General features: G+C 43.8%; 186 protein-coding genes, 2 pseudogenes, 1 riboswitch and 1 other annotated feature (1 of these 190 only partly in view). Of the genes and pseudogenes, 74 read left to right on the forward strand and 114 right to left on the reverse strand.

All coding sequences use genetic code 11. The features are described from left to right. Positions 1–81, reverse strand: partial view of a Bcr/CflA family multidrug efflux MFS transporter gene (locus BCU75_RS13470; protein ID WP_102474160.1) — the 5' portion only. Its footprint begins 1,137 nt before the window's first position; 81 of the gene's 1,218 nt are visible here — the first part of the coding sequence; the start codon lies at positions 79–81; the stop codon falls past the left edge of the window. A gap of 236 nt (positions 82–317) precedes the next feature. Continuing rightward, complete coding sequence (gene rsuA / locus BCU75_RS13475) at positions 318–1,013, reverse strand: 16S rRNA pseudouridine(516) synthase RsuA (protein WP_076677700.1); 696 nt, start codon at positions 1,011–1,013, stop codon at positions 318–320. Positions 1,014–1,110: 97 nt separating this feature from the next. Between rsuA and BCU75_RS13480 the strand changes: the two genes are divergently transcribed. The 4 genes from BCU75_RS13480 (at position 1,111) to BCU75_RS13495 (ending at position 5,568) form a co-directional block, all read left to right on the forward strand. Next, entirely contained in the window at positions 1,111–2,853 is a 1,743-nt protein-coding gene (locus BCU75_RS13480; protein WP_102474161.1) for a DEAD/DEAH box helicase, read from the forward strand. Positions 2,854–2,957: 104 nt separating this feature from the next. Next, the gene (locus BCU75_RS13485; RefSeq protein ID WP_102474162.1) at positions 2,958–3,356 is read left to right on the forward strand and encodes a PepSY domain-containing protein; all 399 of its coding nucleotides are present in this window, start codon (positions 2,958–2,960) and stop codon (positions 3,354–3,356) included. Between the two features lie 88 nt (positions 3,357–3,444). Next, on the forward strand, positions 3,445–4,104 hold the full coding sequence (locus tag BCU75_RS13490; RefSeq protein WP_076677703.1) for a response regulator transcription factor: 660 nt from the start codon (positions 3,445–3,447) through the stop codon (positions 4,102–4,104). Between the two features lie 117 nt (positions 4,105–4,221). After that, positions 4,222–5,568 (forward strand): ATP-binding protein, encoded by a 1,347-nt coding sequence (locus BCU75_RS13495; RefSeq protein WP_102474163.1) that lies wholly within the window; start codon positions 4,222–4,224, stop codon positions 5,566–5,568. A 115-nt stretch (positions 5,569–5,683) separates the two neighbouring features. Here the strand turns inward: BCU75_RS13495 and BCU75_RS13500 are convergent, their stop codons facing one another. The 3 genes from BCU75_RS13500 to BCU75_RS13510 all read right to left on the reverse strand — a co-directional run bounded on the left by BCU75_RS13500 (position 5,684) and on the right by BCU75_RS13510 (position 8,301). Beyond that, positions 5,684–6,064, reverse strand: a complete 381-nt coding sequence (locus BCU75_RS13500) for a VOC family protein (RefSeq protein ID WP_102474274.1) — start codon at positions 6,062–6,064, stop codon at positions 5,684–5,686. Between the two features lie 174 nt (positions 6,065–6,238). Then, a complete protein-coding gene (locus BCU75_RS13505) occupies positions 6,239–7,558 on the reverse strand; it encodes an LssY C-terminal domain-containing protein (protein ID WP_102474164.1) in 1,320 nt (439 codons plus the stop codon). Between the two features lie 14 nt (positions 7,559–7,572). Beyond that, positions 7,573–8,301 (reverse strand): glycosyltransferase family 2 protein, encoded by a 729-nt coding sequence (locus tag BCU75_RS13510; RefSeq protein ID WP_102474165.1) that lies wholly within the window; start codon positions 8,299–8,301, stop codon positions 7,573–7,575. Between the two features lie 369 nt (positions 8,302–8,670). Between BCU75_RS13510 and rplY the strand changes: the two genes are divergently transcribed. Further along, positions 8,671–8,949, forward strand: coding sequence for a 50S ribosomal protein L25 (gene rplY / locus BCU75_RS13515; RefSeq protein WP_017083319.1), 279 nt, complete (start codon positions 8,671–8,673; stop codon positions 8,947–8,949). Between the two features lie 168 nt (positions 8,950–9,117). On the opposite strand, the gene BCU75_RS13520 is transcribed toward rplY, so the two are convergent. From BCU75_RS13520 to BCU75_RS13560, 9 genes and pseudogenes are all read right to left on the reverse strand, one after another. Further along, positions 9,118–9,510 (reverse strand): NUDIX hydrolase, encoded by a 393-nt coding sequence (locus tag BCU75_RS13520; RefSeq protein WP_102474166.1) that lies wholly within the window; start codon positions 9,508–9,510, stop codon positions 9,118–9,120. 30 nt (positions 9,511–9,540) lie between these two features. After that, positions 9,541–10,050: an RDD family protein gene (locus BCU75_RS13525; protein ID WP_102474167.1), complete on the reverse strand. Its 510-nt coding sequence runs from the start codon at positions 10,048–10,050 to the stop codon at positions 9,541–9,543. 146 nt (positions 10,051–10,196) lie between these two features. Beyond that, complete coding sequence (locus tag BCU75_RS13530; protein ID WP_102474275.1) at positions 10,197–10,958, reverse strand: nucleotidyltransferase domain-containing protein; 762 nt, start codon at positions 10,956–10,958, stop codon at positions 10,197–10,199. A 14-nt stretch (positions 10,959–10,972) separates the two neighbouring features. Further along, a pseudogene (locus tag BCU75_RS13535) lies at positions 10,973–11,509 on the reverse strand (GNAT family N-acetyltransferase). Positions 11,510–11,558: 49 nt separating this feature from the next. Beyond that, entirely contained in the window at positions 11,559–11,954 is a 396-nt protein-coding gene (locus tag BCU75_RS13540; RefSeq protein WP_102466175.1) for a DUF3465 domain-containing protein, read from the reverse strand. 58 nt (positions 11,955–12,012) lie between these two features. After that, a complete protein-coding gene (locus BCU75_RS13545; RefSeq protein WP_086970286.1) occupies positions 12,013–12,264 on the reverse strand; it encodes a TIGR03643 family protein in 252 nt (83 codons plus the stop codon). A gap of 130 nt (positions 12,265–12,394) precedes the next feature. Continuing rightward, the gene (locus BCU75_RS13550; RefSeq protein ID WP_102474168.1) at positions 12,395–12,916 is read right to left on the reverse strand and encodes a GNAT family N-acetyltransferase; all 522 of its coding nucleotides are present in this window, start codon (positions 12,914–12,916) and stop codon (positions 12,395–12,397) included. Positions 12,917–12,979: 63 nt separating this feature from the next. Further along, on the reverse strand, positions 12,980–13,810 hold the full coding sequence (locus BCU75_RS13555; protein WP_102474276.1) for a hypothetical protein: 831 nt from the start codon (positions 13,808–13,810) through the stop codon (positions 12,980–12,982). Between the two features lie 256 nt (positions 13,811–14,066). Next, positions 14,067–14,492, reverse strand: coding sequence for a hypothetical protein (locus BCU75_RS13560; protein WP_076677720.1), 426 nt, complete (start codon positions 14,490–14,492; stop codon positions 14,067–14,069). 530 nt (positions 14,493–15,022) lie between these two features. Here BCU75_RS13560 and BCU75_RS13565 point away from each other — a divergent pair. Together BCU75_RS13565 and BCU75_RS13570 are read left to right on the forward strand one after the other, a co-directional pair. Next, on the forward strand, positions 15,023–15,214 hold the full coding sequence (locus BCU75_RS13565) for a hypothetical protein (RefSeq protein WP_004734640.1): 192 nt from the start codon (positions 15,023–15,025) through the stop codon (positions 15,212–15,214). A 206-nt stretch (positions 15,215–15,420) separates the two neighbouring features. Next, positions 15,421–15,840, forward strand: a complete 420-nt coding sequence (locus BCU75_RS13570; RefSeq protein WP_102450838.1) for a BLUF domain-containing protein — start codon at positions 15,421–15,423, stop codon at positions 15,838–15,840. 241 nt (positions 15,841–16,081) lie between these two features. Here BCU75_RS13570 and BCU75_RS13575 read toward each other — a convergent pair whose 3' ends face one another. After that, a complete protein-coding gene (locus tag BCU75_RS13575) occupies positions 16,082–16,948 on the reverse strand; it encodes a LysR family transcriptional regulator (protein ID WP_102474169.1) in 867 nt (288 codons plus the stop codon). Positions 16,949–17,089: 141 nt separating this feature from the next. On the opposite strand from BCU75_RS13575, the gene BCU75_RS13580 reads away from it, so the two are divergent. Then, positions 17,090–17,464: a YybH family protein gene (locus BCU75_RS13580; protein WP_029222090.1), complete on the forward strand. Its 375-nt coding sequence runs from the start codon at positions 17,090–17,092 to the stop codon at positions 17,462–17,464. 212 nt (positions 17,465–17,676) lie between these two features. Here BCU75_RS13580 and proX read toward each other — a convergent pair whose 3' ends face one another. From proX to proV, 3 genes are read right to left on the reverse strand one after another with little or no spacing between them, the layout of a single operon-like run. Next, the gene (gene proX / locus BCU75_RS13585; RefSeq protein ID WP_102474170.1) at positions 17,677–18,684 is read right to left on the reverse strand and encodes a glycine betaine/L-proline ABC transporter substrate-binding protein ProX; all 1,008 of its coding nucleotides are present in this window, start codon (positions 18,682–18,684) and stop codon (positions 17,677–17,679) included. Continuing rightward, a complete protein-coding gene (proW, locus tag BCU75_RS13590; protein ID WP_102474171.1) occupies positions 18,677–19,771 on the reverse strand; it encodes a glycine betaine/L-proline ABC transporter permease ProW in 1,095 nt (364 codons plus the stop codon). Before proW ends, proX begins: the two co-directional genes overlap by 8 nt. A 3-nt stretch (positions 19,772–19,774) precedes the next feature. Next, positions 19,775–20,962, reverse strand: coding sequence for a glycine betaine/L-proline ABC transporter ATP-binding protein ProV (gene proV / locus BCU75_RS13595; protein WP_102474172.1), 1,188 nt, complete (start codon positions 20,960–20,962; stop codon positions 19,775–19,777). A gap of 641 nt (positions 20,963–21,603) precedes the next feature. Between proV and BCU75_RS13600 the strand changes: the two genes are divergently transcribed. Further along, positions 21,604–22,335 (forward strand): HAD-IIB family hydrolase, encoded by a 732-nt coding sequence (locus BCU75_RS13600; RefSeq protein WP_102474173.1) that lies wholly within the window; start codon positions 21,604–21,606, stop codon positions 22,333–22,335. A 39-nt stretch (positions 22,336–22,374) separates the two neighbouring features. On the opposite strand, the gene BCU75_RS13605 is transcribed toward BCU75_RS13600, so the two are convergent. The 3 genes from BCU75_RS13605 to BCU75_RS13615 form a co-directional block, all read right to left on the reverse strand. After that, positions 22,375–22,587, reverse strand: coding sequence for a TIGR02450 family Trp-rich protein (locus tag BCU75_RS13605; RefSeq protein WP_102474174.1), 213 nt, complete (start codon positions 22,585–22,587; stop codon positions 22,375–22,377). Between the two features lie 141 nt (positions 22,588–22,728). Continuing rightward, entirely contained in the window at positions 22,729–25,182 is a 2,454-nt protein-coding gene (locus BCU75_RS13610) for a molybdopterin guanine dinucleotide-containing S/N-oxide reductase (RefSeq protein ID WP_102474175.1), read from the reverse strand. Between the two features lie 16 nt (positions 25,183–25,198). Then, positions 25,199–26,293 carry a NapC/NirT family cytochrome c gene (locus BCU75_RS13615; RefSeq protein WP_102474176.1) on the reverse strand — a complete coding sequence of 365 codons (1,095 nt, stop codon included), beginning with the start codon at positions 26,291–26,293 and terminating at the stop codon, positions 25,199–25,201. A 306-nt stretch (positions 26,294–26,599) separates the two neighbouring features. Between BCU75_RS13615 and BCU75_RS13620 the strand changes: the two genes are divergently transcribed. Both BCU75_RS13620 and BCU75_RS13625 read left to right on the forward strand, forming a co-directional pair. Further along, the gene (locus tag BCU75_RS13620; protein WP_102467228.1) at positions 26,600–26,875 is read left to right on the forward strand and encodes a nitrogenase-stabilizing/protective protein NifW; all 276 of its coding nucleotides are present in this window, start codon (positions 26,600–26,602) and stop codon (positions 26,873–26,875) included. A gap of 136 nt (positions 26,876–27,011) precedes the next feature. Beyond that, entirely contained in the window at positions 27,012–28,136 is a 1,125-nt protein-coding gene (locus tag BCU75_RS13625) for a M14 family metallopeptidase (protein ID WP_102474177.1), read from the forward strand. Between the two features lie 172 nt (positions 28,137–28,308). Here BCU75_RS13625 and BCU75_RS13630 read toward each other — a convergent pair whose 3' ends face one another. Continuing rightward, complete coding sequence (locus BCU75_RS13630; RefSeq protein WP_017109877.1) at positions 28,309–28,665, reverse strand: hypothetical protein; 357 nt, start codon at positions 28,663–28,665, stop codon at positions 28,309–28,311. A 261-nt stretch (positions 28,666–28,926) separates the two neighbouring features. Then, the gene (locus BCU75_RS13635) at positions 28,927–29,553 is read right to left on the reverse strand and encodes a LysE family translocator (protein ID WP_102474178.1); all 627 of its coding nucleotides are present in this window, start codon (positions 29,551–29,553) and stop codon (positions 28,927–28,929) included. A gap of 209 nt (positions 29,554–29,762) precedes the next feature. On the opposite strand from BCU75_RS13635, the gene BCU75_RS13640 reads away from it, so the two are divergent. From BCU75_RS13640 to BCU75_RS13650, 3 genes are all read left to right on the forward strand, one after another. Beyond that, complete coding sequence (locus tag BCU75_RS13640; protein WP_102474179.1) at positions 29,763–31,001, forward strand: DEAD/DEAH box helicase; 1,239 nt, start codon at positions 29,763–29,765, stop codon at positions 30,999–31,001. Between the two features lie 250 nt (positions 31,002–31,251). Next, the gene (locus BCU75_RS13645; RefSeq protein WP_102474180.1) at positions 31,252–31,473 is read left to right on the forward strand and encodes a hypothetical protein; all 222 of its coding nucleotides are present in this window, start codon (positions 31,252–31,254) and stop codon (positions 31,471–31,473) included. A 142-nt stretch (positions 31,474–31,615) separates the two neighbouring features. After that, a complete protein-coding gene (locus BCU75_RS13650; RefSeq protein ID WP_102474181.1) occupies positions 31,616–31,918 on the forward strand; it encodes a thiamine-binding protein in 303 nt (100 codons plus the stop codon). A gap of 57 nt (positions 31,919–31,975) precedes the next feature. Here the strand turns inward: BCU75_RS13650 and BCU75_RS24435 are convergent, their stop codons facing one another. Beyond that, positions 31,976–32,143 (reverse strand): hypothetical protein, encoded by a 168-nt coding sequence (locus BCU75_RS24435; protein ID WP_165690359.1) that lies wholly within the window; start codon positions 32,141–32,143, stop codon positions 31,976–31,978. A gap of 109 nt (positions 32,144–32,252) precedes the next feature. Then, positions 32,253–32,516 (reverse strand): DUF1289 domain-containing protein, encoded by a 264-nt coding sequence (locus BCU75_RS13655; RefSeq protein WP_081396815.1) that lies wholly within the window; start codon positions 32,514–32,516, stop codon positions 32,253–32,255. A 188-nt stretch (positions 32,517–32,704) separates the two neighbouring features. On the opposite strand from BCU75_RS13655, the gene BCU75_RS13660 reads away from it, so the two are divergent. From BCU75_RS13660 to BCU75_RS13680, 5 genes are all read left to right on the forward strand, one after another. Further along, positions 32,705–33,151, forward strand: a complete 447-nt coding sequence (locus tag BCU75_RS13660; protein ID WP_076677744.1) for an META domain-containing protein — start codon at positions 32,705–32,707, stop codon at positions 33,149–33,151. 383 nt (positions 33,152–33,534) lie between these two features. Continuing rightward, positions 33,535–34,701, forward strand: a complete 1,167-nt coding sequence (locus BCU75_RS13665; protein WP_102474182.1) for an ABC transporter substrate-binding protein — start codon at positions 33,535–33,537, stop codon at positions 34,699–34,701. Positions 34,702–34,706: 5 nt separating this feature from the next. Next, complete coding sequence (locus BCU75_RS13670; protein WP_102474183.1) at positions 34,707–36,407, forward strand: ABC transporter permease; 1,701 nt, start codon at positions 34,707–34,709, stop codon at positions 36,405–36,407. Beyond that, a complete protein-coding gene (locus tag BCU75_RS13675; RefSeq protein ID WP_102474184.1) occupies positions 36,373–37,023 on the forward strand; it encodes an ATP-binding cassette domain-containing protein in 651 nt (216 codons plus the stop codon). The genes BCU75_RS13670 and BCU75_RS13675 overlap by 35 nt, the downstream gene beginning before the upstream one ends. After that, positions 37,013–37,630 carry a CDP-alcohol phosphatidyltransferase family protein gene (locus tag BCU75_RS13680; RefSeq protein WP_102474185.1) on the forward strand — a complete coding sequence of 206 codons (618 nt, stop codon included), beginning with the start codon at positions 37,013–37,015 and terminating at the stop codon, positions 37,628–37,630. Before BCU75_RS13675 ends, BCU75_RS13680 begins: the two co-directional genes overlap by 11 nt. A gap of 75 nt (positions 37,631–37,705) precedes the next feature. Here the strand turns inward: BCU75_RS13680 and BCU75_RS13685 are convergent, their stop codons facing one another. The 4 genes from BCU75_RS13685 to BCU75_RS13700 form a co-directional block, all read right to left on the reverse strand. Further along, positions 37,706–38,659 (reverse strand): class I SAM-dependent methyltransferase, encoded by a 954-nt coding sequence (locus BCU75_RS13685; RefSeq protein WP_102474186.1) that lies wholly within the window; start codon positions 38,657–38,659, stop codon positions 37,706–37,708. Positions 38,660–38,667: 8 nt separating this feature from the next. Beyond that, complete coding sequence (locus BCU75_RS13690; protein ID WP_076676557.1) at positions 38,668–39,366, reverse strand: TIGR01621 family pseudouridine synthase; 699 nt, start codon at positions 39,364–39,366, stop codon at positions 38,668–38,670. Between the two features lie 166 nt (positions 39,367–39,532). After that, on the reverse strand, positions 39,533–41,149 hold the full coding sequence (locus BCU75_RS13695) for a methyl-accepting chemotaxis protein (RefSeq protein WP_102474187.1): 1,617 nt from the start codon (positions 41,147–41,149) through the stop codon (positions 39,533–39,535). 213 nt (positions 41,150–41,362) lie between these two features. Continuing rightward, positions 41,363–42,796 (reverse strand): sodium-dependent transporter, encoded by a 1,434-nt coding sequence (locus BCU75_RS13700; RefSeq protein ID WP_012604350.1) that lies wholly within the window; start codon positions 42,794–42,796, stop codon positions 41,363–41,365. Between the two features lie 366 nt (positions 42,797–43,162). On the opposite strand from BCU75_RS13700, the gene cls reads away from it, so the two are divergent. Next, positions 43,163–44,617, forward strand: a complete 1,455-nt coding sequence (cls, locus tag BCU75_RS13705) for a cardiolipin synthase (protein ID WP_102474188.1) — start codon at positions 43,163–43,165, stop codon at positions 44,615–44,617. Between the two features lie 183 nt (positions 44,618–44,800). Further along, the gene (locus BCU75_RS13710) at positions 44,801–45,985 is read left to right on the forward strand and encodes a cystathionine beta-lyase (protein ID WP_102474189.1); all 1,185 of its coding nucleotides are present in this window, start codon (positions 44,801–44,803) and stop codon (positions 45,983–45,985) included. Between the two features lie 94 nt (positions 45,986–46,079). Here BCU75_RS13710 and BCU75_RS13715 read toward each other — a convergent pair whose 3' ends face one another. From BCU75_RS13715 to pspA, 9 genes are all read right to left on the reverse strand, one after another. After that, the gene (locus BCU75_RS13715; RefSeq protein WP_076676565.1) at positions 46,080–46,550 is read right to left on the reverse strand and encodes a hypothetical protein; all 471 of its coding nucleotides are present in this window, start codon (positions 46,548–46,550) and stop codon (positions 46,080–46,082) included. Beyond that, positions 46,541–47,533, reverse strand: coding sequence for a winged helix-turn-helix domain-containing protein (locus BCU75_RS13720; RefSeq protein ID WP_102474190.1), 993 nt, complete (start codon positions 47,531–47,533; stop codon positions 46,541–46,543). The genes BCU75_RS13715 and BCU75_RS13720 overlap by 10 nt, the downstream gene beginning before the upstream one ends. A gap of 109 nt (positions 47,534–47,642) precedes the next feature. Beyond that, on the reverse strand, positions 47,643–48,209 hold the full coding sequence (locus BCU75_RS13725) for a DNA-3-methyladenine glycosylase I (protein ID WP_102474191.1): 567 nt from the start codon (positions 48,207–48,209) through the stop codon (positions 47,643–47,645). Between the two features lie 76 nt (positions 48,210–48,285). Further along, the gene (locus tag BCU75_RS13730) at positions 48,286–51,396 is read right to left on the reverse strand and encodes an efflux RND transporter permease subunit (protein ID WP_102474192.1); all 3,111 of its coding nucleotides are present in this window, start codon (positions 51,394–51,396) and stop codon (positions 48,286–48,288) included. Continuing rightward, a complete protein-coding gene (locus BCU75_RS13735; protein ID WP_102474193.1) occupies positions 51,389–52,474 on the reverse strand; it encodes an efflux RND transporter periplasmic adaptor subunit in 1,086 nt (361 codons plus the stop codon). Before BCU75_RS13735 ends, BCU75_RS13730 begins: the two co-directional genes overlap by 8 nt. 1 nt (position 52,475) lies before the next feature. Then, a complete protein-coding gene (locus BCU75_RS13740) occupies positions 52,476–53,510 on the reverse strand; it encodes an efflux RND transporter periplasmic adaptor subunit (RefSeq protein ID WP_076676579.1) in 1,035 nt (344 codons plus the stop codon). 157 nt (positions 53,511–53,667) lie between these two features. Further along, on the reverse strand, positions 53,668–54,054 hold the full coding sequence (gene pspC / locus BCU75_RS13745; RefSeq protein WP_029405178.1) for an envelope stress response membrane protein PspC: 387 nt from the start codon (positions 54,052–54,054) through the stop codon (positions 53,668–53,670). Then, complete coding sequence (gene pspB / locus BCU75_RS13750) at positions 54,047–54,280, reverse strand: envelope stress response membrane protein PspB (protein WP_076676585.1); 234 nt, start codon at positions 54,278–54,280, stop codon at positions 54,047–54,049. The genes pspC and pspB overlap by 8 nt, the downstream gene beginning before the upstream one ends. A 14-nt stretch (positions 54,281–54,294) precedes the next feature. Further along, positions 54,295–54,966 (reverse strand): phage shock protein PspA, encoded by a 672-nt coding sequence (gene pspA / locus BCU75_RS13755; RefSeq protein WP_076676587.1) that lies wholly within the window; start codon positions 54,964–54,966, stop codon positions 54,295–54,297. Positions 54,967–55,282: 316 nt separating this feature from the next. Here pspA and pspF point away from each other — a divergent pair, with 316 nt between their 5' ends. The 7 genes from pspF to BCU75_RS13790 all read left to right on the forward strand — a co-directional run bounded on the left by pspF (position 55,283) and on the right by BCU75_RS13790 (position 62,523). Next, positions 55,283–56,305: a phage shock protein operon transcriptional activator gene (gene pspF / locus BCU75_RS13760; RefSeq protein WP_102474194.1), complete on the forward strand. Its 1,023-nt coding sequence runs from the start codon at positions 55,283–55,285 to the stop codon at positions 56,303–56,305. A 102-nt stretch (positions 56,306–56,407) separates the two neighbouring features. After that, positions 56,408–58,030 carry an ABC transporter substrate-binding protein SapA gene (gene sapA, locus BCU75_RS13765; protein ID WP_102474195.1) on the forward strand — a complete coding sequence of 541 codons (1,623 nt, stop codon included), beginning with the start codon at positions 56,408–56,410 and terminating at the stop codon, positions 58,028–58,030. After that, complete coding sequence (locus BCU75_RS13770; RefSeq protein ID WP_076676592.1) at positions 58,030–58,992, forward strand: ABC transporter permease; 963 nt, start codon at positions 58,030–58,032, stop codon at positions 58,990–58,992. Before sapA ends, BCU75_RS13770 begins: the two co-directional genes overlap by 1 nt. Then, the gene (sapC, locus tag BCU75_RS13775; protein WP_076676593.1) at positions 58,979–59,866 is read left to right on the forward strand and encodes a putrescine export ABC transporter permease SapC; all 888 of its coding nucleotides are present in this window, start codon (positions 58,979–58,981) and stop codon (positions 59,864–59,866) included. The genes BCU75_RS13770 and sapC overlap by 14 nt, the downstream gene beginning before the upstream one ends. Continuing rightward, on the forward strand, positions 59,866–60,867 hold the full coding sequence (locus BCU75_RS13780) for a peptide ABC transporter ATP-binding protein (RefSeq protein WP_076676594.1): 1,002 nt from the start codon (positions 59,866–59,868) through the stop codon (positions 60,865–60,867). Before sapC ends, BCU75_RS13780 begins: the two co-directional genes overlap by 1 nt. After that, the gene (locus tag BCU75_RS13785; RefSeq protein ID WP_102474196.1) at positions 60,864–61,652 is read left to right on the forward strand and encodes a peptide ABC transporter ATP-binding protein; all 789 of its coding nucleotides are present in this window, start codon (positions 60,864–60,866) and stop codon (positions 61,650–61,652) included. Before BCU75_RS13780 ends, BCU75_RS13785 begins: the two co-directional genes overlap by 4 nt. 70 nt (positions 61,653–61,722) lie before the next feature. After that, on the forward strand, positions 61,723–62,523 hold the full coding sequence (locus BCU75_RS13790; protein ID WP_241905379.1) for a DUF2927 domain-containing protein: 801 nt from the start codon (positions 61,723–61,725) through the stop codon (positions 62,521–62,523). Positions 62,524–62,616: 93 nt separating this feature from the next. Here BCU75_RS13790 and BCU75_RS13795 read toward each other — a convergent pair whose 3' ends face one another. Together BCU75_RS13795 and BCU75_RS13800 are read right to left on the reverse strand one after the other, a co-directional pair. Further along, entirely contained in the window at positions 62,617–63,006 is a 390-nt protein-coding gene (locus tag BCU75_RS13795) for a DUF2750 domain-containing protein (RefSeq protein ID WP_102464783.1), read from the reverse strand. A 149-nt stretch (positions 63,007–63,155) separates the two neighbouring features. Beyond that, positions 63,156–64,061 carry a manganese-dependent inorganic pyrophosphatase gene (locus tag BCU75_RS13800; RefSeq protein WP_102474197.1) on the reverse strand — a complete coding sequence of 302 codons (906 nt, stop codon included), beginning with the start codon at positions 64,059–64,061 and terminating at the stop codon, positions 63,156–63,158. Between the two features lie 201 nt (positions 64,062–64,262). Between BCU75_RS13800 and BCU75_RS13805 the strand changes: the two genes are divergently transcribed. Next, positions 64,263–65,477, forward strand: a complete 1,215-nt coding sequence (locus BCU75_RS13805) for a putative manganese transporter (RefSeq protein ID WP_102474198.1) — start codon at positions 64,263–64,265, stop codon at positions 65,475–65,477. 328 nt (positions 65,478–65,805) lie between these two features. Here BCU75_RS13805 and torA read toward each other — a convergent pair whose 3' ends face one another. The 3 genes from torA to torE are packed head-to-tail and all read right to left on the reverse strand — an operon-like array spanning position 65,806 to position 69,709. Beyond that, positions 65,806–68,268, reverse strand: coding sequence for a trimethylamine-N-oxide reductase TorA (gene torA, locus BCU75_RS13810; protein ID WP_076676603.1), 2,463 nt, complete (start codon positions 68,266–68,268; stop codon positions 65,806–65,808). Between the two features lie 24 nt (positions 68,269–68,292). Then, the gene (torC, locus tag BCU75_RS13815; protein ID WP_102474199.1) at positions 68,293–69,474 is read right to left on the reverse strand and encodes a pentaheme c-type cytochrome TorC; all 1,182 of its coding nucleotides are present in this window, start codon (positions 69,472–69,474) and stop codon (positions 68,293–68,295) included. A 52-nt stretch (positions 69,475–69,526) separates the two neighbouring features. After that, positions 69,527–69,709: a trimethylamine N-oxide reductase system protein TorE gene (gene torE / locus BCU75_RS13820; RefSeq protein ID WP_102474200.1), complete on the reverse strand. Its 183-nt coding sequence runs from the start codon at positions 69,707–69,709 to the stop codon at positions 69,527–69,529. A gap of 437 nt (positions 69,710–70,146) precedes the next feature. On the opposite strand from torE, the gene BCU75_RS13825 reads away from it, so the two are divergent. Beyond that, positions 70,147–70,941 carry an ABC transporter permease gene (locus BCU75_RS13825; protein ID WP_102474201.1) on the forward strand — a complete coding sequence of 265 codons (795 nt, stop codon included), beginning with the start codon at positions 70,147–70,149 and terminating at the stop codon, positions 70,939–70,941. A 352-nt stretch (positions 70,942–71,293) separates the two neighbouring features. On the opposite strand, the gene focA is transcribed toward BCU75_RS13825, so the two are convergent. Both focA and BCU75_RS13835 read right to left on the reverse strand, forming a co-directional pair. Beyond that, a complete protein-coding gene (gene focA, locus BCU75_RS13830; RefSeq protein WP_102474202.1) occupies positions 71,294–72,136 on the reverse strand; it encodes a formate transporter FocA in 843 nt (280 codons plus the stop codon). A 363-nt stretch (positions 72,137–72,499) separates the two neighbouring features. After that, the gene (locus BCU75_RS13835; protein ID WP_102474203.1) at positions 72,500–73,807 is read right to left on the reverse strand and encodes an ATPase; all 1,308 of its coding nucleotides are present in this window, start codon (positions 73,805–73,807) and stop codon (positions 72,500–72,502) included. Positions 73,808–74,067: 260 nt separating this feature from the next. Between BCU75_RS13835 and BCU75_RS13840 the strand changes: the two genes are divergently transcribed. The 3 genes from BCU75_RS13840 to BCU75_RS13850 all read left to right on the forward strand — a co-directional run bounded on the left by BCU75_RS13840 (position 74,068) and on the right by BCU75_RS13850 (position 75,937). Then, positions 74,068–74,298, forward strand: a complete 231-nt coding sequence (locus BCU75_RS13840) for a TIGR02647 family protein (protein ID WP_076676614.1) — start codon at positions 74,068–74,070, stop codon at positions 74,296–74,298. A 117-nt stretch (positions 74,299–74,415) separates the two neighbouring features. Then, positions 74,416–75,270 (forward strand): NAD(P)H-binding protein, encoded by an 855-nt coding sequence (locus BCU75_RS13845; protein WP_102474204.1) that lies wholly within the window; start codon positions 74,416–74,418, stop codon positions 75,268–75,270. Continuing rightward, on the forward strand, positions 75,263–75,937 hold the full coding sequence (locus BCU75_RS13850; protein WP_102474205.1) for a YdcF family protein: 675 nt from the start codon (positions 75,263–75,265) through the stop codon (positions 75,935–75,937). The genes BCU75_RS13845 and BCU75_RS13850 overlap by 8 nt, the downstream gene beginning before the upstream one ends. A 121-nt stretch (positions 75,938–76,058) precedes the next feature. Here the strand turns inward: BCU75_RS13850 and BCU75_RS13855 are convergent, their stop codons facing one another. Beyond that, positions 76,059–76,637 carry a thymidine kinase gene (locus tag BCU75_RS13855; RefSeq protein ID WP_102474206.1) on the reverse strand — a complete coding sequence of 193 codons (579 nt, stop codon included), beginning with the start codon at positions 76,635–76,637 and terminating at the stop codon, positions 76,059–76,061. Positions 76,638–76,733: 96 nt separating this feature from the next. Next, positions 76,734–78,119 carry a cysteine--tRNA ligase gene (cysS, locus tag BCU75_RS13860; protein WP_102466607.1) on the reverse strand — a complete coding sequence of 462 codons (1,386 nt, stop codon included), beginning with the start codon at positions 78,117–78,119 and terminating at the stop codon, positions 76,734–76,736. A gap of 191 nt (positions 78,120–78,310) precedes the next feature. Here cysS and BCU75_RS13865 point away from each other — a divergent pair, with 191 nt between their 5' ends. From BCU75_RS13865 to BCU75_RS13880, 4 genes are all read left to right on the forward strand, one after another. Beyond that, positions 78,311–78,805 (forward strand): peptidylprolyl isomerase, encoded by a 495-nt coding sequence (locus BCU75_RS13865; protein WP_004734582.1) that lies wholly within the window; start codon positions 78,311–78,313, stop codon positions 78,803–78,805. An 84-nt stretch (positions 78,806–78,889) separates the two neighbouring features. Beyond that, positions 78,890–79,624: a UDP-2,3-diacylglucosamine diphosphatase gene (lpxH, locus tag BCU75_RS13870; RefSeq protein WP_076676620.1), complete on the forward strand. Its 735-nt coding sequence runs from the start codon at positions 78,890–78,892 to the stop codon at positions 79,622–79,624. A gap of 123 nt (positions 79,625–79,747) precedes the next feature. Further along, the gene (locus BCU75_RS13875; protein ID WP_076676622.1) at positions 79,748–80,965 is read left to right on the forward strand and encodes an EAL and HDOD domain-containing protein; all 1,218 of its coding nucleotides are present in this window, start codon (positions 79,748–79,750) and stop codon (positions 80,963–80,965) included. A gap of 136 nt (positions 80,966–81,101) precedes the next feature. Then, a complete protein-coding gene (locus BCU75_RS13880) occupies positions 81,102–81,626 on the forward strand; it encodes a YchJ family protein (RefSeq protein WP_102474207.1) in 525 nt (174 codons plus the stop codon). Positions 81,627–81,843: 217 nt separating this feature from the next. On the opposite strand, the gene hisIE is transcribed toward BCU75_RS13880, so the two are convergent. The 9 genes from hisIE to BCU75_RS13925 all read right to left on the reverse strand — a co-directional run bounded on the left by hisIE (position 81,844) and on the right by BCU75_RS13925 (position 91,103). Further along, positions 81,844–82,494 (reverse strand): bifunctional phosphoribosyl-AMP cyclohydrolase/phosphoribosyl-ATP diphosphatase HisIE, encoded by a 651-nt coding sequence (hisIE, locus tag BCU75_RS13885; protein ID WP_102474208.1) that lies wholly within the window; start codon positions 82,492–82,494, stop codon positions 81,844–81,846. Further along, complete coding sequence (hisF, locus tag BCU75_RS13890) at positions 82,491–83,264, reverse strand: imidazole glycerol phosphate synthase subunit HisF (RefSeq protein ID WP_102474209.1); 774 nt, start codon at positions 83,262–83,264, stop codon at positions 82,491–82,493. Before hisF ends, hisIE begins: the two co-directional genes overlap by 4 nt. Further along, complete coding sequence (hisA, locus tag BCU75_RS13895; protein WP_012604374.1) at positions 83,246–83,983, reverse strand: 1-(5-phosphoribosyl)-5-[(5-phosphoribosylamino)methylideneamino]imidazole-4-carboxamide isomerase; 738 nt, start codon at positions 83,981–83,983, stop codon at positions 83,246–83,248. Before hisA ends, hisF begins: the two co-directional genes overlap by 19 nt. 43 nt (positions 83,984–84,026) lie before the next feature. Then, positions 84,027–84,641, reverse strand: coding sequence for an imidazole glycerol phosphate synthase subunit HisH (hisH, locus tag BCU75_RS13900; RefSeq protein ID WP_008223538.1), 615 nt, complete (start codon positions 84,639–84,641; stop codon positions 84,027–84,029). Positions 84,642–84,665: 24 nt separating this feature from the next. Next, on the reverse strand, positions 84,666–85,754 hold the full coding sequence (hisB, locus tag BCU75_RS13905; protein ID WP_102474210.1) for a bifunctional histidinol-phosphatase/imidazoleglycerol-phosphate dehydratase HisB: 1,089 nt from the start codon (positions 85,752–85,754) through the stop codon (positions 84,666–84,668). Between the two features lie 131 nt (positions 85,755–85,885). Next, positions 85,886–86,926, reverse strand: a complete 1,041-nt coding sequence (hisC, locus tag BCU75_RS13910; protein WP_102474211.1) for a histidinol-phosphate transaminase — start codon at positions 86,924–86,926, stop codon at positions 85,886–85,888. Positions 86,927–86,935: 9 nt separating this feature from the next. Further along, positions 86,936–88,237: a histidinol dehydrogenase gene (gene hisD, locus BCU75_RS13915; protein WP_102474212.1), complete on the reverse strand. Its 1,302-nt coding sequence runs from the start codon at positions 88,235–88,237 to the stop codon at positions 86,936–86,938. Next, positions 88,237–89,133, reverse strand: coding sequence for an ATP phosphoribosyltransferase (gene hisG, locus BCU75_RS13920; protein ID WP_076676647.1), 897 nt, complete (start codon positions 89,131–89,133; stop codon positions 88,237–88,239). The genes hisD and hisG overlap by 1 nt, the downstream gene beginning before the upstream one ends. Positions 89,134–89,186: 53 nt before the next feature. Beyond that, positions 89,187–89,322: a sequence feature (His leader region), on the reverse strand. Positions 89,323–89,510: 188 nt separating this feature from the next. Then, positions 89,511–91,103, reverse strand: a complete 1,593-nt coding sequence (locus BCU75_RS13925; protein ID WP_102474213.1) for a Na+/H+ antiporter NhaC family protein — start codon at positions 91,101–91,103, stop codon at positions 89,511–89,513. 112 nt (positions 91,104–91,215) lie between these two features. Then, a riboswitch (Lysine riboswitch) is annotated at positions 91,216–91,393 on the reverse strand. A 364-nt stretch (positions 91,394–91,757) separates the two neighbouring features. On the opposite strand from BCU75_RS13925, the gene BCU75_RS13930 reads away from it, so the two are divergent. Further along, positions 91,758–92,168, forward strand: a complete 411-nt coding sequence (locus BCU75_RS13930) for an H-NS family nucleoid-associated regulatory protein (protein ID WP_076676653.1) — start codon at positions 91,758–91,760, stop codon at positions 92,166–92,168. 172 nt (positions 92,169–92,340) lie between these two features. Here BCU75_RS13930 and BCU75_RS13935 read toward each other — a convergent pair whose 3' ends face one another. Together BCU75_RS13935 and BCU75_RS13940 are read right to left on the reverse strand one after the other, a co-directional pair. After that, positions 92,341–93,645 (reverse strand): inosine/guanosine kinase, encoded by a 1,305-nt coding sequence (locus tag BCU75_RS13935; RefSeq protein ID WP_004734568.1) that lies wholly within the window; start codon positions 93,643–93,645, stop codon positions 92,341–92,343. Positions 93,646–93,747: 102 nt separating this feature from the next. Continuing rightward, positions 93,748–94,017: a hypothetical protein gene (locus BCU75_RS13940; protein ID WP_010439986.1), complete on the reverse strand. Its 270-nt coding sequence runs from the start codon at positions 94,015–94,017 to the stop codon at positions 93,748–93,750. Positions 94,018–94,220: 203 nt separating this feature from the next. Between BCU75_RS13940 and mnmA the strand changes: the two genes are divergently transcribed. From mnmA to purB, 3 genes are all read left to right on the forward strand, one after another. Next, positions 94,221–95,357: a tRNA 2-thiouridine(34) synthase MnmA gene (gene mnmA / locus BCU75_RS13945; protein ID WP_076676655.1), complete on the forward strand. Its 1,137-nt coding sequence runs from the start codon at positions 94,221–94,223 to the stop codon at positions 95,355–95,357. Positions 95,358–95,404: 47 nt separating this feature from the next. Beyond that, the gene (gene hflD, locus BCU75_RS13950; protein ID WP_102474214.1) at positions 95,405–96,022 is read left to right on the forward strand and encodes a high frequency lysogenization protein HflD; all 618 of its coding nucleotides are present in this window, start codon (positions 95,405–95,407) and stop codon (positions 96,020–96,022) included. A gap of 143 nt (positions 96,023–96,165) precedes the next feature. Then, complete coding sequence (purB, locus tag BCU75_RS13955; protein WP_076676660.1) at positions 96,166–97,536, forward strand: adenylosuccinate lyase; 1,371 nt, start codon at positions 96,166–96,168, stop codon at positions 97,534–97,536. A gap of 293 nt (positions 97,537–97,829) precedes the next feature. On the opposite strand, the gene htpX is transcribed toward purB, so the two are convergent. After that, the gene (gene htpX, locus BCU75_RS13960; RefSeq protein ID WP_102474215.1) at positions 97,830–98,693 is read right to left on the reverse strand and encodes a protease HtpX; all 864 of its coding nucleotides are present in this window, start codon (positions 98,691–98,693) and stop codon (positions 97,830–97,832) included. A gap of 277 nt (positions 98,694–98,970) precedes the next feature. On the opposite strand from htpX, the gene BCU75_RS24440 reads away from it, so the two are divergent. Beyond that, positions 98,971–99,138, forward strand: a complete 168-nt coding sequence (locus tag BCU75_RS24440; protein ID WP_017073327.1) for a hypothetical protein — start codon at positions 98,971–98,973, stop codon at positions 99,136–99,138. A gap of 115 nt (positions 99,139–99,253) precedes the next feature. On the opposite strand, the gene bioD is transcribed toward BCU75_RS24440, so the two are convergent. From bioD to bioB, 4 genes are read right to left on the reverse strand one after another with little or no spacing between them, the layout of a single operon-like run. Continuing rightward, positions 99,254–99,937 (reverse strand): dethiobiotin synthase, encoded by a 684-nt coding sequence (bioD, locus tag BCU75_RS13965; RefSeq protein ID WP_102474216.1) that lies wholly within the window; start codon positions 99,935–99,937, stop codon positions 99,254–99,256. Continuing rightward, complete coding sequence (gene bioC, locus BCU75_RS13970) at positions 99,934–100,737, reverse strand: malonyl-ACP O-methyltransferase BioC (protein WP_102474217.1); 804 nt, start codon at positions 100,735–100,737, stop codon at positions 99,934–99,936. Before bioC ends, bioD begins: the two co-directional genes overlap by 4 nt. Continuing rightward, positions 100,738–101,949 carry an 8-amino-7-oxononanoate synthase gene (gene bioF, locus BCU75_RS13975; RefSeq protein WP_102474218.1) on the reverse strand — a complete coding sequence of 404 codons (1,212 nt, stop codon included), beginning with the start codon at positions 101,947–101,949 and terminating at the stop codon, positions 100,738–100,740. It abuts the gene before it with no gap. Continuing rightward, complete coding sequence (gene bioB, locus BCU75_RS13980) at positions 101,936–102,988, reverse strand: biotin synthase BioB (protein WP_004734551.1); 1,053 nt, start codon at positions 102,986–102,988, stop codon at positions 101,936–101,938. Before bioB ends, bioF begins: the two co-directional genes overlap by 14 nt. 159 nt (positions 102,989–103,147) lie before the next feature. On the opposite strand from bioB, the gene bioA reads away from it, so the two are divergent. The 4 genes from bioA to BCU75_RS14000 all read left to right on the forward strand — a co-directional run bounded on the left by bioA (position 103,148) and on the right by BCU75_RS14000 (position 110,972). Further along, positions 103,148–104,425 (forward strand): adenosylmethionine--8-amino-7-oxononanoate transaminase, encoded by a 1,278-nt coding sequence (bioA, locus tag BCU75_RS13985; RefSeq protein WP_102474219.1) that lies wholly within the window; start codon positions 103,148–103,150, stop codon positions 104,423–104,425. A gap of 144 nt (positions 104,426–104,569) precedes the next feature. Continuing rightward, entirely contained in the window at positions 104,570–108,175 is a 3,606-nt protein-coding gene (locus BCU75_RS13990; protein WP_102474220.1) for a hybrid sensor histidine kinase/response regulator, read from the forward strand. Further along, positions 108,172–109,323, forward strand: coding sequence for an EAL domain-containing response regulator (locus BCU75_RS13995; protein WP_102474221.1), 1,152 nt, complete (start codon positions 108,172–108,174; stop codon positions 109,321–109,323). The genes BCU75_RS13990 and BCU75_RS13995 overlap by 4 nt, the downstream gene beginning before the upstream one ends. Before the next feature lie 2 nt (positions 109,324–109,325). Then, complete coding sequence (locus tag BCU75_RS14000; protein WP_102474222.1) at positions 109,326–110,972, forward strand: response regulator; 1,647 nt, start codon at positions 109,326–109,328, stop codon at positions 110,970–110,972. 111 nt (positions 110,973–111,083) lie between these two features. On the opposite strand, the gene serS is transcribed toward BCU75_RS14000, so the two are convergent. The 5 genes from serS to lrp all read right to left on the reverse strand — a co-directional run bounded on the left by serS (position 111,084) and on the right by lrp (position 118,466). After that, complete coding sequence (serS, locus tag BCU75_RS14005; RefSeq protein WP_004734554.1) at positions 111,084–112,391, reverse strand: serine--tRNA ligase; 1,308 nt, start codon at positions 112,389–112,391, stop codon at positions 111,084–111,086. Between the two features lie 142 nt (positions 112,392–112,533). Continuing rightward, on the reverse strand, positions 112,534–113,889 hold the full coding sequence (locus BCU75_RS14010; RefSeq protein WP_241905381.1) for a replication-associated recombination protein A: 1,356 nt from the start codon (positions 113,887–113,889) through the stop codon (positions 112,534–112,536). A 64-nt stretch (positions 113,890–113,953) separates the two neighbouring features. Further along, positions 113,954–114,550, reverse strand: coding sequence for an outer membrane lipoprotein chaperone LolA (gene lolA / locus BCU75_RS14015; protein ID WP_102474224.1), 597 nt, complete (start codon positions 114,548–114,550; stop codon positions 113,954–113,956). A 75-nt stretch (positions 114,551–114,625) separates the two neighbouring features. Further along, entirely contained in the window at positions 114,626–117,808 is a 3,183-nt protein-coding gene (locus BCU75_RS14020) for a DNA translocase FtsK 4TM domain-containing protein (protein WP_102474225.1), read from the reverse strand. A 163-nt stretch (positions 117,809–117,971) separates the two neighbouring features. Next, the gene (gene lrp, locus BCU75_RS14025; RefSeq protein WP_004734558.1) at positions 117,972–118,466 is read right to left on the reverse strand and encodes a leucine-responsive transcriptional regulator Lrp; all 495 of its coding nucleotides are present in this window, start codon (positions 118,464–118,466) and stop codon (positions 117,972–117,974) included. A gap of 156 nt (positions 118,467–118,622) precedes the next feature. On the opposite strand from lrp, the gene ald reads away from it, so the two are divergent. Then, on the forward strand, positions 118,623–119,747 hold the full coding sequence (gene ald, locus BCU75_RS14030) for an alanine dehydrogenase (protein WP_102474226.1): 1,125 nt from the start codon (positions 118,623–118,625) through the stop codon (positions 119,745–119,747). 204 nt (positions 119,748–119,951) lie between these two features. On the opposite strand, the gene BCU75_RS14035 is transcribed toward ald, so the two are convergent. Together BCU75_RS14035 and cysB are read right to left on the reverse strand one after the other, a co-directional pair. Next, on the reverse strand, positions 119,952–121,160 hold the full coding sequence (locus tag BCU75_RS14035) for a methyltransferase (RefSeq protein ID WP_102474227.1): 1,209 nt from the start codon (positions 121,158–121,160) through the stop codon (positions 119,952–119,954). A gap of 167 nt (positions 121,161–121,327) precedes the next feature. Next, positions 121,328–122,302: an HTH-type transcriptional regulator CysB gene (cysB, locus tag BCU75_RS14040; protein WP_004734561.1), complete on the reverse strand. Its 975-nt coding sequence runs from the start codon at positions 122,300–122,302 to the stop codon at positions 121,328–121,330. Between the two features lie 322 nt (positions 122,303–122,624). Here cysB and BCU75_RS14045 point away from each other — a divergent pair, with 322 nt between their 5' ends. Together BCU75_RS14045 and miaE are read left to right on the forward strand one after the other, a co-directional pair. Further along, positions 122,625–123,389 carry a DNA repair protein gene (locus BCU75_RS14045; protein ID WP_076676694.1) on the forward strand — a complete coding sequence of 255 codons (765 nt, stop codon included), beginning with the start codon at positions 122,625–122,627 and terminating at the stop codon, positions 123,387–123,389. Between the two features lie 102 nt (positions 123,390–123,491). Further along, complete coding sequence (miaE, locus tag BCU75_RS14050) at positions 123,492–124,286, forward strand: tRNA isopentenyl-2-thiomethyl-A-37 hydroxylase MiaE (RefSeq protein ID WP_277868911.1); 795 nt, start codon at positions 123,492–123,494, stop codon at positions 124,284–124,286. Positions 124,287–124,395: 109 nt separating this feature from the next. On the opposite strand, the gene pyrF is transcribed toward miaE, so the two are convergent. The 11 genes from pyrF to BCU75_RS14105 all read right to left on the reverse strand — a co-directional run bounded on the left by pyrF (position 124,396) and on the right by BCU75_RS14105 (position 135,982). After that, positions 124,396–125,091, reverse strand: a complete 696-nt coding sequence (gene pyrF, locus BCU75_RS14055; RefSeq protein WP_102466549.1) for an orotidine-5'-phosphate decarboxylase — start codon at positions 125,089–125,091, stop codon at positions 124,396–124,398. Positions 125,092–125,213: 122 nt separating this feature from the next. Continuing rightward, positions 125,214–126,389, reverse strand: a complete 1,176-nt coding sequence (gene lapB, locus BCU75_RS14060) for a lipopolysaccharide assembly protein LapB (protein WP_102474228.1) — start codon at positions 126,387–126,389, stop codon at positions 125,214–125,216. A 12-nt stretch (positions 126,390–126,401) separates the two neighbouring features. After that, a complete protein-coding gene (locus tag BCU75_RS14065) occupies positions 126,402–126,674 on the reverse strand; it encodes a LapA family protein (protein WP_004734544.1) in 273 nt (90 codons plus the stop codon). Positions 126,675–126,803: 129 nt separating this feature from the next. Next, positions 126,804–127,088, reverse strand: a complete 285-nt coding sequence (gene ihfB / locus BCU75_RS14070) for an integration host factor subunit beta (RefSeq protein ID WP_017073307.1) — start codon at positions 127,086–127,088, stop codon at positions 126,804–126,806. A 121-nt stretch (positions 127,089–127,209) separates the two neighbouring features. Further along, positions 127,210–128,880 carry a 30S ribosomal protein S1 gene (rpsA, locus tag BCU75_RS14075; protein WP_017057038.1) on the reverse strand — a complete coding sequence of 557 codons (1,671 nt, stop codon included), beginning with the start codon at positions 128,878–128,880 and terminating at the stop codon, positions 127,210–127,212. Positions 128,881–128,986: 106 nt separating this feature from the next. After that, entirely contained in the window at positions 128,987–129,667 is a 681-nt protein-coding gene (gene cmk / locus BCU75_RS14080; protein WP_102474229.1) for a (d)CMP kinase, read from the reverse strand. A gap of 279 nt (positions 129,668–129,946) precedes the next feature. Continuing rightward, on the reverse strand, positions 129,947–130,693 hold the full coding sequence (gene kdsB / locus BCU75_RS14085) for a 3-deoxy-manno-octulosonate cytidylyltransferase (protein WP_102474230.1): 747 nt from the start codon (positions 130,691–130,693) through the stop codon (positions 129,947–129,949). Next, on the reverse strand, positions 130,693–130,872 hold the full coding sequence (locus BCU75_RS14090; RefSeq protein WP_004736429.1) for a Trm112 family protein: 180 nt from the start codon (positions 130,870–130,872) through the stop codon (positions 130,693–130,695). The genes kdsB and BCU75_RS14090 overlap by 1 nt, the downstream gene beginning before the upstream one ends. Next, on the reverse strand, positions 130,853–131,860 hold the full coding sequence (gene lpxK / locus BCU75_RS14095) for a tetraacyldisaccharide 4'-kinase (protein ID WP_076676702.1): 1,008 nt from the start codon (positions 131,858–131,860) through the stop codon (positions 130,853–130,855). The genes BCU75_RS14090 and lpxK overlap by 20 nt, the downstream gene beginning before the upstream one ends. 14 nt (positions 131,861–131,874) lie before the next feature. After that, complete coding sequence (msbA, locus tag BCU75_RS14100) at positions 131,875–133,623, reverse strand: lipid A ABC transporter ATP-binding protein/permease MsbA (protein ID WP_102474231.1); 1,749 nt, start codon at positions 133,621–133,623, stop codon at positions 131,875–131,877. Positions 133,624–133,654: 31 nt separating this feature from the next. Further along, a complete protein-coding gene (locus tag BCU75_RS14105) occupies positions 133,655–135,982 on the reverse strand; it encodes a DNA internalization-related competence protein ComEC/Rec2 (RefSeq protein WP_102474232.1) in 2,328 nt (775 codons plus the stop codon). Between the two features lie 17 nt (positions 135,983–135,999). On the opposite strand from BCU75_RS14105, the gene BCU75_RS14110 reads away from it, so the two are divergent. Further along, the gene (locus BCU75_RS14110) at positions 136,000–136,512 is read left to right on the forward strand and encodes a DUF2062 domain-containing protein (RefSeq protein ID WP_017078948.1); all 513 of its coding nucleotides are present in this window, start codon (positions 136,000–136,002) and stop codon (positions 136,510–136,512) included. Positions 136,513–136,731: 219 nt separating this feature from the next. Here the strand turns inward: BCU75_RS14110 and lolE are convergent, their stop codons facing one another. The 3 genes from lolE to lolC are packed head-to-tail and all read right to left on the reverse strand — an operon-like array spanning position 136,732 to position 139,870. Beyond that, entirely contained in the window at positions 136,732–137,976 is a 1,245-nt protein-coding gene (gene lolE / locus BCU75_RS14115) for a lipoprotein-releasing ABC transporter permease subunit LolE (protein WP_076676706.1), read from the reverse strand. Next, entirely contained in the window at positions 137,977–138,669 is a 693-nt protein-coding gene (gene lolD, locus BCU75_RS14120; RefSeq protein ID WP_102278349.1) for a lipoprotein-releasing ABC transporter ATP-binding protein LolD, read from the reverse strand. It lies immediately after the preceding gene. Next, positions 138,662–139,870: a lipoprotein-releasing ABC transporter permease subunit LolC gene (gene lolC / locus BCU75_RS14125; protein WP_102474233.1), complete on the reverse strand. Its 1,209-nt coding sequence runs from the start codon at positions 139,868–139,870 to the stop codon at positions 138,662–138,664. Before lolC ends, lolD begins: the two co-directional genes overlap by 8 nt. A 227-nt stretch (positions 139,871–140,097) precedes the next feature. On the opposite strand from lolC, the gene BCU75_RS14130 reads away from it, so the two are divergent. From BCU75_RS14130 to BCU75_RS14145, 4 genes are all read left to right on the forward strand, one after another. After that, positions 140,098–140,667, forward strand: a complete 570-nt coding sequence (locus BCU75_RS14130; protein WP_009847150.1) for a hypothetical protein — start codon at positions 140,098–140,100, stop codon at positions 140,665–140,667. A 6-nt stretch (positions 140,668–140,673) separates the two neighbouring features. Beyond that, positions 140,674–144,135 (forward strand): transcription-repair coupling factor, encoded by a 3,462-nt coding sequence (gene mfd, locus BCU75_RS14135; protein ID WP_102474234.1) that lies wholly within the window; start codon positions 140,674–140,676, stop codon positions 144,133–144,135. A gap of 63 nt (positions 144,136–144,198) precedes the next feature. Beyond that, positions 144,199–144,966, forward strand: coding sequence for a peptidoglycan binding protein CsiV (locus BCU75_RS14140; protein ID WP_102474235.1), 768 nt, complete (start codon positions 144,199–144,201; stop codon positions 144,964–144,966). Positions 144,967–145,106: 140 nt separating this feature from the next. Beyond that, positions 145,107–145,652 carry a GNAT family N-acetyltransferase gene (locus tag BCU75_RS14145; RefSeq protein WP_102466921.1) on the forward strand — a complete coding sequence of 182 codons (546 nt, stop codon included), beginning with the start codon at positions 145,107–145,109 and terminating at the stop codon, positions 145,650–145,652. Between the two features lie 134 nt (positions 145,653–145,786). Here the strand turns inward: BCU75_RS14145 and BCU75_RS14150 are convergent, their stop codons facing one another. The 7 genes from BCU75_RS14150 to hinT form a co-directional block, all read right to left on the reverse strand. Beyond that, entirely contained in the window at positions 145,787–147,076 is a 1,290-nt protein-coding gene (locus tag BCU75_RS14150) for an NAD(P)/FAD-dependent oxidoreductase (RefSeq protein ID WP_076676718.1), read from the reverse strand. 511 nt (positions 147,077–147,587) lie between these two features. Next, positions 147,588–148,127, reverse strand: a complete 540-nt coding sequence (gene ycfP / locus BCU75_RS14155; protein WP_076676720.1) for an alpha/beta hydrolase YcfP — start codon at positions 148,125–148,127, stop codon at positions 147,588–147,590. 108 nt (positions 148,128–148,235) lie between these two features. Next, entirely contained in the window at positions 148,236–149,090 is an 855-nt protein-coding gene (locus BCU75_RS14160) for a phosphotransferase (RefSeq protein ID WP_102474236.1), read from the reverse strand. Positions 149,091–149,295: 205 nt separating this feature from the next. Further along, positions 149,296–149,886 (reverse strand): penicillin-binding protein activator LpoB, encoded by a 591-nt coding sequence (gene lpoB, locus BCU75_RS14165; protein ID WP_004736264.1) that lies wholly within the window; start codon positions 149,884–149,886, stop codon positions 149,296–149,298. A gap of 168 nt (positions 149,887–150,054) precedes the next feature. After that, positions 150,055–150,438 carry a YcfL family protein gene (locus BCU75_RS14170; protein WP_076676724.1) on the reverse strand — a complete coding sequence of 128 codons (384 nt, stop codon included), beginning with the start codon at positions 150,436–150,438 and terminating at the stop codon, positions 150,055–150,057. Further along, on the reverse strand, positions 150,438–151,829 hold the full coding sequence (locus BCU75_RS14175; protein WP_102474237.1) for a COG3014 family protein: 1,392 nt from the start codon (positions 151,827–151,829) through the stop codon (positions 150,438–150,440). Before BCU75_RS14175 ends, BCU75_RS14170 begins: the two co-directional genes overlap by 1 nt. Positions 151,830–152,105: 276 nt before the next feature. Beyond that, complete coding sequence (gene hinT, locus BCU75_RS14180; RefSeq protein WP_004736268.1) at positions 152,106–152,456, reverse strand: purine nucleoside phosphoramidase; 351 nt, start codon at positions 152,454–152,456, stop codon at positions 152,106–152,108. 277 nt (positions 152,457–152,733) lie between these two features. Between hinT and BCU75_RS14185 the strand changes: the two genes are divergently transcribed. Then, a complete protein-coding gene (locus BCU75_RS14185; protein WP_076676727.1) occupies positions 152,734–154,725 on the forward strand; it encodes a methyl-accepting chemotaxis protein in 1,992 nt (663 codons plus the stop codon). A 197-nt stretch (positions 154,726–154,922) separates the two neighbouring features. After that, positions 154,923–156,089 (forward strand): DUF1887 family protein, encoded by a 1,167-nt coding sequence (locus BCU75_RS14190; RefSeq protein WP_076676729.1) that lies wholly within the window; start codon positions 154,923–154,925, stop codon positions 156,087–156,089. Positions 156,090–156,331: 242 nt separating this feature from the next. Here the strand turns inward: BCU75_RS14190 and udp are convergent, their stop codons facing one another. The 4 genes from udp to BCU75_RS14210 form a co-directional block, all read right to left on the reverse strand. Next, complete coding sequence (udp, locus tag BCU75_RS14195; protein ID WP_061018938.1) at positions 156,332–157,090, reverse strand: uridine phosphorylase; 759 nt, start codon at positions 157,088–157,090, stop codon at positions 156,332–156,334. A 284-nt stretch (positions 157,091–157,374) separates the two neighbouring features. After that, positions 157,375–159,726 carry a zinc/cadmium/mercury/lead-transporting ATPase gene (locus BCU75_RS14200; RefSeq protein WP_102474238.1) on the reverse strand — a complete coding sequence of 784 codons (2,352 nt, stop codon included), beginning with the start codon at positions 159,724–159,726 and terminating at the stop codon, positions 157,375–157,377. A 169-nt stretch (positions 159,727–159,895) separates the two neighbouring features. Next, complete coding sequence (locus BCU75_RS14205; protein ID WP_102466743.1) at positions 159,896–161,359, reverse strand: MATE family efflux transporter; 1,464 nt, start codon at positions 161,357–161,359, stop codon at positions 159,896–159,898. Positions 161,360–161,557: 198 nt separating this feature from the next. Further along, positions 161,558–161,974 carry a CBS domain-containing protein gene (locus BCU75_RS14210; RefSeq protein ID WP_076676735.1) on the reverse strand — a complete coding sequence of 139 codons (417 nt, stop codon included), beginning with the start codon at positions 161,972–161,974 and terminating at the stop codon, positions 161,558–161,560. A 280-nt stretch (positions 161,975–162,254) separates the two neighbouring features. Here BCU75_RS14210 and BCU75_RS14215 point away from each other — a divergent pair, with 280 nt between their 5' ends. Both BCU75_RS14215 and BCU75_RS14220 read left to right on the forward strand, forming a co-directional pair. Further along, on the forward strand, positions 162,255–162,488 hold the full coding sequence (locus BCU75_RS14215) for a hypothetical protein (protein WP_102474239.1): 234 nt from the start codon (positions 162,255–162,257) through the stop codon (positions 162,486–162,488). A 183-nt stretch (positions 162,489–162,671) separates the two neighbouring features. Beyond that, a complete protein-coding gene (locus BCU75_RS14220) occupies positions 162,672–162,968 on the forward strand; it encodes a hypothetical protein (protein ID WP_102474240.1) in 297 nt (98 codons plus the stop codon). A gap of 161 nt (positions 162,969–163,129) precedes the next feature. On the opposite strand, the gene BCU75_RS14225 is transcribed toward BCU75_RS14220, so the two are convergent. Then, entirely contained in the window at positions 163,130–164,116 is a 987-nt protein-coding gene (locus BCU75_RS14225; protein WP_102474241.1) for a glycosyl transferase family protein, read from the reverse strand. Between the two features lie 234 nt (positions 164,117–164,350). Here BCU75_RS14225 and BCU75_RS14230 point away from each other — a divergent pair, with 234 nt between their 5' ends. The 4 genes from BCU75_RS14230 (at position 164,351) to BCU75_RS14250 (ending at position 166,735) form a co-directional block, all read left to right on the forward strand. Beyond that, positions 164,351–164,725 carry a hypothetical protein gene (locus BCU75_RS14230; RefSeq protein ID WP_102474242.1) on the forward strand — a complete coding sequence of 125 codons (375 nt, stop codon included), beginning with the start codon at positions 164,351–164,353 and terminating at the stop codon, positions 164,723–164,725. Positions 164,726–164,815: 90 nt separating this feature from the next. Then, positions 164,816–165,415 (forward strand): thiol:disulfide interchange protein DsbA/DsbL, encoded by a 600-nt coding sequence (locus BCU75_RS14235; RefSeq protein WP_102474243.1) that lies wholly within the window; start codon positions 164,816–164,818, stop codon positions 165,413–165,415. Between the two features lie 274 nt (positions 165,416–165,689). After that, on the forward strand, positions 165,690–166,184 hold the full coding sequence (locus BCU75_RS14240; RefSeq protein ID WP_102474244.1) for a peptidylprolyl isomerase: 495 nt from the start codon (positions 165,690–165,692) through the stop codon (positions 166,182–166,184). 122 nt (positions 166,185–166,306) lie between these two features. Further along, entirely contained in the window at positions 166,307–166,735 is a 429-nt protein-coding gene (locus BCU75_RS14250) for a MarR family winged helix-turn-helix transcriptional regulator (protein WP_076676749.1), read from the forward strand. A gap of 97 nt (positions 166,736–166,832) precedes the next feature. On the opposite strand, the gene BCU75_RS14255 is transcribed toward BCU75_RS14250, so the two are convergent. The 4 genes from BCU75_RS14255 to BCU75_RS14270 all read right to left on the reverse strand — a co-directional run bounded on the left by BCU75_RS14255 (position 166,833) and on the right by BCU75_RS14270 (position 170,493). Further along, a complete protein-coding gene (locus BCU75_RS14255; protein WP_102474245.1) occupies positions 166,833–167,699 on the reverse strand; it encodes a DMT family transporter in 867 nt (288 codons plus the stop codon). Positions 167,700–167,810: 111 nt separating this feature from the next. Continuing rightward, a complete protein-coding gene (locus BCU75_RS14260) occupies positions 167,811–168,908 on the reverse strand; it encodes an alkene reductase (RefSeq protein WP_102474246.1) in 1,098 nt (365 codons plus the stop codon). 14 nt (positions 168,909–168,922) lie between these two features. Next, positions 168,923–169,300, reverse strand: coding sequence for a lactoylglutathione lyase (gene gloA, locus BCU75_RS14265; RefSeq protein ID WP_102474247.1), 378 nt, complete (start codon positions 169,298–169,300; stop codon positions 168,923–168,925). 257 nt (positions 169,301–169,557) lie between these two features. Continuing rightward, entirely contained in the window at positions 169,558–170,493 is a 936-nt protein-coding gene (locus BCU75_RS14270; protein WP_102474248.1) for a LysR family transcriptional regulator, read from the reverse strand. Between the two features lie 906 nt (positions 170,494–171,399). On the opposite strand from BCU75_RS14270, the gene BCU75_RS14275 reads away from it, so the two are divergent. The 4 genes from BCU75_RS14275 (at position 171,400) to BCU75_RS14290 (ending at position 176,066) form a co-directional block, all read left to right on the forward strand. Then, a complete protein-coding gene (locus BCU75_RS14275) occupies positions 171,400–172,026 on the forward strand; it encodes a magnesium transporter (RefSeq protein ID WP_076676759.1) in 627 nt (208 codons plus the stop codon). Then, positions 172,026–173,015, forward strand: a complete 990-nt coding sequence (locus BCU75_RS14280) for an efflux RND transporter periplasmic adaptor subunit (protein WP_102474249.1) — start codon at positions 172,026–172,028, stop codon at positions 173,013–173,015. Before BCU75_RS14275 ends, BCU75_RS14280 begins: the two co-directional genes overlap by 1 nt. 365 nt (positions 173,016–173,380) lie before the next feature. Beyond that, positions 173,381–175,357 (forward strand): alkyl sulfatase dimerization domain-containing protein, encoded by a 1,977-nt coding sequence (locus BCU75_RS14285; RefSeq protein ID WP_102474250.1) that lies wholly within the window; start codon positions 173,381–173,383, stop codon positions 175,355–175,357. Positions 175,358–175,577: 220 nt separating this feature from the next. Beyond that, positions 175,578–176,066 carry a hypothetical protein gene (locus BCU75_RS14290; RefSeq protein ID WP_102474251.1) on the forward strand — a complete coding sequence of 163 codons (489 nt, stop codon included), beginning with the start codon at positions 175,578–175,580 and terminating at the stop codon, positions 176,064–176,066. Positions 176,067–176,143: 77 nt separating this feature from the next. On the opposite strand, the gene cyoE is transcribed toward BCU75_RS14290, so the two are convergent. The 7 genes from cyoE to BCU75_RS14325 form a co-directional block, all read right to left on the reverse strand. Further along, positions 176,144–177,016 carry a heme o synthase gene (cyoE, locus tag BCU75_RS14295; RefSeq protein WP_102474252.1) on the reverse strand — a complete coding sequence of 291 codons (873 nt, stop codon included), beginning with the start codon at positions 177,014–177,016 and terminating at the stop codon, positions 176,144–176,146. Positions 177,017–177,024: 8 nt separating this feature from the next. After that, positions 177,025–177,336, reverse strand: a complete 312-nt coding sequence (gene cyoD / locus BCU75_RS14300) for a cytochrome o ubiquinol oxidase subunit IV (RefSeq protein ID WP_102474253.1) — start codon at positions 177,334–177,336, stop codon at positions 177,025–177,027. Then, positions 177,336–177,953 (reverse strand): cytochrome o ubiquinol oxidase subunit III, encoded by a 618-nt coding sequence (cyoC, locus tag BCU75_RS14305; RefSeq protein ID WP_010439790.1) that lies wholly within the window; start codon positions 177,951–177,953, stop codon positions 177,336–177,338. Before cyoC ends, cyoD begins: the two co-directional genes overlap by 1 nt. Further along, positions 177,943–180,036, reverse strand: a complete 2,094-nt coding sequence (gene cyoB / locus BCU75_RS14310) for a cytochrome o ubiquinol oxidase subunit I (RefSeq protein ID WP_102474255.1) — start codon at positions 180,034–180,036, stop codon at positions 177,943–177,945. The genes cyoC and cyoB overlap by 11 nt, the downstream gene beginning before the upstream one ends. 5 nt (positions 180,037–180,041) lie before the next feature. Then, positions 180,042–180,938: a ubiquinol oxidase subunit II gene (gene cyoA / locus BCU75_RS14315; RefSeq protein WP_080659634.1), complete on the reverse strand. Its 897-nt coding sequence runs from the start codon at positions 180,936–180,938 to the stop codon at positions 180,042–180,044. A gap of 743 nt (positions 180,939–181,681) precedes the next feature. Continuing rightward, the gene (locus BCU75_RS14320) at positions 181,682–184,780 is read right to left on the reverse strand and encodes an efflux RND transporter permease subunit (RefSeq protein ID WP_102474256.1); all 3,099 of its coding nucleotides are present in this window, start codon (positions 184,778–184,780) and stop codon (positions 181,682–181,684) included. 8 nt (positions 184,781–184,788) lie between these two features. Beyond that, positions 184,789–185,910, reverse strand: a complete 1,122-nt coding sequence (locus BCU75_RS14325; RefSeq protein WP_102474257.1) for an efflux RND transporter periplasmic adaptor subunit — start codon at positions 185,908–185,910, stop codon at positions 184,789–184,791. A gap of 254 nt (positions 185,911–186,164) precedes the next feature. Here BCU75_RS14325 and BCU75_RS14330 point away from each other — a divergent pair, with 254 nt between their 5' ends. Next, positions 186,165–186,779 (forward strand): TetR/AcrR family transcriptional regulator, encoded by a 615-nt coding sequence (locus tag BCU75_RS14330; RefSeq protein WP_102474258.1) that lies wholly within the window; start codon positions 186,165–186,167, stop codon positions 186,777–186,779. A 75-nt stretch (positions 186,780–186,854) separates the two neighbouring features. On the opposite strand, the gene BCU75_RS14335 is transcribed toward BCU75_RS14330, so the two are convergent. Beyond that, complete coding sequence (locus BCU75_RS14335) at positions 186,855–187,766, reverse strand: LysR family transcriptional regulator (RefSeq protein WP_102474259.1); 912 nt, start codon at positions 187,764–187,766, stop codon at positions 186,855–186,857. A 222-nt stretch (positions 187,767–187,988) separates the two neighbouring features. Between BCU75_RS14335 and BCU75_RS14340 the strand changes: the two genes are divergently transcribed. Beyond that, positions 187,989–188,294: a monooxygenase gene (locus BCU75_RS14340; RefSeq protein ID WP_076676785.1), complete on the forward strand. Its 306-nt coding sequence runs from the start codon at positions 187,989–187,991 to the stop codon at positions 188,292–188,294. Between the two features lie 54 nt (positions 188,295–188,348). Beyond that, complete coding sequence (locus tag BCU75_RS14345) at positions 188,349–188,723, forward strand: hypothetical protein (protein ID WP_076676787.1); 375 nt, start codon at positions 188,349–188,351, stop codon at positions 188,721–188,723. An 80-nt stretch (positions 188,724–188,803) separates the two neighbouring features. Here BCU75_RS14345 and BCU75_RS14350 read toward each other — a convergent pair whose 3' ends face one another. Next, the gene (locus BCU75_RS14350; RefSeq protein ID WP_102474260.1) at positions 188,804–189,322 is read right to left on the reverse strand and encodes a lipocalin family protein; all 519 of its coding nucleotides are present in this window, start codon (positions 189,320–189,322) and stop codon (positions 188,804–188,806) included. Between the two features lie 276 nt (positions 189,323–189,598). On the opposite strand from BCU75_RS14350, the gene BCU75_RS14355 reads away from it, so the two are divergent. Then, positions 189,599–191,233: an amidohydrolase gene (locus BCU75_RS14355; protein ID WP_241903904.1), complete on the forward strand. Its 1,635-nt coding sequence runs from the start codon at positions 189,599–189,601 to the stop codon at positions 191,231–191,233. A gap of 99 nt (positions 191,234–191,332) precedes the next feature. Here the strand turns inward: BCU75_RS14355 and BCU75_RS14360 are convergent, their stop codons facing one another. The 3 genes from BCU75_RS14360 to BCU75_RS14370 form a co-directional block, all read right to left on the reverse strand. Continuing rightward, on the reverse strand, positions 191,333–191,821 hold the full coding sequence (locus tag BCU75_RS14360; RefSeq protein WP_102474262.1) for a hypothetical protein: 489 nt from the start codon (positions 191,819–191,821) through the stop codon (positions 191,333–191,335). 193 nt (positions 191,822–192,014) lie between these two features. Then, positions 192,015–193,391, reverse strand: a complete 1,377-nt coding sequence (locus BCU75_RS14365) for a CAP domain-containing protein (protein ID WP_102474263.1) — start codon at positions 193,389–193,391, stop codon at positions 192,015–192,017. Positions 193,392–194,038: 647 nt separating this feature from the next. Then, positions 194,039–196,099 carry an amidohydrolase family protein gene (locus tag BCU75_RS14370; RefSeq protein ID WP_102474264.1) on the reverse strand — a complete coding sequence of 687 codons (2,061 nt, stop codon included), beginning with the start codon at positions 196,097–196,099 and terminating at the stop codon, positions 194,039–194,041. A 130-nt stretch (positions 196,100–196,229) separates the two neighbouring features. Here BCU75_RS14370 and BCU75_RS14375 point away from each other — a divergent pair, with 130 nt between their 5' ends. Beyond that, complete coding sequence (locus BCU75_RS14375; protein ID WP_076676799.1) at positions 196,230–196,676, forward strand: MarR family winged helix-turn-helix transcriptional regulator; 447 nt, start codon at positions 196,230–196,232, stop codon at positions 196,674–196,676. A gap of 115 nt (positions 196,677–196,791) precedes the next feature. Here BCU75_RS14375 and BCU75_RS14380 read toward each other — a convergent pair whose 3' ends face one another. Both BCU75_RS14380 and BCU75_RS14385 read right to left on the reverse strand, forming a co-directional pair. Continuing rightward, positions 196,792–197,235 (reverse strand): phosphate-starvation-inducible PsiE family protein, encoded by a 444-nt coding sequence (locus BCU75_RS14380; protein WP_076676801.1) that lies wholly within the window; start codon positions 197,233–197,235, stop codon positions 196,792–196,794. A 14-nt stretch (positions 197,236–197,249) separates the two neighbouring features. After that, the gene (locus tag BCU75_RS14385) at positions 197,250–198,200 is read right to left on the reverse strand and encodes a universal stress protein (protein ID WP_102464167.1); all 951 of its coding nucleotides are present in this window, start codon (positions 198,198–198,200) and stop codon (positions 197,250–197,252) included. A gap of 172 nt (positions 198,201–198,372) precedes the next feature. Here BCU75_RS14385 and BCU75_RS14390 point away from each other — a divergent pair, with 172 nt between their 5' ends. The 3 genes and pseudogenes from BCU75_RS14390 (at position 198,373) to BCU75_RS14400 (ending at position 200,599) form a co-directional block, all read left to right on the forward strand. Beyond that, the gene (locus tag BCU75_RS14390) at positions 198,373–199,341 is read left to right on the forward strand and encodes a LysR family transcriptional regulator (RefSeq protein WP_102474265.1); all 969 of its coding nucleotides are present in this window, start codon (positions 198,373–198,375) and stop codon (positions 199,339–199,341) included. 171 nt (positions 199,342–199,512) lie between these two features. Beyond that, positions 199,513–199,671: pseudogene (locus tag BCU75_RS24765) on the forward strand (LysR family transcriptional regulator); the annotation flags it as partial. A gap of 394 nt (positions 199,672–200,065) precedes the next feature. After that, positions 200,066–200,599 carry a hypothetical protein gene (locus BCU75_RS14400; RefSeq protein ID WP_198593425.1) on the forward strand — a complete coding sequence of 178 codons (534 nt, stop codon included), beginning with the start codon at positions 200,066–200,068 and terminating at the stop codon, positions 200,597–200,599. Positions 200,600–200,602: the final 3 nt, after the last annotated feature.

A 200,602-nucleotide genomic window follows, 5' to 3' on the forward strand; every position in this document is an offset into this window, starting at 1 on the left:
CCCCAGAACCAAAAATAGCATCCAACCTAACTGAGGAGTTTGGGGTTGTGAGCTTGGGGTCTGTTGGGTAGACGTTTGCATAACTCTCCGACTAAGTACTAGGTTCTATGTGAGCGTGAGCATGTACGCAACAATATACGAATATACACATAGTGATACACGAATACGCCCAGAGTGACGCAAAAATACGCACATAGTGATACTCAAATACGCACACATATACATGAACACATAGTAATAATGGCTGAAACTGTCCTAGTGCCAGTCAAAATAATCAGCCGACGCTATCCTTGGTCGGCCACATCGATAGGTTGGAATTACTTCCAGATAGAGTCGACTTCTTCTTGTGTTAGGTAACGGTATTCACCCAACTCCAAAGATTCATCCATCTCGATTTCACCGATACGCTCACGGTGTAATCCTTCAACCTTATTACCAAGTGCCGCAAACATACGTTTTACTTGGTGGTATTTGCCTTCGTGAATCGTTAACAGTACTTCACGCTCAGCACGAACTTCTAAGTGTGCTGGAAGTGTTAGGCCATCTTCGCTCTTAAGCTGGATGCCCTCTTTGAATTTTTCAACGTAATCGTCTTCAACAGGTTCAACCAACCACACACGGTACGTCTTCTCGCACTTGTGCTTTGGTGATGTGATGCGGTGAGACCACTTACCATCATCGGTAATCAATACAAGACCCGTCGTATCAACATCTAAACGACCAGCAAAGTGCAGCTTGTCCATTTTGATTTCATCGAGTAATTCAAAGGCGATACGATTTGCGCCATCTTCATGCGAACAAACAAAGCCTTCTGGCTTATAAAGCATGATGTAACGTGGACCGTGAACGTTCAGTTCATTGCCTTGCCATTCCACAACACACTCTTCAGTTACCTTGAGTGAGCCGCTTTTTTGAATGACATCGTTAACTGTCACTGCCTTGGATTTTAATAAGTGTGTTGCTTCTCTTCGAGTGACGCCTAATGCATCGCACAGAAATTTATCTAAACGCATGAATACCTCAACTAATCTAAGTCGGGTATTATAGTCACCTTTGCTCAATTAGTTGAGCTATTTCACACTATTTGTTTTCCATCTTACAAGACACGATATGTATACACTCCGTCCGTACCAAGCTGACTCAGTAAAATCAGTGATTCATTACTTCAGAAAACACCAAACACCAGCTGTTCTTGTGTTGCCGACAGGCGCAGGGAAAAGCCTCGTGATTGCTGAACTAGCAAGGCTTGCGAAAGGTCGAGTACTGGTACTCGCTCACGTTAAAGAGTTGGTCGAACAAAACCATGAAAAGTATGAAGGTTATGGGCTTAAAGGTTCGATTTTTTCAGCGGGGTTAGGCCGAAAAGAAACCGACCAACAAGTGGTGTTTGCATCAGTTCAGTCTGTGGTTCGCAACCTCGATTCATTCTCTAACCAGTTTTCACTGTTGGTTATCGACGAATGCCACCGTGTTCCCGATGAAAAGACCAGTAGCTATCAGAAAGTCATTACTCACTTGCGCGAAAATAATTCGGGTATCAAGGTGCTTGGGCTTACCGCGACCCCTTATCGTCTTGGTATGGGTTGGCTTTACCAGTATCACACCCGTGGACAAGTGCGATCTGAAGAGCCACGTTTTTTCAGAGATTGTATTTTCGAACTGCCGATTCGCTACTTGTTGGACGAAGGCTTTCTCACACCAGCACGCATGATCGATGCGCCAGTGTTGAGCTATGACTTCTCACAGCTAAAACCTGCAAGTACAGGTCGCTACAAAGAAGCCGAACTCGATATGGTGATCGAGCAATCTAAACGTGCCACCCCACAAATTGTCGACCAGATCATTGAACTGGCCAAAGACAAGTTAGGGATCATGGTATTTGCTGCCACTGTTAGACACGCACAAGAGATCCTTGGCTTACTGCCAGAAGGTGAATCGTCAATCGTAATCGGCGACACACCAACTCTCGAACGTGACCAAATCATCAGTGACTTCAAAGAACGTAAAATCAAATTCTTGGTTAACGTATCGGTATTAACCACAGGTTTTGATGCGCCGCATGTGGATTTAATCGCGATTTTGCGCCCGACAGAGTCCATCAGTTTGTATCAACAAATCGTTGGCCGTGGCTTACGCCTATCCCCGGGCAAAAAAGAGTGTTTGGTACTCGACTATGCAGGCAACAGTTACGACCTTTACCAACCTGAAGTGGGAGACCCTAAACCCGACTCAGACAGTGAGATCATCACCATTCCGTGCCCAGCTTGCGGCTTCAATAATAACTTCTGGGGCAAGCTAGACAGCAACGGCTTCTTACTCGAACACTTTGGCCGTAAATGCCAAGGTTATTTTACCGATGAGGATACAGGCGAACGCGAACACTGCAATTATCGTTTCCGAGCAAAATACTGCGGTGAATGTGGCGCTGACAACGACATTGCGGCGCGCATTTGTCATGAGTGCGATGCAACTTTGGTCGACCCAGATAAAAAACTTAAAGAAGCGCTGAACCTAAAAGATGCCTTAGTGTTTGAGTGTTTAGAGATGGACTTGAACGTTCTTAAAGACGACAAAGGCAAATCGCAGCTTAAAGTCACTTACCGTGGTGAAAACCAAGCACAAGTGCATGAGTTTTGGTCATTAACCACCAAGAAGCAAAAACAAAACTTCAGAGACCAATTTGTTCGCCCTCACCTTGCAGACAGACACCGCCCGTTTGAGGAAGCCTCACCAACGAAAGTGGTTGCTCACCAACATAGATTCCGTCCACCTCAATTCGTGATTGCACGTAAAGTCGGGCGCTTTTGGAAAATGAGAGACAAGATATTCGAAGACGAGCTTCAGCAACGTTAACATCTCATTTTTTGAGAACCTAAATCTCATTATTAATCAGGTTCACTTTCTGTTCAGAATTACTTTTTTATACTGAACGCTACCAACCTTCTCTAGGATTCGCTATGTTTAGTAAAGTTATGATTTCTATGTTTTCTTTAAGCTTAGGCTTATGTGTCACCGCTAGTGCGTGGGCTGACTCAGATCATAACGGTCATGATCTTGTACAAGATGTCCATAAAGCGGGAACCCGTATCGAGTTTGAAGAAGATCAAGACGAAGTCTACGAAGCCGTACGTGAGGGCTACATTCGCCCTTTCTCAGAAATGTATGCGGCCGTTGAGAACGATCTTCATGGTCGAATCATTAAAGTAGAACTAGAAGAAGACGATGATATTTGGGTGTATGAGCTAAAAATCAATTACCAAAACAACATCATCAAAGTCGAGTACAACGCTGAGACGTTAGAGATGCTCATGATTAAAGGCCGAAACTTTAAAGACGCAATTAAACACGGCGAATAATGAAGAGCCGCAACTTTAAAGACACCATTAATCACGACGAGCAATTAAGTACAACGTACAGTCATTACAAGAATTAAGAAGAACAATTATGAAAATTTTAGTCGTTGAAGACGAACCTCGTTTAGGGCAACAAATTCTAGAAACCCTTGAGGGGGCCGATTGGGTTCCAGAGCTTTCTCAAGACGGTATCGATGCACTCTACCGCGCAACATCGGAAGAGTGGGATGCAATCGTTCTCGATCTAGGCTTACCAAAGCTAGATGGCTTAACCGTATTGAAAGGCATTCGAGACGAAAACATCAATACGCCAGTCGTTATCTTAAGTGCGCGTGACACTCTTACCCAGCGTGTAGAAGGTTTGAATGCAGGCGCAGATGATTACCTAACAAAGCCGTTTGAAATGGTTGAGTTGATTGCTCGTATTCGTGCGCAGTTACGTCGCGCGTCTGGTAGTGCAGCGCCTATTCAACAAATTGGCGATCTAAGCCTAGACACGCGCAGTTCGAAAGTACTGTGGCAAGGTCAAGCGGTTAGCCTCACGGCGCTAGAATATAAAGTTGTTGCTTACTTCATGCATAACCAAAATAAGGTTATCTCGCGTACTGAGTTAGTTGAGCACATCTACAAGCAAGACTTCGACCGCGACTCAAACACGGTTGAAGTTTTCATCGGTCGTATCCGTAAAAAAATCGCACCAAAGATCATCAAAACCGTTCGTGGCCTCGGCTACCAACTGAATGCTGAATAGCGCAATCGTCAGTTAAGCACCGTCATTAAGCAAATACACACATCAATTCAGTGGACAGCCTGTTCTGATCATCGTAATACTGATAAATCACGATGAGCAAAGGCAGGCTAGCAATGCATGAATCTAAAAAAACGAACACTTAAAAACATCAGTCTTAAAAGCCGCTTGCTCCTCGCTGCGGCTTTTTGGCTAGGTGCGATGATATTAGCGGCAGGCGTTGGAATACCTAAGTTGGTTAACGATTACTTGGTCGATGACGTCAAGCAACAACTAAGCCTAACCATGGACGAGTTAACTGCCAACATCGAAACCAACGATAGTGGTAACCTGATCATGGCAGAGCGCCTGTCTGATCCTAGGTTTAACCAACCCTACAGTGGTATTTATTGGCGTGCCGCTACCCAAGACCAGATCATTCGATCTCGATCTCTCTGGGACAAAGACCTCACCATCAAGCGTTCTCCGATTCATACTTCAATCAAGGGACCAGAGAAGGAAAAGCTGATTTACATCGAGCAGGATATCTATCTGCCTGAACTGAACGATCCTGTCACGATCACCATAGGTATTGATGAAGACCCACTAGAATCGACACTGACCGAGCTTACAGGTCAAGTTTGGTTGATCCTGATGTTGCTGTTTGTTGGCGTGCTTATGTTGATTGGTATTCAGGTCAGCTGGTCACTATTGCCACTTAGTAAGATGCAACGTGAACTGGTGATGTTAAGAAACGGTGAACAGCAAGGGTTAAGCGACAACTACCCGAAAGAGGTTTCTCCATTGGTTTCTGACCTCAATGCCCTACTCTTCCACTATCAAGAGTTATTGGAGCGAGCTCGTAATCACGCTGGAAACCTATCTCACGCCTTGAAAACCCCACTGTCGGTTTTGAAAAATGAGATAGAGCGACTTCCAGATGATGACAAAACCTTGTTACAACAACCCATTCATCAGATTCAGAACCAAATAGATTATCATCTTGGCCGTGCGCGCATGGCAGGTGCAATGAACATTCTTTCGGTGAAGTCCTCACCTTGTGAGCGTGTCGAAGCGATCTCAATGGCGTTCGATAAAGTCTACGCTGCCAACGAAGTCACCATGATTAACGAGCTAGACTCTGAGATTGAAGTGGCGGTAGAAAAAACCGACCTTGATGAAATGGTCGGTAACCTGCTTGAAAACAGCTACAAATGGGCGAGTAGTATTATCCGAGTCCATTCGAATGAACTCGACGATGGCAACATAGAGTTGGTGATTGAAGATGATGGCCAAGGCATTCCTGAAGAGAAACTTGAGCAAGTGACCAAACGTGGTGTTCGACTTGATGAAACCACACCGGGAACAGGATTGGGGCTTAACATCGTGAATGAAATGGCGCACAGCTACCGAGGCAGCCTTACGCTCAACAAGAGCTCAATGGGCGGATTGAAAGCCTCTTTAGTACTTAAACTCAGCAAAGGCTGAGCAAACTAAACGCGCTAAGTAAACTAAATAAACCAAGTAATCACAATAAGCCCTAACGTAATGCTAGGGCTTAGTTTTATCTCAGTTCAACGGAACACTGCTCACTTCAACATAGTTAGCCCATCGAATGTAGCCCAATCATATTGCCTTCCGTGTCACTCACTACACTGATAAAACCATGCTCACCAATGTCCATTTTTGGCACTTGTAACACACCACCATTGGCCGCAGCCAAACTCGCTTCTGTGGCACAATCCTCACAAGAGAAGTAAACCATGGTGCTGTTGCCTCCCGCTTTTACACCTGACATTTTACATAGAGCTCCTGTCGCGCCATAGTTTCCCATATCGCAAGGAAATACCCACATCTCAACTTCGATTCCAGTTTCATTGCCTAACTTGTCCAACGTCACTTTAAATACTGATTCGTAAAAAGCTTTTGCTCTCGACATGTCATCGACATATATTTCAAACCAACCAATCGGATTCATTTGCATAACGTTATCCTCAGCTTTCGCCGCTTGTTCGCCCTTATTCAGCATAGTCAAAGTTGAAAAATTTATATCCGAGGAATTACGTGATAGCGGGTTATGTTTGTATAGATATAGTCCAGTAGAAACTGCAAAGCCTTGTTTGGTGGAGGGTTCAAACAAGGCTCGAGCTGGTCGCTTTTATATATCGCTCTGTATCTCGTTCATAGCGACATCTAGAGTTTGCGAATCATCGCGGTAGGTAGCTACTCCGATCATCAAGATCCGACCATCTGTATAATAGTCATGATCTTCATCGATCACTTCCACCGTTGCTAATGGGTACTTGTCTAGCTCAATATCTGGTAATGACGTTCGTATCTGATTCGCGAGCCTATCTCGCTCTTCATCAACATTAGGATCGATATTATGAAGTATGGTCACAATACCTGAGTAAGGGGTCACTTTAAGGCCATCATCATAGCTAATTGCACCTAACCACTGAGGCTGGTTAGTTTTAATATCAACACCGGCACGCCACCAGCGAATATGACTGCGCTTCACCAAATTACCCGGTAATTGAAACGCCATATCTTGTGGCTTGTCTCGCCAATACAAATCAGACACAGGTGGCGTTTTATCTCTAAGCAATGCGAGATAACCTGCCCATTCAATCTCATTTCGAGAGAACGTTTGATTCTCTATCCAGCCTAATTGCTTCATTAAATCTCTTGGGGTTGCTCCAACATAAATTACGTTGATCGCTTGTGCCGAGTAGAACGAAGATTTGCCTGGAAACGCTTTATAGGTAACCGAATTCCAGTTGACTTTGTCAATTTGAGCCGTCTCTGGTTGATTCTGAAAATCATCGGCCTTCCAGAAAAAGTGAGCGTAGTTCGCAAACAATACCCACGCCAACAACAGCGCACTGGATTTAAGCACCAAGCGTCGCCACTTCATTCGATAACCAATAATAGTGAAAACCAATACCGTGAACACACCGACGATCAAACTGTTATGCTCAGCGATAAATATTTTAAGGCTATTAAGCCACGGAAAACTTTCAACACCGTGCGCGAGTAACATCCCCCAAGCAATGAACTGCCCGCCACCAAGAACCAAGCCGATAAAGGCCAACAGACTGAAATTGCGCCACGGTACACGATGCGAGCCAGCTATAAATGGCACAACCCAAGCGATAGGCCCTAATAAACGAGCAAAAAGAATAATGTATGTGCCTTTGCGAGCAACCAGATAGCGGCAACGCGCAATTAATCTTTTGGTTTTAGGGCGAAATTTAATGAGTTTTCGTTGCGCCTTAGCACCGTATTTGTAGCCAATAAAATAACTGAGTTGATCACCAAGTAGGCCACCTAACATCACCATCACCAAAGCCATCCATGCACCCGAATACAGTTGAAAGCCTGCTGCGATAAAAAAAGGCTCCCCCGGTATAAATAGGTTTGGGCCAATAAGAGCATCACCCAATGCTCCCAGAAACAGCCCTAGTCCATCAAACATAACCACCTCAATGCTTACTGTTCTTTATAGTGACCAAACTTGTAGTTCATCTCGTTGTCTCGCATTTCACCTTTAAAGAAGCGTCTTATATTGGCTTTAAGGTAAGTTGAACCTGTCTTCACAACACCATCTTGGTCTAATCGGCGTGGGTCAAAACCAAAGGTCATATTTAGGAATCTAAATCGCCATGTTTTGCTCGCACGTTTTACGTAGTCACAGTCTTCACACAAGACGATCTCTTCATCGAAACCACCGATTTCATCATGTGCGCGTTTAGTCGAAAAAATACACGCGCCAATCGCCGTTGGGAAAAAGAACTGGGTGGTAAATAAGCCTGCGTTAAATAACCCATAACCAAACTTGTGCACCAGTGGCAGACCTTTCGAACTCATGTACACACCCGCAACTTCAAGCTTCTTCTCTTCTAGCTCATAAAGCGCTTTCGCAAGGAAGTTTCGAGGCAAGCTCACGTCAGCATCTAAGAAAAGGATTCTGCTGTACTGCGCTAATGACGCACCCGTGTTTCTGCCAAGGCTCACGCCACGATGTTCCATATGATGGACAGTTAATTTTGGCAACGCGTTTTCATAAGCTTGTGCCACTTCTCTTGTGTTGTCTTCACTGTTTGAGTCAACAACAATCACTTCAAACTCTTGGTGGGTTTGTACACTCAACTCTTCCATTAAGCGGCTGATGCGCTTCTCTTCGTTTAGCGTAATTACGACAATGCTTACCGGTTCCATATTTTCACCTATTCATTCTGCTGTTTAATTAACACTAAGATTAACCAACTAAGCCTTAACCAAGTCTTAGGCAAACATTCATTTTCCGTTCATTAACTTGATGATTTAGCTGCGATATAAATAGATAAGAATGGCGATGTAAAAGGGGTTAAAATGGGCTCAGCTACAGTTAGCGAACGTTTTATCTCCAAACGAATCATTTATCGAAGGAAATTTACTTTGAGATGGGCTTCTGACTTGCTCAGATTTGAATGTGATGTTAGTATCCGCGCTCGCTTAAGCATGAACTCGTTTATGCCTAAGCTTTACCACATACTCAAGGTCGCATTGAGGTGTGAAGTTAATTTTTACTAATTTGAGAGTAAAACTATGAAATTTGAAGCAGTAGTACGTACTGAACTAGGTAAAGGTGCGAGCCGCCGCCTACGTCACGCTGGTAAATTCCCAGCTGTAATCTACGGTGGCGAAGCAGCAGCTGTAGCTATCGAACTTGTTCACGCTGAAGTGATCAACCAAATGGATAAGCCTGAATTCTACGAAACAATCACTCTAGTGATTGACGGCGCAGAAGTTAAGGTTAAGCCGCAAGACGTTCAACGTCACGCGTTCAAGCCTAAAGTTGAGCACATGGACTTCATCCGTATCTAATTCCCTACCAAGGAATAAGATTGGATAATTCCAAGCCTTCTGCATAGAAAAGATAATCGATCTTACCAGTCGAGAAATCTAGAAATTCGAAACCCCGATGCTACCAACATCGGGGTTTCACCATTTTTGAGCCCTCAAAAACATTCAAAACATGTTACCGAAGCCAAACTAAAGATACAGACCAACCCGCTCAACTTCTTTCAAAGCAACACCATCAACAGCGATACCAACTTTAGCAGTATTTAACGAATACCACGCTACACTGTCAGCTTCTTGTGCGGTTATCTCCCCTTCCCATTGGTTCACAACAAAGTAATGAATCAACTGAAGTTCCTTCGTAGGATGGTAAAGCGAACACAAGTATTTGTAATCACTCGGAACAATATTAAGCTCTTCATCGAGCTCACGAAATAGCGCCTGAATCGGGTTTTCACCGTGTTCAATATGACCGCCAGGTATGGTAATTAAGCCAGGATCCGTTTCCTTAAACTCACTACGCTTTTCTAACAAAACTCGTGACTCGTTAAGCAAAATAAAAGAAACACACTCATGTAAATCCATCCGTTTTTCCTTAGACCGTCATTTGGGTAACTAAACTTTCTTTACGACAACAGAGCCCGCAATGAAGTCGTGAATCGCTCTGCGTTTGTGATTAAACAACATAGAGATGAACTCTAAAAGAACCCAACCAATCATTGCGTAGCCCACGAAAATGACGATTCGGCCTTGCTCTAAGCTGTCCCATGTATTGTCATAGAACGACAGTTGTGCATAAACATAGAAATTAAAAGGGATAAGCATGATAGGGACAATATCCCTCATGCAAGACTGTTTGAGGGTTAAGTTTCTGCTTTCTGATACATCGACCACTTTTACTCTCGTGACCATCTTACCGATCGTTTGCCCATATTTGGCGTGCATCCCCACATAGTAAGTGATCCCAATTAATGAATACGCAACTCCCCAAGCAAACACACCACCCGAATTTATCACGCCAGAAAGCACGTAATCATCTATCCATTCCAATGGTAAAAACACGATTGAATCGATCAAGGTAGCAAAGAAGCGTCTCCAAAAATTTGAATACTTATTGGCGTACATTTTTGTTCCTCAAGCAATTATCGGTAATAGAGAAGAGAATCTACAACACATCAGTATTTTCAACATTAAACTCGCAATTATTTATAAAACAAATGCGAAGTAGTCTTCATATAAAAACTATTATTCCCGCTAACTAACTGATCCAATTAACGTTGAACCAGTTTCTTACTTAGCCTTTCGTACAATTGAAAAGCTTCTGTTTTAGATATCAAGTTCCCAAGAGCATATTGGTGTGCCAGTTCAATATCATCGCTTTGATTTGGGTAATAACGCTTAGCGACTGCAGTGCACTGATTTAGATTGGTGTACCAACTGCCGTCTTTCTCAGCCACAAAGTAATACGCCGTTCGAACTAGCTTCTTGCCAATCACCTTGGCGACATCCGTATCAGCCATTGTTTTAAAACTCGGGGTCATTTGCTTAAGAAAAATCGATAAGTCACCGTTCAGAGCTTGGGCTATTTCAATGCTTGGTTTGTATAGTGGGAATTCAGTAGATAAATCATTACCCCAAATACAGCAGCAACAATGCTTGAGCCAAAATTGCCATCGATACTTTTCTTTAGGCTGTAGAACATTGTTGAGGTATCCGGGGTCAATATCGAGCTTACTCACTTGAGGGTATATTTTAGGAATAGTGTCGGAAAGTCGGCTAAATACTTCCTCCTCCCTTGGACCAATAGGCGTGGTGAGTATGATAGAAACATCTAAGTCGGAGCTTCCAGCAATGGCCGTTCCTCTAGGCACGCTTCCATACAGGTAGATACCATCAACTTGACTTGGGAGTTCTCTTAGCAACGAATCAACGGCTGCCGACACCGCTTCTTGAAATTCAGGCGCAATGTTCTTAGTTGAGTAAAGGTTTTGGATAAATCCTTCTCTATCGAGTCCTCTATCTAGCTTCTGCATACCACTTTCCATTGCTATGCCTTTTCCCATTCAGAATGTAGAACCGCCAACACAACTGTATCCCACCACTTATCTTTGAAGAATCGATGATCTTTAAAACATGCTTCTTGTTTCATTCCCAATGACTTACATAATTTAATCGCAGCCAAGTTCTTGCTGATGGTTTCGGCGAAGATACGGTGTATGCCTAACTCTGAGAAACCAAAATCAGCGAGAGCTTCAGAAGCTTCTATAGAAAGCCCTTTCCCCTGAATTTCTCTCGAGAAAGCACAGCCCATCGAAGCTTGTCGATTACCCTCAAGACGTAAGCAAACCGTTCCAATAAATTTACCAGAATGCTTGCTTTCAACCGCTAATTGATAGGATTTACGCGGAACTTCCGCGGCCTGAGTAACAAACAACTGGGTTAACTCTCGATATTTACTAGGTTCTCAATCACTCTCATCATAGAAACGCTGATACTTTGCATCTTGAGACATTGCAACAAAGGCACACTCGTCTTCGAGACTCATATTTCGAAGAATCAACCTGTCAGTTTCCAGCTTAAACATCAAAATTCCTTTTATCTTATAGCCTTGAAAGGAAAGGGCTCGGAGGTATTTATTCGTATACGTTCCCGTTATGCTTTAACCAACCATGGGTATGATGATTACGGGGGTCTTTGTGCGTCCAGTGCATTACGCCGCCTTTCTTGTTCCATTCATATTCACCATAAAATTCAACTCGATCGCCCTTTCCCAGTCCCTGAACACGAGGAGCTAAGTCAATATTATGTGCGACTAACAAGGTTTGGCCGCTATCGAGTCGCAAAATGAATTTCTGATGTCGAGAGCCTTTATTATCATCAGGAAGTACTCGATACACCGTACCCGAGCCGCGCACCTGAACGTCGCTTTGGTGATTTTCGTAAGCTTGCTTAAGTCGCGTATCATTCGCTTGAACATGACTGATGCCGAAGCTAAGCAGTACCAAAAGTAGAGCGCAAAATTGTTTCATTCCTTTCATTTCCCATATCTGTGTGTTGATTTGGGATACTGGCTGGGCATCCCCTCTTTTAACGATGCTTATACTGAGTCGGACAATAACCTCTCGAAACGTCCGAACTGCGAAGTTTTACGTGCTTGGTCGATCGCCCAGAAACACGTGAGCGCCACAGCTTAAAACTGCCAAGCTTGAGATGACTACGCATAAAACGAATCACTTGCGATTCATTCAAACCAAATTGCAGTTCTATTGCTTCAAACGGCGTTCTGTCTTCCCATGCCATTTCGATAATTCTTGATTCATTCTCTTTAGATAACATCATGCATACTCTCCTTTATAAACTGGGAGAAGTACGCTCGTCTTAGATTTAAAGATCACAGAGTGAGCACTTTGAAGTACGCGTGCTACAACGTCGAATAAAACAACAGGTTAGTTGTAGGCTTGAACAATCGCTATTTACTTTCCAGCCACTCAGAACGCAATAGGCCATACTTAATCGAGTCATAATACTCGCCTTGGTAATAACGCACTTTTCTTAGCCTAGCTTCTTGCTGGAAGCCTAATTTGAGGGCTAGTGACATCATGCGAGGATTACCCGACCAAGTGGTTAAGCCGACACGCTCTATCTGCTTGTTTTCAAATAGGTAAGATACCCAAAGAGGAAGAGCTAACGCAGCAATACCCTTACCCCAATAGTCAGAGTTATAAATGACCACTCCGGCTTCAAGCCAACGTGTCTCTTCACACTCCCAATAACAACTGACGGTTCCTACAGGCACATCGTCTACAACCACCAGCTGTAAATCGGATCCATTGAGTAACCGTTGAAACGAACGGCTTTCAAACTCGTCTAATGACGGGTGGGAATATGGGAAATAAGGGCCGTTAAACTTCGTCCACTCATCGTTTGAGATAACCAAGGCATAAATGGCGGCCAATTCGCTGGGCATTGCTGATCTTATCGTTATGTCCATTCACTTTCCTTATCCTGTTTCAAACGCTGTCGTACTGTTCGATTATTCTCAGTATTAGCACGACTAATTTTTGTTGGAGTTTATTAGCTTTAACTGAGTATTTGCGAACTCTCTAAGCATTCTCGCATTATTGTGATGTGCGTTATCTCCGCATTGTTGTCCGTTCACTCTAATTTCAGGGCTAGAGTAGACAGGAATAATATCACGCTCATAAGACATTACTGTGCCTCTCTCTGAACAAGTAGCACCGAATGAATATGCAGGAGCTTTCGGATAGCTGCCAGCGATAAAATGATCGATACTCTCGTGATCTTTTAACACCTTTTTATAGTCGTGGTTAGCGCCACTCAAGTGACCAATTTCATGTTCCATTGTCGAGTCTGGGCAATTTATCGCCAAAGAGAAAAAACGAGATACCTGAGATGCGACACCACAATATCGAGACTCGAACGCAGAATGATAATTAGAAAACACAACCCCTGAAAAAACAGGACGGCCGTCTTCTGTGATTTCTTTAATTGGCTCTTCCATCGATAATTTTAATAACCTCTCTGCTGCCCCCAAATCTTGAAACCAAAGGCTGTCGATTTCAGGCGTATAAGTCACCTTGGTGACTTTTCTCGTCATAGGGATGCAAGAGTTCTTCAATACCAAATTCGAATAGCTTTCCCATGTCGCTATTTTAGAGGCAACAAATGCTTTGGAGTATTCGGCTAACACCGATTCATCAACATAAAGATGGATCTCTGTATTCAAAACCTCACTCTGCGTACAAGTAGGAAACTCGACGCTTTGAGCATTGGAGAGTCGGCTATTGCTCAACACTATAATCAAAACATAGCCAACTAACTGGATCAGCCTTTTAAAGGAACCCTCACTGACTCGTGTATTCATTTCCATCCTCTCCCTATATTCAAAACCACCAGAACACCATAAATGCCGTGACTTAAGAATCATACCGATCACCATTACACGTATAAGTGTTGGTCTCTCAAAGTAACCTACTTGCTCTATCAATGTTTTTCAGAAAACAAAAAGCTCGCCATACAATGGCGAGCCTTATTGATTATCGGAGCTTAACTGTCATTAAACCCTAGCATTAACAGGCCCCAACTACGAAGAAACCTAAAGCATGAAGAAGCCTAAGGCATTAAGACACCTGATCACGTAAAGCCAATTCAACGTTTTTCAAGACTTTGAACTCTTCACGAGTACAACCACGAGCCACGGAAACCCAATGGTCGCCAGTTTCATCAGCTCCTTTAAACTCGGCACGCAATTCATATCTTCGCCATGTAACAAACGCCAAGATAAAGGTCAGTGCGAGCATCGGTAAACCGAACTGAGGAACAAATGCCCAAGTCGCAGCCGAAAGGACTAAAGCCAACGAAACAATATTGATTGCGTTTTCTTTAAGACCCAACTGACGAATTTCTAACTGTTTGATTTTACTTAAGCTATACACATCTTTCTTAACTCGAAGTTCGTTAGAGCTCACCAGAAAGTCTGACGTTTTGTATGACCTACGGAGTCGCACTAAATTCGCTAACCTGTTGCGTGTTTGATTCTTTTTCATCGCCTTTCTCCATGTTATTAAAGGTTAGTAAAAACTAATATAATCATGAAGTTAATAAACGAATGTTTATTTTATAAATCAAACCAATATCAAAATCAAGCTTATGCAATTAATAACACTTATAACAACACCACTTGAGTATGCAATATTTCAATATAAAGAAGATTCATTAGCGCGTTTTTTTCATCACAAATCAGTGTACTTTAGTCAAGCTGCTTACAAGCTAATAATTGCTCTAGTAACCAGCCCAATAAGTCAAACTGCAGGTATGATTCCCTCTGCTTTGTAACCACTTATTTCAACGAGATTTTTTGCAATGAATCTCACGCTCTAGGTATGCTGAATCACGGTCACATAGTGCTCCATCTTCCATAACGAATATAAACACACTCCCTCTTACTCATTGCATTTTTGAATGCCAAAATCATTCAATTGAACATATCAACATAGCTTATCGATTAAGCAATTGATCTCATAATAAAGAAGCGGTACGCTTACGCTATGCACACGGTTACCTAATGGAGATCACGATGAATGAACTACTGACATGCGCTATGGAACAGAAACAACGAACAACAGTGACGAGTTTATTCGCAAGAAATGGATTCAAGATCGCGGCTACTGACTTTGATGATGTGACTTTCGAACGAGAGAGTGTGTTGGTCAATGTTCGTTTTGATGCGTCTTCAAACGTTGAATCGATTTCAATTCTAAACAACTAACGAGCTCACAAGCAGGTCGCTAAAATAATTGAATGGCCAACATTCGAGTCATTTTAGCGTATCTTGCGACCTACCCTTTTCTACTTCATCCCCATCCTCTTCTCTTCCAAAAGCCACCGAGTGACAATTAGATCAATAACTCGCAATTCCATGAGCTTGGCTTATATTTATTAATACCCTTTGAACAAAAATTCGAAATGATGCCTATGTTCCTAACTCGGTTAATTTATGTCAGTACCCTTTCCGAATGTTGTGATTCCAAAGCATTGGAGGAGATACTCGCTATCTCTCAAGATCATAATCGGCAGAGCCATTTAACGGGGCTTCTCAGCCATAATCAAAAGTACTTTCTTCAATGTATTGAAGGTTCTAGAGAGGCAGTTAACCACACGTACAATCACATCCTTAACGACGAGAGACACAATCACGTCGCAATACTTTATTTTAAAGAAATTGATAGCAGAGAATTTGGAGATTGGTCGATGGGAGACATTCCGCAATCCAATTTAACCGAACTGTTGAACTTACAGTTTTCAACCTCTGATCAATTTAACCCGTACGAAATGTCTGGCGAAAGTGCTTACAGAATGCTTTTAGAGTTAAAGCAAAATTTGCCATCTGAATGACAAAGCCAACTAGTTATGCAGCGTTATATTCTCGAAGGCCATAACTCTTTGTCCCTTACTCGCACCGACACTGCAAAAATATGATGACAACGAGAGCACAACGCCTCACTCCCAGAAGGTAATTCCTAGAACTGCATGACTCCCCCACATTCGATGCATGACTTGGTACAAAGATCAGACAATCAAGAAAACTCTTAGCTGTTGATAAGCAACAGTTGGTTTTTTTCCAATACACACGCAATTAAACGAAGTTCTTTTTGAGCTTCTCTTCCAACGCTTTAACACAAAGCTTAATAGCAATAGGCGTATTTGAAGCGAATGGGTTTAACGCATAAACCGTGTTGGTAGGCAACTGGAAGCTTGGCATGATGTCGACTACTTCATTCGATAGCTGATGAAGATAGAAGTCTGGAATGACACCAATACCAACACCAGACTTGATCAAGGCGAGACAACTGTGAAAGGAGTTGGTAACGCAGCTGGCTGGCTGTTGGTAAATAAAGTCTTGTTCATTTTGCGAAGTAAAGTGATGAGTCACCTGTTTTCCCTGCCAAGAATTTGCGATGTAAGGAATAGATTCAAGCTCACGAGAGAGCATGCTTTCAACACCACATAACACGTCTTTAAATTCACCTAAACGCTTTTGCTTTAGGTTACTATCACGTGAACTGCCTACCCGTACTGCGAGATCAATATCGTGCTCCATGAAGTCCAAATGTTGATCATCACTAATCAGTTCTGGCCTTAACTTCGGATATTGCTTCATCAGTTCTGCAACAACAGGCGCAACCAACAAGTCCATCAACGCATTCGGTGCCGTGATACGAATCCGACCTTGTGGCTCTTCTAGCTCAGCTTTCGCCATATCCCAAGCCGATTCAGCGATCACGTTGATGTCTTTGCAACTCAAATAAAAACGCTCCCCCATACTGGTCAGAGATTGCCTGCGTGTTGTGCGCTTAAGAAGTGAAGCACCTAGCTCTTGTTCTAAGATTTTGAGGTGCTGACTGACGACAGATTTAGACAACTCTAGCTTTTCAGCCGCAGCCGAGACTGAACCCTGCTCTACGATATGAGCGAAAATCGACATCTGCTTTAGCTTACTCATCTTATTGTTCTCTTTTTACAAACAGTATTTTCTATTATCTCTGTTTTTCAAGTTAATTTCCAAGACTAAACTCAATTCAACTTATCGAGATACCAAATCAAAAAGACAGTGCTCGACACAATACTGTTATGGAGAAAGACAATGTTAGACAACCAAATTTTAGAAGCATGTAAGCAAGGCATTAACGCGTGGCAAAAAGCTTTCAACAGCCAAGATGCGAAAGGCTGTGCAGATCAATATACTGAAAGCTGTGTAATGGAAGCGCGTCCGTTTGGTACCTTTGAAGGTCGTGAAGCAATACAAGCGTTTTGGCAAAACATCATCGACCAAGGCTTCAAAGACGTTGATTACACCGATGTTAAGTGGGAAGAGCACCCAGAAGGCGGCTACATTCTTACCGCTAGCTGGACAATGAACAAAGCGTTTGGTGTTGTACATCGTGAGCACTGGGCACTGGAAGCGGATGGTTGCGCTCGTTTAGTCAGCGATGATTTTGAGGTTCAAGGCGAACGCTAGAGCTGTAATTAAAAGCTAGAAGCTCACAGCTCAAAAATAGAAACAGAAAACAAAAAGCCAGCAATCCAAATTGGACTGCTGGCCTTTTAATGTTTGACTCTGTCGGCTTTTCACTTGATTTGAAGGTGATTCAGTGACTCTACACAATCACTCAACACGCTCATCATTTCAAATCAAAATGTCTAGTCAGACAGAGCAAATACAAGTCAAAGTTACAGTGCTGCTTTCTTCGCTTCTGTAATCCAAGCATCAAACGTGCTTTGGTTCGCTTTGATCCAACCGTTTACGTGCGCTTCAATATCAGCAGAGCTGTTTTTGCCTTTGCTCATCATCATATTCTGAGCACTTACATCGTTGATGTTAAGTTTGATGATCTCGAAAAGCTTCGCCGCAGCTGGGTTGTTTTTAGCAAACTCTTTATTCGCAATAATGCGCATTGAGTTCATTTGGAAACCATAGTTTTTGCCATTAGACAACGTTGTATCAACATTCGCACGATCACCAGGAAGAGATGAGAATGGTACTTCTAACCAAACTACATCTTCGTTAGGCACCAATACGCCACTTACCCAGTAAGGTGTCCACGTGTAATAAAGGATTGATTCACCCTTTTGGTAACGAGAAATGGTATCTGCGATGATCGCCGCATAGTTACCTTGGTTGTGAGTCACCGTATCGTCCAGTTTGAACGCTGAAAGTTGATGTTCAATCACCATCTCACAACCCCAACCTGGGTTACAGCCTGTAAGGTCTGCTTTGCCATCACCGTCAGCATCAAACAGCTTCGCGATTTTTGGATCCGTCAGTTGACCAATGTTAGTGATGTTGTATTTCTCAGCCGTTTTCTTATCAATTAGGTAACCTTGAGCGGCACCGCTTACATATTGTCCTTCGCGGTAGAATTTGTCATCGCCGCCCGCCATTTTGTATTTATCAGCATGAAGCGGGAACCAACCTACCGTTAGGAACGTCGCGTCGCCTTTTGCGATAGAGGTGTAACCTACGTTGTAATCCACTTCTTGCGTAGATTTCACGTCATAGCCAAGCTCTTCAAGAGCGCGGTTAACAATCAACGTTTGGAATGTTTCTTCCGCTACAGACGATTGAACTGGCTGAACTGATACACCTTCACCCGGTAAGCTTGCTGCCCACACGTTCGTTGATACTGCTAATGTAGAAACGATGCTAACTGCAAGTTTGCTCTTCCATGAATTATTCATTGGTGTTTTTCCTTAATTGTAGTTCTGATTTGTTACCGCGATTTATCGCATTGAGCACAAGAGAAACAGGGCCCATGTGGTACCAGCGTAATTTTGTATTACCTGCATTTACCCCGAGAACTTGGGTAATGCGGTCAAGCAGGATTGCTAGAATAACGATGCCGAGACCACCAACAGCGGCCAGTCCCATATCTAGACGGCCAATACCTCTCAGTACCATTTGACCTAAACCACCTACCGCGATCATTGATGCGATAACCACCATTGACAGCGACAACATCAGTGTCTGGTTTACGCCCGCCATAATGGTTGGTAATGCAAGTGGCAGTTGAATTCTGTAAAGCATCTGCTTTTTGCTTGCACCGAATGAATGACCCGCTTCGATCAAATCTTCCGGTACTTGCTGAATACCCAGAATGGTTAAACGTACCACCGGTGGCAGTGCGAATATAATGGTCACCACTACACCCGGAACGTTACCGATACCAAACAACATTACGATGGGTACTAAGTAAACGAAGGCTGGCGTTGTTTGCATAGCGTCCAGAATTGGGCGAACGAATTTAGCCGCCGTGTTACTTCGGGCGAGCCATATCCCCATGGGTAAACCGATCAACAGGCAGAAGAATACAGATGTCATCACCAGTGAAAGCGTGGTCATCGCTTCAGGCCAAGCGCCAATCAAACCAATCATAGTAAGAGATACTGCCGTAGCAACACCCAGCTTCAGGTTTGAAAACTGCCATGCCACCAAAAACAAAATGATGAGCATAAATGGGGCTGGCGTAGACACCAATGCCGTTTCAAATGAACTTAGAATGAAATCGATAGGTACACGAATTGCTTGAAACAATGGTCGTCCGTGTTCAACTAGCCAATTCAATCCAGACTCAACCCAAGTATCAACAGGCAGAACGGCTTCTGCAAAAGGATTAAGTGGATCAAAAGGAATGGTTTCTACGGTTTCGCTGCTTAGCCAATCTGCCGATGGTGAAGTGTCAGCGGCTTGACCCCAAGGATCACTTGATGGCTGAGCGGCAGGAGCAGACTGTGACCATGGGTCATTATTTGTTTGTTCAGACGACATGATCTACCCCTTATCCAATGTTTGTAGCAAACGTGACTTAGTTACCACACCAAAGTAATTACCTTGCTCATCCACAACAGGAACGGAGTAAGGCACACCACCAACAAGGCCAAGCACATCATTGATTGGTAAATCAGGGTTCAGCGTTAATCCATCATCGAGCTGCGCGCTGATGAGTGATTTGTTCTCTTTGTGAGCTTTGCGAAGGGAGTCAACAGAAACAATGCCGGAGTAAAGGCTGCTCTTCTCAACAACGATGCCGTATTCACGGTCGTTATCCATTAGGATTTTCAGAGCGGAAGCTGGGCCGTCGTGTTCTGACTTTTTAAATACCGCTGCCGGTTTCTTACGCGCAATGTCTTTCACAGTAAGTACGCTTGCAACATTCACACCACGGAAAAAGGCTTCGACATAGTCGTTCGCTGGGTTGTTAAGAATTTCGTCTGGTGTGCCCACTTGAACCACTTCACCGTTTTGCATAATGGCAATACGGTCACCGATTCTCATCGCTTCATCCAAATCATGCGAGATGAATACAATCGTTCGTTTATCGTCATTTTGAAGACGAATCAGTTCATCTTGCATTTCAGTACGAATCAAAGGATCGAGTGCCGAGAATGCTTCGTCCATTAACAGGATATCTGGGTCACATGCCAAGGCTCGCGCTAGACCAACACGTTGTTTCATACCACCAGACAATTCATCTGGGTACGATTCTGAGTATGCGCCAAGGCCCACACGCTCTAATGCTTCAAATGCTGCCTGTTTACGTTTATCGACTTCAACACCTGCCAGTTCAAGACCAAATGCAGCATTTTCGATAACTGTCATATGTGGCATCAATGCGAAATTTTGGAAAACCATGGAGATGTTGTTACGGCGGACTTCGCGCAGTTCATCTTCTGAGATGTGGGCAATGTCTTTGCCTCGAAGAAGCACATTACCTTTGGTAGGTTCAATTAGTCGGTTAAGAAGGCGTACTAGGGTTGATTTGCCAGATCCTGACAATCCCATAATCACGAAAATCTCGCCTTCTTGAATACTAAGAGAAACATCGTTAACACCGATCGTTAACCCTGTTTCTTCGAAAATTTTGTCTTTATCCGCGCCTTCATTAATCATCGAAAAAGCACGGTCGGTATCTTCACCAAACACCTTGTACAGTCCCTTAACTTCCAGTATGGGATCCATATAATCTAATCCTTTCTTAGCTATTTTAACTTAAAGATGGTTATTTAAGCTCGAAAAACGATTAGCACTCTAAGTAATTAATGAGTAAAAATCAAGGAGCTTCGTTCGGTAAAATAAAGCAATAACCATCAATCAACCTTACAAGAGCAAGCTCAAAAAATAAGCATAGATACAACAAATAACTGATAAATAAAGATATAAATTACACTTAAACACTGTCAACATTTTGTATTACTTACCCATAGATTATTGAATATTAATTTCACATTAGAGCAGTTAATAGGCTAAATGAACCAAGATTAACAGCAATTAGTTCGTGTACAAATAATTCGAATACAAACTAATTCATCAAGATTTCATGATATTTCAAAGTTGCAATCTCACTCAGATACAAGGATAAGATCTACACTCAATTTTGGATTAAAAACCAGAGGTGAACCGGATAAAGTCACGAATCAAACTCGACCTTTTCAACCCAGAATTTTAAAACATCACACCAACTGTGATACTTGCTACAAACTACTCAATATCGATGACCCAAGCCGAAAGACAACTTGTAGAGTCCTCATTGCTGATCCATTCTTTATAGAAGAAATGGACATACTTTCCGCGATGATTAAAGAAAAGGACGAGGCACTCGAATGATAAAAATGTTGGTATGCGACTTTGATGGGACACTGGATGGAGGCTCTTCTCATGGGGTTAATCAGTTGTTTAATTACTTAACAGAGCAACCCGATATCCGCTTTATCATCGCGACGGGTAGAACACTGCCTTCAATTCGTTTGGGGTTGGCGTCAGATAACTACCCGAAACCCCACAGTATTATTAGCGATGTAGGCACGAGAATTCACCACTCCCAAGAACCCGATCATATTTGGCATAAACAGTTAGAAACATCGTGGAACAAATCAAAGGTAGAGTCAGCACTCGCACCACTCGATTTTATGGGCAAACGCTTTGAAAACCATCAAGGCGATTACAAGATTACTTTTGAAGGGAAACTGTCTGAACCTCAGCATGAATTGATCGAATCGAGCTTAGAGTTACACGGATTAGATGTTCACCTTACTTATTCTCACGACTGGTATTTGGATATCACACCGAAGGGCGTCAACAAGGCCACGGCGATTCATCACCTGCTAAAACAACATGATTTGAGTGTTGAGGAAGTGTGTGTGGCGGGCGACTCAGCTAACGATACCTCTATGCTAACGATAAAGGGCGTGAACTCAATATTAGTGGCTAACCATTACCCTGAGGTCGCTCACCTGTCCGACAGAGACAACGTATACACCAGCAATGCGACACACGCGGAAGGTGTGTTAGAAGGCTTGAAATACTGGCAAGAGCGTTCAACCGCGGGTAATTAGAACAAGTAGAGCTGAGCAGCAGACCTCTACTTGATACACTTATTTCCAACCAGGAAGCCAATGTTCCTTGTCCGTTAGATCCCGCCAGTTGATATCTTCTTCTCGTTTAGTCATCACGGCTTCTATCAAGCAACGAATGACCTCTCCTTCTTCAAACTCGATCTCTGTCACCATAAAGTGCTTTTCTTTCTTTACTGGGCTAACGGCCGTCCATTTGCTGCGAAGTAGTTTCTTGGGATTGATTCGATTCATGAGCTTATTTCTCGCTTAGATGTCATTGATTATTATGGGCTGTCTAGCCGACACAAGTAATAGTCTTCAGCTCGTGAAAAGGATCAAAAAAAAGCCAGCGATTAGGCTGGCTTCATTCAGTTAGCTATTTCTCGTTAAAGATTAACCATTTTTAGGTGGATCAAATGCCGTTAGTTCTAATACTGGGCCTGTGTATTTTTCAATTTTCACAAGCGCAGAGTTTGCAGCACAACCATTGGCCAATCGAGACGTCGGGATATCCAACGTAAGCACGTTACAGCCACCGTTTTTACATAGGCCTGTATCTTTATCTAAATCTGGCCAACCGCCTTCATGGATACATACAGAGCCTTGCTTGATGCCATCAGTCACTAATGCACCTACCAACACTTGTCCGCGACCATTGTGTGCACGAACCAAGTCACCGGTTTTAATGCCTCGAGCTTTCGCATCTTCAGGGTGAATTGAAATCGGCTCACGATCTGCAATCGCGTACTCTTCGCGGATCTTCGCGTAGTTAAACTGGCTGTGTAGACGGTGCGCGGCGTGCGCTGTCATCAATTGCAGTTCGCCATCTTTAGCATTACCTGTGTACTCTGTCGGCTCCATCCAAGTTGGATGTGGAGGGCAATCATCAAGCTTATAGCCTTCAATCGTTCTAGAGAAGATTTCAATCTTGCCACTTGGTGTTCCGAGCGGGTTCATGATTGGGTTTTCACGGAAGTCAGCGTAACGAACAAACTTCGCATTCTTGTCGTTCCACTTCATCTCAATCAGCTGGTTATCTTCCCAGAACTTGCTGAAATTCGGCATTGCAACACGTGCTGCGCGGCCACCTTGTTGAGCGGCTTTGTAGAATTGGTACAACCATTCCATTTCTGTTTTGCCTTCGGTGTACACCTCATGGCCACCAGGAGCTAAAAGCTCTGCCATATCTGCGAATACATCAAAATCGTTACGGGCTTCACCTTGTGGCTCAACCGCTTTTTTCATTGGAACTAAGTGTTGGTTACTGTAGTCACCCGTCATCGTCAGATCGTTGCGCTCAAACGATGTTGTAATAGGCAGAACAATATCCGCATGCTTAGCGGCTGCAGTCCAGTAAATCTCTGAAATCACAACTAGTTCCGGTTTCTGCCACGCTTTGATCAAACGGTTCGTATCTTGGTGGTGAGTGAAGTTACCACCACCCGCCCACCAGATCATTTTGATATCTGGGAACACACGGTCATGACCATTATGCTTATACGCTTTGCCCGGGTTTTCTAGGGCTTCAACAATACGAGCAACAGGGAACGAATTAATCACCTTGCCCGTCGCAGACCAGCCACGCTCATCACTACCCGCGACAGCACCTAAAGATGCAGACATTGCAGGCAATACACCAGCATCACGAGATGGATTACCACCATTTGAGTAGTGGTAAGAGAAGCCGAACCCACCACCAGGCAAACCAATCTGACCAAGCATTGCAGCAAGAGTTACCAACATCCAGTGGCGTTGCTCACCAAACTGTTGACGCTGAATACCCCAACCTGCCATCAACATAGTGCGGTTACTGCTGAAAATATCAGCCAGCAATTCAAGCTGCTTAACTGGCACGCCACACACGCTTGATGCCCACTTAGCATCTTTCACTACGCCGTCTTCTTTACCCATCAGGTAATCTTCAAAAACGTCATAGCCTGTCGTGTATTTATCAATAAACGTTCGGTCGTGCTTACCTTTGATGACTAACGTATGGGCAATACCCATCAACATAGCCACGTCAGTCATTGGGTGTGGAGCAATCCACTCTGCGTTGTCGCCAAAGAACTCAATGGTTTCAGAGCGCATTGGGTCGATAGCAATCACTGTCTTGCCCGATTTCTTCAATTGATGGAAGAATTCTAACCCTGAGCAGTCTGTTGAACTCCATGCGATCTTCAAAGTGTTCATTGGGTTTAGACCCCAAAGCACCACTACATCACTGTGCTCTAACACCATTGGATGCGTTGTTTGCTGCTCGTATACTTCAATCGAGCCCACAACGTGCGGCATGATAACTTGCGCAGCACCTGTTGAGTAATCGCCCATATGACCTGAGTAACCACCAGCCATACCCATGTAACGTTGAAGTAAGGTTTGTGCTTTATGAAGCACACCACTAGAACGCCAACCGTATGAACCTGCGAAAATCGCATCTGGGGTGTTATTTTCACGAATACGCATGTGCTGTTCGTGTATTAGTTTGTACGCTTCTTCCCAAGATACGCGAACAAACTCATCGCTACCACGCACTGCTTTAGGCGCTAACGGGTTATCTAAGTAGCTCTTGCGCACCATAGGGTATTTAATACGCGCTTTGGTATGTACTTGATCTGGGCCTGTTGTTTGAAGGCTGTTGAAAACGGTTTGAGGTACTGCGTTCGTTGTAGACACTAGCTTGCCGTCTTTCACTTCACACAACATAGGCCCCATACGACCGGCCGTTAGAACACCTTTACCACGCGTGTTTGACGAAGCGACTGACATTGGAGAGAACGACGTAAACGCCATTGCACCAGCAGTCATACCTGTGCCTTTTAAAAATCCGCGACGTGTAATATCTGTCATTTTTTATTCCTTACTATTAGTGGCCAACAACGTCTTTCGCGTGGTTTTGGAAGTACTTAGTCAGCAGTTCAAGGTTTTGTTCTGAGATATCTGTACGAGTTCCCATACCTTTCGCTACCGGTCCCCAAGCGTTAACGGTGAAGTGCTCACCAGGAATTTTTGCGTGACAAGTTGAACAATAAACGTTGTCTAACTCTTCTGCATAAGACCAGATTGGATCTAGGCTATCGACAACTGGAGACGCAATATCGCCAGTTAACGCAACTGAACGCCACTCGTTACCGTAAGCATCCGCCTTGTATTCACCCGTTTTAAGTGCGGATTGCCCTTGCTCAGTCAAAGTCGCAACAATTGAACGTTGGCCTTCGCCGTAGTAAAGCACTTGCTCAGCGCCTTTCATTTGGAACGCATTCAGCGTCACAGTGCGGTTGTCGCCTTCCGCTTTAATCACTTCTAGTTTCGCTGTCGGGTTTAGGTTACCAAATTCGCCCATTGCGATATCAGTTACTGGGTAAACCACTTTCGCATCTACTGGCGTGTTTTTCGTAAATGCAATCAGAGTATCGAACGCTTTGCTATCTAGCTGAGCTTCAGGAGCAAAATGCGCGACGCCTTTGTGACAATCGATACACGTTTGATTGTTCTCTTTGCCATATGCATGCATTTTCGCCGCATCACGAGATTGTTCGAATGTTTCCATTGCATCGAAATCGTGGCAAGAGCGACACGTCGCTGAATCGTTTTCACGGAATTGAGCCCAAACTGTCTCAGCCATATCTTTACGATGCGCTTCATATTTCTCAGGCGTGTCGATCTTCCCTGAAATAAACTCGTGGTAGATGTCTTTAGACGCTCTCACTTTAGTGATCACGTAGTCCACCGGATCTGTTGGAATATGGCAATCCGCACACTCTGCTCGAATGCCTTTTGCGTTACTGAAATGGACCGAACCTTGGTACTCTTTGTGCGGAGTTTCCATGGTGTGGCAAGACACACAAAACTCAGTGCTCGATGTGTAGTGCATAACAGCGGCTGTTCCACCTAAGGTCAACCAACCAATACCTATACCAACCGCTGCTATTAGTGCGATGTAACGTTTTTTTATTGTCATAATTTTTAATCATCTTCAACAATTGCTTACAATTACGAGTAGAGTAGTACTTTAGGGGTAGGTTTGTTTGACGTGGATCATGGTTCGTATTCCGAGGAGCAAAAAATGAACCTTTATTTAGGCCCGATGCAAGTTTATAAAAACGCCCCACCCGACACCCAATCACCAAGCTAACTAATGGGCAGACTTGCATTCTATATACTAATCAAACAAGCAATGACGACACTAAATCACTCCCTAGGTCAAAGAACTAAATGTAACTTCAATATAATGTCTGCTTTCTATTTTCCATAAATTCAATACGCGATGATTCAAACAGAATTCCAACAAAAAATGGCGAGTTTCACCTCGATTGAACAAGCGCTTGATTACTTTGAAATTGGGTTTGATAGCAAGTTCATCAACCAAAATAGAATCGAGCTTGTGAAGCGATTTAATGGTTATCTGATTCTGTCAAAACCTGATGATTGGTTTTCTGGACGAAGAGCATTGAAAAACGCTTATTGCAAGGTTCAACGTAGCAAGTTAGATCGCCACACGCGCTCTGCTTGTCGCGGATGTACAACATGCCAGCGCCGATAGACCGGAGATGGCTGTTAAGAAATAGAGAACTAAAAGTAGACAGTTGAAATAACATCTCATTGGGATCTAGTCAGTGGTTTGGTCAAAAAAAAGTGTGCTAGTCTTACGGCAACTCAACTACGAGATAGAAACTACAATGAAAATTTTCAGCAATTTCGAAAGCGGCAACATTCACGTCGTTTCAGCAGATTCACCACAAAACATTCAACTGACTATCCCAGCAGACAATCAGACTGAAATCTCTCAATGGTTTCACTTCCGTTTAGAAAGTGAAGCTCAACAAGCTCATCACTTTGAAATCGGCCAATTAGCTACATCTGCCTACCCTGAAGGCTGGAAAGATTACGATGTGGTTGCATCTTATGACCGTGAAGAGTGGTTCCGCATTCCATCTCAGTTCGATGGCGATATATTAAGCTTTGATATCATCCCTGAACACGATTCAATGTACTTTGCGTACTTCGCACCGTACTCATACGATCGTCACCAAGACCTTCTTCACAGTGCTCAAACGCACCCGGCATGTAAGCTTGAAACGTTGGGTCACACCCTAGACAACAACGACATCACTTTGCTAACTATCGGTGAGCCAAGTGAAGAGAAGAAGAACATCTGGGTTATTGGTCGCCAACACCCTGGCGAGACGATGGCTGAGTGGTTGATCGAAGGTTTGCTGCAACGCCTGCTTGATGAGACAGACACTGTCGGTCGATCTCTTCTAGACAACGTTGTTTTCCACGTTGTACCGAATATGAACCCAGATGGCAGCATCCGCGGCCACCTGCGTACTAACGCAATTGGCGTTAACCTGAACCGTGAATGGCAATCACCTTCGATGGACCGCAGCCCAGAGGTTTTCCTTGTGCGCGAGCGTATGCTAGAAACTGGCGTTGACCTGTGTCTAGACATTCACGGTGATGAAGCGATTCCATATAACTTTGTTGCGGGTAGCGAAGGCACACCTTCATACAACGAACGCATTGCAAAACTAGAGAACCACTTTAAGCAAGCACTGCTGACTATCACACCAGAATTCCAAGATGAATTTGGTTACGATAAAGATGAACTGGGCAAAGCGAATATGACCGTTGGCACAAACTGGATCGGCGAGCAGTTCAAGTGCTTGTCTTACACAGTAGAGATGCCATTCAAAGATCACATCAGCCACGCTGATGAACTTTACGGTTGGTCTCCTGAACGCAGCATCGCTTTTGGTCACGACATGCTAGCAGCCGTTTGGGCAACAGTAGACGAGCTATAAAACGAACCATAGACAGGCTAAGCTCCTTAGTTTGTCCTTATAGTTAGTTTGCTTACATACATAGCAAAGCCCAGCACTTGCGAAAGTGCTGGGCTTTTTAATTTCAGCTTAGAATCGAGTAATTTGGGGGGATGAGCGGCTTGGGTTTTAAGGCATCTAACTTAAAAGCTTTCTATGCCACTCTGAGGCTCGCAAAAAATACGGGGTATCTTTGCCTAATGTGCCTTTGTTCTGAAACCATATCCTTGAAGCTTGGTCCTTGTAATAACTGAACGATCACTTCATCGCCTTCTTGTCGCAGCACTGCACCACTAATATCAATGGTGTTGTTATCGTGCAGTCTTAAACTGCCCGCCATTGAGAAGCCTCGATAAACAGGAATGATGTTACGCATCATCAAACGCACACCCTTTTCAGAGACCTCACTGACATGAAAAAGCTCATCCTTAATTCGCATCACTGGACGTGCCTTTTTTGGGTACTTCAAGCGGTAATATTTGCGTTTCTGGGTGAATGACTCTTCACTCATCTGTGACTCCCTGTGTCTGTTTATTCGGTCAAGCAATAGCCTTTAGCTTCAATTGGATTTAGAACGAACACATTCACCAAATTGATAGCTGGTTATTATATCGACTTTAAGAGCCAATGCTTTAGAGATTTATACAGAGAAACAACAATTGCTTAGCATTCAGTAAAAAATGAGAACTGAATCGGAAATGAGAGCTGAGTCAGGAAGTCGGGAATGAGATCTGAACCGATAGGTAAATGCTCAATTCTTCATGTGGGTCCCCTAAAGCTGGAACAACGCCAACTGAATGCTGAAGCCCACAAATAGAATCCCACAAACAGTGTTCATCATTTGCGAGGTACGCTTTTGAACCAACAAGCGCTTAAACGTATCTGCCATTAAGATCACGACTAAGAACCACATCGACACCACTGTCGCTTGAATTGCACCGAGTATTAGGCTGTCTGTCACAATCGCATCTGTTGAAACAAATTGAGGGAATACCGAAAGATAAAACAGGACGATTTTAGGGTTCAGTAAATTAGTGAGAAGCCCTTTGAAAAATTGGTTATAAAGCTTACTCCCCGATGCACTGATTACAGAAAGCATACCCTTTTGAGCACGCCGTGCCGCACGAAAATGGTTATATCCAAGCCAGCTAAGATACAAAACTCCAGCCCACTTTAACCCCTCAAAGACCATTGGTGTGTTCGAAAGTAACAAACTAATTCCGTTGGCCGAAATAAAGGCATGAAAAAAGAAACCACAAGACACACCTAGCACGTTCACAAATGCGAACAACTTCCTCTGAGTCAATGCTGTGCTTAATACCAATAAAGCATTAGGGCCCGGGATAATGGCAATAAAAAACACGATAACAACAAACAGCCAGATACTGTCCAAACTCATTTCGAACTCATTTCATGAACACTTTTAGGGCCGATATTGTACGTCCATTCGATAGCATTACAATATGACAAACGCTTAATTAACTTGCATGGCGATCATCCAGAAATAACGCGTATAATGAATCCGTTTATCGTGTAACGTACAAAACTGATTCTCTAACATTTACAGCCCTGTTAGACTCCTCCTCCCTTTTGATACTTGGTTCATTTATGTCATTTGATAGCCTAACCCTTAACGCTCAAACTATTGCTGCGATCCCCACCCACCTTCATACTCCTACAGAGGTGCAGCAATCGGCTATTCCCCATATTGTTTCGGGCAAAGACGTTCTAGCCTTAGCCCAAACAGGCAGCGGGAAAACATTGGCGTTTGGCTTACCTATGTTAAATAACATCAATGCTGCAATGCGCGAACTGCAAGCGATCATCATTGTTCCAACCCGTGAACTTGCCTCTCAAGTAGCCAAAGCTCTAAAACCCATCGCAACCGCTCTCGATATCAAAACAGTGACACTGACTGGTGGAGTTGATATCGATAGTCAGCAACAACAATTGTTAGAAAAGCCACAACTCGTGATCGCAACTCCTGGCCGCCTACTTGCCGTTATTCAAGAGAGTAAACTAGTGCTAAGCCAATGCGAGTCCTTAGTTCTTGATGAAGCAGACCGTTTACTCGACATGGGATTTTGGCCAGATGTTCAAACCATTATTTCTGCTCTTCCTAAAAAACATCAAACACTGCTGTTTTCGGCTACGCTACCAAAAGAACTGGTCAGTCAGACTGAGGCGCTACTTACTAATCCCGTAAAGATCACAACCCATCAAGAGAACAGTGTCGTTTCAGCCATTGAAGAAACGCTCTATCTAGTGAACAAGGGAAGTAAACCTCAAGCGCTCATCGCATTACTGAACCAACACCAGTGGCCACAGGTACTGGTTTTCATCAGTGCCAAAGACAATGCTGACGCGCTGACCAAGCGACTGAATAAAGCAAAAATTAGCGTAAGTGCTTTACACGGCAACAAAAGCCAAGAAGAAAGAACGGAAGCATTAGAAAGTTTCAAAAATGGTAAAACACAAGTGTTGATCGCAACTGATGTGATGGCTAGAGGCATACATATAGACCAACTACCTGTAGTAATTAACTTTGACTTGCCATCTCACTCTGCGACTTACGTACACCGTGTCGGGCGCACAGCCAGAGCAGGAAGCACTGGATTCGCAATTTCCCTTGTGAGCCACAGTGAAACTGAGCATTTAAACGCCATCCGTACCCTCACCAACAAAGCACTTCCGTTGCAATCATTAAAAGGTTTTCCAGTAACGGATAAACCCGCATCTGAAACAACTGCGAGAAAACGTCCACCAAAGGACAAAATGGCCAATCGCAGAACGGCAAAAAAGAAGAGTGTTAAGCAATTTAAGAGCAAGCCAAATTCTTCGAAATAACCAGTTCTTCAAAATAACCACAGAAAGTCAATTAGCCCAGTTTTTACTGGGCTTTTCATATGCAATAAAATATAACATCACGCCCTCTAATTACCGCAAAGACACCAATTTAAATGACATTTTTATTAATTATGATGCCAACGTATTGATTCTTGGTTGCTCAAAAAAAATACTCTAAAATCACGTTGACGCCCCTATATCTGGCAACTAGATTTTTCTATTAGTGTCTAAAAACCGGGAGGTCATTGAAATGAAACGTGCAAGCTCTACATATCGATTACAACTGATTAAGGAAGTGGCTACTCGCCGAGATCGTCAGCGTTCCAGTGACCCGATGGCAAACTACATACAAAACCTGATAGACAACAAAGATGACTGTGATACCTCGGTGGAACGTAACCAGAGGTTCAGTGGCAGTCATTTTGATGAGCATATTGGTGGTTGGGTTAGCGACCACTGGGGTAACAAGTAAGTCGATATCGGAAGTCACTGACTTAGCAAATAAAGTAGCGTAGTCGCTGTAGAATTTGTCTCCGCATTAACCTATCATCTGCAACAATTCCCTATCCTAGAGTAAGCAGAACGTGTCTGAGTTAAAAAGAGAAAAAGAAGTGATGGTTGCCTTCCAAGTGATCCCTCGCGTTAAAGAAGGCAACAACTTCGAAGTGGTTGATCAAGCAATTGAAGTTGTGAAATCAGCCGATGTGCCTTTCCAAGTTGGTGCGATGGAAACCACGATGAAAGGTGAACTCAACCAATTACTCGATATCGTTAAAAAAGCAGAGCAAGCTTGCTACGATGCAGGGGCTGTAGAAGTGATCACAAACATTAAGATTCACAGTAAAACCACCGAGGCCGATGATACATTTTGCACGTATCATCGTGGTGTAACGAAAGCGAACCACATGTTTGTTTAGTAACTTTTTTGTTTCAGAAAATCGAGCTTTAAGAAAGACTCTGAAGAACCAGTGGCGTTATTGAAAAGGCATGTCTGAAAGGTGAGAAAGGATTTCCATTCGTTCTTCTTCTGACATCGAATGCCAATCACGCGGGCTCTCTTCAGGGTCATGTTTAGCCCCAATGGATTTTCGTTCCAGAGCTTTGACCGGTTCTTTTTTGAGTTTTGCGTTCTTTTTATTCATACCAACATCACTCCTTCTGGTACAAAGGTACCTACCTTAATATTACACCCCAACCATTATGTAAAGTAATAGTTACCTCGGAGTTAAATAAAATCTTGATGCTTCCTCATTAACCGAAAAGATCTCTTTGAGGGCTTGTATTTCCCTCTTCGTCGACCGACTTACCAACCAAGTTTTTTTGCTTCATTACTTTTCTTCTGTAACGCTGACGACAAAGCTTAATCACGTGCAATTGTTCTGACGGAGTCATCGACATCCAATTAAAACGCTCTTCTCTTTTGCGCATACACCCATTGCAATAGCCTTTATCATCACTTGAGCAAACCCCGACGCAAGGGCTTGGGACTTGGAAAAACTCTAACTGCTCCACCATGCCTCCTTACACATTCAATATTGAGCTTACTAATTAAAAAATAAGCGATTAATTTGTCGCCTAGCTCATAAAACTCATACTAAACTATGACCTTATACTGACACATATAGTGTTTTGTAAACTATACTTTGAACCCATCAAGTTACACTTATTCGGTAACTTCGTTCTTTCCTTTGGAGCCTTATAATATGAAGTTTAGTTCAAAAAAATTACTAGCAGTAGCCGCTTTACCTATGATGCTAGCAGCATGTACAACAACAGGTGACAACGCGATGCAAGTAACACCAACCGATCTACAGCACCATAATTGGGAACTTGCTCAAATTGATGGCAAGGACATTGAGAAAAGCGAAGATCAAGCAGCTCCTCGTCTAGAGATCGGCGAAAAGATGACTGCAAACGGCATGGCTGGTTGTAACAACTTCTTCGGTCAAGGCGAGCTGAAAGACGGTCAATTCCGTATCAAGCAAATGGGTATGACAATGAAAATGTGTCACGGTCCTGCGATGGAAATCGAACAATCGGTTTCTGCGACTTTAAGCGAGTGGAGCGACGTAACCCTAACAAACGATACGCTAGTACTGAAAAATGATGTACACACGCTAACGTACACAATTCGTGACTGGGTAAACTAATCCATCATCGAAACCAAATTTTGATTGAAGGAGCCTGATGGCTCCTTTTTTATTATCAGCAGACCCTCACTACTTCTTCAAAATTGACACTCATCACCGACTTTTCGCACCAACCTCCAATAAACCTCAAAAATCTCTCATTTAAGTGCAATAAATTCACTGGCTCAGCGGTCTGTTGCTAGGATGGCAAAAGCCTAGAGTCTGTTAAGTTTTTTAGATGATTGCTTATCGAACAAAACTCAACCTCAAACTCCCTGCGTCTTCTCAAGTAATTGATTGAATTTACTGTTGAATTAGAATTTATTTCAGAAACAGATAGAATAACTGTTAGGGAGTTCGAAAATACAGTGCTCTTGCCCGTTCACTACCAAATGGAAAAGTTTATGAACAAGATAGTAAGTACGTTAGGAATCATGGCAACCGTTGCATACAGCGCAACCATTTATGCTGATGAAACAACATCAACCGACAGCTGGAACCAAATAGAACAGCAGGCAGAGGGAGAAACTGTCTACTTTCACGCTTGGGGCGGAAGCCAAGAAATCAATCGTTACCTACAGTGGGCAGGCAAAAAATTACAAAGTGACTTTGGTGTTACGTTAAAGCATGTGAAAGTAACCGACATTGCGGAAACGACTACTCGACTACTTGCTGAAAAAGCGGCAGGAAAGAACAGCGAAGGCAGCGTCGATATTGTCTGGATCAATGGCGAGAACTTCCGTTCGATGAAAGACAACGCTCTATTGTTCGGTCCATTTACGGAATCACTTCCAAATTGGCAGTATGTCGATAAGTCTCTGCCTATTGATGTCGATTTCTCCGAGCCGACAGAAGGTTTAGAGGCTCCGTGGGGCGTTGGGCAACTTGTGTTCATCCACGACCAAGAAACGCTACACAATCCGCCACAATCATTTTCAGAGATGTTGAACTACGCTCAGGCTTTTCCAAATCGCTTAAGCTACCCTCGCCCACCAGAATTTCATGGTACGAGCTTCATTAAGTCTTTACTGATCGAACTAACAGACAATAACCCTGCACTGGCTCAGCCGGTTTCAGAAGATACCTTCCAAGCAGTAACCACGCCACTGTGGGCTTACTTAGATAAATTTCATAAAGTGGCATGGCGAGGCGGAAAGCAATTTCCTGCAGGTACATCTGAAAGCATTCAACTTCTGGATGACGGACAGCTCGATCTTGCGATTACGTTCAACCCAAACTCTGTTTATTCAGCACAAGCAAGTGGTCGCCTAGCCGAAACCACCAAGGCTTATGCGCTAGAAAGCGGTGCTTTATCTAATATTCACTTCCTGGCTATTCCTTGGAATGCTAATGCAACCGCAGGTGCTCAAGTGACCATCAACTTCTTACTGAGCCCAGAGGCACAGTCTCGCAAAGGTGACCTCAATGTTTGGGGTGATCCTTCAGTGTTAAGCAGCAAGTACCTAACTGGCAGTGCTAAAAACACCCAGCAATTTAAATCAGTTGATGAACCACATCCTAGCTGGCAAAACGCGCTCGAGAAAGAGTGGCTTAAGCGATACGGTAACTAACCTTCATGCTACGCGCTCTATATTTTGTTGTTATAGTTGTGTGCATTATCCCAACCATTCCTGGGGTAGCGGGAGTAGTGGCTTCGTCACTGAGTTTCATCCCGCCCCTAGGTTTAGAGGAGCCAACACTCAACGGTTTTAGCCAAGTATTTCAATGGGAAGGTGCTTGGCACTCTATTAGCTTGAGCCTAGGATCAGCGATAGCAAGCAGCTACATAGCCTGCTTCCTGACCTTTTGTATTCTCCAGGCTTCTTGGGGAAACAAGTTTTGGAGAAAGATTGAGCTAACGCTTTCGCCAATGCTTGCCATTCCACATGTTGCTTTCGCTATCGGCTTTGCTTTTCTGTTTAGTCCGACAGGGCTTGGCGCAAGAGCAGTACATCACTTGATCGGCGAATCGGCTACAAGCTCTGAGTTGGCTCTGTTGGTCAAAGACCCATACGCGTTTGGCCTCATCCTCATGTTGGCACTCAAAGAAGTTCCTTTCTTGTTGCTGATGAGCATTTCGATACTTCAACAAATCGATGTAGAACGTATTACCAAGGTGAGTGCATCGCTCGGTTACAGTCGCACTCAGATCTGGTGGAAGTGTATTTTCCCACAATGGTTTACTAAGCTTCGCTTCCCAATGCTGGCTGTACTCGCCTACAGCGTATCAGTTGTCGACATCGCGCTCATCATTGGCCCAACCAACCCGCCGACTTTTGCCGTTTTAGTGTGGCAATGGTTCAACGATCCTGACCTTAACCTATTACCACGAGCTGCTGCTGGTGCTATTGTTTTATTTGGCTTGGCTTCGTTGATCATCGCCTTAGCGCGTTTAATAGAGCGGGCTGTGCTTAAGTACTTTAGAGCTTGGCAATATTCAGGCAGAACAGGCGTAAACCTACCGGGGAAAACGATATTTACGCTTCTGGCTGCACTATCTTTGATGATCATTCCGTTAATGGGAATTTGGAGTTTTGCTCAGCGTTGGCGCTTTCCTGATTTGCTTCCTAGTCGCTACAGTATGCGCTTCTGGGAATTCGAATGGGATGGCATCATGAGCACCGTTGGACAAAGTTTATGGATTGGTCTGATTGCTGCCTCAATCGCTTTATTACTTGCGCTCGTTGCGCATGAGTACCGAATTAAATACAAGTGGCAAGTTCCAGGCTTTGTTATCGCCATTCCAATGTTGATACCTCAACTGTCGGTATTGTTCGGCATGCAAATCACTACTCTATACATTGGCAGCAGTGCCTATGAGCTGTGGGTTATTTGGGCGCATGTTTTCTTCGCCTTTCCTTTTGTGTATCTGTCTTTGGACGGCCCATGGAAAAGCTTCAATGATGGACTGATAAAAGCTTCACTGAGCTTAGGCAAATCGCCATTTCAAAGTTGGTATTCAATCAAACTCCCGATATTACTCCCTGCGGTCGCTTTTGCTTGGGCGGTTGGGATCAGTGTGAGTTTGGCTCAGTATTTACCAACATTAATGCTCGGTGCGGGTCGCATTAGTACTATCACCACAGAAGCCGTCGCGCTTACCAGTGGCTTCGACCGCAGGGTAACCGCAATTTATGCAATTTGGCAGGCTTTGTTGCCTCTGTTCTTTTTCTCTTTAGCGATATTGGTCAGCCGACTTCAACTCAGATATCGCCGTCTTACTTTTAAAGGTTTTCTAACTAATGAGTCTGCACCTCAACGACCTCGCCATTCATAAAAATGGTGGTGAATCGCTGTTTTCAGCGCTAAATGTAACATTAGAATCAGGCCAAGTATTGGCTTTGATGGGCCCAAGCGGCTGTGGAAAATCGACTTTGTTAGACGCCATAGCTGGTCACCTAAATGATGAGTTTTCATACTCTGGTACCGTTATGTTGAACGATATTCAGCTGGATGACCTCCCTTCACATCAACGTGAAGTCGGTATTCTTTTTCAAGACGACTTGTTGTTTCCACACCTAAAAGTGTGGGAGAACTTGGCCTTTTCGCTACCTAACTCTGTTAAGGGTTCAGATCGCCAACAACAAGCAATGAAAGCGTTAAAAGACATTGAACTGACCCGCTTGGCTGATTCGTTTCCCGATCAAATATCTGGCGGCCAGCGAGCGAGAATTAGTTTAACTCGTATGCTATTGGCGAAACCGAAATTGGCGTTGCTTGATGAACCGTTCAGTAAGCTCGACCAAGAACTCAGAGCCCAGTTTCGCGACTGGGTATTTGAACAACTCACTAAAGCGAATATTCCGACACTAATGGTGACGCACGATCAAGCCGATGTGCCTCAAGGTGCAAAAGTTCTGTCTTGGCCATGGGGAAGTAACCATGCTAGATAAGTACTCTATTAAGGTCATCAAATGGCCGCTAAATCAATCCGCCAAACTACTTAATAGATTCGGCGTCACTGCCAATCAAACCACCCTGTTTGGCTTTCTGGTAGGATTTTTAGCGTTTCCAGCATTGGCATTTCAACAATACGATTGGGCGTTAGGCTTCATTGTGTTTAACAGAGTATGTGATGGGCTTGATGGGGCGTTGGCTCGAATCCAAGGCATTAGTGATGCGGGCGGTTTCCTCGATATCAGCCTAGATTTCCTTTTCTATTCGTTAATCCCTTTTGGGTTTGTTATCGCAAACCCAGAACATAACGCCATTGCCGGTGCATTTTTGATTTTCTCTTTTATCGGCACTGGTAGCAGCTTTTTAGCGTTTGCAGTTATGGCCGGCAAGCGAGGCATTGAGAATCCAGTTTATAAACATAAGTCTTTGTACTACATGTCGGGGTTAACCGAAGGTACAGAAACCATCGCCTGTTTTATTGTGTTTTGTATTTTTCCTCAGCACTTTGCCGTTATTGCCTATACCTTTGGCGCAGCGTGTTGGTTAACTACGTTCATGCGTATTTATTTTGGATTCCAAACTCTCAAGAATCAAACCAGCTAGTGCGAATGTCTGCATTCTTCATAAACAAAAACGCCGCTCATATGAGCGGCGTTTTTAGCTGATTCTGAAATTCAATTAAGCGTCGGCAGAGGCTTTAATTTGAAATCTCAGCACCTTCAGACTTGAATCAAGGTCGACATCGACAAACTCAGGCGGGTTATCGAGGCGCTCGATAAACTCAACACTAGGAGCCTCTTCTGCCATCGTCTCAATCAAGAAGTTAGGTGATACAACTGGCGAGTTAACACAAGCAATCACTTCACCGCCTTCAGTTAGAAGCTCAGGTAAGCGACGTAAGATCTTTTTGTAATCTTTGGTTAGTGCAAAACTGCCCTTTTGGAACGACGGCGGATCGATGATAACCAAATCGTAAGGACCACCCTTTTTGATTTTCCCCCACGACTTAAAAATATCGTAGCCAAGGAAGTTAACCGAGCGCATGTCGTGATCATTCAAGCGGTGGTTATCTCGACCTTTATTCAGCGAGCCGCGAGACATATCCACATTCATGCATTGACGAGCACCACCAGCAATAGCCGCGACAGAGAAACCACAAGTGTATGCGAACAAGTTAAGGACGTTCTTGCCCTCAGCATTGTCTTGTACCCATTGACGACCATTACGCATATCGAGGAACAAGCCAAAGTTTTGATTGCGCCCAATGTCTAGTTGGTACTTTAAACCGTGCTCAACCACGACGGGTGAGTCATTGAGTTCACCCCATAAAACCTCTGACGGCGCACCATCGGCATAACGATGTTGCAGAACAATACTTGTGCCCTGCTTTACTTGCCAGATATCTTTATTGGTGAGATCGACCAGTCCCGCTTTAAGAGATGATAAGAACTCGTCATCCACTTCTTTGAATACGTTAATCAATAACTGCCCATCAACCCAATCACATGTTAGTTGATCTAGGCCTGGCCAAAACTTACCACGACCGTGAAAAATACGGCGTAGTTCATTCGGCACTTCATTAAGTTGCTGTTCAATATGACTAAAAAACAGAGGTAAAGCTGATGCTTCCATTATTTCACTCACTTAGTGTTTAGCTTTGGCCAAGTTAATGACCAAGGTTCAAGCCAACTATCTAAACCATTAGACACGGTTTCTTGATGCCACTTCTCACCTAAGGAATCAAGACTCCTTGGATCGCAGACATATTCATAAGCTTGAGATTGATAGGTAAATCGAATCGCGAAAGCATGCAGATAACCTCTGTCAGCTTCATTCGATGGATTATAAATAGGGTCACCAACAATAGCCGAACCAATCGACTTCATCGCAACACGAATCTGATGAGTTCTTCCCGTATAAGGTTTGCATAAAAGTAACCGCTCACCGGGTTCAGCCGTTGCAGATAAAAACTGCGTAATGGCAGGGTTTACTTTGGTCGCAAGTAACTTCCAACTAGAACGTCTTGAACGCTCCATATCACCTACAATTAGTCCTTGTTTTTTCTTTGGTTTTTTTGAACCAATCGCAAGGTAGTATTTCTCTACTTCTCGTCTTGCAAACAGTTGCGAAAGTTCACTCGCAGCCGCTGCATTTTTTGCTAGCAAAAGAATACCCGAGGTCATTTTATCTAGGCGATGCACAAGATATAACTTAGGCTCATTGATCGCGTTAGCAACTTCTTGAAGCAACATAGTGTCACCATCGTCTTTGTGGACGCTGACGCCTGGACGTTTATTAATAAGTAAAAAATCAGAGTGATTCAGAAGAATGTCGAACATTTAAAGGCTAGCTCCATTGTAGAACGTGGAGTATACCGTGTCTGAACCCAGATTCCAGTTACGAGAAAGCCCAATCAACTCAATAAATATTGAATCATTGGGCTCATCTTTTATCTGGCTGCTTTCTGTGCTGGATATTTAATCCCTAACCAACACGCATTAAGCGCTAAGCGAGTTTGAATTTACCGACAAGCGCTTCAAGCTCGGCAACCTTAGCATTAAGGCCTGATGTATTTTCAGAACTACGAGTCGCCAATTGTAAGGATTGCTCTGAGATGTCACTGATCGCCGTAATATCCGCTGCAATTTCTTTGGTTACAGCCGTCTGTTCTTCTGCTGCTGTGGCAATGGAATTTACCATGCTTTGCACGTTAGCTGCGCCACTCACAATAGCTTCGAGTGCAGATACCGCACCAGAGCTTTGCTCTACGCCAATCTCAACTAAACGACAGTTATCTTGGGTATAAGTAACCGCTTCTTGAGTACCAGATTGAATGGACTGGATGATCCCTGATACTTCTTGCGTCGCTTTTGTGGTTCTCTCTGCTAGTGCTCGTACTTCATCAGCAACCACTGCGAATCCACGTCCAAATTCGCCCGCTCGTGCCGCTTCAATCGCAGCATTCAACGCCAATAGGTTTGTCTGCCCTGCGATATCCTCAATCACCTTAATGACGCTGCCAATCTGCTCACCATGTGAACCTAGCGCGTTCATTTGCACAGACATATCACTCATTTGAGTCGACACTTGTTGAATACTCGCGACCATTTCAACAATCACATTACGGCCATCTTCTGCTGAAGACTCAGAACGTCGCGCTTCTTCATAAGTTGAAGTGCCCTGCTGCGCCACTTCCGAAATGGTCAAGCTGAGCTCTTCCGCTGCAGTTGCAATCAGATTCGCTTTATCCGCTTGTGCCGATGCACCAGAAACGATGTCATGACTAATCGACGACAGTTCGCCGGTAACCGATTGAACTTGGTTGGTTACTGAAGAGATAGAACCTAATAGATCGACCAATGATTTCTGCATCTGATTGATCGACGTAGCAAGATCCGCCAGTTCATCACCGGAATCATCAACGATATCCCCAGCCGTTAGGTCACCATTTGCTACGCGTCGCGCAACTTGTTCAACACGAGTTAGACGGTTGGTGATAGAACTCGACAATACATACGCAATCACACCACCAAATACGATCGCAATGGCAGACAACACCATGATGGTACGTTCAATAGTGGTAAACGACTCGGTTAAAACAAGCAGCGATTGCTCTGTATCAGCACGCTCACTTGCCGATGCTTGATCCAGTAATTTTTCAACTGGGATTAGGTTGCTCTCATACAAAGAACGAAGCTGCTGGATATTCGATAACAGCGCAGACTCATCGTTGATCTTAGGTACAAGTTTCGATTCAAACTCTTGAGTGAAGCGTCCCATTAACTCTTCGATTCGCTGAACACGACGGTGATCTTCTGATCCTCGGCTCTCCAAGCGTTTTGCTTGTTCAATTGCTTGAGCAAATTCGTTCTTGTTCGTTCGATAATCATTGAGTGCATTATCTACTTGGGCGATTGCACCCAATGCATCTCGATAAACATCCCCAGCTTCATCAATTAACAATAGGTAGGTGACCGTCCCTGGGACATCATCCAAACGGATCTCATCAGCACTTTTATGGGCATTGATGACCTCAATCCATACGATACCCACCAACATCACTAGTACGGCTAATATAGAGCCAAAACCAGCATACAACTTTTTCCTAACTGACAATTTCACACAACACCTACTTAAATAAAATACAGCTCAATCAGCTATCACTTGCTTTATATCGGCTACCAGACTGATAACTTTACTGTTTATTTTTCTTAGATAATTAAGTTTTATGCATAAAAAAAACGGGAGCCTAAGGGCTCCCGTTTCTTAACTTACTTTAACTCGCGATTGTAGCTTCTAAGAGCTATGGTTTCTTAGAGCTATAGCTTCTCAGAACTATAACTTCTTAGAGATAAGCGCAGAGCCAGCAATGATACCAATACCGAGTAGCATGATTGCACCTTTACCGCTGTCGAAGCCAGAAGAGATACCCATGAACGCTACGATAGCGATAGCTACTGGGATGATGTACTTAACAAGTGTGTACCATAGACCGAATAGTGGGAAAGATACTTCACCGTCGTTAGTGATTTCTTTCTCTAGGTCAGCACGGTTTAGTCTCCAACCAGCGAAGATACATACCAACATACCGCCAACTGCTAGGAAGATTTTATCCGTTAGTAAGTCGAAGATATCAAATGCACCAGTACCAAACAGTGTTGGACCGAAGCCGCCAAGTGATAGAGAAGCGAAGATACATAGAATCGCCATTACTACACTTGCAGACAGTACTGCAGTCACACGCTTCATGCCTTTCTCATCGATTAGGTACGAAACCACGACTTCAAGTAGAGATACTGAAGAAGTTAGTGCCGCAACACTTAGACCAACGAAGAACATTAGTGCAAATAGAAGACCAACTACGCCGCCCATTTCAGCGAATAGCTGAGGAACAACAACGAACACTAGACCAGGACCCGCTGCAGGCTCCATGCCGAATGCGAACATTGCAGGGAACATTGCAACACCAGCTAGGATAGCAACGCCTGTATCCATCGCCGTAACCATAGCTGTAGTTTGAACTAGGTTCTCTTTCTTCTTAAGGTAAGAACCGTAAGTCAACATACAACCCATACCAAGAGATAGTGAGAAGAATGCTTGACCTAGTGCTGCTAGAATTACACCGCTGTCTACTTTAGAGAAGTCAGGACTGAATAGGAATTCAAGACCAGCCATCGCGCCCGGAAGCATTAGGCCTTTGATTGATACCACGATAAGGATGATGAAAAGAAGTGGCATCAGAATCTTACCCGCTTTCTCAATACCGCCAGAAATACCCTTCATAACGATAACAACGTTAAGTAGTAGGTATAGGCCCATCCACATAAGTGGTTGAACTGGGTTTGAGATAAAGCCACCGAAGCTGTCACCAATTGCTTCAGGTGCGTCTAGTAGACCACCAGCAATCTTACCGATGTATGCGATAGACCAGCCACCTACTACAGGGTAGAAACCCATGATAAGTAGACCACTGACTACGCCGATAACACCAGCGAACGTCCAACGACGGTCAGTTGATTTAAATGCACCTACTGCTGATTTTTGCGTATGACGGCCAATCGCAAATTCAGTCAGCATGACACTGAAACCGATGAAGATTACAAAAAACAGGTAAATTGCAACGAATGCACCGCCGCCACTTTCGCCTGCTGTGTAAGGGAATTTCCAAATGTTACCTAGACCAACAGCAGAACCTGCTGCAGCCATTACGAATCCTAATTTCGAACCCCAGGTATCGCGGGGTGTTGTGGTTGTATTACTAGTGGCCACGTGTACTCCAAATTTTGTGTTATGTGATGTTGTGTTTTGCTTTGGGTGGCGTCTTTTAAAAGAAAGGCGTAAACAATAATTTACAACCCTAAAAGATTTGATTGACGCTCTTTGTATAGCAAGTAAACCAGTTTAAGAATAAAATTGGAAGCCCGAACCGTACAAATTTCGTTACCAATGTAAATTTTTATGGTTAAATGCCGACTTTCCGTACAAAACAATCATTTTCTTCTTAAGTTAACTAAAACTTAACAACTTTAACCTGTTTACAGCTTTTGCTCTATTTTGTAAATAGTTGATTCCTTAAATTCCCATATCCGCAAAATAGCATTACTATCTAAGTGTCTCTTTTTTCGAGTATTCAATGTGGAAAAGCTCTACCATTTTTTAACTTTGGCTTCTGTTGCTTTGTACTGGGTTCTCGTAGCCGGTGTGACCTTTCGTGTCGTACTAAAACGACGCTCTGTCAGCGTTTCTCTCGCATGGTTGATGGTTATCTACATTATCCCGATTGTTGGCGTAGGCTGTTATTTCCTTTTCGGAGAGCTAAACCTAGGTAGAAAGCGGGCTGAGCGCGCACATCGTATGTTTACTCCGTTTGGTGATTGGTTCCGCCAATTAAATGATTGTCAGGTTCACCTTCCAGGTAAAGTTGGTTCCCCAATTCACAAGATTGATGAGCTTTGTAATAATCGAATGGGTATTCCTGCACTCAGTGGGAACACACTTTCACTGCAAGCTTCACCCAATGAGATCCTGCACGCAATTATCGAAGATATAGAAAATGCACAAACCAGTATCAAGATGGTTTTCTACATTTGGCATCCTGGTGGCCTAACCGATTCCGTAGCCTCCGCGCTGATTCGAGCGGCCAAGCGCGGCGTAGATGTTAAGGTTTTACTCGACTCGGCAGGTAGCCCGCGCTTTTTCAAAAGTCATTGGCACTCAATGATGAAAGACGCTGGTGTGCAAGTTGTGCAAGCATTAGAAGTAAGCCCTTGGCGTATTTTCTTACGCCGCTTAGATCTAAGACAACACCGTAAAATCATCGTGATTGATGAAATCATCGCCTATACTGGTTCGATGAACATGGTTGATCCCGCTCATTTCAAGCAAAGCTCTGGCGTTGGTCAATGGATCGACGTAATGGTCAGAGTCACCGGGCCAACCGTTAACGTATTGTCGGCAATTCATGGTTGGGACTGGGAAGTCGAGACGGGCGAACGAATTCTCCCCGACATACCAGAATGCCCTGTTGAAGAAATAATGACCCATCATCCGGTTCAAGTTGTTCCATCGGGCCCAGGTATGCCTGAATATTTGATTTTGCAAGTTTTGACCATTGCCATTAATCAGGCAAATCGATCAGTACGCATCACAACACCTTATTTTGTCCCAAGTGCCGATTTACTCGAAACACTTAAAATGACAGCGCAAAGGGGTGTAAACGTAGAACTGATCATTCCACACAACAACGATTCATTGATGGTTAAATGGGCTTCTCGCGCTTTCTATACAGAGTTACTTGAAGCTGGCGTTAAGATTTACGAATTTTACGGTGGCCTTCTTCACACCAAATCGGTAGTGATTGATGAAGAGTTTTGCTTAATCGGAACGGTCAATATCGACATGCGTAGCCTTTGGTTAAACTTCGAAGTGACACTAGCCGTTGATGACGTACACTTCACCAAGCAACTGTTTGATTTGCAGCAATCCTATATTGAATCATCTCATCCAGTGGAATTGGAGCAATGGGAGCAACGAAACTTACGTAACAAATTCTTCGAACGACTGTTCTACTTGTTCAACCCACTGCTGTAATCCAATCAATGAGTCCACTACGACTCTTCACTCGCTGCTTATCGGATTTTTAACCTTTTACAATAAAAGACGTGAAAGGTTAAAAAGCGAAAGAAAAGCATAAAAACTCCCCCTCAGCTCTTGCTTTGAATGCTATTGGCATGTTTTAAATAGGACATAACCGATTGATAAGGAATTCACAGCATGTCCGAAAACAAAACCACTAAACTGATCACTGCAGGTCGTGATAAAAAGTGGACTAATGGTGTCGTTAATCCACCAGTACAACGCGCTTCTACCGTCGTGTTCAACTCAGTAGAAGAGAAACGCAAAGCTACGATTAATCGTGCTAATAAAACGCTTTTTTACGGACGCCGTGGAACCAACACTCATTTCGCTTTCCAAGATGCTATGGTTGAAGTCGAAGGCGGCGCGGGTTGTGCACTCTACCCTTGTGGTACTGCAGCCATTTCAAATGCCATTCTTTCTTTTGTAGAAACAGGCGATCATATTCTGATGGTCGACACCTGTTACGAGCCGACTCGTGATTTCTGTGACACCATCATGAAGAAGATGGGTGTAGAGACGACCTACTACGAACCAACGATTGGCGAAGGTATCCAAGACCTTATCAAGCCAAATACCAAGGTATTATTTACCGAGTCTCCAGGTTCAGTCACCATGGAAGTTCAAGATGTTCCGACTCTGGCTCGTATTGCTCACGAACATGACATCGTCGTTATGCTTGATAATACTTGGGCGGCAGGTGTGAACTTCTCACCATTTGATTTCGGTGTTAATATCTCGATTCAAGCAGCAACCAAATACATTGTTGGTCATTCTGACGTAATGTTGGGTACTGCAGTAGCCAATGAAAAATGTTGGGATCAACTAAGAGAGCAAAGCTACCTGATGGGGCAATGTGTCTCGCCAGATGACGCTTATTTAGCACTTCGTGGTATTCGTACTCTTGACGTTCGATTGCGCCAACACGCAGAGAGCAGCTTGAAAGTCGCTAAATGGTTGGAGACTCGACCTGAGGTTGATCATGTTCGCCACCCTGCCCTTGAGTCTTGCCCGGGCCATGAATTCTTCAAACGAGATTTTACTGGCGGTAATGGTTTGTTCTCTTTCGTACTGAAGAACTCAAATCCACAAGCAACTACAGCACTGCTTGATGGCATGACACACTTTAGTATGGGTTACTCATGGGGTGGTTTTGAAAGCTTGATTCTAGCGAACGAGCCGAGCAGCTTTAATAGCCTGAGAACGATAGCGAACCCTAATTTCGAAGGTACCTTAATACGCGTCCATATCGGCTTGGAAGACGTTGATGACCTGATTGCGGATATAGAAGCGGGGTTAGAGCGTTACAGCGCTCTGGTTTAACCTAAACGCAGGGGCTAAATTAATCAACAAGGCAGGATATTCCGCCTTGTTGAGTTAAGCGTATAAGTTCACTAAGAAGTTTGCGTCACGACAGTTATTGAACCTTAAAGCAAGCTGAGTTAAAAATTTCAGAACGATGCTTATTGAACAGATACAAAGACTGTTCATTCATCGCAATAGTGTAATCAATGGTCACTCCTTTATAACTGCTGTATTCTTGATTGATAATGGGGTCATGGAAAAGTGTCGCAGTTCTAACATCTAAGATACTCATCGACATATTGTTTCCATCAAGACCATAGTAACCAGAGTAAAGGTTTTCCATCGTCCCCTTCCGACCATCTTTCCCTGTAATCGTCACAAACTCTCTAATACTAAATGTTTGATCCGACTGAAAGGTAATACTCATGCGCTCGTAAAGCGATTGATACGGTTGGAATGACTCAGACAAGAAATCAGTTTTAATCGTTTTACAATGCCATCTTGTACCCGCCAAGACGTTTTGTTCCCACAAGAAACTTGCCGTTGTTATTGCCAATAGAATGAACAAGCCAATCAGTCGCAAAAGTTGGCCCTCTTTTCCATATACTGTGCAAAAGACTCAAAAGATGACTCTATATTGAAAATCGAGGCTCCGTAATTCAGCGCCTCGCCATTTTTCTTCTGAATCAACATATATAACGCGTCACTCTCAGGCTGGTCTACTGACGGGTAAATACGGACAAATACATCAACATTACAATGGCTAGGTATCACACCTATTAACTTTTGAGTAATTGCAGGCAACGCATAGGCTTCATTGTGAACAATATGGAAAAAGTAGTGGTTGGTACCACCTGTGACGTTGTCTCGATACTCTGTTTTATCAATAAAATAAGGCTGTGGCGTGGAGTAGGTTCGGAAAAGGTTAAATGCAGTCACGACTAAGCAAACCAGTGCGATCAGATAGCCCGCCTTAATGAGATAATCATTTGTTGCTGTTTTAGAAGATACTAGGCCAACAGTATTTTGAGCACAATTGGGGGCGATGGTTTGCTGAGAAGCAGAGGCGGGATCCGAAATAGCGACGGACTCAGTAACCGAAGGTGCCATAGGAAGCTCATCCATTGAAGCAGATGTTGAAACTAACAGCTCATCAGTTACTGACGACTGAGGCTCTAGCTTTGAATCGCTTGACTCGAGTACCTTTATCGTCGCTTGAGAAGATGCTATCTCAGTTATGTTGAACTTACTCGAGTCATCAATTTCAAGTGAATACCCTGTCTTGCTAACAGTACGAATCGTCGCGCAACCACAAGTTATCCTAGACAGTGTTTTTCGAATCTTTGAGATAACGTTAGTCAGAGCTTGCTCTGAAACAATGACATTACCCCAACACCTATCAAATATCAGACCTCGCTCGATGCACTCTCCGGCATTTTCAAGCAAGAATAGAAACACCTTACCTTCTAACGGCGCGATAGTTTCTACGTGGCCATCTTCACGCACAAACTGCCTAAGCAAGGGATCATAACTAGCATCGCATATTTGGTAGCTTTGTTGTTTCACTATCGTCTTCTAGGTTTGAATTCGGTCGCATATGATATTAAATAGTTTACAAATGACCAGTAAATTTTCCAATTTTCACGTAATTATTTCGCGACAAGAAATAACACTTTTATTTGTGTGGACAACCTTCTAAATGATCATTAACCATACCTGTCGCTTGCATAAACGCGTAACAGATTGTTTCACCTACAAACTTAAAACCTCTTTTTTTCAAAAACTTACTCATTGCCTTAGATCGTTCGGTAGAAGCGGGAACTTGAGACATCTCAGTCCAGTTGTTCTCTATCACCTTGTTATCGACAAATTGCCATAAAGCATTTGATAAAGACCCAAACTCTTTCTGGAGTTCAAGCGCTGCTCGAGCATTGCCGTATACAGAGGCTATCTTGCCCTTATGCTTAACCACATCGAAGTTTTCAATGATATAGGGCACGTTCTCTTCGTTCATCGCTGCAAGCTTATTGAGATCATAGTTATCAAACGCAGCACGATAGCCTTCACGCTTTTTGAGTATCGTAATCCAACTAAGACCAGCTTGAGCACCTTCTAAAGTAATGAACTCAAACAGAACTTGGTCATCATAAACAGGTACGCCCCACTCTGCGTCGTGATATTCCCTTTCTAATTCGTGCTTAAGTGCCCATGCACACGTTCTATCCGATGTATTCGCTTCCATTTTTACGGTCTCTTTTAATAATCGTGTATAAAAATAATGCCCCAATCTGGGGCATTATTTCAAAGGTTAATTAACGTTAAGCCACTTCAATTTTATGGAATAGGCGATACAGAACTGGCACTACGATTAGCGTCAATACGGTGGCAAAACCCAAACCAAACATGATGGTTACCGCCATCGGCTTGAAGAAGATATCAGGCAGTAACGGGATCATACCTAGAATCGTTGTAATCGCTGCCATACATACTGGGCGAACACGACTCAATGCTGCGTCAACTACCGCTACATAAGGGTCTTTACCTGATTTCATTTCAATCTCAATTTGATCAAGTAATACGATACCGTTCTTGAGTAGCATCCCGGATAAGCTCAAAAAGCCTAATAATGCCATAAATCCAAATGGTGTATTCAACGCTAACAAGCCCGTCGTTACCCCGATTAGCGCTAATGGAACCGTTAACCAAACAATCAGCGGCTCTTTGACCGAGTTGAACAAGAACACGGTAATCAAGAACATGAACAGGTAACCCATCGGCATCGTGGTAAACAGTGACGCTTGTGCATCAGCAGATGACTCATATTCACCACCCCACTCCAGTGAGTAGCCCGGTGGCATTTCAATCGCTTCAATCTGTGGTTGTAGGCGTTTCTGTAGAGTCGAAGCAGTTTCTTCACCCAACAAGTCATTATCGGCCATAACCGTCAACATACGTTTACGGTTTTTGCGGATGATAAGTGGATCTTCCCATTCCAACTCGTAACCCAAGGTCACTTGTTGCAGTGGGATATATTCACTTAATGCCGGGCTCCAGATCTTCATTCCTTCGATGTTACGGATGTCCACGCGCTCATCTTCGGGTAAACGAGCCACGATAGGCATCAGTGTAGTACCATCACGGTAAACACCAATTGCTTTCCCAGAGAAAGACATCGCTAAGAAATCATCAACGTCAGATTTGGTAATACCATAACGACGCGCTTGGCTTTCATTGAACTGAGGCTCCAAGACCTTAGTTCTTTCACGCCAATCGTGACGAACGTTAAACGCTCCATCATCGGCACGCATGATGTCCATAACCTGAGATGCTATTGAACGTAAAACCGTTGGATCAGAACCAACAATTCGCGCTTCAATTTTAGCACCGCCACCAGGACCTAATTCAATCTGCTTAAGTTTGTAATCGATCTCAGGGAACTGACCGTTTACATGTTCACGGAAACGCAGCATTAACCCTTCAAGCACTTCATAACTTTTCACACGAACCGTTATCTCGCCGTATGCGCTATAACTTTTCTCTGGCGCATAAGTCAGCATGAAACGTTGCAAACCTTTACCCGCCGTCGTGGTGATATGTTCAACTTCATCCTGCTCTGCTAACCAACTTTCAAGCACTTTAAGCTTAGTGTTGGTCGCTCGAATATCCGTACCTTCCGGCATCCAGACATCGACTTGGAACATCGGCGTTGTCGAAGATGGGAAAAAGGCTTGTTTTACAAAGCCAAAACCATAAACGCTCGCACCTAAACCAATCACCAGAACGAACATGGTTAGCCACGCACGCTTCATACAGAATTCAAGGAAGTTTTTATAGATAACAAAAACCATCCCGTTGTATGGGTCTTTGCCTTCGTTATCAGGATCAACCTTTTGTCCTCTGAAAAAGATATCGGCAAAAAACGGCGTGATCGAGATAGCAGTAAACCAACTCAGCATTAATGAAATCAATAGTACCGTGAACAAGGTGCCACAGTATTCGCCCGTTGAATCTTCAGACAAACCAATTGGAGCAAACGCGGTGACTGCAATCACCGTTGCGCCAAGCAGTGGCCATTTGGTTTGAGTCACGATATCAGTGGCGGCCTGCATCCGGGTTCGCCCCTTCTGCGTGCCGATCAATATCCCCTCCACCACCACAATGGCATTATCCACCAGCATACCCAAGGCAATAACCAACGCGCCCAGTGAAATACGTTGAAGATCGATTTTGAAGTACTGCATGAAAATGAAGGTGCCGAATACGGTCAATAACAGTATCAAACCAATCAACAGACCCGATCGTACTCCCATGAAGAACAGTAACACCACGATTACGATCGCAACCGCCTGCCCTAAACTCACCACAAATCCGCTTACCGACTTGTTTACCTCTTTAGGTTGGTTATAAACCTCGGAGATGTCGATACCGACGGGTTGTTGATATTTAAGCTCGGCGAGTCTTCGGTCAAAATCTTCCCCCACAGCGACCACGTTTACGCCTTGCGCAAAAGAGACCCCGAGGTTAAGTGCGAGCTTACCGTTGTAACCAATGATATTACTTGGCACTTCAACATAACCGCGAGTCACGTCAGCAACATCTTTTAAGTAGATAAGCCCTTGAGCGCCCCCTTCAGTAAGAATTAAATCACCTAATTGCTCAACATTCTTAAACTCGCCCGTTGGATGGATTCGTATGTATTCGTCACCTATTCTTACCGCTCCCGCATTTGAAACAACGTTTTGAGTCGATAGAAGGTTAAACACCGTGCTTGGAGACAGGCCCAGAGAGCTTATCCGTTTCATCGATATCTCAATGAACACTTGCTCTTGTTGTTGACCGGAAACCGAGACCTTGCTGACCCCATCAACCAACTCTAGTTCTCGCCTTAGGTAGTCAATGTAATCCAGCAGCTCTTTGTAGCTATAGCCATCACCCGTCACCGCCAGCAAAATACCGTAAACGTCACCGAAGTCATCGATGACTTGAGGATCATTCACCCCGGGCGGTAACTCCACCTTGAGATCATTTACTTTTCGGCGAAGCTCATCCCAGATTTGCGGAAGATCATCTGGGCCGTAGTTATTCTTCATCGTCACCGTTACCTGTGATAGGCCGCGGCTCGAGATAGAGTTAACTTCGTCCACATAGGTAAGTTGTTGAATCGCTTTTTCTAGTGGGTAAGTCACTTCTTCTTCGACTTGTTGAGGTGTGGCCCCTGGGTAAGAGGTCACAACCATCGCATCTTTGATGGTAAAGGCAGGATCTTCTAAACGACCCAAACCGAAAAAGGCAGAGACACCACCAATAAGAAAGATCAGAGATAGCATCCAGCTAATGACTTTGTTACGTATAAAGTAAGAAGCAACACCTGTGATCTGATCATCACCCTGTTGATCGTCATTTTGGGGCTTATTGTTTACTTCACTCATTGTTCGTCTCCTGAGACAATACTTCCACTGTCATCCCATCTCGCAATCGCGATACGCCTGCAACAACGACATGCTGCCCCATTTCTAATCCTTTCATGATCTGCAATGTTTTCTGATTCGCTTTTCCTAATACGACTTGCTGCTTCGCAACGGTATTGTCGTCATTAAGCACCCATACATAAGAGCTCTGGCGCGTTAAATCATCGCCATCCGCATTAAACACAGCTTCGATTGGAACAAGTACCCCAGCTTTTAAGTCCAAGCCGATATCTCGCCCATTTGACGTTACCTCAACGGCCATACCATCCAAAATCAAATCATCTTCCGGCATGGGTAGTACAAGCGTAACCGTGAACGTGCCCGTGCTTGGGTCAGGTTCAGTGGTGAACTCCTTAATACCCGCCGTGTATTCATTGCCACTTGGCACTCTTACCACAGCCTCAACATTCGATAACAGCTGTTCGCTAGGCTGATTCACGTATATTTGATCGGGCAGTTGAATCACCACCTCGACATCTTCAACGCTGTGAATATTCACAATTTGTTGACCAACCTGAATATTTTCATATTGGTCGACACTGACACGAGAAATGATCCCATCAACAGGGGCACGAAGCTTAGTGAACGACAAGCGCAGTTTTGCAAGCTCCAACTCGGCATAAGCGATCTGGCGTTGAGCAGCAATTTCATCAAACTGTGACTTCGCCAATAAACCTTTCTTCACTAGCGGACTTGAACGTCTGTATTGACTGTTAATTACCGTGTAACGCGCCTGCGCATTGTCGACATCCAGTTGATAATCGGTAGGGTCAAGCTCTGCAATGATGTCTCCTTGCGAAACACGTTCACCTTCTTTCACATCAAGCTTATTGATTTCACCAGCGATTCGAAAGCTGAGATGAGCTTTCTCGGCCGCGTTCGCTACTGCCGGGAAATAGAGTTTGTCGCTAAAGTCGATGACTGAAATCTCGATAGTTTTAACCAAGGGTGTGTTATTTACTTCTACAGCTTGTTTATCTTCACAAGCCGTAAGTAAAGCCAAACACGACAGTCCAGCGGCCACTTTGAGTGTTTTCATGTTATAGCCCCCTTTCCTTGATCCACTCTCGAACTTTAACGCCCGGTTCAAGACCATTGACACCAGAAGTTACGATACGATCGCCATCGTTCAGCCCTGAAACAATATGACGCTTTTCATCGATGATGATTGCGACATTTTCAACAATACCGTCGTTATTCACGCGCCACACAGAAACATCATCCCCATCGGTGATCATTGCTGATGTAGGGATTTTTGTTGCTGCCGCTAACGCTGAAACTAGATGAACTGTGCCAGACATACCTGGCAAAATGCCTACGTCGGTTGGTCTTTCCATTACCATAGTGACTTTGTACGAGCCTGTTTTAGGGTCGGCTTCTGTATCAACTTCTTGGAAGGTTAAAACGTAGGAGTTACCAGGGAAAGCATCAAAAACCATGGTTGCATCCGTCTCAAACCCTGAAGAAAAGCGCGTGATAAGTTGGTCGGGCAATAAGAATACGACTTTGAGAATTTGATTCGTTTGAATATTCATCACACCTTGTTTGGCTGCGATATATTCATGGTTTTCAGCAGGAATGATAGAAATGGTACCATCGTAAGGCGCAACCAAAGTGGTATAGCGTAGGTTCGCTTTTGCTTGGTTAAGCACCGCTTTGGCAGAATTATGATTGGCTTTCGCTTGGTCGAAGTCTTGCTCAGATACGACGCGGTCTTTACGCAGCTTAATTGAACGTTGGTATTGAACATCGGCAAGCTTGAAGTTGGCTCTCGCTTGCTTCTCTAACAACTGATATTCATCAGGATTAAGCGTTGCAAGCCCATCACCTTTGGTAACCTGTTGACCAGATGTGACATCGATAGTCTGAAGTAACCCTGGAACACGAAATGCCAGTACTGCTTTGTCACCGGCTTCGGTGGTGGCCGGGAAACTACGTTCAAAGGCATTGCTGCCAACGGAAACAGTGAAGAGTTTGGCGGGTCTAGATTCAGGTTCAGGTACTGGAGGAAGCTCCTTACCACACCCAGACAACCCAGCTAGGGCAGTCAAAAGGACAACGGAGGCTCTATACATTGGTGATCATCCATATCTACAAATATTTTTATAACATAGATTAATCACATGTAACTTACCAGTTATCGTAGGATTTATTTAGACAAAATTATTAAAAAAAATAACGGCTTGGAATAAATTCTTCTAAACCGTTATCTAATGTTTTTCAGGTTTAACGTTACATGTTCTTAAATGCACGGTCGACTTTGAAAGTATCTGAAGTCACATAAGCTTCCATGTTGCGAACACTGGTCTCTAACTTCTGGAAATCACCCTCTAAAGTGCCCAGTAAAGACTCTGCAGTTTGCCCTTTTTCCCAAGGCTTTTGCTTCAGCGTGTGCTCTTGTTTGGCTTTCATCTGATCGACATACTGAGGTGGTTGTTTTTCAAGCATAAATGTCAAAGCTAAATACGCTAATAACACCAAAAAGCTACCACCAAGCAGTGCCGCCGAAATAACCAAGATGCGAACTAACCACACTTCAAGGCCAAAGTAGTTCGCTAATCCTGCACACACGCCAGACAGCTTACCGTTAATCGGATCGCGATACAGTTCTCTACTCATAGTTTCGTCTCCAGTTAGGCGACTCCGCATCCAGTATTTTTTCTAGCGTTTTCACTCGGTCTTGCATAGATTCGGCTTGCTCAGAAAGCTTATGCAAGCGCTCAAGATCCGTTTCTGAAAGACCATTACTGGATTTCTTCTTGCTGCGGTAATGTAAGAATAACCATAGCGGTGCCACGAAGATTAAAAAGACAATCAGCGGACCTGCAATTAGAAATGTTGACATAGACAACTCCTAAATTATTTATCGCGGTTTTCAACTTGTTGCTTCAGTTTCGCCAGCTCTTTTTCAATTTCATCTTGAGCTTGTAACTCTGCAAACTCTTGGTCTAAAGATTTTGCGTTACCTGTTTTCGCGTAAACGTCCGCTTCGGCTTCTAATTCATCCACTTTACGCGAGAATTGTTCAAACTTCGCCATAGCTTCGTTGGTTTTGCTTGAATGCAGATGTTTTTGAACATCACGACGGTTGCTCGCTGCATTGTTACGAATCATCAATGCTTGTTGCTTTGCGCGAGTTTCTACGATTTTAGTTTCGAGCTTACCAATCTCACTGGTCAGCTTTTCGATAGTTTCGTGAACCAAGGTTTGCTCTGTGTGAAGGCTCTTAATGATGTCTTCAAGTTTTTGCTTTTCGATTAGCGCCGCTCTAGCTAGATCTTCACGTTGCTTAGTCAGTGCTAGTGTCGCTTTATTTTGCCAATCTAGAATCTGAGTTTCGATAGCTTCAACTTTACGCGCTAGCTCTTTTTTATCTGCGATAGCTTTAGCTGAGTTAGTGCGAACCTCAACCAGCGTATCTTCCATTTCTTGGATAATCAGGCGAATCATCTTTTCAGGATCTTCAGCCTTGTCTAAAAGTGCGCTGATGTTGGAATTTACAATGTCTGCAAAGCGAGAAAAAATACCCATGAGGAACTCCTTAATTACAATGATGGCAAATGCGCTTTAAAACGTTTTTCGATCTCTCAATCCACTTGCTCAAAAATTCACGTTTGTTGTTAAACCTACCATAAGTAATCCAAGTAGCGTGCCAACTTTTAAGACATTGTTTATCAGTCACTTACAATAAAATGGTGATTAACCTGAACCATGCTATGATGAATTTAGCCAAGTATTGGTATTTTTCACCACTACAACTCTTTTACTTAAGCTATTTACGTTAAGTAATTTAAATAAGCTCTCTTAAATTACGGCCATCGGCGCTCAAGTCACACAAGGACCCGCTATGCAGCAGAACCTCATTGGTGAATCACCTAGCTTTCTTTCCGTTTTAGATAAAGTGTCTCAACTCGCACCAATCGAAAGACCGATTTTGATCATAGGAGAGCGTGGAACGGGTAAAGAGCTAATAGCTCAAAGGCTGCATTACCTTTCAAGGCGATGGGATCAGCCGTTGATCTCACTTAACTGCTCAACACTCAGCGAAGGGTTGATAGATTCAGAGTTGTTTGGTCATGAGTCTGGTTCCTTTACTGGTTCGAAAGGTCGTCATCAAGGTCGATTTGAAAGGGCTGAAGGCGGAACACTGTTTCTTGATGAGCTCGCGACCACTCCCCTTTCCGTTCAAGAGAAGCTATTACGTGTTATTGAATACGGGCAATATGAACGTGTCGGCGGACAAAAAGCTCTAAGTGCCAACGTAAGACTGGTTTGCGCGACCAACGCTGACTTGCCAGATATGGCATTAAGGGGCGAATTCAGAGCCGATTTATTAGATAGACTGGCGTTTGACGTAATTACTATCCCTCCTCTTCGAGAACGAAAAGAAGACATCACGCTGCTAGCGGAATACTATGCTATTAAGATGTGCCGTGAATTAGAATTGGAGCTGTTTGTCGGTTTTGCTCCGTCTGCCGTTGAAGCACTGTTGGATTATTCATGGCCAGGGAATGTGCGAGAACTCAAGAACGTTATTGAGCGCGCCGTCTATCAGCATGGCAAAGATCCATATCCCATTGAATCTTTAGTGTTTAACCCATTTAAACCCGCATGGAAAATAGATCAAGATTCCACGCTGGAAATTGGCAATGAGCCTTCCAACAGCCATACTTCATCAGAGAGCTCGTCTTCTTTGCCGCTTGATTACAAAGCATGGCAAGAACAACAGGACATCAAGCTACTCAATCAAGCCCTAAAACAGAGCAAGTACAACCAGAAACAAGCCGCAGAATTACTTGGATTAACATACAACCAATTACGTGGAATGGTGAGGAAGTACGCGATTGTCGGACAAGCTAACGATAAATAGCTGTCTACACTTGATTATTATTTGGAGCCGAATAAATAAAATGTTAAATTGTCCGGATCTTGAGGCTCCTCTAACGCCTCGTTTCGAAAAGTATTTCTTTTTATGAAAGCACTAATAAGACTATCACTGAGCATCTGCACGCTGAGCTTTTTAGCTGGATGTGGTGAGAGTGTGAATCACGAGCAAATTCGTGAAAAAGGCTTCATTTATTGCGGCCAAGGTAATCCTAGCACCTTCAACCCACAACTGGTTGATAGTGGCATTACCTCAGAATCGCTGAGCCCTCAGATTTTCGATACACTGCTTACTCTCGATCCAATGACTTACCGACCAAAACAGAACTTGGCAACAAGCTGGTCTGTCGATGAATCGGGTACAGAGTACACTTTCAAACTGCGCCCTAATGTTGCGTTCCAAACCACAGACTGGTTTACCCCAACTCGCAGTATGAATGCACATGATGTGGTCTTTAGTTTTGATCGAATCATTGATAGTTCAAACCCGTTTCATTATGTAGGCGGCGGCCTATACCCATGGTTTGCCGGTATCGACTTCCAAAACCTGATCGTCGATATCACTGCGGTTGATGACCTAACGGTGAAATTCCATTTAAGTCGTCCAGACAATTCGTTTCTCAACAATATCGCCACCAGCTATGCGGTCATTCATTCTAAAGAATATGCCAATAAACTCATTGCTGCGGATGAGAAGAATGAAATGGACTCCAAGCCCGTTGGCACAGGTCCTTTCTACTTAGATGAATACCAAATCAATGATCTAGTACGCTTGAAAAAGAACAAGCACTATTGGAAGGGTGAAGTAGAAATGGATCAAGTTGTGTTTGATACTTCACAACGTGGGACGGGGACTCTTGCCAAGCTACTACGTAGTGAATGTGATGTGTTGAACTCACCGATTTCTAGTCAGATTCCTATTATTCAAGCTCATGAAGAGTTGAAGATTTCCGCCACGCCTGCGGTTAATGTGTCTTTCATCGCACTGAACACTGAGCACCCCGCACTACGTGACTCACGAGTGCGCAAAGCATTGAACTTGGCTATCAATCGTCAGAACATTCTTGATTCTGTGTACTACGGTACAGGCACAAAAGCCTACACCTTACTCCCTCCTACTTCTTGGGCTTATCAAAAAGACAGCGTTCAAGTTCGTTACGACCGAAACTACGCGGTTGCGCTTCTAAAAGAAGCAGGCGTCGAACCGGGATTAGAACTTTCAATGTGGGTGCCATTGGAGCCAAGAGCTTACAACCCAAGCCCAAGAAAAACAGCAGAGTTAATCCAAGCAAATTTAGCTGATATTGGTATCGAACTTAAGCTCTATACTGACGACCGATTTGATCGTACACAGCTGTCATCAATTTCCTCCACAGACTTATTACTCACAGGTTGGATCGGCAACACGGGCGATCCAGACAACTTCTTACGTCCGCTTCTCTCATGCAGCTCAGAACGCGCGGGATTAAACGTCTCTATGTGGTGTAATTCAGACTTTGATTTCCTTCTCGACTTGGCATTGGAAATCAATCAACAAAGGCATCGCGTGAATCTGTATCGACAAGCCCAAAACATATTGAATGAAGAGGTTCCTGTGATTCCTCTCGCTCATGGCGTGCAATTTCGCGTGCACGATCGTTCGCTAACAGGCTTCAAACAGAGCCCATTCAATGCCCAACCTTTTGATCAAGTCAGAAGAGAGGTGCGGTGATGTTTTGGTATACCTTAAGACGTGTAAACTTATTCATTATTACTCTGGGGATTCTGACTTTAGTTGGCTTCGCTCTGCTTCGATTAGATCAAACCTCACCTTGGGCGATTCAAGATTTTTGGCCCGGTTGGCTTAGCTATATCACAGAATTATCGACACTGAACTTTGGCTTGAGCAAACAAGGGGCGCCTATCATCGATGAGCTTGTCGTGGTATTCCCTGCAACGTTAGAACTGTGTTTCTTTGCCTTTGTTCTGGCTCTGTTTATCGGTATTCCTTTCGGCACGATTGCAGGTATGAGACAAGGCAAGTTTGTCGATACAACAATATCGTTTACTTCAATGGCTGGTTACTCTGCGCCTATATTTTGGGTCGCATTACTAATGATCATGGTGTTTTCGTTGCACTTTGAGATGTTCCCTGTTGGTGGCCGATACGATCTACTTTATGAAATTGAGCACGTCACAGGCTTCGCTATGATTGATGCTTTTTTTGCCGAAGGTCGTTACCGAGCGCACGCATTGCAAAGTGTTATCGAGCATATGGCGTTACCGTGTCTTGTTTTAGCACTAGCCCCCACGACTCAGGTAATTCGACTGATGAGAGCGTCAGTGGCTGAAGTGATGACTCAAAACTACATCCGCGCCGCACGAATTAAAGGTCTTTCAACAAGAGAGATCGTCACGCAGCACGTGTTAAGAAATGCGATACCACCAATTATTCCAAAGGTTGGCGTTCAACTATCCAGTATGTTAACGCTCGCTATCATTACCGAGTCTATTTTTAACTGGCCGGGTATTGGCCGCTGGTTGTTGGATGCTTTATCTAATCAAGATTACGTTTCAATTCAAGCTGGCGTAATTGTGGTAGCAACCTTGGTTTTGACCGCAAACATTCTGTCCGATCTACTGGGCGCGATGGTCAATCCACTGGTAAGGAAGGAATGGTATGCTAACAAATAACGTCTACCAAGAAGAACAGATTCCAACCCAGTTCGAGCGTTTCTGGCGCAGTTTCCGTGGCAATAATCTCGCTATGTTTGGACTATGGTGTTTGGTCTTGATCATACTGATCACCGTCACTTCACCATGGCTAGCACCGCATGATGCTCAAGAACAAACGGGGCACCTGTTGACCCCACCCTCTTGGGATCCTTCAGGTACGGTTGAGTATTTCTTAGGTACCGATGACTTAGGCCGAGATATTCTTTCTCGTCTGATTATCGGCTCTCAGCTGACGTTTGGTGCGGCGGTTGTGATTACCTTTATCGCAGCAGTCATTGGTTGCCTTATTGGCGTACTTGCAGGAATGACTCGAGGATTACTATCAAGCACGCTAAACCACCTGCTTGATACCGTTATGTCGATTCCGTCTCTGTTACTAGCCATTATTTTCGTAGCGTTTCTTGGTTTTGGCGAGTTTAATATCTTACTTGCCTTGTGTTTGGCATTGATTCCACGCTTTATTCGTTCGGTATACATTGCCGTGCACGCTGAGGTAGAAAAAGACTATATTTTGGCTTCTCGCCTCGATGGTGCGAACGACTTCTACCTGTTATGGAATTCAATCCTTCCTAATATTCTTACCGTGGTGGCACTTGAAATTACACTGGCATTGTCAGTCGCAATTCTTGATATCACGGCTTTGGGTTTCTTAGGGCTTGGCGCTCAAGCACCAAGTACCGAATGGGGCTCAATTTTGGGTGACTCTGTAGAGCTGATTTACCTTGCGCCATGGACAGTAACCCTACCCGGCTTAGCCATTATGTTTACAGTGATCGTGATTAACCTTGTCGGTGAAGGTGTTCGCCAAGCGCTAAATGCAGGAATCGAATAATGCCTTTACTTGATATTCGACATCTAACCATCGAGATTGAGACCCCTCAAGGGATGGTTAAAGCCGTCGATCGAATGAGTATTACCCTCAATGAAGGGGAAATTCGCGGCTTAGTAGGTGAATCAGGCTCTGGCAAAAGCTTGGTTGCAAAAGCGATTGTTGGGGTTTGTAAAGAAAACTGGAAAGTATCTGCAGACCGAATGCGCCTTGGTAATATCGACCTCCTGCAACTGACACCCAAAGAACGACGCCGAGTCATTGCTCGTGATATCGCGATGATCTTCCAAGAGCCGTCCTCCTGTCTTGATCCATCTGAAAAAGTCGGCCACCAACTGATCGAAGCGATTCCTTCATATTCGTTTGAAGGTCGATGGTGGCAGAGGTTCAAATGGCGTAAGAAGCAGGCCATCGCTCTACTGCACAAAGTCGGTATTAAAGATCACTCTCGTCTTATGGACAGTTACTCCTATGAGTTAACCGATGGTGAGTGTCAAAAAGTCATGATCGCTATGGCGATCGCAGCCAAGCCAAAAGTCTTGATCGCTGATGAGCCAACCAATGATCTAGACCCGATTACACAGTCTCAAATATTGCGCCTGTTGAGTCGTATGAATCAGATCAATAACACAACTATCGTGCTGATCGGCCATGACTTAACCACCATTACCCAATGGGCAACTCGCATTACCGTTATGTATTGTGGTCAGTCTGTAGAATCAGCGGATACGCAGAAGTTGTTGGATACACCTAAACACCCATATACTGTTGCTCTGCTAAAAGCGATGCCAGATTTTAACGACTGGATTCCCCACAAAGAGAAACTGCAATCTTTGCCAGGGTCAATTCCTCCGCTACAACACCTCCCTATTGGCTGTCGATTGGGCCCTCGCTGTCCATATGCACAAAGGCAATGTGTTGAGATTCCTTATACCAAACGTATCAAAAACCATAAATTCAATTGTCACTTCCCTCTTAATATGGAGAAGAAAAAGAAATCATGAGTGCCTTATTACAAGTCATTGATTTATCTAAAGACTTTACGACTCGTTCTGGTCTTTTCCGTAAAAAGATTCATCAAGCAGTGAAGCCGGTAAGCTTTTCGCTTGAGGCTGGACAGACGATTGGTTTTATCGGTCAAAATGGTTCAGGAAAATCAACATTAGCAAGAATGCTAGCGGGCATGGTAGAGCCAACTGCGGGCGAAATTCGTGTAAACGGTGAAAAGCTAGAACACAAAGACTACTCGACTCGCTGTAAGCTGATTCGAATGATCTTCCAAGATCCGAACACATCGCTTAACCCGCGCATTCAGATTGGTCGAATTCTTGAAGGTCCGTTGAAGCGAAACACCAATATGCCACCAGAAGCCCGTATGCGTCGTGTGAAAGACACGCTATTACGTGTCGGCCTTCTACCAGAGCATGCGTATTTCTACCCTCAAATGCTTGCTGCAGGCCAGAAACAAAGGGTTTGTTTGGCTCGAGCACTGATACTTCAACCATCTATCATTGTGGCAGATGAAGCGTTAAATGGTTTGGACATGGCGATGCGTTCTCAAATCATCAACCTGTTCTTAGAACTGCAAGAAGAGATGGGGGTATCGTTCGTGTACGTATCACAACATATTGGGATCGTTAAGCACATCACCGATAAAATCATCGTTATGCATGAAGGTAACGTGGTTGAAGCCGGAGAGACACATGAAGTGTTAACTAATCCAAGCCATCAGATCACACAAAGATTGGTGGAAAGCCATTTCTTCAAAGCACCGAACCATAGCCTGTAGCCTCACCCATCACTATAAGAAATAGAGTTGGAAGGGAAGCTTCAATGTTGATCTCAAGGAGGAGAAACGCGTGCTGATACGAACTTCAATTTTCACACCGCCCTTTTTGTCTATACGGCTCTTGTTAACATTGCTTTCTTTCAACGTTGCAAGCACCCCACTGACTTGGCTTGATAAAACGTTTGTCGAAAATGCATTTTATGATGTGGCACTGAGACACGAATATTCACAAGGCAACAAGCCGCTCGCTAAATGGAAACAACCGATCAAGATATGGGTTGATCATCAAGTGGACGATGAAGAATTGCATCAAGAGCTCACAGAGCTTCATCTCCAACACTTAGCCGAAATAACCCAACACCCGATAACAATCGTCAACAAAGAGTCTGAAGCGAACGTAAAATGGATATACACGAGGCAAAGTCAATGGATACCTGAAGCGAAATCGGTCCTCAAGCTCAAATCCACTCAGCATTTAAACAACGCTATCTGTACGGCAGGTTATCGAACCAACTCTAAAGGTGAGATTGTTTACGCCGGAATTGTTATTCCAGTGGATCAAGCAAGGTCGAGAGGCAAGCTCGTTGCGTGTATCGTAGAAGAGATCACACAGGTTCTAGGCCTGCCGAATGATTCAGATAAAGCCTATCCTTCTATTTTCAACGACCACACGCCAGAAGACTTGTTATCGCCCTTAGATGTGGTGCTACTGCAACTACTGTATGAACCAGAATTGAAAGCTGGAATGACAAAATCTGAAGTAAAACCTATCGTTCGAAAGGTACTCAAGGGATACAGCGAAACAGGTGTGCTTCAACAAGCGTCCACAGAAGCGCAGCAGGCGCCTTTGTATCAACTGATTGGGTATTGACGAAAATACGTTGGGAAGCAGCTTAGAAGGGAAGAATAGAACAACAGCGTTGCCCGAGGTAAGACAACGCTGGCTTACAATTTGACGAGAGAATTAGCGCTTAGCAGCCTGCTTTTTCAATTCGAAATCGAATTCATCCGGGAACAAGATAACACCTTCTTCCTGTTCGTTCGGGAATACAACAACGGCAAGCTCGTCGTCTTCTAGACCGTTAGTCCAACGACTGTGCCATTTGTTCAACGAGATAGACTCCGCTTTACACTCAGACCAATCACCCGTCGCCCAAGATTCAGCGAACTCTTTGTTTGGCCATACTGGAACACAATCTTCGTCTTCCGTGTTGAGCATTACACAACCGTGCTCATCGGTTAAGATCCATACTTCACGATTTGCTACGATTTCTTTCACACAGTACTTCAGGCGTTGCTCACCCGTATACTTGTTGATTTCAGCGATTTTTTTATCGTCTAGCTGTGTAGTCATCTTAATTTCCTACTTTAGTCAGTAACTTTGCTCTTAAAGCTATTTTATGCCGAGAGCTTTTAACTTCAAACATTTTCGATGAAGAAGAAAATCTACTTCAAAGAAAAACGCCTGCTAAATTAGCAGGCGTTTATAATTAAGCGACTTGGTTAAACAAGCTCGCCTTGAAGCCAAGGCCAACCTTGCTTCTTACGGCTAAGTGTATTTTCCATCATCAATACACCGTCTTTCTCGAATTTAACCAGCTTATCAGCCCACTCACCTTTGTATAGAAGACGAGTTTGAGCTGTAGTGATATCTGTCAGCATTACTGCAGCGAACGCTAGACCATCTTTCTCGCAACGCGCTTCAAGATCCGCTTCTAGTGCTTCAATCATGCCATCTACTTGCTCAAGAGTCGCAAGTTCAACTTGACCAACAACAACATCACGACCGTTGAATGGGTAACCTTTAAGGTCTTTTTCTACTAGTTGAGCAGCAGATAGGCCTTCAATGTTTGTCTTAGCGATTAGAAGCGCTTTGATGAATGCGTCAACGTCTGTAACACCAGCGATTTCAGCAAGCTCAGCAACGGCATCTTTGTCTTTTTGAGTACATGTTGGAGAAGCAAAACCAACCGTGTCTGAAAGAATTGCAGACATCATCAGTTTAGCGATTTGTTGAGAGATAGAGTGACCTTCAATCTTGAACATGTTGAAAAGCACAGTGTTTGTACAACCAACAGGCCAGATCCAAGCTTCCATAGGGTTAACTGTCATTACGTCACCTAGACGGTGGTGATCGACAATACCTACGATCTCTGCTTCAGCAACATCGTCTGGTGCTTGTGCTAGATCTGAGTAATCTACTAACCAGATTTTCTCACCAGCAACAGAAGTACGAAGCTCTGGCTTTTCAGCACCAGCGACTTCTAGAATATGTTGAGTTTCGCGGTTGATCTCGCCTTGGCGAATTGGTGTCGCTTCCTCGCCACGAGCTTTAAGAAGCTCTGTTGCAACTAACGCACTACAAATACTGTCACTATCAGGGTTTTTGTGACCAACAACTAAAATCATGTTTCTTCCTATTACACTAACAATTATGACTCTACCTTTAGAGCCTCTCTTTATTAGCCATACTTTACCTCATTTTTTCAGATTGGTCATGTTTCGTAGGTTTAGCCAATGGTAACAATAGATAAAAAAACAACAAATGCAATTGATAATTATTATCATTCGTATATATTTATCTTAAGCCACTAATTTTGAGTAACACCTATGGATCGACTAATCTCTTTTTTGCCAAGCAGTAGCGCTGCGAAAACAACTCAGTTTTCACTGTCATTTAAGCGCCTGCTTTTACCTATTTCACTTGCAGCTTTAGTTGTGGCTCCTGCCACGCGAGAATTGACGGTTACTACCTTATCAGACGCCTTTTGGGCCGTGTCTTGTTATGTTGCTCTGACCTTAGCGATTTACCACGGGTTAAGCTTGTACATCAACAAAGACAACGTCTTCAACAAGCTCGTCCATCAATCCCGTTCGAACCAAGTGGTATTCGCGGCTCTCATGGGAGCGTTGCCCGGCTGCGGCGGTGCGATAGTGGTGACCACACAATTTATCTCGGGAAAACTCGGATTTGGTGCGGTAGTTGCGGTGCTAGTCTCAACTATGGGTGATGCAGCCTTCCTGCTCATTGCAAGCGAACCCAAGACTGGTTTAGCCATGATGGCGATGGGCGTGATTGTCGGCACAGCGTCAGGTCGAATCATTAATTTGTTTCACGCAGACGACTTCTTACGCCCAAAAAAAGCAGAGCAAAATGAAGCGGTGAGCAGCTGTGCTTCCCAATCTCAAGACAAAGAAGCGGTCTCTAAAAAAGCGATAAACCTACAAGGTTATCTATGGTCTGTACTCATTATTCCAGGTGCTGCGGTTGCCCTACTTGGCTCTTTTCAAGTGGACGTAAATGAGTTGCTCGCTTTGCCCGAAATGTCGATGGAATGGGCGGGAACTGTTTTGTTGATTAGCTCGATGTTTCTATGGGGCCTCACCCGTGAAATTGAAGATTACAAATCAGCAGTAAGTGAAGACGAGAAATGTGTAGGCTCTCATCCACTACAAAAAACGGCTCAAGATACTAATTTCGTAACAGCGTGGGTTGTGGTTGCTTTCTTATTTTTTGAATTTGGTTCTGTGCTAGCAAATGTAGATTTTGCGACGCTATTCTCAAGTTGGGGCATCATGCTCCCCCTGGCTGGCGTGTTGATGGGGCTATTACCTGGCTGTGGTCCTCAGTTGTTGGTGACTAGTCTTTATCTTTCAGGCGCACTACCACTTTCGGCTCAGGTAGGTAACGCAATTTCAAACGATGGTGACGCGCTATTCCCTGCAATTGCGATGGCACCAAAAGCGGCTCTTGTTGCTACCTTGTATTCAAGTGTGCCTGCTTTAATTTGTGCATACGGCTATTGGTTTATGTTCGAGCTTTAAGTTTAAGTTTGAGATTTAACACGATAGGCATACGCTTAACTCCATAGGTTTCTATTAGGTCGGTACTTTGTATCGGCCTTTTTGCTTCCAGTAACCTAATTTTTTCAGTGACCTAAGCTTCTCACAAGAGATTCTTTTGACTCACCCTCTCAGCTCAATTGCTTCAATAGCAGTACGTTATAGTGCTTCTCAAAGACGCCTCCATAAGCTTCACCACAATGCGTAAGTAGAAATCCCAACACCGTACACCAGAAAAACAAAAAGCCCCTGTAAGAATCCTTACAGGGGCTTTAATTCAAGCTTTAATCTTGGTTCTCAAGCACAAGTCTTAAGAAACTTCGATTGGACCACCGAATGACGTTACTGGAGGAAGTTTGCCTTGGAACTTCTCGAAATCAACCAAACAAGTGTTTGCTGACGTCGCTTGAGCTAGTTCAGATGAACCGATGTCTTGAGTTAGTGTGTTTGGATCACCGTAAGTATCTAGCGCGCCCACTTTCTCGTTGATCGGGCCGTACCAAGCACCTTCTTCGATACGAACAACACCAGGAGCGTAGCTATCCATTAGAACAGCACCTGCTAGTAGTTGACCACGGTCATTGAACACACGTACTACATCGCCGTCTTTGATGCCTTTCTTCTTAGCATCCGTCGGGTTGATGTAGATTGGCTCACGGCCTTGTACCGCGTAAGTCGCACGCCACTCTTCAGATTCACACATCTGAGAGTGAAGACGCTTGTCCGGGTGACAAGATTGTAGCCAGTACGGGTGTTTGTCAGAGCCTGGACCACCATGTGAACGTTCAGATTTCTCGAACCACATTGGGTGTTCTTGACAGTGCTCGTAACCCATGTTGCCAACAGTACGGCTTGTGATTTCGATGAAACCAGAAGGCGTGCCTAGTGCGTTGATCTCTGGATCTTCACGGAATGAAGCGTGGCGAGTCCATGGCTTACCTTTACCGAAGTCTAGGAAACCTTTCTCCCAGAACTCAGCAAACTCAGGCATTTCAATCGTGCCTTCATTCGAAGCGCGGCAATCGTCATACAGAGATTTAACCCACTGCATTTCATCCATACCACGCGTGTAATCGTCGTAACGACCCCAACGCTTAGTCAGGCTAGACATGATCTCAAAGTCAGTCTTAGACTGGAACAGAGGATCCACTAGCTTGTGCATTGCGATCAAACCACGACCAGAGTACGCACCGTAACCATCGATATCGTTACGTTCCCACTGAGTACAAGCTGGAAGCACGATATCAGAGTGACGACAAGTTGCAGTCCATGCGAAATCAACAGCAACTACAGTTTGTAGGCTCTTGAATGCTTTACGCATCTTGTTGCGATCTTGGTGGTGATGCCACGGGTTGTTACCACTGAATACCATCATCTTGATATCAGGTAGTGTCACAGTAGAACCGTTCGCTTTGATCTTCTTACCCGGCTCTAGCAGGCTATCTACCCAACGAGCAACAGGGATTACGCGGCTGTAACCGTTGTAATCTGTATTGGTGTACTTAGGTGATTGACCTTGGTCGATGTTCAGCGGGAAAGAACCCGGAGCAGCGAAGCCAGTCGAAGATACACCGATACCTGAGTAGTGGTGACCGTAAGAGATACCGCCGCCAGGTAGACCAATTTGACCAACCATTGCTGCGATAACTGCACACATCCAGTAAGGCTGCTCACCGTGTTGTTGACGTTGAATACTCCAACCAACAAGAATCTGTGTACGGCCGTTAACCAACATCTTAGCGAAATCACGGATAGAGTCCGCGCTTGCGCCACAGATAGCTGAAGCCCATTCTGGCGTCTTCTCAACTTTGTCTTTCGTTTCACCTTGAACGTACTTGATGAAATCTTCAAAACCTAGACAGTAAGTTTCGATGAACTTCTTGTCGTATAGGCCTTCGTTGTAAAGAACGTGAGCAACACCCAACATGAACGCCACATCAGTTTGTGGGTTGATGTACATCTGCTCGTTTTCTAAGTAACGACCTGTTTTGTTCTTCACAGGGTCAACAGAAACAACGTTGATCTCTTTCTTAGCAACTTTTTCTTTCAGCTGTTCTAGGTATGCGAATGATTCGTGAGTCTCACACGTCCAACCTACTTGCAGGTTCTTAACTGGATCGTTACCCCAAAGAACAATGTTGTCACTGTTTTCTAGGATAAGTTCCCAAGATGTACCTTGAGCATATACTTCAGTCGAACCTAGCACGTAAGGCATGATCGTTTGACCAGCACCTGTCGAGTAGTCACCGATTTTCTTCACAGAGTAACCGTGAAGTGCCATTGCACGTTGCATGTGGTTAGTACAGCTGTGGAACTGACCCGTTTGTCTCCAACCAGTTTGACCTGTGTGAAGCGCCCATGGACCGTAATCTTTCTGTACGCGTTCTAGTTCGCGGTAAACAAGGTCTAGTGCCTCATCCCAAGTCACACGAATAAAGCGGTTGTTACCACGCGTGTCTGCGCTGTATTTATGCTTCTTCAACCAATCTAGGCGAACCATAGGGTAACGCACACGTGATGGGCTGTAGATAATACCTTTAATACCTTTCAACATCTCAGTTGGGTGTTGATCGATTTCTAGAGGTTTAATTTCTTGCACTTTACCCGCGTAAACGCGAGCTCTGAATGCACCCCAGTGAGAACCAGAGACTTTCCAAGCGCCGTCTGTTTCTGCTGCTGAAGCCGATGCCGACGCCAATAAGCTAGGACCGATAATCGATGCCGCACTTGTTGTAGCGACACCTTTCAGAAAACTTCTTCTTGTAATTGCCATTGTGTTACTCCAATTGACGTCTTATTAGTGATGGCCTTCAGAAAAATCTGACGAGTGCTTCTGTAGATACTTAAGAACAAGCGCTTCTGTATCTGTGTCGAAGTTAACGAATGCAATCATACCGTCTAGCATGCCTACCCAACCGTTAGCACTGAAGTGAGCTTCATCTGGTTGTGAGTGACAAGTTGAACAGTTAGATTGGTATGCTTGACCCGCTGCGTTCCAGATTGGATCGAAGTTATCAACCATAGACTCTTTCTTCATCCAAAGTGCTAGGTTAACTTCTTCCCATGGAAGGCCAGTAAGCTCGTCTTCTTTCTTATCGCCAACAGTGATTACGTCACTTTGAGATACTTCTTTCGTCAAGATTGCAGTCGAGATGTTCATCCCGAAGTCTTCTTGGATTACACGTCCGAAGCCTTTCGCTTTACGCCAACCGTCGATTTGAATCTTGATCATGTCGCCTTTTTCGTCGATAACAGCAACTTTACTTGCAGGGCTTAGTAGACCCGCTTCAACTGTTGCAGTTTCATCCGTGTACATTGGAAGGTGACGAATAGAAATAACGTCGCTACCTGATGCATAAGATGTGCTGCTTGCAACATTCTCTAGCTCACCAACAATACCGCTTGCTGATGCCATATCAAGTGGAAGGTTGTGTGCTATGCCTTTGTGACAGTCAACACAGCTTTGATCACGCTCAGCGGCATTCTTCATTTGAATACGCGCTGTTGGGCGCATGTTCTCGAAGTCCATTGAATCGTAGTTGTGACAGTTTTTACACTCTAGAGATTTGTTCGAAGAGAAACGATCCCATTCATGTTTAGCCAGTTCGATACGACGCGCTTCAAATTTCTCTGGCGTGTCTAGGTCACCAAATACTTGAGCGAATACTTCTTTAGATGCTTGCATCTTACGAGCAATTTTAGCTGTCCATTCATGTGGAACGTGACAGTCAGGACAAGTTGCACGTACACCAGAGGTATTTTTCCAGTGAACCGTTTCTTGCAGTTCTACGTAAACATTGTCACGCATAGTGTGGCAACTTACACAGAACTCTTCTGTATTTGTATGTTCTAACGCAGTGTTAAAACCACCCCAGAAAATAACACCGGCGATAAAGCCACCCATAGTTAGTACACCAAGACTGATGTGTACCGCTGGGCGAGTCATTGTGCGCCATAATTTAACTAAAAATGATTTCATGTTTAGCTCTCTTAAAAATTAGTTCTAATAAAAATGTGATAGCAAGAGGGCATTACATGCCGCCGTGTGCACCTGGGGGACCTAATACAAACACTTGCAGTGCCCAAACTAGAAAGCCGTAGCCTCCTACAAAACCCACACTTAATATTGGAAAGAGAACCACCGCAATGAAGAGGAATGACTTCCACTCCAACGAGCGTTTTTCGCCAGTTTCAATTTTATTAACATCACTCATACATTTTGCCTATTTTGTATTTAGTAATTTCGAGTAGCCCATTCTAAGGAGCTAAAGTTCTTGAGTATCTAACAACAAATTTTAGACCATACACAAAGTAGGGTTCAATCAAATCTCCTGTTATAACCCTTGCTAATCAATACTTTTTTGAGGTCATCCAAACTTGTTTTCAGTTAAACAAAGTTATTAAAAAGTATTAACAAATGTGAAGAATTAAGTATATTTCACAAATGTTAAAAACCAACACTTACGCAACTATTTGACAACTGATTTTAACTTTTTACCTACTAAGTAGTAGCCAAAAAAGCCTCAAACAACCACTATTTTGTGTTTTGTTTGTTAAATAATTGATCGTTTTTCGAATCGATGACTTTGCAGTTGAAATGCATCATTTGGCACTTTCAGATATGATAGAAACCTCATCAAAAGGAAGCATTATGCAAGACGTTATTGATATATCTTGGTGGCAACTATGGTTTTTTAGCTCACTTCTATTGCTGCCAATTGTAATCAACCACAAGTTAAAACTTGGCCTTGGCAAAGAGGCGTCTATCAGCATCATTCGCATGGCTGTTCAACTATTTCTGGTTGGACTTTACCTAGAATACCTGTTCACTTTGAATAGCTTGTGGGTCAATTTACTGTGGTTATTTACGATGATTATCGTTGGGGCAAGCTCGATTGTTGAAAAGTCCAAGTTACCCCGAAACCTCTTGTTAGTCCCTGTCGCTGTGAGCCTAGCGGTAACCTGTGTACCCATTGTCTTGTTCATCTGCTTATTTATCATTAAACCAACACCCGTTTTTAACGCACAATACCTTATCCCGATCGCAGGGATGTTATTGGGTAATAGCTTAAGCAGTAATATAGTGGCATTGCAGAACCTGTTTGGTGCTTTTGAAACACAGAAATCAGAATATGAAGCAGCAATCGCGTTAGGCGCGTCTCCTACTTATGCTGCAGCGCCTTTTGTGCGTAATGCTATACAGAAAGCGATGTCTCCTATTATGGCCTCAATGACAACTACAGGCTTAGTAACGCTACCGGGGATGATGACAGGTCAAATTCTCGGGGGAGCTTCACCAATGATCGCAATTAAGTATCAACTGATGATCATGTTGGCTATTTTCGTGATGATGAGCTGCTCTTTAGCGCTTGCTCTTCACCTATCGTTAAAGACTTCGTTGACCAAAGAAGGACGAGTACTAGCTCAAATACAGCCTTCAAAATAACCTCCCGACTCCTTTTAGATCTGGTTACTCACTGAATTTGATACAGGTTATCCACAGAAATTGTGGATAACCAAATCAATATAGATCCTTTTTTGCTCATTTCGGCTCGGTCAAGGATCATTGCCATTGATCCTTCGGTGATTTCAAGGACATATACACACGTGCAGATCTGCGTTGTTAAGTACCCAGGTGATAATTTAAGAAAACAACATGTAGGTTTTCCACAAATAAAAAACGGCCTGCAATGCAGGCCGTCTTGTAAATGTCATAAGTCAGTTCAATGTTTTCACTGAGCTTTAACTAATCTTGTCACTGAGCTAGTCACGCAAGCTTTGTTGATCCGCCATCTTGATTAATCGCGTAAATAAATCAACCAATACCACATACCAACAAAGATACCGCCGCCGATGATGTTACCGATAGTAACGGGCAGCAAGTTGTTCATCAGAAAGTCCATCATGTTTAGGTCAACATAGTCTGCTGGATTAGCCCCTGTCATTGTCCAGAATTCAGCTGGAGCAAATGTTTTGATACCGATAGCTAAAGGGACTTGGAACATATTCGCAATACAGTGCTCAAAGCCCGATGATACAAACATCGCAACAGGTAAAATCAGTACTGTAATTTTGTCAGTCAGTGTTCGTCCACTAAATGTCATCCATACCGCGATACAAACCAATACGTTACACATGATGCCAAGCGCGATAGCTTGGATAAAACCATGGTGCATTTTGTGCTGAGAGATGGCCATCGCATTCAAACCCACTTGCCCATGGTCGAACATGTACTGTTTAGTCAGAAGCATGCATGCCACTAGCAATAAGGCACCAATAAGGTTACCGATATAAACGGTCGCCCAGTTCTTAACTAGGGTTCCCCAGCTAATCTTGCCACTTGCGCGAGCAACAAGAGTGAGCACCGAACTGGTAAACAGTTCGCCGCCAGTAACAACAACGAGGATTAAGCCCAAGCTAAATGCAAGGCCACCTAGTACGCGAGTAATACCCCAAGGTAAATCACCAGCGCCAGTGGTTACAATTGTGTAGAACACAAACGCAATACCGATATGTATGCCAGCTGAAATCGCTAGGAGAAAAGATTTGGTTGGATCTTTGGTTGCTTTACCTACGCCAATATCTGCAGCGCGCTCAGCCATTTGTGGCGGTAATAATGAGTCAAATTGGTTCAGATTCATGATGATTTACATTTTGAAACATGTTGTCGGGAGCGAGATAATCCTCTCTTTCATTTCTGAATTCAAGAGCTATTTGGGACTCAAAATACCTCCCACAACCTTGTGGAAAGGAAATAGCCCAAGTTATTCAAAATTCATACAACTTTAGTAGTAAAAAGAAAACTACGCTGAATGAAACGTTATCAACTTAAAAAATAGCACACTTATAAATATCAATAAGTTACGAAAGAAAGAAAAGGAATAACGTACACTATAATAACTCACAGATCGCTGTTGCCTCTAGATTTTGATATAGATCAACAGAACGTAAAAAAGCGCCCTTGGGCGCTTTTAACTCAATCACAAATAAAGAAATTAGTGATGTTAAACCGAAGGTTCTATCATGTCTTCTGATGATTGTTCTATAGCTGAGCCCTCTAGGTTCGACTCAGTACTCAAAGGGGTTACGTCAGAATCACTTTCATTGGCAACTTTACCTCCTAGTTTTCTCAAACTGTCCACTAGTTCTTCTAAACTCTTAATATGTACATCACTCTTGGTAATCTGTTCATCTAAAAGATTGCTATGCTTAGTCGCCTCTGACAATTGTTGCGCCTGCTTCTGATTATTACTCTCTAACTTAGCGAGTTGTTCAGTCAAAGCTTCAATTTCTGACTTTAATGATGCTGTCATATCTAAGCTTCTTAACGCTTTCACACTCGATACAATTTTCTGAGATTGAATACGTAGCACGACATCGCGGTAATCTTCATCATTAACCACTTGTGAGATGCTCAGTAACTGATTCTCAGCATTCAAAACCGACTGTTCGAACTTGTCGCCTTTTACACTCGCAAGCACTTTCACTTCATGAGCGACACTACGCACGTGGTTCAACTCAAACTCCGCAGCGTGGACCGCATCTTCAATGATCGACTTTTCACGCGGGCTGGCTTTGACTTGGCTTTCTGCCAAAGCAATTTGAGATGCTGCTTTAGCAAACGTCAGTGGAGCAACGTCATCAAAATCTTCATCTTCCAAAAAATCCAACTCGTTCTTCAAAGGTTCAATGTATTTCTTATGAGCAACTTTGACTTCTAATAAACGAGCGCTATTAAGGAATTCGACTTGCGCTTCTTGCGCATCTTCAAGCTCATCGACCAAAACATACTCAAACAACTCGCTGTATTCTGAATACAAACGTTTGTAGCTCGAGGTAAACATGATATCTGCGCCAAGGAACTTAAGATAATCCATTTGCACGATCGAATCAGCTAACACTCGGTCAGCCTTTTTTTTCAACACTAAGATCGAGTCATAGTTTGATTTGATCAACGCAATTTTTTCATCAAAAGCTTCAGCGTAAGTCAGGCTCGAAAAAATCGAGTAGCTCTTAGTTAGTCGGCTCTCATCTTTAAGCAAATCTGCATAAATATTTTCAGCATCATCCCACGCGTCTAACAACTCATGGTAATTCTCTGGTGCATAAAGAGACAACTGAGCATGATCTTCAAGCTTAATCTCCCACTGGGAATAAACACTTTGGACAGACTGAAAAGAACGGACCTCTGTTGTAGACTCATTATTTTTGTTTGTAGTTTGGTTCGCTTCTGTCTGCTCTGAGGGTGTGCTTTGACAACCTGAGATAGCAAATAGCATACTAATAACTAATGCTACTTTGTTAACTCTCACTGGTGCATTTCCTTTTTTATACAATATTAGCTGAATGCAATATACTTCTAGCGCTACAATATATTACAACCACTTAGCAATAAACATCATTGATGATTTAAGTGGGCATAAATCACCCAGTGCAACCAAAATAAACTCATCATCCGATGATTAATCATTCAATTTGGTATCACTTATCAATTCTCTTTATTTGCTATTGATTGAGCTGTGAATGCACACTAAGGTGAAGGTAGAGAACGTTATGAATATATAGGTTAATTATGAAGTACAACGCTGAACATATTGCTGATTTAAATCTTCTTCTTCAATTTGATGTAAGTAGCGCTGCTACTGGTATTAAAGTACATCAAGAAGCAGCTCAAGAAACTCAAGATGCTGTTAAACGCTTATTCGAAAAAAATCTTTGCACTCAGCCAGACGGCGGTTACCTAACAGATGAAGGTATCCAGATGGCAGAGCGTGCCGATAAGCTACTTCGCGTACTTAGTTAAAGCTCGATTGTTCTAGTAAAAACTCCACTCGCTTATTGGGCCGTGGAGTTTTTTCATTTTTGGGCAAAGCTTTGTTAGGCTTATCATAAATCCATAGCTTGCAGTTATGAGGAACACATGGCTTCTATATTTATTGTTGGTGCAGGATGGGTCGGTGCACCTTTATCTCAACATCTCGTCAAACACGGCAACCAAGTCGTCGTGACGAAGACCACCCAAGCAGGCGCTGATGCTATTGGCAACAAACGCATTCCTTGTGAAGTGTTCAGTTTTGATGCAATACAACCTGAACACTCTATTGGCCAGCTCTACTCACTCCTATTGGAAAACAACACCGAGATAGTCATTGGTAGCTTCCCTCCCGGCTTTAGAAGAGGTTCGGGACAAGAATACGCTGAATACTGGCAACAGCTAACCAATGCTTGTCAGAAAGCCAATGTCAAAAAACTGATCATGGTTAGCTCGACTACGGTCTATCCCACTAAGCCCGGGATCTTATACGAGCAAGATGCCTCATTAGCCATTTCCACGTCGAATGATGAACAAGCCAACTCATTTTCAGACAATGCGCGAGTCATGCTACAAGCAGAACAGTACATCATTGATTCCGGTATCGACTACACCATCCTTCGCTTTAGCGGGTTGATTGGTCCAAGCCGCCATCCATCGAGGTTTGCAAGTAAGCTGAAGCAGGTCAGCACCCAAGCTCCTGCTAATATGCTTCATCTTGACGATGCGATTGGTGCTATCGAGTTCGCTATTAGTCAACTGCATAACGAAATCGTTAATGTAACGACCCCAAACACGGTGAGTAAGGCAGAGTTTTATGCCGCAGCACTGAAAAGCGCCAACAGTAGCGAGCCGCTGCCCCTCGTTGTCGATACGCCAGACAAGCTGATCTCTTCGAAAAAGATTCTAGACTTAGGTTACTCGTTTAAATTTGAATCCACACTGGATGCGCTTTATGACTAAGCAATCCATAGCTAAGCAATCTGCAAAGAACTCAAGGACTAAGCTACATCGATCGGTCGACACCCTTTGGAACTTCATGTCTATGGGCCACAAGGTTACGCCTTCAGACTGTATATTTGTGTTGTGCAGTAACGACACTCGCGTTGCTGAATACGCAGCTGAGCTCTATCACCAAGGTGTGGCGCCTTATATCGTATTTTCTGGCGGTGTGGGACGCTTTACAGAAGGGAGCTTTGAGTGTTCAGAAGCAGAAACGTTCGCATCTATAGCTAGAGACTGTGGTGTCCCTGAAGCAGACATTATTATAGAAAAGCACGCGACCAATACTGGCGAAAATGTCCGTTTTACCTATGATTTACTTACAAAACGTGGGCTATCACCGAAACAACTGACCTTGGTACAAAAACCTTTTATGGAAAAACGTACCTACGCAACGTTCAGCAAACAATGGCCAGAACAGGCGGCTGAAATTAGAGTGACTTCGCAATGGCAAAGTTGGGTAGATTACTTTAATGAAGAGTTGCCACTGGATATGGTACTAGGGGCATTAGTTGCCGACTTTGAAAGAATTAAAACGTACCCTGCTCAAGGCTTTCAAATTGAAATGCCAATTCCTGACGACGTTGACCAAGCCTATCAAGCATTGAAGAAACTCGGTTTCGAATAAAAGCAAAAGCTCGACTTCGAATAACAAAAGCACGGCTTCAACAAACAAAAACGGTGACACTTGGTCACCGTTTTTTAATTTTAACGCTATTGATTTTAGCAATGCCTAGTTATAAAGCGGTTTATTTGCCTAACGCTTCTTTATAATGTAGACGGCAAGCAGAAACATATTGATCATTACCGCCAATAGCAACCTGAGCACCTTCAGCAATAGCTACACCGTGTTCATCGGTACGGATTACCATATTGGCTTTGCGGCCACAATGACAAATGGTTTTAAGCTCAACCAATTTGTCTGCCCAAGACAATAAGTAACGGCTACCTTCAAACAGTTCACCCAAGAAGTCGGTACGTAAACCGTAGCAAAGTACAGGTATATGCAGTTTATCGACTACTTCTGTTAACTGGTAAACCTGCTCTTTCGATAAGAACTGACATTCATCGATCAAAACACAATGACGCTTTTCTTCCTCATTGAGTTTTTGGATTGCATCAAACATATTGGTGTCGTTTTTAAAAAGTTGAGCTTCAGATTGTAGACCAATTCTTGAGCTCACTTTACCGATACCATAGCGATCATCCAATGCAGCCGTAAAGATCACTGGCGTCATACCGCGTTCTTGATAGTTGAATGAAGATTGAAGAAGCGTTGTTGATTTACCCGCATTCATTGCCGAGTAATAAAAATACATCTGAGCCACAGAAATATTCCTGTAATTAAAAGTTGAAGATAAAAAGGTGAAATTAGAGAATTTTTGCTAGAAAAAAGGGCTGAAAATCAGCCCTTTTTATAAGATTTACTTACGACGCCAAGTTGTACCTTCTGGGCCATCTTCCAGAACAATACCCAACTCGTTTAGCTTGTCACGTGCAAGATCGGCATTCGCCCAATCTTTCGAAGCGCGAGAATCGTTGCGCAATTTGATCAACGCTTCGATTTCAGCAACTTCGTCATCGTTGCCTGTCGCATCGCCTTGTAGGAAAGCTTCTGGATCTTGATGAAGAATGCCGATGATGTCCGCCAGCTCACGCATCAATGCACCTAGCGCACTCGCTTTTTCGATGCTTTCAGTCTTGATGCGGTTAATTTCACGAGCCATTTCAAACAGGACTGAATAAGCTTCAGGTGTATTGAAATCATCGTTCATCGCTGTAGAGAAACGAGTTACGTACTCTTCTCCACCAGCCGGAGCTGCTGTAACGTCTAGGCCACGAAGTGATGTGTAGAGACGCTCAAGTGATGCACGAGCTTGGTTTAGGTTATCTTCGCTGTAGTTCAGTTGGCTACGGTAGTGACCAGACATCAAAAAGTAACGTACTGTTTCTGCATCGTAATGCTGAAGTACGTCACGGATAGTGAAGAAGTTACCCAGTGACTTAGACATTTTTTCTCTGTCTACCATCACCATGCCGCTGTGCATCCAAGTATTCACATACTGGGTGCCGTGTGCGCAGCAAGATTGTGCGATTTCGTTCTCGTGGTGCGGGAACTGCAGATCTGAACCACCACCGTGGATATCGAAGTGATTACCAAGAATTGAAGAGTTCATTGCTGAACACTCGATGTGCCAACCCGGACGACCTGGACCCCATGGTGATTCCCACGTAGGTTCACCAGGCTTAGACATCTTCCAAAGAACGAAATCTAACGGGCTACGTTTTGCAGAATCAACATCAACACGAGCACCCGCTTGAAGTTGATCAAGATCTTGCTTAGAAAGCTTACCGTATTCGTCGAATTTCTTAACTTCGAACATAACGTCGCCGTTGCTTGCAACATAAGCAAAACCACGCTCAATTAACTTTTCAACAAGTTCAACAATTTCAGTGATGAATTCCGTCGCACGAGGCTCAACATCAGGGCGTTTCATGTTTAATGCATCGAAGTCCGCGTGCATCTCACCAATCAGGCGTTCAGTCAGAGAATCACAAGATTCGCCGTTTTCATTCGCGCGCTTGATGATTTTATCATCGATATCCGTGATGTTACGAACGAAATTCAAATCGTAACCAAGGTAACGCAAGTAACGAGTGACTACGTCGAAAGAAACGAACGTACGGCCATGACCAATGTGACAGAGATCGTAAATGGTTACCCCACAGACATACATGCCGACTTTGCCAGCTGTAATTGGTTTGAATTCCTCTTTCTGTCTTGTGAGTGTGTTATAAATTTTCAGCATGATCTCTATCTATATTTGTGTATTAGTCAAAATAAGACTGCAAGTATAGCAATTCATGACTTATTAGGTAATCCCCCAAAGCGGTAATTACCTCAAACAACCAAGTTAAGTTAATGATTTGGTGATTTGAAAGTCCGCCAACATGCGCTAGAATTCGAACTTCATATTAAAAAGACAGTAAGGTAACAATCATGATCATCCTTCACACAAATTTTGGTGACATCAAAGTTCAACTTAACGAAGAAAAAGCACCAGAAACAAGCGCAAACTTCCTACAGTATTGCCGTGACGGTTTTTACGACAACACGCTATTCCACCGTGTTATCGATGGTTTCATGGTTCAAGGCGGCGGCATGACTTCTGGCCTTAAAGAAAAAACAACTCGTGCAACTATCAAGAACGAAGCAAACAATGGCCTAGCGAACAAAGTTGGTACGTTAGCAATGGCTCGTACTATGGAACCGCATTCAGCAAGTTCTCAGTTCTTCATCAACGTTAACGACAACTCTTTCCTAAACTTCCGTAGCGAAAGCCTAGACGGTTGGGGCTACTGTGTATTCGCAGAAGTTGTTGAAGGCATGGACATCGTAAACAAGATCAAAGGTGTTAGCACTGGTTCTATGGGTATGCACCAAGACGTACCTCTAGAAGAAGTGATCATCACTGGTACTACAATCGAAGCTTAATTCATCACTTTCGATTAGTATTAATAATTGATGACCCGATAAAATCAGGATATAGGGAGCGAATCGCTCCCTTTTTTTAGACCTATGAAAACATATTTTATATCAGACCTACACCTTGCCCCATCACGACAAGACATTACTGACTGCTTCTTAACCTTTATGAAAAAGGAAGCAGTAGAAGCGGATGCACTCTACGTGTTAGGTGACCTTTTCGAATTCTGGATTGGTGACGACGACAAAAGTGAGTTCGCGACTTCTATCCGCCAAGCGTTTATCGATTTGGTAAAAACAGGTGTGCCTTGCTACTTCACTCAAGGTAACCGTGATTTCCTTGTCGGCAAAAAATTTGCCAAACAAACAGGTGTGCAACTGCTAGACGAAGTATCGACAATCGATATCTACGGCCAAAAAGCGGTTGTGTTGCATGGTGATACCCTATGTACCGAAGACGTAAAGTATCTTGCTTTCCGCGAAAAAGTGCATCAACCATGGCTGCAATGGGTCTTCAATCGAATTCCATTTTTTATCAAAAAGAAAATTGTCTCGAAGGTTCAATCTGACATCAAAGACGACAAACAAACTAAGTCTCTCGACATCATGGATGTGACACAACAAGAAGTAGAAGATGTGATGGAGCAAAACAACGTCGATCTTATGATCCACGGCCATACTCATCGTCCTGACATCCATACCTTCAATGCTAACAATTGCAGTAAAACCCGTATCGTACTTGGTGATTGGTATACGCAAGGGTCAGTGCTGGTATTCACTCCGCAAAGTTTTGAACTACAGAATCGAGAGTTTAGCAACCGCTTTTAACATCACTCTTAAACTTTCACTTTGATTATTATTATCGGTCAGACTTTCATAGAAAGTGTATGGTAATTTCTACTGAATTAGCTATTATCTCTCTACCAGAAATAAACCGAACACAGTACCAAGTTGAAATATTCATACGTAGCGCGTCAACCAATACTCGATACAGACAAGAAAACCATAGGTTACGAGTTGCTATTCAGGGATGGTCCTAAGAACACTTTCCCTGAAGTAGAACCGGAGCTCGCTACTAGCCGTTTGCTTTCCGATCACTTCTTATCAACTCACTATAATACGCTGGGTGATAAGCTGGGGTTCGTAAACTTCCCTTATGCAAGCCTAATCAACTTAGTCCCTACTCTGTTCCCCAAAGAGAGCCTCGTTGTTGAGGTTCTTGAAGACTGCGAACCAACAGACGAACTACTTGAAGCAATAAAAGCTATCTATGACGCGGGTTACACCATCGCGTTAGACGACTTTGTACCAAGCAAGGCGTGGAAACGCTTCTTACCATACGTTTCAATTATCAAGTTTGATATCCGTTTGATCTCAATCGCGAAAGCTTCGATGTTCATGAACTCTCTCAAAGGGTTGGATATTAAGTTCCTCGCAGAAAAGGTCGAGACTTACGATGAATACCAAGAAGCAAACAAAGCAGGCTTCACCTACTTCCAAGGTTATTTTTTCAGTAAGCCTGAAATGATTCAAACTCGCGCTCTCAACCCTGCATTTCTGACGACCGTTCAGCTATTAAAAGAGATTGCGCACGACCCTATCGACTTCGGAGAAGTAGAGCGTTTAATTACACTTGATGTAACCATGTCGTATAAGTTGCTCGCCTACGTGAATTCCGCCGGTGGCTCCGCGACGACAATCCGTTCGTTTCGCCAGGCGCTTATTTACCTCGGCGAACAAAAGCTGCGTAAGTTCGTTTCACTTGTTGCTATCGCTTCAGCGAAAGAAGACAAGCCCGATTCTTTGTACGGTTTAGCTGTGATACGCGCACGTCAGTGTGAACTCTTAGTCGAGAAAATGAATGTTAAGGTTGAGCCTGGGCAAGCTTTTTTGACCGGTATGTTCTCGTTGTTAGATTCACTCTTTGACCAACCCTTAAAACAAGTACTAGATTCCGTACCGATCGACGTAGAGATCAAACAAGCCTTAATTGAACGCAAAGGCGTTTTAGGTGCAGTATTAGCGATGGTGGTTGCTTATGAACAAGCCCGTTGGGATGAAGCAACACGCATTCGCCAGCTTCTTAAACTGAGTGAAGCTCAGCTCGGTCAAGCTTATGACGAAGCGACCACTTGGGCTCAAGAACTGTTGTCTCCAGCCTTGAAATAGTGCCCTTCGCACTATAACTTTGATAATTTCAATAGCTTCAATAGAAACTAAGCTTTGGTGAGCGATCGTTTCTTGGTAGACTCCAACGCATTCATTTATGGCCTCTTAATAGAGGCCATTTTTACAGGATCTGACTATGTCTTTATGCCCATGCGGTAGCAAAAATACTTACCAAAAGTGCTGTGAAATAGCGCATCTTAACCACAGTGCGGTTGAAACACCCGAGCAATTGATGCGCTCACGTTATTCTGCACATGTACTTGGTTTGGTTGACTATATTGTGGCTACTTACCATCCGAGTTGTAATGCAGAAGCGCAAAGAGAAGGTATTGCCGAATCTATAGATAGTGATTGGGCGGGTTTAGAGGTCATCGATACTGCCTTAGGTTCACATAAGAGCGAAGGCTTTGTTGAATTTAAAGCTTACTTCAACGACGGAACTGAGCAGTTCTGTATGCAAGAACGTTCGCGCTTTATTCGTGAAGACGGTCTTTGGTACTACATTGATGGCACCTTCCCCGATCAGGGAAATGAGCACGAAGAACGAGCAGAGCCAGAGATTGACCCTCGCTTAAATCAGACCGTTGAGAGCTTTAAGATTGGCCGCAACGACCCATGTATTTGTGGTAGCGGCAAGAAATATAAGAAGTGCTGCGGGTAACTCGTACAACAAGGAAGTCAGATTAAGAGAATAGATTCCTGATTTCGCCTAGGCTCCTCGGAATGACGAAGAATCAGAGGTTAGAAAAGAACACAGCACCTTAGAAATCTTGAGATCTTGAGATCTTGAAAATTAAAAAGCTAAAAAGCCCCGTAAACATGTTTGTTTACGGGGCTTTTATCTGTCTTTTACTTGGTTCTATAAATCTAAAGAGAACTTACTTATGGCGCTCTTTTAATTTATTCACCACATCGTTCATCGATAAGCCTTGGTCTTGTAAAAGAACCATCAAGTGATAAATCAAATCAGCTGATTCACACACTAGTTCCGCTTTATCGCCCGACGTCGCCGCAAGCGCGACTTCAACGCCTTCTTCGCCCACTTTTTGCGAAATACGCTTGGTGCCACGGGCATATAAACTGGCAGTATAAGAAGACTCAGGGTCTGCGTCCTTGCGGGCAGCCAGTAGCTGCTCAAGCTGATGAAGCCACACCATCTGTGTTTCTTCTTGCTTGTCTCCATCCCAACACGTTGTGGTGCCAGTATGGCACGTTGGGCCAATGGGATTAACCTTAACCAACAAGGTGTCGTTGTCACAATCCAATGACATGTTTTGCAGTTGCAATACGTTACCCGACGTTTCACCTTTGGTCCAAAGGCGCTCTTTGGTTCGAGAGAAAAACGTCACTTGGCCAGTTTCGCCTGTTTTCTCAAGTGCTGCTGGGTTCATGTATCCCATCATCAACACTTGGCTCGATTGGTAGTCTTGAACAATAGCTGGCACTAAGCCGTCTACTTTTTCCCAATCAATACGCTCTAATAATGCGCCTACTTCTGTTTTTGATAAGCTTACGGGTTCAAAACTCATAGTCGCACCTCTACATCTTGTTGTTTTAAATACTGTTTAAGTTCACCAATATTGATGACTTGCTTGTGGAATACTGAAGCAGCTAGTGCTCCATCCACGTTGGTCTTTTTGTAGGCTTCAGCAAAGTGCTCCATTGCACCCGCGCCACCTGATGCAATCAGGGGAACATGACACACTGAACGTACCATGTTTAACTGATCGATATCATAGCCGTTGCGAACGCCATCTTGGTTCATCATGTTCAACACAATCTCACCAGCACCACGCTTTTGTACTTCCTGCACCCAATCTTTGGTTTCCCACTTGGTTGCTTTGGTACGCGCTTCATCACCAGTGAACTGGTAAACCTGATATTTACCGGTATCTTTATCGAAGTATGAATCGATACCGACAACGATACACTGCACACCGAACTTATCAGCAAGGTCAGTGATCAACTGTGGGTTAGCCAATGCTGGCGAGTTGATCGACACTTTATCTGCACCAAACTCAAGAATGCGCGCTGCATCTTCCGCGGACTTAATACCACCAGCCACACAGAAAGGAATATCTATCACTTCTGCTACGCGTTTCACCCAGCTTTTATCAACCACACGACCATCACTTGAAGCGGTGATATCGTAAAATACTAATTCATCAGCGCCCTCTTCTGCATAGCGTTGTGCTAGCGGAACGATGTCACCAATAATTTCGTGGTTGCGGAATTGAACGCCCTTAACCACTTGCCCATCACGGACATCCAAACAAGGGATTATTCGCTTTGCCAACATGCAAATGCCTCCTCTGCGGTGAACTTGCCATCAAGCAGTGCACGACCCACAATCACACCCGCAACGCCGCTGCCTTTCAGTGCTTCGATATCGGCTAGGCTGCCAATGCCACCCGATGATTGGAATTGCACTTGTGGGTACTGCTTGCAAAGATCAACATAGAGCTCTACGTTTGACCCTTCTAGCGTGCCATCACGTGAAATATCAGTACACAGAACGTGTTTCAGGCCAACCGTCAGGTAGTCTTCAATTAGCGCTTCAATGGTCACGCCTGAGTCTTCTTGCCAGCCAGAAATAGCTACTTTACGTGTACCACTTTCGTCAATATTGATGTCCAGAGCAAGCACGATTTTTTCCGCGCCGTACTTCTCCATCCAACCTTTAACAAGCTCAGGTTGCTTAACTGCTGTAGAACCAACCACAACGCGCTGTGCGCCAGCTTCTAGTAGATCAACGACATCTTGTTCATTACGAACGCCACCACCAATCTGGATGTTCGCAGGTGTGCTAGCAAGTAGCTTAGCAATCAAGTCTAACTGACGAGCAGTGGTATCTTTTGCACCTGTTAAGTCAACAAGATGAAGCCAGCCAGCGCCAGCTTGGTGATAAAGGTTGAACTGCTCTGCTGGGTCTACTTTGTATTCTGTTACTTGCCCGTAATCCCCTTGAAATAAGCGAACAACTTGGCCTTCAATTAAATCTAACGCGGGAATAATCATTTACATTCCTTATCTGGCAACGGTAGCCGCTGCCTAATCCTTATTACAATTCCAAGAAGTTCTGAATCAGCTTAGAGCCAGCTTTTGACGAACGTTCTGGGTGGAACTGAACACCATAATAGTTGCCACTTTGCACTGCGGCAGTGAACGGATTGCCGTAATCACATTGTGCGATTGTGTAGTCGCCTACAGGCATTGCGAAGCTGTGTACAAAGTAGAAGTACTCGCCTTCTTCAATGTCTTTGAATAGAGGATGGTTAGGTGTCGCAGTGACTGTGTTCCAACCCATGTGTGGTAATGGCAAGTCGCCCGTTTCAAGTAAACGAACTTCGCCATCACACAATCCTAAGCATTCAACTAACTCGTCAGCTTTTTGGCCTTTCTCTTGAGACAGTTTGCCTAACAGTTGCATACCTAAACAGATACCCAATAGCGGCTTCTCTACTTGTTTCACAAGACTAACAAGGTCACGCTCTTGCAAGTTCTTCATTGCCTCACTTGCTGTACCTACACCGGGTAGGAATAGCTTATCGGCAGCAAGAACAACTTCTGGTTCTTTTGAAATTTCAACTGCGTAGCCCAGACGTTCAATCGCAAACTTCACTGAGGAAACGTTGGCACAACCAGTATCAATAATAACGACTTTTTGATCTTTCATTGTTTTTCCTTGCTAACGTTAGCCTTACAGAACGCCTTTGCTGCTTGGTAACTCGTTACCTTCAACTTTGATGGCTTGGCGAAGAGTACGGCCAAACGCTTTAAACAGGCTCTCAATGATGTGGTGATCATTATTACCAGCAGAAGAAAGGTGCAAGGTACAAGCCAGTGTATCGGTTAGAGAACGGAAGAAGTGGACCACCATCTCAGTTGAAAGATCACCTACTTGCTCGCGGCTAAACGTAGCATCAAATTTAAGATACGGACGACCCGATAGATCTAACGCACACTGAGCTAAACACTCATCCATAGGCAGGCTGAAACCAAAACGGCCGATACCACGTTTGTCGCCTAATGCATCTTTAAGCGCTTGGCCTAAAGCGAGAGCGGTGTCTTCGATTGTGTGGTGATCATCGATGTGTAGGTCGCCTTTCACAGTCAGGTTCATTTGGAAACCGCCGTGTGTCGCGATTTGATCAAGCATGTGATCAAAGAAGCCCATGCCCGTATCGATCTTATTGCCACCCGTTTCATCGAGGTTTACTGCAACCTTGATATCCGTTTCTTTCGTTGTACGAACCACTTCAGCAACACGAGCATTAACCGTTAGATCTTTAACAATCTGTGGCCAATTGAGTGTGCCTTCCGTTTCCGCATCCGGGCCGTATTGAATCCCGCGGATTGCCATGTTCTCCGCAAGTTGAAGATCAGTCATTCGATCGCCAATCACAACAGAATGTTGGAAGTCGACTTTACCGCCCTGTAGGTACTCCTTAACCATACCCAACTTAGGCTTACGGCAAGAGCAGTTGTCTTCATCAAAGTGAGGGCAAATAAGCACATCGTCAAACTTAACGCCTTGAGACTCAAAGAACTCCATCATCATATTATGCGGAGCATCAAACTCTTCTTGTGGGTAGCTATCGGTACCTAGACCATCTTGGTTAGTCACCATCACTAGGCGGTAGCCAGCATCTTGCAGCGTAAGTAGGCTAGGAATTACTAACGGTTCGAATTTTAGTTTGTCTAAACGGTCTACTTGAAAGTCGACTGGCGGCTCAACAATTAAGGTGCCATCACGGTCTATAAAAAGTATTTTCTGTTGTTTACTCACTTGAACTTCCTTTTAATTTTAAATCTGCTGGCCTAGCTAAAATCAAACGCTAACCCAAAATATTGGTTTCATTTGCCAGTCTGTTTTCAATAAACTCAGACTGACAAATGTTATTAATGGTAAGCCTTTCGTTACTGAAAAAAGTTACGAATGAATCCAAGTGTCTTTTCGCACTCTTCGCGGTTACCAATACTAATACGAACACAGTCTTCAATTGGTGAATTACGCAAGATGATGCCCGTATCCCAAGCTGCTTTGAACAACTCATCGCCGTTCGGGAATTTAACCAGCAGGTAGTTACCCCACCCATCAAATACTGTCACTTGAGGTATACCCAACAGACCCGCTTGCAAATACGCTCGGTTAGCACTTAAATCCAAAACTTGGAACTTCGCTCGCGCAAGCCCTTGTTCAGAAAGCGCTTGAACGGCAATATCAGCGACTGGAATTGGAACTGGGTAAGGCGCAATCACTTTCAACAGTACATCGATAAGCGCTTTGTTCGCCAGCGTAAAGCCACAACGTAAACCCGCCAGAGCAAAAGCTTTCGACAAGGTACGCAGAATCGCAAGGTTCGGATATTGCTTAAGCAAGTCGACCGTTGACGCTTCTGGACAGAAATCGATATACGCTTCATCCATCACCACAATCGCTTTGTCTTGCGTCATTTCAAGTAGTTTGATGATGTCTTTACGATCAACCAAGTTACCCGTTGGGTTGTTTGGGCTACAAACAAACACCACTTTCACGTTGTCTAGTTGAGCTTCAATAGCGGGAAGATCTAATTGCCATTCAGCGGTCAAAGGCACTACCTTGCGCTCAACACCAATGGTTTCCGCACTGATTGCGTACATACCGTAAGTCGGTGGACAGTAAAGGATCGCATCTTCGTTTGGCTCACAAAAAGCACGAATCAGTAACTCAATGCCTTCGTCAGCGCCACGAGTCGTTAGCGTTTGCTCTGGTGTTACACCTGCATATTGTGCGTAAGCATCGATTAATTCTTTTGGCTGACATTCACTGTAGCGGTTAAGTCGAGTCAGATTTAGGCTGTACTCGTTATCAAACGGAGATTCATTGGCGTTCAACCATACATCTCCGCTGCCGCCAATGCGTCTTGCAGACAAGTAAGGTGTTAGAGCCTGAACTTGTTTTCTTGCTAACTTTTCCATGCTCCGCCCTTACTTCGCTCTGTTTAACTTTTCAACTCGGATAGTCACAGCACGCTTGTGAGCATCCAAACCTTCGGCTTCCGCCATTGTGACTACCGTTGGCGCTAGGCCTTTCAAGCCATCAGCCGTTAACTCTTGTACCGTCATACGCTTAGAGAAATCAGCCAAACCTAGACTTGAATAGGTTTTGGTATAGCCGTAAGTAGGAAGAACGTGGTTTGTACCTGATGCATAGTCACCTGCAGACTCTGGAGACCAGTCGCCCAAGAAGATTGAACCTGCATTATCCAGCAATGGCAGCAATTCACGCGGGTTCTTGGTCTGAACAATCAAGTGCTCAGGACCGTAGAAATTCGAAATTGCGATGGCTTGAGTGATCGATTCAGCAATGATAATCAAGCTAGACGCTAATGCTTGCTGAGCGATGTCAGCGCGAGACAGTTCTTTCAGTTGTTTCTGCACCGCATCGGTTACTTGATCTGCAATAACTGGCGATGGTGTTACCAATACAACCTGAGAATCAGGGCCGTGTTCAGCTTGGCTCAATAGATCAGCAGCAATGAAGTCAGCATCGGCTGTTTCATCTGCAATCACCATCACCTCCGATGGGCCTGCCGGCATATCAATCGCTGCGCCGCGGAAGTCGTTACTCACTTGGCGTTTAGCTTCAGTGACGTACGCATTACCAGGACCGAAAATTTTATCTACTTTAGAGACACTCTCTGTACCGTAAGCCATGGCAGCAACGGCTTGACCACCACCAACATTGTAAACCTCGTCGATTTTACACAGATTAGCGACATACAATATTTCATCGGCGATTGGCGGAGGTGAACAAAGCACAACCTTGCGGCAACCCGCGATTTGAGCGGGTACACCTAACATAAGAACCGTTGACGGGAGTGGCGCGCTGCCACCCGGAATATAAAGTCCAACAGTATTAATAGCGCGTGTCACTTGCTCACACACAACGCCTGGTTGTGTTTCAACCTTAATTGGTTGCGGCTTCTGAGCTTCGTGGAACTTAGCTATATTGCTATAAGCTTGTTCTAACGCTTGCTTCATTTCTGGAGTTAAACGAGCACATGCCTCTTCAATCTCAGTCGAGCTGACTCGAATAGATTTAGGAGTCACACGATCAAACTTTTCAGTCAGTTCTTTAAGTGCGGCATCGCCTTCATTTCGTACTTTTGCAATAACATCAGAAACAGTCGCTGTGATGTTTGCACCTTCAGTAATAGCTGGACGCTCTAGTACCGAGTCTTGCTGTGATTCACTTAAAGATTGCCAAACAACGGTTCTCATCGTCACTACCCCATCATTTTTTCGATTGGTAATACTAGAATCGAGCTTGCACCCAACTCTTTAAGCTGTTCCATAGTTTCCCAGAACAAGTTCTCAGTACTAACTAAGTGAACCGCAACTTTGTCTTTGTCTGTTGATAGAGGAAGAACAGTTGGATCTTCAGCGCCAGGCAATAGCGCTTTGATTTGCTCTAGCTGAGACGTTGGCGCATGAAGCATGATGTACTTCGACTCTTTCGCTTGTTGAACACCTTGCATACGAGTCAATAGTTTTTCAATCAATGCTATTTTGTCTGCATCAAATTCGCCAGTGCGTTGAATCAGTGTTGCTTTAGATTGGAAGATAACTTCCGTTTCTTTCAGACCGTTCGCTTCTAGCGTAGCGCCTGTAGAAACCAAATCTGCGATAGCGTCCGCTAGACCAGCACGAGGTGCAACTTCAACCGAGCCTGTTAGCATACAAGTGCTGAATTCAACACCCTGCTCATCCATGTAGGCTTTAAGTAGTTGTGGGTAAGTTGTCGCAATACGTTTACCCGCAAGATCTTGTGGGCCGTTGTATTCTTCATCTTTGTTGATAGCGATAGAAAGACGGCAACCACCGAAATCTAAACGACGTAGTGTACGAAATTGTGATGGCTCTTTTAGAGCGATACGGTCTAGGCGAACTTCTTCTAGTTCATTCTCACCAATGAAACCTAGGTCAACGACACCGTCCATGATAAGACCTGGGATGTCATCATCACGAACCAGTAACAAGTCGATTGGCATATTTAGTGAATGAACAACTAACTGCTCACCCATGATGTTAAATTTAACACCGCATTTTTTAAGTAAATCTTGGCACTCTTTACTTAAGCGACCTTTCTTTTGAATTGCGATTCTTAGGCGTTGTGTCTGCATTGCTGTATCCCTGTGCAAATATTTGAATTTATTGATTATTTAAAAGTGCTAAAACTAAAAAACCCTCGGAAGACTTTGTCGTCCCGAGGGTTTAAATCTAAATTCTTTGACTTAACCTCCGGGAGAATTCTTGCTCCCGGGTATACGTAAATCTCCCCGAAAGACTAGATAGGGTGATGATGGTGATGAATGTTCATTACTAATTTACGCATACTTATCGGCTCTTAGGTTGTTTGCTGTCTTGTCTCCACACTAACTAAGCTGACATCCTTTTTCAACCATTTATTCGAACTTTTTTCACTAAAGTTAAAATTAATTTAACAGGCACAAAAAAGGGAAGCCACAGCCTCCCTTTTTATTATTCAATCAGATGATGATTAGCTTTTGCACGACGCCATTTTACAGCGAGAGAAATAAGCCAATGCAAAACATACAGCAACAAACGTTAGAGACGCGGCACCGAATGCAATGCCAGTTGATGATGTCATACCTAGAGTGATAAAGCCGATACACGATACGAACGCCACAGACAGCGCATAAGGAAGCTGAGTCGATACGTGGTCAATATGGTTACAACGAGCACCTGTAGAAGACAGAATCGTTGTGTCTGAGATTGGAGAACAATGGTCGCCAAATACAGAACCCGCTAGAACCGCACTTAACATAGGCAGAATTAGCGCGATGTCAGAGGCTGCAGCCATATCACCCGCGATAGGTAGCATAATGCCGAACGTACCCCATGATGTACCTGTCGAGAACGCCATTAGGCCAGCAAGGAGGAACAAGATAACGGGTAGCCAGTGGTAATCAATGTTGCCTGTCGCAAGTGATGATAGGTAAGAACCGGTTTTCATGTCACCGATGACAGAACCGATAGTCCAAGCGAACACAAGAATCAGGATAGCGCCAAACATAGAGCTAGCACCGATCCACATTGTTCTTGCGATATCAGACATTGGTAGCTTTTGCTTAAATACAGTCGCTAGCGCAACAAGCAGGCCTAAAACACCACCGTAAACAAGAGACTTGCCTACATCTGTATTTTCGAACGCACCAAGCAGGTTGAATGCTTGACCGTCAGCCGTTAGCGCTTGACCACCGGTGTAAAGCATTGCAGCAACCGTCGCTACGATTAACGATACGATTGGCATGACCAGATCAGAGACAGAACCGTTTTCGCTCTCTTGAATGTCTAGCTCTTCGTTTAGATCGTGAGCTTGCTTTTGATCGTTGTCGCCTTCAAAGCCACGGCCTTGAGATGCCTCGATCTCATGTTCACGCATCTTACCAACGTCTAGACCGAACCATGCAACGGCAAACACCATTAATAGTGCGAACACAGCGTAGAAGTTCATTGGGATAAGACGAACGTAAGCACCCAGTGCAGAATACTCAGTCACACCGTGTGTCACTAAGATGCCACCAATAATAGTGATGATGTAAGCGCCCCAACTAGAAGCCGGCATAATCACACACATTGGAGCAGCGGTAGAATCTAGAATATAAGCTAACTTAGCGCGAGATACGTAGAAGCGGTCTGTTACAGGACGAGAGATAGCACCTACCGCTAAGCTGTTGAAGTAATCATCAACAAAGATGAATACGCCTAAGAAGGCAGCAAGTAGTTTTGAACCACGTTTGCTCTTCACACGAGACTGCGCCCATTCAGCGAATGCGCGAGTACCACCAGATAGTGTGAGTAATGCAGTTGTCATTCCGAGAATAATTAGGAATGCGATGATGCTCATGTTCCAAGTGTTAATACCACCATCTTCGATGAAAACACCAGATGCTTTGGTAAACACGTAACTAGCTGCGTTACCTACTGAGTAGTCAGCAAGTAGAATCGCACCCATAACGATACCAACACCTAAGGAAACCAATACACGGCGGGTAACAATAGCTAGAGTCAATGCAACCAAAGGAGGAAGCAGCGATAAAGGTGATGTTGCAAAATCTATTAAATTCATGATCTTCAAAAACCAGTTTTTTATTTGGCTAGAGATCTACTGCAGACAAACTTGATACGGCTTATCAAGCTCATGTTGAACTAAGCGAAAGGGAAGTGAACACTTCACCCAACCCTACAGTAGCGCTCCATAGTTTAAAATTAAGACTATGGCAGTGTTGTACCTATTGAGCACAACCCCAGCAAATTGTTTAGATATACAACTTACTTCGGCAATTACACCTTTCATTCCCGTTCATTGGCATCACCCCAACGAAAACTACTTTTTATAATTGCGCCTCTACGTGCGATAACATTATTAACTGCGTAAACCAGAGTTTAACAACAAATTAACCAAAGTACCGCATCAGGTAGCCGCAATTGTACCCATCAAGAGCAACAATGCAACATATCATTCCGACAAAAATGTCTTTTTGTTAATGAACTAATCAATAAAAAAATAGTCCACAGAAAACAATTACTCCACCAGTCACATATCGATTTTTAAGATAATCTTAATAATTATTATAAATTCATCAAAAGTGAGTCGTTTCTTTTTCAACTATTCATCTCACTTTTATATTTAAATAACCAATACAAGAAATACTATTTGTTTTATTCCTAGGCTCTGTTTATTATTAGGGTGATTATTTAGTTTACCTTGATGGGAAATATCATGTCTGAATTAACAAAAACTCTATTAAATATCCGCAGCCTTCGTGCGTTCTCACGTGAATTAACTCTTGAGCAACTTGAAGAAGCGCTAGACAAGCTGACTATTGTTGTACAAGAGCGTCAAGAGTCTGAAGCTGAAGAACGTGCTGCTAAAGCAGAGCAAGAAGCTAAGCTTTCTGCTATTGCTGAACAAATTGCAAAAGACGGAATTGATGTTGCAGATCTTATTGCTGCACTTTCTGGTGAAGCAAAATCTAAAGCGACTAAAGCTAAACGCGCTCCTCGCCCAGCGAAATACAAATACGTAGACGCAAACGGCGACGAGAAGACTTGGACAGGTCAAGGTCGTACGCCTTCAGCTATCCAAGAACAACTAGATGCTGGTAAATCTCTAGAAGAGTTTGCTCTTTAAGGCATCGTGTTTGCTAAGTGAATAATCAATAAAACACTAAGCAATAGAATTAATATTAAGTCGACTAAAGTATTATTTACGGCTTCAATATATTCAGAAACAAAAAAGGCTCCTTTCGGAGCCTTTTTTATATTTCACTATTAGAAATATAAATGAAAAAGATAAAAATATCTTATCTTTCCCAGTATGCTTCTTCTAGACTATCTTCTCTTTCAGGAAGGCCGCGAGACAAGCGAGGAGAGTGCTGAACCAACACTTCATAACTTGCACGGTTTGAATATTTACAAACTTGTGAGAAAGATGAATACGTTAAAAATGCATGTTGGTGCTTGCTAGAATTCGGTACATTTTCTTTATGATATTTATTTGCTGCCATATCATGTAATAAAGCCGACAGCGCCGCATCCCCTGCTCCATTGGTATTCTTGATCTTTTCTGGACCACCCATGTAAGGCGCGATATGCGAATAGATTTTCGTTGGGTTGTCACATAACTCTTTATGTGCAGGACGGCTAAACTCATAGCGGTTAAATTCTGCAATCGAGCCTGGTAACAACGGCAATGAAGTTTCACGCTTCACCGCGTCTTCAGTATAACCCGCCATGAATAAGCCAACAGGGCCTGCCGTACATAGAACTAAGTCTACCCACTCTAGTGCTTTGTCTGAAGCAGCAAGAGGATCGCTTTCTCCTGTTAAGGCTTCAGCTTCGTCTTCATTCATTGCAACAACGGTGACGTGTTGTTCAAGGAAATCTTTCCAGAACTCTGGATCATCTTGAATAACGAACTTAGTACCGAGAGTTAAAACAACAGGCACATCGTATTTCTTCGCGTATTCGATAGCTTTCATTGTTGCTTCAGGCATCGGGTCACCTGGTTTACAACGAACTAAATATGCCGTTAACACTAAAGCAGAAGCACTTTTGAAAATTTTCTCAGGAATGCTTTCTGGTTTTAATTGGTTCATTTGTCCTTCGCTAATTGCGAAAGTACGTTCACCATCTTCTGTAATTAATGCAAAGCAGCGACCGATTGCGCCATCTACCCCTTGTAAATGGTTCAGATCCATTCTGCTTGATGTATTACATAAATAGCGGTAGCCATAACTACCAATTTTAATATCTTGGCTCATTACACCCAATAGCGTTGAACGGTCATCCGCCAATACTGAGTAATTGTGTAATGTGTTACCGATCGTACCACCAGCGTATTCATTGGTGATCAGGCACTGTTCTTTTAATTCTTGATATAAGGATTCAGCAGCTTCATCACCGATAACCAGTGAGTGTCCCTTACTTAGGCCGTATTTTTCGATTAGCTCAGAACTCACTTTCGCTTCAATATCCACCAAAGTTTGGTCAATACCGATAATATGAGTACGTGACATTCTTTTACTAGTTTGAGCTTGGCTTACTAAAGGGTCACGAGCGTGAACCGGAAAATAGTGCTTTGATTTACGTTGTCCAGGGAATTTCATAAGGCTAGTCTAAGTCAAGGGGAAATAGGTGGCGGATTCTACCGCGCTATATTTAACGCGGCAATCTTTCAAACTATAGCAAACGTTTGCTAGGCTATTTTTTTATTCGCCTTCCATAAAGCTTAAATCAGGCAGCATACCCAAATGCTCGGCGTAACGTTTTTGATTAAACTCAGCGCCGTTTTTCATCACGTCAAATACTTCAATTGCCAGTGCACATGCCATAGCCGCAATTGCCTCTTCACGAGGAGTACCTGTCATCATCAAACGCATCAGCGTCTCTTTCACTTTCACTGGTTCGCCATCTTCAAGTTGGTTCTCGATAATCTCAATCAGCTCTTCTTCTTGCATAAATTCATTTTGTTCAGACATTTTTTATCTCAGGTCTTGGATTTCGAGCGACTATGCCACATATACTTCTGACATCCTAGCGAGTCACCTCGCTCTCATGCGATTCTCTAACAAAGTCAGCGCATTATTTGTGCAAATGAAACTGTGATTCCGGTCTCGGATCTGTCACGGCCTTTCTCTTTCTGTTAGAATCTGCGACCAAGTAATAGTAACGGTGTTTAGACATGTCAGATATCAGCTCTGGAAACAGCGAAAAAAAAGTAATTGTCGGTATGTCCGGCGGTGTAGATTCGTCAGTATCGGCGTATCTTCTTCAGCAACAAGGCTATCAGGTAGAAGGCCTTTTCATGAAAAACTGGGAAGAAGACGATAACGAAGAATACTGCACGGCAGCTGAAGACCTTGCTGATGCTCAAGCGGTATGTGACAAACTAGGTATCCACCTTCACACTATCAACTTTGCAGCAGAGTACTGGGATAATGTATTCGAATACTTTCTTGAAGAATACAAAGCAGGTCGTACACCAAACCCAGACATCCTTTGTAACAAAGAAATCAAATTCAAAGCATTCTTAGAGTTTGCGGATGAAGTATTAGACGCAGACTACATCGCGATGGGTCACTATGTTCGTCGTACTTTCCCAACACAAGAAGAGCTGGATGCTGGCGTAAAACCAGAAATGCTACGCGGTCTGGACGGCAACAAAGACCAAAGCTATTTCCTTTACACGCTAAGTTCAGATCAAGTGGCACGCAGCCTGTTCCCTGTTGGTGAATTAGAGAAGCCTGAAGTACGCCGCATTGCTGAAGAGCAAGACTTAATCACAGCGAAGAAGAAAGATTCAACAGGCATCTGCTTTATCGGTGAGCGTAAGTTCACTGAGTTCTTAGGTAAATACCTACCTGCTCAACCGGGTAATATCGAGACACCTGAAGGACAAGTCATTGGTCAACACCAAGGCTTGATGTACCACACTTTGGGTCAGCGTAAAGGCCTTCATATTGGCGGCACTAAAGGTGGTGGCGGTAACGAAGAACCATGGTTTGTTGGCGAAAAAGATCTTAAACGCAACGTTCTGATCGCGGTTCAAGGTAAAGACCATCCGCTTCTTAAATCAGAAGGTTTGTTCGCATCTCAGCTTCACTGGGTTAATCGCACACCAATTACTGAAGTTATGACATGCACGGTAAAAACACGTTACCGTCAAACCGATATTCCTTGTACAATCATCCCAATTGATGATGAGAACATTAAGGTTATTTTTGATGAACCACAAATTGCTGTGACCCCTGGTCAATCGGCAGTGTTCTACCTCGACGAAGTCTGTCTTGGTGGTGGTATCATCGAAAAACGCATCTAACTAATTAAACGAACGACAAACAATAGAAGACAACTAGGAGTTACTACGTGGCTAATACACTTTATGACCGTACTATTGCTTTCGCTGGAATTTGCCAAGCTGTGGCTTTGGTTCAACAAGTAGCGAAAGACGGCCATTGTGATAAAGATGCCCTCGAAGCTTCACTCAGTGCCATTTTAAATACCAACCCGGCGAACACCGTGGGTGTGTTTGGACGTGAAGCGAACCTAAAGCTTGGCCTTGAGTGCTTAGTAAAAGGTATCGACAGTACTCCAGCTGGGAGCGATATTACTCGCTATATCATCAGCTTAATGGCACTTGAGCGTAAGCTATCTTCTCGTAACGACTCTATGTCTCAGCTTGGCGATCGCATTCAAACCGCAGAACGTCAAATTGAACACTTTGATCTGTTTGACGAGCAAATGATCAGCAACCTTGCGAGCATCTACTTAGACGTAGTGAGCCCTATCGGCCCTCGCATTCAGGTTTCTGGTACGCCATCTGTACTTCAACAGACATCGAGCCAGCATAAGGTTCGCGCCCTGCTTCTATCAGGGATTCGAAGCGCTGTATTGTGGCGCCAAGTTGGTGGTAAACGCCGCCATCTTATCTTCGGTCGTAAAAAGATGATCGAGCAGGCTCAAATCCTATTAGCTAGAATGTAATTTATTAGCTCGCGCCTTGTCGCGAGCTTGTTTTTTGTACCAACACAATTCTCACGCAAACGATTGCGCAATGTGCGTGACAATTGAGATTGTTACTGGTATAAACCTCTCAAAATTTAGAAAACTCAATTCAGGAGAACACCATGGAACTGTCAGCATTGACTGCTGTTTCACCAGTAGACGGCCGTTACGGAAGCAAGACTGTTGCATTACGCAGCATCTTTAGTGAGTTTGGCCTACTAAAGTACCGCTCTATCGTTGAAGTTCGTTGGTTACAAAAGCTTGCAGCTACAGATGCAATCAAAGAAGTACCAGCGTTCAGTGCAGAAGCTAACCAGTTTCTTGATGAACTAGCAGCTAACTTCAGTGAAGAAGATGCTCTACGTATCAAAGAGATCGAGCGCACGACTAACCACGACGTTAAAGCGGTTGAGTACTTCTTGAAAGAGAAAGTTGCTGGCGTTCCTGAACTTCACGCTGTAAACGAATTTATTCACTTTGCATGTACTTCTGAAGACATCAACAACACCTCTCACGCGCTGATGCTTAAAGAAGCTCGTGACACTGTGATTCTTCCAGAAATCCGTAACGTAATTGATGCTATCAAAGCACTTGCGAACGAGTACCGTGATATTCCATTACTGTCTCGTACACACGGTCAGCCAGCTTCTCCTTCTACTATGGGTAAAGAGATGGCTAACGTTGCGTACCGTATGGAACGTCAATACAAGCAAATCGAAAGCGTTGAGATCCTAGCGAAAATCAACGGCGCTGTAGGTAACTACAACGCACACATTTCTGCATACCCTGAAGTTGAATGGCACCAGTTCAGCGAAGAGTTCATCACTGAATCTCTTGGCGTAACTTGGAACCCGTACACAACTCAAATTGAACCTCACGATTACATCGCTGAGCTGTTTGATGCTGTTGCTCGTTTCAACACAATCCTTCTAGACTTCGACCGTGACGTTTGGGGCTACATCGCTCTTGGTCACTTCAAGCAGAAGACTATTGCTGGCGAAATCGGCTCTTCTACAATGCCGCATAAAGTTAACCCAATTGACTTCGAAAACTCTGAAGGCAACCTTGGTCTAGCTAACGCGGTATTCAGCCACCTTGCACAAAAACTTCCAGTTTCTCGCTGGCAGCGTGACCTTACTGACTCTACGGTTCTTCGTAACCTAGGTGTGGGTGTTGGCTACGCAATCATTGCATACACTTCGACTCTGAAAGGTATTAGCAAGCTTGAAGTTAACCGTGCTGCGCTACTGGCTGAACTAGACAAGAACTGGGAAGTATTGGCTGAACCAGTACAAACAGTAATGCGTCGTTACGGCATCGAGAAGCCATACGAGAAGCTAAAAGAGCTAACTCGTGGTAAACGTGTAGATGGCGAAGGTATGCGTGCATTCATCGATGGTCTTGAGATTCCTGAAGACGAGAAAGTTCGTCTGAAAGAGATGACTCCAGCGAACTACATCGGTCAAGCTATCGAGCTAACTGACAAGCTGTAAGATTCGAATTTCGAATCACAAAATAGACTAAGGCTTCCCATGTGGAAGCCTTTTTGTTGAGCGAAATAATTGTATTGAGTACAAATGCCGTCAGCAAAAGAACACAAAACAATCCAACCTAATCGCCCTACTCATTTAAGCCCGTGCGGTATCACCCAATAAATATCGTAACACTCTGCCACAATAACCCTGGTTCACCCAACGCATAGCCCTCGGTTGAATGCCAAGATCAAAAAAGGCCTCCCGAAGGAAGCCTTTCAAATGTAGCTTATCGACTACAGAATACGTCGCGATTACAGGTTACGTAGAGACGCAATACGCTTGTCTAGCGGTGGGTGGCTCATTAGAAGCTCAGTAAGAGACTTCTTACCATTAATACCAAACGCCATCATAGAACCTTCTAGTTGTGGCTCATGGCTCACCTTTAGGCGCTCAAGCGCTGCAATCATCTTTTCTTTACCGACTAGGTTCGCAGCACCGGCATCAGCATGGAATTCACGATGACGGCTATACCACATCGTAATGAAGCTTGCTAAGAAACCAAATACCAATTCCAGCACCATTGACACACCGAAGTACACCATCATGTTGCTGCCGCCTTCTTCTTCGTTGTCATTCGACGCAACAATGTTGGCGATGAAACGAGATAAGAAGATAACGAACGTGTTCACAACACCTTGCATTAGCGTCATTGTCACCATGTCACCGTTCGCGATATGGCTAACTTCATGCGCCAATACTGCTTCAGCTTCATCACGCGTCATGTTATGTAGCAGGCCTGTTGATACCGCTACCAATGAATCGTCACGCTTAGCACCCGTCGCGAATGCGTTGATGTCCGGCGAGTCGTAGATCGCCACTGTTGGCATACCAATACCAACTTGTTGAGACTGACGGCTTACCGTCTCCATCAACCAATGTTCAGTTTCGTTACGCGGGCTTTCAATGACCATGCCGCCTACTGAGCGTAGCGCCATTTTCTTTGACATCATTAATGAGATGAATGAACCGCCAAAACCAAAGACCGCAGCCATTAACAACAGACCTGAAAGGCTTCCTGGTTGCATACCTGTGACAGCGTATACAATATTAAGAACAACACTTAGTACCAATACAACCGCAAGGTTGGTTGCAAGGAACAACATTACTCGCTTCATTACTTATCTCCGCATGAAAGCTGTTTTTATAAAACTTATTGTTATAGACAAGGCAGACAGCAATTTATCGCAACCTTGAAGACTTATACTTACTTATACATATAGTCTTAGATTAAGAAAACAAGGTTAAGCATTAAATTGCAACATTTGATTACGAGACTGTATTCGAATTAACCACGGTCTATTAGACCTAAGTCGTATGGTGTCGATATAACAATCCGTTTACAGTGACCTCAGATGATTTATTGGCTAGTCCATGTACAACAAGGGAAGAATCATGGTTGAAGGTACTAACACTCAAATGGCTATCGATTTACTGTGCTGTCACCTAGGGATTACTGAAGAAGAAGCAAAAAAGCAGATCGGAATCCTAACACCGCAAACGGCACAGGTAAAAATCACAGAAACACAGCAAGCACTAATGGGACTTACAAAAGAACATTAACCCCAAGCTTGCTTATTGAAAGACCAATTTTTTTATAAACTTATGGTCTAAAGGCTTAAAATAGCAAAAGGGCTGCAATCGCAGCCCTTTTCTTATTTAGTACACAAAGTGGGTATTAAAGCGCAAGCAAAGGCTGCACATCAATGTACTTACCAATGTTCTTAGACTTTGCTCTTGGTACGTAGGGGATTTCACCTAACTTCGGCGCACCTAGCTTGTCTTCAAGCATCGTAATAATCTCGGCGTAATGCTCAGTACCCGGGTTAATACGGTTTGCAACCCAACCTACTAGGTTTAGGCCGTCGGCACGAATCGCTTCAGCAGTTAACAGGGCGTGGCTCAAACAGCCAAGCTTAATACCAACTGTCAGGACAACCGGAAGCTGCTCTTTTTTAACCCAGCTAGATAAGTATTCGTCATCTGAAACCGGCACACGCCAACCACCAGCACCTTCAACTAAAACGATGTCAGAGTTTTGCTTATGCTCTTCTAGCTTCGCTGATAATACCGCTTCATCAACCACGACACCGTCATGCTTTGCAGCGATGTGAGGCGATGATGGGAGCAGCAATGCGTAAGGGTTAACGTCTTCGTAAGCAACATCTTGCGTCGCCGCTTCTTGAAGATGCAATGCATCACTATTACGTAACCCTTCAGGATATTGTTCACACCCAGCAGCAACTGGCTTATAACCAATTGTTGATAAATCTTGTGCGGCCAAAGCTTGAAGGATCGCTTTTGAAACCACAGTTTTTCCCACTTCGGTATCCGTACCTGCAATAAATAATGCATCAATCATAATTGAATAACCCCTAAACAAACTTGATATGTTGCTGGTAAGAAACCTTGATGGTTTTTGAACTCTCGATATTCCCGTTCAACAAGCTGCAACATGCGGCGACTTGTTAAACCTTGTGAGCGACCACTTACGTGATTTGCGCCAATACCTTTAAGGTCGCGCATCAGTTCAAACGCAGTGTCGTACCAAACGATAATGGTGGGCAAGTCTAGTTGATGAGCCGTACAGCTAGATTGCGCTAACGCAATTTTTACCTGATTGATTGTAATAAAATGGTTAACGTGTTGATGTGTGTCAATTTTGCTCCACGATTTTTTTAACTCAAATAGTGACTCTTCAAGCAAAGTTGAGAAAATTACTTGCCCTCCGTCACAGGTTACACGCTTCATTTCTCTTAAAGGTAACGATAAGTCGTCACACCATTGCAACGCTAAGCTAGAAAAAACAACGTCAAAGCACCCATCTTGGAATGGGAGTTGCTCGGCATCAGCTTGTTGATATAAAGAGACCGATGTACCACAACGTTGCTTTGCCTTTTTCAACATTCCGATAGATAGATCGGCGCATACCACTTCAGCACCACGTTTCATCATCTGTTCAGAAAAATAACCAGTACCGCAGCCTAAATCCAATACCTTTAAACCTGAGAGATCGTTCGGTAGTTTATCCAATAGACGATGGCCGACGTCACGTTGAAACTCAGCGTGTTTATCATAGGTTTCGGCTGCTTTACCGAAAGCTTCAGCAATCGCACTCTTATCTTGGCCTACGTAATTATGCACTACTGCTTCTTGTGACATTTACTGAGCCTCATTATTCAATTCGGTGTTTGTTTCAGTGTTCGATTCAAAGCTTAATGCGATGTTCCGTTCTATTGCTTGGATCAACGAGTCAGTTAACTGAAGAATCTGTTTCTGACTGTGGTTGGCCGTTAACGTAATTCGTAAACGAGCAGTCCCTGTCGGAACTGTTGGTGGCCTTATCGCCGTTACCCAAGCTTGGTTACGCTTCAACTCTTCGGCAATAGATAACGCAGCTTGAGCTTCGCCAATCACAAACGGCTTAATCGGAGTCTGAGTATCAATAAAACCTTTCACGCCACTCATCTGCTCTGAATAAATAGCACCAAGTTCTTGGAGCTTTTCACGACGCCACTCTTGCGTTTGAATCATCTGACACGCATGAGACAAAGCCACGGCTTGTGAAGGTGGCATTGCTGTCGAATAAACATGATGACGAGCAAACTGAGTTAAGTAGTCACCCACCTCTGACGAACAAAGAATCGCAGCACCTGAAAGGCCGAATGCTTTACCAAAGGTCACCACCAAAACATCAGGTGTTATTTGTGCCGCACTGCAGCTCCCTGCCCCTCTATCACCTAATACGCCGATACCGTGGGCATCATCAACCGCCAACCAACTGTCATATCGATTAGTCAGGTTAGATATCTGGCTGAGAGGCGCTTGATCGCCATCCATGCTGAACACACCTTCAGTCACGACCAAGGATTGTGGAGATCGGCTTAATAGCGACTCTAAATGTTGCGTGTCGTTGTGCTTAAAGCGTTTCATGGTTGCAGGTGAAAGTATCCCCGCTTCCATCAAGGAGGCGTGGTTAAGTTTGTCTTGCAACAGAGAGTCGTCTTTTTCGAGCAGAGAAAACAACAAAGCTTGATTAGCACTGAAACCAGAACTAAAGAGAATGGCACGCTCAAAGCCAAACCATTCACACAGCTGAGCCTCTAAATTTCGATGAGCAGGACTAAAGCCCGTGACCAATGGCGATGCTGCACTGCCAGCACCATATTGGGAAAGTCCGGTTTGCCATGCATCGACCAGTTCGGGATCGTTCGCCAAGCCTAAGTAATCATTACTCGAAAAGTTAATGAAGCTAGAACCTTCGCTAGTAAGCAAAGGACTATTGCTGTTTTCGAGTACCTTGAGTTGACGAGTTAACCCTTGCTCACGGCGATGAGCAAGGGCACTTTTGATGCGAGATTTAAACAGTGGCATCGTAGAACATGTCATCTTTCGTTGGACGAGCAGCAACGCGCTCCACCACTTGATCTAACAGTTCGTTTTCTTGAATTTCATCAGGCTTCTGAGCCACTTGTTGGCTGTTGATACCTAACTTCTTAAACAGCTGCATATCCGTGTCTTCATCTGGGTTTGGTGTAGTCAGTAGCTTACAACCGTAGAAGATAGAGTTAGCGCCAGCCATGAAGCACATCGCTTGCATCTGTTCGTTCATATTCTCACGGCCTGCAGATAAACGAACCGCAGACATTGGCATCATGATACGAGCAATCGCAATCAGCTTGATAAAATCGAAAGACTCAACATCGTCGACGTTTTCCATCGGTGTGCCTTTCACTTTTACGAGCATGTTGATTGGCACACTTTCAGGGTGTACAGGAAGGTTAGCAAGTTCAACAAGTAAGCCAGCACGGTCATTGGTACTTTCCCCCATACCAATGATGCCGCCAGAGCAAATCTTCATACCGGCATCACGCACGTGAGATAAGGTATCTAAACGATCTTGGTAAGTACGAGTAGTAATGATGCTGCCGTAGAACTCAGGAGACGTATCAAGGTTATGGTTGTAGTAATCTAAACCCGCATCCGCTAGCTCACCTGCTTGATCGGGCGTTAACATGCCTAGTGTCATACAGGTTTCCAAACCCATGCCTTTCACACCTTTGATCATGTCAGTTAGGTGAGGCATATCGCGCTCTTTCGGGTTTTTCCATGCCGCGCCCATACAGAAGCGAGTTGAGCCCGCATTCTTAGCTTTTAGCGCAGCATCCAAAACACGTTCGACTTCCATTAAGCGTTCTTTGTCGACATCCGTTCGGTAGTGAGCACTTTGAGGGCAGTACTTACAGTCTTCAGGACAAGCACCCGTCTTTATCGATAAAAGCGTACTTACTTGCACGTGGTTGTGCTCTTGGTACCGTCTATGAACGACTTGAGCTTCAAACATTAAATCCATAAACGGTTTTTCAAGCAGTGCTGTTACTTCAGCAACTGTCCAGTCATGACGAACTTCCACGTGTCGATCCTTTTTTATTATTTGATGTTTCATCTCTATCAATAGAGATTGCATTTATGCTTGGCTAGTCTACCGACAAGCTTTAGACTGTCAACACATTGATAATATAAAAAGTTTACATCTGGTTATTTTTTAATCACATTAAGAATGGAAGTTACTATGGATCTCGCCTTTGATCGCCAGCATATCTGGCATCCCTATACATCAACGTTAACACCTCTGACCTGCTACCCAATCACCAACGCAGACGGTGTTTACCTAGAATTAGAAGGCGGAAAACGAATTATTGATGGTATGTCATCTTGGTGGTCAACCATCCATGGCTACAATCATCCAGAACTTAATGCTGCGGCTCACGGTCAAATAGACAAAGTTTCACACGTTATGTTCGGTGGTATTACCCACCAGCCCGCTATTGATTTATGTAAGAAACTTTTGAATCTAGCACCCAGTAATCTAGAACATGTATTCTTGGCCGATTCAGGTTCAGTAGCCGTAGAGGTTAGCCTCAAGATGGCTCTCCAATACTGGCATGCTAAAGGACAACCTCGTTCAAAATTCCTCACGCTGAGAGATGGCTACCACGGTGATACCTTTGCGGCGATGTCGGTGACTGATCCAGATAACTCGATGCACAGCCTCTACAAAGGCTTTTTACCTGAGCACATTTTTGCTGATTCACCAAAAACGGGATTTTGGGATCAATGGGACGCAAACGACATCAACAGCTTTAAAGAAAAGCTAGCCGCACACCACCAAGAAGTTGCTGCCGTGATCTTAGAGCCAATCGTTCAAGGTGCTGGCGGTATGCGTATCTACCATCCTGAATTTCTGAGACAGGTTCGCTTGCTGTGTGATGAATTCAACGTCTTGCTGATCTTGGATGAGATTGCGACCGGATTTGGCCGTACAGGGAAACTTTTTGCTTGCGAACATGCCGATATTCAACCGGATATCTTATGTGTAGGTAAGGCGCTAACTGGTGGCTACATGACCCTTTCAGCAACGCTGGCGAGTAAAGAAGTCGCTGACACCGTATGTGGCGGTGAAGCGGGGTGTTTTATGCACGGGCCAACCTTCATGGGTAACCCATTGGCTTGCGCAGTGGGTGCGGCAAGCTTGTCCATCATAGAGCAAGGTCATTGGCAAAATCAGACTCAACAGATTGAACAACTCTTCTCTGAGTTACTACCGCCTCTACTCGAGCATGAACGGGTTAAAGACGTTCGTTGGTTGGGGGCTATTGGCGTCGTTGAAACTCACACGCCTGTCGATATGGAAACCATCCAAGCGCACTTTGTTGATCAAGGCGTTTGGATCCGTCCATTTGGTAAGTTGATTTATATGATGCCTCCTTTCATTAGCAAACCGGAACATATTCAACAACTTGTGAAGTCAATCGATTCAGCAATCAAGGATCCAGCTTGCTTTAAATAAACCAGTAACAACAGATAGAAACGCCTTAATTGGATGTTTCTATCTGTTATTTTTGAAAGTATAAAATCGACAAATAAGATTAATCTTAACCATAGAAATAAATAGAAAAAGAGTATTACCTATTGGATAAATACTCATCATAAAATGCCGAGACTTTATATAGTCTCGAATATTATGAAAAATTTTTTAATCTGCTTTTTTTCTCTACTGCCTTTATCTTTTCAAAGCCTTGCCTCTGAAATAAACCTCAGTGATGAACAACTCAATTATCTACGTTCAAAGAAAACGATTGTTATTGCCAAACCTACCTACGTCTATAAACGAATGTGGGAAGATCTCATTGTAAATAAGAATCACAGATCCGAATCCGAAATTGTTCAATTATTAGAACAAAAACTGGGTATCGACATAGTTGTTAAAGATTACTTATCTTCTCGAGCTCTACATAAGGCCATTAAGAACGGAGAGGCCGACCTAACCTTTGGTTATGCTCAAACAAAAGAGCGTGATGAGCATTTCGCTTTTTCTAGCAACCTGTACGAAATACCCAATGTGTATTGGTACCGAGACGAAAACACGCAAAATAATTCGAAGAAAGAGCTAACGTGGGCTTGTATTCGCAATTCAATGTTTTGTCAGGTCATCAAAGACCAAGGTAACTCTAAAATCATATTTGTAAACAATACCCCCGAGTTAATTACTGCTCTTTCGGTAGGTAATGCGGACGCTACCGTTCTCGATTTGACATCCATACAAAGCTATTACTCTGTTGTGACCCCTGGAGAATGGCAAGGTAATTTGGAATACTCGAGAGAGATACCTTCTTTTAGTATTCAAATAATGATGAGAAAAGAAGATAAGCAACTGAAATCAATCGTCGATCGCTTACTCATTAGTAACGCCGAAGATATTGCCCTACGTTACTCAGATTATTTCTTCCATTTTTATGATGATTTGATTAATCAAGTACTAGAAGGTGAATATGATCGTCACACTATTCGATACACCGTAAGTGAAAACACATACCCATATTCTTATTTGGATCCTGCAAGTAAAAAAACGGTTGGATTTATTCATGACGCAGTAGCATTAATCTCAAGAAAGCTTGGTGTTTCTTTTGAATACATCCCACCAGACGGCAAAGACATTGTCGATATGTTGAGAAACAGAGAGGTCGAATTCCTACCGGGGTTCGATGTCGAGCAACCCAACAATCAAGAGTTCCAATTCAGCCAACCTTTTATGACGCTTGATTGGGCTTACACAGAAGCCAATAAACCGTGGGATGTTAAACGCACTGCGATACTCGATAGAACCGGTTATTTTATTCAAAAAGACTCTCTCAATGCTGACTTGGCAGACGCAGTCCTATATCAAGATATTGACTCTCTAATCAATGATATGAGCAATGGAAAGATCACTCACGCGTACATTCCTCAAAGCATCGCGAATCTTTATGTCTATAACGGGTATGGCAATATCTTTCATATTATCGCGAGTGACGAAAGCGCACCACTTTCTCGAAAAATGGGCGTCATTCTTCGTAAAGACTCTACATTCTTACAGAATGTGATTAATTCAGCGGTGTCATTGACCACACAAAATGAAATCGACTTATTGACCCTGAAGCATCACAACATCACTGCACAATATGGCTACAGTAAAGAGCGTATTATCGCTTATACCCTAATGATCTCATGCATAGTGTTCGCGTTGACCATTTTTGGTTTGGTAAGAACACGTAGACTGTCTTTATCACTAACGCGTGCTCAGTTATCAGAGCAACGTAGCTACGATCAGATCCAGTGGTTAACTGATCTACTAGACAACCTACCTAGCCTCATTGCTATTCATGACCAAAATGGTCAATTGATTCTAGCGAACAGCGCTTTCGATAAGCAGATGTCTGCATGCCGTTCTCTGGCTCATGGAGAAAGACCAAGTTTTTGCTGGCTCAATGATCAGGATGAACAATTGAGTGACAAACTTGGTATCTGGAGCACCATAAAATGTAATTGCAGTAGCGGCGAGCAACACTTTAGGGTGATTCGCCAATACCTCGAAAACGCACCGAAAGATGATTCTTACATAGTGACCGTGCTCGATGACCTGACAAAGTGGGAGAAACAGCAGCGTGAGCTCGAAGTTTCAAATAAAAAAGCTCAAGAGGCGATCAAAGCTCGAGATCTATTCTTAGCGATCGTTAGCCATGAACTGCGTACACCGATTGCAGCCATGATTGGCCTTATGGAACTGCTGAGTACCAAAATAGAAAATAAAGATGACGTGGAGCTTCTTAGCAATGCTCAGTTATCTGCGGAGCGCTTAAAGCTGCTTGTCAGCGATATTCTCGACATCTCAAAAATGGAGGCTAATCAGCTTCATTTAGAGTCTAAGGTGAGCAACATCTATGAAGAACTGTGCCCTATTTTTAGAACCTTTGAGACAAATGCGCGATTAAACAATCTTCAATTCAAACTTGATTGGAAAATGAACGCAATCGCGAGCGCAAGTTTAGACTGGTTAAGAGCGACACAAATACTCAATAACCTTCTAAATAATGCCATTAAATTCACTGAAGATGGCTTCATTTTAGTTTCCGTTAAAGCATCTGCCACGCAACTGCAATTAACGATTACAGATACAGGTTGCGGAATGTCAGATCAGCAGATCACTCGAGCTTTTCAACCTTTCGCACAGGGTGACCACAGTATCAGCCGACGTTACGGCGGCACAGGCCTTGGCATAACAGTGGTTCAACGCCTTGTGAACATGATGAACGGCGAGTTGAACATCGAAAGTAAACTAGGCTTGGGGACAAAAGTCACTATTACGCTGCCAATCAAAGGCGGCACAATTCCTATCATCGTCAACACTCCAATCTCTTGCGAAGACAGAGAAGTATTGTCGTGGCTTAAAGCTTGGAAAATCGATAGTCAAATGAATGATTATGGTCCGGTGATTGAGCGTTCCACACAGTGGCAGAACTTGTATCCAGATTTACTGCTCAGCGATATTACTTCGCAAGGTAAAAGTGTGGCTCACACGCCGGCTATCGAATACCACTTTGCTGGTACCGTGCTGATCGCCGATGACGATCCCATTAACCGCTTGCTATTTGCCAAACAGCTCAAGCGCTTTGGCTTAACAACGATCATTGTAAAAGATGGGCAAGAAGCGATGGAAGAACTAGAGAGCAACGAGAGGCTCGTGGACATCGTCATCACGGATTGTCATATGCCGAACATGGATGGTTATCAACTGACTGAAAAGATTCGCTCGCTCGATAAGTTTAAGCACCTACCCATTATTGGTTGTACCGCCGAAGACTCAAAGTTAGTGATAGAGAAAGCTGAACACGTGGGAATGGATCAAGTGATTTATAAGCCCTACTCGTTTGAAGAGCTCGCATACGCACTCGAAACGTTACTGCCTCAGCAAGAAAAAGCAGCAGGTCAATCCTGGGCGAAAAACTACAGCCCGGAAGAACAACTTCAGATGGCGACCGTCATCTTGGACTCGTTCAGCTTAGACAAAGCGATGCTGTTAGAGGCAAACCCAAACATCAAAGCAATAGCGCATAGGATAAAGGGATCAGCGAGTTTACTAGGATTAGACTCTCTAAATTATGCTGCAAAGGATTGTGAACAAAATACGGAAAACCCTATGTATTGTCACAAGCTAATTGAAGAGTTGGATTTGGCTATTGCCTCAGCTCATGCAGTTATAAACAGGTTAGATTCACTATGAAAATTCTCATCGTTGAGGATTCACTCTTACAAGCGACGCAAATTCAGATCCTACTCAAACGCTATAGCGTTGACGAAGTCTACACCGCATACAATGGTGAAGATGCGATAGAGCTATGTAAACAACATCGTTTTGATATTGCATTCTGTGATCTTCAGCTACCACAAATAGATGGCGTAACACTGTTGGCTTCCCCAGAGGCACAGGCATCCATACAAACGGTCGTCATTTTGAGCGCTATGGCTGATGCTGCACTGGATTCGACAAAAAGCATGTGCAATCTCATTGGTTACAACGAAGTCGAAGCAATACCGAAGCCGGTAGATGAAACACATATACAACGCTTACTGTCGACATACAAACGCACTCAAACCGCTAAATCTATCTTGCCAACCGCAGTAACCTTGAGTGAGCAGCAAACGATTGAAGCCTTTGAAAAGGAGTGGTTTACCAACGCTTATCAGACGCAACATTCCGTAGAACAATCGACACTGATTGGGGTTGAGGTACTTGCACGTATTATGCACCCTGAATTGGGATTGCTAACCCCTTTCCATTTTATGGATGCTTTGCGCCAACTTGGCTTAATGGATCGACTTTTCTTTACTGTGCTTGAACTGGCTCTCAAAGACATTTCATCAATGCGTAAGCCGATCCACTTCGCGATCAACATTGAGCAATCGACGTTAAAACTCGAAATTGCGGATCAAGTTGCAAGCTTATGTAACAAGTACAAAATCGAGCCATCACTGCTGACTCTAGAGCTCACAGAGCATGAAACGATCTTGCTTGACGCGCACTGTTATAAAAATATCGCGAAACTGAACATGTTAGGTGTTGGGCTATCGGTTGACGACTTCGGCACTGGCTACGCCTCTCTGTCACAACTATCAAGCCTGCCATTTACTGAATTAAAAGTAGATCGCAGTTTTGTAAACAATATTAGCGAAAACAAAAAGAATCAGATTCTAACAAAAGCTTGCATCAACTTAGCAGAAAACCTAGGGCTTTCTTGTATCGTCGAAGGTATTGAACAACAACAAGACCTTGAATACTTAAAAACAATTGGCATGACCAAATACCAAGGTTTTATTACGTCCAAGCCAGCAAGCTTTTCGGAATTCACGTCAGCAAACAACTTAAAATAAACATGAAATTAACTCATTTAAATGCACTCATCGTTGACGACTCTGCGATAGTGCTATCGACCATCCGTAACATGTTAGTCCACATCGGGTTTTCAGAGCGACTGATTTCAATCGCCAAGTCACCACGCATCGCTATGGCTATCACAAGCGATACAACGTTTGATGTGATTATTTGTGACTACAACTTTGGTAACACCATCAACGGCAAACAGCTCTTTGAAGAGTTGAAACAGTCTAAAAGATTAAAAGATGACGGGATATTTATCCTAGTAACGGGCGAGAACTCAGCACTGACCATACGCCCAATACTCGAGCTCAGACCTGACAACTATCTATTAAAACCATTTAACCGTGAAACGTTGAAACAACGCATCACAAGCTCACTCACCAAAAAGTCAGTGTTGCAAAACATCTATAAAGCCGAACGCGACAACAACTACGAACAGGGGCTTGAATACTGTGAAGAACTTATCGCGTTTCACCCAGAGTACTTTGCCACCATTCAACAATTTAAAGGCAGTTTCCTCTCTAAACTCAAGCTCTATGAACAAGCCAAACGTGTCTATGAGAATGCACTTGATGAAGGTAGTTTTGATTGGGCACAGGCAGGATTAGCAAACAGCCTTGCGAATTTAGGTCGACTCGATGAAGCGCAATGTATGATCGAGAGTTTAATCGACTCTGCGCCCTCTAGCACTTTGTACCAAGACCAAGCGGCTCAAGTGAATCTGATCAGCAACAAGGTGCCAGACGCCATTGTTCATTTTAAGTTAGCCAGTGAGCTCACACCCGGTAACTCTGAGAGAGAGTTAGCCATCGCCAATTTATGCTTATCAGTCAACGATTCAAAGTCAGCACTGGCTCACTATCAAAACTATATACAAATCAATAGAGATACCTTTCGCGATAATCTCTACATGAAACTCAATCATATTCGCTTTTTACTCTATTGCTCGTCTGATGAAGTAAACAACCAAGCAACGTTGGATCAGGTTAACTACCTAATATCAAAGATACCAACGGAGGAAAGAACCGAGTTACAAGTGGACCTAGCGCTTATAGCTGCGCACATTGCAATGGAATCAAAACAGTACCGAAAAGCTGTCACCATTTTGACCACGCTGCACGACAAGAATGACTTCAATGCCTTTCCTGTCATTTATCATCACACATGGTTACTCGACAAGATGAGCTGTGAGAATGAATTCAAAGTCGCAGACAACCGTTGTGCCATGTTGATCATCAAAACGGCCAATGAGACGGTGATATCGAGTCAGATGACCATGTGCGCTGAAATGAAGCGCCGAAACACAGAAAAGATGGAATGGCTAAAGCAGAAAAACATCACGATCAAACAAGCGCCTTCGGATTACAAGCTGGTACTAGGGGCTTACTTAGATATTCATAAGCGCTGTCCGATGATCAAGAACGTGTGCATGAACATCGTAAAGCTACTCTCTATTATCTGGCCTGATTCGATGGGAGCTAAACAGGTTCTGAGTATTATTCAGCAATGTGATGAGGTCATTACACAGCTGTATACCCTAGATGAGCTGACTAAAAACAATTACCAAAATTACTATCGCAAAGCCTTGCTGGCCTGCAAACAAGCAGATAATGAAGCAAAAGCGAACTTCTCTTATATGTAGCTTCTGTTGATGTAATATCAGCTTTGGTAACCTCCAGAAACGAAAAAGGCTTTGCCATAACAGCAAAGCCTTTTGAGTCATCTATTTTAGGGCAATGCCTAAAACGTTAGATTAACCGATATGCGTTACGCCGCCCATGTATGGCTGAAGTACTGTTGGGATAGCAATACGGCCGTCAGCTTCTTGGTTATTCTCAAGAATCGCAACCATAGTACGACCAACAGCAAGACCAGAACCGTTTAGTGTGTGTACAAGTTCAGGTTTCTTCTCGCCTTTACGACGGAAACGAGCTTGCATACGACGCGCTTGGAAATCCCACATGTTTGAACAAGAAGAGATTTCACGGTAAGTCTCTTGTGCTGGAACCCATACTTCTAAGTCGTAAGTTTTCGCAGAACCGAAGCCCATGTCACCAGTACATAGAATCACTTTACGGTACGGAAGCTCTAGAAGTTGAAGTACTTTCTCAGCGTGACCTGTTAGCTCTTCAAGCGCTGCCATTGAGTCTTCTGGCTTAGTGATTTGTACTAATTCAACTTTGTCGAATTGGTGCATACGGATAAGACCACGAGTGTCACGACCGTAAGAACCCGCTTCAGAACGGAAACATGGAGTGTGAGCTGTCATCTTAAGTGGCAGTTCAGCTTCATCAGTAATCGTGTCACGAACCATGTTCGTTACCGGTACTTCTGCAGTAGGGATAAGCGATAAAGTCTTAAGAGGTACATCACTTACTTGCTCAGTTAGCGGGCTTGTGTGGAACAAGTCTTCGCCGAACTTAGGAAGTTGACCAGTACCGTATAGGCTATCGTGGTTCACTAGGTACGGTACGTACATTTCTGTGTAGCCGTGCTCATCAGTGTGAAGGTCCAGCATGAACTGAGCAATAGCACGGTGTAGACGTGCGAATTTGCCTTTCATCACGATGAAACGAGAACCAGAGATTTTAACTGCACTAGCAAAATCAAGACCGCCAGACATTTCGCCAAGATCCACGTGATCTTTCACTTCGAAGTCGTAAGTCTTAGGTTGACCCCAACGAGAAACTTCTACGTTGTCGTCTTCATCTTTACCATCTGGCACTTCTGCGTCAGGTAGGTTAGGAATCGACATTGTGATCGTTTCTAACTCAGATTGAAGCTCAGCCAATGTTACTTTAGCTTGGTCTAGTTCTGCGCCTAAGTTGCCTACTTCTGCAAGGATACGCTCAGCTTCTTCATGGTCGCCTTTTGCTTTCGCTTGACCAATGGACTTCGATCGAGAGTTACGTAACGCTTGTAGCTCTTCAGTTTTCATCTGAAGGGACTTACGTTTTTCTTCAAGTTCACGAATTGTCTCTACATCAAGGGTGAAGCCTCGACGTGCTAATTTTGCCGCTGTTTCATCCAGCTCAGCTCGAAGTAATTTAGAATCCAGCATTGCTAATCCTATGCTTTAGTTATTTGAATATTCAGTAGATTGCTACTGAATCACTGCTAAACCCCTAAAACTGGTGCTATTTCGACCAATTTATAACGATTTAATTGAATTTTTATGACTAGGTAACGATATCCAAAAAAGACTACTTTTCATAGCGTTTTTGTGGGCTTTTTGCGTCCAAATCCGCCAGATAATCTAGCTTCTCGCCAATTTTGGTCTCTAAGCCTCGTTTTGTTGGGAAATAGTATTGCTTCTCTCCCATTTCAGGAGGCAAGTACTTCTCGCCAGCCGCGTAGGCACCAGGTTCGTCATGAGCATAACGGTATTCTTGCCCGTAGCCCATGTCCTTCATCAAAGTTGTGGGGGCATTTCGTAAATGATGAGGAACTTCATACTCAGGCAGATTGTGTGCATCCGTTAAGGCTTGCTTCCAAGCGGTGTAAACGGCGTTACTCTTTGGTGCACACGCAAGATAAACAACCGCCTGTGCAATAGCACGCTCACCTTCGGCAGGACCAATTCGAGTGAAGCAGTCCCAAGCGGACATTGCGACCTGCATTGCTCTTGGGTCAGCATTACCGATATCTTCAGAAGCTATCGCCAGCAAGCGTCTTACGATATACAAAGGGTCACAACCCGCAGCAATCATTCTTGCTGACCAATACAACGCCGCATCAGGGTTTGAACCGCGAATCGATTTGTGAACAGCGGAGATCAAGTCGTACCAAATATCGCCCTTATTATCAAAGCGAGCGACTTTCTCCCCTGCTACCTCAGCCAGCAACTGTAACGTTATCGCTTTCTCGTCTTTGTCGTTGTCTTCTGCCATGTCATACAGCAGCTCGAGATAGTTGAGCGACATACGTGCGTCACCGTTGACCAGTTCAGCGAGGCGATCTAAGACGTTATCAGCAAAATCAGCCGTTACATCACCCAGACCGCGCTGCTTGTCTTCAATAGCTTGGCGAATAACGAGAGAAATATCATCGGTATGAAGCGAAGTCAGCTTGTAAACACGCGCACGTGACAACAAAGCGTTGTTCAGTTCAAAGGATGGGTTTTCTGTGGTCGCGCCAATAAAGGTCACGGTGCCATCTTCAATGTGTGGCAAAAAGGCATCTTGCTGACTTTTGTTAAAGCGATGGACTTCGTCCACAAACAGGATCGTTCTGCGCCCTGCTTGTTTGTTTTCACGCGCTTTTTCAATCGCGATACGTATGTCTTTAACACCCGAAGTTACCGCTGATACGCGCTCAACTTCAGCATTCGCATAGTTTGCTGCCACTTCCGCCAGCGTGGTTTTACCGGTGCCAGGAGGCCCCCATAAAATCATCGAATGAATATGGCCCGCTTCCAATGCTCTACGAAGTGGTTTACCTGGGCCTAATATATGCTGCTGACCGATGTACTGTTCGACAGTTTCAGGTCTCATACGAGCAGCAAGGGGACGAAAATCTTCGTCCCCTGCAAAATCTAAGCTGTAATTACTCAATTGCAATCTCTTGATTCGTTGATGGCATCTGTGCCTATCGACGTACTACCAAATGATCTGCTTCATTAGATCAGTTTCTTTGGTCGTCGATCTCGACACCTTCCGGTGCCACAAAAGTAAAGCGGTCTGCTGCAGGTTTACCTAAATCAACATTGCTAAAGGTAAACTCACCTTTCTGACCGTCTTGTTCAATCACATTAAAGCCCTGAACAATGCCCTTTTCAGTAATATTAATCTGGAAATCACCCTGATTAGAATCCACAGCCGTTGGCGTTAGCGTAAATTGGTTACCCGTTTGCGCGACGTTGTAGTTATCCCAATCGCTTTCTTGGTTACGAGTCAGCAATACAAAAGGCGTTTGCGATGTGGCTTGTTCTTGCCAGTAAATGCTCACTTGTTCAATGAATGGGCTGTAGTACCACAAGCTTTGACCGTCAGATACCAATAGGTTTTCATCAGGGAAAGTAGTTTCCCATCGGAATAAGCTAGGGCGAGCAATCTCTACCGTACCCTCGCCTTCCATCACAACATCACCGTCAGGGCTGGTTACGACTTGTTTAAAGTCAGCGCTGAAGCCTGCATTCAGCGACAAGCGGCTACTCAACTCTTCTTTCGGAGAAGCCAATACTGAGAAGCTCATAAATAAAAGTGCGAATACTTTTTTCATCAATAATCCTGTTAGAACATAAGTCGGTCGTATTTTTGATTTGACCGACTTAGTGGGAGTGAGTTCCTAGTGAAACTAATCTTTTGGTGGCGCTGGCGCTAAGACTTCACGGTTACCGTTATGTCCTGGAGCACTGACAATACCTTGAGCCTCTAATTGCTCGACAATTCGAGCGGCACGGTTGTAGCCAATCTTGAATCGACGTTGCACACCAGAAACTGAACCACGGCGTGAATGAACCACGTGTTCAACGACTTGATCAAACAGAGGATCAACGTCTTCGTCACCTTCCATCTTCTCACCCGGCAATAGTGTTTCTGGGGTTTGGTCGCCGTTAGTGATCTCATCTATGTAGTTTGGCTTACCACGTGCTTTCCAGTTGTTCACGACCGCGTGTACATCATCATCAGACGCAAACGCACCGTGTACACGAGTTGTGTGGCTTGAACCCGGTGGCAAGTACAACATATCACCCATACCAAGTAGTGATTCTGCACCGCCTTGGTCAAGAATGGTTCTTGAATCCGTTTTGGTCGATACGGTAAAGGCAACACGTGTCGGGATGTTTGCTTTAATAAGACCCGTAATAACATCAACCGAAGGACGTTGAGTTGCTAATATCAAGTGAACGCCAGCCGCACGCGCTTTCTGCGCCAAGCGTGCAATCAACTCTTCAACTTTCTTACCGACTACCATAATTAAGTCGGCAAATTCATCAACGACAACCACAATATACGGCAGTTTTTCCAACAGTGGCGCTTCAGGATCCATGCTGTCGCCAGGCTTCCACAGAGGGTCATGAATCGGGTGACCCGCTTCCGACGCCATCTTCAATTTGTCGTTGTAGCCTTTAATATTACGGACACCTAGAGCCGACATCAGTTTGTAACGACGTTCCATTTCACCTACACACCAACGAAGGGCGTTAGACGCATCTTTCATGTCAGTTACGACTTCAGACAACAAATGTGGAATACCTTCATAGATAGATAATTCCAACATTTTCGGGTCAATCATGATGAAGCGAACGTCTTCTGGTGATGCCTTGTAAAGCATACTCAAGATCATCACGTTCACGCCGACCGACTTACCAGAACCGGTTGTACCTGCAACCAAAACGTGTGGCATCTTCGATAAATCAGCAATAACCGCTTCACCAGCGATGTCTTGCCCTAAAACAACGGTCGTTGGTGACTTTGCTTCTTGGAACTGAGGGCTGCCCACCACATCAGAGAAGAATACGGTTTGACGGCTCATGTTCGGCAATTCTAAACCAACATAAGGTTTACCCGGTATTACCTCGACGACACGTACTGCCAATGCAGAAAGCGAACGAGCTAAGTCCATAGAAAGGCCAGAAATACGGCTTACTTTGACGCCCGGAGCCAGATCGAGTTCGAATCGAGTGATGACAGGACCAGGGAAAATATCAACCACATCAGCTTTGATCTTGTAGTCCGCTAGCTTCGATTCAACAAGACGAGCGATCGCCTCTAGTGCATCGCGGTCAATAAAGGTTTCACGTTTTTCAGGGTGGAACAACAACTCAAGCGTTGGCAATGGTTCGGCAGGTTTAGGCAAGTTGACATCTTTCTGTACCAAGAATGGGTTTTGTGTCGCCGCCATGTTCGCTTGTGCTTCAGAGACAAGGTTTTGGAATGCCGCTACATCTTGATCTTGGTGCAGAGGCTCTTCTTCTATTACCTCTTCCCATGGAAGATCAACCGTTGGCTCTTGAGTTTGTTCGTTTGATTGCTCAAATTCTGAATTATTTTGTTGATTAACTAAAGACTCAGGTTGCTCTGCATTATCTTCTTCAGTCGATACAGACTCGAACGTTGTAGACTGTTCATAACTTTGTTCTTCAGCCACATCAAACGGTGATGCTTGTACTGAGAAATCGTCTTCGCTTGGTTCTTCTGGTTCACCCATTGGTGAAGCGTATAACGATTCAGGTTGAACATCTTCCGTATCAAATTCGCCCTCAACTTCTGAAGTGCGATCAACTTCTGGAATGCGATCGACTGCTAACTCAGCACTTTCAAAGCCAATATCAGTAGGAATAACGTCTGGTTGGTCGTTCTGCATGTATTGTTGGTACGCAGCCTGAGATTCGTGAGCATCAGTCTGATCTTGCTCAGCAAGATCATCTTCATACATAGCAGCGTTTTCTAACTGCTCAATAGTCGCGTTCAACTGCTTCGAGCGCTCAATACCTTCTTCTAAAGGCTCTTCTGGCGCTTGATAAATAGGAGCGACAGAGATAGGTTGCTCTGGTTTAGTTTCAGATTGAACTTGCGGTACTTCATAAGTAGGAGCCTCTGGCTTAGCTGGAGACTCTACTGGCATATGGATATTGTAATGACGCTTCTGTGTTGCACTATTGTCCAACGCATTTACGCCAGTGTCTGAAGAGTCGTTGGTCGCAGAGAAGCTCATCGTAGGGTCGAGCTGATCTTGTTCTGCTTCTTTATACCCTTCTATAGCCTTACCTTCGATAAGATTGTCTTCTAACGCAGGGACATCACGGAAAGTCGGCTTTTGATGACGTTCTGTTAGAGAATCTCTGTCTGTCGATTCTTTCAATTCAGGCTCAAGTAGCTCTTGATCTTGGCCACGAGCCTTATTAACAGCAGATGTAAAAAATTTAATGGCACATTCGCCTAGCCATTCCACAATACTTAACCAAGAAATCCCGGTTAATAGCGTCAAGCCAGCTCCCCATAAGAAAAGAAGGACCAGCGTACTACCGAGAACATTTAACGTGGGAAGCGCAAGGCTTGTTAATACGTCACCCACGACACCACCTGATGAAAAGTACCAAATATCATCGAAGTTGATATCGGCTAGACCACAGCTAGTAAGAATAAGGACAGTAAGGCCAAGTAAGCGAGACCCCCACAACATGAAATCGATCTGCTCGTCTTCATTGCGTTTGCGGAACAACACCCACGCAGCAACTGTCACTAATATAGGAAGCGGGTAAGCCAGTGAACCAAATACGAAGAAAAGCGTATCTGCCAACCATGCACCAACGTAACCACCCGCATTTTGGATATCGCCCCCCCAAGCCGTTTGCGACCACGACGGGTCTGCAGGACTAAAAGTTAATAACGCTACGGCAAGTAGAATAGAGAAGAGAACACCCAGAATCAGACTGCACTCTTTTAAACGTTGAGAGCCATTCAAACGAGGAGACTGAGGCTCTTCACTCGTTTTAATGATTGTTTCTACTTTATTACTGCTCTGCTTGAACATAAACCAACTTAATAATTAAACGGAATAAAAACATCTCGAGCGACGAAAGCCGCCCGTTTCAATGAAACTACTGTTGATTTAACCATATCAAACAGAAAAACCCAATTCCAGAAAGCAAGAAAGCGGAACAAATGTCCGCTTTCTTTCATTTCACCAATTGTGACTAACGAGTTTTAATCACAAGTTGATTGGTTTGTTTCACTTCTTCCATTACAACGTAAGTTCGAGTGTCGTTTACGCCCGGTAGACGAAGTAACGTATCACCCAGTAGCTTACGGTAAGCACCCATATCAGATACACGTGTTTTTAGAAGATAGTCAAAATCACCCGACACTAAATGACACTCTTGGATGTCATCCAGTTTCTGCACAGCAGTGTTGAATTGTTCGAACACATCTGGAGCACCACGGTTCAACGTAATTTCAACAAACACTAAAAGTGAAGCATCAAGGTACTGTGGGTTCAGCAACGCTGTGTACCCAGTAATGTAACCTTGACGTTCTAAACGACGAACACGCTCAAGACATGGAGTTGGAGAAAGTCCTACTCGTTTTGATAGTTCAACGTTTGAGATACGACCGTCTTTTTGCAACTCATTAAGAATGTTGCGGTCAATACGATCTAGTTCCTTGGACGGCTTCTTATAATTGTCTGCCATTTTTTATTCCACCTTATTACTTCCTTGCAAAAAAATATACTACAACTTTTTAATATTCGGTATCAAATTCTATCTGAACCTATCTATACTAGATATTAATTCGACAGAATTACCCTACACATAGATAAAACAACCATAATATAATGAGGAGTCAGGATGATCATTGGCGTACCGAAGGAAATCAAGAACCACGAATACCGCGTTGGTATGACCCCAGCTAGCGTGAGAGAACTAACCTCACATAGCCACCAAGTTTTTGTTGAAACCAATGCCGGTACTGGTATCGGTTTTTCAGACGATGATTACATCGCTGTAGGCGCATCCATTCTTCCTACTGCTGCTGACGTTTTCGCGAAAGCAGAGATGATTGTAAAGGTTAAAGAACCTCAAGCTGTCGAGCGAGCTATGCTTCGTGAAGGGCAAATATTATTTACCTATTTACACCTTGCACCAGATTTTCCACAAACGGAAGAGCTAATCAAGAGCAAAGCTGTCTGCGTAGCCTATGAGACTGTAACAGATAATATGGGTCGCTTGCCACTATTAGCACCAATGTCTGAAGTCGCTGGTCGCATGTCTATTCAAGCAGGTGCACAAACACTAGAAAAATCTAACGGTGGTTGTGGTCTTCTTCTTGGTGGCGTTCCTGGTGTTGAACCAGCGAAAGTTGTTGTTGTTGGCGGCGGTGTTGTGGGTGCTAACGCAGCACGTATGGCAGTTGGCCTTCGCGCTGATGTGACGATTCTTGACCGTAACGTAGATACGCTTCGTCGTCTTGATGAAGAATTCCAAGGTCGCGCAAAAGTGGTTTATTCTACTGAAGACGCTATTGAGAAGCATGTTCTAGAAGCAGACCTAGTGATTGGTGCAGTACTGATCCCAGGTGCAGCAGCGCCTAAACTGGTTACAAAAGAGCACATCGCTAAGATGAAACCAGGTTCAGCAGTTGTTGACGTTGCAATCGACCAAGGCGGTTGTTTCGAGACTTCACACGCAACGACTCACGCAGATCCAACTTACATTGTTGATGATGTAGTTCACTACTGTGTAGCTAACATGCCAGGTGCCGTTGCTCGTACTTCTACTTACGCACTAAACAATGCAACACTTCCTTACATTGTTAAGCTAGCGAACAAAGGCTACCGCGAAGCACTTCTATCTGATGAAGGTTTCCTAGAAGGTCTCAACGTTATCCACGGTAAAGTAACTTGCAAAGAAGTTGCAGAGAGCTTTGACCTAGAATATGTAGACCCAGCTGAAGCAATCGCAATGTTTAACTAATGATGTAATGACTAACTGAACGCAATAACCTTCTCGTTGAAGCGTTCAGTTACTCATACACATTAAACAAAAAGCCAGTACGACATCATGTCGCGCTGGCTTTTTTGCATTTATAGCTTTGTCTTGTATTTATAGCTTCATTTTTCATTTATGACTTTGTTTTGCGTTTATGAGTTTAGCTCGTAAAACACGCAACAGTTCTGTTTACTGATAACGCTCGACTTTAACCCCATGAATCAATAGGTTTCTTGGCGTAATACTGCGTTCACAGAACTCTTCAATCGAAGCTTCATAGCCTTGTTCTTGCAGATAGATGGCACGATCTAAGGCCAACCATATCTCCAATGGGCGTCTAAATACTTGTTGTACTAAGCTCAACTTCTCCATTTCCCAGAAAAGCGTCTCACCTTGGGCTAAGTAGAAATCAAAATCGACGTCTGAGCCAAGCGATATTTTTTTCACTTCAGATGCCCAGCGGCAAAATGATTCAAAACCCTTAGATAACTCTGACTTTTTAATACTTGGCACCGGAATGTATTCGTCGATATGAAATTCAGCTTTAAGCAGCTCACTGAAACCCAAACGATAACTCATCTCTAACTGGCGGTGCCTCTTGACTCTCTCACCACCAGTGACGGTTTCTTGAAGTGGAATTCTTAAGTCGCTCTTGTTCAATGTTAATGAAGAGTTTTTCGCAACGAATGACATCGCTTGGTAGTTCTCATCACGAATAAGGTGGTAACAACAAGGGGAAATAGTTACCGCCGATAACCCATGAGAAACAGACTTTTTAACTAACTCAACATGCAGATCACCACAAGCATGAAGCGCGACAGCGTGTTGGTTTGAATTAAACACATCCTCTGCGCTTTCTGAAAAAGCATCACCTTGAACAAAGTTCATCTCTAGCTTCTGGTCATCTGCAATCTTTTGGCCGCTTTCACATAAGGATTGCTGCCATTCAAAGCTAGTGACTTTTTGATTAGATTGTTGAGATAAAATGCGACCTAAAAAGCCTTTACCAGAGCACCATTCAAGCCACTCTTTACCATGGTGGTGTTCAAGTGCAGCCTCTCCCATCGACACGATTTGTTGCAGCTTTCTGCCGGGAATACCATCAGCAGTACCACGAGGGAGGTCTAATCCAACTAAAGCCGTATTATCAAACTGGATATTTTGGTTAGCTACATCTAACTGAGGGAGGAAACGAGTCAGTTCCTCGACCAAAAGCTGAGGCTGCTCTTTTAGCGTTTGAATGCGTTCAATACTCAAACCTTCTAACCAATCGACAAGTGGACGATTCACATCTTTCCATGGTTGATGGTGAGTTTGGCATAGATGAAAAGGCTCCGAACGCCAATAGACTTGGTGCTCTAACAAGAATGAGTCGAGTATTGTAAATCGTGAATGCATGCTTCCCCCTATGGTGCGTGGATTGTAGGGGTAAGAGACTGAAATGGAAAGGAAGGATACAAATCGAGGTTATAGAGACAGGCTATCAGTAAGTAAACCAAAACCGAGCTCAAATGAAAACGGCCTGTAAACAGGCCGATTGGGAATCGAGTTAAAGACTATGAACCTTAGCGAACAGGTAGGTCGATGTCTTTAAACATCTCTTCGATCTCTTCATTCGATTTCAAAGAAATTGCTTGCTCAACCACAGGACGAGTTAAGTGTGGTGCAAAACGCTCCATAAAATCAAACATGTAAGAACGCAGGAATGTGCCTTTTCTAAAACCAATGCTGGTTGTGCTAGCACCAAATAGGTGGCTCGCATCAATAGCAACCAAGTCTGTATCTTGTTCGTGGTCAATCGCCATGCTTGCGATTACGCCGACCCCGATCCCCATACGAACATAAGTTTTAATTACGTCTGCATCCGTCGCGGTAAACACAACACGCGGTGTTAATCCTACTTTGTTGAACGCAGTATCAAGCTCAGAACGGCCAGTAAAACCAAATACATAAGTCACGAGAGAATAAGCGGCAAGATCTTCAATAGAGATAGTTCGTTTTTGTGCAAGAGGATGATCTTTAGTTACGACGATTGAACGATTCCAGTGATAACAAGGCAGCATAATTGCATCTTGATAAAGGTGCAGCGCTTCCGTTGCAATCGCAAAGTTCGCAGTCCCTTTAGCTACCGCTTCTGACATCTGGCTTGGCGTACCTTGGTGCATGTGAAGCGACACTTTTGGATAACGCGCCGTGAAACCTTTAATCACATCAGGGAGCGCATAACGAGCTTGAGTATGAGTGGTCGAAATATTCAATGTGCCCATCTCAGGATGAGTATGCTCACCCGCTACTGCTTTAATACTCTCTACACGTGCCAAAATCTCTTGAGAGATACGAATAATATCCTCACCGGCTTGTGTAACCTGCGTTAAGTGTTTACCGCTACGCTCAAAAATCTGAATGCCTAGCTCGTCTTCAAGCAATCGAACTTGCTTACTAATGCCAGGCTGAGATGTGTATAAACTCTCTGCAGTCGCTGAAACATTTAGGTTATGGTTTAGAACCTCAACAATGTACTTCAGTTGCTGTAACTTCATATCTAACCTCGTAATCCTTTACTCATTTCTGCGCTAACTTATTTGCAAATAGAGCTTTATAGTCTCGTGTAATATAATTAATAGTTATAACGTTTCGAGAACCAAAATGACAGAAATATTGAGTTTTTCTAGCCTAACAAACAAAAACATCACTAACGCTTTGCAACCCACACCTCATTCTCATACATTAGTTAGTAAGTTTTGATTGCCGATTGTGCTCAACAAGAGATAATCAGAAATTGCAATTTACGAGTGCCGATACACAATGGAATCGTGTATCCTCTCAAGTTAGCTATAGAAAACAACAAGCAGACACAAATATATGAATATTGGTTTAATAATCGCCTTAGTCGCCGTTCTTTTGGTGTTGGTTTTAGGCTACAACATCATGCTTCAATACAAAGTTAAGGTAGAAACAGCGAAGAAACAGGAAGCCTCTCGTTATCTAACCATTATTGACGGAACAGAAGATTTGATTGGCAATGCTCATCACATGCCTTTTAGCCAAGATCTTCTTATATGCTTAAACAATCGAATTCTTGATGCATTAGAAAACATGTATCAACTCGATCCTAAAAACAAGCAGCTTGCCCAACGCATCGAAAGCGTAAAACAACAAATCACTCAGCTTAAAGAGAACTACCAAGGCGGTGAAAGTACTACTTTCCGCGTTCCAAGCAGTGACAAACAAGCGATCATGATGCTGAAGCTAGTTAAGCGTCTTCGTGATACAGTCCGTAACGAGCACAATAAAGGCCGCTTCGAGACCCAAGCTTATGTGGTTGAAAACGCTCGTTTAGAGACGATTCAAATTCGCATCAACATCGAAAATGTTATCAAGCGTGCAAACGACTCGATTTCGCGCGGACAGCCAGGCACAGCAATTCAGTTACTGCGTAAAGGTATCGACGCATTAGCAACTAAGAACGATTCATACTCTACTCAAGCGAAAGAAAAGCTTCAGCAGATGCTTAACGATCTTGATCAGAAGCGCCAAGATAAAAACGCACAAGATTTACAACAGATCGAATCTAAAGAGCGTGACGAAGACATGGACGCCCTCTTCGGTCAGAAGAAAAAATGGTAACAATCTAACGCAATACTTAAAGGCCGCTTATTTACAATAAATTAGCGGCCTTTTTTGTAGCTGTTGAATTTCCTTTCTCTGTATAGGGAGATCTCTTGAGCTGTGATAAAATCCCGCATTATCAACAAACTTGCCCTGACCATGTATCAAGAATTATTAGCTCCAATCCACTCTTTTCTTAAAGCTGAAACGCCAGATTCATGGATCGATGAAGCCAAAAAGCCTGAAAACCTTCACATCATTCTACGCGATCACATGCTTTGTGAGCTTAAGGCGGCACAGAGTGCTTTGTTCCTTATCCGCAAGTACGCAGTTGATAAAGAAAGCGCGAAGCAACTGAATGAATGGATTTTGCCCTACGAGCAATTTGCTTACCGTCGTATCGGAGACTTAGAGTCTCTACGTGGCAAAAGCAACGTATCAAAGCAAATCACAGCGAAAGAAGGCTGCAATTACGGTACTGACCTGATCGATAAGATGGTATTGCTGATCAAAGAAGAGCTCCATCACTTCTACCAAGTCATGGAATTGATGGTAAAGAAAGGCGTGACTTACCAACCGATTGAAGCGGGTCGCTACGCTAAGGGCTTAATCAAGCAAGTTAAAACTTACGAACCTGATGCTCTAGTTGATAAACTCATCATCGGTGCATTTATTGAAGCTCGTTCTTGCGAGCGTTTCGCTAAATTGGCTCCATTCTTGGAAGAAGATATGGAGAAGTTTTACGTGTCTCTGCTTCGTTCAGAGGCTCGTCACTACCAAGATTACCTTGAGCTAGCGGAACAGATCGCAGGAAAAGATATCTCCGAGCGTATTGCTCATTTCGCGCAAGTAGAAGCTGATCTTATCATTTCAGAAGACAGCGATTTTAAGTTCCATAGCGGCGCTCCGGTTTAGACTAGACAAGATAACTCAAATCCAGACCAATTCTGTATCTCGTACACAAATGAAAAGGCCAGCAATTTGCTGGCCTTCCTTCTTATTTGAATAGCTTTCTAATGCAAACCTAAGCTAGCGTACCGTTGATCTCTGCAAGCACAGCAGCAGGGTCTATCGCTTGAGTGATAGGACGACCGATAACAAGGTAGTCAGAACCTGACTCAATAGCTTTAGAAGGCGTCATGATTCTCTTCTGGTCACCAACATCAGCGCCTACAGGACGAATACCAGGCGTTACTAGCTTGAATTCTTGACCAAGAGCACCTTTCAATAAAGAAGCCTCCTGTGCCGAACATACAACGCCGTCTAAGCCTGAGCTTTTAGTCAGAGATGCCAAGCGCATCACCTGCTTCTGTGGCTCAAGATCCAAACCAATACCCGCCAAGTCAGATTGCTCCATACTGGTCAGTACTGTCACGCCAATTAGCAACGGACGATCTTTGCCATACGGTTCCAAGATTTCGCGAGACGCCGTCATCATGCGCTCACCGCCACTTGCATGTACGTTCACCATCCAAACACCTAGCTCCGCGGCAGCTCGTACAGCTTTCGAACATGTGTTCGGGATGTCGTGGAATTTAAGATCCAAAAATACTGAGAAACCACGTTTATGCAATTCACGAACAAATTCAGGACCAAACAAGGTAAACATTTCTTTGCCCACTTTTAGACGGCAAGATGCTGGGTCAATACGATCAACAAAGGCTAACGCATCCGCTTGGTTATCATAATCCAATGCTACAATGATTTTTTGGTCGTTCATTTCATCTCCTAACGCAGTTAACTTTCTACAAAATATTTATACCAATCAGGCCATAAATAACAGTCATAAAAATGCAGCCCGAAAGCTGCAATTAATAATTTGGTCTTAAAATGACCACGAATCTATTCACCATCAAGCCCACGAATAGGCTTGATCGTTCCCCACCCCTTACATGAAGGGCAGTGCCAATACATTGAGTGTGTTGAAAAACCACACTGACGGCAACGATAATGAGGCTTAACCTTGAGTTGTTCACCAACCATAGATTGAAGTGTGGTTAAGCTGTCTTTCGCACGACCTTCTTCTGCTTCAGCTAGGTGATAATCGATTAATCGATAAAAACCTTTCATGGTTGGATTTTTGACAAGCTGCTTTGTTAGTAGCTCTTGAGCAGAGCCAACATCTTCATGGTGAGCAACCAATTGAGCGAGCATCAGTTCAGCGGATACACCGGCTTTATTCTGGATACAAGCTTTAAGGAACTCGACCAATTGAGCCTCTTGCCCAAGCTTGTGGTAACACTCAGCAAGGGTTGGCAACACCTCACTAATAAAGTCGATATCTTGCTCAAGTACCGATTCCAGACAGTCGATTGTCTTTTGGTAGTCTTCGTTCGCTAAATGGAACTTGCCCAAAGCAATGCTAGCACGAACACATTTAGGATCTTCAGAAAGTGCCTTTTTGAAATGCTGAAGTGCTTTAGAACGATGACCATCTGCTTGATCTTGCATCGCAAGTTCACACCAGAAATGTGCAACTGTCGCACGCATCTTCATTTTCTTCTTACCGAGCTTAACTAAGATATTCCCGTAGTGAATAGCTTTGTTCCACTCTCGAGTTTGCTGATAAATAGCAACCAACTGCTGTAGAGCACCCTCTTTGTGATCGGGTTCTTCTACAAGCTGTTCAAAGATTTTTTCGGCGCGATCGAGAAAGCCAGAGACCATATAATCTTTAGCTAATTGTTGCAGTGCTAGGTTTTTCTGATCGAGAGTTAATCCCGAACGAGAGATAAGATTTTGGTGAATACGAATGGCACGGTCGACTTCGCCTCTTGAGCGGAACAAGTTGCCCAAAGCCAAGTGGGTATCGATGGTTTCATTGTCGACTTGAAGGAGTTCAATGAAGTGATCAACCGCTTTGTCTGACTGGTCTGACAGTAATAGGTTCAAACCCGTCACGTATTGACGGGAAATCTGGTGTGATTGTTTCTGTTTTTCTTGCTGAGCGTTACGGTTACCCATATACCAACCGTAAGCGGCGGCAATAGGTAAGAGCAAGAACAGTAACTCTAACATCAAATAAGACCTTTAAGCTTTGGTATCAGCAGCTACCTGCTTTGATTGCTTATTGAGTTGTTTCTTCAAACGATGAATTCTCAGTTGAGATCGCATGTGCATATTACCGAATACTAACCAAGCGAGACCAAAGCCTGAAACAAAGACAACACCCAGTAAGCTTGATAGATGGAAATCACCTTGCGCTAGCAGATAGTTGAAATTCACGCTTGTTTGATTTTGAGAGCCTAAAGCCAGTGCAATTAAGAAAAGGGCGATAACGGCGACTATTTTTATAATTTTCATAGTTCATCACTCATTGGTTAGTTAGCTGTACGATTATGCAGGAAAATTACTAATCAGACCACCATATTATGGTCATAAAAAAGCGGCATACATTATAGTATGCCGCTTTTCTTAATTCCGATAAGTAGTCTACAGTCCTGAGTTTACTCGTTCGCGTAGCTCTTTACCTGGTTTAAAGTGAGGAACGTATTTACCTTCCAACTCAACCTTGTCACCAGTTTTAGGATTACGTCCAACACGAGGTTCACGGAAATGCAGAGAAAAGCTGCCAAAACCGCGAATTTCGATTCGGTCACCACTTTCTAGTGTTGAAGCCATGTGCTCTAAAATGTCTTTTACAGCGTCTTCAATTTCTTTTGCAGAAAGATGCGTTTGCTCAGCACACAGTCTTTCAATCAATTCAGACTTAGTCATAGTTACCCTCGTTGGTTTTCTTTTTAGAAATTATAGACCTATCGGAAAAATAAGCAAAAAAAAAGGAGCCTTGCGGCTCCTTTCTTGGCTATATAGCTATAATTCTCTTAATGAGAAGCTATTATTCGCCTTTAGCAGCTTTGAATGCGTCTGCCATTGCGTTACCGAACGCGCCTTCATCAGACTTGTTCAGTGAAGCCATTGCTTCTTGCTCATCAGCTTCATCTTTAGCTTTGATAGATAGGTTGATTACGCGGTTCTTACGGTCTACACCAGTGAACTTCGCTTCAACGCTGTCGCCAACGCTTAGGATTAGAGATGCATCTTCGATACGGTCACGAGAAACTTCAGAAGCACGTAGGTAGCCTTCAACGCCTTCGATTAGCTCGATAGTAGCGCCTTTAGCGTCAACTGCAGTTACAGTACCGTTTACAAGAACACCTTTCTTGTTGTCAGCAACGTATGCGTTGAACGGGTCGTTTTCCATTTGCTTAACGCCAAGAGAAATACGCTCACGCTCTGCATCTACTGCTAGAACAACAGCAGAGATTTCGTCGCCTTTCTTGTATTCACGTACAGCTTCTTCGCCGGCAGCGTTCCAAGAAATGTCAGATAGGTGTACAAGACCGTCGATACCGCCTTCTAGACCGATGAAGATACCAAAGTCAGTGATAGACTTGATCTTACCAGTAACTTTGTCGCCCTTAGCTTGCATTTCTGCAAATGACTGCCATGGGTTAGCTTTACACTGTTTCAGACCTAGAGAGATACGACGACGCTCTTCGTCGATATCAAGAACCATAACCTCAACTTCGTCGCCAACATTAACAACTTTAGAAGGGTGGATGTTCTTGTTAGTCCAATCCATTTCAGAAACGTGTACTAGACCTTCAACGCCTTCTTCGATTTCAACGAAGCAGCCGTAGTCAGTTAGGTTCGTAACACGACCAGAAAGTTTGTGACCTTCTGGGTAACGCTTAGCGATTGCTACCCATGGATCTTCGCCAAGTTGCTTAAGACCTAGTGAAACACGAGTGCGCTCACGATCGAACTTAAGAACTTTAACTAGGATTTCGTCACCAACGTTAACGATCTCTGATGGGTGCTTAACACGCTTCCAAGCCATATCTGTGATATGTAGAAGACCGTCAACACCGCCAAGATCAACGAATGCACCGTAGTCAGTAAGGTTCTTAACGATACCTTTAACTTCAGTACCTTCTTGTAGAGTTTCAAGAAGTTCGTCACGCTCAACACTGTTTTCAGATTCGATAACAGCACGACGAGAAACAACAACGTTGTTACGCTTCTGGTCTAGCTTGATTACTTTGAACTCTAGCTCTTTGTTTTCTAGGTGAGCAGTGTCGCGGATAGGACGTACATCTACTAGAGAACCAGGAAGGAAAGCACGGATACCGTTAAGTTCAACAGTGAAACCGCCTTTAACTTTACCGTTGATGATACCAACAACAGTTTCAGCTTCTTCGCAAGCTTTCTCAAGTACGATCCAAGCTTCGTGACGCTTAGCTTTCTCACGAGAAAGTTGAGTTTCACCGAAACCATCTTCAACAGCGTCTAGAGCTACGTCTACTTCAGCACCAACTTCAACTTCAAGTTCGCCAGCAGCGTTCTTGAATTGTTCAGCAGGGATAGCAGATTCAGACTTAAGACCAGCATCTACAAGAACGAAACCGTTCTCGATAGCTACTACAGTACCTTTAACGATGCTGCCTTGTTGGAATTCAGTTTCAGATAGAAACTCTTCAAAGAGTTGAGCAAAAGATTCAGTCATTATTTAATCTTCAATAATTAAACGTCCATGGGTATCCTACCGCATGGGGTTGATAAATTCGCCGGTCATCATCCTTGCGACCAACGTTCGTACTAGCTCGGCGAAATTACCCAGCCAGTTTCGATTCAATATAGTGTAGTGCTTTTTCTACTACCTGCTCAATATTCATTGAGGTGGAGTCAAGCACTAGAGCATCCTCTGCAGGGCGAAGTGGCGCCACTGGGCGATTACGATCTCGATCGTCTCGCTCTTGGATCTCGCTCAAAAGGTCGTCAAATTTAACATCTAACCCCTTCTGTTGCAACTGTTTAAGGCGGCGACTCGCACGCTCTTCAGCACTTGCATCTAAAAATATTTTCGCTTCAGCTTGAGTAAACACAACCGTTCCCATGTCACGGCCATCAGCAACCAAACCAGGCGCTGCGCTGAATGCGCGTTGACGACGAAGCAGTGCTTCACGAACGCGAGGTAAAGCGGCCACTTTTGAAGCTGCCATGCCGGTCTCTTCTTTACGAAGTTCACCTGACACATCTTCACCTTCTAAGATAACCTTAACTAAGTCGCCTTCAGCAATAAACTGCACGTCTAAATGTGTCGCAAGGGGTACTAAAGCATCTTCTGATTCAGTATCCACACCGTGGTGAATTGCCGCTAAAGCCAATACGCGATAGATCGCGCCTGAGTCTAGAAGATGAAAGCCTAGCTTATCTGCTAGCAACATACACAGGGTACCTTTACCTGCACCACTTGGTCCATCAACCGTAATAACTGGGCTTTGAGAAGGCATCTTTTACTCCACGTTTTGTCGTAAGTTTTATTCTGTACTAGCAATTAGCCACTACTTTATAGGCGGCATATTATAGAGAAAAATTGGAAGTCGAGCGAGGTAAATCTCAGATAATTCAGAGTTGATGATGCAGAAACTAATGCAACCGGCTCAATATCCACGAGCTCAGGTCAATACGCGAGCTTAGATCAATAAGACACGTACGCAATTTTCTATATACATAAAAAAGCCTCGCAATAAACAAGGCTCAGCGGTGTTCAGTAAACATCTCAACGAAGCTTAGCCAATAATAGCTCGAACCGCTTCTAGGTCTTCAGGCGTATCAACGCCAGCAGCAGGTGCCTCAACCGCAACATCTACATGGATTTTTTCACCATACCAAAGTACGCGTAACTGCTCTAGGCATTCAATGCGCTCAAGGGTACTTGGTTCCCAATTGATATAAGTATTGATAAAACCCGCACGGTAAGCATAAATACCAACATGACGAAGCAATGGAGATTCAGCTACAGTACCGTTGTTCGCGTAAGCATCGCGATCCCAAGGGATGGTTGCTCGGCTAAAGTATAGAGCGTACCCGTCTTTGTCGGTCACAACTTTTACGGCATTAGGGTTAAACACTTCATCAGCATGAGTAATTTCCACACCTAGTGTTGCCATCGGTGCTGTACTGTTCGCAAGGTTATTCGCAACCTGATTAATGATCGCAGGTGGGATAAGTGGTTCATCACCTTGAACATTAACGATAATATGATCATCAGGAATTTTCATTACTTCAATCACTTCAGCTAAGCGTTCAGTGCCTGATTCATGATTAGGTGATGTCATACAAACGGTCGCGCCAAATGCTTTAGCCGCTTTTTCAACTCGAGCATCGTCGGTAGCGATAATAACGTTATCAGCACCCGCCTTCATTGATTGTTCGTATACCCATTGAATCATCGGCTTTCCACCAATATCAGCGAGAGGCTTACCAGGTAAGCGGCTCGATTGATATCTTGCAGGTATAACAACCGTATAAGACATTACTTACCCTCATCCATTGAAACGGTACGAGCTTCAGGTTCAAGAAGAACAGGAATACCTTCTTTGATTGGGTAAGCAAGGCGATCAATTTTACAAACAAGCTCTTGCTTATCCTTATCAAAAGTTAGTTTACCTTTGCATACAGGGCAAGCAACGATCTCAAGCAGACGGTGATCCATAGTATTCCATAACCTCTTTTATTCTTTTTAAAATTTGCTGTTGCGACTCTTCATCGAACTGAGCAGAAACCGGAAGATACCACCAGTTGTCTTGCGCATAGTGTTCGCATTTTACAGCGTCTTTTTCTGTCATAATTATATTCATACCCTTTTTTGCTAAGGCATGAAGTTCATCTTTGTCAAAATCTTGATGGTCAGCGAAGCCCTGTGTGTAAACCACATCACCATCAAGATCTTCTAATGTTTTAAAAAAGCGCGGTGGATGACCAATACCAGCAAAAGCGACAAGCTTCTGTAATTCTGCTACCGACGTTTTCTGGCCAGTCTTCAGGTTAACTGCTTGGCTTGGTAGCAAAGACATCGAAAACTCTCGTCCTTGCGCTCTACCGCCATTGTTGACCAAAAAATCCACGTCATCTAAGCGAGATATCGGCTCTCTCAATGGACCCAAAGGAATTAGGCATTCACTACCAAAGCGTCTCGCACCGTCGATAACCGCAAATTCAATATCGCGTTCAAGTGCATAATGTTGTAGGCCATCATCCGTGATGATGACATCAACCCCTTCGCTCAACAAAACCTTTACCGCATTTGCACGCACAGGATCGACTGCGACAGGCGCACCTGTTCGCTTTCGAATTAAACGAGGTTCATCACCAGAGTGTTCAGCAGGTGTGTTTTCATCTAATACTAACGGGTAGCTTGGCGCTTTTGCTCCATAACCTCGAGAAACTACTCCCGGCTTGAAGCCGCTAGCTTGAAGCACCTCAACTAACCAAATAACAACCGGTGTTTTACCATTACCACCAGCGGTAATATTACCAACAACAATTACTGGTAAGGGCGGACGGTAGGTCTCTTTTTTACCGGATAGATAAGCGTCACGTCTTTGACCGCTGATCATTTTAAAAAGCAGACTCAATGGCCACAGTAGCGGCCAAAGAAGGTATTTTAACGGATGATTGTTAAACCAAATCTTTTCGATCACAACAAGACCTAATCTTATCCGCTGAACTGAATTCGGTGGAGTTGTGCATAAGCGCCATCATGCGCGATTAGCTCCGCGTGTGCACCTCTTTCTACAATACGACCATCATCAACCACTAAGATCTCATCGGCTTGTTCGATAGTAGAGAGTCTGTGAGCGATAACCAATACTGTCTTATCCTTTTGCAGTTCTTCTAACGCAGATTGGATCGCTCTCTCTGATTCAGTATCCAAAGCCGATGTGGCTTCATCAAGAATCAATACTGGAGCCTCTCTTAACAACGCTCTTGCAATAGCAATACGCTGTCTTTGGCCACCTGATAGAGTACTACCATTCTCACCCACAACTGTATCAATGCCATTTTCCATGCCTTCGATAAACTCACTTGCATGAGCAAGCTTAGCCGCGTGTTCAATCTGTTCTCGGGAATATTGTTCTTCCGCTGCGTAAGCAATGTTGTTTGCGACCGTATCGTTAAATAGGTGTACATTTTGAGAAACAAGCGCAAAGTGCTCACGTAAGTTTCTCAATTCGTAATCACGAATGTCGTGGCCATCAAGTTCAATAGAGCCTGAGTCTACATCATAAAAACGAGTAAATAGGTTCGCAATGGTACTTTTGCCTGAGCCCGAACGGCCAACGAGAGCAACGGTCTTGCCTTTCGGTATATTAAAACTGACCTTATTAAGCGCTGGTTTCTCAGCACCTTGGTAAGTAAATGTCACATCTTTTACCGCAACTTCACCCGTTACGGTTTTAGGCTTCAACGTACCTTTGTTTTGCTCCGTATCTAAATCCATCAAACCAAATAGGGTAGTACTCGCCGCCATACCACGTTGGAACTGAGACGTTACACTCGTCAGTGCTTTTAATGGACGCATTAAGCCGAACATCGCAGAGAAAATAACAGTAAATGTACCGGGGGTTAGCTCAGCTCGAATAGAGTCAAAGCTAGCTAAGATCAACACCGTCACAACTGCAATAGACGCTATCATTTGAATGATTGGATTCGCTGCCGCTTGTGCTGTTACTAACTTCATACTCTGTTGGCGCATTTGGTTGCTAACTTGATCAAAACGTTGCTTCTCTATATCTTGACCACCATAAGTGAGAACCACTTTATGGCCTTTCAACATTTGCTCTGCCGAAGAAGCCACATGACCCATGCTGGTTTGCATGTTTTTAGAGATCTTTCTAAATCGCTTAGAAACTATAGTAATAGCCCAAGCGACAACTGGTGCAACCGCAAACAATACCAAAGACAACTGCCAACTATTCCAAAACATTAGCGTCAGCAAACCAATGATGCTGGCACCTTCACGAACGATACTCACCAAAGCTTTACTGGTCGCAGCAGATACTTGCTCTGAGTCATAAGTAATTCGAGATAGCAGTGCGCCCGTCTGTTCTTTATCAAAAAAAGATACAGGCATGTGCATGAAGTGACTGAAAATTTTACGTCTAATCTCCATCACTACATTGCCAGAAACCCAACTCAAGCAATAGGTTGAAACGAAGCCACTCACTCCACGAATGAACATCATGGCAAAGATAATGATCGGGAGTGTGCGTAAAAAGTCAGATTCAGCGTTACCAAAACCTTCATCAAGCAGAGGCTTCAGTAAAGAAATCATATAGGTATCAGAAACGGCATTTATAATAAGCGCAATAACCGCAACACCAAGGCCGGCCTTATACAGTCGAATATAAGTCCAAAGTCTTTTAAATGTGACCCAGGTAGTTTCATCTGTTTGTGTTGACATAGAATCGCTTAATTTTCTCACAATAATCTATCTATTCTACTCCCTTACGAAGCATCTGCCTATACCACTGCCTGCCTTGTTGTTCTCTAATCGTATGATATTTCCAACCTTCCTGACTGATAGTGATGGTTATTTGTCCGCTTTCCCCGGTATCAAGCCAAGCACCGCCCGTTTTATGATAACGCTCAATCACAGATTTGCTTGGCATTCCCCACTGATTACCTTTGGCCAAAGAAGCGATGGCTAACTGAGGTGAAACTGCCTCAATAAACGGCTTAATCGACGACGAATTACTACCATGATGCGGGACAAGCATCACGTCGCTCTTGAGCCGCTGACCTTCTCGAGCAAGTAACCACTCACTTACCCGTTCAATATCACCAGTTAGCAACATCGAGAACTCAGAATTAGGCTCAAAAATCCTGACCACACACGAATGTGGGTTATACGCCCTCTTTACTTTTTGAGGTGGCCATAAAACCTCAAACTCTAGGCCCTGCCAGTTCCACGCCTCTCCCAAAGTACATGTTTGGATATTCGACTGAACTTGAACAGTTGTTTGTGTTTGTTGATTGATGTTCTGACTGGCTCTTATCCACTTAGGATTGTAGTTTTCAAGTAACACCGGATAGCCACCAGCGTGATCAGAATCGAAATGACTCACTATCACACCTTCCAACTCATGAATTCCCCTCTGATTTAAAATAGGGATCAGCAAGGATTCAACAATCGAACCTCCCGGCCACGCGTTGCCGAGATCGTAAACAACGACCTGATTGTTCTTTTCCAAAACTAAAGACAACCCATGCCCAACATCCAAGATATCGATTGTTAATTTTTTTTGCTGCTTACCAAACTCCCACCACAGTACAAACACTGCAATGACCAATATTGAAAGTGTTCGTTTGAGATACCGACTGACAAATCCGAAAAACAAGATGAGAAACACAGACAACACCATAGTGTGGTTATCCACTTCAATCCAAAATTGTTCAGAGAAAGGAAGGCTAATTACGAGAGGCTCAAGTGACAAGTCGACCAACGTCCATAGTTGTTCAGAAAAACCATTGCCTAACACTGTTAGGCTCATCATGTCAGGCACTGACTCCAATATTAAGCTAATTAACATCGCAAGAAACAGTAGCGGGATCGTCACCATCGATACCCAAGGCAAAAGGAGCAAGTTGTAGAGAACAGAGATTAGACTCACCCCTTTGAAAAACAGTATCGAAAAGGGAGCGATAAGAAATGTCAGCATCAGCTGAATCTTGATGAGCTGCAGCACTCGATCGATAAGAGTGGCGTTTAAAGATGATGACTGACTATTCAGGGCAATATAAATAACGGCACCCAACGCACCAAAGGACAGCCAAAAGCTGCTCGACAATGCTGAAAACGGCCAAATCAACAAAACCACACACAGGCTTAAGGCGACATACCGAAACCAACTGATATTTTGCCCACGCCACAAGAAATAGCTCGCGATAATACACATCACCAAGGCTCTCAAGGTTGGCAGCGTAAATCCAGCAAACCAACTGTAGAAATAGGCTAAGCTGAGCCCAAATATTGTAGGAAACCAAAGAAATGAAGGTGAGAGTAACCTGAATATCTTTCCTACCTGATAGCCAATACCAAAGGCAATCCCAATATGCAGCCCCGAGATAGCCATCAAATGAATCAAACCGCTACTTTTGAGCAAATCCCAACGCTGAGGATGAATAAGGTCTCGGTAACCAAAACTCAAAGCCATAATGAGGTCTTGGTTTGCTAACAGACTTAACCTTTCAAGACGATTCTCAAACCAATGGGACCGCATATTGGTATTGGTATGAACTCGATATTTGGTACCGGCTCTGTAAGTTGCATTGGCAACCACACCGGTACTAAACAAATACTTTTCTAGATCAAAACCTGCTTCATTGAGTTTACCCCACACCGGTTTTATTGAGGCTGATAAATAGACATCATCCCCGAGCGTCAACTTAAAAGGAGTAAACAAACGCAATTTTATCAATTGAGGAAGGATTAATTTTTCGCCGCCAATTGATCTGGCTACTATTACGCTTTCAAAACCGTGGCTATTTTCACTAAAAAGGCTAACAACCGAAGCATTTATGGTAGTATTCTGCCCTGATTGGAATAAATGACTCGTTTGTATTTCAATCGCATTCCCTAGGCTGATAACTAGTATCAATGCTGTTGCTAGACCTCTTGCACTCCGGAAAACGCTATACTGTGTTGATGCTAACAGTAACAACAGCATCAATGGTGCCCAAACCCAATGTGGCATCACAGGCCAGAAGCTGGCAGACACAACTGTCGCAGCAAATGAAATCAAGAACCACGTGTTAAACAAGAGAGTAGCTTCCTCCTATGCCAAGAAAGTTTATCAAACGATTTATGCCTGACCATGAGCTCATCAAGCGTCAGAAAGCATTGAAAGTTTTTGGCAATGTTTTGTACAACCCCAACTTATGGTGTCTTAATCGTCGCTCTGCGGCTGGTGCGTTCGCTGTTGGGTTATTCATGGCGTTTGTCCCTTTACCAAGTCAAATGATTATGTCTGCAGGCCTTGCGGTCGCATGTGGTGTAAACCTACCGCTGTCTGTCGCACTAGTTTGGATCAGTAACCCTGTGACTATGCCTGTGCTGTTCTACTTTGCTTATAAAGTAGGCGCATTTGTGATGCATGTGCCGCCTCAAGCCTTTCATTTCGAACTGTCTTGGGACTTCATCTTGGCGCAAATGAGCACCATAGGACCTCCGTTCCTATTGGGTTGCCTGATTTGCGGCGTGGTTTCTGCAATGGTTGGCTATTTTGGTATTCGCGGGTTATGGCGTTACTCAGTAGTAAGAAGCTGGAAGAAGCGTCAAGCTAGGTACTGAACCATTTTCCCTGATTATTCAATCTATCCTTGTATGTGCTTCACTTAAAACGCACATAAGTTAAAGTCAGATGAACCACTGAACCCTGCAATATTGGTATGTAACCAAAGTAGTAAAGAATACAAAGTGAATTCAATAAAAAAGGATCCCATCAGGGATCCTTTTTTGTTTGTATCGATTGTATATAGCAAATCATGCCATGACGTATTACTTAAAGCATTACTTCGAACTAAGCACCGAGGCTGGGTTTAGCTTGGCCGCTCGTGAGGCTGGATACCATGTAGCAAGTAAGCTCAACACAATCGCGGTACCGGAAACCACAACAACATCCGTCATATCAAGTTGTGATGGCAAGAAGTCGACAAAGTAGATATCACCGGACAAAAACTGGTGGTCGACCAACTTTTCGAGCCCTTTGATAAGCGTAGTGAGATTAAGCGCCACCAAGACACCTATCGCACTCCCGACTAAGCTGCCTAATACACCCGAGAATACGCCCTGCCAAACAAAGATGCGTTTAACAAGGCCGTCTGATGCGCCCATAGTTCTTAAGATCGCGATCTCCGATGCTCTGTCTTTGACTGCCATCATTAAGGTCGAGACAATATTGAAACAAGCCACACCAATAACCAGTACCATCACCAGATACATGATGGTGCGAACCAATTGAATATCTCGATACAAGAAACCAAACTTCTGTTGCCAGCTGCGTAGGTACACATACACATCAAGCTGGTTACCCACTTCACGCACAATAGAGTTCGCATTCAGCACATCGGTCACTTTTAAAGAAACTCCGGTTACTGCCTCGCCTAGGTTTGCGTAAGCTTGAGCATCGCCAATCGGGATTAGCGCCAAGCTGTGGTCTATCTGGCCATTAAGCGTCAGTAAGCCAACCACTTTCACTCGAACTCGTTTTGGCGCCTGAACTTTCACAGAACCGTTAACCGTTGGAATCATCAAAGTCAGATAGTCACCCACTTTTGCCCCCAACACGTTAGCCACACCAGAACCTAAGATGATTTGTTGTTGCCCTGCTTTAAACTCGCTCCAAGCTTGTTTATCGATAAATTTCGATAGGCTTGATACCTGTTGTTCAAGTTGTGGGTCAACACCGCGAACTTCAATTGCTTTGAGTTCTTTGCCCTTTTCAGCAAGCGCGGTAATTTTTACATAGGGTGCTGCAGCTACAACTTTATCATTTTTCACCGACTGCTCAATCACATGCTCCCACCGAGTAACTGGCTCATTCACTCCCTCGAATTCACCATGTGGGATAACAGAAAGTACACGTGACTCAAGCTCTCGCTCAAAACCATTCATCGCAGATAAACCAATGATGATCACGGCAACACCCACGGCAATACCAATCGTCGAAGACAAAGAGATAAATGACACCATCTTGTCTCGTTGTTTCGCTCGGCTAAATCGGCCACCTATCAATAGAGATAAAGAAGAAAACACTTAGCTCTCCTCTTTTTCTACGTTGACCAACAAACCGTCTTGCATGTGAAGTTGACGATCCATCTTGTCAGCAAGTTCACCATCATGAGTCACAACCAAAAAGGCCGTGTCGTACTCGCGGTTTAGTTCTCGCATTAAGTCGTATATAGAAAGCGCTGTGTTGTGATCAAGGTTGCCGGTAGGCTCATCCGCCAACACCAAAGCAGGTTTATTGACTAACGCACGAGCAATTGCCACACGTTGCCTCTCACCACCAGAAAGCTCTGAAGGTCGGTGGTCAACACGATGACTCAATCCAACTTTATCCAACAGACGTTGCGCTTCTTCTTTTGCTTTAGCTGGCTTTTCACCACCAATCAGCAGCGGCATTGCCACGTTTTCTAACGCTGAAAAGTCCGAAAGAAGATGATGGAATTGATAAACAAAACCAAGATGCTGGTTGCGAAGCTTCGCTTGCTTATTCGAACTCAAAGACGCCAAGTCTTGTCCAAGAAAGCTTACGCTACCGTCAGAAGCATCATCCAACGCCCCCAAGATATGTAATAGCGTACTTTTACCCGACCCAGAAGTACCAATGATAGCAACTAGCTCACCCTTTTCTATTTCGAAGCTAACTCCCTTGAGAACCTCAGTATCTAACGAGCCTTCACGGTACGTTTTACGGATATCATTACATTGAAGAAAATTACTCATAACGAAGGGCCTCAGCAGGTTTCACAGACGATGCACGATAAGAAGGGAATACAGTGGCAATCAGGCTAAGTGCAATAGCCAGAACCACAACAACAGCGATTTGAATTGGGTTAATTAGAATTGGCAACTGTCCACCAAATGAAAACAGAGCAACACCCATTGCCTCTAAAATAGTATTGAGGTTCATCGCTAAGGCAACGCCTAACACGCCACCTGACAGAGCACCAATCACGCCGCTACTTGCGCCTTGAACCATGAAGATCCCCATCACTTGACCATCAGTCATGCCTTGGGTTTTAAGAATAGCCACTTCAGATTGTTTCTCCATCACCACCATGATAAGCGCAGAAATAATATTGAAAGCAGCAACGCCGATGATAAGCCCAAGCATTAAGCCCATCATGTTTTTTTCCATTCGAACGGCCTGGAATAGCTCACCACGTTGGTCTCGCCAATCGCTCCATAACCAACCTTCAGGTAAAGGCTGATTAGACAGTTTCGCTACTTCAAATGGGTCTTTAAAAAACAGTCTCCATCCTGAAATAGTGTCTGACTTGTAACGCATCAAACGCCCAGCATCTTTGATATTTGTCACCATCAATTGAGCATCGATATCAGAGCCAGTGTTGAAGATACCAGCTACTGTGAAATTTCGTTGGCTAGGGATACGTCCTAACGGAGTGTATTGGCTAGCACTGGTCACCATTAGGCGAACTTTGTCACCCATAGATACCTTCAAATTTCTCGCCAAGGTATGGCCAAGAAATAGTTGATACTGACCCGCTTCAAGTGAAGACAATCTACCCGCAATCAAGTGGTTCTGAAGAGGGTCATCTGAATTAGGTTCAATGCCGATCAACAGACCTGCAGATAACTGAGCAGGACTTTGAATTACCGCTTCGCTGCGAACAATAGGTTCAACGTGACCATTGAGCGACATTTGCTCTGCAAAATCAGGCGCTTGAGCAGAAAGTGACGTAGTGCCCCCTTGCTCGTAAACGACGGCTTGAGGAAGGACACCGAGAATTCGGTCTTTTAACTGCGCTTCGAATCCATTCATTACCGATAAAACAGTAACCAAAGACAGCACACCAATGGTGATACCTGCCGTCGACATGTAAGAAACAAAACGGCTAAAGCGATCACCTGAACGACCTTTCAAATAGCGTAGGCCAACAAACAACGAAATAGGATGAAACATACTTTGAACCATCTAAAGGGGATGCGGGTTAATGTAACGGGTATTGCTGTTACTGTGTAGGGGTTAATTGAAAATATAGAGTGAATTAACTCAATTAGTTAGGCTTGAAAAACAGAACCTTGTCAAATAACCAAATTTCAAACAACTATTTGAGACTTTCAATTAACTGACCTTGATTACTGCGGCCACATAGCGATAATCAATAGGTCACTTCAAGGAACTAACGCATGACAGAACAAGAGTTTTTCACCGTTCACCACAGCCTTACCGCTAATATTGAGCCAATGGACAGTAACTTCGCTTTACCTTCTCAAATTCAGTTCGAATCGGAGATCCCTGCCCCTTTTGTTGTGGCAAGTGAGTTTAGCCAATTGGACCTGTTAGCCGACAGTGCTCGCAACGAACTGAAAAACAGCGACTTGAAGAATGTAATCAGTTTATTGGATGCACAGAACTCTAAACTAAACCTCTTGTTGAGCTTTATGTTGTCGCAACAAGATGATGAACAATTTCGTACCCACACGTATTCATTTGGCGCGAGTCAGTTCTCTTGTTTTTCCAAAACAGATATCGAAGCGGGTCGCTTGGTTAAAGCTAAGCTCTTTATCGAGCACCCAGCCGCCGCTATTTATTGCTACGCGGAAGTCTTCGCTAGCGAACCAAAAGATTCAGGCTTCGAAATCAAATTCAAATACGCTCATCTTCGTGATACTGACCAAGACTTGCTGATCAAAGCTGCGCTTCATCAACAACAAAAGCTCTTACGTCAACGCTCTCTAGAACGAGATAACAAGTAAATAGACATGACAAAACAATCCATTTTTACACTACCTAAACTCAAAGGTGCCGGTGATAAAAAACACATCGGTAACCTAGTTGGTTCATCTCTCGCGCTTGCTATCGCTAAACTTGCCGAGCAGCATAACAGCCATACAGTGCTTGCAGTGCCCGATCCTCAGATAGCACTCAAGCTTCAATCAGAAATTGAACAATTTACGCCACATGAAGTGGCACTATTCCCTGATTGGGAGACACTGCCATACGACAGCTTCTCACCACATCAAGAGATCATTTCTGATCGTATAGCGCGGCTTTATGCACTGCCAACGTTAAAAGATGGCATCACGATAATACCGATCAGCACGCTACTACAACGTCAGTCACCACGTGATTTCTTGTTGCAGCACACCTTAATGGTGAAAACGGGTGATCTGTACTCGCTTGAGAAGCTGCGTCTTCAACTTGAAAAGTCTGGCTATCGTTACGTAGACCAAGTGTTTGGCCCTGGTGAGTATGCGAGCCGAGGTTCAATTCTCGACTTGTTCCCAATGGGTAGCAAAGACCCATATCGTATTGACTTTTTCGATGACGAAATCGACACGATCCGCACTTTCGATCCTGAAAATCAGCGCTCTATCGAAGACATCTCTGAGATCCGTTTGCTACCAGCACACGAGTTTCCAACCTCTGAAAGTGCTATTGAAGATTTCCGCATTCGCTGGCGCCAACAATTTGATGCGCGCCGTGAACCAGAATCGGTTTATATGCAGGTTTCAAAAGGTACTTGGCCTGCCGGTATTGAATACTGGCAGCCGCTGTTCTTCGACCATACTGAAACCTTGTTTGATTATGTTGCCGATGAAGCGCAAATCTTAGTTCTTGGAGATGTCGAAACAGCCGTTGATGCTTTCCTTACCGACGTTGCTCACCGATACGAACAGAGAGGCGTTGATCCACTTCGACCATTGCTAACACCTGAACAACTTTGGTTGAAGAAAGATGAGTTGTTCGCTCACTTTAAGCAAAAACCACAAGTTAACCTAAGCTTAGACGCGGTTGAAGAAAAAGCTGGCCGCATCAACCTACCGGTTGCATCACTGCCAGACTTGAGTGTTCAGCATCAAAACAAAGAGCCTCTGGCCAATCTCAGAAAATTCACGGAAGCCTTTGATGGCAAAGTAGTATTTTCAGTTGAGTCTGAAGGTCGCCGTGAAGCCCTGAGTGAATTACTCAGTGGTATTAAAGTACGACCAAGTGAAGTTGAAAACCTGGATGCGGCCATTAAGGCGAAAGACAAGTTCAGCCTCATATTAGGTTCGGCTGAACACGGGTTTATCCAGGAAGAGCAAAACATCGCTCTTATCTGTGAAAGTGATTTGTTAGGCGATCGCGTTGTACAACGTCGCAAGAAAGACAAGAAAAGTGTTAACAGCGATACCGTAATCCGTCACTTAGCGGAGCTTAAACCGGGTCAACCGGTTGTTCACATTGACCACGGTATTGGTCGCTATATCGGCTTACAAACACTTGAAGCCGGTGGCATGAAAACCGAATACGTGACACTTGAGTATCAAAACGATGCCAAGTTGTACGTGCCCGTTGCGTCTCTGAACTTGATTGGCCGTTATTCAGGTGGTGCTGAAGATTCTGCACCACTGCACAAACTCGGTGGCGAAGCATGGCAGAAAGCTCGCAAACGCGCTGCAGAGAAAGTCCGTGACGTTGCCGCAGAACTACTTGATGTTTACGCTAAGCGTGAGCTCAAACCTGGATACAAATTTGTATTGGACCGCGGTCAATATGCGACCTTCAAATCGGGCTTCCCATTTGAAGAAACCGACGACCAAGCGATGGCAATCAATGCTGTAATGTCTGACATGTGCCAAGCAAAAGCCATGGACCGCTTGGTGTGTGGTGATGTGGGCTTTGGTAAAACAGAAGTCGCAATGCGTGCCGCGTTCGTGTGTACCGATAACAACAAACAAGTGGCTGTGTTAGTACCAACGACGTTACTTGCTCAGCAACACTTTGAAAACTTCCGAGACCGTTTCGCAAACCAACCGATACGTGTCGAAGTGCTGTCACGATTTAAATCAGCTAAAGAACAGAAATTGATCATGCAAGATGTTGCCGACGGTAAGGTCGATATCTTGGTGGGTACTCACAAGCTTCTTTCCAGTGACCTTAAGTTTAAAGACCTTGGCTTGTTAGTCGTCGATGAAGAACACCGCTTTGGTGTGCGTCAAAAAGAGAAAGTGAAAGCGATGCGCGCGGATGTCGACATCCTCACGCTAACCGCGACACCGATTCCAAGAACGTTGAATATGGCAATGAGCGGTATGCGTGACCTTTCGATCATAGCCACACCACCCGCACGACGCTTAGCAATCAAAACCTTTGTCCGTGAGAGTGATGACGCGATTGTCAGAGAGGCGGTGCTGCGTGAAATCATGCGTGGTGGTCAAGTTTACTTCCTGCACAACCAAGTCGATACGATTGAAAAGACGGCTGAGTCACTGCAAAAACTGATTCCAGAAGCGCGTGTCACCGTTGCCCATGGCCAGATGCGAGAGCGCGAACTAGAGCGCATAATGAATGACTTCTATCATCAGCGCTTTAACTTGCTGGTGTGTACAACCATCATCGAAACGGGTATCGATGTACCAACGGCAAATACCATCTTAATGGACAGAGCCGATAACCTTGGTTTAGCGCAACTGCACCAACTGCGTGGGCGCGTGGGTCGCTCTCACCACCAAGCTTATGCCTACTTGTTAACGCCACATCCAAAAGCAATGACCAAAGATGCCATCAAGCGATTAGATGCCATTGCTTCACTTGAAGACTTGGGCGCCGGCTTTACGCTAGCAACCCATGACTTAGAGATACGTGGTGCAGGTGAACTACTCGGTGATGAACAGAGTGGTCAAATCCAGTCGGTTGGCTTTACGCTTTACATGGAGATGCTAGAACAAGCGGTTGAGGCATTAAAAGAAGGTCGAGAGCCGTCACTTGATGACCTATTGCGTGAACAAACCGAAATTGAGATGCGTCTACCTGCACTGTTGCCTGATGACTACATCCCAGACATCAATACGCGCTTATCTACGTACAAGCGTATTGCGAGTGTGAGTGACACGGATGAACTGGCCGAGTTGAAAGTTGAGCTAATTGATCGCTTCGGCCTTCTGCCGGATGCAACCAAGAACTTGTTGTCGGTTTCGGAGCTAAAATTAGCAGCCGCCTTTATCAAAGTGAAAAAAATTGAGGCTCACGATAAGGGTGGATTCATAGAATTCTACCCAGACGCTGACATAAACCCAACCTACCTTGTTAAACTGTTGCAATCTCAACCGCAAAAGTTTTCAATGGAAGGACCAACAAAGTTCAAGTTTACGATACCATTGGTCGACAGACGGAAACGAATTCAATTTGTTAGTGATTTATTGGGCGAATTCAGACAGAACTTGCTGCCTTCAGCATAAGACCCAATCCACTTGCACATATAAATTATCCAGCCGGTAGTTCGGCTGGAAGACGGAGTAAAAATGAAAAGACTGATCCCACTGCTACTATTGTTCGTCTCATTGCCAAGTTTGGCGCAGAGACAATTTGATATAGAAGTGATCATTTTTAAGCGTGCTGTTGATGCCGAAAAAGTGAACGAATCTTGGCCTAACACACAGCCTAAGATTTCACTTGAGCGCGTTGGTTCATTTCAAGACACCCAATACAGAGCAAAGAAAGGCGTTCAGATGCTTCCTTACTCGGAATACAAGCTAACGCCTCAGAAAGACAAACTACGTAAACACGCTGGTTTTGAAGTGCTGATGCATACGGCTTGGCGTCAAGGCGACCAAGGTAAGAGCTCGGCACCTGTTTTCCACATTCAAGCTGGTAAAGATTTCTCTAAAGACTTCAACGCTGACGGATCAGAGAAAAGTGCGGTAACTGCAGCAAATACTGATGGCTTCAAAGAAGAAACCATTGATAAGCCGCTATACGAATTAGACGGCAAGCTACAAATCTACGTTCAGCACTACCTCTACGCTGAAACAACATTGGACTTGAAAGCGCCGAGTGTTCGTGAAGTCACTCTACAAGAACAACAAATAGAGCTAGATTCACCAGTAAGTGGTGCAGAAAGTAACGTTCAAGTAGGAAACCTAACTGAGATTTCTCCGACTGTTGAAGTAGAAGAGTTCCTTAAGAGCTATCGCATGGACCAAAAACGTCGTATGCGCAGTACTGAGACTCACTACCTTGATCACCCGCTTCTTGGCATGGTGATTCAAGTTCGACGTGTCGCGCAATAATTAGCCTAATAAGAATAGCTCAGTAACTCAGCTATTCTTATATAGAACCGAACTTGATGCATTCAATACGCCCTCCATTGTGAGGGCGTTTTATTACGCGGTACTTACTATCCTTATCTACACGTTACTTGGTACGCCCTATGAGCCCTGATTTTCAGATCAATACACAAAATCTTAGCCTCAAAATCATTGAAGCCTCAGACGCTCAAGAATTTTCGCAGCTGGTTAAGTCCTCCCCGAGTTTAATGCCATGGCTCGACTGGTGCCACGACGAGTTTTCTATTGTCGAGGCCGAGAAATTCATTCTGGCGACTCGCTTAAACTGGGTTAAAGCCGATGCGTTTGGCTTTGGTATCTTCGAGCGAAAAAACGATAAGTTAGTTGGTATGGTGGCCATTAATGAGCTTTACCACACCTTTAATATGGCAAGTTTAGGTTATTGGGTGGGTGATGAATTTCAGAGGAAAGGGATAGCGAAAGAAGCGATGCTTGCCCTATTTGAATTTTGCTTCGCGCTGCTCAAGTTAACACGTTTGGAGATTGTCTGCGATACAGAGAACCTACCTAGCCAAAAGCTAATCGAAAAATGTGGCGCTGAGCGTGAAACCATTGCTAAAAATCGCTTTATCTTTAAGGGTAAGCCAAAAGATGGCGTGGTTTATTCCGTGCTACCTCCGACCTCTTAACAGCTTTAATAGCTTTAATAGCTTTAATAGCTTTAATAGCTTTAATAGGATAACAACACGTAGTCGACACAAAAAAAGAGCTCCGAAGAGCTCTTTTTTATTATCAGCATAACGCCTTTAGGAGGCTTACCTGATTAGTGAAGCTTCAGGTTTGGACGAAGTACACGGTTAATTCGACCAACCAACATCATCAGCGATGTTTTAATTAGCCCGTGAAGCGCCATCTGGTGCATACGGTACAAAGAGATGTAAACGATGCGAGCAATACGCCCCTCAACCATCATCGAACCTTTAGTCAGGTTACCCATCAAGCTACCTACCGTAGAAAATCGGCTTAAAGAAACCAGTGAGCCTTTATCTTTGTAGATGTAATCTTTTAGGTCGCGACCGTTCAACTTAGCAATGATGTTGTTAAACGCACAGCTTGCCATCTGGTGAGCCGCTTGTGCTCGTGGTGGAACGAATGAACCATCTGCTTGCGTACATTGCGCCAAATCACCAATAGCAAAGATGTTGTCGTCAAGCGTGGTTTGTAACGTATTTTTCACAACCAACTGGTTGATACGGTTAGTCTCAAGACCACCAATATCTTTCATGAAATCCGGTGCTTTAATGCCTGCAGCCCAAACCATGATTTGTGCTGGGATTTTCTCACCATCTTTAGTCGTTAGTCCGTCAGCATCAGCTTGTGTAACCATTGTAGTCGTGCGTACCGTTACGCCAAGCTTAGTTAGCTCAGAATGTGCTGCGCTAGAAATACGAGGAGGTAGAGCTGGAAGAATACGTTCGCCCGCTTCAACAAGGTTAACATTCAGCTTGCTTGAATCTAGATCGCCGAAGCCGTATGTACGAAGTTCTTTAACCGCGTTGTGCAGTTCTGCAGAAAGCTCAACACCTGTCGCGCCAGCACCAACAATAGCAATATCTACTGTGCCTTGGCCGTTCTTAGCGTGTAGCTTTAAGAACTGGTTGTTCATTTCTGTACGGAAACGGTGTGCTTGCTCTGGGCTATCAAGGAAAATACAGTTGTCGCGAACACCTGGAGTGTTGAAGTCGTTTGACGTTGAACCTAGCGCCATCACAAGAATATCGTATTCAAGTTCACGGCTTGGCATAAGCAGTTCACCGTGATCATCTTTTAGTTCGCTCAGAGCGATCACTTTACGTTCACGATCGATGTCGTTCAGGCTACCCATTTGGAAATCGAAGTAATGGTTTTTTGCGTGTGCGCGGTAGCTTAACGCATCAACACCCTCGTCCAGTGAACCTGTTGCTACTTCATGAAGTAATGGTTTCCATAGGTGGCTTGCTTTACGGTCAACCAGAGTAATCTGAGCACGTTTTTTACGACCTAAAGTGCGGCCTAGCTTAGTTGCTAGTTCTAAACCACCAGCACCACCGCCTACTACGATAATTTTTGTCACAATGACAATCCTCTACAAAATGAATAAATGGGGTTCGGCTCGATTACTCCAACCGATAAATTCTATGTGTCTACTCGGCCTGAATGCGAAGGCTGCTACAAATAAGATAACCGCGAAAAAGAATAACGACAGCTCTCCGAGTAGTTAGAGGGATTACAAACAACAAACATTGGTTTGCCGCTTTGCTCACGTGGATAAAAAAGGTGACTACCTGAGAGGTAGAGCACAAATAATGGGCAAGTTTTATCACTCGCTCTCAATTTTTCTTGATATTTATCAAAATATTTTGCTTTAGAACATTATATATAGCAAAAAGATGACCGCAACAAAAATCCTTGCCCGTTATGAGGATTCGCAGCGAATTAGTTAACGTTTGCGCAAGCTTATCTATAAATGCGCAAACTCATAGATAAAACATATACAACCGTTTTATTAATGCCAGTTCCTAGGATTCAGATGTAAAAAAAACAGCACTCAAATGAGTGCTGTTTTTATAAAGTAACCGGAATAATTAGGCGTTTTTGAATGCTTTCATTGCCTGAAGATGTTGGGAGAGTTTTTTGAACTTATGACTCTCTTTTTCGTCCCAGATGACATCATAATAATCTTCTAACGCGGCAGCTGTTTTGGTATTGTCGTGAATCTCATCTTCACGAGAAAGCACCACTAAACAGCGACCTTTGTTCTTCATACGATATTGCGCAACACACTTAGTCGCGATGTCTTCGTACTCTTCTGGACGGTCAATTCGACCTACCATGTTGTTCTCAGGGTGCAGATTCGGATTGAACACCACCTGCTTAATACCACATAAGAAACCAATACGTTCAGACCAAAAGCCACCTAGGCCTACACCACAAATGATCGGATGCGGATCATCAGATTGCTCTATCACTTTATGCACTTCTTTTAGCAAATGTTGCATATCGTGTTTTGGGTGCAAAGTACTGTAGTTGATGAAACGAACGTCATCATCAATGAATTGCAACTGCAGTATTTTTTCGTGATTGCCCGGGCTAGTTGAGTCGAAGCCATGTAGATAAATAATCATTAGTACCTCCTTGTTGAATATTGGTACGTTTTAATTAATCTAACATGGAAAATAAGGTTTTAAAGGGAACACGAACGAAATAATATTTTTCACTTCCTAAACGTGATCCTAGCTACATAAAGTGTGACTCAGAGCCTCTGCTTCACGCAGATAACTTTCATCGCCCCAAAGCTGATGAGCAAGTAAATACCACAGCATCGCCATCATTTGGCTTCTTGGTAACCATGCTTCTACCCCATCAAGCCAAGGTTGGATATCATGGATGCCTCGCAGCTGACAGTACTTGTTAACGGCTTCAATCACCGGGACATCCGCAACAGCAATAGTTAACGTAAGATCAAGCCTTGGGTCTGCTAAGGCTGCATATTCCCAATCAATGATCTTAATCCCATCTTGGTTCTTCACAAGGTTATAGCCACCGAGATCAAAATGACACAAAGACAGGTCTACACTTGGGATACTTGGAGCCACGCGCCACTCTTGATAAATCTTGGTGCAGGTTTCAGTCTTATGAACCGCATCAAGCTGAAGCCAGTAGTGGTCGACTCGCGCTGTAAAGCTGAACGGTTGGAGCGGCAATCGTGCCGTATTAACGAAATGCACCGAGATCAGCGTCTTTAGCAGATCATCAAGATCTAAGCCTTCGTAAAGCGTCTCACCGGCGATCCATTCAACTAACAAGCCCTGCTCATTCACTACTACCGGGCTTGGTCCTAGCTCAAGGCGTTCAATTGTAGACAGCACTTGGTACTCTTCATGACGAGAGATGAAGAACGCTTTGGTGATGGGTGTGATTGGGCGCCAAACATATGCAGTACCATCGGCTGAAACCAGTTTCCAACATCGATTGGTCAAACCGCCTGTCAGCGTTTGCGCTCTAACAGGTGGCTCAGAAAAGTATCCATCAAGCGAACTCAAACTGATATCAAGAAGCTTGGCTTCAGACCAAGAAAAAATTGCCATATTTACTCCCTATAAACGTCTTAACTTCCCTATAAACGTCTTCGTTTCCCTACAAAAAAGACACTGACCAAAAGCCAGTGTCTTTTATTAACAGCACATCATGTACTGCATTGGCGTGTGACCAAGCTATACGTTGCCAAGATTAAGCGCAGTCAAGACTAGACACTGTCAGCACTGGCTGCGTTTAGTTGGTGAGTAAGCGAAATTAAAGACCCAGTAGGCTCTTAGATTGTTGCTTACGGATTTCTGTCTCGTCAGCCCATTCAATCAAGCCAGACTCAAGATCCATTAGACGCATCGTCATTTTGTAGTAAACGTCTTCGTCGCTACCGTCTTTCTTAACGATGCTTGATAGGTTGCCGTACAGCATGTATTGAGCACCGACCATTTTACCGAATTGAATTGCTGAGCTTTGATTTACAAGCTCATCATTGTTTTGGAAGTTCAATTGGTCACGAACAGACTCTACACGGTCCATATCAACGAAACGGAACTTACCAGAGTTCAGCATTTTAGTACTGATAGTGTCAGTGATTGACTCAGTATCGATGTGCTCACTGGTTTTGTTCTTGATTCGCTCTACGAACACGATCGGACGTTGTTCACGAGTAATGTAAGACACTGAACCAGACGCCATCATGCTATCGACCATTTCACCCGCAATCGTTTGAAGGTCAGTTGAACCGAAATCGATTGTCGTGGTTTCTACGGCTTGTGCATCACCGTAGCTTACCTTGTTTGAACAACCGCCTAAAATAACCGCTAAACCTAGTAGCGCAACGACACTCTTTTTCATTTTGTTTCCTCAACTTATCACTGAGTGGGGTTACCCTCACTCTTAAATTCTTGTATTGGCGAATCAATGAATCCGCTTTCTGTAGCTCTAGTTATTTAGCTTCGGTTTATTTTGACTTCAGCTGATATTAACTCGAGCCCAATGTCACTGAGTTTATTCAAGCAGGGCTTACTGCTCTCTGAACTGAACTCGGAACTGAGTTGCTTTCGGATTTACCGATACTTCCGACAACGAAATACTTTCAAAACCACGAACAATCGCTTGCTTCCAAGGGCCTTGTTTTAGGTTGACCTCAAGTCCGGCATCGTCATACCAGTAAAAACGATAAAGGATATGTTGATCGCCTTTATAGCTACTGTTTAAACGAACAATTCCTCGAGTATGACCGTCAACTTGGTCAGTACGGATATCTTCAACCAATAAACGGCTACCTAGTACCTTGTCACCAAAGAAAACGTTTTGAGTTTGGCTATCAACTCTCACGCCAGCTGTATTATCAGCACAACCAGCCAGAGCCATAACCGCTGCTAAGCTCACTAACCACTTTTTCATTACAGCCTCCCTAGCTGTTTATGCCACATTGTTGCGTTGTTACCTTGTCGAGAAATCCACACCATGGTGGTTTGCCCCTCTCGGATATCAAAGTCGTACGTTTTAGCACCCGCTTCTAGCGTATATTGACCACTATTTGCTACGAATGTGCTGCTCTTAATCTCAGCAGGTAGAGATTGCCAACTGCGAGTGTCTGGTTGTTCGGTGAATGTATTCCACACATTGAACAAGATATTCCCGACATCGTTGCCTTTGGTCGCTTCTTTACGAATACGGTCTTTCGCAACCACACGTAAAGCCTGACGGATAACAATGCTCGTCATTCGTTCAGATAAATCATTTTGAGCCATCGCGTTTACATCAGTGATCAGGTGTTCTTGTAACGGTTGCCCACTGATTCGCAATGCAGAAAAACGCTCTACGTTTTGGCTCGGATAATAGGGCAGTGCCAGAGAGTATATGGCGCCCTGATCTCGGCTGTCATAAACAGGTAAATCTAATCGCCAGCTGTCCATGGCTTGTACTGCGCTCTGTTCTTGAAGCACAATTACTCGCCCTTCACCTGCACCAAGCTTAGATGATTGCTTGTAACGCTTTTCCAATGTCGCTAAATCTTGTCGCATGCCTAAACGCGCGGCTGTTGCCATCGTTCTGTCGATGATTTCTTGGTTGTCTGGCATAACAGCCAAAGCACGACGATAGTCAACATATGCGCTGTTTAAATCATTCGAAGCTTCATAAAGCAGTCCAGACAAGAACATCAAATACGCGTTCTGTACTGACTGTAGCTTTTTACCTGCATCAGGATAGTTCGCAAGGATGCTCCCCACATTGGCAGACAACCCCTGCTTTTTCGCATCACTAGCAGCGCGGTCTAATTCAGCTTCACGTTGCTTCTTTGCTTGTTCTTGAACTTGGTTGGCGCGACGCATTTCGATCACCGCACCTTCTAAATCGTTTTTCTTGAGATAATTTAAACCGAGGTACAAATGAAGAAACCCCAGCTCATAATCGGCTGGCACATACTCGGTAATATTATCATTCACAGCCAACGCACCCACACTGGTTGCACTGTCTGAAATCGAAATCACGGCTTTTCTTTGCTGTTCAGTTACCGCCTGATCCGCCACTTCAAACGAAGACTTACTCTCTGGATATTGCTGATCCAGAAGGTTGATTCTGCCTTTTTCAAAGTTATCAAGAATGTCACCGGCAGCGTAATCTGGTAGCTCTTGCTGAGCCTCTGAATAATCTCCAGATTTAACGGCTTGGTAGATCGCTTTGTTTTGCGCGCTGTAATGACTGAACAGGTTTCCTGCAGACATACTTGCACAACCCGCGGTCAACGCCGATAACAGGGCAATAGAAGCGAATCTAAACTGTTGCTTCACTTATCGTCTCCATGCATGTTTAAAATGCCAACTTTATTGGTCTCATTGTCAAAACGAAACGTGTTGTAAAAAGGATCTCAAGCAAGTTGATACTCTGCTTTATCAGGCTCTGCCTAAGTGATGCCGATGTTCAGACAACAGATAAAACTTAAAGTTGGCATACAAACTACAAATTTTCCAACTAGCTACTCGTGTTAACCAACTAATTAGCTTGTTTAACTTAGCTCACTAGCTTTCATTAACTTGTTAGCTTTGCATTAGCTCATTAGCTTTTTATTAGCTCATTAAGAGAGGGCCTAGTGGACGACCACCAACCAAATGCATGTGAATATGGTAAACCTCTTGGCCGCCATGAGAATTGCAGTTCACAATAAGACGGTAACCATCTTCTGCGATGCCTTCTTCTTTTGCTAACTTTCGAGCCACGGTAAACATGCGCCCCATCATGGCTTCATCTTCTACTTCAACATCATTCGTTGTTGGAATCAGCTTGTTCGGGATGATTAAGATATGGCTTGGCGCACGAGGGTTAATATCGCGGAATGCCGTTACTAAATCGTCTTGGTATAGCAGATCTGCTGGGATTTCTTTATTGATGATCTTACTAAAAATGGTTTCTTCAGCCATGTTTCTCTCCGATAAAACATTTATTTTTTAATGCTTTGAGTATGCGCTATGCCGCATCAAACCACAATAAATCTGCTTTAAAGCATAATAAAAAACACCGTTCAAATCAAAGAAAATGAGCCTTAGCTCTCAAGAATGGCATGTTGGTTATAACTGAGGGCTATTTTTGACGTGTGCGTCATAAAATGCGTAAACGGAGCTCAATAGAATGCTGATAATTTTGTTAGTTTTACTTTGACCTGACATTAGGTCTACATTTTTATTTAGGGAGAAAGCCATGAAGGGATCTGTGATCAAGCGTATGTACGCTGGTTTCGCACTGATCATCATCATGTTCGCAGTCACGATAACCATCATGATGAACAGCATGAATCAGATACATAGCAATTTTGAGAGTGTCTCAGAAACCTCACTACCACTTGTCGCGCTTTCAAATCAAACAAGTGTTCAATTGCTTTCTGCTGATAAGTCATTCAAAGATTTCCTAACCACGCAAAACGCTGAACGCATGTCTGCAATGCGTACAGAATTTGCTAAATCACAAAACTCATTTTCTGAAGTGTTAGGTAGTTTAGACGCGGCGAGCCAAAACAATACTTCACTCACTGAACGTATTGCCCAATTAAGAGCGATGGAAGAGCGCTACTTCGCCGAAGCTGACGAAGCGATGAACAACTACGTTGCGATGTTTGAAGCACAAGAACAAGTACAGAAAGCATCTCGTGACTTCCAACGCCTGCATTCAGAATTAACCGTTGGCATGAAAGAGTACGTTGCCGACCAAAAAAGCATCTCTGTGAAAGTGATGGCAAAGAGCTACTTCATTAAACTGCAAGATGCTGAAGTGATTACCTCTGATGCGCTAGCTAGCTCTGATGTTGCTTTCGTTCAGAAAGCCGTTAACCAAAACAAAAAAGCCGTTACTCACCTTAACTACGCTTATCGCGGTCTATCCACACAACTGCCAGCACTTAAAAATGTCTTTGATGAATCGGTTCAGAAGTTCACCAAAGACGTTGGTCAAAAAGGCGGTGTGTTGGACAAACACAACAACTACTTGAAAGCAAAAGAAGCGCTGTACATCAACATTGCTAACTTAGCCGTAGAAATAGACCAAGCCATGGCTGTTTTAGATTCATTTAACGTGACGGCGGAAGAACAACTAAACGCTTCACTTGCAGACGCAAGCAGCATCTACGACAAAGGCCTGTTCAATGCGATTGCAATTGGTATTGTTGTCACCGTATTCGCTGCAGCGATTGGTTACCATATTGCACATAGCGTAAGAGAACCATTAACTCGTATTCTAAGTACATTAGAAGGCCTAACTGAAGGCGATATGACTCAACGTATCGACATTCGCTATGACAACGAATTCAGCCGAGTGAGTCGTCACATCAACACTTTAGCCGACAACCTACGTAATATTCTGGTGAAGCTGAATGACGCTTCAGATGACTTAACTAAGACCGCAAGCGTAAACCAAAAAACCTCAACAGAGACGCAGGATCAACTGAACAGCCAACGTGAGCAAACGGCAACTGTCGCAACCGCAATGACAGAAATGTCTCACTCTGTACAAGAAGTGGCGAACAGCGCGCAAAGCTCACTAACCATGGTTCAACAAGTAGAATCGGCTTCTGAGTCTGGTCGTCAGATAATGAACACCAACATCAGTACCATTAACCAGCTCGAGGTTCGCCTTACTGAATCTGTAGGTGCTGTAGGTGAGTTGCAACAGATGAGTAGCCAGATTGGTTCAATCCTTGACGTTATTCGTGGTATTGCTGAACAAACCAACCTACTTGCACTCAACGCGGCAATCGAAGCAGCGCGTGCTGGTGAGCAAGGTCGTGGTTTTGCAGTGGTTGCCGATGAAGTACGTGTACTGGCCCAAAAGACCACTCAATCCACGTCTGAAATCGAGACCATGATCAGCAACCTGCAATCAAGTTCGAAGACAGCAAGCAATGTGATTGAAAGTTGTATGAGCGATATGGACATGTCGGTTCAACAAGCTTCAAGTGCAAACAGTGCGATGGAAGAGATCCAAGCGTTGATTTTAGAGATCAGCCACATGAGTACACACATCTCTCAAGCAGCCGCTGAGCAGAGTGAAACTTCAGGCGATATCGCACGTAACATCGAAGACATCAACCACATCGCAGACAAGAGTTACCAAGCAATGTCATCGATTGCTGAAGCCAGCCAAAATCTAACAATTCTCGCAAATCAGCAAGGTGATTTGGTTCATCAGTTCAAGCTATAGATAGCTGAGAAATTGATAGATATTGAGTGAGAATATTGGGACTTCTTACTCAATAGTGATAACTATTTGAACAAGGGCAACTTTTATCAAGGGTTGCCCTTGTTTTTTATGATCTTTGTCATTATATGATTATTAAGGCTTGCTGCTTCCCGTTTTTTCTTTCACCTTTATGAGCGAGCCGCTATTAAGGAATTTATATGGCTGTTCATGTTGGCATTATCGATCAAGATCCCATTCGCTTGATCACCCCACTACTCGATAACCGAACGATCAGCACTCACATCGTGTTCATCGGTGACAAGAATCAAGTCAGTATTTACCAACGCTTAGACAGCGTTTTACAGAAGCGCGACATTACGAGTGAATTTTTCGAGATTCCAACTCTCGTAAATACATCTGCAATTAAAGAATCCATCCAAAACCTTGCCGAAGACCTCAAGGCGCGCGGACAAGAAGTGAAACTCAACGCAAGTTGTGGCCTTCGACACCGCCTACTTTCTGTCTACGAAGTATTTCGTACTTACCATTGGCCGATCTTTGTTGTTGAACCAAACAGTGACAAGCTGTGCTGGCTTTACCCAAATGGCAAGGAAGACGCTCAGGTTCAAGACCGCATCACTATCGACGATTACCTAACTGTGTTCGGAGCTCGTGGTGAATTCAGCGATGTACAGCTATCTCCGCAACTTGATCAAAAGCTTTATGAGCTAGGTGAACGCTGGGCAAGTAATGCACTAGAACTCGGCCCGGGCCTTGCTACATTGAACTACCTTGCAACGACCTGCCGTAAAGAACAAAGACTTGATGTGGGGTTGTCTGAGAAGCAACAAGGTTATCGTGAGCTAAACATGCTGTTGAGCGATTTGGTTGAAGCTAAGATTGCCACTTATGACAATGGTATTTTGACGTTTGCCAATGAAGACGCACGACGCTTCTCAAACGGCGAATGGCTGGAAACGTTAGTTCACAGTACCGTTAAGCAGATCCAAGATGACATGCCGACCATTCAAGATCGCTCTTTAAATGTTCAGGTTTATCGTCAACTCGGTGAGCGCGAGGTTCGTAACGAGCTTGATGTTGCCTCTGTAGTAAACAATAAGCTACACATCATCGAGTGTAAGACCAAAGGTATGCGTGATGATGGCGATGATACCTTGTACAAGTTGGAATCGCTTAGAGACCTACTGGGTGGCTTACAAGCACGTGCAATGTTGGTGAGCTTCCGCCCTCTTCGTCACAACGACATCACACGAGCAGAAGATCTTGGCCTTGCATTGATTGGCCCTGACGAATTAAAAGATCTTAAAACACACCTAGCGGCATGGTTTACCGCCGCCGGTGGTGATGAAGATTTAGAATGCTAAAAGCCAATAGACTCTTGAGAGCTCAACGCTCTTAAGTAAATCTAAAAAGGCGAATGACTGTTTAAGTCACTCGCCTTTTTTGTTCTCCAGCCATTTATCTGTTTCGCTCTATTTCCATCTTTCAATTCTCTATGTCTTTAATTTCTTTGCCCCATAAAAAATGGCCGCATCATTTGATGCGGCCATTTTTAGATCTTGGAAACAGACTTAATGCACTTTAAGACTAAAAGCATTTTTACAACTTAGAGCATTTTACGAGCAGCTTCTACAACCACTTTGATTGAACGAGCTTCTGTCACTTTAAGTGTATCGTGATCTGGGATCTCTTTTTGAGTACGGTTGATGATTACACCAGCAACACAACCCGCTTTCAGGCCTGAACTTGCACACATAGTTAATAGCGTTGCAGATTCCATTTCAAAGTTTAGAACGCCCATGTCTTGCCATTCTTGCATAGAACCTTGGAAACGCTTAACAACGCGACCAGAGAACGTGTCATAACGTTCTTGACCTGGGTAGAACGTATCACTTGAAGCCGTTACACCCATGTGAACTGCTGCGCCAGACTCTTCAACTGCCGCTTTCATTGCTGTTGCAACTTCAAAGTCAGCCACTGCTGGGAACTCCATCGGAGCAAAGTGTAGGCTAGCACCGTCTAGACGAACAGAACCTGTAGAAACGATCATGTCACCCACGTTTACGTGTGGTTGGATAGCACCAGTAGTACCAACACGAAGGAAAGTACGAACACCAAGTTGAGCAAGCTCTTCAACTGCAATAGAAGTAGATGGGCCGCCGATACCTGTTGAACATACAACAACTGGCTTGCCGTCTAACTCTGCGCGGTAAAGCGTGTATTCACGATGGCTAGCAAGAAATACTGGATTCTCCATCTCTTCTGCGATTTTTTGTACACGAGCAGGATCACCAGGGATGATCGCAAGAGTAGCACCGTTAAGATCTGCTTCAGTAACACCTAAATGGAAAACAGCTTGAGACATAGTTCGCTCCTTTTGGCTTATTGGGCTTTGTTAACCCTTATTTAAGCTCATAGTAAATTCGTGGGGTACACACACACTCTAACCAAGCCCATTGCAAAATGAAGTGACACATGTCACACCAATGATCGCAACAAGATTTCAAGTTTCACGAAAAACCGATTGGCATCACAAAAATAAGCAATCCAAACGCCTACGTTGCATACTAATGAGACAAAAAGCGCCTTTAACGTATTACCGCTAAAGGCGCATTTATAAGAAGAGCATTCTATGTCAGTGAACTGAATTTAATCGGCTTTAGATTTGAATCGAAGCAGACGCAGTGCGTTCAATGTCACCAATGCCGTCGCGCCACTATCCGCTAATACGGCTACCCACAAACCTGTAATGCCAAGCAAACTGGTCACTAAGAATACACCTTTCAAACCGAGTGCGAGTGCTACGTTTTGGCGGATGTTATTCATGGTCGCTTGCGACAGTTCAATCATCGCTGGCAGCTCAGTTAAACGGTTGTGGGTCAGTGCAGAGTCAGCCGTTTCCAACGCCACATCTGTGCCACCGCCCATTGCGATACCCACATTAGCGGTTTTCATCGCTGGTGCGTCATTGATGCCATCTCCCACCATCGCCACATGTGATTGTTTAGATAACTCTTCAACGTAAGTCACCTTATCGCTTGGAAGTAGACTGGCTTTATACTGCATACCAATCTTGCTGCTGATCGCTGCCGCGCTTCGCGGGTTATCCCCAGTAAGCATGATAGATTGAATTCCCAAGTCATTAAGTCGTTCAATCGCTAGTTTGGCGTCACTGCGTAACGTATCTTGCCAAGCAATCAGACCAATCACAGTCGCAGCTTGCTCTGTTGATTCATCTTGATCTTTAAGCTCAAGAGCAACCACAACCGTCTTGCCCTCGCCTTCTAATACTTCAACCTGAGAAACAACATCAATATCAAGATCGAACGTCACTTTAGATGGCGCTAGAACTTGATATTTAACACCATCAACATCTCCTTCCACGCCACTGCCGATCAACGCTTTCTTATTGTACGATTCTGGAATATCAACATTCAGTTCTTTTACTTTCACCACCAACGATTGAGCCAATGGATGCGTAGAGCCAACTTCAATAGCACCGACGACACGTAGCATCGCCTCTTGCTGCCACCCAGATAGAGTCTGAATATCCGTAACCTGAGGTTTACCTTCAGTTAATGTACCCGTCTTATCGAAAGCTATCGTTTGAATTTTACCAAGCTGCTCTAGCGCGGCGCCGCCTTTAATTAAAGCACCACGTTTTGCCGCTGCAGCCAAACCAGAGGTAATGGCGGCAGGTGTTGAAATAACCAAGGCACAAGGACACGCAATCAATAGCAAGGCCAAACCACGATATACCCATGTTTCCCAAGGTTGGGCAAACAACAACGGTGGCGTAATAATCACTAACAATGCAACGAACATCATTAACGGTGTGTACCAACGGCTGAATCTATCTAGGAAGCGTTCTAGAGGTGCTTTGCGAGATTCCGCTTCTTCAATCAAATGAAGAATTCGGTCAATCGCGTTTTCGCCCTGTTTAGACGTTATCGTAATACGCACAACTTTATCGACAACCACGGCGCCTGCCATGATGCTATTACCTTCGATATGCTCAACAGGGATAGATTCGCCCGTTAAAGCACTCTCATCAAAACTTGCGGAGTCCGTGATTAATTGGCCATCAGCAGGTAAACGAGAGCCTGCTGCAACTTCGATTACATCGCCAGGAACAAGATCGCTAACTTCGACTTCAACACGTTCGCCGTTAATAATCTTGGTCGCATTCTCAGGGACGAGCGCCATCAAGGCTTGAACACCACTTCTTGCTCTTGATGAGGCAAAAGCTTCTAAGCGTTCACCAATCAAAAACAGCAGCAAAACCATGGCTGCTTCTGCGGTTTCACCGAGATACAAAGCACCCAATGCAGCAACACTCATTAGCGTTTCTATCGCAAAAGGAGTCCCTGAACGAGCAAGTAAAACCGCTTTTTTAGCGACGGGATACAGCCCAAGTAAACAGGTAGCAACAAATAAGCCTTCGCTCAGTTGAGGCTGTGAACCTTTGAGTAAGACAGCGATCAACATGGAGACTGCAATCGCTAGAATTTGCCAATTCGGTTGGATATGAGCTTGCCAAAAAGTCTCTGGTTCTTGTTTTTGTTTCTTGGAACCTACTTCCGTCAAAGGGAAGCCTGTTTTGATAGAGACTTGTTCGATCGTTTCAGCAATATTTTCACTATCGAATTTAACAACAAGTTTTTCGGTAGCGAATAGCACTTTAGCTTCAATAACACCTTCGATGTTACTGACCGCTTTTTCTATTTTTCGAGCACAAGCTGGACAGTCCATTCCAGCAACCAGCCAACTTTTGGAAAACTGGGCGTTAAGAGACTCAGTTAAAGGCAGCCGGTCTTCTTCTCCACTGTCGGAACTACAACAATCATCTGTTGATGCAGAAGCCGTTGTAGAACTACAGCATGTTGATGAGGTGCCTGCTGCTGTAATACTGGTAACTTTAGGACTAGAACAGGTCGCCCCAGTCGCTTGAGGTTGAACGTCCACTTTTGTAGAGCGGCACGCTGCGTGTTTTGCGCACATAATGTATCTCCTTAATACTCAAAAGCCTTGAGGTTGTTGCTAAACAATGAAGTCAACAAAACCTTAAGTTCATCAAAAGTATAAACCTTGGAGGCTACTCCAAGGTCAAGAAGAAGTTATCAAGTAATTCAATTTTTTCGGAAAATCTGATTCGAATACGACAGAAATATCAGCGTTGCTTAAGTTCTGCGCACTCTTCTCTATTCGCAGACACATCGTCAATCAGAACAGCATCATGAGAACAGAAAGGCTGAGTATTCAAACTCACGATAGATACGTCCTCTTCACCATGATCCACTTCAGAGCCTTGCATCAACTCAGCAATATGGTAACGAAGCACCAAAATTCCCAACAACCCAAACAATACATTACCCAAAGCTTGTCCATACAACACACCCAATGCGCCATACCATTGCGAACCTAAGTAGACGAACGGCAATGTACCGAGGGTGGCTTTCCCCAAATTCAACGCTGTCGAGTAAAGCGGTTTACCTAGGTTATTGAAAGACGTATTGGCAACAAACAACGCGCCGTTGAAGGTGAATGTCAACGCCACATAGGTACAGAATGCCGCAACAATAATTGCAGCATCACCTTGCAGGCTAAAACCTTGGATCACATAGTCTTGGGCAAAGTATAAGAGAATACACACGGCGATGGTGTAAGCCGTCGTAACCAACAAAGAGTTGTTGAGTGTTTCTTTTACTCTGTCCATTCGTTCTGCACCAAAGTTTTGCCCAATAATTGGACCTACAGCGCCAGACAAGGCAAAAATAACCGCAAAGCAAACTGGCGTCAGACGACCAATCACGGCAAAGCCCGCGACAAAATCCTCACCGTATTGTGCGATACCGGTTGTCACAATCGCATTACCGATAGGCGTTGCGGTATTGGTGATAATCGCGGGGAGCGCAATGGCCAATATAGGGCGAATATTAATACGCCATTGCACAAGAGATGGACGAGCCACCAAGTGATGGTTGCGAATCAAAGGATAAAGAGAGAACAAAAGAACCGAAAAACGAGCGATAACAGATGCGATAGCTGCACCTTCGATGTTCCAACCAAAACCAAAAATAAACAGAGGGTCCAAGATCGCATTAACGATACCGCCCGACAAGGTCGCCCACATCGAGCGCTTGGCATCCCCTGCCGCTCTCAAACCCGCGCCTGCAGCCATGGCTAACGCCAAAAATGGACCACTAGGTAACAAGATTTGTAGATAGGCCTGAGCACGTTCGGCTGCCACACCTTTTGCTCCAATCGCGGCCAGTAACTCAGGGATATGTGCAAACATGATCGCAGTAACGGTTGAGCTAATCACAAATGCGGTCAGCATAATACTGGTGGCGAGATTTCGAGCGTGCTCCTGATTCTTTGAACCGATAGCTTTGGAAACTAACGCGCCCATAGCAATGGAAGTACCAATTGAAACGGAGGTAGAGAAAAAAGTCAGCGTGCCTGCAAAACCCACCGCAGCGGCCAATTCGACTTGCCCCAGCATACTGATGAACAACATATCGAGTAAATCGACCACGAATAACGCCATCAAACCGACTGAGCCAGCCCCCGACATCACCAAGATGTGGCGCATCGTTGAACCTTCTACAAACTTTGCAGTTTGATTTGACATGAAACCTCCAAAAGCGGGAACCCCACAAGCCAAAGCTCCTTAACTTATGATCCAAAGCTAGTAATCCAAAGCTAATGTTCCGAAGCTAGGGAGCCACAAATAAAGGATCTACCAAGAAAGCTCTATACAGAAAAAAGGCGCTAGTGCGCCTTTTTTCAATTGAGGGTATTGAGAAAAATAATCGTTCTTAACACGCTACTATACCTGATGTTTGAAGCATTCTTCCAAGTTCTTGCCGATTGCTCTCAAAACATCGGTTCTGGTAATAATACCCACTAGTTTCTTGTTATCGAGTACTGGGTAAGCTTTGGGTTTTCCAACTTGCATCATATCGGCCAATTCAATGATGGATAAGTCTGGTGATACCGATAGCACCTCTTGATACATGCAATCACCCACAATGTGTGTGTCTTGGCAGAAGTAGCTCACTTTCACCAATTTTTCTAATAAATCTTGCTCAGAAAGGAAACCAATAACTTGTTCATTATCATCAATTACTGGACCGCCCATATGATGGCTGCGCATTACTCTATCTAACGCGAGACTTAACGGCATGTCAGGAGTGAATGTCACAACCTGCGGCGTCATGTAGTCTTTCACTTTTATTGAATGCATTGTGCTCTCCCTAAATACTTTTCGTCATGTCTTTTTCTGTCTTGTTTATTAATTGTTGTCTAAAATCTTGATTTTACTAAATGGATTTCAACAATTTTATTGATAGGTAAAACCTACTAAGGCGAAAAAACAAGGTCACGAAAGGCTTGCGAGCATTTTTAAACCTGCAAAAAATAAAAATAGAGCCCTTACAAACCCTTACTTTATGACACTGGCTTGAATGAATAAACCTTGTACTCTTCACTCCATAAATAATTATATCGTTACAATTAGGCCGTTTATGCAGCACAGCAACAATATGTACGCGTACATTTATTCAGGTATCGATGGTACAGAAAACACCCTCATCGCCACTGTCGATAACCAAGAAAAGCCACTTATCTCTAGCTGCGTCGATGAGATAAAACACATGTCTAGCTTAGCCATTGATCTGGCGGCAAAGCACAACTTAAAAGTAAAGCTGGTCAAATACGGAAGAAAACAAGAGATCGACTTCGGCTTGTTCGTTAAATAACAGACTCATCACACATGTCTTGGCCGGCAAGCTCACAAGCATTGTCAACGACACATGAATACCGTATTTTGTGGCAAGTTCTTGAGTAGGTAATCGCGTTGACGATGATTACCTGCTTTAACCGATAAGCGCCCGAATTAGAAACATCCGTCGCACCGCTTTTCATTGTCCAAACGGTTCACTATGACTTTGCTTCGTTCATCTCAAACTTATCTCGCTCACTATTCATCTAAACTAAAAAACTACGTTAGCGAATTGTTAGATTTTCAATCTCGCATTTGGGTGGTTCATATTTTTGAAGATTCCATTACCGATCAGTCCTTTGTGATAAATGAAGATGGCTTTAAAGAGCCGTTAGAGTGGATGAAGAAACGAGCCTATCAAACAGCAATGCTTGAACGAGTAGATAAGATGAAAATATCACAAGTCATTGAGATTCAATTTGAAGACAAGATCCATCGATTGATGCGAGTGAAGTGACCTTTATGTTGTTTGATCATTTGCAGTATTTGATCATTGGTAGAAAAGGCCAGTAACAACAAAACAGGCACAAAAAAGGCCAGCACACGCTGACCTTCTTCCATTTACAATTCAAACTGCGATATGTCGGTTGCTAATTGTGATTTGCTAACGGCTATAAATTAGCGAGCGCAATACGCTTCCCATAGACTCACAGCCTTTGAATAAGCTTCAGTCTTATCGTGCGTTTCTGCGAATAAAATCGCCGTCATGCTATCAACCACACTGTTCGCCATCAGCTCCATCTCATCTTCCGGTGTACCCAGTACACACTCCGCAGGCAAAGGCAGTTCAACATTCATCGTGCCTTCCCAGTAAAAAGATTCCACCTTCTCAGGAGAACTCATCCAGACGGTTTGGCTCACCTTAGGGTTGTATTCCGATTCACCATTCATACCTTTGAATGAAATAACCGAATGAGATTTGTTGCCAATTACATGCTCTACTTCAGCGTGTAACTGAGGAAAACCTGGGTGAAAACTGCCACGCAAGCCCAAACGAGCACCACCAGGGTTCAGCGCTCGAACTACAGTATTAATAGGCGTTCTCAACCCATAGCGGTGTTTCCAACCAATCATGGTTTGCGCTTCCGGTGCAAAGTTCGCCAAAGGCAAGTAAGCGATGCCATCTGATTCAAGGATCTGCTTGGCGTCTTGTGGGTCTTGAGCTCGGCGAACGCCGACACATTCTAAATGCGTCTCGACATGCGTGCGGCCACTTGGTTTATCCATGTAGCCATGCATTAAGACTTTATAGCCATTATCAGCTAAGATTTTTGCCGCCAGCAAATTCCAAGGCTTACCACTGGCAGTATCGTTACGCTTTCCGGCATAACACGGCCAATCAATATCCGCGCCTAAATCTGGCATTCGAGATTGAAAAGCTTTTACAAAGCCAGCGATCTCTTCATTGGTTTCATTCTGCACACGAATCAACATCAATAGCATAGCCATTTGGTCGTCACCGACCTCTCCGCTTAAATACTCATCCATGATGCGGTAGGCTTGTTCGAACGACAAAGGCTTACGCCCTCTTTCCCCTCGTCCAACTGTACGAATACACTCTAAAATACTACTCATTGATTGTTTATTCTCTTCCGTTGATATCAATAAAATTCGAATACACTTTCGATTCTATGATACCCACAGTGCATTGCAAAGCGATTCAGGTGCTATCGTCTTAATTACCAATACGCGTATTGGTGTTCGAAAAGTAAACTTACTGGTGTGAAATTGGTGCACGCAATGCTAACCGCGACATATTTTGCTTTGTTTGATTGGAGAAGAATAAAAGGGTGAGGTATCATCCATCCGCTTCACTCGTTTACCAAGACTAAGAACCTCATGTCAAAGTTGATTAACAAAATTTGGGTACACGCTTTCATGCTCTTCGCTATGCTAATGGCCACCATTAGTGTGGACAGCATCGCGAGCAGCAATGCTCTGCAAGCCCCCCAAGCTCAATCAACTTCTGCCAATAGCTTCTCTTTCTCAGCTTCTAACATCAGTTCTGTAGAGAGCACCCCAACACCTTTTTCCAGCGTACACCCCAACGTTGAGCACCACTGCTGTGGATCGGTCTGTCTACTGAAGATGCCACCACTTATCGTTTCTGAATCTTTCGATACACAGGTTCAATCACTGGCATTGATAGAAAAAGAGCCTTCGCATAAAGCGATTGTTGCACCACAAGCGCCATACCGCCCCCCTATTTCCTAAATCTTTTGTCCCTATTTGGCAATATCTGCCACCAAGTTAAAACAGCATTTTTGCTGTATAAAATGACACCCGAATTTAGGAAATGAACACATGAAAAAACTATTTAGCCTCTTAGCCGCTCTGATCTTGAGCGCTTCAGTAAACGCCGCGCAATTTGAAGAAGGTACTCACTACAAAATCCTTGATGTCGCGAAAGCCGACAAGCCTGTCGTTACTGAATTTTTCTCTTTCTATTGTCCGCACTGTTACAAGTTTGAAGGCGTAATTAAATACCTAAAAGCAGACTTGCCAAAGTCAGCAAGCTTCCAAAAAGTACACGTCGCTTTTATGGGTAACAACATGGCAGTGCCAATGGCAAAAGCTTACGCGACCATGATTGCTCTAGACGCTGAAGAGAGCATGGTTCCTGCAATGTTTGCTCAGATCCATGAGAAGCAACAAACACCAAAAAATGAGGCAGAACTGCGTGAAGTGTTCATTGATAACGGTATTGATGCGAAAAAGTTTGATGCGGCATACAACAGCTTTGCAGTGAATTCGATGCAAAAACGTTTCGATAAAGAGTTTGATCAAAGCACGCTAACAGGTGTTCCTGGAGTTCTGGTTAACAACAAATACATCGTGAAACCGGATCAAATCAAGAGCTACGAAGAATACAATCAGCTAGTGAGTTACCTACTCACACTTTAGTACTCATTCGCTTGTTTTAACTGCCTCAAAGCCAGTGATTTCATCGCTGGCTTTTTATTGATACTCACTCATAACTCACCACACTCTGTGAATAAACTCAAAGACCAGTAAACCTAAGGTCATAGTTAATAGTTAATAGTTAATAGTTAATAGTTAATAGCTAATAAACAATAGTTAACTGGCATCCTCCAAGATTTTTCATATACTGCACTCAATTAAGCTATCCACTGTGTTGTAGCATTCAAAATAATAGCACTCAAATATTAGGACCTTTATGATCATTCTGACCACTAACTTTGGCGACATTGAAATTGAACTGAACCTTGAAAAAGCGCCAGTAACGTCGAAAAACTTTCTTAAATACTGCCAAGATGGCTTCTACGAAGGCACGACATTTCACCGTGTTATTGAAGGTTTCATGATTCAAGGCGGTGGACACACTATCGACATGACAGAAAAACCAACTCGCGCGCCCATCGTCAACGAAGCAAACCGTGGCTTAAAGAACGTGATTGGCTCTCTCGCAATGGCTCGTACTGACGCACCACACTCTGCAACGGCTCAGTTTTTTATCAACCTTGACAACAATGATTTCCTTGATCATACAGCAACCAGCAACTCAGGTTGGGGCTACGCGGTGTTTGGCAAGGTATCGGCAGGTATGGATGTGGTCAACAAAATTGCACTTGCACCAACCACCATTCGCTGGGGACATGAAGATGTACCTTGCGAAGATATTGTGATTACTAAAGTCACTGTTCGCGACTAATTGAGAAATGGCAGTCAATTCGCTTTTTTATCAAATAACAAAGCAATGTTGGTGCTAATTGCATTGGTATTAGTTACGATGACAATAGTTGTAAGAACACAGTGAAAATTAGGTAGCGACGGATGCCAGAAGAGTTTGATAGACAAAAAAGTTTTGGTTGGATGATCAATGTGATCGCCAATAAAGCGACCAAAGATTTCGACACGGAATTGAAAGAACATGGCTTAACCATTGCACTATGGCCAACATTGATGTGTCTATGGGAAGAGGAAGGCATTACGCAGCGCGATATTGCTGCGAAATCCAAAGTCGAGAATTCAACAACGACCCGCACACTAGACAAATTAGAAAAGCTTGAGCTGGTGGAACGCAGGGCCGATCCAAACAGCCGTCGTTCTTTCCGAATCTACTTAACGGAAAAAGGCAAAGCACTTGAAGAACAACTTGTTCCAATCCCTGCTCGTTTAAACAAAGAGTTGATGAACGAGTTGGACGCTGAAGAACAACAACAAATGATCAAGTTGCTTCAAAAAATGGTCGCGGCAATCTGATATTGCTGCGCTCGTTGCTTACCGAGCTTAATGCTTAAATTATGTTTCCTGAGCGCGCATTAAAAGACAACCAACACTCGGCCTTGCGCCGAGTGTTTTATTTTCGTCTCGACCATTTTATATAGCAAAATAGTGAAGCAATAATCACCGCCCCGCCAAGTAACTTCTGCATCTCTACACTTTCACCAAGCACACTAACACTCAGTAACAGCGTCCACACAGGCTCAAGAATCATGATCAATGCGGCCACTTCCATGTTCACGGAATGCTGACCGACGGTTTGTAACAAGTAGCGAATAGACGTCGCGATCACCGCAGACACAATAAACCAAAAGACTAGGGTTTTAGTGATTTCAAACTCCGGTTGAGTCGTCATGGAAGCAAATGCTAAACCACTGACACCCACCATAAACAGCTGCACACAGATTGATGCGATAGGTTTAATATTAGTAATCACACGCTTGTTCATCACAAAATGAACTGAGAGCAACATTGATGCTAACAAAAAGTAAATCTGACTCTGCTCAACATGCCATCCATTGCCCAAGGTCAGCAATAGCATACCAACTATCGCGATAGGAAAAGACATCCAAAATGCACGATTCGGTTTCACTCGGAAGATAACCCAAGACACAAACGGCGCAATAATCATGGCTAAGCTCATGATGAATGCCCCTTCCGACAAACCCTCTGTCACCGATACAGCAAACACCCATACCTGTAATGAGGCAGACAGCAGCAGGCCAACACCGCAAAGAGAAAGTATCTGCTTAAGCGAAAGCTTACGAATATGGTGAATGCAAAATGGCAGAAGAATAAGACTCGCAACGAGGAATCGTACACCAATGAACACCGGCCCCGGCATTTCCAATACCACCAGCTTAGATGCTATCCATCCAATCCCAGCTAACAGGGTAGCAAATAGGAGGTAAAACTCTCCGCGCATCGCTTTCACGTTCATCATTTTACTCGGTCCAATAACAAAAAAAGCAACCAGACTCTGCAAGGTTGCTTTTTGAAAACATTCAACAGGATAAAGATACTATCTCAATACTCTGCCTCAGGCAGCTATCTTTTAGCCTGCGTATTCTGGGTAATCCGTTAAACCTTTTTCAGCACCACCGAACAATGTGCTTGGATCGTGCGCCGCAAGTGGGTAACCATTTTGAATACGAGCAGGTAAATCTGGGTTCGCAACAAATGGACGACCAAAACCAACCATATCCGTTACGCCTTCAGAGACGGCTTTTGCGCCACGCTTGCTGTCGTATTTACCCGCACAAATAAGGACACCTTCATAAGCTTCACGAACCGCGGCTTTAAATGCTCTTGGCGTTTCAGGTGCATCGTCCCAATCGACTTCTGCAATGTGCAGGTAAACAATTTTGTATAGGTTCAGTAGTGCTGCCGCTGCTGTGTAAGTCTCTACTGGCGTCGCATCAACCGTACCATTCAACGATGTGAACGGAGCAAGACGTACACCAACACGGTCAGCACCAATCGCCTCAACCATAGCTTCAACCACTTCGCCTAGGAAACGTAAACGATTTTCAATTGAACCACCGTATTCGTCGGTGCGGTTGTTGGCTTCAGAATCAATAAATTGGTTGATCAAGTAACCATTCGCCGCGTGAAGTTCAATGCCATCAAAGCCAGCTTCAATCGCGTTCAAGGCCGCTTGACGATACTGTCCAACCACTTCTTTTATGTCTTGTTTCGTCATCTCACGGGGTTCAACCACATCAACAAAACCCGGTTCATCAGTACCGTTGTCGATGAATACTTTTACGTTTTCTGCTTTAAGTGCAGAAGACGAAATCGGCTGCTCGCCACCAATATTATCTGGGTGTGTTACACGGCCAACATGCCAAAGCTGAGCGAAGACAACGCCCTCTTTTTCATGTACAGCATCAGTGACTTTTTTCCAACCAGCGATCTGCTCATCAGAATAAATACCCGGAGTCCAAGCGTAGCCTTGGCCCATAGGTGAGATTTGTGTGCCTTCCGCAATAATCAAACCCGCAGAAGCACGTTGAGCATAGTAAGCCGCCATCATATCGTTTGCTGAATTACCAGGTTGCGTTGCACGAGAACGAGTCATCGGTGGCATAACAATACGGTTTTTAAGCTCGATATTACCAAGTTGGATTGGTTGAAATAGTGCATTTGTCATTGTTATATCCTCGATTAACCTAGTTGAATCAGTTCGATTTGGTAGCCGTCTGGGTCAGTAATGAAAGCGATATGTGTTGAACCACCCTTCACAGGGCCCGCTTCGCGAGTGACATTGCCACCTAGCGATTTGATCTTGTCACACGCTGCGTAAATATCTTCTACACCCAATGCTAGATGACCAAACGCGCTGCCCATCTCGTACTCATTAGTATCCCAGTTGTACGTTAGCTCTATAGTAGTGCCGCCTTGCTCATAGCCAACAAAAACCAACGTATAGCGGTAGTCTTTGTTGTCGTGGCGTTCAAGTCCCTTCATTCCCAAAACCTTGGTGTAGAACTCGATAGACTTATCTAAATCAGTAACTCGAATCATTGTGTGTAGGAATTTCATATTTCGCCCTTGGTGCTTAAATCGTCGCCTCGTCGCACGAAGTTAACTCGTCTCTCGAAGCTAAGTTAGTGTTCGTTTAGGTTAACCTTGAGGCCACCTATTTCTCTGTTGCTAGGTATATTACTGAACACACACACATCAGTGAAATTATTAAATATTCTTATTTTAATAATTTTTTGTTATTAGGATAATAGCTAGCACAAACTAAACGACACAAAAAAGGGAAGCCAACGCTTCCCTTAGATTTAGACTCTCAGTTAGAACCGAAAACGCCTATCCTTAAGAGTTTTCGACATCGCATCAGACGTATTAATCACTTGCTCTCGAAACCATTTATGAGCGGGGTCATTATTCTGCTTCTTTAACCAAATCAGATAATGAGACATCTGCTCATAATCAAACGGAGGCTTAAAGAGTTGTAAGCCGAGCCTCTCTTGGAACTGCAGAGCCATAGAGAGTGGGACCACCGTGATGTAATCCGACTGACTACACAACAAGATATTGCTAAACAACGACCGTCCGTGAAATGCGATTTTACGTTTGGTTAAATCCAAAGAAGTGTAATGACTCAAGCTACGTACTTTACGTCTTGTTCTGTCTAATACGGCATGTTTTTCACTCATGAACTGCGCTTCGCTGATCTCACCTTGAATGCGAGGGTGTTCCGAACGGCACACGATGGCAAAGTCTCCCTGATACAGGGTTTCACTCACAATACTTGAATGTTCAGGAACTACGATCTCAATCATGGCATCGAACTCTTGAGTCAAAAGATCTTCATAGATGCGATCATCACTGTCTGGTTGATCAAATACTTCTAGCGACAAATTTTGATTAGGAAGCGTCGCAAAACTATCGAGCAGTACCCACTGAAGATGTTCGGGACAAGAAATAACAAACTTACGTTCAGAGGCTTGCTCATCGAAGCTAGCCATCGATTGAAACACGCCATTCAGTTCATTGATCGGCGCTTTAATCTGTTCATACAAACTTTGGGCATAGGATGTAGGCACAACGCCACGTCCTTTTCGAACAAAAAGCTCTTGGCCAACTTCTTTTTTGAGACGTGCTAATGCGGTGCTGATGGTCGATTGATTGGTATTAAGTTGATCCGCAGCCTTACTTAAACTGCCCTGCTCCATCACTGCAGAAAACACGGCAAGTAGGTTGAAGTTTGGGATGTCATTGCTCATATATCACTTCTCATTAGGCGACCATAAACACTATGCTATCGTAAAAACGATAGAACATACAATTGTCTCGTTTTTCATGACACTTTGTTCAACGCATTGGGATATACATTTGACCAATAATAGCTACAATATTTTGAATTCAACAAAGACCTATTTTCTAATAACTAGACTTATATATTGAACATATCATTCATATAGATTAAAAAACTTCATCGAATAATTTTATTACAGACCATATTTATTATAGGTCGAATATAATTCATCATTTATATCTATTATTCTTTCTATTGTAAAAACCGTGTAAAGATATCAATTTCGAAAAATTACCTACTGATAATTTATTAATCATTTCATTGATCCAGACCAAGTTAATGAACAATGTTTTCTATGTGTATATGAGCCTTTTCAAATAAATCGACCTATCAATTTAGAGTTATAGCTACTAATCGTAATTACGATATTATCAAATCGTAATTCTGGGTAGATACTGGTCAAAACTCTTCCTATTATCCTGCTAACAAATCAATCATTAGCCCAAACAGAAAACTGACAAATGTTTTACTTTGGTATGTCAATCGTCATGGAAGAACCCCTCGATTATCGAGGTATCACACGTAATAAAGACAATCGCTAGAAAGCCGCACGAATATTAATTCGAACGCCTCACAGCCATTTTATTTACGTCTGCTGACAAATAATAAATATTGATTTGTAGAGGAGCATATTCGCTTCTTGATACCGAGAATCGGTTGTCTGGACTGAGCAATATCACTTTAAATATCATCTATTACTTTTGTTTATTATGAGCACCAATCTACCCACATAATAGACATCTACTTTTTAAGATGTCATTAAAGATTACTTCTAGGCTGCACATTCTCTCTTCTTATTGATGTAGGTTGAGATATGAACTTTATAAAAATCGTTTTCCAGAAAATCTGGGCCGTTGTTATGGTCTTGATTAAATTCTGCCTGTTTATGGCAGTGATGTTTGCTGGTGCTTGGGCTCTTGCACCATTGGGCACCATCCATTCTAAAGACATCGACATGTCTCAATTCAACAACCATCCCAATGAAATGATGATGAACTTCTTCCAGATGGAATATTTCTCTGGTTACTTGTTCTCCGTGACAATTGCTGTGGTATTAGCCGGTGTTTACGGCATGTGGCAATTGCATGAGCTGGGTGTGCATAAAGCAAAAGAACATAAAAGCGCTCACGTACAAATCGTGTTTGCACTGTCACTTTGCGGGCTCTTCATCAGTAAAACATTCTGGGTAATCGCCTTAGTTATCGCGTTGGCGAACTGGAAACATATCGGTCAATCACTGAGTGATGTGATTCGCCGTGGTGTACAGCCTAAACAAGCCTCTACCAATTCAGAGACTGCCGTAGTTCAGGTATCATCCGAAAAATCGGCAACAGAGCCGTCTCAAACAAATCAATCTCAAACACAACAGTCTCCAGTAGAGCAATCTTCAAAAGAACAGTCTTCAGAAGAAAAGAATCCAACAGATAAAGAGGTCGCATAATGAAAGAGATGATGATTCCATACATCCTAATTGTATGGTCACTGTTTGCGACAGGCGCACTAAAGAAGAACGTCAAAAACTACACGTGGGCTGCCATTGGCGGCGTAACAATTCTTACAGTATTAGCGGTAATCTCTCGCTTGTGGGCACCCGTTGATTTAACGAACTCAACCACAGTAAAAGCACCACACGCGGTGATGTCACCTATCTTTGGCCAGCAGATCGACAAAGTGCTTGTTGAGCACAACCAAATGGTTAAAGAAGGCGACGTAATTTACACACTCGTCGACATCGATTCTGCCGCAGACAAAGCAAAGATCGAATCTTCAATTGTTCAGAAAGAAGAAGAAATCAAGCAAATGACTCGCGACTTAGAGCGCGCTGAAACGTCACCTGAAATCTTCAATATGCGTGACGTAGAAAAGTACGACTCAGATCTTCGAGTGCTGCACGCTGAACTTGTGTCGTTAAAAGCCGATCTACAAAAAGTAAATTGGGCGCAAGAGAAGAAAACCATTAGAGCAGAATTTGACGGTCAGGTATCGATAGTAAATATCGCTGAAGGTTCTGTAATGGGTAACATGCACCTCTACAACACCAGCAAAAAATTCCTTGAGATGCGCATTTCAGACCAAACTTACGGCTATGTTCAAGTAGGAGACTTCGCTGAGTTCTTCGTTGATGCATATCCAGGACACGTGTTCCGAGCAAAAGTACACAGCTTTAATGCAGGTACGGGTGAGTCGAGTATTTCTCCACTTCAGGGGCCACAAAGCGTAGGTCAACACGTAGTAAGAAACAGCAATGGTTTAGGTCGTACTATCGTACTTGAGATCATCGAACCAGAAGGTTTCAACATCCCAATTGGTTCAGCTGGTGCAGCTTGGATCTCGGCTGAGAAACCCCATCCGTTCTGGGGGTTCATTGATGTTATCGGTGCAGCAACGGTTCGCCTACAATCTTACAAGTCATACTTAGGCGCTTGGTAATACTTAACCGCTTAGTGCTATTTAACCGCTTAACAATTTAGGCACTTGATACAACTAAGACACTAAGTAAATACTAGGGTAATCAATGATGTAACTGTTATATCAATCAATTAACAGTTACTCATGTAACAGCCATTACCTTCAAAATAAATGTCCTGAATTTCAGGGCATTTTTTGTATCCATCACAAGATCCACTTACTCATTGATTCAGATTAAGTAAAATCGCCAATGTAATCATTAGATAAATAAAGTATCGTAAAAACGATAGATTAAAATCCTATTCGTGCGTAGATAGCGACCTCTACCCTCTCTACTATTTGATTCAAGAAATCCAATTCCTGTATCCAAATATAAGGTCACTACCATGACTAATACATTCAAAAAAATGGCGCTTCCTGTTGCTATCGCAAGTGCTCTATTTGCTTCTGGTTTTACATCTGCGACACCGGTTGTAGAGGCGACATCGAAAGTCGGTCAAGAACTTCAGACAGCAAATGCTGCGCAATACCAAAACATTGCCCTTAATGCCCGCTACAAGAACGAGGTTCTATTCGAACACAAATCAAACATGTTCTGGGGCAAAGGCGAGCGCATCCAAGTTGTTTCGAAAACAGGCGACTCTCTGGCTTACACAGAAGAATCTGATCACGTTCATCCAATCCTAACCAAGCATGGTCGCAAAATGGACCAAGCCATCATCAAAGTAGATGACAATATTTACCTTGGTTACGGCTTCGGTCTAGACACTCCTGTCATGATCGAAGGTACTGACGGCATCATCATTGTTGACCCAGGCGAGTCCGTAGAAATGGCTCAATCGGTTAAAGAACAGTTCCGTCAAATCACAGATAAGCCAGTTAAAGCAGTCATCTATTCTCACAACCACATCGACCACATCTCTGGTGTGCGCGCATGGGTAACGGATGAAGAAGTGGCATCAGGCGAAGTAAAAATTATCGCTGAAGAAGGCCTAACCGCTGCAGTAGCTAACTGGTCTTCAAATCTAGGTACTCTCTTTGGTCACCGTACTTCTTACACAGGAGCTAAACACGTAGAAGAAGGCGAGCACGGCACAGTAAACGACGGCCTTGGTCCACGCTTCATGCAAGGTGCTATCTCGTTCATTGAACCAAACCTGCTTGTACCAAGCCAAAGCCACATCGAAATCGAAATTGCTGGCGTTAAAATGCACATCGAGAACGTGCCATCTGAAACCAAAGATGAGTTAGTGGTTTACTTCCCTGACCAAAAAATCCTGCACGCGGCTGAAGTACTCCAAGGTGAGAACTTCCCTAACCTGCACACTATCCGTGGTACTAAATTCCGTGATCCATCAATGTGGTTCAAGGGCATCGACGTAATGCGTAAGTTCGACACTGAGATAATGATTAACTCTCACGGTCGCCCTGTTGAAGGTAAAGAAGCGGTATCTGACGTATTAACGGCTTACCGTGATGCAATTCAATACACGCATGACCAAACGATCCGTTACATGAACAAAGGTATGACGCCAGACGAGCTAGTCGAAGTCGTTAAACTTCCTAAGCACCTTGCGGAACACCCTTGGTTAGGTGAGCACTACGGTACCGTTGCACACGCCGTTCGTCAGATTTACGTAGGTTACAACGGTTTCTTCGAAGCGGATCCATGGCAGTTAGAACCAATGGCTTACGAGCAACGCGCTACAGCATTCGTAGAGATCATGGGCGGTCGTGACAACATCCTTACTACTGCACAAGCAGCAATTAAGGCTGAGAACTACACCTTTGCAGCAGAGATTCTTTCTTACCCTATCACGGTAAACAAGCAAGATATGGAAGCGCGCGAAATGAAAGCACAAGCTTACAAAGCATGGGCTGCTGACCAAGTGAACATCAACTGGCGTAACTGGGCACTCAACGCTGCTGCTGAACTAGAAAACAAGCGAGACTTCTCTAACATGATCAGCTTCGCTTCTGTTGACGTTCTTACTGCGCTACCAAGCAAGCAGATCTTCGACATGATGACTTCAACGCTTATCGCAGAAAACTCGTTAGACGTAAACATGATGCTAACGTACAACTTCTCTGATACGAACGAAGCATTCACTATCGAAATTCGTAACGGTATTGCTCAGTTACACGAAGAAGCAATAAAAGGCGCAGACGTTCAAATCGACACCACTCGTGCAGTATTGAACCAAATCTTGATTGCGGGTCCAAACGCTCAACAAGAAATTGGTACCAACCTACAGTCTGGTGCATTCAAGTTCTCTAATGGCGACATCAAAGGCTTCGGTCAATTCATGAGCTACTTCGATAAGCCAATGACTCCAGAAGAGATCATGCTCATCGTTCGCTAATAGCGAACTTGAACGGTCGCTCCTTGACGATGGCTCTTCAGCGATAGCTCTTTGACAATAGCTATTTAGTAAACGATCGCTAGCACGCTATCAACCCATTCGCTGACCGCTTCACATGGACGACAAACAAATACAGGGACCCTTTGTGGTCCCTTTTTTGTCGTCAGGTTCGGCTTCCGCCGTCAGATTCTTAACCCTGTTATAGGTCTCGATAACCATTATGTTAAAACGATTTTCTCTGATTCTTTCACTCACCTCTTCACTCACGTTTGCCTGTGGTCTTCACCAAGACACGGGGTTTAGTTTGGTGACAGAGCCCGGTTCACTAGAGGTATTTGGCAACGTCATCACAGCCAGACAAGACGATGAATTCAACAACCTCAATAAGCCGGATCACTTTCGACTCTTTGCCATCAAGGCTGTGCTTGCGAAACCCCACCCAAGTAAAACTGAGTTCAACCTATTTGAAGCAATTAAAGGTCATTACAGCCAAGTGAAACTAGAGAAAGGTGTCGATGTATCAGGTAGAGATACTTTGCCTACAGCAGAAGATCTATTAATGATCACAGAATTAGATGTGTTAGATGCGCTAGCAACTGGCACCATATCTTGGGATCACGCGACACTAAACGGCCTAGTGATCATCAACGGACCACAAGATAAACGAGAACAGCTTGAAGATTGGCTGAGTGATATTTTTGAAGGGTAATAGTTTAAAGCGGGACATATAAAAAGTCGTCAAACCCTCGGACTTCAAAACATTGAGAGTTCAACGACAAACTTAAATCAAAAAAGCGTAGGCAACGGGATCAGTTCTAAACCAAGCACACCACTGATGCTCATGACCACCAGCAGGGACACCTTGAAGACTGTCTTTGACCATTGGATGTAGTTAAGACAATCAACCTTGCGGAACGTCACTTTGGTCCACATAAAGCAAACCGCTGCCGACACCGCTAGGTATTCGTAGCCGGCCTCTCCGAGCAAAAATAGCCCCAGAGCAACCACGCCAAACGCCACAACATAGGCTTTCATGTGTTGATGCGCTTTGTCGACGCCCTCTTTGACTGGTAATACGGGAATGTCTGCATCTCGGTAATCTTGAATGCGGAACATCGCAATCGCATACGAGTGAGGCATCTGCCATAAACAGAACATGGTGAACAATAGAACGGCTTCTAAGCTCAAGTAATTCGTCACACCAAGGTAACCAACTAATGGCGGAACTGCGCCAGAGATACTGCCAACTAAGGTGCCGTAAACGGAATTACGCTTGTACCACATGGTGTAAAAAAAGACGTAAAACACATAGCCAAGCAACACCACAACCGCAGACATCGGATTAACAAATTGAAACAGCAACGCTGTGCCTGCCAACAACATAACTAACGCATAGATAAATGCGACGTCTGTGTTGATATTGCCCTGAACCAACTCACGGTTCTGGGTACGTTTCATTTTCTGGTCGATATCTCGATCAAAGATGTTGTTTACCACGCAACCTGATGCAATCACAAGCCCTACACCCGCTAAAGTCGTCAGTAACAACATCGCACTGGCTGGTTCTGTTTTTGCAGCGAGGAAGAACCCCGCCGCAACAGAAATCAGGTTGCCGAAAATGATGCCCGGTTTGGTAATAGACAAATAACTTTTCAGCATACCCTAGCCTACAACTTCATGTTGACGTTCATGTTGTAGATGATCCATACCGAGCCAGCGATAAGAATCAATACAACAATGGCGGTAAACATCAGTGACACCAAGTTCCAACGCCCATCGGACGATTTCGCTTCCATGTGCAAGAAGTACTTAAAGTGCACAAAGATTTGCACCAGCGCACAACCGAACAAGATCACGTAAGTTTCCGTGTTTGGTAGCGCATGTGACCACACAATGTAGAACGGAATAATGGTCAGAATTAGTGACGCAATAAAGCCTTTCACATAATCCGTTGCACCGCTGTCTAGATGCTGTTCCATTACATCACCCCCATTAAGTACACGATGGTAAATACGCAAATCCAAACGATATCAAGGAAATGCCAGAACAGGCTTAAGCACTGGAAACGCATCGACATATTGTCGTTCAAGCCTTTGGTTGAAAGCTGGTGATACGCCACCGCCATCCAAATCAGACCGAACGTTACGTGCAAACCGTGTGTGCCAACCAAGGTAAAGAACGCAGAAAGGAATGCGCTTTCTTGAGGGCCATAGCCTTCTGCAATCAAGTGATGAAACTCATACACTTCCATACAGATAAAGGCTAAACCCAATACGAAAGTGACTTTTATCCACCGCTTCAGTCCCGTAACGTCTTTGCGCTTCATTGCAATCATGCCAAAGCCAAAGGTGATACTACTGAACAACAGCATCATGGTTTCGACAAACACGAACGGCAGTTCAAAGATGTCTTTGCCTGTAGGCCCTGCGATAGATCCACTCTCAAGCACGGCATAAGTCGCGAAAAGCGTGGCAAACAGGACACAGTCACTCATCAAGTAAACCCAGAAGCCAAACAACTTATTGCCCGCAGCTTCGTGGTGATGATCATGCGAGTGTGCAAGATCATAAGTGTGTGACGGAGTATTAGCTTGCATACGTCGTCTCCAAGTCATCTTTATTGTCGTTATTACCACTGTCAGCATCACTGTCACCGTCAGCACTGTTACCACGACCAGAGTTGTCGCCTTTCACTGACTGTTTCTTTGCTTCTGCAAGCTGTGCACGTCGAGCCGCTTCAATCGCTTTGATCTCTTCAACTTCCACGTAGTAGTCCACATCGTCGTTGTAGCTGTGTTGAATACACGTCACCACGATGCCTACTAAGCTTGCAGCCGCTAGCCACCAGATGTACCAGATCATTGCGAAGCCAAGTGCCAACGCCCATGCAGAAACATAGATACCTGTCGGTGTATTCTTCGGCATGTGAATACGTTCGTATTCTTCTTCTTGAGTTGGGTCAAACTCACCACTTTGCTTTTGATACCAGAACGAATCGAGCTCATCGCCCTTAGGCAATTTTGCAAAGTTGTAGAACGGCGGTGGTGAAGACGTTGCCCATTCGAATGTACGTCCACCCCATGGGTCACCGGTTAGATCTCGGTTTTGGTCGCGGTCACGAACACTCACGTAAATCTGAACGAACTGACAAACAACACCCATCGCAATCACGCCCGTACCTGCAGCCGCAACCGCCAGTAGTGGGAAAAATTCAGGGTTAATATCTTGGCTCAAACGACGCGTCATACCCATAAAGCCTAGAGCGTAAAGCGGCAAGAACGCCATCAAGAAACCAATGATCCAGCAGTAGAATGCGCGTTTACCCCAAAGCTCGTTCAGAGTGAAACCAGTCGCTTTCGGGAACCAGTAACCAATCGCAGCAAAACAACCGAAGACAACGCCACCGATGATTACGTTGTGGAAGTGCGCAATCAGGAATACCGAGTTATGCAGAATGAAATCTGCGCCCGGTACCGCCATCAACACGCCCGTCATACCACCAACGGTAAAGGTGATTAGGAAGCCCACCGTCCACATCATTGGCGTGGTAAAGCGGATGCGTCCTTTGTACATGGTGAATAGCCAGTTGAAGATCTTAACCCCAGTTGGGATAGAGATAATCATGGTCGCGATACCGAAGAAGGCATTCACATTGGCGCCAGAACCCATAGTGAAGAAGTGATGTAGCCAAACCACAAACGCTAAAATAGTGATAGCCACCGTTGCCCATACCAGTGAGGTATAACCAAACAGTTTTTTGCGAGAGAAAGTCGCAGTCACTTCAGAGAACACACCGAAGATAGGCAAAATTAGGATGTACACCTCAGGGTGTCCCCATGCCCAAATCAAGTTCACATACATCATCACGTTGCCACCAAGGTCATTGGTGAAAAAGTGCGTGCCGATGTATCTATCCAAAGTCAGTAACGCGATGGTTACCGTTAGGATTGGGAAGGAGATAATGATCAGGATGTTGGCACACAGAGACGCCCACGTGAATACGGGCATCTTCATCATTGGCATAGACGGAGTACGCATGCGCAAAATAGTCGCGAAGAAGTTCACACCCGTTAACGTGGTACCCACACCGGATATTTGCAGCGCCCATATCCAATAATCGACCCCGACTCCCGGACTTGCCTCAATACCGGAAAGCGGCGGATACGCCAACCAACCCGTACGGCCAAATTCACCTAAGCCCAGTGACATATTGGTTAGGATGATACCCACCACAAACAGCCAGAAGCTCAGGTTGTTCAAGTAGGGGAATGCAACATCACGAGCACCAATTTGCAGCGGCACAATGATGTTCATCAGGCCGATAACCAAAGGCATCGCGACGAAGAAAATCATGATCACGCCGTGAGCCGTGAAGATCTGGTCATAGTGATGTGGCGGTAAATAGCCTGTCTCACCCGCTGCAGAAAGCAATTGCTGACTACGCATCATGACGGCATCGGCAAAGCCACGAACTAACATCACCATCGCGACCGCAATGTACATGAAGCCCAATTTTTTGTGGTCTACAGAAGTAAACCATTCATTCCAAAGGTATTGCCACTTACCGGCTTTTGTTACCGCATACAGCACTAAACCACCCACTAAAGCGATCATGGTTAACGTGAACAAAATAATGGGCTCGTGGTAGGGAATTGAGTCTAGAGTTAATCTTCCAAACATGACGATTATCCTTGGGTTTCCGGCAAACAGTTCATTGAACCAGGGTGCTGGGTCACGACATCAGTGAATAAAAATGGTGGGATACTGGAGAACAGAGTCACAGGTTCAGCCACACTCGGCGCAGCCAAAGAACGGAATTGCTCCCAATCTTCAATACGGTCTGGGCTAGCTTTCACTTTTTCCACCCAGTTTAGAAACGCCACTTGATCAGGCATGGCTGATGCGGTGAATTTCATTTGAGAGAACCCTTTACCACTGTAGTTCGATGCAAAACCTTTGAAGTCACCTTCGTGGTTCGCGATCAAATTCAGCTTGGTCACCATTCCCGGCATCGCGTAGATCTGCGAACCAAGACGCGGGATAAAGAACGCGTTCATGATGTTGTCTGAAGTTAGCTTAAACGTCACCGGTACATCTTTCGGGAACGCAACATAGTTAACCGTCGCAATGTTTTGCTCCGGATAGATGAACAGCCACTTCCAGTCCAGAGAGACCACTTCGATCACCATAGGCTTAACGTCACTCTCCAGAGGCTTGGAAGGCTCTAGTTCGTGTGTTGTTCGCCAAGTGATGGTGGCCAGAATCGCAATAATGATGATTGGAATCGTCCATACCACCACTTCGATCTTGGTTGAGTGCGCCCAGTCAGGTGCATACTCTTCTGTGGTATTACTTTCGCGGTATCTATAGGCAAAGTAGATGGTCATCAGAATCACGGGGATGACGACAATCAGCATCAGCAACAGAGCCGTAATAATCAGCTCCTTTTCCTGAACGCCAACGCTACCTTTTGGGTCGAGCAATGCGGAGTTACATCCTTCGAGCATCAGGACGGTTCCCACCAAACCAATCCTCGACAGATTTGCTCTCGATAAAATGCGTTTATATCTTGAAGCTTCCATTAACTTTCTCGATGGTTATCCAGCCTCAGAACGAACGCCCGAGTACTGGTTGTCATGGTCATTAGAATATTTATGTGTTGAGCATGTGAAACGACGCATCTCAAAGCGAAACGGAATTAGCCACGATCTTGAACAGTCGACAGTTGAACAGTTGAACTGCCAAGTTAAAGCGGCAGTGCTGCGCAGTCGAAACATTGCCGCACGGTTAAAACCACACAAAAAATATGACTTAATTGTTACACTTTGAAATACATTGTTACATTTGGCGCATTATGAGGAGTTGAAATTGAAAGCTCACCAAACAAACTTGGAAACTAACCTTCCAGTTATGAAAGTTAGATGTGGGAAATTGATGCGATTCAGACGCACGATATAGGCGTGCCACACGAGTTGAGCCATTTGCGGTAAAGGATTAAGGGGAAACGGGAGAGAGAAAAGTAAACAAGCAGTAGAAACAACAATGTTTGATTACATTAGAAAGAGTGAATTAAACAAAGCGTGATGAACGTCAAATTTATGAATTCACATACGATTTTAAAGGTATTTACAAAAGGCATCACTAGAGACAACAACCCATTAGATATTCAAATGACATGTTGATTTTCATGATAATAATGTCAGCTATGTCCAGCAAAAAACGGGCACAAATGAAGATAAAAAGCCGTTTTTTGGGGTGTTAAGATATGTTTTAAGCGGGTATTACTCCCCTCAAGGGAGAGGAGCAATAGTCATTAAGAGAGAGATTAGGCTGTTGGAGTCACGACTTTCTTGCGCTGATTTTTAGTCATCAAGTGATAAACCACAGGCACAAAGTAGAAAGAAATAAGCGTAGTTAATACTGTACCGCCAACAATCGCGACCGCGAATGGAGGCCAGAAGCCACCACCAGCAATGATCAGTGGCATAAAGCCGCCAACCGTCGTGATCGTTGTCGAACTGATATGACGAGTACACGACATCACAGCTTCTACCACCGCATCCACATTACCGGATGAAGCTTGCTCATCGAGTTTCAATTCCGTCAGAATCACGATGGCGGCGTTAATCGCTAAGCCCGCAATCCCGAGCATGGCGATGATCACCGTAAAGCCAAACGGATAACCGAAGATCCACACCGACAGCAGCCCTAATCCACCAGCCAATCCTGCCACCATGAAGATGATGCTACTCATTCGGAACGAGTTGAACGACATCACCACCACCAACACCATCAATACCACCACAACGGCGACATTCGAGATGAGACTGTTGACTGAATTGTCTCGTTCAGCGGATTCGCCACCAAAACCAATCGTGTAACCCGATGGCATCTCATAGTTTGCTAGGCGTTTCTGAAATTCATTAAGTACGGTTTGAGGCAAGACACCCGCTTCAATGTAACCCTCAATGGTATTGACACGCTGCCCATTACGACGAGTAATCGCGCCACGGCTTGTCGTTAATTCAAGCTCAGCCAAAGTCGAAACATTAATACCCGTCGAATACACATCTGAACTGATTGGCAAACGAATGTTACTCAAATGCGCTAAGTTCTCACGAGCTTCATCTGCCACACGAACACGGATTGGCACCGATTCACTTCCTTCAATTACCGAGCCACTTTCACGACCTGTTAGCGTAGTTTGCAGCATGCCTGCAAACTGATTCAATGAAATACCATTCAACTTTGCGGTGTCTTCATCGACCTTCAACCACACCTTAGGCGTACCTGGTTGCAATGTTTCTCTGGTATGCGTCACATGAGGGACACCCGCCAGAATCAAACGTACATCCTCACCAATTGCTTTGAGCGTATCTAGGTTTTCACCATAGACACGCAGTTCAACGGGCGCGGTAAATGGAGGCCCTTGGTTAAGCTTTCTCACCAATATCTGTGCTTCTGGAACCTCGTTATCTAGCACCTTTTGAAGCTCTGGAATCAACGCATTGGCTTGATCAAAATTCTCTGTTTTCACCATCGCTTGCGAGAAGTACGGCGCGTTATTTTGCCTTGCTTGCAGGTTGTAATAGAACGATGGGAAGTTTGCACCCACTAACCAATCGATACGTTCTACTTCAGGATAACGATGAATGATGTCGTCGATTTTCTCAGAGGTATTCTTGGTCGCATAAATGCTCGCTTGCGGCGGCATGTAAACCTGAATCTCAAACATGTCTCGGTCTGATGGCGGGAAGAACTGCTCAGTCAGTTGAGACATACTCCAGTAGCCAGTAAACGGAACCAACAACACCAAAGCAATCGTGATGATTGGATGCGTCACACCAAATCGAACAGAAGACGAGAACCAACGCGTCAACGCAGGAATTCTCAAGCCTGTCATGTACCAATGGTGCTGACCTTTCTTATCAACATCACTGAGCTGTTTCGGTAGTAGCTTAGTCGCCAAGCCCGCAATTAGGGTATGTGAAATAATGTAAGAACCGATCAACGAGAAAGAAACGGTAATCGCAATACCACCGACAAATTCACCCGATGCGCCCGGCATCAAAATGATCGGTGCAAAGGCTAAGACAGTGGTGAGTGTCGAGCCTAGTAATGGCACCCACAAATGTTTCAACGCATTCATGGTCGCTTCAGCGCGCTGTTGCCCTTTCAGGCGATAAGCTTGAATGGTATCAACCATTACCACCGCATTATCCACCATGATCCCGAGCGCTACAATTAAGCCCGTCACCGACATCTGGTTAATCGGCACACCGGTCATTTTCATGATCGACAGCGTAAGCAGTGACGTTAATGGCAAAGAAATCGCCACTAAGATCGCGGCGCGCACACCCAAGGTCACGAACAGCACAATCAAAATCAGACCAAAACCAATCATCAAGCTTTTGCCCAAATCGTCTAAGCGAGTTTCGGTGTAACCTTGCTGATTAAAGAGTACCGTCACCTTAACGTTACTCGGTAACTCTTGCTCAAACTTGCCAATTAGAGCGTTGGCTCGTGACGTCCAATTATCAACTCGTAAGTCCGGATGCATTCTTGCCGCGACAATCACACCCGGCTCACCGTCAATAATAGCAATTTGATCTTGTGGGGTTTTCTCACCACGTTTTACAGACGCAATGTCTTCCATACGGATGATATGACCATTGCTGTCAGTGGCGATTGGCACTTGCTTAATGCGTTCAATGGAATCGAGTTCAGATTTAATTTCTAAGCCAAAGCGAGAATAAGCACTCACTAATTCACCGGCAGAGTTTTTCGCATCTGCTCCTTCCAAAGATTCTGCGATATTGGCACTTGAACGACCTAACGCCGCTGCATCTGCAGTACGTAAACTGATTTGAATCTCTTCTTGCGGCATTCCGTATTCATCAACGAATTCAGTTCCCGACAAGGTTCGTAATCGCTTGGCCAATTCCTTGGCGTAGCGCCCAAGAGTTAATCGGTCAGGCTCACCTGCACCAGACCAAGTTAGAGATGCGATAGTTGTGAAAGCATAGGTATGATCGCTATCGAGATCGGGAGAATGAGAGCCCGCAGGCAAAATGGATTCGATATCAGATAACTTGTCGCGAGCTTGAGACCAAACGGGTTCTGGCTCAGTGATGGTGTCATTGAGCTCAAGCGTAACAATCGATACGCTCGGTCTTGAGGTTGAGCTCACCAATTTAACTTCACTCAGTTCACGCAGCTTATTCTCGATTACCTCAGTAACCAAGGTTTCAACACGTTCGGCACTGGCGCCGGGGAAGCTGGTTGTTATGTTAGCGTAGCGGTTGGTGATGACTGGATCTTCTGCACGCGGCAGCGTCATGAACGCAGAAATACCACTCACCATCAGCAAGGCTGTCATTAAGATAAGCAGTCGGGTATTAGAAATAGTCTCTATGATCTTCATGCTATTTCCTATTCAGCAGCGCTGATTGGCTTCACGGTTTGGCCGGGAACTAAGCGATGTAAGCCACTAGCAATCACTTGTTCACCGTCTTCAATGGCCCCACTCACGTACGCTTGTTGGTTGTTGGCAAACAACACCTGAACACTTCTACGTTCAACCTTGTTGTCTTCACCAATGACAAAGATGTTCCACACACCGCGCAATCCATCAATCAATCCAGTTAATGGCACCCAATAACCTTGGTCATCAATCTGTTCATCAAACTTAAGATAGGCAAGTTGCCCTTCCAATACCGAAGATTGTTCAGGGAACAAATAACGCAAACCTACACTACGAGACTGTGTGTCGACCATTGCGCCCGGATTCAACAAGCTCACAGCGAAATCATCTCGCCCGACTCGAATACTTGGTGCGGAAAGTGAAGTGACCTTTTTCATTTGATTAGCAGGAATACCGATAAAGGCTTCTTTTCCTTCAGAGGCGAGCAGTGTAAGAGTTGGATTACCCACATTCACCACATCTCCTAGGGAGACAAAACGTGTTGCGATGGTGCCTGAATATGGTGCACGAACCGTAGATTTCACCAACTTCAATTGATTGCCTTTTACTGAGGCATCAATGCGCAACAAGTTCGCCTGCAATACACGTTGTTCACTCGTCAGTGAGTCAATCTCCGCTTCAGCACTGAAGCCTTTTGCTTTCAATGAGCGTTGACGTTTAAGGTTTGCGGCTACCAAACTCAACTGAGCTTTGACTTCTTCAGCCTGCGCTTTCAGTTGGCTAGACTCGGTTTCCAATAACTGAGTATCCAATCGAATCAACGGCTGACCCGTTGTAACTGTGTCACCGACATCCACCAGAATCTCGTTTACTTTACCCGCCAATTCAAAACCTAAATTCGCCTGCTGCCCCGCTTTTACCACACCAACATATTCACGCTGTACTGCATACGATGGGGAGCGTTCCAAAGCGACAGTTTCTACGGTTAACACCGTCGACGCTGCACTATTCGATTCAACGGCGGTACTACCTGCATCGGATTCTGTCTCGGCTTGTGTTTTTTCACCACACCCAACAAGAAGAGTCGACAACGCCACTGCCACTGCGCTTCCCTTCATCAATTTATACATACGTACTGTTCCTATGCGGTACTCAATTATGTTCTTTTTTTAGACTAACCAAATCAAACTAGACTGTCTAGTTTGATTATGTTAAAAATAAGTTTCATCGTTAATGATTGATAAAACCATCACAAAAAGCATAATGCTTAGCCTGTATCGAGAAGCACACTGTAAGTATTTAAAGATACAAATGTAACGAGACAAAGCTAAGCAACGAGACAACACTAGGTAATGACCCAACACCAAGTAACGAGAAGCAGCACGTGACTAAAATCATCAAGAGTGAACAAAAGAGATCGCAGATCTTAACCGCAGCTAGCCAACTTTTCTCTGAGCATGGCTTCAAGATCAATATGGATCAGATAGCGAAAGCGGCGAATGTTTCTAAGCAAACGGTCTATTCTCACTTTAAAAACAAAGACGAACTTTTCGAAACCTGCATGCAAACTAGGTGTGCGGAGCGCGAACTTAGCCCTACTGCGTTTGATATGAATGCTGCGGTAGGTGATGAGTTGGTGAAATTTGGTGTGAAGTTTCAAGACTTATTACTTGATGACCAATCTAGGCAAACCTTTCAAAACGCAGTCAGCCAAGCCAACACACACCCAGAGATTGCCTCTATTTATTTAGAAACTGGGCCACAGAAGACCACCAAGTTACTCGCTGATTATTTGCAGACCAAGATAGATTCTGGTGATCTAACACTTTCGACCTCAAGCTCACCAACCATGGCAGCACAACAACTGCTACTTATGTTCCATGGTAAATCGGCGTATTGGGCATTTTTCGGACATGATAGCGGCGAATCTGATGAAGAGAGGCTTAACTACACTCGCGAATGTGTTGCGCTATTTTTGAACGGTAACCAGTCTAGTTAATCGTTCAATGTTCCTAGTTAATGGTTCAAGGTTTATAGTTCAAGGTTCCTAATTGATAGAAGGCTCATGTCGCCGTTAGATCGCATTAGGAGCAGACTCAAGAAGTAACTCATAGAAACGTTTAGCAGCAGGGCCTGTCTTTGCACCTTTTGGTAAGGTCAGGTGCAGCGGAACATGATATCCACTGCCATTTTCGACATTCAACACCGCCAGCTTATCGCTACCTCGACTTTCCACAATATGCTTAGGTAATCGGCAATAACCCACACCCTGCTCTACCGCACCAAACGCATGGTCAAAATTATCCACCGTAATGCGCTGGCTCGACTTCAACCAACCCACATCCTTTTTGTTCCCTTGCGTTTTACTGCCTTGACTAGCTTGAGCTCCTAAATCCCTCACCACAATTTGTGGCAAAGACGACAGTTGATTCAACGATACCGAAACGGTACTGGCTAACGGATGTGAGCAAGCAACTACTGGCTCCATCATCGTAAAACCAAAGGCTTCGGCTGAGTAATTAGTGACGGGCAGATTAATAATGGCAACATCGGCGAGCTCTTGAGTGACCATTTCCGTTGTTTTAGACAGTGACGTTTCCATAACTTGAATTGATGTTGAGTTGTTTTCCGCCAAAAATTGCGCCATCGGTTTGTAAAGACGTTCAAGGCAACACAAATGATCCACGGCGATTACAATTTCAGATTCAACGCCTTTTGCAAGCTGTTCACTGATCAACTCCAACTCTCGTGCTTGTTCCAACATACTGCTCGCACGGCGCAACAGTGCTTTACCATCTTCCGACAATACAGCCCTGCGACCTTCAACTTGGACCAAAGTTACACCTAACTGGTCCTCCAATTTTCTCAAGGCATAAATCAGCGTGGTATGGCTCTTGTTTAACTGGAGTGCCGCCGCTTGAATACTGCCAGCGCGGTCAATCTCATAAAGCGTTTGCCATTGGTCGAGGGTGGTCTTCAATCTCATTGGTCTAAAATCCTGACAGTTAATGGCTATATTATGAACTTTTCTGTTTATTTTTTACAGGTATTATTCATTTCAACAACAAGACAAACAGACGTTGTTTGTTGGACTGCCTAGTTTGTTAGGCGCGTTGTTTGTAGAGCAACATCATTTTAGATAAACCTAAGCCGCAGCACTTACGACCAAGCGCTCGACGAACAAAATTAAACGTTTGGAGAAATAACCATGAAACTATTACAAGTCGATTTTGGATTTACTGGCCCATTTGGTGAAGAGATGGCAACCGCTCTCGTTGACCTAGCAAAATCAATCAACAATGAACCAGGTATGATCTGGAAAATTTGGACAGAGAGCGAAGCCGAAAAATTGGGCGGTGGTATCTACTTATTTGAAGACCAACTTAGCGCTGAAACGTATTTGGCGATGCACACTGCCCGCTTACAACAAATGGGGATTGCAGAAGTACGCGGAGTAATCTTTGACGTAAATCAGCCATTAACTACCATTAACAAAGGTCCTATCAACAGTTAATGAACTCGTTCATTAACTGAATAAACACAAAGAGACTGAATAGAGAGATACGTAATGAACAATAAAACTTTTCTTAGCCTACACGGCATTATTTACGCAGGGTTTGCCATCGCACTGTTTTTTCTACCAACGGTAATGTGGCCAATGTATGGCGTGGAAATTAATGATAAGTACGCTTACTTTCTCTCTCAACATACCAGTATATTTCTTGGTGGTGTTGCTGCAATAAGCTGGTTGCTTAGAGACATTGAACCCGGCGTATCCGCGAAAAAACTCATCCAAGGTTTAGTGGTGACCAACATGCTAGGCGCCGTCATCACACTGTATGCCGCGTTTACAGGAATCTTTGTTGGCTTTGGTTGGAGCGACCCTGCGTTCTTCTTGTCACTTTCAGTGTTAAGTGTTTTACAAGTTAGAAAACAAAGCTAATCACTAAATAAAAGGCACAAATGAGATCATCATTTGTGCCTTTATTAAATCAAATCTCAGTATGTTTGGCTGGTGTAGCCTTACTTGTCGTGCTCTACAAAGATCAGATCATCAGTATTAAAGCCGCGCTCTTTCGACATCGCTTTGAATTTCTCCATGACTTCTGGTGCAACCTCTGGTGTTCGAGACAGCAACCACAGATAATCGGTATCTGGCCCTGATACGAACGCGTACTGGTAGCCTTCTTTGTCTAATTCAAAAACAACATACGCACCGTAGAACGGACCAAAGAAAGAAACTTTTAAGTAACCCTGATCACTTCCTTCCACAAAATAGGCTTTGCCTTCCGCTTCATTCCATTCACCTTTTTCCAGTGAATAGCCACGGTTAACGACTTTTACCCCACCATCATCACGAAGGCTGTATTCTGCACTGATGTTACTTAGACCACGCTCAAATGAGTGATCCAAACGAGCCACTTCGTACCAAGTCCCTAAATATCTATCGAGTTCAAACTCTTTGACTGGTTTTACCGTTTCAGGCATACCGACACACCCGCCCAATAAAATCGCACTCAACAGCAATAAAATTCTTTTCATCCTAACCTCGACTCACGTTTTATGTCTTTCTAATACTGTATACGTTTCTGTTAAAAAATAGATCTCTATTTATTCTTTAAATCAGTGATTTACCTAACATTTACATTACAAAAACACAGCAATTGATTTATAAAACCCAGAACGCATCACAGACTATTCATCTATTCCCTATAATTGAAAATAAGATAATCAACGTGAATGACTATGATTGAACATTTATTGAAAAAATCACTGCCGTTTTCTGTACTGGTAAGCGTCCTCTACTTAGGGACATCAATGGCTGGTTCGTTGGCTATGGCCGAAACGTCAAGCGATCAGATTTTTACTAACGCCATTATTTATGGTCATTACGAATCCGATAGTATCGCTATCAAGAACGGGAAAATAACCTTTATTGGTCAGAAACAAAGTGCGTTGGAATACGCGAATACCGATACCAATATCATCGACTTAGAAAATGCCTTTGTCTTGCCCGGTTTCATTGATAATCACAATCATGTTTTTGAAGCCGCCTCAGAGCTAGGTGGCAATTGCGAACTCGATTCTGAAGCCACACTCGAAGAGCAAATCCCTTACTTAGAAGCGTGTAAAATCAATGCCGAAACCGATGGTCGAGGCTGGCAAATGGGTTATGGCTTTTCTCTGGAGTCGACACTCGACAGTGACTCGAGATACACGCCACTGGAGATCATCGACAGTGTTTTTCCAGATCGTCCAGTGGTAATCATGGAGCAAACTTCACACTCAATGTGGGTCAATTCTAAAGCCTTAAAAATAGCCAGAATCAGCCAGCAATCGCCAGATCCACAGGGTGGCGCATATTTAAAAGACTCAAGCACTGGAAAACTTAACGGCATCTTACTAGATAACGCTGGCGACCAAATCATGGAGATGGCGTGGAACAGTCAGAGCGAGCTCTTTGAACAGAGCTACCAAGGCTTAATGTTCGGACTTGAAGAAGCCGCAGCGCACGGCATTACCACCATAGGTGACGGCCGAATGTATTGGAAACGAGGCTGGTATGATGTCTGGCTAGAAGCTGAGCAAAACCAAGATTTGACTGCTCGCGTGTCATTGCGCCCTTGGGTTTACCCATCAATGGCGATACCCTCTCAATTAGAAGTCTTTGAGAAGATGTATTCCGATGACAAAAACCGCTTGCTGCTTGTCGATCAGGTAAAAATGTACAGTGATGGCATCTTCATTAACGGTACAGCAAAAACACTCGCGCCCTATTTAGATACCTATCTGCCACAGTCTCCCAATGGCCTAAACTATATTCCACCAGCACAGATGAAAGAGTGGCTAACCGCGCTCGATAAAATCGGTTTTAGCGCTCACATTCATGCGATTGGTGATGGTGCCGTTCGTGAATCACTAGATGCGATAGAAAGTATCCGAAAACAAGGTTCAACCAAACCCTACACCCTAACCCATGTCGAATTAATCAATGATGAAGATGTTCCCCGCTTCAAACAACTCAATGTCTCGGCGGATTTCCAAGTCGGTTCCGATTACGTAGCCAAGCATCAACACCAATGGGCCGAAGCCTTCCTTGGCGCTCGTCGTGCTAAAGCAATGATGAACCTAGACGCGATACTCAAAACCGAAGCAAATATCACTTTGAGCAGCGATTGGAACGTACACGACATCAACCCATTGGTCGGCATCGCGAACAGCTTAATCATGGGCAAAACTGGCCTCACTGATATCTACACAGCTATCGACGCTTACACGATTAACGCCGCTTCTAGCTTGGGCATCGACGACATTACTGGATCTATTGAGGTAGGAAAATCAGCGGACTTCGCCATTCTCGACCGAGACATCACGACCATATCTGCAAGACAAATAGCCAAGACTCAGGTGTTGATGACGGTGTTGCGCGGGGATGTGGTTTATGAAAAATAGAGCCAACAAGCGCATCGAATTGGTTATCGCCACATAAACGAAAACGAGCCAGCTTAGTCAGCTGGCTCGTCTGTTATTCACATCTGTATTTTAGTTCTGTTACACGTTGGTCTCTTTTAGTGCTTTCACATTTGAATCTTGTTTGTCATCCAGTGCAAAGTAGATCTTCGATACAATCACTTCAGCAATCAGAATCGTAAAAACCACGGCGAAGAACGCCACCACACCATTCCAAGGGCCAGTAAAGCTCACCTTGTCACCGAACATAAGGTTAATCGCTTCTAGCATGACGAATTTTGAGCCAACAAGAATAATGTATGTCGACAGTGCTCGATACACCTTAGGTGCCGTTCCTGATTTCCGTTTAAAGTAATCCGCTACCTTGTGTTCTAAGCCAATAGAGAGCTTCAACAATAACTGCAGCAACAACGCCGCGATCAAAGAGATAGTGAAAGATTCAATGTTGACGAAGTCCCAGTACTCATCGAAAAAGTTAAGTACGACTAAGTCCACCAGCACGGCTAACGTGTAACCTACGAATAGACGTTGTGGTGTGTTGAACCCGTAAACTTTGTCTGATTTAGTCATTCTGTCTCTCTTTGATTTGATAAGTAGCCTCGATTCGAAATACATCTTAGCCTTCAAATCAGAGCAAAACTTACCATTTGATGACATCTCCCAAATTCATTCGCAGAATCAATAAATCTCTTTATGGTGCCATTGCTGAATAAACGACAACAGCACCTCTAATGAATTTATGCGTACTTAACCTTTGAGCAAGTTAATTAAAATCTTGCGTCCAGTAAGACACCTTCGATGAGTCAGACTTACTGGTTTTGTATCCAATACCCATCTTGGTGTGGCGGCTGTTCATTACGTTTTGGCAGTGACCTTCGTGGCCAGCCCAGCTATTGAGACCGGCATTATTCACTTTGCCATCACTTCTCGGACTGGTGTAACCAAAGATAGGAATCACAACCGACTTCGATGAAAGCACAAACGCATTCTGACCTGAACTGTTTACAACGAAGTGACCTTGGCCATCTCTCCGATGTTGCTCATCTGAGTTCAACTGAGCATTGTTAGCCGTGGTATTGTCCCAAGCGATAGGGGCAACTGGCGGGTAATTCCCACTCGCAAACGAAGAGCCAAATGCATCACAATAGCGCTGTGTCGACCTCGCGCAGTTTGTCGAAATAACAGATTGATACTTAATAGTGTTCTGGCTTAGATCTTCTGGAATATTCACAATTCGGCACCATCTTTCATCGGCAACACCTTGACCCGGCATACCCCAAATCGCACCATTCAGTAGTTGATTTATATCTAGCGATGAGAAATCGATAAGAGTGTCGCTATTTAGCTGGCCGAGCTCCAAATCGATCTTTCCAGATGAGGGGTTCAACTCAAAGATCGAAGCCCCTACCTCCTTTGCTGCTACGTTAATTTTGTCGCGCTGTAATAATTCCCAAGAATCACCAAACCGCTCTTTTGACTGTTGTCCATAAGCCTGAGCGATAAAATCATAAGTGGGCAAATTAGACTCCACTCCGCTCCCATCTTTGGAAATGACACTGCCAACATTTTTAAATTCCAAAGCACTGTCGAACACCGCATCGTTAAACACATACGACCCCAAGTGCTCACTGGAGCAAGAGTTGCTTTGCATATCGTATCGATATTCAGAAATTGTGCCGTCTACGATTAACTGATGATTCTTCCTTTGCGCACTTAACCCTGCAGTTTCGTAACAATGCCAATCGTTAACAAAGTTACTGCCATTGTCGATAACGATTGTTGGTGTCGCTATAGTCACATCAACTTTCTGAGTATCCCCACCTTTGAATGCAGGCAGTTCGTTTTTAACAGTAATCGATGAATAATTTCTGATTGGATCCGTTTTTTCAACAAAGCCTTCGATAGCAAAAATCATATTGTTGCTAAGCGCCTTAATATCGGGCTGCTGAGACGTTACTGTCGACGGAGAATCGGTGTTGCCTGGAATGCTAGGATTATTTGGGGAGCTTGGGTTGTTTGAAGTTCCTGGGGTAGTAGCGTTATCAGAAGTAGAGGTGCTCCCCCCTGATGAACTTTCTCCTCCACAACCGGAGATAATCAATGCCAGAAGCGCCACCGCTGAGATATTGCGTTTGTTCATGAGTTAATCCTTAACCATATATTTTTCTTGGTATTAGGATGTTGCCTCATAGAGCGAACTTAAATTTCAGGCCAATGTCAGAGCCCCTAAATACTGACACCAAGTTTACAATTTATGGGGTATTGTCAAATTCAGGTATACTTATTAATCAATGAGTTACCAATTATACAAGCAACTATCTTCTTTATAGGTCAACAATCACAGGCGAGTTAAGCATTTATGCTTTGTCGAGTTCTTCGTTGTCTACTTGTCATAAGTCTCAGAACCCCAACAACTCTTTTAAGACGATTGAATCAGTTATTCATCTAGATAGTTTCTATCGTATGCGGAAAATAGTCATGTAATTAGTTCTGTGGTCAATCACGCTACAAAAAAGCCGTACCACCGAAATGATACGACCCTTAATCAATACAACGAATTAGAAAAGCTCTAGAAACTACGTTCTAAAATATTCAACATTTCAGCTTGAGAATGCATTTTGGGGTGTTTTTGCTGACCCAGTTGTTCAAAACCCGCTTTCGCTATATCCGGCAACATCTCTTTTTGACTCCCCTAATCACCTAGGCTTTTCCCCAGATTTAACGGCTACAGAAAAATACTGTCGGATGACAAGAATAAACGTTTTCATCAAGCAACTCTCTGAATGACTACTTATGTGTGAATACTTTAGATACGATTTTCCACTGGTTGTTTTCTTTAACTAAGCTCAAATAGTTAACGAAACGGCCATGGCCAAAAAAGTTTTCTTCTTCCAAAGTTACACTTGCGGTATCACCTTGAACGTCAATGTAAGTAATTTCAGAGATCAGATTGATGTTTTGAGAAGCCATCGACGGACGAGAATCTACATCCTTTATAAATGGTTCAGGCGTGCCAGCAAGATGAACATGAGGAAGATCACCAGCCATCACGGCGTTAACGTGAAACACCTTCTTTAAACTTGTTGTATCTGCATTAAATACACTTTCAGAATACTTCTCGATTGTTGTTCTAACTTGAGATTCTGGACTTGTGTATATTGTTTTGCCTTCAAATACAGTTTGATCAACTTTTGTCTCACCGATAACGCTCGAATCAACATTAAACACATCCTGATTTAGAAATAACATATCTGCAGATTTACCTGTTTCGATTGATCCCGCCTTATCGCCTCGACGTTGAGCCTTAGCACCATTAATCGTATAAAGCTCTAGAGCCTGAACAATATTGATCTTTTGTTCTGGCCATACTGTTTCGTTAACACGCAGGCCATTCGGATCTTTGCGAGTAATCAGTGATTCCATTGCTTTCCATGGATTCACATCGGGTGATATTGGCCAGTCAGAACCCCCTGTTGGCATCGCTCCATTTTCAGACAACGTTTTAACCGCGCAGTTTCTACCCGCGCGCTCTTTACCGATCGCCATTTCTAGTCCGTCTTGGAACATACTTGGGTACCAGAAAATAGGAGAAAAGTTAGGAACCACATTCAGCTCTGAGAAACGTTTGATGTCAGATGGATCAACGATACATGCATGGGCAATTTCATGTCTTAACCCCGAATTGCCTTGTACCTCACGCATTGTTTCAACCGCATTGAGCATGGTACGCGCCGCTCGATCACCCACAGCATGAACTTGTGTAGTAAAACCGTGCTTATCCAACCACATCAAATTTGTTGCAAGCAACTTTTCGGAATAATTGAGCTTACCCAATGCTTCTTTTTCATCATCACTATAGGGTGCTAACATCGCAGCCGTTTTCGTCGGTGGGATGCCATCGAGCGTCATTTTAGCGAATTTAGAATAAAGGTGCCCTGAACTGGGTTTGACCATATCCATGAACGCTTTTTGTGTTTCATCTTGGCTCATATTATTGCTAGTCGGCCAACCCCACGACAACGCGACGTTCGCCGTCAATAAGCCATCATCATCAAGTTGTTTCCACGCGTTGTATTCCTTATCAAACACGTAAGAATCTTTAACACCAATAACGCCCATTTTGTTCAGTTCAGTAATCACTTTTTTAGCTGAAAGTGCATATTCTTCACTGGTGCGTTTAGGTACTGCATCATTCAACGGGCCACCAGCACCTTCTAGGAAAAATCCGGAAAAAGCACCTGTATCGTCATAGATGACTAAGTCCTTGTATTGTTTCATGCTATCAAGCGTAATTTTGCTTTCAGCGATGGCTTTGCTGTTCACCCACACATTGTGATGGCTGTAATCAGTAAGCAAAATTGCTCTATCTTTGGATACGTCATCAAGCATTTTGATTGTTGGGATGTCATCAGACATCAAAATATCGGAACCCCAACCGGAGCCGATGATCCATGAACCCGCAGGCATTGTATCCACACACTCGGCAACCAAGTTAATGACTTCTTCAGCGCTAGCGCTGGCAGGAAGATGGCACTCAAATAACAGTTTTTCACCTGCCCCGATTGGATGGATATGGCTGTCATATAAACCCGGAACAACTGTTTTACCTTTTAAATCAACAACTCTTATGTCTTTGTTAAATGAAGCTGCCGCTTTTGAGTCGTTGCCAACATATTTGAACACACCATTTTCAACAACAACTGAGGTGACAAATTGATGCTGCGCATTAGCCGTGTAAATATTACCGTTTATGTAGGCTGTTGCATCACTTGCCGCCATTGCTGACGAAGCAGCACAAAGCGTCGACAAAGTGGTCAATATTATCGGAATGGATTTTTGATGTTTCATTATTGGCCTCGGTTCTCTTCAATTGTTGTTTATTGGTATTATCAAAGATACAATATAGTTGATAGCGCAACTATATTATTCAGATTTAGTTGATAGCGCAACTAATTATTAAAAGTTCATCGAGGAACGAATGAAAAGCACAGCACCCAAAAACCCGATCAGCAAGCAAATTGCAACGCTCTATCGTCAAGAGTTATGGGCACTCAGCAATCTATTAGAGACTCACGATATTTCGTTCTCACAATTACCCTTTATCATGGCTCTTTATGTTGAATCGGGGATCACACAAGACGCACTCGCAGCTCAAGTGCAAGTTGATAAAGCCAGTGCAACACGGGTTTTGAAACAACTAGAAGTGAAAGGTATGGTCACGCGAGAGCGCTGCCCGAATGATGCCCGCGCTAGGTTAGTATTTGTGACTGAAAAAGCCCGAGCGATTGAGATGGTACTGATTCAAATCATTAAAGAATGGAACGATATCTTACTTGAAGGGGTTTCTGAAGGAGAGCTCGAAACACTGAAATCAGTCCAAGCAAAAATGATTCACAATGCGGAAAAATACAGAAATAATGAATAGTTCTATCACGCTAAAGAGGCTTAAAACACAAGATTGTAGATGATTAAAATGTGGCGGTTCTCAATGAAAAACGATAAGCACAAACACGCTTACCGTTTTTCAAACATTTCCCCCCTTAATCCTCGATATGACTTTTTCGGGGTAGTTTATGTATCATCCAATATCCTAAGCTCATCGCCAATACGACAGCTGCGATTGCAAAAAGATAATTTGCACTCATTGATTCAATATCAATAATAATCACCTTTCGCGCGATTGCCATCAACGCCGTCGCCATTACTATTTTCACATGAATGACATTGTCTCGAAGATAAACCGTGATATTAATGAAAATTTCTATAGCGATTAGCACCGCCATAAATGCTCCAAAAGTAGCTAACATGTCTGATATTGTCAGAATTAAGAATGGTGGCGATGTCAGCTTCTCATATAGAATCCATGACACATCAACGACACCCATAATAATGACAAAAACCATGAGAATAGATAATGCTCTTACCGACCAATGAATAACAACTTGGAGACTATTTGAGAATCTATCATTATTGTCAATTTTCATATCATGAACTCCATTTACCGCGTCGTAGACACTATGGGGGAAATAAACTCACTTGGTTTTAAGGTAACAACGGTTGCATCTAATTCATTTAGCCAATATTCAGCTTTGTTCCCCATTAAATATCCGGCAATACCTGTTCGCGACATGGATCCCAGGAAAGTGACATCAATTGAGTTTTGTTCAATAAATGTTGGGAGTAGCTCTTTGGCGTGCCCTTGTATTAGCTCGATATGAACATTAACTGCATTGTTATTATCTACAAGGTTATCTATGAGAGCTCTCATTTTTCTCGCACGTTCAATCTTCATTTTCTCTTTAAGAATCGCGATATCAGTATCGTTATAGCCACTCCATTTTCGTAAGAAGCCTTCAGACTCTAGCTCCCATATGTGGCACAGAACTAACTCAGAATTTGTTGCTTTGCATAAATCGTATGCAGAATTGAGGATTCTCTTACACAGGTCTGCACTTACTTGTTCATCAAGGTCTATTGCCGCTAAGACTTTTTTGGACGAGTGCAATTCGCGAGTGGTAGACCAAATAGGAATCTCAGATTTACGCATTAGATGAAGTGTTGTGCTTCCTCTTTGACAGGCATGAGACTTACTTTTTCGGTGGCTATCAATCACTATAAAATCAGAACCTTCAGATCTGGCACACTGAATTATCTCTATGAACGGGATACCGATTCTTACTTGAACACTAAAATCGATATTTTTATATTTACCTTTTAATTCACTTACAAGCGTTCTTAATTGTGAATAGTATATTTTGGTGACTTTATCGAGAATATCTAACGTTTTTACAGAATATTGACTAATTTCTTTTAGCTCATCCATATCCTCGATAACCATTAACAACGTAATTTTCGATTCACATTCATCTGCGATATTAAGTATATTGTTGAGAGATGACGTTATCTTTTGTTCAGGTGCGACTGGGACTAGTAATTGTTTAAATAACATGTTGCCTCCAATTTAACTGTGATTAGTTGTGCTTTACAAAAACAATACGCCATCGCATGTATTTATAATAATTAATAATAACAATGATAATCATAGATATTTATCTATACTTAAAATCTAGTTCAGCTTACGAAATTCTTGTAAATCAGATATAGAACACAGGAGACGATATATGCAGTTACTGAGAAACCGGTTGTCGAATTTTCGGAGTTTTCGTGTATTTCTTACCGTCTATGAAGAAGGTTCAGTATCGAAAGCGGCGAAAGCTTTAAGCCTGACCCAACCAACAGTTTCAATACAACTTAAGCAGTTTTCGGAGCTTCTTTCTGTCGAGCTTTACTACTTGCAAGGAAAAAAACTGGTGTTCACGGAAGCGGGCCATATTACCGCTCGGTACTGCATGCAAATCGTGCAAAACGTCGACGATCTAGAAATTGAAATTGCCAATTTGACACAATTAAAATCGGGAACGTTAAAAGTAGCAGCGGTAACATCTTGTGAGTATTTTGTTCCGCACTTGATAGGAAGTTTTTTAGATAAACATCCTATGGTGGACATAGTTTTAAAAGTAGACAATCGTGACAACATAAAAGAAAGGTATATAAACGGTCGTGATGATTTGTACTTATTCAGTCATATTGATAGCGACATGAAAGGAGATCTTGTTCCTCTTTTTCCAAACAATTTGTATGTCATTGCAAACAAAAATCACCCTCTTGCCCTTAAAGAACGGATAACCTTGCGATCACTGGCAGGCTTTTCTTGGATCTTACGAGAACAAGGTTCAGGCACTCGCCAAGCGATAGAAAAGCACCTTGAGCGATATGATTTAAATATAAAACCTAAATTCGTAATGGAGAGCAATGAAGCAATTAAACATTGTGTTATGGCCGGTATGGGTCTTTCTATCCTCTCTGAATATGCCTTAGCTCAAGAGAATCCAGATAATATCGCGATATTGTCAGTCGACACGTTCCCTATTGAAACACACTGGAATCTTGCTTTTCCGAGCACCAAACAACAAAGTCCACTCAGCCAAGCATTCATGGCACATCTTATTGACTACAAAAAAATACTGAAAGACAGTTTGATCCAACAAGAAATGTCTCTTTTTTCTAGATTGCATAATATTGCGACTTAAATAAGTCAGCGAGCTTGCAACGATTATTATCCTACTCCCGCCCTTTTCCCAACAATTACATGTTGTTGCCCACAACATGGGCAGCTTGGTCGTGATTGACAGTTTGAGTGCCAACCAATTTCGCGGTTATAACGAAACCCATTTGAGTATTTTGAACAACGGTAACCAGCTGAAGAGCAGTTCAAACAAGGTGAGCTTATTCACGTGTTTCCTGAATGGTCGATCAAAGCCCAAAAGCTAAGCCTTATCTATGCTCAAAGAAGGGTAACCACGCAGAAATTGGTCACATTCAATCGAGCGGTAAAAGAGTGGTTGGAAGTGAATAACGCTAACTTCATAAGTACTTGTTTCTACATAATACAAAATATGAACTACCATTATAAACATGGGAAATCAGTAATTTAGCAAACATGTTAATGATATTTCTAACACTACCACCAAGTCATATAATGCTTTAACTCCAACGCCTCTGTCAGAAGATAAAATACGCTAGGGTAAATAAAAAATGAGAATGTTAATACTGAATTGAAATACACTAAGTTACGTTCTCTAGCCAGATTAAGGATAAGATCAAATGGTATTTATACAACATAAATCCAACAGAATTAACTATCGACGTATTTGTAGCCTCTCATATGTGTATTTTCTCCTATTGTCATCAACCTATACACTTGCAAACAACGATGTTAAACCACTGGTACAAACTAACTTAACGAACGCTGAAATGACAAGCATGGCTAGTGATTATAAAGTAACCCCAAATTTTTTATTCATGGATAAAAAGCAAGGCACGCTAGATCTACCTTCAGTTAACAGTGCAATGAACGGCGTTAATCAGACGGATGGTTGGCCTGTTTCTATGCCAATTTCTATATACTTTAAAGGACAAGATGTTGCCATAGGAGACATCGTGAATGGGGTTTATATTTTTGAATTATCAGCTCCTCTGTCTGAGGTCGAAAGTAAAAATGTGATTCAGAAACGTCTTAAGTTAGGAACTGATTATTCTGCGTTTTATGATGGCGAAGCCATTCGCATACAGTTTACAGAGTCATTATCCCCCTCCTCTGATTACATTTATGCGGTCACATCTAACGTGTGTAATGTTAACGGAAAATGCATTACTGCATCACAGGTGGATAAAATAGGCCAATCTATTGCTCTCAAGGAACAACTCGCTACTTTAGAACAAACGCCAATAATTGAAAAAATTGTCACTTCTGAACTAACTGACAATAGTACTGTAGTGGTCAACTAAAAT

The organism is Vibrio splendidus, assembly GCF_002873455.1.
In the GTDB taxonomy this organism is placed as follows: Bacteria; Pseudomonadota; Gammaproteobacteria; order Enterobacterales; family Vibrionaceae; genus Vibrio; species Vibrio splendidus_J.

Excerpts from the sequence above, each read along its gene's own strand:
- rsuA (WP_076677700.1), bottom strand. The coding sequence starts at position 1,013 with ATGCGTTTAGATAAATTTCTGTGCGATGCATTAGGCGTCACTCGAAGA.
- BCU75_RS13480 (WP_102474161.1), top strand. The coding sequence starts at position 1,111 with ATGTATACACTCCGTCCGTACCAAGCTGACTCAGTAAAATCAGTGATT.
- BCU75_RS13485 (WP_102474162.1), top strand. The coding sequence starts at position 2,958 with ATGTTTAGTAAAGTTATGATTTCTATGTTTTCTTTAAGCTTAGGCTTA.
- BCU75_RS13490 (WP_076677703.1), top strand. The coding sequence starts at position 3,445 with ATGAAAATTTTAGTCGTTGAAGACGAACCTCGTTTAGGGCAACAAATT.
- BCU75_RS13495 (WP_102474163.1), top strand. The coding sequence starts at position 4,222 with ATGAATCTAAAAAAACGAACACTTAAAAACATCAGTCTTAAAAGCCGC.
- BCU75_RS13500 (WP_102474274.1), bottom strand. The coding sequence starts at position 6,064 with ATGCAAATGAATCCGATTGGTTGGTTTGAAATATATGTCGATGACATG.
- BCU75_RS13505 (WP_102474164.1), bottom strand. The coding sequence starts at position 7,558 with ATGTTTGATGGACTAGGGCTGTTTCTGGGAGCATTGGGTGATGCTCTT.
- BCU75_RS13510 (WP_102474165.1), bottom strand. The coding sequence starts at position 8,301 with ATGGAACCGGTAAGCATTGTCGTAATTACGCTAAACGAAGAGAAGCGC.
- rplY (WP_017083319.1), top strand. The coding sequence starts at position 8,671 with ATGAAATTTGAAGCAGTAGTACGTACTGAACTAGGTAAAGGTGCGAGC.
- BCU75_RS13520 (WP_102474166.1), bottom strand. The coding sequence starts at position 9,510 with ATGGATTTACATGAGTGTGTTTCTTTTATTTTGCTTAACGAGTCACGA.
- BCU75_RS13525 (WP_102474167.1), bottom strand. The coding sequence starts at position 10,050 with ATGTACGCCAATAAGTATTCAAATTTTTGGAGACGCTTCTTTGCTACC.
- BCU75_RS13530 (WP_102474275.1), bottom strand. The coding sequence starts at position 10,958 with ATGCAGAAGCTAGATAGAGGACTCGATAGAGAAGGATTTATCCAAAAC.
- BCU75_RS13540 (WP_102466175.1), bottom strand. The coding sequence starts at position 11,954 with ATGAAACAATTTTGCGCTCTACTTTTGGTACTGCTTAGCTTCGGCATC.
- BCU75_RS13545 (WP_086970286.1), bottom strand. The coding sequence starts at position 12,264 with ATGATGTTATCTAAAGAGAATGAATCAAGAATTATCGAAATGGCATGG.
- BCU75_RS13550 (WP_102474168.1), bottom strand. The coding sequence starts at position 12,916 with ATGGACATAACGATAAGATCAGCAATGCCCAGCGAATTGGCCGCCATT.
- BCU75_RS13555 (WP_102474276.1), bottom strand. The coding sequence starts at position 13,810 with ATGAATACACGAGTCAGTGAGGGTTCCTTTAAAAGGCTGATCCAGTTA.
- BCU75_RS13560 (WP_076677720.1), bottom strand. The coding sequence starts at position 14,492 with ATGAAAAAGAATCAAACACGCAACAGGTTAGCGAATTTAGTGCGACTC.
- BCU75_RS13565 (WP_004734640.1), top strand. The coding sequence starts at position 15,023 with ATGAATGAACTACTGACATGCGCTATGGAACAGAAACAACGAACAACA.
- BCU75_RS13570 (WP_102450838.1), top strand. The coding sequence starts at position 15,421 with ATGTTCCTAACTCGGTTAATTTATGTCAGTACCCTTTCCGAATGTTGT.
- BCU75_RS13575 (WP_102474169.1), bottom strand. The coding sequence starts at position 16,948 with ATGAGTAAGCTAAAGCAGATGTCGATTTTCGCTCATATCGTAGAGCAG.
- BCU75_RS13580 (WP_029222090.1), top strand. The coding sequence starts at position 17,090 with ATGTTAGACAACCAAATTTTAGAAGCATGTAAGCAAGGCATTAACGCG.
- proX (WP_102474170.1), bottom strand. The coding sequence starts at position 18,684 with ATGAATAATTCATGGAAGAGCAAACTTGCAGTTAGCATCGTTTCTACA.
- proW (WP_102474171.1), bottom strand. The coding sequence starts at position 19,771 with ATGTCGTCTGAACAAACAAATAATGACCCATGGTCACAGTCTGCTCCT.
- proV (WP_102474172.1), bottom strand. The coding sequence starts at position 20,962 with ATGGATCCCATACTGGAAGTTAAGGGACTGTACAAGGTGTTTGGTGAA.
- BCU75_RS13600 (WP_102474173.1), top strand. The coding sequence starts at position 21,604 with ATGATAAAAATGTTGGTATGCGACTTTGATGGGACACTGGATGGAGGC.
- BCU75_RS13605 (WP_102474174.1), bottom strand. The coding sequence starts at position 22,587 with ATGAATCGAATCAATCCCAAGAAACTACTTCGCAGCAAATGGACGGCC.
- BCU75_RS13610 (WP_102474175.1), bottom strand. The coding sequence starts at position 25,182 with ATGACAGATATTACACGTCGCGGATTTTTAAAAGGCACAGGTATGACT.
- BCU75_RS13615 (WP_102474176.1), bottom strand. The coding sequence starts at position 26,293 with ATGACAATAAAAAAACGTTACATCGCACTAATAGCAGCGGTTGGTATA.
- BCU75_RS13620 (WP_102467228.1), top strand. The coding sequence starts at position 26,600 with ATGATTCAAACAGAATTCCAACAAAAAATGGCGAGTTTCACCTCGATT.
- BCU75_RS13625 (WP_102474177.1), top strand. The coding sequence starts at position 27,012 with ATGAAAATTTTCAGCAATTTCGAAAGCGGCAACATTCACGTCGTTTCA.
- BCU75_RS13630 (WP_017109877.1), bottom strand. The coding sequence starts at position 28,665 with ATGAGTGAAGAGTCATTCACCCAGAAACGCAAATATTACCGCTTGAAG.
- BCU75_RS13635 (WP_102474178.1), bottom strand. The coding sequence starts at position 29,553 with ATGAGTTTGGACAGTATCTGGCTGTTTGTTGTTATCGTGTTTTTTATT.
- BCU75_RS13640 (WP_102474179.1), top strand. The coding sequence starts at position 29,763 with ATGTCATTTGATAGCCTAACCCTTAACGCTCAAACTATTGCTGCGATC.
- BCU75_RS13645 (WP_102474180.1), top strand. The coding sequence starts at position 31,252 with ATGAAACGTGCAAGCTCTACATATCGATTACAACTGATTAAGGAAGTG.
- BCU75_RS13650 (WP_102474181.1), top strand. The coding sequence starts at position 31,616 with ATGGTTGCCTTCCAAGTGATCCCTCGCGTTAAAGAAGGCAACAACTTC.
- BCU75_RS24435 (WP_165690359.1), bottom strand. The coding sequence starts at position 32,143 with ATGAATAAAAAGAACGCAAAACTCAAAAAAGAACCGGTCAAAGCTCTG.
- BCU75_RS13655 (WP_081396815.1), bottom strand. The coding sequence starts at position 32,516 with ATGGTGGAGCAGTTAGAGTTTTTCCAAGTCCCAAGCCCTTGCGTCGGG.
- BCU75_RS13660 (WP_076677744.1), top strand. The coding sequence starts at position 32,705 with ATGAAGTTTAGTTCAAAAAAATTACTAGCAGTAGCCGCTTTACCTATG.
- BCU75_RS13665 (WP_102474182.1), top strand. The coding sequence starts at position 33,535 with ATGAACAAGATAGTAAGTACGTTAGGAATCATGGCAACCGTTGCATAC.
- BCU75_RS13670 (WP_102474183.1), top strand. The coding sequence starts at position 34,707 with ATGCTACGCGCTCTATATTTTGTTGTTATAGTTGTGTGCATTATCCCA.
- BCU75_RS13675 (WP_102474184.1), top strand. The coding sequence starts at position 36,373 with ATGAGTCTGCACCTCAACGACCTCGCCATTCATAAAAATGGTGGTGAA.
- BCU75_RS13680 (WP_102474185.1), top strand. The coding sequence starts at position 37,013 with ATGCTAGATAAGTACTCTATTAAGGTCATCAAATGGCCGCTAAATCAA.
- BCU75_RS13685 (WP_102474186.1), bottom strand. The coding sequence starts at position 38,659 with ATGGAAGCATCAGCTTTACCTCTGTTTTTTAGTCATATTGAACAGCAA.
- BCU75_RS13690 (WP_076676557.1), bottom strand. The coding sequence starts at position 39,366 with ATGTTCGACATTCTTCTGAATCACTCTGATTTTTTACTTATTAATAAA.
- BCU75_RS13710 (WP_102474189.1), top strand. The coding sequence starts at position 44,801 with ATGTCCGAAAACAAAACCACTAAACTGATCACTGCAGGTCGTGATAAA.
- BCU75_RS13725 (WP_102474191.1), bottom strand. The coding sequence starts at position 48,209 with ATGGAAGCGAATACATCGGATAGAACGTGTGCATGGGCACTTAAGCAC.
- BCU75_RS13730 (WP_102474192.1), bottom strand. The coding sequence starts at position 51,396 with ATGAGTGAAGTAAACAATAAGCCCCAAAATGACGATCAACAGGGTGAT.
- BCU75_RS13735 (WP_102474193.1), bottom strand. The coding sequence starts at position 52,474 with ATGAAAACACTCAAAGTGGCCGCTGGACTGTCGTGTTTGGCTTTACTT.
- BCU75_RS13740 (WP_076676579.1), bottom strand. The coding sequence starts at position 53,510 with ATGTATAGAGCCTCCGTTGTCCTTTTGACTGCCCTAGCTGGGTTGTCT.
- pspC (WP_029405178.1), bottom strand. The coding sequence starts at position 54,054 with ATGAGTAGAGAACTGTATCGCGATCCGATTAACGGTAAGCTGTCTGGC.
- pspB (WP_076676585.1), bottom strand. The coding sequence starts at position 54,280 with ATGTCAACATTTCTAATTGCAGGTCCGCTGATTGTCTTTTTAATCTTC.
- pspA (WP_076676587.1), bottom strand. The coding sequence starts at position 54,966 with ATGGGTATTTTTTCTCGCTTTGCAGACATTGTAAATTCCAACATCAGC.
- pspF (WP_102474194.1), top strand. The coding sequence starts at position 55,283 with ATGCAGCAGAACCTCATTGGTGAATCACCTAGCTTTCTTTCCGTTTTA.
- sapA (WP_102474195.1), top strand. The coding sequence starts at position 56,408 with ATGAAAGCACTAATAAGACTATCACTGAGCATCTGCACGCTGAGCTTT.
- BCU75_RS13770 (WP_076676592.1), top strand. The coding sequence starts at position 58,030 with ATGTTTTGGTATACCTTAAGACGTGTAAACTTATTCATTATTACTCTG.
- sapC (WP_076676593.1), top strand. The coding sequence starts at position 58,979 with ATGCTAACAAATAACGTCTACCAAGAAGAACAGATTCCAACCCAGTTC.
- BCU75_RS13780 (WP_076676594.1), top strand. The coding sequence starts at position 59,866 with ATGCCTTTACTTGATATTCGACATCTAACCATCGAGATTGAGACCCCT.
- BCU75_RS13785 (WP_102474196.1), top strand. The coding sequence starts at position 60,864 with ATGAGTGCCTTATTACAAGTCATTGATTTATCTAAAGACTTTACGACT.
- BCU75_RS13795 (WP_102464783.1), bottom strand. The coding sequence starts at position 63,006 with ATGACTACACAGCTAGACGATAAAAAAATCGCTGAAATCAACAAGTAT.
- BCU75_RS13800 (WP_102474197.1), bottom strand. The coding sequence starts at position 64,061 with ATGATTTTAGTTGTTGGTCACAAAAACCCTGATAGTGACAGTATTTGT.
- BCU75_RS13805 (WP_102474198.1), top strand. The coding sequence starts at position 64,263 with ATGGATCGACTAATCTCTTTTTTGCCAAGCAGTAGCGCTGCGAAAACA.
- torA (WP_076676603.1), bottom strand. The coding sequence starts at position 68,268 with ATGGCAATTACAAGAAGAAGTTTTCTGAAAGGTGTCGCTACAACAAGT.
- torC (WP_102474199.1), bottom strand. The coding sequence starts at position 69,474 with ATGAAATCATTTTTAGTTAAATTATGGCGCACAATGACTCGCCCAGCG.
- torE (WP_102474200.1), bottom strand. The coding sequence starts at position 69,709 with ATGAGTGATGTTAATAAAATTGAAACTGGCGAAAAACGCTCGTTGGAG.
- BCU75_RS13825 (WP_102474201.1), top strand. The coding sequence starts at position 70,147 with ATGCAAGACGTTATTGATATATCTTGGTGGCAACTATGGTTTTTTAGC.
- focA (WP_102474202.1), bottom strand. The coding sequence starts at position 72,136 with ATGAATCTGAACCAATTTGACTCATTATTACCGCCACAAATGGCTGAG.
- BCU75_RS13840 (WP_076676614.1), top strand. The coding sequence starts at position 74,068 with ATGAAGTACAACGCTGAACATATTGCTGATTTAAATCTTCTTCTTCAA.
- BCU75_RS13845 (WP_102474204.1), top strand. The coding sequence starts at position 74,416 with ATGGCTTCTATATTTATTGTTGGTGCAGGATGGGTCGGTGCACCTTTA.
- BCU75_RS13850 (WP_102474205.1), top strand. The coding sequence starts at position 75,263 with ATGACTAAGCAATCCATAGCTAAGCAATCTGCAAAGAACTCAAGGACT.
- cysS (WP_102466607.1), bottom strand. The coding sequence starts at position 78,119 with ATGCTGAAAATTTATAACACACTCACAAGACAGAAAGAGGAATTCAAA.
- BCU75_RS13865 (WP_004734582.1), top strand. The coding sequence starts at position 78,311 with ATGATCATCCTTCACACAAATTTTGGTGACATCAAAGTTCAACTTAAC.
- lpxH (WP_076676620.1), top strand. The coding sequence starts at position 78,890 with ATGAAAACATATTTTATATCAGACCTACACCTTGCCCCATCACGACAA.
- BCU75_RS13880 (WP_102474207.1), top strand. The coding sequence starts at position 81,102 with ATGTCTTTATGCCCATGCGGTAGCAAAAATACTTACCAAAAGTGCTGT.
- hisIE (WP_102474208.1), bottom strand. The coding sequence starts at position 82,494 with ATGAGTTTTGAACCCGTAAGCTTATCAAAAACAGAAGTAGGCGCATTA.
- hisF (WP_102474209.1), bottom strand. The coding sequence starts at position 83,264 with ATGTTGGCAAAGCGAATAATCCCTTGTTTGGATGTCCGTGATGGGCAA.
- hisA (WP_012604374.1), bottom strand. The coding sequence starts at position 83,983 with ATGATTATTCCCGCGTTAGATTTAATTGAAGGCCAAGTTGTTCGCTTA.
- hisH (WP_008223538.1), bottom strand. The coding sequence starts at position 84,641 with ATGAAAGATCAAAAAGTCGTTATTATTGATACTGGTTGTGCCAACGTT.
- hisC (WP_102474211.1), bottom strand. The coding sequence starts at position 86,926 with ATGGAAAAGTTAGCAAGAAAACAAGTTCAGGCTCTAACACCTTACTTG.
- hisG (WP_076676647.1), bottom strand. The coding sequence starts at position 89,133 with ATGCAGACACAACGCCTAAGAATCGCAATTCAAAAGAAAGGTCGCTTA.
- BCU75_RS13925 (WP_102474213.1), bottom strand. The coding sequence starts at position 91,103 with ATGAATTTAATAGATTTTGCAACATCACCTTTATCGCTGCTTCCTCCT.
- BCU75_RS13930 (WP_076676653.1), top strand. The coding sequence starts at position 91,758 with ATGTCTGAATTAACAAAAACTCTATTAAATATCCGCAGCCTTCGTGCG.
- BCU75_RS13935 (WP_004734568.1), bottom strand. The coding sequence starts at position 93,645 with ATGAAATTCCCTGGACAACGTAAATCAAAGCACTATTTTCCGGTTCAC.
- BCU75_RS13940 (WP_010439986.1), bottom strand. The coding sequence starts at position 94,017 with ATGTCTGAACAAAATGAATTTATGCAAGAAGAAGAGCTGATTGAGATT.
- mnmA (WP_076676655.1), top strand. The coding sequence starts at position 94,221 with ATGTCAGATATCAGCTCTGGAAACAGCGAAAAAAAAGTAATTGTCGGT.
- purB (WP_076676660.1), top strand. The coding sequence starts at position 96,166 with ATGGAACTGTCAGCATTGACTGCTGTTTCACCAGTAGACGGCCGTTAC.
- htpX (WP_102474215.1), bottom strand. The coding sequence starts at position 98,693 with ATGAAGCGAGTAATGTTGTTCCTTGCAACCAACCTTGCGGTTGTATTG.
- BCU75_RS24440 (WP_017073327.1), top strand. The coding sequence starts at position 98,971 with ATGGTTGAAGGTACTAACACTCAAATGGCTATCGATTTACTGTGCTGT.
- bioD (WP_102474216.1), bottom strand. The coding sequence starts at position 99,937 with ATGATTGATGCATTATTTATTGCAGGTACGGATACCGAAGTGGGAAAA.
- bioC (WP_102474217.1), bottom strand. The coding sequence starts at position 100,737 with ATGTCACAAGAAGCAGTAGTGCATAATTACGTAGGCCAAGATAAGAGT.
- bioF (WP_102474218.1), bottom strand. The coding sequence starts at position 101,949 with ATGCCACTGTTTAAATCTCGCATCAAAAGTGCCCTTGCTCATCGCCGT.
- bioA (WP_102474219.1), top strand. The coding sequence starts at position 103,148 with ATGGATCTCGCCTTTGATCGCCAGCATATCTGGCATCCCTATACATCA.
- BCU75_RS13990 (WP_102474220.1), top strand. The coding sequence starts at position 104,570 with ATGCCGAGACTTTATATAGTCTCGAATATTATGAAAAATTTTTTAATC.
- BCU75_RS13995 (WP_102474221.1), top strand. The coding sequence starts at position 108,172 with ATGAAAATTCTCATCGTTGAGGATTCACTCTTACAAGCGACGCAAATT.
- BCU75_RS14000 (WP_102474222.1), top strand. The coding sequence starts at position 109,326 with ATGAAATTAACTCATTTAAATGCACTCATCGTTGACGACTCTGCGATA.
- serS (WP_004734554.1), bottom strand. The coding sequence starts at position 112,391 with ATGCTGGATTCTAAATTACTTCGAGCTGAGCTGGATGAAACAGCGGCA.
- lolA (WP_102474224.1), bottom strand. The coding sequence starts at position 114,550 with ATGAAAAAAGTATTCGCACTTTTATTTATGAGCTTCTCAGTATTGGCT.
- BCU75_RS14020 (WP_102474225.1), bottom strand. The coding sequence starts at position 117,808 with ATGTTCAAGCAGAGCAGTAATAAAGTAGAAACAATCATTAAAACGAGT.
- lrp (WP_004734558.1), bottom strand. The coding sequence starts at position 118,466 with ATGGCAGACAATTATAAGAAGCCGTCCAAGGAACTAGATCGTATTGAC.
- ald (WP_102474226.1), top strand. The coding sequence starts at position 118,623 with ATGATCATTGGCGTACCGAAGGAAATCAAGAACCACGAATACCGCGTT.
- BCU75_RS14035 (WP_102474227.1), bottom strand. The coding sequence starts at position 121,160 with ATGCATTCACGATTTACAATACTCGACTCATTCTTGTTAGAGCACCAA.
- cysB (WP_004734561.1), bottom strand. The coding sequence starts at position 122,302 with ATGAAGTTACAGCAACTGAAGTACATTGTTGAGGTTCTAAACCATAAC.
- BCU75_RS14045 (WP_076676694.1), top strand. The coding sequence starts at position 122,625 with ATGAATATTGGTTTAATAATCGCCTTAGTCGCCGTTCTTTTGGTGTTG.
- pyrF (WP_102466549.1), bottom strand. The coding sequence starts at position 125,091 with ATGAACGACCAAAAAATCATTGTAGCATTGGATTATGATAACCAAGCG.
- lapB (WP_102474228.1), bottom strand. The coding sequence starts at position 126,389 with ATGTTAGAGTTACTGTTCTTGCTCTTACCTATTGCCGCCGCTTACGGT.
- BCU75_RS14065 (WP_004734544.1), bottom strand. The coding sequence starts at position 126,674 with ATGAAAATTATAAAAATAGTCGCCGTTATCGCCCTTTTCTTAATTGCA.
- ihfB (WP_017073307.1), bottom strand. The coding sequence starts at position 127,088 with ATGACTAAGTCTGAATTGATTGAAAGACTGTGTGCTGAGCAAACGCAT.
- rpsA (WP_017057038.1), bottom strand. The coding sequence starts at position 128,880 with ATGACTGAATCTTTTGCTCAACTCTTTGAAGAGTTTCTATCTGAAACT.
- cmk (WP_102474229.1), bottom strand. The coding sequence starts at position 129,667 with ATGCCTTCTCAAAGCCCAGTTATTACGGTTGATGGACCAAGTGGTGCA.
- kdsB (WP_102474230.1), bottom strand. The coding sequence starts at position 130,693 with ATGTCTTATACGGTTGTTATACCTGCAAGATATCAATCGAGCCGCTTA.
- BCU75_RS14090 (WP_004736429.1), bottom strand. The coding sequence starts at position 130,872 with ATGGATCACCGTCTGCTTGAGATCGTTGCTTGCCCTGTATGCAAAGGT.
- msbA (WP_102474231.1), bottom strand. The coding sequence starts at position 133,623 with ATGTCAACACAAACAGATGAAACTACCTGGGTCACATTTAAAAGACTT.
- BCU75_RS14110 (WP_017078948.1), top strand. The coding sequence starts at position 136,000 with ATGCCAAGAAAGTTTATCAAACGATTTATGCCTGACCATGAGCTCATC.
- lolD (WP_102278349.1), bottom strand. The coding sequence starts at position 138,669 with ATGAGTAATTTTCTTCAATGTAATGATATCCGTAAAACGTACCGTGAA.
- lolC (WP_102474233.1), bottom strand. The coding sequence starts at position 139,870 with ATGTTTCATCCTATTTCGTTGTTTGTTGGCCTACGCTATTTGAAAGGT.
- BCU75_RS14130 (WP_009847150.1), top strand. The coding sequence starts at position 140,098 with ATGACAGAACAAGAGTTTTTCACCGTTCACCACAGCCTTACCGCTAAT.
- mfd (WP_102474234.1), top strand. The coding sequence starts at position 140,674 with ATGACAAAACAATCCATTTTTACACTACCTAAACTCAAAGGTGCCGGT.
- BCU75_RS14140 (WP_102474235.1), top strand. The coding sequence starts at position 144,199 with ATGAAAAGACTGATCCCACTGCTACTATTGTTCGTCTCATTGCCAAGT.
- BCU75_RS14145 (WP_102466921.1), top strand. The coding sequence starts at position 145,107 with ATGAGCCCTGATTTTCAGATCAATACACAAAATCTTAGCCTCAAAATC.
- ycfP (WP_076676720.1), bottom strand. The coding sequence starts at position 148,127 with ATGATTATTTATCTACATGGCTTCGACTCAACTAGCCCGGGCAATCAC.
- BCU75_RS14160 (WP_102474236.1), bottom strand. The coding sequence starts at position 149,090 with ATGGCAATTTTTTCTTGGTCTGAAGCCAAGCTTCTTGATATCAGTTTG.
- lpoB (WP_004736264.1), bottom strand. The coding sequence starts at position 149,886 with ATGAAAAAGAGTGTCGTTGCGCTACTAGGTTTAGCGGTTATTTTAGGC.
- BCU75_RS14170 (WP_076676724.1), bottom strand. The coding sequence starts at position 150,438 with ATGAAAAAGTGGTTAGTGAGCTTAGCAGCGGTTATGGCTCTGGCTGGT.
- hinT (WP_004736268.1), bottom strand. The coding sequence starts at position 152,456 with ATGGCTGAAGAAACCATTTTTAGTAAGATCATCAATAAAGAAATCCCA.
- BCU75_RS14185 (WP_076676727.1), top strand. The coding sequence starts at position 152,734 with ATGAAGGGATCTGTGATCAAGCGTATGTACGCTGGTTTCGCACTGATC.
- BCU75_RS14190 (WP_076676729.1), top strand. The coding sequence starts at position 154,923 with ATGGCTGTTCATGTTGGCATTATCGATCAAGATCCCATTCGCTTGATC.
- udp (WP_061018938.1), bottom strand. The coding sequence starts at position 157,090 with ATGTCTCAAGCTGTTTTCCATTTAGGTGTTACTGAAGCAGATCTTAAC.
- BCU75_RS14200 (WP_102474238.1), bottom strand. The coding sequence starts at position 159,726 with ATGTGCGCAAAACACGCAGCGTGCCGCTCTACAAAAGTGGACGTTCAA.
- BCU75_RS14205 (WP_102466743.1), bottom strand. The coding sequence starts at position 161,359 with ATGTCAAATCAAACTGCAAAGTTTGTAGAAGGTTCAACGATGCGCCAC.
- BCU75_RS14210 (WP_076676735.1), bottom strand. The coding sequence starts at position 161,974 with ATGCATTCAATAAAAGTGAAAGACTACATGACGCCGCAGGTTGTGACA.
- BCU75_RS14215 (WP_102474239.1), top strand. The coding sequence starts at position 162,255 with ATGCAGCACAGCAACAATATGTACGCGTACATTTATTCAGGTATCGAT.
- BCU75_RS14220 (WP_102474240.1), top strand. The coding sequence starts at position 162,672 with ATGACTTTGCTTCGTTCATCTCAAACTTATCTCGCTCACTATTCATCT.
- BCU75_RS14230 (WP_102474242.1), top strand. The coding sequence starts at position 164,351 with ATGTCAAAGTTGATTAACAAAATTTGGGTACACGCTTTCATGCTCTTC.
- BCU75_RS14235 (WP_102474243.1), top strand. The coding sequence starts at position 164,816 with ATGAAAAAACTATTTAGCCTCTTAGCCGCTCTGATCTTGAGCGCTTCA.
- BCU75_RS14240 (WP_102474244.1), top strand. The coding sequence starts at position 165,690 with ATGATCATTCTGACCACTAACTTTGGCGACATTGAAATTGAACTGAAC.
- BCU75_RS14250 (WP_076676749.1), top strand. The coding sequence starts at position 166,307 with ATGCCAGAAGAGTTTGATAGACAAAAAAGTTTTGGTTGGATGATCAAT.
- BCU75_RS14255 (WP_102474245.1), bottom strand. The coding sequence starts at position 167,699 with ATGATGAACGTGAAAGCGATGCGCGGAGAGTTTTACCTCCTATTTGCT.
- BCU75_RS14260 (WP_102474246.1), bottom strand. The coding sequence starts at position 168,908 with ATGACAAATGCACTATTTCAACCAATCCAACTTGGTAATATCGAGCTT.
- gloA (WP_102474247.1), bottom strand. The coding sequence starts at position 169,300 with ATGAAATTCCTACACACAATGATTCGAGTTACTGATTTAGATAAGTCT.
- BCU75_RS14270 (WP_102474248.1), bottom strand. The coding sequence starts at position 170,493 with ATGAGCAATGACATCCCAAACTTCAACCTACTTGCCGTGTTTTCTGCA.
- BCU75_RS14275 (WP_076676759.1), top strand. The coding sequence starts at position 171,400 with ATGAACTTTATAAAAATCGTTTTCCAGAAAATCTGGGCCGTTGTTATG.
- BCU75_RS14280 (WP_102474249.1), top strand. The coding sequence starts at position 172,026 with ATGAAAGAGATGATGATTCCATACATCCTAATTGTATGGTCACTGTTT.
- BCU75_RS14285 (WP_102474250.1), top strand. The coding sequence starts at position 173,381 with ATGACTAATACATTCAAAAAAATGGCGCTTCCTGTTGCTATCGCAAGT.
- BCU75_RS14290 (WP_102474251.1), top strand. The coding sequence starts at position 175,578 with ATGTTAAAACGATTTTCTCTGATTCTTTCACTCACCTCTTCACTCACG.
- cyoE (WP_102474252.1), bottom strand. The coding sequence starts at position 177,016 with ATGCTGAAAAGTTATTTGTCTATTACCAAACCGGGCATCATTTTCGGC.
- cyoD (WP_102474253.1), bottom strand. The coding sequence starts at position 177,336 with ATGGAACAGCATCTAGACAGCGGTGCAACGGATTATGTGAAAGGCTTT.
- cyoC (WP_010439790.1), bottom strand. The coding sequence starts at position 177,953 with ATGCAAGCTAATACTCCGTCACACACTTATGATCTTGCACACTCGCAT.
- cyoB (WP_102474255.1), bottom strand. The coding sequence starts at position 180,036 with ATGTTTGGAAGATTAACTCTAGACTCAATTCCCTACCACGAGCCCATT.
- cyoA (WP_080659634.1), bottom strand. The coding sequence starts at position 180,938 with ATGGAAGCTTCAAGATATAAACGCATTTTATCGAGAGCAAATCTGTCG.
- BCU75_RS14320 (WP_102474256.1), bottom strand. The coding sequence starts at position 184,780 with ATGAAGATCATAGAGACTATTTCTAATACCCGACTGCTTATCTTAATG.
- BCU75_RS14325 (WP_102474257.1), bottom strand. The coding sequence starts at position 185,910 with ATGTATAAATTGATGAAGGGAAGCGCAGTGGCAGTGGCGTTGTCGACT.
- BCU75_RS14335 (WP_102474259.1), bottom strand. The coding sequence starts at position 187,766 with ATGAGATTGAAGACCACCCTCGACCAATGGCAAACGCTTTATGAGATT.
- BCU75_RS14340 (WP_076676785.1), top strand. The coding sequence starts at position 187,989 with ATGAAACTATTACAAGTCGATTTTGGATTTACTGGCCCATTTGGTGAA.
- BCU75_RS14345 (WP_076676787.1), top strand. The coding sequence starts at position 188,349 with ATGAACAATAAAACTTTTCTTAGCCTACACGGCATTATTTACGCAGGG.
- BCU75_RS14350 (WP_102474260.1), bottom strand. The coding sequence starts at position 189,322 with ATGAAAAGAATTTTATTGCTGTTGAGTGCGATTTTATTGGGCGGGTGT.
- BCU75_RS14355 (WP_241903904.1), top strand. The coding sequence starts at position 189,599 with ATGGCTGGTTCGTTGGCTATGGCCGAAACGTCAAGCGATCAGATTTTT.
- BCU75_RS14360 (WP_102474262.1), bottom strand. The coding sequence starts at position 191,821 with ATGACTAAATCAGACAAAGTTTACGGGTTCAACACACCACAACGTCTA.
- BCU75_RS14365 (WP_102474263.1), bottom strand. The coding sequence starts at position 193,391 with ATGAACAAACGCAATATCTCAGCGGTGGCGCTTCTGGCATTGATTATC.
- BCU75_RS14370 (WP_102474264.1), bottom strand. The coding sequence starts at position 196,099 with ATGAAACATCAAAAATCCATTCCGATAATATTGACCACTTTGTCGACG.
- BCU75_RS14375 (WP_076676799.1), top strand. The coding sequence starts at position 196,230 with ATGAAAAGCACAGCACCCAAAAACCCGATCAGCAAGCAAATTGCAACG.
- BCU75_RS14380 (WP_076676801.1), bottom strand. The coding sequence starts at position 197,235 with ATGAAAATTGACAATAATGATAGATTCTCAAATAGTCTCCAAGTTGTT.
- BCU75_RS14385 (WP_102464167.1), bottom strand. The coding sequence starts at position 198,200 with ATGTTATTTAAACAATTACTAGTCCCAGTCGCACCTGAACAAAAGATA.
- BCU75_RS14390 (WP_102474265.1), top strand. The coding sequence starts at position 198,373 with ATGCAGTTACTGAGAAACCGGTTGTCGAATTTTCGGAGTTTTCGTGTA.
- BCU75_RS14400 (WP_198593425.1), top strand. The coding sequence starts at position 200,066 with ATGACAAGCATGGCTAGTGATTATAAAGTAACCCCAAATTTTTTATTC.